Source organism: Pantoea sp. ICBG 985, assembly GCF_002928365.1.
Classification (GTDB): domain Bacteria; phylum Pseudomonadota; class Gammaproteobacteria; order Enterobacterales; family Enterobacteriaceae; genus Pantoea; species Pantoea dispersa.
Genome location: NZ_POWM01000005.1, coordinates 229,541 through 460,226 on the forward strand (window position 1 = coordinate 229,541; position 230,686 = coordinate 460,226).

Consider the following 230,686-nt stretch of genomic DNA (forward strand, 5'->3'; position numbering starts at 1 on the left):
CACCCAGACAATTTTTCCGCTGAAATCAAAACAGGCGCTCATTGGGCTGGCACCCGTGACAGCAGCGCCCACCAGCCATCTATGCTGGGGTTTTTCGCCAGACTGATGAAGTCGATATCGCTGTGCACCTGACGCCAGCGCGCCGCCAGCGCCATCACGCGCACCGAATCCAGCCCATAATCGATCAGGTTTTCATCATCTTCCGGCACGTCATCATCTTCCAGTAGCGGCAGAATCAGCGCGCGCAGCGCGTCCTTGCTCTGTGGCAGCGGCATCAGGTCGGCGGTCATCACCACTTTGCCACTGCGGCCTGCGGTGTAGGTCAGCGCCATCATATGCTCGTCGCGCGAGAAGTCGGCCAGCGCATCGGCCACCATAAACGGCTGGATGTTACGCATGAAGGCGTCGGTGGCGGTGGTCAGGCAGCCGATGTGGGCATACACGCCAGTAATGATCAGCTGATCGCGGCCCATCTCCTGCAGGATAGATTCCAGCGGCGAGCGCACAAACGCGCTGTAGCGCCATTTAGTCAGCACCTGATCGTCCTGATCCGGCGCCAGCGCGTCGACGATCTTCTGCTGATCCGGATGTTTGTTCAGCCCCGGTCCCCACATATCATTCAGCAGCGCGCGATCCTCATCGCTTTGCTGGTTGGGCTGGGCGGTATAGAACACCGGAATGCCCTGCGCTTTGCAGTAAGCGCGCAGGCGGGCAATGTTCTCCACCACCTGATTCACCAGCGGGCTGTCTTCGCCCCAGAAGTTGAGGAAATAGGCCTGCATATCGTGAATCAGCAGCGCCGCGCGCTGCGGCTCCAGCGCCCATTGTACTTTGTTAGCCGGCAGCTCAGTGGCGGCGGGCAGCGCATAAGACGTCAGTTTTGGAATAGCCATTACAATCTCCGGAAAAAATCAGGCTTGCGTCTGCTCAGCAAGCTGTTGGCGTAAACGTTTTTTATCCACTTTGCCTACCGGGGTAAGCGGCAGGTCGTCGACGCAGGTAATGCGGTCGGGAAGTTTGAATTCGGCAATGCCCAGCTCGCGCAGATGGCGGCGCAGCGCGACCGGTTTTACCGGCTGGCGCGCCACAATGAAGGCACAGCTCTTTTCACCCATCAGCTCGTCATGCATGGACACCAGCGCGGCGTGGATTACATCCGGATGGCGCAGCAGCAAGTTTTCGATCTCTTCTGCGGCGATCTTCTCGCCGCCGCGGTTGATCTGATCCTTTTCGCGTCCCTGTACGGTGATGTAACCCTGAGCGTTGATCTCAATCAGATCGCCTGAGCAGTAAAAACCGTCAGCGTCGAAGCTGGCGGCATTGTGCTCCGGGCTGTTGTAGTAGCCCCGGAAGGTGTAAGGGCCGCGCGTCATCAGGCGACCCACCTGGCCTGGCGGCAGCGGATTGCCGTTCTCGTCGGCCACCCACACTTCGTCATCTTCCGAAATCGGCCGCCCCTGGGTAGTCAGAATGGTTTGCTCGTCATCGCCGAAGCGCGTGTAGTTAACCAGCCCTTCCGCCATGCCAAACACCTGCTGCAGCTGGCAGCCGATTTCACGCTGAATGCGTGCGGCCAGCGTTTCGCCCAGTTTGGCTCCGCCCACCTGAATGCGCTGCAGCGAGGCCAGCGCTGTGTTGCTGCCCCACTCCTGAATTGCCTGCAACCACAGGCTGACCGCCGGCGGCACCAGTCCGGTATCGGTCACCTGGTGCTGCTCAATCAGCGGGAAGCAGAGCGTGGCGCTGGGATCCGCGGCGAGAATCACCTGGCCACCGGCATAGAACACCCCGAGCGAACCGGGGGAACTCATGGCGAAGTTATGCGGCGCGGGCAGGGCGATCAGATAGCGCGTGTCGGCGTTGATGTGACAAATCTCGTCGCTGGCGCGGACGCTGTAGTAGTAGTCGTTGTGGGTGCGCGGAATCAGCTTCGGCGTGCCGGTGCTGCCGCCGGAGAGCTGGAAAAACGCCACTTCATCGGCGGCCGTCGGTGTCGCGATAAAATCGCCAGCCGCTTCATCCTGCAGCGACGCCAGCGTATTTTCCGCCTGCACGTCGTTACGCAGGATCACCTGCTGCAGTGTGGGCTGCGCCTCGCACAGCGTGGCGATGAAGTCGTCGCTGGCAAACAGCGCGTGCTGGCGATCGGCGATCAGCAGTTTCGGTGCAATCTGCTGCGCATAGGCCAGCAGTTCAGTGCGCTGATGGCTGAACAGCGCGTACACCGGGACCACGCCCAGCTTAAACAGGGCAAACAGCGTAACGTAAAAGTCCGCCACGTTGCCGAGCTGCACCAGCGCCGTGTCACCGCGCTGTAAACCGCGCCGCTGCAGCGCCGCCGCCAGATTATCACTGCGCTGCGCCAGCTGGCGGTAGCTGAGCTGCACAGGGCCGTCGATCACGGCGATAGCGTCGTTTTCGCGATGGCGGTCGATGATGTCGGTCAGCGGCACGTCGATCCAGTAGCCTTTCTCGCGATAGCGCGCGGCCAGATGTGCCGGCCAGCGGCTGAAGGGAATGCTCATGCTTGTTCCTTTATTGCAGTCCAAAAGCGCGCAACATGGTGTCCAGCTTCACACCCGTTTCACGCCATTCTGATTCCGGTTGTGAGTCGGCGACGATGCCCGCGCCGGCAAACAGCCGCACGCGCGTGCCGTTTACCGTCCCGCAGCGAATGGTTACCACCCATTCGCCGTTGCCTTCGCTGTCGCACCAGCCGACGATGCCGCCAAACAGCTGGCGATCAAAGGGTTCGAGCTGCTGAATCAGCTGCTGCGCGCGGGCGTGCGGGAAGCCGCTCAGGGCCGGGGTTGGGTGCAGCAGCGCCGCCAGCGACAGCGCGTTTTCGCGCTCATCCTGCACTTCGCCATCGATTTGCGTCGCCAGATGCCACAGCGTGGCGGTGGTGATCAGCGACGGCACGGTAGGCACTGACAGCAGGCGGCTACGCGGCTGCAGCGTGCTGCGCATCGCGTCGGTCACCAGCTGATGTTCGTGGCGATCTTTGGCTGACGCCATCAGGGTGTTACCTGCCGCGCGATCGGCGCTGACGTCGTCATGATGGCGGCGCGCCGAGCCGGCCAGCGGGCAGGAGGAGAAATCGCGCCCCTGTTTGCGCAGCATCAGTTCCGGGCTGGCACCCACCAGTGCGCCGCCTTCCGCCAGCGGCAGATGGAAATGGTAGCTATTGGGATTTTGCGCGATCACGCGCTGCATCAGCGCGGCGGTATCCACCGGCTGCTCGGTGACGATATCCATCAGGCGCGACAGAACCACTTTGTCCGGATCGCCGCGCTGGATGGTGGCAACGGCGTCGGCCACCATGCGGGTAAATATCGCGTGGTCTGGCACTGCCGTCCGCCGCCGCACTGCCGGCAGATCGCTCTGCTGCGCCGGCAGCGCCTGTTGCAGGTCGGCGCGATTAAAGCTCTGCCAGGATTCGGGTATGAACAGCGACGCTGGCTGGCTGACGTCAAACGGAATCGCGCCCACCAGCAGCGGATTGGCGATCCCCTGCTTTTTCGCCGCGGCAAAGTGCTGGCGCAGCTGCTGTTGAAAGTCGCCCTGCAGCAGCGCGGCATCGCCCACCGGCGTGTTGATCGTGGTATAGCAGCCCTGGGTGGCCAGGCTGCGCCATGGCGAGGTGAAAAGGAAACCGCGGCACAGCGCGGAAAAATCCTTCAGCCAGGCATTTTCAAACGTGGAGCTTTCCACCATAATTTTCACCTATAAATGATAAGATTATTAAGAATGATTATCATTTTTATTATGGCTCTGTAACCTACGTCGAAAGGGGCAAAGAGTCAATCCATTCGCGGGATTTACCGTGCTGTCAGACGTAAGCGGCGGCTGACGCCGGGCCAGGCATTAAGCTAAAAGGTGGATCAAAACTTATGAATAAATGCGGTTTATGGGGCATGGCTGTCCTGTTGTTCATTTTCCAGTCACTGTCATGGACAGCGCGGGCCGACCAGGGATGGCCGCGCAGCGTACAGGGCGCGACCGGAACGGTAACGCTTAACCAGGCACCGCAGCGCATTGTCTCCACCAGCGTCACGCTGACCGGCTCGCTGCTGGCGATTGACGCGCCGGTCATCGCCTCAGGCGCGACCGCACCGAAAAGCCGCCTGGCCGACGATCAGGGCTTCTTCCGTCAGTGGGGCGAGGTGGCAAAGCAGCGCCACGTTAAGCGGCTGTACATTGGTGAGCCGAACGCCGAGGCGATTGCGGCGCAAGCCCCGGATCTGATCATCGTCAGCGCCACCGGTAATGACTCCGCCCTGAAGCTGGTCAGTCAGCTGTCCGCCATTGCACCCACGCTGGTGGTCAACTACGACGATAAGAGCTGGCAGGATGTGGTTACGCTGCTGGGGCAGGCCACCGGCCATGAAGCACAGGCGGCGCAGCGCGTAAAAGAGTTCGACGATCGCGAAGCGGCGCTGAAGCAGGCCATTACGCTGCCACCGCAGCCGGTCTCCGCGATGGTATGGAACGGTGATGGCCGGGCGGTTAATCTGTGGACCGCCGCATCGGCGCAGGGCAAACTGTTGCAGCAGCTCGGTTTTTCCCTGGCGCAGCCGCCGGCTGACACGCAACAGGGGCACAGCATGGGCCAGCGCAAAGACATTATTCAGCTCTCGGGCGAGAATCTCGCCGCCAGCCTGACCGGCCACAGCTTCCTGCTGTTTGCCGGCGATGACAAAACCGCGCAGTCAGTGCTGAGCAACCCGTTCCTGGCACAAAACGCGGCGGTGCGCGATAAGCAGGTCTATGCGATGGGTATTGACACCTTCCGCCTGGATTACTACAGCGCCAGCAATCTGCTGACGCGTCTGCATCAGCTGTTCGTCAAATCATGATGTTTGCTGCGCCAGCACCGGCGCGGGCGCCTGATAGCGCCGTAATCCTTTCATCATCAGCCACATCATGACGCCAAGCAGTGTCGCGGCACAGCCAAACGCCGCGGCAGCCTGCGCCGGCAGCAGCCACGAACCGAGGGCACCAATCAGCGCGGCGCCGAGGGCATCGCCGCACACGTTCTGCGCCGTCCACAGGCTGTTGATGCGGCCCAGCAGATGATCCGGCGTCAGCAGCTGAATCATCGCGTATTGCACCAGGCTGTTGATGGCACTGAAATAGCCGAAGCCCGCCAGACACAGCAGCGCCAGCCACAGCGTCGGCATCAGGCTGAACAGGCCCAGGGCGACGAAACCGGCCACGGCACTGCCCAGCACCAGCCGCCCAGGGCGCGCCGCCTGTTTCAGCCTGCCGCTGGTAAATGCACCCACGGCGGCACCGAGCGGCACGGCGGCGTACAGCATACCGAGCTGGTCGGCGCTGACTGACCAGTGCGGTGCCAGCGCCGGGTACAGCACGCGGATGGCGCTGGCCAGCGTTACCAGCGCACCGGTCAGCGCCACCATGCCGACCAGCGGGCTGGCGAACAGGAATTGCACGCCGGTTGCCAGCGCCCGCAACGGATGCTCGCGCGGCTGCGGAGGCGGGGGCAGCGCAGGCAGCTTTAGCAGCGTCAGTACCGTCAGCAGCGTGCCGAAGGCGGTCAGTCCGTAATTCCACAGCACGCCGCCGTGCGCGATCACCACACCAGCAATTGCCGGCGATAAAATCGAGCCGAAGCGCACCGTCAGCATGGTAATGGCACCGGCCTGCATGATGTTTTCGCGCCCCACCAGCGCTGGCGTAGCGGCCAGCAGCGCCGTGACGCCAATCGCACCAAAAAAGCCGTCCCACAAGCCCAGCAGATAGACCGCCAGCAGCGAAGGCGCGGGCAGCGCGGCATTTATCGCCAGCGCGACAAAGCCCAGTCCGCAGGTGGTGCGGGCAAACAGGATCAACTTCTTACGCTCATAGCGATCGGCGAGCACGCCGCCGGTCAGCAGGCCAGTAAACATGCCGGCAGCGGACAGTGTGACGGCGAGGCCCACCAGCAGCGGGGAATGGGTCATCTGCTGAATCTGCACCGGTACGGCAACGGCCAGCATGCCGAGCGCCACAATCGAGATAAAACGCGCAATAAATACCGCGCGAAACGCCGCGTGGGTTTTCAGCAGTGAGAGATCGATAAAGTGAGAGGGTTTGTTCATTGTTTCGCCTTTTTGCACCAATTTTCCTCATCATCCGCGAGGCGACTCATGGTAACATAGGCAAACGCGAGTAATAACGATAACAAATATCATTATCACATTACGTTGCACCGCAACGACGTCGAACAGTGAAGGTTTAGAACGCTATGCGCCAGATCCGTGCATTAGCAGGCTCAGGGATTCTGCTTTTGCTCCTCATGGCGCTCAGTCTGATGCTGGGTGCCAAATCAATACCGCTTTCCGATGTGTATCACGCTCTCACCGCCTCCTGCTCCAGCGCGGAGTGCATCATCGTGCGCGATGCGCGCCTGCCGCGCACGCTGGCCGGGCTGCTGGCGGGCGTGGCGCTGGGGCTGGCGGGCGCGCTGATGCAGAGCCTAACGCGTAATCCGCTGGCCGAGCCGGGCATTCTGGGCGTGAACGCCGGTGCCGGTTTTGCCATCGTGCTCGGCATCGCGCTGCTGGGGGCGGACTCCCCGCTGCAGTGGCTGACGCTGGCCTTCAGCGGCGCGCTGCTGGCAGCGCTGCTGATGACGGTGATTGGCGCGATGGGCGGCGGGCGCGTCAATCCGGTGCGTCTGACGCTGGCGGGCGTGGCGCTGGCGGCGGTGCTGGAGGGCTTAACCTCCGGCCTGTCGCTGCTCAATCCGGACATTTACGATCACCTGCGCTTCTGGCAGAGCGGCTCGCTGGATATCCGCGATTTCAGCGTGTTGCGCACCCTGAGCCCGGCGGTGCTGGCCGGTGCGGCGCTGGCGGTGGGTCTGGCGCAATCGCTGAACAGCCTGAGCATGGGCGGCGATATGGCGGCGGCGCTGGGCACGCGCGTGGTGCGCACTCAACTGCTGGGCTTGCTGGCGATTGCCTTACTGAGCGGCGCGGCGACCGCCGCCGTCGGGCCGATCGCTTTTATCGGCCTGATGACGCCGCATTTTGCCCGCTGGCTGGTGGGCAACGATCACCGCTGGCTGCTGCCGGCGACGGCGCTGATCACCCCGGCGCTGCTGCTGGCGGCGGATATTCTGGGGCGGATGATGGTGGCAGGCGAACTGCGTGTCTCAATAGTGACCGCCATCCTTGGTGCGCCGATGCTGATTTTGCTGGTACGGCGCCAGCGCGGGCGAGGTGGACTATGACGCGGCGTGCCTGGTTGCATGGCGGCTGGCTGCTATTAGCGTGTGCGCTGCTGACATGGCTGGCGCTGACGCGCGGTGCGCTGCCGGTTACGGCAGAGCAGGTGTGGCAGGCGCTGCGCGGGCAGGGAGCGGCTAATGTGCAGCTGATTGTGGTGGAGTGGCGGCTGCCGCGCGTGCTGATGGCGCTGCTGATCGGTGCGGCACTGGGTGTCAGCGGGGCAATTTTTCAGTCGCTGCTGCGCAACCCGCTCGGCAGCCCGGATATTCTCGGCTTCAATACCGGCGCTTACAGCGGCGTGCTGGTGGCGCTGGTGCTGTTCAATCAAAGTATTACCGCGATGACCGGGGCCGCGCTGATCGGCGGTATCGCGACGGCTGCGCTGGTGTATCTGTTTGCCTGGCGCAACGGGGTGGAAACGTTTCGGTTAATCATCGTGGGCATTAGCGTGCGCGCGCTGCTGATGGCGCTCAATGCCTGGCTGATTATCAGCGCTTCGCTGGAGTCGGCGCTTAGCGCCGGGCTGTGGAGCGCCGGCTCGCTCAACGGCATCACCTGGGCGAAAACGCCGCCGGTGGTGACGGTGCTGCTGCTGTCGCTGCTGCTGGTGGCGCTGTTAACGCGCCGCATGCGTCTGCTGGAGATGGGCGACGACACCGCCTGCGCGCTCGGCGTGCCGGTGGAGCGCAGCCGCCTGTGGCTGATGCTGCTGGGCGTGCTATTGACCGCGGCGTCCACCGCGCTGGCGGGCCCGATCTCGTTCGTGGCGCTGCTGGCGCCGCAGATTGCGCGCCGGCTGTGCGGCGGGGAAAAAGGCGCATTGTGGCTGGCGGCGCTGTGCGGCGCGCTGCTATTGTGCGCCGCCGATTATGCCGCGCAGCATCTGTTCCTGCCTTATCAACTGCCGGTTGGCGTGATTACCGTCAGCCTGGGCGGACTCTATCTGATTGCGTTACTGATGCGGGAGGCGCGACGCCAATGATCGATATTCCTTCACGGCTGTACGGCGAAGGCCTGACGCTGGGTTATGACAAAAAAGTGGTGGCGGAAAATCTGTCGGTGGCGATTCCGCAAGGGGAGCTGACCGTGATTATCGGCCCCAACGCCTGCGGTAAATCGACCCTGCTGCGCACTCTCAGCCGCCTGCAGGCACCGCTGAAAGGCGACGTGCTGCTGGACGGCGAGGCGATTGCACGTTATCCCACCAAAGAGGTGGCACGCCGTCTTGGCCTGCTGCCGCAGAGTTCGAACGCACCGGCGGGCATCAGCGTGAGCGAACTGGTGGCACGCGGGCGTTATCCGCATCAGTCGCTGTTTGGCCGCTGGCGCGCAGAGGATGAAGCGGCGGTGCAGCAGGCGATGCTGGCCACCGGCGTGGCGGATCTGGCGCAACAGGCGGTCGATACCCTGTCCGGCGGGCAGCGTCAGCGCGTATGGATTGCCATGGTACTGGCGCAGCAGACGCCGCTGCTGCTGCTGGATGAGCCCACCACCTGGCTGGATATAACCCACCAGATTGAGTTGCTTGAGCTGATGCAGACGCTCAATCAGCAGCATGGCCGTACGCTGGTGGTGGTGCTGCACGACCTTAATCACGCCTGCCGCTACGCCACCCATCTGATCGCCATGCGTCACGGGAAGATCATTGCCGAGGGCAAGCCTGGCGAGATTGTGACGCCGGCGCTGATTGAGCAGGTATACGGGTTACGCTGTGTGATTGTTGAGGATCCGGTGGCGCATACGCCAATGATTGTGCCGCTGGGGCGCGGGCGCTAAGGCGGAAGAAAGGGCTGTTGTTTAAACGTTTTCTGCCATACGGTTCCCTCTCCCGCCGGGAGAGGGTTAGAGTGAGGGCAAAACCGCTACGCCAGCAACTGCTGCAACAGCGGCCCGATCTGCTCAAACATGCGAGGCGAGATAATCTCGACGTGGGCGCAATCCATCGGCCACACCGTCAGCTCACCGACATAGGGCGCCCAGGCGCGGCGCGCATCCTGGCCTGACTGCTGCGTCTGTTCGGCGAGGAACAGCGTAGCGCGGCCGCCGAAGCGTGCGCTGCGCGCCGTGGCCAGCAGACGCACCGAGCTGGCGTAGTTGGCTTCGATGGTATCGAACATGGCCTGCATCTCTTCACCGGCCTGATGGCGCTGCGCGGCGATAAACTGTTCGCGCTCGCGATTCACTTCCTCCAGTACCGCCGGATCCAGCACATTCTCGCCGCGCTTCTCATCCCAGTTCTGCGTTTCCGGCGGCCAGGTGTCGAGCAGGCCAAGGAAGGCGACCTCTTCACCCGCCGCTTCCAGCCGGGCAGCAATGCCCTGCGCCAGCGTACCGCCCAGCGAGTAGCCGAGGAAATAGTAGGGCCCGTGCGGTTGTACCTCGCGCAGCGTACGCAAATGCGCTTCACAGACCTCATCGAGATGCGCGCTCTGATTCAGCGGTCCCTGAGTATCAGGCGACTGAATGCCGACCAGTGACCAGCGTGGGTCAAGGTAACGCTGCAGCACGCTGAACTGCCAGGCGAAGCCGGACGCCGGGTGGAAGCAGAACAGCGTCGGTCCGCTGCCTTTACGCAGCGGCAGCACCGCTTCAAAGCCTGCCTGCTGATGGGATTGTCCATCGCTCAGCAGCGTCGCCAGTTTTTCAACCGTCGGGGCGATCATGATCTGCCCAACCGAGACCGGCAGCTGGAGCTCGCGGCGCAGCTGCGCAGCCAGGCGCATCGCCAGCAGCGAATGGCCACCGAGCGCAAAGAAATCATCCTGCGCACCGATCGTGTCACAGGTCAGCAGGCGGCAGAACGCTGCGGCCAGCGTGCTCTCTAAACCGGGCAGTGGCGCGCGCCCCTGGCGCTGCGTGGTGCTCTGCGGCAGCGGCAGCGCTTTGCGATCCAGTTTGCCGTTGCTGCTGAGCGGCAGCGCCTCCAGCTGGACGATGGCCACCGGCACCATGTGTGCCGGTAGCTGCTGTGCCAGCGCCTGACGCAGCGCATCGCCATCCACCGGCTGAGGCGCAACCACGTAGCCCACCAGCTGACGCGCATCGCCCTGTGCCGCCGCACTGCCCAGCACCACCGCATGCGTCACCGCCTGCTCAATGCCGGGCTGGGCGCACAGCGCATGATCGATTTCGTTCAGCTCAATGCGCTGACCGCGGATCTTCAGCTGGTCATCGCTGCGCCCGAGATACTCCACCGCACCGTTGTCCAGCCAGCGCGCTACGTCGCCGGTCAGGTACATGCGCTCGCCAGCGGCGTACGGGTCGGCGATAAAGCGGCTGGCGGTCAGCTCCGGCCGGTTGAGATAGCCGTGCGCCAGCTGAATGCCGGTAAGATAGAGATCGCCGGCCACGCCCGGCGGCACCGGCTGCATTTGCGCATCAAGAATGCGCAGACCGGTGTTCCACACCGGGAAGCCGATCGGTACGCTCGGGGCATCGACGGCGGCGAGCGCCGCGCCATACGCCGGATACCAGCTGACATCAACGGCCGCTTCGGTCGGCCCATACAGATTGTGCAGCGGCACGCGGGTCAATGTTTCCCAGCTGCGCGACAGATCGGTGGGCAATGCTTCACCGCTGCAGAACACATTGCGCAGGCTGGCGCAGCAGGCTATCGCGGCCGGGTGGTCGAGCGCCGCGACAAAGGCCGCCAGCATCGAGGGTACGAAATGCGTGGTGGTGACTTTGTAGCGGGCAAACAGTTGCTGTAAGGCTTCCGGATCGCGGTGTGCATCCGGCGGCGCCATCACCAGCTGCGCGCCGACCAGCAGCGGCCAGAAGAACTCCCACACCGAGACATCAAAGCTGCTCGGCGTTTTCTGCAGCACCACGTCATCCGCCTGCAGCGGATAACGATCCTGCATCCACAGCAGGCGATTAACGATCGCCTGATGGCCGACCAGTACGCCTTTCGGCCGGCCGGTAGAGCCGGAGGTATAGATGATGTACGCGCCATCCTGCGGCGTCGGCGCGCTGGGCGGGGCCGGTGCATGTTCGGCATTGTACAGGGTGTCAAAGTGCAGCTGACTGACCGGCGCGATGGCGCCGAAGCGGGCACTGAGCGCGGCAGTGGTAATCAGCGTTTTGGGCGCGGCGTCTTCCAGCATCAGCTGGAGCCGCTCGTCCGGATAGCCGGTATCCAGCGGCAGATAAGCGGCCCCGAGCGTCACAATCGCCTGCAGCGCCAGCGACAGCTGCACCGAACGCGGCAGCGCCACGGCGACGATATCGCCCCGCTGCACGCCGGCCGCGCTGAGATCGGCCGCCAGCGCGAATACCTGCTGCTGCATCTGGCGATAGTTCAGCTGGTGCTGCGCATCGGCCAGTGCCGGTGCGTCCGGGGTGCGCTGCGCCTGCTGCGCCAGCAGCGACGCCAGGGTTTCCGCCGGCAGCGGATGGGCGGTCTGATTGATGGCCGCAATCTGCTGCTGCTCCGCTGGCGTCAGCAGATCGAGCTCGCCCAGCGCGCGCTGCGGCTGCGCGGCCAGCTGGCTGAGCAGCAGGGCAAAGCGGCTGGCATGGCGCTGCAGCGTCTCGGCAGCATAGCGCTGCGCGTTCGCCAGCAGCTCCAGCGTCAGATCGCCGTGCTCGCTGAGATAAATCGCGATTTCCAGATCGCGCACCGGGCCGGAGGCCAGCTGATGCGTGATGCCTTCAATGCCGGCGAAATCGAGCTGGTAGTCAAACATCTTCAGGTTGATCACCGGGCCATACAGCGGATCGCTATCGCCGAGGCGGCCGAGATCGCGCTGCACCTGTTCAGCATCGTAACGCTGATGGCGGCGCATTTTTTTCACTTCCGCGGCCAGCTGAGCGGCGAGATCGCCGAGCGTTTGTCCCGGCTGATAGTGCACCGCCATCGGCAGCACGTTAATCACCGGACCGGTGGCGCACAGCGCGGCGGAGCCGATGCGGCGCATGAAGATGAAGCCGGCAGCAAAATCATTTTGCCCGCTGAGGCGAGCCAGCCACAGCGCTACCAGCGCAAAGGCCAGATCGGCGGCGCTGTGCTGTGGATGCTGGCTGGTCAGCGTGTGGAAACGGTGACGATCCAGCGTAACGCTGTGGCGCAGCAGATCGGTGCTGGCGCTCTGACCGGCCAGCGGCAGCGGCGACAGCGAGGCGGGCGCGGGCAGGGCGCGGCCTTTTTCGCGCCAGAATTCGCCGTCACGGGTGTAAGACGCCGATTGCTGATAGCGCTGATACTCGTCAACCACGGCGCTGAACGGAATAAACGGTGTCGGCTCAGGCGGCTGCTGCTGTACGGCGGCGCTGTACAGGTTGGCGATGCGGCGCGTCAGCGCGGTAAAGCTGAAGCCATCCACCACCAGATGGTGATAGCGCTGATACCAGAACCAGTGCTGCTCGCCGAGGCGGAACAGGCGATGGTGCCACAGCGGCGCGCCGCTCAGCACGCGCAGGTCGCCCTGCATATCGGCGCGCATCTGTGCGCGCGCAACGGCGGCGGCATCCGCTTCGCCGCGCAGATCAACGATGTCTGGCAGGCTGAAGGTCTGCGGCTGCGGCCACTGCAGCGGCTCGCCGTCGATTTCGCCGAACGCCATATTCAGGGTATCGGCTTCCTGCATGCCGTCGACAATGGCCTGCGCCAGCAGCGCACTGTTGATGTCGCCGCGCAGTTCGACAAAGTGCGCGACCGCGTAGGCGTTGTGATGGCGGCTGAGCTGGTCGGCGATCCAGATGCCAGGCTGCGCTGCCACCAGCGGCAGAGTTTGTTGGTCAATCATAGTGTCGTTCATCAGAGAATTTACTGTCGCTCCGGTTCACGTCTGGCGTGATGAATGAATTTGGATTGCGCCACAAAGCTTGCAGACCGTCGAGCAGACCACCGCGCCAGCACAGCGCGTCATGGCCGCCCTCTACCGGCTGGTAATGCACCTGATAGCCGGCAGCGGTAAGTTGTTGTTGTAATTGTTGATTGGCTTGCAGAATCAGGCCTTCACGCTGGCCTGCCTCCAGCCAGAAACGCAGCGGCTGGCGAGGTGCCAGGCCATGGTCCAGCGCCTGCAGCAGCCAGCCATGCGGGTTACCGCGCTCCGGCCACCAGAAGGAGCCGGACAGGCTAAGCGCATTACCAAAGGTGTGAGGAAAGTGCAGCGCGGCAAACACCGCGGCCAGGCCGCCGAAGCTTTGTCCGGCGACCAGCGTACGCGCCGGCTGCGCATCGTACGGCATCCAGCGCGCCACCTGCGGCAGCAGCTCCTGCTGTACCGCCTGCCAGAACTGGGGATTGCACGGCAGCTCGCGGCTGCGGTGTTCGCGATCGATGATGTCGATAAACAGGTAGACCGCCGGCGGCAGTTGGCCGGCGGCGGTTAGCTGCTGCAGCGGGCCGGCGATCGGCATCTGCTGCGCCCAGAACTGACCATCAAGCAGGATCGCCAGCGGACGCGGGCCGTGCTGCGCCTCGCCTGTAGCGTACAGCCACACCCGGCGACGATTGCCGAGCAGCGCGCTGTCCCACTGCTGCTCCTGCAGCGTCAGCGCCGGGGCGCGGCCCTCATCCACCGCACGCCACACCTGCTGGTCGGGCGCGTCAGGCAGGTGCAGCGGTGACACGCCCATGCCGCGTCCGCCGGACCAGCTGCGCAGCGGATTGAGCGCATCGGCCTGCGCGGCAGGGAATTTTTCGCGCCACCATTGGCGCAGCGCATGCATGTCAGGCTCGCCGCTGAAATCGCTGGCCTGCCGATCCGGCATCAGGCAGTAGCTGCCGCGCCAGTGTGACGGCAGCACGGTTTGCCAGTACCAGACATCGCTACTGGCGACGCGCATCAGCGATTGCGGCGGGCGCCGCTGGTGGTGATCGGTCACGCCGGTGATGTTGATCCACACGCGCTGGGTGTGGGAGGTGGTTTCACTGCCTTGCGGATCGCGCCAGAAGAAGGTCACCAGACAGGTGCCATCCTGCTGCGGCTCAATGCGCGGAATGCCCTGAGTCTGTTGCTCCTGCCACCAGGCTTCGCTACCAATTCCATCATTTCGCCAGGTCATAGGGGCTGCCAGTCGCCGTCTGTACGGGGAGGTTTACATAGGGTTGATAAATAATACTATTGATAATTATTTGCATTTGCAATAGGGTGACTGCGCTCAAAATGAGCACGCACGTTCCGTCTGGCACCCGGTAAGTCATGGGATTCAGCAAAGGATGGCCCTGCCAGGTGTGAACGGCTGCGCGATAAAGACAGGGATCTTCTCACCGGCTCGCCAGTCACTCCGCTGTGGCGCAGAACTGGCCTTCCAGGAATGAAAAAAATGAAGCATTACTCGCGGTTAACCTTCGCTATTTTGATCGAACTGGGGCTCAGCGCCTCACTGCTTTCCGGCAGCGCCTGGGCAGCAGAGACTTCCAGCAAGACGACTTCCAGCAACGCCTCTTCTCCCGACGCCAGCGCAATGGACGGTGGCACCTTAATGGTGACGGCCCAGCAGCAGACGCTGCAGGCACCGGGGGTTTCCACCATCACCGCCGATGAGATCAAAAAGCATCCGCCGGCGCGCGATGTCTCAGAAATTATCCGTACCATGCCGGGGGTTAACCTGACCGGTAACTCGACCAGCGGCCAGCGCGGCAACAACCGTCAGATCGATATTCGCGGCATGGGACCGGAAAATACCCTGATCATGGTGGACGGCATGCCGATCACCAGCCGTAACTCGGTGCGTCTTGGCTGGCGCGGTGAGCGTGATACACGCGGCGATACCAACTGGGTGCCGCCGGAGATGATTGATCACATCGACGTGATTCGCGGGCCGGCCGCGGTGCGCTACGGTAACGGTGCGGCGGGCGGTGTAGTGAACATCATCACCAAAAAGTACAGCGATCAGCAGTGGCACGGTTCGTGGAATACCTACTTCAACGCGCCGGAACACAAATCGGAAGGGGCGACCAAACGCACCAACTTCAGCCTTGAAGGGCCGCTGGGCGACGACTTCAACTTCCGGCTGTATGGCGGTTTAGCCAAAACCCAGGCCGACGCGTACGACATCAATGAAGGGCACGCGGCAGCGCGCACCGGCAGCTATGCCGGCAGCTACCCGGCAGGCCGCGAAGGCTCGGTAAACAAAGACATCAATGCGTTGCTGAGCTGGGCGTTTGCCCCCATGCAGACGCTGGAGCTGCAGGCCGGTTACAGTCGTCAGGGCAACCTGTACGCGGGCGATACGCAGAACACCAACACTAACGCGCTGGTGAAGAGCCTGTACGGCGATGAAACCAACCGTCTGTATCGCCAGAATATTTCACTGAAATGGACCGGCGCGTGGGATAACGGCATCAGCACCAGCAGCTGGGCGCGCTACGAAAAAACCCGCAATACGCGCATTAATGAAGGTCTGGCGGGCGGCACGGAAGGGATTTTCTCCAACAGCGGGTTCAATACCATTCAGCTGGACGATGTGCTGCTGCACAGTGAAATCAGCCTGCCGTTTGAGCTGGGCGTCAATCAGACCGCGACGCTGGGCACCGAGTGGAACCAGCAGCGCATGAAAGATCCTTCGTCGACCACCCAGGCTGCCAGCAACGGCGCTGTGCCAGGCATCGCCAGCACCGGCCGCAGTCCTTATGCCCAGGCGGAGATTTTCTCCCTGTTTGCCGAAGACAACATGGAGCTGACCGACAGCACCATGCTGACGCCGGCGCTGCGCTTCGATCATCACTCCATCGTTGGCAACAACTGGAGTCCGTCGCTCAACCTGTCACAGGGGCTGGGCGATGACTTCACGCTGAAGATGGGGATTGGCCGGGCCTACAAAGCGCCGAGTCTGTACCAGACGAACCCGAACTACCTGCTGTACAGCAACGGCCAGGGCTGCGCCGCCAGCACCGGCGCCTGCTATCTGCAGGGTAATCCGAATCTGAAGGCGGAAAACAGCATCAATAAAGAAGTTGGGCTGGAGTGGAAGCATGAAGGTTATCAGGCCGGTCTGACCTGGTTCCGTAACGACTACCGCAACAAGATTGAAGCCGGTTATGCGCCTGCAGGTAAAGCCTCTAACGGCACCACGGATATCTATCGCTGGGAGAACGTGCCGAAAGCGGTGGTGGAAGGGCTGGAAGGCACGGTCAATGTTCCTTTCTCTGACAGCGTGATGTGGAATAACAACTTCACCTACATGCTGCAGAGCAAGAACAAGGAGACCGGCGATCGTCTGTCGATCATTCCGGAGTATACGTTGAACTCGACGCTGAGCTGGCAGGCAACGCAGGATCTGTCGCTGCAAACCACCCTGACGTGGTACGGCACCCAGACGCCGAAGAAGTACGACTACAAAGGACAGCCGGTGACCGGCAGCGCCACCGACAAAGTGAGCCCGTACTCGATTGTCGGCCTGAGCGGTACTTACGATATCAATAAGTACGCCAGCGTGACGCTGGGTATCGATAACCTGTTCGATAAGCGCCACTTCCGTGAGGGCAATGCGCAAACCACCGGTAACGCCACCACCGGCGCTTATCTCTACGGTGCCGGTGCCAATACCTATAACGAATCAGGCCGTACTTACTATATGAGCCTCAACACCCACTTCTGATGGCGTTCAGCCAATCAGTTGCGTTGGCAAACAGCAGCGGGCGACCAGTCCGCTGCTGTCTTCGCGGTTGACCAGTTCCAGCCTGCCGCGATGCATCTGCACAATACGCAGCACAATGTTCAGGCCCAGGCCGCTGCCGCCATAGCGTTGATCGCGCCGCCGGAACGCCTGCGTCAGCTCTTCTGCCGCATCGGCATCAATACCCGGCCCCTGATCCGACACTTCAACCCAGACCTGCTGTTGCACCTGACGCAGCTTCACCTGCACGCTGCTGCCTTCCGGACTGTAGCGCGACGCGTTCTCCAGCAAATTGCGCAGCATCAGGCGCAGCAGCACCGCTTCACCCTGCTGTGGCACATCGTCGCCGTCTGGCCAGTGCAGCGTCTGCTGACGCTGAGCATACAGTTCAGCCATCTCCGGCATTAGCGGCTGCATGATGTCACGCTGCCACTGCAGCTGCTGATAGTGGCCGCCCGCCAGCGCCTGACCGGCGCGCGACAGCATCAGCAGCTGTTCGACGGTGTGCATCAGCTGGTCGATACGCTCAATCAGCATGGCGCTTTGCGGCACCTGCTGCTGATGCAGAAGCTCGAGATGCAGGCGCAGCCCGGCCAGCGGCGTACGCAGCTCGTGCGCGGCGTCGGCGGTGAATAATCGCTCCTGCTGCAAAGTGTGGTCGAGACGCGAAAACAGCTGATTGATGGAGGAGGTGACCGCAACGATCTCATCCATCTCGGAGTAAATCGGCAGCGGCGTCAGGTTGTCGGCAGAGCGGTGGGCAAGGCTGTCCTGTAACGATTTGAGCGGACGGATAATCCAGTTGATGGCCCAGAACGACAGCAGCAGCGTCAGGCTTACCATCACCAGCGAAGGCAGCAACAGCGAAGCGATGGCCTCACGGATCTCATTCTCCACGCGATCGTTACGCGCCTGGGCCGACAGGGTTTCGTTGACGAGGAAACTGATCTGTTCGCGGCTTTCGTGCCACAGCCAGATGGCGCTCATCACCTGGCAGGTGAGGAGAATCAGCGCCAGCATGATCAGTAACCGCTGACGCATGCTGTTCATTCGCGCAGTTCCAGCCGGTAGCCAACGCCGCGCACGGTTTTGATGCGATCTTTCCCCAGCTTGCGGCGCAGATTATGAATGTGGACTTCTAAAGTGTTGGAGCCGGGATCGTCGTTCCAGCTGTAGAGATCCTGCTGCAGCGTTTCGCGATGCACATTCTGCCCCACGCGCATCAGCAGACGGGTGAGCAGGGCAAACTCTTTGGGGGTGATCTCCAGCGGCAGATTCTCCAGCAGTACCTGCTGCGAGCTGAGATTGAGCGTCAGATCGCCCTGCTGCAGCAGGTTGTCGCTGTGCCCCTGATAGCGGCGGATCAGCGCGCGCACCCGCGCCTGCAGTTCTGCCAGCGCAAACGGCTTGACCAGGTAATCATCGGCACCGGCGTCCAGCCCGTCGACGCGATCCTCCAGCGCATCGCGCGCGGTCAGGATCAGCACCGGCACCGCGATGCCGTCGCGTCGCCACTGGCGCAGCAGCGTGGCGCCATCGCGATCCGGCAGACCGAGATCCAGCACGATCAGGCTGTACTGGCTGCTGCGCAGCAGGGCGTTGCTTTCCGCCGCGCTGCCAGCGCAATCCACGGCGTAGCCCTCGCTGCTCAGCGCCTGCGCCAGGCCCGATTGTAACAACGCATCATCTTCAACGATCAACAGTTTCATTAGTTGTTCTTGTTAATGTCGGTATAGAGCCGGCTCTCAAAGCGCACCAGCGGAATCCGCCGCGTTTTCTGGTCTTCCGGCGGTACCGCATAGCCAGAGAGGAACTGGACAAAGGCCACGCGCGCACCGCTCGACGTGGTGATGAACCCAGCCAGATTATAGACGCCCTGTAGCGAACCGGTTTTTGCCGACACTTTGCCATCCAGCCCCGCTTCGTGCAGACCGCCGCGATACTGCAGCGTGCCGTCATAACCCGCCAGCGGCAGCATCGAAATATAATTCAGCGTGGCGTCATTTTTGGCGATGAACTGCAGCACCTGCATCATGGTCTCCGGCGCGATCAGGTCGTGACGCGACAGGCCGGAACCATCCACCTGAATACTGTTGCCGAGGTCGACGCCGGCTTTTTCGCGCAGCACACGCCTGACCGCATCCGAACCGGCGCGGAAGGTGCCCGGCACGTTAAAGTAGTGATGGCCGATGGTGCGGAACACGGTATCAGCGATCATGTTGTCTGACTTTTTCAGCATGGTGTGCAGCAGGTTGTGCAGCGGTGCGGACTGCGTTGAGGCCAGCACCGTGCCCGGTGATGTCACCTGCGTCTGGCGCACTAAATGGCCGCTGTAATCAATATCGGCGTCGCGCAGCTGCGCTTTAAGGATCTCGCCGGCCCACGCGGCGCCATCCTGCACGGCAAACGCCAGGGGTAGCGGTTCCGCACGCTGGCGCATACAGCCGGTCAGCGTGTAGCGATTGAGCTCGCCGGGCACCACGTCGAGCTCGCAATACTGCCCGTCACCGCTGTTGCGTCCGATCGTCCGCACCTGACTGAACATGTGCGCCGGATAGTAAGAGGCGATGCGCACAAAGGCGTTTTCGCCGGGCGTATTGGCACTGTAGAGCGAAACCGAGAAGCAGTTTTTATCAACAATCGCCGCACCTGGCGGGGCGCTGAAGCACTGTGTCAGATCGTTCCACGGCCAGCCTGGCGCCATATCGTGACTGGCGAACACCGAGGTGTCGATCACCAGATTGCCTTTGATATGGTTGATGCCCTGCTTTTTCAGCGCCGCCACCATATTGCGCAGATCCTGGCGGCTAAGCGTCGGATCGCCGGCAAAGCGCGCCACCAGGTCGCCGTTTAAGGTGCCATCGCTGACCGCGCCTTTGGTCTCCAGCGTGGTCTGAAAACGGAAGTCCGGACCCAGCTCCAGCAGTGCCGCCAGCGCGGTGATCACTTTCATGGTACTGGCCGGCAACGCCATCTGTTTGCCGTGATAGTCGATTATCGGGGTGGATGCGCCCACTTTTTGTACCATCAGCGCCAGGTTTGCGCCGTCTGGCAAATACTGCATGTATTCTTCAACGGGTGCTGCTTGTGCCTGCAGCATAAACGCACAGGTTAATCCGGTAACAAGTCGTGAAAATCGCATAATCTCGCGGTAACTGACGGGTGAAGGCGTCAATACTATGTCCCCGGACGGTGCAAAGTAAACAATGACCCACAGGGAACTCTGGGGTAAAATACGTATCAAAATGCAAAACCGATACCTGACCCGGAAAGCTTTCCGGGTCAGGATTCTTTTGCTTGTGAAAAGAGGTTACGCGCCGCAGAAGCCGATCTTCTGCTGTCACCGGTCAGGATGACGCCGTTAACCAGGATAGATGACGAGGAGCCAAAATGAATCAGATTCCGATGACGTTGAAAGGCGCTGAGAAGCTGCGTGAAGAGCTGAACGAACTGAAAACCGTTAAGCGTCCGCGCATCATCGCCTCTATCGCCGAAGCCCGTGAGCACGGCGATCTGAAAGAGAATGCCGAATACCACGCTGCGCGCGAAGAACAGGGGTTCTGCGAAGGGCGTATTCAGGAGATCGAAGCCAAGCTCTCCAATGCACAGGTGATTGACGTGACCGCCATGCCGAAAACCGGCCGCGTGATTTTTGGTGCCACCGTCACCGTGCTGAATGTTGATACCGATGAAGAGTTTACTTACCGGATTGTCGGTGACGACGAAGCGGACTTTAAACAGAACCTGATTTCCGTGAATTCGCCGATGGCGCGCGGTCTGGTGGGCAAAGAGGCCGATGACGTGGCTATTGTCAAAACCCCAGGCGGCGATGTGGAATATGAAGTGCTGAAAGTGGAATACATCTAAGATATTGCTACGCTTTGAAATGCGCAGCTGCATATTGTAAAGAAAGGAAAAAGGCCGCGCTGCGGCCTTTTATCCCATGCAGGAGCATGGCACTTTCTCTGCCCGTCGGACGAGCCGTAACGGTACGCTTAACGTGGCAGAGTAATTTTGCGCTCTTTGGCAGGGCGATACAGCACCAGCACGTTGCCGATGACCTGAACGTTGTTTGCCTTAGTTTCACGCACGATAGCGTCCACGATCAGCTGCTTGGTTTCACGATCTTCCGAGGCAATTTTTACCTTGATCAATTCGTGATGTTCGAGCGCCTGTTCGATCTCGGCGAGCACGCCTTCAGTCAGGCCATTGCCGCCCAGCATGACCACTGGCTTCAGTGGATGGGCAAGGCCTTTCAGGTGCTGTTTTTGTTTGGTACTCAGATTCATCGTATTTTTTGCTTACTCAGGGATTGAAAACGGTTCATTCTACCGCCATCTCGGGTATATCGCCAAATCAACGCGACCCATTGCGTGCTGATTTATCGCTACGATGACGATTTAACTGGAAATATTATGACGGGTAAAAAGCGTTCGGCCAGTTCCAGTCGCTGGCTTCAGGAACACTTTAGCGATAAATATGTGCAACAGGCACAGAAAAAAGGGTTGCGCTCGCGCGCCTGGTTTAAACTGGATGAAATTCAGCAGGGTGACAAGCTGTTCAAACCCGGTATGACCGTGGTTGACCTGGGCGCTGCGCCCGGCGGCTGGTCGCAATATGTGGTACAACAGATTGGTTCGGGTGGCCGTATTATTGCCTGCGATCTGCTGCCGATGGATCCCATCGTTGGCGTTGACTTCCTGCAGGGCGATTTTCGCGACGAAGCGGTGTTGAAAGCGTTACTGGAGCGCGTGGGCGACCAGAAAGTGCAGGTGGTAATGTCGGACATGGCGCCGAACATGAGCGGTACGCCTGCGGTCGATATCCCGCGTTCCATGTATTTAGTTGAACTGGCGTTAGAAATGTGTCGGGATGTACTGGCACCTGGCGGCAGTTTTGTAGTGAAAGTGTTTCAGGGAGATGGCTTCGATGAATACCTGCGGGAAATTCGCTCCCTGTTTACGAAAGTGAAAATTCGTAAGCCGGACGCTTCGCGATCACGTTCGCGCGAAGTGTACATTGTGGCGACAGGGCGCAAACTGTAGCCCTCCATACCGGAATCAAAGCAAGGCGAAACGGCGTTTATTCTGATGCGTAATTCTGAGTTTCAGGCTAAACAGGCAAAATCATCAGCGCCGCGATTCCAGGTATGAAGGATATATAGTACCCTACGCTGTCTGTTAACACCGTTGTAATATGAGGTTAATCCCTTGAGTGACATGGCGAAAAACCTGATTCTCTGGTTAGTCATCGCGGTCGTGCTGATGTCAGTATTCCAGAGCTTTGGGCCCAGCGAGTCGAATGGCCGTAGGGTTGATTATTCAACCTTCCTGTCGGAAGTGAACCAGGATCAGGTCCGCGAGGCACGTATTAACGGGCGTGAGATCAACGTAACCAAAAAAGACAGTAATAAATACACGACCTACATTCCTGTCAACGATCCCAAGTTACTCGATAACCTGTTGACCAAAAACGTCAAAGTTGTGGGTGAACCACCAGAAGAGCCGAGCCTGCTGGCTTCCATCTTCATCTCCTGGTTCCCGATGCTGCTACTGATTGGCGTGTGGATCTTCTTTATGCGGCAGATGCAGGGCGGCGGCGGCAAGGGCGCGATGTCCTTCGGCAAGAGCAAAGCCCGTATGCTGACCGAAGACCAGATCAAAACCACCTTTGCTGACGTTGCGGGTTGCGACGAAGCAAAAGAAGAGGTGGGTGAGCTGGTGGAATACCTGCGTGAGCCGAGCCGCTTCCAGAAGCTGGGCGGTAAAATCCCAAAAGGCGTGCTGATGGTGGGCCCTCCGGGTACCGGTAAAACGCTGCTGGCGAAAGCGATTGCCGGCGAAGCGAAAGTACCATTCTTCACGATTTCCGGTTCTGACTTCGTAGAAATGTTCGTTGGTGTCGGTGCATCACGTGTGCGCGACATGTTTGAGCAGGCGAAGAAAGCGGCACCGTGCATCATCTTTATTGATGAGATCGATGCGGTGGGTCGTCAGCGTGGCGCCGGTTTAGGCGGTGGTCACGACGAACGTGAGCAGACGCTGAACCAGATGCTGGTGGAGATGGATGGCTTCGAAGGCAATGAAGGCATCATCGTTATCGCCGCGACTAACCGTCCGGACGTACTGGACCCGGCGCTGCTGCGTCCAGGCCGTTTTGACCGCCAGGTGGTGGTAGGTCTGCCAGACGTGCGCGGCCGTGAACAGATTCTGAAAGTGCATATGCGTCGCGTGCCGCTGGCAACCGACATTGATGCCGCGATTATCGCACGTGGTACGCCGGGCTTCTCCGGTGCGGACCTGGCGAACCTGGTCAACGAAGCGGCGCTGTTCGCTGCGCGTGGCAACAAGCGCGTAGTGTCGATGGTCGAGTTCGAGAAAGCGAAAGACAAAATCATGATGGGTGCGGAACGTCGCTCCATGGTGATGACGGAAGCGCAGAAAGAATCCACCGCGTATCACGAAGCGGGCCATGCGATTATTGGTCGCCTGGTGCCGGAACACGATCCGGTGCATAAAGTGACGATTATCCCGCGCGGCCGTGCGCTGGGTGTGACCTTCTTCCTGCCTGAAGGCGACGCGATCAGCGCCAGCCGTCAGAAGCTGGAGAGCCAGATTTCAACGCTGTACGGCGGTCGTCTGGCAGAAGAGATCATCTACGGGGCGGAACACGTTTCTACCGGTGCTTCAAACGACATCAAAGTGGCGACCAACCTGGCGCGCAACATGGTGACGCAGTGGGGCTTCTCGGAAAAACTCGGTCCGCTGCTGTATGCGGAAGAGGACGGTGAAGTGTTCCTCGGCCGTTCAGTGGCGAAAGCCAAACACATGTCGGACGAAACGGCACGCATCATCGACCAGGAAGTTAAGCACCTGATCGACAGCAACTACCAGCGTGCACGCCGTATTCTGGGTGAGAACATGGACATCCTTCACGCGATGAAAGACGCGCTGATGAGGTATGAAACCATTGATGCACCGCAGATCGACGACCTGATGGCGCGCCGCGAAGTGCGTCCGCCAGCGGGCTGGGAAGATCCAGGCAGCAACAATTCTGACAGCAACGGTACGCCAAAGGCGCCACGTCCGGTTGATGAACCGCGTACGCCAAACCCAGGCAACACCATGTCAGAACAGTTCGACAAGTAACAGGCCTGTTCCTAAGCAAAAACCCCGGCTGGTCCGGGGTTTTTTACATTCCACAATCCAGTGATTCCTCAGGGAGATTTTCGCCATGAAGTTGTACGCCCGTGATACCCATCTCGATCTGTCGTTTCCCCATGTGATGGGAATTTTAAATGTCACGCCGGACTCCTTTTCTGATGGTGGAACGCACAACACGCTGGTCGACGCGCTCACGCACACCAACGAGATGGTGAATGCCGGTGCCACGATTATCGATGTGGGCGGCGAATCAACCCGTCCCGGTGCCGATGAAGTCTCAGTGGAAGAGGAACTGGCGCGGGTGATCCCGGTGGTGGAAGCCATTGCGCAGCGCTTTGAAGTGTGGATTTCGGTGGATACGTCAAAAGCAGAAGTGATTCGCGAAGCCGCGCGAGTGGGCGCTCACATCATCAACGATATCCGCTCGCTGTCCGAGCCGGGTGCGTTACAGGCCGCCGCAGAGACCGGTCTGCCGGTATGCCTGATGCACATGCAGGGCGAACCACGCACCATGCAGCAGGCACCGGAATATCAGCACATCGTAAGCGAAGTGGACGCTTACTTCGCTGCGCAGATTGCCCGCTGTGAAGCGGCCGGCATTAAAAAAGAGCGTCTACTGCTCGACCCGGGCTTCGGTTTCGGTAAGAATCTCAGCCACAATTATGAGCTGCTGGCGCATCTCAGTGATTTTCACCATCACGGCCTGCCGCTGCTGGTGGGTATGTCGCGTAAGTCGATGATTGGCCAGCTGTTAAACGTCGGCCCGGCACAGCGCCTGACCGGCAGCCTGAGCTGTGCGGTGATCGCCGCCATGCAGGGCGCGCAGATTATTCGCGTGCATGACGTTAAAGAAACTGTCGAAGCGATGCGCATCGTCGAGGCGACACGGAGAGCAAAAGGATAAAGGCATGAGCGATCGTAAATATTTCGGTACGGATGGGATTCGCGGCAAAGTGGGTGAAGCGCCCATTACCCCGGACTTTGTGTTGAAGCTGGGTTTTGCTGCCGGCAAAGTGCTGGCCCGTTCCGGCTCGCGCAAAGTTTTGATTGGTAAAGATACCCGTATTTCCGGCTACATGCTGGAATCGGCGCTGGAAGCCGGTCTGGCGGCTGCCGGGCTGTCTGCGGCTTTCACCGGCCCGATGCCCACGCCGGCCATTGCCTACCTGACGCGCACTTTCCGCGCCGAGGCGGGCATCGTGATCTCCGCGTCGCATAACCCGTTTGACGACAACGGCATCAAATTCTTCTCTGCCGAAGGCACCAAACTGCCGGACGACGTTGAAGCCGCCATTGAGCTGGAGCTGGAGAAGCCGCTGACCTGTGTCGAGTCCGCTGAGCTGGGCCGTGCCAGCCGCATCGTCGATGCCGCCGGGCGCTACATCGAGTTCTGCAAAGGCACTTTTCCCAGCGAGCTGAGCCTGAACGGGCTGAAGATCGTGGTGGACTGTGCCAACGGCGCGACCTATCACATCGCGCCGAATGTGCTGCGTGAACTGGGTGCGAAGGTGATTGCGATTGGCGTGCAGCCGGACGGCATGAACATCAACAAAGAGTGCGGCGCTACCGATTTGCGTCAGCTGCAGCAGCGCGTGCTGGATGAAAAAGCCGATCTCGGCCTGGCCTATGACGGCGACGGCGATCGCATCATGATGGTGGATCACCTTGGACAGAAGGTGGATGGCGACCAGATTCTCTACATCATCGCGCGTGAAGCGCTGCGTCAGGGCCAGCTGCGTGGCGGCGTGGTCGGCACGCTGATGAGCAACATGGGGCTGGAGCTGGCGCTGAAACAGCTGGGGATTCCGTTTACCCGCGCCAAAGTGGGCGACCGCTATGTGCTGGAAAAAATGCAGGAGAAGGGCTGGCGCATGGGCGCGGAGAACTCCGGCCATGTGATCCTGCTGGATAAAATCAGCACCGGTGACGGCATCGTAGCAAGTTTGCAAGTGCTCACTGCGATTGTGCGCAACCACATGAGTCTGCACGATCTGTGCAGCGGCATGAAGATGCTGCCACAGGTGCTGGTGAATGTGCGTTTCAGCGGCAGCCACGATCCGCTGGAGAGCGACAGCGTCAAAGCGGCTGCCGCAGAGGTGGAAAAAACGCTGGCCGGGCGCGGGCGCGTGCTGTTGCGTAAATCCGGCACCGAGCCGCTGATTCGCGTGATGGTGGAAGGCGAGGATGAGGCGCAGGTGACCGAGCTGGCGCACAAAATTGCTGATGCGGTAAAAGCGGTGTAACCGCGTTACGGGCGGTCAGTTTGCTGCTTTCCGCCTGTAAAATCACCGGGATGGCGCTTTTTTCCGCAATCGCAAAACTTCATGTAAATTGCGCTTGCAGAGGTATGCGCCTTTGGTTAGTATTCACACCCGCTTCTGATGGGTGATGACGAGACTCCCCGTCAATATTGGTTGAAGCTTTAACTGTGCGGATAACGCGCAAGGAAACAGGTTGATTATGTACGAAGCTCTGTTGGTTGTTTTCCTTATTGTAGCGATTGGCCTCGTTGGTCTGATCATGCTGCAGCAAGGCAAAGGCGCTGATATGGGAGCCTCATTCGGTGCAGGCGCTTCTGGTACGCTGTTCGGTTCAACCGGGTCTGGTAACTTCATGACTCGCATGACCGCGGTACTGGCTACGCTGTTCTTCATCATCAGTCTGATTCTGGGCAACCTGAACAGTAACAAGACTTCCAAAGGAAGCGAGTGGGAAAACCTCAGCGCGCCGGCTCAGTCTCAACAGCAGACTCAGCCAGCTAAACCGGCCACGCCGGGCAATGATATCCCGCAGTAAGATCGTCAGCGCTAAAGCGACATCGTATCGTCGCAGTCAGTGAAGTGCCGAGGTGGTGGAATTGGTAGACACGCTACCTTGAGGTGGTAGTGCCCGATTGGGCTTACGGGTTCAAGTCCCGTCCTCGGTACCAAATCTCAGTATAACTTGCATTTTTCGCAAGATCGGCGTAATATTCGCCACGTTTTCGGACGCGGGGTGGAGCAGCCTGGTAGCTCGTCGGGCTCATAACCCGAAGGTCGTCGGTTCAAATCCGGCCCCCGCAACCACTTTCCCTTAGAGTTCTTTTTCAAATATACTGTATGCATCGACGGACGCATCCGCAGTCAGTTTTGAAAAAAATTCTGCTGGATGGTGTGCCGAAGCCGCATCGCGGCATACAGGGTCCAGTCACAAAAAGCCCCGAATTTTCGGGGTTTTTTGTTATCAGGAAATCGTAACACTGGGCTTTAGGCCCTTTTTTTATGTCTTGGGGGTGGGCTTGTCCACATTAGAGCAAAAGTTGACAGAGTTGATCTCTGCTCCGGTAGAAGCGCTTGGCTACGAATTGGTCGGTATCGAGTTCATTCGTGGTCGCACATCAACCTTGCGCATCTATATTGATAGTGAAGAGGGTATCAATGTTGATGATTGCGCCGATGTTAGCCACCAGGTCAGCGCTGTAATGGATGTGGAAGATCCTATTACGGTGGCTTACAACCTTGAAGTTTCCTCACCGGGTCTCGATCGCCCTCTGTTCACCGCGGAGCACTATGCGCGTTTCGCTGGCGAAGAGGTGAGCCTGGTACTGCGTATGGCCGTGCAGAACCGCCGTAAATGGCAGGGCATCATCAAGTCTGTCGAAGGCGAGATGATCACGGTAACCGTTGAGGGTAACGATGAAGTGTTCGCGCTGAGCAACATTCAGAAAGCGAACCTGGTCCCCCACTTTTAAAAGTCCGGATTGAGGCTAACCAGGATGAACAAAGAGATCTTAGCTGTAGTAGAAGCCGTTTCTAACGAAAAAGCCCTGCCGCGTGAGAAAATCTTCGAAGCGCTGGAGAGCGCTTTGGCCACTGCGACCAAGAAGAAGTATGAGCAGGAAATCGACGTGCGCGTCAGCATTGACCGTCGCAGTGGCGATTTCGACACCTTCCGTCGCTGGGTGGTTGTAGAAGAAGTCACGCAGCCAACGCGCGAGATCACGCTGGAAGCAGCACGCTTTGAAGATGAAGCCTTCAATCTGGGCGATTATGTTGAAGATCAGATCGAATCTGTCACCTTCGACCGTATCACCACGCAGACCGCGAAACAGGTTATCGTCCAGAAAGTGCGTGAAGCCGAGCGCGCGATGGTGGTCGATCAGTTCCGCGAGCAGGAAGGCGAAATCATCACCGGCGTGGTGAAGAAAGTGAATCGCGACAACATTTCACTGGATCTCGGCAACAACGCCGAAGCGGTGATTGTGCGTGAAGACATGCTGCCGCGTGAAAACTTCCGCCCGGGTGACCGTATTCGCGGCGTGCTGTATGCCGTGCGTCCGGAAGCGCGTGGTGCGCAACTGTTCGTTACCCGCTCCAAACCGGAGATGCTGATCGAACTGTTCCGCATTGAAGTGCCGGAGATTGGCGAAGAAGTTATCGAGATCAAAGCGGCAGCGCGCGATCCGGGTTCACGCGCCAAAATTGCGGTAAAAACTAACGACAAACGTATCGATCCGGTCGGTGCCTGCGTCGGTATGCGCGGTGCGCGCGTGCAGGCGGTGTCCAGCGAGCTGGGCGGCGAGCGTATTGATATCGTGCTGTGGGACGACAACCCGGCACAGTTCGTGATTAACGCCATGGCACCTGCCGATGTGGCGTCAATTGTGGTGGATGAAGACAATCACACCATGGATATCGCTGTTGAAGCCGGCAATCTGGCTCAGGCGATTGGCCGTAATGGCCAAAACGTGCGTCTGGCATCCCAGCTGAGCGGCTGGGAGCTGAACGTGATGACCGTCGATGATCTGCAGGCGAAGCATCAGGCCGAAGCCCATGCAGCGATCGATATGTTCACTAAACATCTCGACATCGACGAAGAGTTCGCCACCGTTCTGGTGGAAGAGGGCTTCTCTTCGCTGGAAGAATTGGCTTACGTGCCAATCAACGAGCTGCTGGAAATCGACGGCCTCGACGAAGAGACCATTGAAGCCCTGCGTGAACGAGCAAAAAATGCGTTAACCACCCTGGCATTAGCGAAAGAAGAGAGCCTTGGTAATCAGGAACCTGCTGAGGACCTGCTGAATCTTGAAGGCCTGGATCGTGCGCTGGCGTATCGCCTGGCGTCAAAAGGCGTTTGCACGCTGGAAGATCTCGCTGAGCAAGGTGTTGACGATCTGACAGATATTGAAGGGCTGGATGATGAGAAAGCCGGTGCGCTGATTATGGCTGCACGTAATATCTGCTGGTTCGGCGATGACGCGTAATAACAGGAAGGAACAGCATGACAGATGTAACCGTAAAATCGCTGGCCGCCGAAATTCAGACTCCGGTCGATCGCCTGGTACAGCAATTTGCTGATGCAGGGATCCGTAAGTCTGAAAACGACGCCGTATCCCAGCAAGAGAAAGAGACCTTACTGTCCCACCTGAATCGTGAGCACGGTCAGACCGGTTCAGGCAAACTGACGTTGCAGCGCAAAACGCGCAGCACCTTGAATATTCCAGGCACCGGGGGTAAAAGTAAGTCGGTGCAAATCGAAGTCCGCAAAAAGCGCACATACGTGAAAGGTGATGCCGACGCTGAGCAAGCTCAGGCGGAAGCAGAAGCCGAGGCGCAGCGTGAAGCGGAAGAGCAGGCGCGTCGCGAGGCTGAAGAACAAGCCCGTCGCGAAGCTGAACAAAAAGCGCAACGTGAAGCCGAAGAGAAAGCCAAGCGCGAAGCCGCTGACAAGGCTAAGCGTGAAGCAGCGGAAAATGAGAAAGTGACTAATCAACCTACCGACGAAATGACCAAGGCTGCGCAATCTGACAAAGCCCGTCGTGAAGCTGAAGCCGCCGAACTGAAGCGTAAAGCGGAAGAAGAAGCGCGCCGTAAGCTGGAAGAGAATGCGCGCCGCGCGGCGGAAGAAGCCCGTCGTCTGGCCGAAGAGAAAGCCGCTGAATGGGAAAAACCAGAGGAAGAAGATAAGGGCGACTACCACGTCACCACTTCAACTCATGCCCGTCAGGCAGAAGACGAAAACGATCGCGAAGTTGAAGGCGGTCGTGGTCGCACCCGCACCACCAAGGCAGCGCGTCCGGCCAAAAAGGGCAACAAGCACTCTGAAGCCAAAACTGACCGTGAAGAAGCGCGTGCTCAGGTACGCGGCGGTAAAGGTGGCAAACATCGTAAACCAAGCACGCTGCAGCAGGGCTTCAACAAACCTGCTCAGGCGGTGAACCGTGACGTCATCATTGGCGAAACCATCACCGTTGCCGAACTGGCCAACAAAATGGCGGTGAAAGGCTCGCTGGTTATTAAAGCGATGATGAAGATGGGTGCCATGGCGACCATCAACCAGGTTATCGATCAGGAAACCGCCCAGCTGGTGGCCGAAGAGATGGGTCACAAAGTGATCCTGCGCCGCGAGAACGAGCTGGAAGAAGCGGTAATGGACGATCGTGATACCGATGCTGCGCAGGAAAGTCGTGCGCCGGTCGTGACCATCATGGGTCACGTTGACCACGGTAAAACCTCGCTGCTGGACTACATCCGCTCCACCAAAGTCGCCTCCGGCGAAGCGGGCGGGATTACCCAGCATATCGGTGCGTATCACGTTGAAACCGATAACGGCATGATCACCTTCCTCGACACCCCGGGCCACGCCGCGTTTACCGCAATGCGTGCACGTGGTGCGCAGGCCACGGATATCGTTATCCTGGTGGTGGCGGCTGACGATGGCGTGATGCCACAAACCGTCGAAGCTATCCAGCACGCGAAAGCGGCCGGTGTGCCGGTGGTCGTGGCCGTGAACAAGATCGACAAACCAGAAGCCGATCCGGATCGCGTGAAGAACGAGCTGACTCAGTACGGTATCATTCCGGAAGAGTGGGGCGGCGAGAACATGTTCGTTAACGTCTCGGCGAAAGCCGGTACCGGCATCGACGACCTGCTGAACGCAATTCTGCTGCAGGCGGAAGTACTGGAGCTGACTGCGATTCGTCAGGGTATGGCGAGCGGTGTGGTGATCGAATCGTTCCTCGACAAAGGTCGTGGTCCGGTAGCAACCGTGCTGGTGCGTGAAGGTACGCTGAACAAGGGCGATATCGTACTGTGCGGCTTCGAATATGGCCGTGTGCGTGCGATGCGTGACGAACTGGGTCGTGAAGTGCTGGAAGCGGGTCCATCGATTCCGGTGGAAATCCTCGGTCTGTCCGGTGTGCCGGCAGCGGGTGACGAAGCGACCGTGGTGCGTGACGAGAAGAAAGCGCGTGAAGTGGCGCTGTATCGTCAGGGCAAATTCCGCGAAGTCAAACTGGCGCGTCAGCAGAAGTCCAAGCTGGAAAACATGTTTGCCAACATGACCGAAGGCGAAGTGTCCGAGCTGAACATCGTCCTGAAGTCCGACGTACAGGGTTCTGTGGAAGCGATCTCCGACTCGCTGCTGAAACTCTCCACCGACGAAGTGAAGGTGAAGATTATCGGTTCTGGCGTGGGCGGTATCACCGAAACCGACGCCACCCTGGCCGCTGCGTCCAACGCGATCATCCTCGGCTTCAACGTGCGTGCTGATGCCTCTGCGCGTCGCGTGATTGACGCTGAAAACGTTGACCTGCGCTACTACTCCGTCATCTATAACCTGATTGACGAAGTGAAAGCAGCCATGAGCGGCATGCTGGCACCGGAGTTCAAACAGCAGATTATCGGTCTGGCCGAAGTCCGTGACGTGTTCAAGTCACCGAAATTTGGCGCGATTGCCGGCTGTATGGTCACCGAAGGCAACATCAAACGTCACAACCCGATCCGCGTACTGCGCGACAACGTGGTTATCTATGAAGGCGAGCTGGAATCTCTGCGTCGCTTCAAAGATGACGTCAACGAAGTGCGTAACGGCATGGAGTGTGGTATCGGCGTGAAGAACTACAACGACGTTCGCGTTGGCGACATGATCGAAGTGTTCGAAGTGATTGAAGTTAAACGCACCATCGAGTAATTGCTGGTCGATGTGATGCAATTTGGGAGGCCTCTGGCCTCCCGAATTATTTGGGAGAAATAGTATGGCGAAAGAGTTTGGTCGCCCACAGCGCGTGGCGCAGGAGTTGCAGAAAGAGATTGCGATCATCCTGCAGCGCGAAATCAAAGACCCGCGTCTGGGTATGATGGTCACCGTGTCTGGCGTTGAGGTGTCACGCGATCTGGCGTATGCCAAAGTGTTCGTGACCTTCCTGAACGACCAGGATGAAGAAGCGGTGAAAAACGGCCTCAAAGCGCTGAAAGAAGCGTCTGGCTACATCCGTATTCTGCTCGGTAAAGCGATGCGTCTGCGCATCGTGCCAGAGCTGACCTTCTTCTACGATAACTCGCTGATTGAAGGGATGCGCATGTCGAATCTGGTGTCTAACGTGATCAGAAACGATGCTGAGCGACGGGGTGAAAGCCCGGCGGAAGACGACAAGGAGGACTGATGAGTCGTCCTCGTCGCCGTGGTCGTGATGTCCACGGTGTTTTCCTGCTGGATAAACACCAGGGCGCATCCTCTAACGATGTGCTGCAAAAAGTAAAACGCCTGTTTAATGCTAACAAGGCAGGCCATACCGGCGCGCTCGATCCGCTGGCCACCGGTATGCTGCCGATTTGTCTCGGCGAAGCCACCAAGTTTTCCCGCTATCTGCTGGATTCGGACAAGCGTTACCGCGTGATTGCCCGTCTGGGCCAGCGCACCGATACCTCCGATGCGGACGGCAATATCGTTGAAACGCGGCCGGTGACCTTCAGCCAGGCTGAGCTGGATGCGGCGCTGGAGAGCTTTCGCGGCGAGACGCTGCAGGTGCCCACCATGTTCTCGGCGCTCAAGTATCAGGGCCGCAAGCTGTACGAATATGCGCGCGAAGGCATCACCGTGCCGCGTGAAGCGCGACCGATTACCGTGTTTGAACTGCAGTTTATTCGCTGGCAGGGCGACGAGCTGGAGCTGGAAATCCATGTTTCCAAAGGCACCTACATTCGCACCATCATTGACGATTTAGGTGAGAAGCTCGGCTGCGGTGCACACGTGATCATGCTGCGCCGTCTGCAGGTGGCGCGCTACCCGATTGCGCGCATGATGACGCTGGAACAGCTGCAGGCGCTGGCGGCGCAGGTTAATGCGGCGGAAACGCCGGATTACGCACCGCTGGACGCGTTGCTGTTGCCGATGGACAGCCCGGCGGAAGATTTTCCAGCGGTCAATCTGCCCACGCCGGTCGCGGCCTGGTTCAAACAGGGCATGCCGGTCCAGGCGGAAAACGCGCCAGCCAGCGGGCTGGTGCGGGTGACCGAGGGCGAGCAGCAGAAATTTATCGGCATGGCGGAAATCGCCGACGATGGTCGCGTGGCACCGCGTCGTCTGGTAGTGGAGTTTGCCGACTGACCGCGTATTACCGCTGGCCGTTACAGCGCATTTGCGTTGCTACCGGGCGAAGAGTAGAATAGCGCGGCTTTAAAAGCGGGCTGCTGAATTAGAGATCGGCACCCATACATTCATTTTTTACTGGAGTTTATTATGTCTCTAAGCGTAGAAGCTAAAGCAGAGATCGTTGCTAAATACGGTCGTGGCGCTAACGACAGCGGTTCAACTGAAGTTCAGGTTGCTCTGCTGACTGCTCAGATTAACCACCTGCAGGGGCACTTCTCTGAGCACAAGAAAGACCACCACAGCCGTCGCGGTCTGCTGCGCATGGTATCCCAGCGTCGTAAGCTGCTGGACTACCTGAAGCGTAAAGACGTTGCACGTTACACCAGCCTGATCGAAAGCCTGGGTCTGCGTCGCTAAGTCTGAAGAATCTGATCAACGATGTAGCGCATGCAGTATGCAAAAAACCGCATCTGGCGATCAGATTTGTGCGAGTTTCGCGAAAAGGGGGCCTTTATGGCCCCTTTTTTCGAGCAATCCGCAGCAATCCGGACCAAACTCATGTATTGTTGCTGAGAGTGATCTTTGCTTGCAGAGGTTCGCGCGGCTAATGAGAGGCTTTACCGCAGGGGCGGTTAAGGGTTGTCATTAGTCGCGAGGATGCAACTAAAGATCGGTAATCCCCGGCGGGCCGAGCAGGCTTTGCCACGAATTTAAGGACTTAAATTTTGCTGAACCCGATCGTACGCAAATTCCAATATGGTCAGCATACCGTCACGCTGGAAACCGGCATGATGGCGCGCCAGGCCACCGCAGCAGTAATGGTAAGCATGGACGACACCGCGGTATTCGTTACCGTCGTGGGCCAGAAAAAAGCCAAAGCCGGTCAGGACTTCTTCCCTCTGACAGTGAACTACCAAGAGCGTACTTACGCCGCTGGCCGTATTCCGGGCAGCTTCTTCCGTCGTGAAGGCCGTCCAAGCGAAGGCGAAACCCTGATTGCGCGTCTGATTGACCGCCCGGTGCGTCCGCTGTTCCCGGAAGGTTTTGTTAACGAAGTACAGGTTATCGCGACTGTGGTATCCGTGAACCCGCAGGTTAACCCGGACATCGTTGCAATGATCGGTGCTTCTGCTGCGCTGTCACTGTCTGGCATTCCGTTCAACGGCCCAATCGGTGCGGCACGCGTTGGTTACATCAACGATCAGTACGTGCTGAACCCAACCGCGGATGAGATCAAACAGTCTCGTCTGGATCTGGTGGTTGCCGGTACGCAGAATGCAGTGCTGATGGTGGAATCTGAAGCGGACATCCTGACCGAAGACCAGATGCTGGGTGCTGTGGTGTTCGGCCACGACCAGCAGCAGGTTGTGATTGAAAACATCAATGCGCTGGTGGCCGAAGCCGGCAAACCACGCTGGGACTGGCAGCCAGAGCCGGCGAACGATGCGCTGATCGCACGCGTTGCCGCCCTGGCCGAAGCGCGTATCAGCGATGCGTACCGCATCACTGACAAGCAGGAGCGCTATGCGCAGGTTGGCGTCATCAAAGACGAAACCATCGCCGCACTGCTGGCTGAAGACGAAACGCTGGATGATGCCGAAATCGGTGACATCGTACACAGCCTGGAGAAGAACGTGGTGCGTACCCGTATCCTGAACGGCGAACCGCGTATCGATGGCCGCGAAAAAGATATGATCCGTGGTCTGGACGTGCGCACTGGCGTACTGCCGCGTACCCACGGTTCTGCGCTGTTTACCCGTGGTGAAACGCAGGCGCTGGTCGCTGCCACCCTCGGTACCGCGCGTGACGCACAGAATCTCGATGAGCTGATGGGCGAGCGTACTGACAGCTTCCTGTTCCACTACAACTTCCCTCCGTACTCTGTGGGCGAAACCGGTATGGTTGGCTCACCGAAGCGTCGTGAAATTGGTCACGGCCGTCTGGCGAAGCGTGGCGTGCTGGCAGTGATGCCTAAACAGGATGCGTTCCCGTACACCGTGCGCGTCGTGTCTGAAATCACCGAATCGAACGGTTCTTCTTCTATGGCTTCCGTGTGCGGTGCATCACTGGCGCTGATGGACGCTGGCGTACCGATCAAAGCGGCCGTTGCCGGTATCGCGATGGGTCTGGTGAAAGAAGACGAGAAGTTCGTGGTGCTGTCTGACATCCTCGGCGACGAAGATCACCTCGGCGATATGGACTTCAAAGTAGCCGGTAGCCGTGAAGGTATCACCGCGCTGCAGATGGACATCAAAATTGAAGGTATCACCCGCGAAATCATGCAGGTGGCACTGAACCAGGCCAAGGGTGCGCGTCTGCACATCCTGAGCGTGATGGAACAGGCGATCAGCACGCCGCGTCAGGAGATCTCCGAGTTCGCGCCGCGCATCTACACCATCAAGATCAACTCAGACAAGATCAAAGACGTCATCGGTAAAGGCGGTTCAGTTATCCGTGCGCTGACCGAAGAGACCGGCACCACCATCGAAATCGAAGATGATGGCACCGTGAAGATCGCAGCGACCGACGGCCTGAAAGCCAAAGAAGCGATTCGCCGCATCGAAGAGATCACCGCTGAGATCGAAGTGGGCCGTATCTACGCCGGTAAAGTGACCCGTATCGTTGATTTCGGTGCCTTCGTGGCGATCGGCGGCGGTAAAGAAGGTCTGGTACACATTTCTCAGATCGCCGACAAGCGCGTAGAGAAAGTGACCGATTACCTGCAGATGGGTCAGGAAGTGCCAGTTAAAGTGATGGAAGTGGATCGTCAGGGCCGCGTTCGTCTCAGCATCAAAGAAGCGACAGAGCAGAAGCCAGCAGAAGAAGCCGCTGCGGTGACGACGCCTGACGCCGAGTAAGCGTTTTTCCTGATCAGCCGCTCCCTGCCTGCTGGCGGGGAGCGGTGTTTGTATACCCGGAATGCGTCGCGCGCTGGTCAGCGTGTCAGTGCAGCTGAAGCAGGACGGGTATCATCGCGAGGGCGGGAACCCTTGTGCATAGCAGGCGGATGACAGGATGGTTATCCCAATGTTTGTATTCGGGAGTGGGAAATGAAGCCTTTTTTGCGCTGGTGTTTTGTTGCGACAGCTATCACGCTGGCAGGATGCAGCAACTCCAATTGGCGTAAGAACGAAGTTCTGGCAGTACCTTTGCAGCCCACACTGCAGCAAGAGGTTATTCTGGCGCGAATGGAACAAATTCTTGCCAGTCGGGCCCTGACCGATGATGAACGCGCACAGCTGTTATATGAGCGCGGAGTGTTGTATGATAGTTTGGGTCTGAGGGCATTAGCGCGAAACGATTTCTCGCAAGCGCTGTCTATCAGACCGGATATGCCGGAAGTGTTTAACTATCTCGGCATTTACTTAACGCAGGCAGGCAATTTTGATGCTGCCTATGAAGCGTTTGATTCTGTACTTGAGCTTGATCCAACTTACAACTATGCGCATTTAAACCGTGGTATCGCCCTCTATTACGGCGGTCGATACAAGTTAGCGCAAGATGATCTGCTGGCGTTTTATCAAGACGATCCTAACGATCCGTTCCGCAGCCTGTGGCTCTACCTCGTTGAACGCGAGATGGATGCCGACAAGGCAAAAGTGACGCTACAACAGCGTTACGACAAGGCGGCTAAGGACCAATGGGGATGGAATATTGTCGAGTTCTACCTGGGCGACATCAGTGAAAAAACATTGATGGAACGTCTCAAGGCGGACGCAACGGATAACACCTCGCTCGCTGAACATCTCAGTGAAACCAACTTCTATTTAGGTAAGTACTACCTAAGTCTGGGGGAGAAGGACGACGCGAAAGCGTTGTTCAAACTGGCGGTGGCCAACAACGTCAATAACTTTGTTGAACACCGATACGCATTGTTGGAACTGGCGCAACTCGGCCAGACACAAGACGATTTATCAGAATCTGACCAGCAATAGCTGACGAACTTTTATTGCCTGATTTACCCGTAAAGTCATCGCCTGAACAGGTGAGGGCTTTTCTGTTCGTCAAAACTTCTAATTTGAGCCGGTTCACACTTTTTGATGAAAATGACTGAAAGTTTTCACGACGAGTTATGTAGACTGGCCGCCGCAATCTAAGAGGCACGTGTACTACATGACTGATATTCAAACCACTTTTGCTGAGCTGGGCCTGAACGCCGACATCCTCGAATCACTGAACGGTATGGGCTACGTTAAGCCATCGCCAATCCAGGCTGAGTGTATTCCTCACCTGCTGGCGGGCCGTGATGTGCTGGGTATGGCGCAGACCGGTAGTGGTAAAACAGCAGCGTTCTCGCTGCCGCTGCTGAACAACGTTGATCCTTCTGTCCGCGCACCGCAAATCCTGGTGCTGGCGCCGACCCGCGAACTGGCGGTTCAGGTGGCTGAAGCGATGACAGAATTCTCTAAACACATGCGCGGTATTAATGTCGTGGCCCTGTACGGTGGCCAGCGTTATGACGTGCAGCTGCGCGCACTGCGCCAGGGTCCACAGATCGTGGTTGGTACCCCGGGCCGTCTGCTGGATCACCTGAAACGCGGTACCCTGGACCTGTCCAGCCTGCGTGGTCTGGTACTGGACGAAGCCGATGAAATGCTGCGTATGGGCTTCATCGAAGACGTTGAAACCATCATGGCGCAGATCCCGGAAGGTCATCAGACCGCACTGTTCTCTGCAACCATGCCGGAAGCGATTCGCCGTATCACTAAGCGTTTCATGAAGGATCCGCAGGAAGTGCGCATCCAGTCCAGCATCACTACACGCCCGGACATTTCTCAGTCTTACTGGACCGCTTACGGCCGTAAGTCTGACGCGCTGGTGCGCTTCCTCGAAGCGGAAGACTTCGATGCTGCCATCATCTTCGTGCGCACCAAAAATGCCACGCTGGAAGTCGCAGAAACGCTGGAGCGTAACGGCTACAACAGCGCCGCGCTGAACGGTGACATGAACCAGGCGCTGCGTGAGCAGACGCTGGAGCGCCTGAAAGACGGTCGTCTGGATATCCTGATCGCGACTGACGTTGCGGCCCGTGGTCTGGACGTTGAGCGTATTAGCCTGGTGGTTAACTACGACATCCCGATGGATGCCGAATCGTATGTGCACCGTATCGGCCGTACCGGTCGTGCGGGTCGTGCTGGCCGTGCGCTGCTGTTCGTTGAGAACCGCGAGCGTCGTCTGCTGCGCAACATCGAACGCACCATGAAGCTGACTATTCCGGAAGTTGAGCTGCCTAACGCCGAGCTGCTGAGTCAGCGTCGTCTGGCGCAGTTCGCTGCGAAAGTTCAGCAGCAGCTGGAAAGCAGCGATCTGGATCAGTACCGTGCGCTGCTGGCAAAAATGCAGCCAGAAGAAGAGCTGGATATGGAAACGCTGGCCGCTGCACTGCTGAAAATGGCGCAGGGCGAACGTCCACTGATTCTGCCACCGGATGCACCACGTCCACAGCGTCGTGAATTCCGCGATCGCGATGAGCGTGGCGGCGACCGTCCACGTCGTGACAGCCGTGACAGCCGCGAAGGTGGCGATCGTCCACGTCGCGAACGTCGTGACGTTGGCGAAATGCAGCTGTACCGCATTGAAGTGGGCCGTGATGACGGTGTTGAAGTGCGTCATATCGTGGGCGCGATTGCTAACGAAGGCGACATCAGCAGCCGTTACATCGGTAACATCAAGCTGTTTGGTACTCACTCCACTATCGAGCTGCCAAAAGGCATGCCGGGTGAAGTTCTGCAGCACTTCACGCGCACGCGTATTCTCAACAAGCCGATGAATATGCAGCTGCTGGGCGATGCACAGCCACACGAGCGCACCGAGCGTCGTAGCGGCGGTCGTGACTTCGGTGGTGAGCGCCGTGGTAACCGCGAGGGTGGCAACCGTGAAGGTGGCGCACCGCGTCGTTTCTCTGAGCGTCGCGAAGGCGGTCGTGAAGGCGGACGTTTCAGCCGTGAAGGTGGCCGTGGCCCACGTCGCGACGAAGGCGCAGCTGCACCACGTCGTCGTGATGCATAAGCGTTAATCGCTTAAAAATAAAAAGGACGCGCAAGCGTCCTTTTTTTATGTCTGTAACGCGGGCTTTACACGCCGCCGGCTATCAGCACCCGCTCACCGGTAACATAAGCCGACTCCTCCGACGCCAGAAACAGCGCCACCTGCGCCACATCCTCCGGCAGACCAAAGCGTCCCAGCGGCGTGGCCGCGATCAGCTGCGCTTTAAATTCCGCATTCATTTTTTTCGCTGCCAGCAGCCCTTCGGTCAGAATGATCCCCGGTGCCAGCGCGTTGACGCGAATGTTGCGCGGGCCCAGCTCACGTGCCAGCCCCTGCGTTAAGGTATCGATCGCGCCCTTGGTCGCTGACCACAGTACCGAGCCGGGCAGGCTGCGCTGGCTGTTTAGCGCGCTGAGGTTAATGATGCAGCCGCCGCGCGCCGGGAAATGCTGCGCCGCCTGCTGGCACACCAGCAGCGTACCGAGCAGATTGACGTTGAGCTGCTGCTGCATGTCGCTGACGCTGAGGCTGGCGAAGTCGCCATGGTGAAACATGCCGGCGTTGTTGACCACGATGTCTGGCGCGCCAAACTGCGCAATACTGCTGGCGAACAGGCGTTGCACGTCAGCTTCACGGGATATATCGGCCTGTACGGCTATGGCGTCGCTTCCCAGCGCGCAGATATCGGTCACCACATCCGCCGCGCCCGCTTCATCCTGACGATAATTCACCACCACCCGGGCGCCGGCCGCGGCGAAAGTCATGGCGATGGCGGCGCCAATGCCTTTCGACGCGCCCGTCACCAGCGCAATTTTGCCTTCAAGTGCTTGCATTGTGTCTCTCCACCTGAGATTTCGGGTGAGTAAAGCATGCGCTGTTGCCGCTTTGTGCGGTAGCGCAATCCTGCAAGCTTTTTGCACGATCCTGCAAATCTGTGGCGCAGGGACTAGGCGCAACCGCATCGGCAGGTAAGAATGGGGATTCAGTGATTTTTCATCGCGGAGTGCATAACGCATGATTCATCAGGAACAGTGGCAGCAGCTGGTGGCGATGATTGCCCGTCACGCGCAGCAGGATGGGCGTACCGCCAGCGCGATTGACTTTCTCTCTTTTGGCCGCAGCTCGCACCCCTCCAGCCTGGCGCATATTGCCAGCTGGGCGGGGTTTGCGCTGATGGCCCAGGGCCAGAAAGCACTGCGCATGGGCGATGATGTGATGCATTACGGGCCGGGCGATCTGCTGCTGGTCACCATGGACATGCCGGTGCAGTCCTGCGTGGTGCTGGCGACACCAGAGAAACCCTGTCTTGGCGTCGGCATCACCATCAACGAAGCGCGCCTGCTGCGCTATCTGGAGCATTTCCCGCCGCAGCAGATTGGCAGCGCCGCCCCAGAACGCAGCATTACCGTGCACAAAGTCGCGCCGCCGCTGGTGGATGCGGTGATGCGGCTGGTGGCGCTGCTGGATCAGCCGCAGGATATCGCCGCGCTGGCACCGCTGATTGAGCAGGAGATTTTCTATCGCCTGCTGACCGGGCCGGAAGGGCCGCGCATTCTGAACATGGCGCTGACCGAGCGCCCGGGCAACAAAGTGGCGCGCGCGGCGCGCTGGCTGCGCGAAAACTTTCATCAACCGCTGAAGGTGGATCAGCTGGCCAGCAGCGTTGGCATGAGCATTTCATCGCTGCACCATCACTTTAAAGCGGTTACGGCGATGACGCCGATGCAGTATCAGAAGCAGCTGCGGCTCAACGAAGCGCGCCGGCTGATGATGATTGAGAAGCTGGATGCCGGGACGGCGGGCTATCGGGTGGGCTATCAGAGTGCGTCGCAGTTCAGCCGGGAGTACAGCCGTTTTTACGGGCAGTCTCCGGCGCGCGATGTGCGCAAGATGGCGGTGGGGCCGGAAGGACTCCTCTCCCCACCGCAGTAAGGCTTACAGTGTGCGTGCGGCTTCCATCGCCAGCGCGAACGAACGCAGGCGCGCCTGCGGATCGTAAATCTGGCCGTTGACCATGATCTCATCCGCCTGGGTTTCGCGCAGCAGCGCGGCAAGGCCGTGGCGCACTTTATCTTTATCGCCCACCACCGACATGCTCAGCGCCTGCTGCACGCCATACTGTTCGGACGGCGACCACAGGTTATCCATGTTCTCCACCGGCGCCGGCAGCGGGCCGGGCTTGCCGCGACGCAGATTAATGAACTGCTGCTGCATCGAGGTGAACAGGAAGCGCGCATCACGATCGCTGTCTGCCGCCACCACGTTGACACACACCATAGCGTAAGGTTTTGCCAGGCGCGCAGAGGGCTGGAATTTTTCGCGATACAGGTGCAGCGCCTGCAACAGCAGGTCTGGCGCGAAGTGCGAAGCAAAGGCAAACGGCAGACCAAGCTGCGCCGCCAGCTGCGCGCTATACAGGCTGGAACCCAGCAGCCACACCGGAATTTTCAGCCCGAGGCCAGGCACCGGCTGTACCGGCGGATGTTCGCCCTCTTCGGCATCGAACCAGCGGATCAGATCGGCCACATCTTCCGGGAAGCTGTCGGCCTGGGCGCTCGAAAGATGACGGCGCAGCGCCAGCATGGTGCGCTGATCGGAGCCGGGCGCGCGGCCCAGTCCGAGATCGATACGGCCAGGGTAGAGGGATTCCAGGGTGCCAAACTGTTCGGCAATCACCAGCGGTGCGTGGTTAGGCAGCATGATCCCGCCGGAGCCGAGGCGCAGCGTTTCGGTGTTAGCGGCGAGATAGCCAATCAGCACCGACGTTGCGGCGCTGGCGATGCCGGTCATGTTGTGGTGTTCGGCCAGCCAGTAGCGATGAAAGCCAAGGGCTTCAGCCTGACGCGCCAGCGCCAGCGAATTATGGAAGGCATCGCGCGCAGACGAGCCTTGCGGAATGGGGGCCAGATCCAGCACGGACAGGCGAACAGTTTTCTTCTCAGACATGGGTACTCCAGCAAAGGATGGCGCAGGTGATAAGTAAACCTGCACCAGTCAGTATTACGTATCATTACCCATATTAAAACTGCTAATAACGGCAGGAATATAGCCGGAATGTGCCTTTAACCGCCGCTATCCAGCGCCATTCCGGCCAGGCGGCGCCAGTAACCGTTGCTGTCGCTGCCGCGCGCCATCATCAGCGGCGCTTCACCCGCTTCGTTAGCGCGGAAGCGATCAACCTGTGCCAGCGTGCGCTCATCCTGCGGCGACAGGCGCACAATATCGATCCAGCCATGCATACCGGCGAGATCGTTGCCAAGGTTGTAACAGTAGCCGCTCATGGTCTGAATGCCGTTCAGGACAAATACCTGCTGGCCCTCCTGCGACAGCACGCGGCGCCCGGTGGGATAATCAATACAGCAGGTCTGGCAATCATCTTTGGCACGGTTTTCGGAACGCGCGGTAAAACAGCGCGCCGACAGCGCCAGCGGCAGATGGCCATAGCCGAGCACTTCAACCTCAAACCGGTCGCGCAGGCCAGCGTCATGGCACTGCTGCAACAGCTGAATCAGCCAGTCGCGTGACATCTCCACCGGCATGCACCAGCGCGTCATGCCCTCCTGTAGCAGCAGCTGGAGCGTCTGCGCGTTATACACATTCAGGGTGGGACCGGCGACAAACGGCAGTTTGCGCTCTGCCGCCATGTTCACGGTGCCAATATCGTTGGCTTCCAGTAAGAACTCACCGTTTTCAACATAGCGGCGCAGCTCTTTGACTTCCGAAGGCGACTGCAGCAGCGCCAGCGTGCTCAGCACCACCTGTTTGCCGCTGGCCGCCAGCGTGCGGCCCATCTCCATCCACTGACTGAACGCAGTGGCGCGGCGTTTGCTGCACACCGCTTCGCCGAGGTAGACAATCTCTGCGCTGCTCTCTGCGGCGCGCTGGTAAAACTGCTCCAGCGTGGCGGTTGGCCAGTACCACAGCACCGGGCCGATGGCGTATTTCATACGGTCTCCTTATTGCCAGTCGCGGTGATAGGCACCGAGCGTGGTCTGGCTGCCTTCGGAAAGCTCACCGAGCGCGCGCATCCACGGATCCTGCACTGTGAACTGTTGCGGATCGGCCATACAGCGATCGATCGCCTGACGCCACACTTTAGCCACCTGTGCCACATAGGCCGGGCTGCGCTGACGTCCTTCAATTTTCACCGACGCGATATTGGCGCGCAGCAGCTCTGGCAGCAGCGCCAGGGTATTCAGGCTGGTGGGCTCTTCCAGCACGTGATAGCGCTGGTTGTCCACTTCGTAGCGCCCTTTGCACAGCGTCGGATAGCCCGCGCTCTCATCGGCGGCGTAACGGTCAATCAGCACTTCGTTCAGGCGCGACTCCATGCCCTGTGCCGTCTGCTGCCAGCGCACAAATTTGGCCGGTGAACAGGCGCCCGCGCTGTTCGGCGACTCGCCGGTCAGCCACGACGAGAGATAGCAGCGGCCTTCGGCCATGATGCACAGGCTGCCAAAGGCGAACACCTCGAGCGGCACCGGCGTTTCGCGCGCCAGCTGCTTCACCTGGTGCATCGACAGCACGCGTGGCAGCACCACGCGACTCAGCGCAAAGTGGCGGTGATAAAACTGAATGGCCTGCAGATTGGTGGCGGACGCCTGCACTGACAGGTGACGTTCAACCTGCGGGTAGCGGCTGGCGGCGTACTCCAGCGTGGCGATATCGGCCAGAATCAGCGCATCGGCACCGTTCTGTGCGGCGACGTCAATGGCGCTTTGCCAGCGGTTAAGGCCGTCAGGATGGGCGAAGGTGTTGATCGCCACGTGCAGTTTACGCCGGTGCTGGTGCAGGAAGCGCGCGGCTTCTGCCAGTTTCTTATCGGTAAAATTGAGGCCAGCAAAGTGGCGGGCGTTGGTGTCATCTTTCAGGCCGACGTACACCGCGTCAGCGCCGTGCTCCACCGCCGATTTCAGCGCAGGTAAATTCCCCGCCGGACACAGCAGTTCCATACAATTTCCTCCCCCGGATTCTGAACGCCGTTGAGTGTAAGGAAGCGCAGGTGCAGCAATGTTGATTTAAGGCAGTGAAAGCGGGATTGCCAGGGCGGAATGGAGAATTTTCGCACAGACGCGGGGCGATTTCCTTGATCCCGGTTGAGGCGAAAGCCGACGGATGTGGCAATATAGATAAAATTTTCTCAAGGGAGTGCAGCGCATGTTCGCACGCTTACGCGGCCTGTTAATTGAAAAAGGGCCGGAATTCCTCGCTTTACCGGTGTCGCTAACACCATTCGCCGTGAAAAAAACGGTTTTGCAACAACTCCTAAACTGGCAATTTCGTCATGCTTTGGCTGAAGGTGAGTTAGACTTTCTGCAAGGGCGCTATCTCGGCATTGAGATCGCGGACGTCAATCTGCGCTGGATCACCACGCTGCAGGACGGGCGCCTGACCGTTTCGCGCGATGCCGAAGCAGATGTCTGGTTTCGTGGCGAAGCCAACGATCTGCTGCTGGTAGCAGCACGCAAAGCCGACCCCGATATGTTGTTCTTTCAGCGCCGTCTGGTGATTGAGGGCGACACGGAGCTGGGACTGGAGGTGAAGAATCTGATGGATGCCATAGAACTGGACGCCATGCCCACGCCATTGCGCACGGGGTTGCTGCAGCTGGCTGCTTTTGTTGAGGCAGGAATGACACAGGACGCGAAGGCCGCTGAGGCGCGCGCGGGGATCTCATGTTGATTCGTACTGAAATTGGTGTGGACGCGGCAGGCATCGACAGCCTGTTAAAGCGCAGTTTTGCCACCGCAGCCGAAGCGGAACTGGTACAGCAGCTGCGTGAAGACGGTTTACTCACGCTGGGCGTGGTGGCTACCGATGACGAAGGCCAGGTGCTGGGTTATGCCGCCTTCAGTCCGGTGACGTTGCAGGGCGAGGATCGTAACTGGGTGGCGCTGGCGCCGCTGGCGGTTGATGCCTCGGTGCGCAGTCAGGGCATTGCTAAACAACTGGTGTATGAAGGGCTCGATTCGCTCAATGAGTTCAGCTACAGCGCCGTGGTGGTGCTGGGCGATCCGCAGTTCTACAATCCGCTCGGCTTTGAGCCGGCGGCGCGTCACGGCCTGCACTGCCGCTGGCCCGGCAGCGAAGCGGCGTTTCAGGTGTATAAACTGGCGGACGATGCGTTCGATGGGGCAGAAGGGCTGATCGCCTTCTCGGCACCTTTCAATCGTATCGACTAAACCACGCCGTTAAGCAGGCTGGCTGCTGGGCAACCAGCAGCAGTTTCTGCGCCCGGCTCAGCTGTTTTACCTGATACTCCAGCCGGGAGGCCGCCGCGCGATCGCCGGCCGCGCAGTGAAACACCAGCGTCAGCGGACCTTTGCCGCGCAGCGCACGGGCTCCGCGCCCCTGCTGGTGCTGCTGCAGGCGACGGTTGACGTCAGTTGTGATGCCGGTATAAAGCATCCCGGCGGCGGTTTGCAGCATATACAGCTGCCAGCCCTGTTCCATTTACAAACCTCGTTCATGTGCTGGCGGGCAGTGTAACGCGCCTGCGGCCGCATCGCTATCAACGCACGGAGTTGCTCTTGTCTGACCATTCTCATCTGATTCGCTATCTGAAAAAGCAGCACGTGCTGTCGCTATGTGCCAGTGACGGTGATGCGCTATGGTGCGCCAACTGTTTCTACGTGTTCGATGAAGCGCGCATGGCGTTCTGGCTGATGACCGAAGCCGATACGCGTCACGGCGCGCTGATGGCGCGTCATCCACGCGTCGCCGGCACGGTGAACGGCCAGCCGAAAACGGTGCTGTTGATTAAAGGCGTGCAGTATCGCGGGCGTATTCAGCTGACTGATGAGGCGCAGGCGCTGAAGGCATATCAGTCGCGCTTTCCGGTGGCAAAAAAAGTCACCGCGCCGCTGTGGGAAATTACGCTGGATGAGCTGAAAATGACCGATAACGCGCTGGGGTTTGGCAAAAAGATTGTCTGGCAGCGTTAGCCCGGCACGCGCAGAGGCGCACCGGGCGACCGCCTTACGCTGCGTTCAGAATGCGCAGGGATTCGCGGTTAAACGCGGGCAGGTCTTCAGGCGTGCGGCTGGTAACCAGCTTGTCATCATCAACCACCACCTCTTTATCGTAAAAGTCCGCGCCGGCATTACGCAGATCGATGGCGATAGCTTTCACGCAGGTCATTTTACGACCACGCACGCCGTTCGCGCTGATCAGCAGCTGCGGACCGTGACAGATGGCGAAAATCGGTTTGCCGCTGGCGACAAACTCTTTGGTAAAGGTGACAAAGCGATCGTCACCGCGCAGCGCGTCAGGCGAATGACCACCGGGCAGCAGCAGCGCGTCGAACTCGGCCGGGCTGACATGGTCAATATCCTTGTCGATTTTGACTTCGGCTTTGCCCTGTTTTCCCTTCACGGTTTTGCCCGCCTGCATCTCAATGGTGACCACTTCATGGCCCGCTTTGGTGAAGGCCTCGGCCGGTGAGGTAAACTCTGAGTCTTCAAATTCATCGGTAATCAGAACCGCTATTTTCTTGCTCATCTTTCTCCTCCTTGCTGATCACGCACCTGCTGTGCGTGACACGTTTCAACAGACAAGTCTGGACCCTGAGCGTGGAAACGCAAGCCAGCCGGCGCAGGCGGGATTGGTTAAATTCCGGAGACAGATCAAGTTTAAGCGTGACGACGCTGGCACACGGGCATAACCTGAATAACACTGTGGGATCTGCGTCGCGCCCTCCGCGCGGCATACGTTATTCAGTTGAATACGGAACCGGTTATGACCCAATTCGCCTCACCTGCACCAGCGGCCCGCTTCGCCTGGTGGAAACCGCTGCTGTTCCTCGCCGTGGTGCTTATCGGTCTGTGGTACGTTAAATGGCAGCCTTACTATGGCAAAGCCTTCACGGCTGCAGAAACCCATTCCATCGGCCGCTCTATTCTTGCCAATGCCGCAGATTCGCCGTGGCGCGCCGCGCTGGATTACGCCATGGTCTATTTTCTCGCGGTGTGGAAAGCCGCGGTGCTCGGTGTGGTGCTGGGCTCGCTGGTGCAGGTGCTGATCCCGCGTCGCTGGCTGCTGCGCCTGATGGGCAGCAACCGCCTGGGGGCCACGCTGGTCGGCACCGGTTTTGGCCTGCCGGGCATGATGTGCAGCTGCTGTGCCGCGCCGGTGACCGTCGGCCTGCGCCAGGCGCAGGTTTCAAGCGGCGCGGCGATGGCGTTCTGGCTGGCGAATCCGCTGCTTAATCCGGCAACGCTGGTGTTTATGGGCTTTGTGCTCGGCTGGCAGTTTGCCGCCATTCGGCTGGTGGCGGGTGGGGTGATGGTGCTGGGCATTGCCCTGCAGGTGCAGCGCAGCGTGCCGGAAACCGCCGTTGCCGCGCCGCTGTTGCCGCAAGAAAGCCATGAACGGTTTGTGACGCGCTGGCTGCGTGTGATGTGGCGGCTGTTCTGTAACACCATTCCGCTCTACATCGTGGCGGTGCTGCTGCTCGGCGCCGCGCGCGTCTGGCTGTTTCCGCACGCGGACGGCGCGGTGGGGAATACGCTGTTCTGGGTGATGCTGATGGCCATCGCCGGCTGCCTGTTTGTGATCCCGACCGCCGCCGAGATCCCCATCGTGCAAACCATGATGCTGGCGGGCATGGGCGTCGCACCGGCGCTGGCGCTGCTGGTGACGCTGCCCGCGGTCAGCGTGCCGTCGCTACTGATGCTGCATCGCGCGTTCCCGCCGCGCGCGTTGTGGATCGCCTTCTGCGGCGTGGCCGTCAGCGGCATGCTGCTCGGCATCCTCGCACTGTGGCTGGCGTAAATACCAGATAGTCTGATTGCGGCTGCCGCGCCACAGCAGCCGCGCATCTTTTTCCGCTTCGATGAAACGTCCATCAATCAGCACGTCGATTTCCGCAATCACTTCACGCTGCGCCGCCGTCAGTTCCGCCAGGGTGTAGCCGGTCCACAGCCAGATATCTTTATCCGGACAGTCGCGGCGCACGCGCTTCACCAGCCGGCGAATATGCGGCACATTGTGCGGATGCAGCGGATCGCCGCCGCTCAGCGACAGCCCCTGACGCGGAATGCGTTGATCCTGCAGATCGGCAATCAGCTGCTCCTCCATGGCCAGCGTAAACGGCACGCCGGAGTCAGGCCGCCAGGTGCTCTGGTTGTAGCAGCCGCGGCAATGATGTTCGCAGCCCGCAACAAACAGCGTGCAGCGCGTGCCGGGACCATTCACGATATCCACATCGTAGTAGCGATGAATGTGCATCATCCCAGCTGTCCGGTATCAAGGTGCTTGACGCGGCGCTGCACCTCTTCCTGCTTGCCGGCGTTGAACGGCCGCGCATCCGGGCTGCCAAGATAGCCGCAGACGCGGCGCGTGACCGAAACGCGCGCCGGATCGTGATTGCCGCAGCTCGGACAGGTAAAGCCTTTGCTGGTACAGCTGAACTCGCCGCTGAAACCGCACTCGTAGCACTCATCGATCGGCGTGTTGGTGCCGTAATAGGGCACGCGGTCATAGCTGTAATCCCACACATCCTCCAGCGCCCGCAGGTTGTGCTGAATGTTGGGGTATTCGCCGTAACAGATGAAGCCGCCGTTAGCGATGGCCGGGTAGGGCGCTTCAAAGTCGATTTTGTCGTACGGATTGACCTTTTTCTCTACGTCGAGATGGAAGCTGTTGGTGTAATAGCCCTTGTCGGTCACGCCCGGCACTACGCCAAATTCGGCGGCATCAAGGCGACAGAAGCGATCGCACAGGTTTTCACTGGGCGTACTGTACAGGCTAAAGCCGTAGCCGGTTTCCGCTTTCCACGCATCCACCGCCTGGCGCAGATGCGTCACAATCGCCACGCCGGTTGCGCGCAGGTGCGCGGCATCATACGGATGCACGGCGTTGCCGCTTAGCGCGTTAAGCGTTTCATGCAGGCCGATATAGCCCAGCGAGATCGAGGCGCGGCCGTTGCGAAAGATCTTGCCCACCTCGTCGTCCGCGTTGAGCCGTACGCCGCAGGCGCCTTCCATGTAAAGAATCGGTGCGACGCGCGCTTTGGTTTTTTCCAGCCGGGCAATGCGGGTCATCAGCGCCCGCTTCGCCAGTGCCAGACGCGCATCCAGCAGCGTCCAGAAGCGGGCTTCGTCTCCCTGAGCTTCTAACGCAATGCGCGGCAGGTTGAGGCTGATCACGCCGATGTTGTTACGGCCCTCATGAATCTGCTCGCCGTTTTCCTCGTAAACGCCGAGGAAGCTGCGGCAGCCCATCGGCGTTTTAAACGAGCCGGTGACTTCCACCACTTTGTCGTAGTTGAGGATATCCGGATACATGCGCTTGCTGGCACACTCCAGCGCCAGCTGTTTGATGTCGTAATTGATGTCGCTGGCGCGGCGGTTGACGCCTTCGCGAATGGCGAACACCAGCTTAGGAAACACCGCGGTTTTATGGTTTTTGCCCAGCCCGGCAATGCGGTTGCGCAAAATCGATTGCTGAATCAGGCGCGCCGCCCAGTCGGTACCGAGGCCAAAGCCAAAAGTGACGAACGGCGTCTGGCCGTTGGCGGTGTGCAGCGTATTGACTTCGTACTCCAGCGACTGAAACGCGTCGTAGCACTCTTTTTCCGTGCGCGCGCGCGCGTATGCTTCCACGTCAGCAATCTGCCATTCGCGGGCAATCTGGCGATGCTTGTCGAGACTGAGGGTGACAAACGGCGCCAGCACTTCGTCAATGCGGTTAATGGTGGTGCCGCCGTAAATATGGCTGGCGACCTGCGCGATGATCTGCGCCGTCACCGCGGTGGCGGTGGCGATGGATTTTGGCGGTTCAATCTCGGCGTTACCCATTTTGAAGCCGTGCGTCAGCATGCCGTGCAGATCGATTAGCATGCAGTTAAACATCGGGAAGAAGGGAGAGTAGTCGAGGTCGTGATAGTGGATTTCCCCACGCTCGTGCGCCAGCACCACATCGCGCGGCAGCAACTGCTGCTGGGCATAATGTTTGGCCACGATGCCGGCCAGCAGGTCGCGCTGCGTCGGGATCACTTTGCTGTCTTTGTTGGCGTTTTCGTTGAGCAGCGCCGCGTTGGTCTGTTCCACCAGGCCGCGAATGGCATGATGCAGCTTGCCGCGCTGCTCGCGCGCCAGATCCCGGTCGTGACGGTATTCGATATAGGCGCGCGCCAGCTGTGGCCAGCGTCCGCTCATCAGCGCCTCTTCCACGGCACACTGGATGTCACGAATATCGACCTCAGCCTGGGTTGCCAGCTGCGCGCTGACCTGCTGAGCGACCGTCGTGCACCAGGCCAGGTCGTCAACCTGGGCGGCCTGCGCGGCGGCCCGCACTGCAGCTTCAATGCGCCGGGCATCAAACGGCACCCTGCAGCCGTCACGCTTAATCACTACCGTTGCCATCTTCCCTTTCTCCGCTGGAAACTACATGTAGATAATTTTAAGGAGTGTAATCGCAACATGTGGTGTTTCGGAGGAAATTAATCGCACTGTTTTTGACCTATAGCAAAGAAGCGCGGCCAGCGCCTGAAAGCCGTGCAGTGGTCAACAGCCGCTACACTGAAAAGTTTTAAGCTGGGCAAACTTCAGCCGGTTGCAACTTGCTTTGCGTTGCGAAACAGGTTTAATGAGCGTTTTGCGCCATTTCCGGCCCATCGTTTTGCCTTACAAGGATGCCCACCATGCTTCTGCCCCGTACGCTGCTGGCCGTTTTGTGTTCCCTGACGTTTTCCACGCAGGCCGCACCGGCAAGCGATCTGCCGCTGATGCCATGGCCACAGCAGGTGACGCAGCCCGCTGGCGGTGGCGCGTTTACCCTGACGCCGCAATTTTCGCTGCACATCACCGGCGATCACCTGGAAGGGGCCGAAGCGCGCTGGCGCGCCCGCATTTCGCGGCAAACCGGCTGGGCGCTGCTGCCCGCCAGCCCGGCCAGCGATCGTCCCGCCATTCAGGTCCGGATTGCCGACGCGGTCGATCCGCTACCGCAACCGGACAGCGACGAAAGCTACCGTCTGGAGGTCAGCAGCAGTGGCGTACTGCTGCAGGCACCTACCCGTTTTGGCGCGATGCGCGGCATGGAAACCCTGCTGCAGCTGATCGCCAACACTGCCAGCGGCACGCAAATTCCCTTTGTCACCATCGACGATCGGCCGCGCTTCCCGTGGCGCGGCGTGCTGATCGACCCGGTGCGCCACTTCCTGCCGCTGGAAACCCTTAAGCGGCAGATTGATGGTATCGCCGCGGCGCGCATGAACGTGTTTCACTGGCACCTGACCGACGATCAGGGATGGCGCTTTGCTTCCAGTCACTATCCGCAGCTGCAGCAGCAGGCCAGTGATGGCCTGTTCTACAGCCAGCAGCAAATGCGCGAGCTGGTGCACTATGCCACTCAGCGCGGCGTGCGCGTGGTGCCGGAAATCGATCTGCCCGGCCATGCTTCCGCCCTGGCCGTAGCGATGCCGGAGCTGATGAGCGCGCCGGGGCCGTATGCCATGGAGCGCGGCTGGGGGGTGTTTAAACCCTTGCTCGATCCCAGCAATGAAGCGGTGTTTCGCTTTATCGACACGCTGATCGGCGAAGTCGCGGCGATCTTTCCCGATCCCTACATTCACATCGGCGGGGATGAAGTCGATCCCAGTCAGTGGAGCGCCTCACCGAAGATTCAACAGTTTATGCGTGACCACGGCCTGCAAGACGCCCATGCGCTGCAGGCGTGGTTCAACCAGCGGGTTGAGAAGATTCTCGCCGCGCATCAGCGGCGCATGCTTGGCTGCGATGAGGTGTACCATCCCGACCTGCCGAAAAATATTGTGATTCAGTCGTGGCAGGGGCAGGACGCGCTGAGCGAAGTGGTAAAGCAGGGGTATCGCGGCATTCTTTCCACCGGTTTTTATCTCGACCAGCCGCAGAGCGCCGCGTATCACTATCGCAACGAGCTCTGGCCGCAGGGGCTGAACGGCGTCGATCAACTGCGCGCCGACGATCAGGCGCAAAGCTGGCAGTTCACTATGCCGCGTCTGAAAGGCAGCGCGGTGCAGGGCAGTTTCACCCTGATTGAGGGCAAAAACGGCTGGCGCGGTTTTATCGATTTCAGCGGCAAGGCGCGACGCCAGGTCAGCGACATTCGCTGGCTATCACCGACGCAGCTGACCTTCAGCGTCGACAGCTGGATGGGGCCGTTTCAGCCGGTGGTGACGCTGACGCGTGACAACCTGACCGGCTACGTGCTGGTGGGCAACGTGCGCTATCCGACCACAGGCAGCAGGCTGGCGCAGATACCGGCCGGTATTGCTCCGGTACTGCCCACGCCCGCTCAGCTGCAGCGTGATTTGCTGGGCGGTGAAGCGGCGCTGTGGGCGGAGAACGTGAATAGCCGGGTGATTGATACACGGCTGTGGCCGCGCGCCTTTGTGGTGGCGGAGCGGCTGTGGTCGGCGCAGGATGTGACCGACAGCGAGAATATGTACCAGCGGCTCAGCGCGATTGATCGCTGGGGGACGGTGTCGGTCGGCCTGCAGCAGCATCAGCAGGCCGAGGTGCAGATGATGCGGCTGGCCAACAGCAGCGATATCACTCCGCTGCGCGTGCTGGCGGAAGTGCTGGAACCCGCGCAGTATTACACCCGCCAGCACCTGAAGTTTCAGGCCGGGCATTATGACTATTTTGAGCCGCTGAACCGGCTGGCGGACGTGTTGCCAGCCGAGAGCGAGCCGGTGCGGCTGCTGGATAAGCAGGTGGATGCGCTGATTGCTAATCGCGGCGATCACGCTGCCGCCAGCGCCCTGCGCCTTCAGCTGCAGCGCTGGCAGCGCAACAGCGATGCGGTGATGCCGCTGGTGCTGGGCAATTATCAGCTGAAAGCACTGCAGCCGCAGGTGCGCCAGGTCGCAGAGCTGAGCCGGATGGGGCTGGATCTGGTGAACGCGCTGGAGCGCAACCAGGCCTACGGTGCAGGCGAGGTGGCGCAGATGCACGCCCAGCTGGATGCGGCGGCGCAGGTGCAGGATGAAACGGTGCTGGCGCTGGTGCGACCACTGGAGAAACTGCTGCGGTCGTCGAGATAGGGAAGATCGGAAGTCACGAACTATGCAGGGTCGTCATTGATGACGACCAGGCGATCTCGCCAGGTGCGCACGGATACGCCCCCTGCATGCTGGGTGATTGATGACCGCTAAATCAGCGACGTACCGCGATGGCTTCGATCTCAATCTTCACGTCTTTCGGCAGACGCGCCACTTCCACGCAGGAGCGCGCCGGGAAGCTGGCCTGATGCTCGGTGAAAAACGCTTCATAGGTGGCGTTGACCGTGGCGAAATCGTTCAGGTCTTTGACGAACACGGTGGTCTTCACAATGTCGCCCACCTGCAGGCCAGCGGCCAGCACAATCGCCTTCACATTCTCCAGCGACTGACGCGCCTGCGCGGCGATGTCGTCCGGAACCGCACCGGTGGCCGGATCGACCGGGATCTGGCCGGAGGTGATGATCATGCTGCCGAGATCCACGCCCTGGACGTACGGGCCAATCGCTGCCGGGGCTTTTTCAGTACTGATTTCGCGAGACATTGTTTCTCCTTAGGCATGCGCGGCGAACCCTTGCCCGCCGCGAAAATGTTCGCCCCATTATAGGGAGGAAACGGGCGATTACCAGTGACCGAGCACCACGTGGCGCGCGAACTCTTTCTCGCAGTATTTACACTTCAGGTGCACATCGTCGTCACGCTGTTTCACCGCAAAGCTGGAGAACACCGGCTCGCTGCGGCTGATGCAGTTGCCGTTGGGGCAGGTCAGCACGCGCTCGATGCGTTCCGGCAGCGTCGGTGCGATCTTCGCCACCACTTCATACTCATCAATGCGATTCACCGTGGCGTGCGGCGCGTACACCGCCAGCTGATTGATCTGATCATCAGTCAGAAAAGTATTTTCGATTTTGATCAGATCCTTACGCCCCATCTCGCCCGACGGCAGATTAAGGCCGATGGTGATGCGCTGATCGGTTTCGGTGAGGCGGAACAGTGACAGTAGCTTAAAGCCGACCTGCGCCGGAATATGGTCGATCACCGTGCCGCGTTTGATGGCTTCAACCTGCAGTTTGTTATCGTGGGTCATCGTTCTGCTCCTTACAGTGCCAGTTCGCTATTCAGTACCAGCGCCAGCAGGGCCTGGCGGGCATAGATGCCGTTGCCGGCCTGCTGGAAATACCAGGCGTGCGGCGTGCTGTCGACATCGGTGGTGATCTCATCAATGCGCGGCAACGGATGCAGCACCTTCATGTTATCGCGCGCACCGGCCAGGTCGGCTGCCCGCAGGATGAACTGCGCTTTCACGTTGGCATACTCTGAGGGATCGAGACGCTCTTTCTGTACGCGCGTCATGTAGAGAATATCCAGCTGCGGCATCACTTCTTCGATGCTGTCGTGGCGCGACCAGGCAATGTTCTGTTCATCCAGCATATCGGTGATGTAGGACGGCATCGCCAGCGCATCCGGTGCGATGAAGTAGAAGCGGTTGCCGCTGAACTTCGCCAGCGCCTGGGTCAGCGAATGCACGGTGCGGCCATATTTCAGGTCGCCGACCATCGCCACGTTGAGGTTATCGAGGCGGCTCTGGGTTTCCCGGATGGTGAACAGATCGAGCAGCGTCTGCGTCGGATGCTGGTTGGCGCCGTCACCGGCGTTAAGGATCGGCACGCCGCCCGAGAACTCCGTGGCCAGCCGCGCCGCCCCTTCCTGCGGATGGCGCATCACGATGGCATCCACATAGGTGCCAATCACCGAGATGGTATCGGCGAGGGTTTCCCCTTTCTTGCCCAGCGAGGTGTTGCTGCCGTCGGCAAATCCCACTACCGACGCGCCCAGCCGGTGCATCGCGGTTTCAAATGACAGGCGGGTGCGCGTTGAGGCCTCAAAGAAGCAGCTGGCGATAACGTTGTGTTTCAGCAGCTCCGGCTGCGGATGGGCTTTCAGCTGGGCGGCGGTATGCAGCACCAGCTCCAGCTCATCGCGGTTGAGGTCGTTGATGGAAATAATGTGCTTGCGATATAGCGGGTTGGCCATAGCTCTCTCCTCTGCGCTGCCGGATTGCGGACAAAAAAAAGCCCCTTTACAGGGGCTTTCTGGCGATCGATGAATGACGGAAAGAAACAGGTGCGCCGCCTGCATTCAGGCGTACGGGAGCGGCAAATTGTGCGCTGCGCTGTTGCATGTTTCCTCCGGCAAATTGTGGCGCATTATACGCATTCACTGAGCCGCATCAAGCAGAAATCACGCGCGAGGTAAACGTTTGCGCCGCGCAGGCTTAGCGCTGACTCAGCGTCGCCACCATCACCGCTTTAATGGTGTGCATGCGATTTTCCGCCTGGTCAAACACCACGCTATGGTCGGATTCAAACACCTCGTTGCTGACTTCCATGCCGTCGTGCAGACCATACTGTTCGGCCATCTGCCGTCCGAGCGTGGTTTGGTCATCATGAAACGCGGGCAGGCAGTGCAGGAATTTCACCTGCGGATTGCCGGTCAGCGCCAGCATCGCGCTGTTAACCTGATAAGGACGCAGCAGGGCGATGCGCTCTTCCCACACCGATTTCGCTTCGCCCATTGATACCCAGACGTCGGTATAGATGAAATCAGCACCCTGCACGCCTTCGGCAATCTCTTCTGTCAGGGTAATTTTGCCGCCGGTGTGCTGTGCTGCCGCGCGGCACTGCGCCACCAGCTCCTCTTCTGGCCAGCAGCCTTTCGGTGCCACCAGCCGCAGATCCAGCCCCACCAGCGCCGCCGCTTCCAGCATGCTGTTGCCCATGTTGTTGCGCGCATCGCCAACGTACACCAGCGTCATCTCGCTCAGCGCTTTGCCCGGCAGATGCTCCTGCATGGTCAGCAGGTCAGCCAGCAGCTGCGTCGGATGGAACTCGGTGGTCAGGCCGTTCCACACCGGCACGCCGGCATATTCGGCCAGCGTCTCTACCAGCGCCTGACCGTAGCCGCGATACTGAATGCCGTCATACATGCGTCCCAGTACGCGCGCGGTGTCTTTCATCGACTCTTTATGGCCGATCTGGCTGCCGCTCGGGCCGAGATAGGTGACGTTAGCGCCCTGATCGTAGGCGGCAACTTCGAAAGAGCATCGGGTACGGGTCGAGTCTTTTTCGAAGATGAGCGCGATGTTTTTGCCTTTCAGGTACTGGGTTTCGCTGGCGTTTTTCTTTGCCTGTTTTAATTCACTGGCGAGTGATAACAGACCGGTGATTTCGGCTGGGGTGAAGTCCAGCAATCTCAGGAAATGTCTCGAATACAGCTGACTCATACTGCGCTCCGCATTACATCAATAATGAATTAAAATTCAATCTAACCGTATGAATATGCATTTTCAACCCCAGCGCTAAGAAACTTTCTGTTTTGTGTAGTGGCGCGCGAGGCAGTGTGGGAAAATAATTGCATTCACTGCCACTATTTTGAGGACACGCCCATGGCATACGAAGCATTGCTGGAAGAACAGCGCGAAGAGACGCGCCTGATCATTGAAGAGTTGCTGGAAGACGGCAGCGATCCGGATGCGCTTTACACCATCGAGCATCATCTCTCCTGCAACAACTTCGACTCGCTGGAGAAAGCCGCGGTTGACGCTTTCAAGCTGGGCTATGAAGTCACCGAGCCGGAAGAGCTGGAGCTGGAAGACGGTAGCACCGTGATGTGCGTCGACATCCTGAGCGAATCGGCGCTGAAGCCGGAACTGATTGACGCGCAGGTCGAGCAGCTGGTGAATCTGGTCGGGAAATACAACGTCGATTACGACGGCTGGGGCACTTACTTTGAAGATCCGGATGCCGAAGATGAAGACGATGGCGAAGAGATCGACGACGAAGACGATGACGGTGTGCGTCACTAAGCCCTGACGGGCGGCACATGCCGCCCGGTAATTTTCCTGCCAGCAAAGAACCTCTGATGAATTACGCTTCGCTATTAGACCCCATTCACCAGTTTTTACAGTGCCGCACGCCGCAGGCGTGGATTGATGAAGCGCGCAAGCCGGAAAATCTCACGCTGCTGCTTACCGATCACATGGTATGCGAGTTGAAAGCGGCGCAGACCGCAGTGTGGCTGATCCGCAAATACGTCGCGGATAAACCCAGTGGTGACGCGATCCTGGCGTGGCTGCAGCCGTACGAAGATTTTATTTTCGGTGAGAATCACGACAGCGATTTTATCAATGCCCACAAGAATCTCAGCAAAAGCATTATTGTGCGTAATGAACTGCCGTGGGCTGATGAGATGGTGGAAAAGATGGTGCTGCTGATCAAAGAGGAGCTGCACCACTTTTATCAGGTGTGGGAAATCATGCAGGCGCGCGGTTTGCCCTATCGCAAGATCACCGCCAGCCGCTACGCCAAAGGGCTGCTGCGTGAAGTGACCACCCATGAACCGGATACGCTGGTGGATAAACTGATTTGCGGGGCGTATATCGAAGCGCGTTCCTGCGAGCGCTTCGCCAGCCTGGCGCCGTACCTGGATGCGCAGCTGGAGAAGTTTTACATCTCACTGCTGCGTTCCGAAGCGCGCCACTATCAGGATTACCTGACGCTGGCGGCACAGATTTCACCGAAGGATATCGCACCGCGCGTGCGGGCGATTGGGGCAGCGGAAGCGCGCTTGATCAGCGAACCGGACACTGAGCTGCGCTTTCACAGCGGCGTGCCGGCGTTTTGATTTGGTGCGCGCGGCGAAACTTCCTGACCCAGCCTTCAGGCGTTGTCTTACTACCCTCTTTAGCTTCGCATACCTTCTGTGTAAAGACGCAGGGGGTAGTAATTAAGCAGTGAGTCATTAAGGGCTTATAAATACCATGGAAGCAGGAATGAATTTGCCCGATCAGATCTTCGCGGCGCGCTGATGGCCCCAGGTCAGGTAGTAGACATCATAAAAATCCACTTCTCCTTTCTGCTGCATCAGGCGATCGATGCCGCTGCGCACGCGCTCGGGCGTGCCCGGATTCTCCAGGATCTTGTCCAGCGCCTGCTGTGAGACCGGCTGCACGTAATACCACTCGCCGTTATAGCACACGCGCAAATCCAGCGTATCGATGTCCTCGAAGCGGTATTTCGGGTTGATGTCCAGCAACATCAGAAAACTCATCACCAGCACGAACACCGTGGCGAACCAGAAGGCCGGCCAGCCGAGCATCTCAGTCGAGAAAATCAGCGCCACGCACAGGCCGTAGCACAGGTACATCACGCCCCACAGCCCCGGATGGGTTTTCAGGAAGTTAAAGCTGAAACGCGGCAGATTATCGCGCCGCTCCTCGCGGTTGAGCGTGTCGATTTCATCGATCAGAATTTGTTTAATCGCGTCCATTATTCACCTCTGAATATCACTGCCTGCCAGTAAACCACATAACAGTGAAGGGCGGCAGAGACAGATCAGAGGTGTTTTTTTATAACAGTTTTCCGCAACGCATCAGCTCACCTGCCCGACAATCTGCAGATTGGCATCGTCCGGCACCTCGTTATACGACAGCACATTCAGCCCGCTGGCGAACAGCCGGGCGTAGCGCGCAATCAGCGGCCGCAGCTGCGGCGTCACCAGCAGCACCTGCGTCAGGTTCTGCGCTTTCAGCTGCTCCATCATCACCGGCAGCGTGCTCTGCAGCTGGGTGAGAATGTTAGGGTCGACCGGGAAACTGTCCAGCGCCACTTTGCCGCCCTGCTGCGCCTGATTGAGCGCTGCCAGCAGCAGGTTTTCCAGGCTGTTATCCAGCGTATAGGCCGACAGCGGTTTGTTGTCCGGCGCAATCGCCGCCACCATGGCGCGGCGCAGCGCATAACGCACGTCGGAGGTCAGCAGGATCGGATCTTTAGTGATCGCCACGCTCTCCAGCAGCTTGGTGGCAATGGTGGTGATGTCCTTGAGCGATACCTGATCGTTGAGCAGCAGACGATACACCTTGAGCTGCAGACTGTAGTTCACCGCGGCGTTGAGATCCTCTGACAGCTTCGGCGCCACGCTCGCCAGCCGCTGATGCAGCTGAGTAATATCATCGTAGTTGAACAGCTCTGGCAGGTTTTCGCGCACCACTTTGTTGACGTGCGTGGCCACCACGCTGGCGCAGTCGACTACCTGATAACCCAGATTCAGCGCTTTGGCTTTCTGCTCTGGCAGGATCCAGGTCACCGCCATACCGTACGCGGGATCGGTATCCAGCAGGCCGTCGATCTCACCGTACTGATCCGGCGTCGGCAGCGCCATCAGGCGGTCGGCGTGCACTTCGCCCACGGCAGTGCGGACGCCGTTGATCTTAATCGCGTACTGCGACGGCTTTAAGTGGAAATCTTCACGCAGGGCGATCTCCGGCAGCAGCACGCCGCTGGTTTCCGACACCACCTGGCGCACGCCGCGCATACGCTGGGTCAGCGGCGCGCCTTTGCCTTTGTCCACCAGCGTGACCAGCTTGTAGCCCAGGTTAAGGCCGATGGGCTCGACCAGCGGAATATTGTCCCAGCTGATGGTCGGCTGTTCCTCCGGCTGCGCCAGCGCCTGATTGATCGCCTCCATGTCGACATGGCTTTGCGTCGGCTTCTGCACCACGCGGCTCTGGCGCCACGCGGCGAACAGCAGCAGGGCGGTGAAGACGAGGAACACCATGTGCGGCATGCCCGGCACAATCGCCAGCACAAACATCACGCCCGCAGCGGTATACAGCGTGGCCGGTTTCGCCAGCAGCTGCGACTTCACTTCCTCGCCCATGTCAGCGCCGTCGCTGATACGCGTCACGATGATCGCCGCCGCCGTCGACAGCAGCAGCGACGGAATCTGCGCCACCAGACCGTCACCGATGGTCAGCAGCACATACTGTTCGAACGCCTGGCCGGCCGGTAAACCGTGTTTGAACACGCCGATCAGGATGCCGCCCAGCACGTTGATCAGCAGGATCATGATGCCGGCGACGGCGTCACCGCGCACAAACTTGGAGGCACCGTCCATCGCGCCGTAGAAGTCCGCTTCGTTGGCCACATCCTGACGCCGCACCCGCGCCTGTTCCTGATTGATCAGCCCGGCGTTGAGATCGGCGTCGATCGCCATCTGTTTGCCCGGCAGCGCGTCGAGGGTAAAGCGCGCCGATACTTCAGAAATACGCTCGGCCCCTTTGGTCACCACCACAAAGTTGATCATGGGCGCCGTCACCGAAGACGAGCGTAAGGAGATTGTCGCGCAGCTCAACGGCACCTCGGTGTTTAACGGTTCCGGCTTTAATCCGTTCGATGTCGAAACCGGACGCGGCTCCGCCATCATTGGTGAAACGCTGGCGATTGCGCCGCCGACCGAGGGCGCCACCGTCAGTGACACCAGCGCGGAAAACAGCGACAGCAATAGCAATGCCAGCCAGCCGCAGGAAGATCTGGACAGCGTGCTGTCGCGCTCCGACGCCGAGCTTGCACAGCTGCGTCAGCAGATCCAGAGCATCATCAACAGCTATCACGCCCAGAACCTGCTGACGCTGGAAACCCTGCCGCAGGGGCTGCGTATCCTGATTCAGGATGACCGGGATCGCATGATGTTCCCGCGCGGCAGCGCGGTGCTGACGCCGTTTTATCAGCGCCTGCTGACCGAACTTGGTCCGGTGTTTAACCGCATCGACAACAAAATCATGATCAGCGGCCACACCGACGCCGCACAGTACAGCGGCAACGCGGCGTACAACAACTGGAATCTCTCCGGTGACCGTGCGCTGGCGGCGCGGCGTGCGCTGGAGCGCGGCGGGCTGGAAAGCACGCGCGTGCTGCAGGTGAATGCCATGTCGTCCCGTATGCCGCTCGACAAAGCCGATCCGCTCAGCGCACGTAACCGCCGTATTGAAATCATGGTGCTCACCGAGGCGGCAGCCGAGACGCTGTTTCAGTTTTATGGTCGCGAAGGGGAGAACGTGGTGAAACCCATCGCTGACCGCCTGCGATAACCTGTCAGTGCCTTTGAATCAACTGTTGATTCTACCGGTGGCGAAATCCACCGGTTTTTTTTGCCTGTTTTTTGCTGCGGCAGATGCCGGGTAAACGAGGCGCGCCATGGCATGCCACGAAATGTTAAATATGTTAATAAGTAATTTGGCTTTAGTAAGCTAAATCATTCTTTTATGTGAATTTTGCCGGTGTGCGCACATTGCAATGCCCGGTGGCTTTGCCACAATTAGGCAACGTGGCTATCCGGAGAAAGAGTATGTCTGCCCAATCTTCCAGTCTGCTGTTACTGATGTCTTTCGCCGCCGGTACCTTTTCCGCGGGATCGTCAGGTAACCCGCAGCATTTAATGTTATCGCTGCCGTCCGGCGGTGTACCCAATAATCCGCTGCCGCTGATCATCTGGCCGTGCGTGGTGCCGGAAGAGGAGGAGGACAGCGCGGCCTGGTTTGAAAAAACCTTTAGCGCCAGCGGCTGGCCTGCGGCGTGGCGCGCGCCGATTTTTCCTTACACCCACTATCATCCCAATACCCATGAGGTACTGGGCGTCGGCGCGGGCTGGGCGGAAGTGCTGTTTGGCGGCGACAGCGGCCGCATGGTGACGCTGCGTGAGGGGGATGCGGTGCTGATCCCGGCCGGCGTGGGCCATAAACAGGTGTTTGCCTCCGACGACTTTTTCACCGTTGGCGCCTATCCTGAAGGGATGTCACCGGAAACCGTGCGCGACGAACCCTCCCGGCTGCGCGCGTCGAAAGAGCAGATCCAGCGCGTGCCGCTGCCGGATCGCGATCCGTTTACCGGCGGCGAAGGAGCAATGACCGAAATCTGGCTGCCAGTGGCGCAGCAGCTGATGCACCAGTAAGGTGCAAGGCAACGATTATCCGGCGCGGCTCCGCTTTCGGGGCGCGCGTGCCGTTGCGGCGGCGGGCCTCTGGCACACTTTGTGCAGGAGAGAAGTCAGGTCCTCTGACAAGCGCCGGGTAAATCATGAAAGCACGCGACCAGATAGCATCAACCTTCTACGATGAGATGTTGCAGAGCGACGGTCAGCACCGCGCTCACTATCAGCATTACTGGGAATGGTTACAACAGGCGGACAAAGAGGCGGTGGCGCGCAAACGTGAAGAGGCAGAACTGCTGTTTCATCGCGTTGGCATCACCTTCAACGTCTACGGTGACGATGGCGGTGCCGAGCGGCTGATCCCGTTCGACAGCGTGCCGCGCATCATTCCTGCCAGCGAATGGGCGATGCTGGAACGCGGCATTCGCCAGCGCGTTCAGGCGCTCAACGCCTTCCTGCACGATATCTACCATCAGCAATATATTCTCAAAGCCGGCATCGTGCCGGCCGAGCAGGTGCTGGTTAACGATCAGTATCAGCCCTGTATGCAGGATGTCGATCTGCATCGCCAGATCTACGCGCACATTACCGGTGTCGATATGGTACGCAACAGCGATGGCGACTATTACGTACTGGAGGATAATCTGCGCACGCCGTCCGGCGTCTCCTACATGCTGGAAAACCGCAAAATGATGATGCGCCTCTATCCGGAGCTGTTTGCTGCGCAGCATATCGCGCCGGTGGAGCGTTATCCGTCGCACCTGCTGCAGACGCTGCGCGAAAGCTCGCCGGTTAACGATCCGGTGGTGGTGGTGCTGACGCCGGGACGTTTCAACAGCGCCTACTTCGAACACAGCTTTCTCGCTCAGCAGATGGGCGTGGAGCTGGTGGAGAGCGCCGATCTGTTCGTCAAAGACGGCGCGGTGCTGATGCGTACCACCGCCGGGCCGTGCAAAGTGGATGTGATCTATCGCCGCGTGGACGACGCGTTTCTCGATCCGCTCGCCTTCCGGCCGGATTCCATGCTCGGCGTGCCGGGATTACTGTCGGTATACCGATCCGGCAATGTGGTGCTGGCGAATGCGATCGGCACCGGCGTCGCCGATGACAAGTCGATCTACCCCTACGTGCCGGAAATGATCCGCTACTACCTTGATGAAGATCCGATCCTCAACAATGTGCCCACCTGGCAGTGCCGCAAGCCGCAGGATCTGAGCTACGTGCTGGCCAATCTGGCGCAGATGGTGGTGAAAGAGGTGCACGGTGCCGGCGGTTACGGCATGTTGATTGGCCCGGTCGCCAGCCAGCAGCAGCTGAGCGAGTTTCGCGATCGGCTGCTGGCGCGGCCGGATAATTACATCGCGCAGGATACGCTGTCGCTCTCCACCTGCCCGACCTTTATCGACAACGGTCTGGCGCCGCGCCATATCGATCTGCGGCCTTTTGCGCTGTACGGCGCGGATATCCGGCTGGTGCCGGGCGGCCTGACGCGCGTGGCGCTGACCGAAGGCTCGCTGGTGGTGAACTCGTCGCAGGGCGGCGGCACCAAGGACACGTGGGTGCTGGAGGATGACACATCATGCTAAGCCGGACGGCCAGTGGCCTTTACTGGATGGCGCGCTATCTGGAGCGCGCAGAACAACTTGCCCGGGTGCTGGATGTGACCCATCGCCTGTCGCTGATGCCGGTGCGCAATCGCCAGGGCGACGAACTGCTGTTGCCGCTCAACCTGACCGGCACGCGTCAGCTGTTTGAAACCCTCAACGGGCGCTGCACCATGCCGCAGCTGTTTAACTTCTTCGCGCTGGATGAGCGCAACCCGAGCAGTATTTTCAGCTGCTGGCAGGCGGCGTGGAACAACGCGCACGCGGTGCGCGGCAGCCTGTCATCCGAAGTGTGGGAAAGCATTAACTCGACGTGGATTGAGATGCGCAACACGCGCCGCCGTGGCATCTCGCCGGCCGGTGCCGACAGCTTCTTCGACTGGGTGAAAGAGCGTTCGCATCTGTTTCGCGGCGCGATGTCCGGCACGCTGCTGCGCGGCGATGCGCTGCGTTTTATCCGGCTTGGCACGCTGATGGAGCGCAGCGACGGCACCGCGCGGCTGCTGAGCGTTAACCAGCAGCTGCTGGAGCAGCATCCCGACACGGTACGGGAATATTACTGCCTCGACAGCCTGCTGCGCGCAGTGTCGGCGCGTGAGGCCTACAACGCCATCTTTAAGCAGCAGCTGATGCCGCCGCTGGTCAACGAAATGCTGATCCTGCGCAGCGAAAGTCCGCGCTCGCTGCACTCCTGCATTGAGGAGATCGCCAGCCAGCTGGAGCAGATTGGCAGCAGCGGCGAGGATCGCCCGCGCTATCTCAGTACGGTCCTGCTGGCGGAGATGCGCTTCAGCACCTGGGAGAGCCTGACGCGCGACGGCCTGCAGCCGTGGCTGGACCATTTTCTCAGCCGCATCAACGCGCTGGCGGAGAGCATCAATCACACCTATCTGGAGGCGAAATGAGACTGAACATTGAGCATAAAACCTGGTACGCCTATGAGCAGCAGGTAAAACTCAGCACCCAGTATCTGCGCCTGACGCCGCAGAATTCGGTGCACCAGCAGGTGCTGTCGTGGCAGCTCGATCTGCCGTGTGAAGCGACGCGCACGCTGGATGCTTACGGCAACGTGCTGCACGTGCTGACGCTGGACAGGCCGCATCAGCTGCTGGAGATTGCCGCGCGCGGCGTGGTCGAGATTCTGGATGCCAGCGAGCTGGCGCCGGATCCGCAATCGACGCTGTCGCCGCTGGTGTTTCTGCGCGCCACGCCGCTGACCCAGCCGGACGGGGCAATCCGCGACTTCGCCCGGCGCTACTGGCAGGCGGAGAAACCGCTCGCCAGCCTGGAAAAACTGATGGACGAGCTGCTGCTGAAAATGCCGTACCAGCCCGGCAGCACGCAGGTGAGCGACAGCGCGGCGAAAGTGTTTGCTGCCGGCAGCGGCGTTTGCCAGGATCACAGCCACGTGTTTCTCGCCTGCTGTCGCAGCCTGGGGATCCCGGCGCGCTACGTCAGTGGCTATCTGTATACTGACAACGTTGAACACGTTGCTACCCACGCCTGGGTTGAAGCCTGGCTGGATGGCAGTTGGCACAGCTTTGATATCACCAATAACACGCGCAGTACGCGGCAGCATTTGCGGCTGGCGGTGGGCGTCGACTATCTCGATGCCTGTCCGGTGCGCGGCATTCGTCTGGGCGGCGGCGGTGAAGATATGCTGGCGGTGGCTGCGGTGCAACAGGTGCACGGGCAGCAGTAATCGGAACAGGCGTAACTATGACTTATTGTGTGGCAATGCGTTTATCGGCCGGGATGATTTTTGTCTCGGATTCACGCACCAATGCGGGCGTGGATCATATCTCCTCGTTTCGCAAACTGCATGTGTTTCAGGTGGATGATGAGCGCACGCTGGTGCTGCAAAGCGCCGGCAATCTGGCGACGACGCAGAGCGTGATGAGCCTGCTGCGGCGCAACTGTAACGACAGCGAACAACCCAATCTGCTTAACGGGCGTTCGCTGTACGACATTGCGCTGCTGGTGGGCGCCACGCTGCGTGAAGTGATTGCGCGCGACGGCGAGGAGTTTGGCGGCACGCTGCTGCTGGGCGGGCAGATTCGCGGCGAAGAGCCGCGGCTGTTCCAGATCTATCCGCAGGGCAACTTTATTGAAGCCAGCGTCGACACGCCGTACTTCCAGATTGGTGAGAGCAAATACGGTAAGCCAATTATTGACCGCGTGCTGCGTTATGAGACCTCGCTCAGCCAGGCGATGCAGTGTGCGCTGATCTCCATGGATTCGACGCTGGCGAGTAACATCTCCGTCGGCCTGCCGCTCGACGCGATGGTTTACCACAGCGACAGCTTTAGCGACAGCGAGCAGTACCACATCACCGAACAGCATCCCTACTTTTCCCAGATCCGCCAGCTGTGGAGCAAAGGATTGCTGAGCGTGTTCTCTCAGCTGCCGCCGCTCAAGCTCTGACCTGCTGCCCGGTCGTCACGCTGGCGAACCGGGCCGGGTTTGACTCACACCAGCTCATTGGCGCGCGCCGCCGTATTAATTCCGCTAATCCCTTTCAGGCCGAGCTTACGCAGAATTTTAATTTTATAAGTGCTGATGGTTTTACTGCTCAGCTGTAATTGTGAGGCGATCTCTTTATTACTCATCCCGGAGGCCAGTTTCACCAGCACAATCAATTCGCGGCGCGTTAAACTCATCAATTTCTCGCTTTCAATCAGCTCGGCGGCATCCGCTGCACTGTGCGTGACCGGATAAAAACGTTTTCCGCGCTCGACTTCTTTTATTGCTGTCAATAAAGTTTCCAAATCGCCGCGTTTACACACATAGCCTTCTACCCCTAACTGCAGGCAACAGCGTTGATAAAACAGGCTTTCTGAGGCGGTAAAAACAATGATTTTTTGCTGCGGCAAAATACGTTTAATGTCGGCAATCAGCGGAATGCCCGCGCGGCCGGGCATGGTCAGGTCCAGCAGCACCACGTCTGGCTGCGCATGATGTAATTCGCTAATCAATAAATCGCCTTTGTTGGCAATGCCCGCAACCGAATAGTCATAAGCGTGCAGCAGTGCCTGAATACCCGCACAGATTAATGGGTGGTCATCAACTATAAATACCGAATGAATCATATGTGTAGTCCAAAAATAAACAAAAAAAGAACGAAAGGAATAAACACCGATGAAAATTCATTAGCAGAGGTGTGACCAGATTAATTCACGGGTCTTAAGAATAAGATTTAAGTCCTGTCTGGAAAATTCTCATTTAAGGTAAATTTGACTTTTTTATGCGCCAGCACAAAGCGCGCCGATACTTTTTCCTGTCCGCATCTGCCGTGGTCATAAATCTGAAAACAAGCCGTTTTAACGTCAGGGGAATAAACCGCTGCGTATAAAAAGGTGCACCATGTTTTCCGTTGATCAGCTTCTCAATACTTACTGGCCAGGCCAGCAGCCGGCGCACTGGCAGAAAAGCCTGCTGAAGTGGGCGGTGCGTGAACAGGAGTTTCAGGACTTTGCCCAGCGCTATCCGCATCTGAAAGGGGTGGATATGGTGGAGCAGGTGCTGGAACACCTGGATGTGCGCTGTGAGCTCAGCGAACGCGACCTTGAACAGATCCCGACGCACGGGCCGGTAGTGATCGTCGCCAACCATCCGCTTGGCGCGCTGGACGGCCTGGCGCTGCTGGCGGCGGTATCGCAGGTGCGGCGCGACGTGAAAATCGTTGCCAACCGCATGCTGATGATGCTGGAACCCATCAACAACCTGATGCTGCCGGTGGATAACATGGGCAACCGCACCAGCCGCGAGCAGCTGACGCGCATGCAGCAGCATCTCGACAACCAGGGCGCGCTGATCATCTTCCCGGCCGGTGAAGTCTCGCGCCTGTCGAGCCGCGGCGTGCGCGATCGTCACTGGCACCACAGTTTTCTGCGCCTCGCCGCCCGCGCCCGCGCGCCGCTGGTGCCGGTGCACGTGGTGGGACGTAACAGCCTGGCGTTTTACGCCGCGGCGAAGGTGGCGGCACCGCTGGCGTTGCTGATGCTGGTACGCGAAATGTTCCGCCAGCGCGGCACGCGCATCAAACTGCATATCGGCGAACAGATTCCCTTCGCCAACTGGCACGATGGCCATACGCCGGGCAAAGAGCTGGCGAAGCGGCTGCGCAAGCATCTGTACCGCATCGGTCAGGGACGGAGCGGTCTGTTTCTTACCGAAGCCGCCATCGCCCGCCCGGAAGATCGCGCTGAGCTGAAAAAAGCGTTGCTGGAGAGTGAACGGCTCGGGACGCTGCCGGACGGCAAACAGATTTACCTGTGGCGGCGCAACGGGGCCAGTTGGGTGCCGCTGCTGCGTGAACTGGGCCGGCTGCGCGAAATCGCCTTCCGTGCGGTGGGCGAGGGCAGCGGCCGGCGGCGCGATCTCGACAAGTATGACGATGATTACTATCACCTGATTTTATGGGATGACGAGGCGCTGGAGATTGTCGGGGCCTACCGCTTTATTCCGGGCGCCGAGCAGCTGGCGCGGCGCGGGCTGCAGGGCATCTACAGCGACAGCCTGTTCCACTATGACGAGCGCATGCTGCCGATTATTCAGCAGGGGCTGGAACTGGGACGCAGCTTCATTCAGCCGGCCTACTGGGGCAAGCGCGGGCTGGATTATTTATGGATGGGCATCGGCGCTTACATTGCGCGCTATCCGCAGACGCGCTACCTGTTTGGCCCGGTATCAATCTCCGGCACCATGCCGCTGGCGGCGCGCGATCTGCTGGTGGCGTTTTACCGTCTCTACTTTCCGACCGATCTGCCGCTGGCTAAATCGCGCCGCCCTTATCCGGCGTCGCTGCCGGAGGTGCTGGCGCAGTTCACCGGCGATAACTACGCCGACGATTTGCGGCGTCTCAAGCATTTGCTGGCTAATCTCGGTACCGCGATTCCGACGCTGTACAAACAGTATTCGGAAGTGTGCGAGCCGGGCGGCGTGCAGTTTATCGATTTCGGCAGCGATCCGGATTTCAATCACTGCATTGATGGTCTGGTGCTGGTCGATCTGTCACGCGTGAAACCCGCACGTTATGAGCGCTATATCGGCATGCATTTAACCTGAACGCGCCAGATGACGTCAGTTAATGCCACCTGACAGCACGCCGCCGGAGAATCTCCGCGCGGCGTGCTGTCAACTTTGCGCAATAAATCCACTATCCCACTGAACATTTTCTCGCCACTGCCGATAACCACACTACCAACTTTTGTCTGCGGATGATTTGCGCTTGTAAGCGATGCGCTTTTGCGTTTAAGTCTGCCTGAAGATTAAGAATTATCTTAACTGCGCATCGAGACCAGGCCAGCATAGGCGAACAACAATGAACAATAACTCTGACGTAATGTACCGGCTACTGGTGCAGAGCGTGGTGGATTACGCCATCTACATGATTAAGCCGGATGGCACGGTGGCTAACTGGAACATCGGGGCGCAACGCGCCAAAGGCTATACCCCCGAAGAGATTGTCGGGAAGAATTTTGCGCTGTTTTACAGTGAAGAGGATCGGCGCAACGGCGCGCCGCAGCGCGGTCTGGCCATCGCCACCGCCACCGGGCGCTATGAAACCGAAGGCTGGCGCTATCGCAAGGACGGCAGCGCCTTCTGGGCGCACGTGGTGATCGACGCCATCCGCGATGAGTACGGCGAATTGCTGGGCTTTGCCAAAATCACCCGCGACTGCACCGAACAGCAGGCGCAGCAGCGTAAACAACAGGAACAGGAGCAGCGTTTCCGTTTATTGGTTGAAGGCGTAACGGACTACGCCATCTACATGCTCGACCTTGACGGCAACGTCGAAAACTGGAACGCTGGCGCGCAGCGCGCCAAAGGCTACGTGGCCGAAGAAATTGTCGGTCAGCACTTCTCGCGCTTCTACAGCGCACAGGATCGCCTGAACCATATCCCGGAACGCAACCTGACCACCGCGTTTAAAACCGGTCGCTTTGAAGACGAAGGCTGGCGCTATCGCAAAGATGGCAGCGCCTTTTGGGCGCATGTGATCATCGACGCGATTCGCGATGACGCCGGCAAACTGATCGGCTATGCCAAAATCACCCGCGACTGCACCGAACAGCAGGCGCTGCTGCGCAAGCAGCGTGAATACGAGAAAACCTTCCGCCTGTTAGTGGAAGGCGTGACGGATTACGCCATCTACATGCTGGATTTACAGGGCCGGGTGGTGAACTGGAACGCCGGCGCGCAGCGCGCCAAAGGCTACATGGCTGACGAGATCGTGGGCCAGCACTTCTCCGTGTTCTACGGCTCACCGGAACGTCAGGCGCGTACGCCGGATGCCAATCTGGGCATCGCGCTGAAAACCGGTCGCTTTGAGGACGAGGGCTGGCGCTACCGCAAAGACGGCTCGGCCTTCTGGGCGCATGTGGTGATTGACGCGATTCATGATGAAGAGGGCAAAATGATCGGCTTTGCCAAGATCACCCGCGACGTCACCGAGCGGCGTGAGCACGAGCAGCAGCTGCTGCGCGCGCGCGATCTGGCGCAGGCGCAGAGCGCCAAAATGTCGGAGCTTTCCGGCTTCCTCGACACCATCATCAGCAACATTCCCTCCTGCGTCATCGTCGAAGACGCCATCAGCCGCGAAATCCTGATGGTCAATGACAAAGCCGAGCAGCTGTTTGGCTTCAGTAAGTCGCTGATTATGCATAAGCGGCCGCACGAATGTATGTCGGCGGAACTGAGTGATTACTTCAACAGCCTGGCGGATATCGCGCTGCGCAGCGAGGGCATCCACGCGCGCGAGCAGCTGTTACTGACCGCTGGCGGTGAGCGGGTGCTGCACACCCGCGCCACCACCATCAGCGGCAAAGACATGCGGCAGAATTACGTGATGCTGATTGTGGAAGATGTCACCGATCAGCGCGAAGCCGATGCGCGCATTCGTCACATGGCGCATCACGATAATCTTACCAGCCTGCCGAACCGCATCCTGTTTCGCCAGAAGCTGAGCGAGGCGCTGCGCGTCGATCAGCAGCAGGGCCAGACCAGCGCCACGCTGTGTCTCGATCTGGATAACTTCAAGAACGTGAACGACGCGCTGGGGCATCAGATCGGTGACGATCTGCTGCGGGTAGTGGCGAAGCGGCTGCGCAGCGTACTGCGCGATCAGGACACGCTGGCGCGCATCGGCGGCGATGAGTTTGCCATCGTGCTGCCCAACGTGCGGAATGCCGATGAGGCCGCGATCGTGGCGCAGCGCCTGATCGAGGCGATCCGCCCGCCGGTGAATGTTGAAGGCCACAACCTGTCGGTCGGGCTGAGCGTCGGCATTGCGCTGACCTCGCAGGCCACCAATACGCCGGAACATATGCTGCGCTGCGCCGACATGGCGCTGTATGAAGCCAAGCGTAACGGCCGTAACCGCTATGAGCACTTTACGCTGGAGATGGATAATGTGGCGCGCAGCCGCCGGGTGATCGAGAACGATCTGCGCGAGGCGATCACCGGACGGCAGCTCAAGCTCTACTATCAGCCGATCACCAACGAGACCGGCATCATTGGCTATGAGGCGCTGATGCGCTGGCATCATCCGATCAAAGGATTGATCATGCCGAATGACTTCATTCCGATTGCCGAAGAGACCGGGCTGATCCATATGCTCGGCGCCTATGCGCTGTACGAAGCCTGCCGCGAGGCGCAGAGCTGGGAAACCGAACAGTCGGTGTCGGTCAACCTGTCGCCGCTGCAGTTTAAGAACAGCTCGCTGGTATCTGTTGTGGAGGGCGCGCTGCGCGAATCCGGCCTGGCGCCGCATCGGCTGGAGGTGGAGATCACCGAATCGGTGCTGCTGGATGATACGCTCGGCAATATCCGCACGCTGCAGAGCCTGAAAACGCTGGGCGTGCAGATTGCGCTCGACGACTTCGGCACCGGCTACTCGTCGCTCAGCTATCTGCGTTCGTTCCCGTTCGATAAGATCAAAATCGACAAGTCATTTATCAATGATATGGGCGACAGCCGCGAGGCGCTGGCGATCATCCGCGCGATTACCGGCATGAGCCGCAGCCTGGATATTCAGATCACCGCAGAGGGCGTGGAGAGTAATGAGCAGTTTGTCCGCCTGCGCGAAGAGGGCTGTACGCTGTTTCAGGGCTACCTGTTTGGCCGGCCACAGCCGTCGGAGCTCAGACTGAAGGCGCTGGAGTAAGCACAAAAAAAACGCCCGACAGGGTCGGGCGTTGTGCATGCTGCTGTGCATAATCTTTATTATTTTTACTGGCCGTGGCCTTCGACGTTCATGCGGCCCAGATCTTTGTCCACCAGGAACAGACCTTCGCCTTTGTTGCCCACCAGCGCCAGCTTGTCCAGCACGGTTTTGAACAGCTTCTCTTCTTCGTGCTGCTCGGCAACGTACCACTGCAGGAAGTTAAAGGTGGAGTAATCCTGCGAAGTCAGCGCGGCGTGCACCAGCTCGTTGATTTTGCTGGTGATCAGCTGCTCGTGCTTGAGCGCTTCTTCCAGTACGTCATTCAGCGAGGTCCAGCTCACCGCCGGCGCGGCGATGCTGCCCAGCACCGGCAGTGAACCGGCATCGCTGACGTAATCAAACAGCTTCTGCATATGCTGCATCTCTTCGCGCGAGTGCATTTTCAGGAAGGAGGCGGCACCTTCGAAGCCTTTGTCGCTGCACCAGGCACTCATCTGCAGATAGAGGTTGGCGGAGAAGAATTCGAGGTTAAGCTGGTCGTTCAGGCGTGAGGTCATTTCAGCGGTTAACATGGCTGAGTCCTTTTTAATTTGTCAGGTGAAGTACGGCGAATTATGCATCAATCTATACTTTTTTGTGAAGGTTTTTTCGTAAAAAAGTTGAATTTATCTTATTGATTATAAATGGAATTATTCCGCTAGTTGAATGCGAAGAATTCTCAACTTTGACTAATTTTCATTCACAGTCCGCAGCACTGTTTTAGTGCAGCTGCGTTGCCTGCTGGCGGTGCAGCGTACAACTGCACCGATCACTTCTTCGCCAGTCAACCCGCCGATAAAATAAGCACTGGCGCGACCAGCAATAAAGCTGGCACGGCGATATAAACGCTTATTCCGGCTGCTGCTTGTTACTGAACAAAATTAGCCATAGCGAAATTAAAGAAAGTGCGCGTTGGCATAAATCCTGCTTGGTAAATAGTTCCGTATATTGCAACCACGTCTGGCAGAAATAGGGCCAGCAGGAGAAAAGATGTCTGAAGAAAAAATCATGGCCGCGCCACAAACGGTCACGGCAAGCGCCGGAAATTATCTCGCGCTGATACTGGCAATACTGTTTTTTTCCGGTTTGCTTTATAAGGTCGAAGGCTTTAGCTGGCTGGGCGCGTTTGATTTCACCACGCTGGGCGGCAGCTTTGGCACCATCAAAGAGTCAGGTTCCACCTTTCTCGGCGCCGGCGGCATCAGCGCCAAAGCCGGCTTCCTGTTCGCGCTGTCGCTGGCACCCACCGTGATGCTGGCGCTGGGCGTGCTGGAGATTTTCACCCACTACGGCGCGATTCGTGCCGCCCACACGCTGCTGACGCCACTGCTGAAACCGCTGATGGGGTTGCCGGGACGCTGCGGCCTGGCGCTGATTACCGATCTGCAAAGTACCGATGCCGGCGCGGCGCTCACTAAAGAGATGGCGGATCAGCAGCAAATCGGTAAAAAAGAGCTGGTGGTGATGAGCGCCTGGCAATATTCCGGTGCCGGACTGATCAATAATTATTTTGCCATTGGCTCGGCGCTATTTGCGTCCATGAGTGCACCAATCATTATTCCGCTGCTGCTAATGTTTGTGCTGAAATTCGTCGGTGCGGCATTTGTCCGTTTTGTGTTAAACAGTGTTTATAAGAAGGATTTTGCTGATGTCAAATAACGTACAGACGCGGGTCAATAATAATCCGTTTGATATTTTTATTGTCGGCGCGCGTAAAGGCTTCCATATTGCTATTCACAATCTGATGCCCAATGTGGTGATGGCCTATGTGCTGGCGGAAGTGCTGAATCTGCTCGGCATCATGCAGTTTCTTGGCCACGCGTTTGCACCGCTGATGGGGATTTTCGGTTTGCCCGGCGAGGCGATCACCGTGTTGCTGACCGCGTGGCTGTCATCCTCGGCCAGCGTCGGGGTGGCGGTGAGCCTGATGGCGAAAGGTCTGCTGAGCGGTACCGACATCACTATCCTCGCGCCGGCGATTTTTCTCATGGGTTCGCAGTTGCAGTACATGGGCCGCCTGCTGGGCGTCGCCGATGTGCCGAAAAAATACTGGCCGCTGCTGATGCTCACCAGCATTATCAATGCGGTTATCGCTATGTTCGTGATGCGTTTTTTTGTTTAGGAGCGAAACGGTGTCCAGAGTTCTCGATCACTACCATTTTCTGCATGAAATCCCCGAGCTGGGGTTTCAGGAAGTTAAAACCTCGGCCTACATCGCCGGCCAGCTGGAACAGGCTGGCATTAAGGTCACGCGCGGCATCAACCAGACCACCGGCATCGTGGCGGAGATCGACAGCGGCGTGCCGGGCCCGGTGCTGGCATTGCGCGCCGACATGGATGCGCTCGGGCACGTGATCGACGGCGTTGCCTGCGCCCGCCATACCTGCGGCCATGACGGCCACTCGTCGGTGGTGCTGACCGCCGCGCAGGAGCTGCTGCAGGAAGGCGCTATTAAAAAAGGGCGGCTGAAGCTGCTGTTCCAGCCGGCTGAAGAGCTGGGGGCCGGCGCGCGGGCGATGATTGAGGGCGGCGCACTGGATGACGTGGAGATGATTCTTGGCTTCCATTTGCGCCCGCTGGAGGAGTGCCAGGTCGGGCAGGCGACGCCTGCGGTGATCTATTCAGCGTGCAGCACGCTGGAGGCCACCATTAAAGGCGCACCGGCCCATGCCGCGCGACCGCATCTCGGCGTCAACGCGCTTGATGCGGCAGTCCAGGCGGTGCAGGCGGTGAACAGCATTCATCTGGCACCGGGCCTCACCTGGAGCGTAAAAGCGACGCGCTTCCTGTGCGACGCCGGCGTGACCAACTCGGTACCGGACGAGGCGCGCGTGGTGTGGGATCTGCGTTCGCAGGAGAACGCGCCGATGGAACTGCTTAAAGAGAAAGTCAGCCAGGCGATTAAGCACAGCGTGGCCGCGCTGGGCGCAACCGCTGAAGTAGTGGTGCTGAAAGAGATGCCGGCGGCGGAAATTGATGCCGATGCCACCGCGCTGCTGAGTGCCGCGATTGTCGATGTGCTGGGCGAGCAGGGATTACTGGCGGCGAAAACCACGCCGGGCAGCGAGGATTTCTTCTACTATCCGGTGAAAAATCCGCAGGTGAAAGCCGGTTTCTGGGGGCTGGGAACCAATCTGGTGCCGGGACTGCACCATCCGCAGATGCGCTTTGAGCTGAGTTCGCTGGAGATCGGTGTGAAGATCTTCAAGGCGGCGGTGGTGCGCATGCTGGGGTAACGCGCCTCAGCGCGCGCCCGCGCCTACGGTCTGATTCCACACCATCTCATCGAGCAAAATCGAGCTGTGCTGGCTGGTCTCAATCACCAGTGAGACCGGCTTCATGCCAGCGAAGCAGAACACTTCGTGGCGCTTTTTGCTGGCGTTCAGGCGACGAAACGCCACGATGCGACCGGCACGGTTGTAGAAGCGCACTTCGCTAAAGTAGGTGTTGAGACCGATGTAGCTCAGCACCAAATCGTGCAGCGGCGGCAGATCAAACTTCACCAGCGTCTGCCGCTCAATCACCAGCGCGCACTTGTCGCTGTCGGCGTGATACGGTGCTAACGACACCGCGCCCCGGCGTGCAGTGACCGACAGCGCGGCGTCCAGCATGTACGGATACTCCGGGACAAAATGCTGACCGGCAGAAAAACCGGGACGCGGCGTGAGCAGATAATGCAGGTGCGCCGGCAGGCTGCTGCGGGAAAAATCAGCGCGGCCGGTGGCTTGCACGGCGGCGTTATCCGGCGCGTTGATCAGCAGCATCTCGCCGGGTTTGCGGTACATCTGCGCGGGCGACGACAGGGCGGCGTTTCGGTGCGACGGGCTGTAGGTATGTGGGTTAAGCTGTAGAGTCATTTTGCTGTCCTTGCCGGGGTGACGGTTCCGGACAGGCATTCTCAGCCAGACATCGCTTAGTGTTTACAAGACATGTCCTGAACTGCACGAGCATCGTCTCATCCTGCCGCAGATTCCCCCGCCTGCTGAAATATTGTATGCTATGCCGCCTCAATGCTGATGGGATAACCGGACTGCCGCCAATGTAGATCGCACACACCCTGCTGTGACCCGACGCGCATGCGTCGCCATTGGCACCGTTATCCGCCGGACTGGCTCCGGAATGATTTATTCGCAGCGCGCCGCTCGCGCGTTGCCCTGAAGAAGAATTCACTCATGTCTATTGCTCCCTTTTTAGAAGAAGTGGCGCGCCGCCGTACCTTTGCGATCATCTCGCACCCGGACGCCGGTAAAACCACAATCACCGAAAAAGTCCTGCTGTTCGGACAGGCGATCCAGACCGCCGGTACCGTTAAAGGTCGCGGCTCCAGCCAGCATGCCAAATCAGACTGGATGGAGATGGAGAAGCAGCGCGGTATCTCCATCACCACCTCGGTGATGCAGTTCCCGTATCGCGACAGCCTGGTTAACCTGCTGGATACCCCCGGGCACGAAGACTTCTCGGAAGACACCTATCGTACGCTGACGGCGGTGGACTGCTGCCTGATGGTGATTGACGCCGCGAAAGGGGTTGAGGATCGTACCCGCAAGTTGATGGAAGTGACCCGTCTGCGCGACACGCCGATCATCACCTTTATGAACAAACTGGACCGCGACATTCGCGATCCGATGGAACTGCTGGATGAGGTCGAGAGCGAGCTGAAAATCGCCTGTGCGCCGATCACCTGGCCGATTGGCTGCGGCAAGCTGTTCAAAGGCGTGTATCACCTCTACAACGATGAAACTTACCTGTATCAGAGCGGCAAAGGCCACACGATTCAGGAAGTGCGCGTGGTAAAAGGGCTGGCGAATCCGGAACTGGACGCGGCCGTCGGCGAAGAGCTGGCGCAGCAGCTGCGTGACGAGCTGGAGCTGGTGCAGGGCGCATCGCACGAGTTCGACAAAGAGCTGTTCCTGAGCGGCGAAATTACGCCGGTGTTCTTCGGTACCGCGCTGGGCAACTTTGGCGTCGATCATATGCTGGATGGACTGGTTGCCTGGGCGCCGGCACCGATGCCGCGCCAGACCGATACCCGCAAAGTCGAAGCCAAAGAGGAGAAGTTCAGCGGCTTCGTGTTTAAGATTCAGGCCAACATGGACCCGAAACACCGTGACCGCGTGGCCTTTATGCGCGTGGTGTCCGGCAAATATGAAAAGGGCATGAAACTGCGTCAGGTGCGTACCGGTAAAGATGTGGTGATCTCCGACGCGCTGACCTTCATGGCGGGCGACCGTTCGCACGTTGAAGAAGCTTATCCGGGCGATATCATCGGCCTGCATAACCACGGCACCATCCAGATTGGCGACACCTTCACCCAGGGCGAAACCATGAAGTTCACCGGTATTCCGAACTTCGCCCCGGAACTGTTCCGTCGCATTCGCCTGCGCGATCCGCTGAAGCAGAAACAGCTGCTGAAAGGGCTGGTCCAGCTGTCGGAAGAGGGCGCCGTGCAGGTGTTCCGTCCGGTGCACAACAACGATCTGATCGTGGGTGCGGTGGGCGTGCTGCAGTTTGATGTGGTCGTGGCGCGTCTTAAGAGCGAGTACAACGTTGAGGCGATTTACGAGGCCATCAACGTGTCGACCGCCCGCTGGGTTGAATGCAGCGACGCGAAGAAGTTCGACGACTTCCAGCGCAAAAACGAGATCAACCTGGCGCTCGATGGCGGTGACAACCTCACCTATATCGCCCCGACCATGGTCAACCTCAACATCACGCAGGAGCGCTATCCTGACGTGACCTTCCGTAAAACGCGCGAACACTAAGTTCGCCGTTCCGACCGGGCTGTCACTTTGTGCGGCCCGGTTTTCTCCGATACAGACTCCTCTTAATTGCGCTGCGGTTATCGCTTTTTGGCGAGATATCAACCACAAAAGCCAGCAAAAGCTGTAATCCCTACTATGATTATTCTGTCGGACGAGAAAACGGACCTGTGGGTCTGATTACGTCCATCACGCAGCAACGTGGTGTGTTGCTGGCGCATTCGCGGTTGCGAGTGGGTTAACTGATAGAAGGATGATATCGATGAATAAGACTAAGATTGCTAAAACCCTGATTGCTGCACTGGCCGGTACTGCGCTGTTAAGCGGCGCGGCAATGGCGGCTGATACCAGCAGCAGCGCGGGTTCCAAAATCGATAGTTCTATGAAAAAAGTCGATGGCTTTATGGATGACAGCGGCATCACCGCCAAAGCCAAAGCCGCGCTGGTGGACGATGAAGCGATTAAAAGTACGGATATCTCAGTAAAAACGCAGCAGGGCGTGGTTACGCTGAGCGGTTTTGTCACCTCGCAGGACCAGGCCGAGAAGGCTGTGGCGCTGGTGCAGAAGGTGGAAGGGGTTAAATCCGTCAGCGACAAACTACACGTCAGAGACAGCAAACAGAGTTCATTGAAAGGTTATGCAGGTGATGCAGCAACCACAAGTGAAATAAAAGCTAAACTTTTAGCAGATGACATTGTGCCATCGCGCAACGTGAAGGTGGAAACCACCGATGGCGTGGTACAGCTGTCCGGGGAAGTGGCGAATCAGGCCCAGTCCGATCGGGCTGAGAAGATCGCCAAAGCCATTGAAGGCGTGAAAAGCGTGAAGAATGACCTCAAGGTGAAATCTTAACGCAACCGGAACGGCATCACCAACGGTGCCGTTCCGTATTAAAAACAGTGATGTGAAGAATAAGCAGTTCGATTTTCACTATGGTAAAGGAGAGGCTTATGTTTCGTTGGGGTATTATCTTTCTGGTCATCGCTCTGATTGCTGCAGCATTAGGTTTTGGCGGTCTGGCGGGTACGGCAGCATGGGCAGCTAAAATTGTCTTTATTGTCGGTATTATTCTGTTCCTCGTGAGCCTGTTTACCGGGCGCAAACGACCCTGACCCACTGCGTTAATCATGTTAACCCGCTAGTCACATAAAGCGGAGGCCAGTCATTGCCACCATTGAAGGTGAGCCGCGACGATTGCAGGATGCGGTTGGTCAGGGAACGACAATGACTGGTTCTCCGGGATGCTGATTGAGCGCCTCCCTCAGAGCAGCAAACACTGAGGGACATCCATTGGGAACACGCATCCCGGTGTCGCTGGACACCTTTGAGCCACTGGCACTCACGCCATTCAAATCCAAAAAGATCGCGCTGGTCTGCGAGGGCGGCGGGCAACGTGGCATCTTCACGGCGGGCGTACTGGATGAATTTCAGCGCGCAGGTTTCAACCCCTTTCAGTTAATGCTCGGCACCTCAGCCGGGGCACAAAACCTCTCAGCCTTTGTCTGTGCTCAGCCCGGTTATGCGCGGCGCGTGATTACCCGTTACACCACCAGTAAACTGTTTTTCGATCCGCTGCGTTTTGTGCGCGGTGGCCACCTGATCGATCTCGACTGGCTGGTGGATATCACTAAACAGGAGTTCCCGCTGGCGCTGAGCAGCGCCGAAAGCCTGTTTGCCAAAGGCAGCGAGTTTTACATGTGCGCCTGCCGCAGCGATGATTACAGCGCGCAGTACTTCAATCCCACCAACCTGACCTGGCATGACATCATTAAGGCTTCCAGCGCGATCCCCGGTTTCTACCGCAGCGGCGTGTTGATGGATGGCGTGAGCTATCTCGACGGCGGCATCAGCGACGCCATTCCGGTGCGCGAAGCGGCGCGGCGTGGCGCCGATACTATCGTGGTGATCCGTACCGTGCCGTCACAGATGGCGTATACGCCGAAGTGGTTTAAACGCATGGAGCGCTGGCTGAGCGACAGCGCCCTGCAGCCGATGATCAATATCCTGCATCAGCACGAAGAGAGCTACCGCCAGATTCAGCAGTTTATTGAACAGCCGCCGGATAATCTGCGCATCATTGAAATCTTTCCGCCAAAGCCGCTGGCCAGCATGGCGCTGGGCAGTCGTCTGGCGTCGCTGAATCAGGATTATCATCTGGGCCGCCGCAGCGGGCGCTATTTCCTGGCGACGCTGGGCCAGTGGCTGAGCGATGCTGAACCGCTGGCGCGACCGATTGCCGTGACGCCGCCCGCCGCCGTCGCCAACGCGCCGGATAACCGGCCGGTCAGCACGCCGCCGCTCGCGGGTAATGACGCCGACTACGATGCAGGATCGCTGGCATGAGATTTATCGACACCCACTGCCACTTTGATTTTCCGCCATTCGTCACCGCTGCCGAACACAGTATCGCGCAGGCGGCGCAGGCGGGCGTGGAACGCATCATCGTGCCGTGTGTGGATGCCAGCCGTTTTGCCGTGGTGAGCCAGCTGGCGCAGCAGCATCCGGCGCTGTATAGCGCGCTCGGGCTGCACCCTATCAATATTGCGCAACATCAGAATGACGATCTCGATCGCCTTGAGCAGTACCTGCAAACGCCGGATGCAAAACGCGTGGCGATCGGGGAAATCGGGCTGGATCTGTATATGGAAGCGCCGGATTTTGCGCGGCAAACCCGGCTGCTGGAGGCGCAGCTGAAGCTGGCAAAGCGCTATGATTTGCCGGTGATCCTGCATTCGCGACGTACGCACGATCAGCTGGCGCAGTATTTGCGCCGTCACGACGTGCCGCGACGCGGCGTGGTGCACGGCTTTGCCGGTAGCCAGCAGCAGGCGGAGCGTTTCATCGCGCTTGGCTACGCGATTGGTGTCGGCGGCACCATCACCTACGCGCGCGCCAGCAAAACCCGTCACACCATCGCCAGCCTGCCATTGCAGGCGCTGCTGCTGGAAACCGATGCGCCCGATATGCCGCTGCAGGGTTTTCAGGGCCAGCCAAATCGCCCGGAGCGCGCGCGTAATGTGTTCGAAGTATTGTGCCAGCTGCGCCCGGAACCGCCCGATGAGATCGCCGATGCGCTGTGGCACAACAGCCTGCGTTTGTTCGCGCTGCCGGATTGAGTATTGATCCTGCGCCTGCCGTCACCTCACTTCATCTAATAGGGCCGTCACGGTTAATGGCCGTTGCAATTGTGCCAGCGGCACAATTTATTGCGTGATGAATCGCGTCGCTGCAAACCCTCTGCCACTTCTGATGATGTGCTGACAACTCCCGCTCTGTCGCAAATTAACTACGCTTTAACGATATCCGATACCTTTTTGCGGCAACATTTGTGATAATAATCACAATCGCATCATGCCGCGCTGTTCGGCAAAATAGCGATTTAATGTGATTAAAATCGCTAAATTCATGTATATCAGAGCGCGGTTTCTTTTTCCTTGTGACAAGCCTCGCAATTCCACGCGGCGTGAGTTGTTATAATTATCACATTCTCCGGTGAGCAGATTTCACCGGCCTGACTTTGGAGAGCACCATGACCGATCTGAATGCCGCCGCGCAGCGCGCGCTGCAACTGATGGACCTGACCACCCTGAATGAAGACGACACTGACGAAAAAGTGATCGCGCTGTGCCATCAGGCGAAATCACCGGCCGGTAACACGGCGGCGATCTGCATCTATCCGCGCTTTATCCCGATTGCACGTAAAACGCTGCGCGAGCAGGGCACGCCGGAAATTCGTATCGCGACCGTCACTAACTTCCCGCACGGTAACGACGACATCGACATCGCGCTGGCGGAAACCCGTGCGGCAATCGCCTATGGCGCGGATGAAGTTGACGTGGTGTTCCCGTACCGTGCGCTGATTGCCGGTAATCGTGACGTCGGCTTTGCGCTGGTAAAAGCCTGTAAAGAGGCCTGCGCGGCGGCGAACGTGCTGCTGAAAGTGATCATCGAAACCGGCGAGCTGAAAGAGGAAGCGCTGATTCGTGCAGCGTCCGAAATCGCGATCGATGCCGGCGCGGATTTCATCAAAACCTCTACCGGTAAAGTGCCGGTCAACGCCACGCCAGAGGTGGCGGCGATCATGATGCAGGTAATCCGTGACAAAGGCGTGCAGCAGCAGGTGGGCTTCAAACCGGCTGGCGGCGTGCGCACGGCGGAAGATGCCGCTATCTACCTGCAGCTGGCCGACGACATCCTCGGCAGCGGCTGGGCGGATGCGCGTCATTTCCGCTTCGGCGCTTCCAGCCTGTTAGCCAGCCTGCTGAATACCCTGGGTCACGCTACGGCGACCAGCAAAGCCGGTTATTGATCCACGCGGTCGCTAAAATGGCGGCCCACGGTGTCACTGCCGTCAGGTGCGTATTGCTGCGCATCTGGCGGCTGTCATTCAGCGATAGATCGCTTTTCCGGGGAGGCAACCTTGTTCCTGCCACAAGAAATTATTCGTAAAAAACGCGACGGCCAGCCGCTGAGCGAAGCGGAAATCCGCTTTTTCATCAACGGCGTGCGTGATAACAGCGTATCTGAAGGGCAAATCGCCGCGCTGGCGATGACGATTTATTTTCACGACATGAACCTGGAAGAACGCGTGGCGCTGACCATGGCGATGCGCGATTCCGGCACGGTACTCAACTGGCAGGCGCTGAATCTCAACGGACCGATTGTTGATAAACACTCGACCGGCGGCGTGGGCGATGTCACTTCGCTGATGCTGGGTCCGATGGTGGCGGCCTGCGGCGGCTACGTGCCTATGATTTCCGGGCGCGGCCTCGGTCACACCGGCGGCACGCTGGATAAGCTGGAAGCCATTCCCGGCTTTGATATCTTCCCCAGCGACGATCGCTTCCGCCAGATCATCAAACAGGTCGGCGTTGCCATTATCGGTCAGACCAATTCGCTGGCGCCGGCGGATAAGCGGTTCTACGCCACGCGCGATATCACCGCCACCGTGGATTCTATTCCGCTGATCACCGCCTCGATCCTCGCCAAAAAATTAGCCGAGGGATTAGACGCGCTGGTGATGGATGTCAAAGTCGGATCCGGGGCGTTTATGCCAACCTTTGAGGCCTCGCAGCAGCTGGCGCAGGCGATTGTCGGCGTCGCCAACGGCGCGGGATGCAAAACCACCGCGCTGCTCACCGACATGAATCAGGTGCTGGCATCGAGCGCCGGTAATGCGCTGGAAGTGCGCGAAGCGGTGCATTTCCTCACCGGCGAGGCGCGCAATCCGCGGCTGCTGGAGGTCACGCTGGCGCTGTGCGCCGAGATGCTGATCTCCGGCAAACTGGCGGCGAACGAAGCCGAAGCGCGGCAAAAACTGCAGCAGGTGCTGGATAACGGTAAAGCGGCTGAGGTGTTTGCACGCATGGTGGCGGCGCAGAACGGCCCGACGGATTTCATCGAGCAGATGGACCGCTACCTGCCGGCACCGATGCTGAGCAAAGCGGTGTACGCCGATCGTCCCGGCATCGTCAGCGCCATGGACACGCGGGCGCTGGGCATGGCGGTGGTGGCGCTGGGCGGTGGCCGTCAGCGCGCCAGCGACAGCATTGATTACAGCGTGGGCCTCAGCGACATGATCACGCTGGGCAGTGAGGTCAATGCGCAGCAGCCGCTGGCGGTGATTCATGCCGCGTCGGAAGCACAGTGGCAGCAGGCCGCTGCGGCAGTGAAAGCGGCGATAACGCTCAGCGACCACGCTCCGGAGGCCACGCCGGTGGTGTATCGCCGCATCAGCGAATAGTGGCGTAACTGCGTGCCAGGCAGCGGCCGTTCGGGTATACTGATCTGATCGCTTTTTTTTGACTTGTCATCGCGCTATGGCGCAGGAGACTTGCATGAAACGTGCTTTTATTATGGTTCTCGACTCCTTCGGGATTGGTTCCAGCAAAGACGCCGATAAATTCGGTGATGAAGGATCGGATACGCTCGGCCATATCGCCGAAGCGTGCTTTGAAGGCCGCGCCAATGAAGGCCGCGAAGGTCCGCTGCATCTGCCCAACATGACCGCGCTCGGCCTTGGCAAAGCGGCGGAACTCTCTACCGGCCGCTTCCCGCCGGGACTGGATCCGCAGGCGGAAATTATCGGCGCGTACGCCTACGCCAGCGAACTCTCTTCGGGCAAAGATACGCCGTCCGGCCACTGGGAAATCGCCGGGGTGCCGGTGCTGTTTGACTGGGGCTACTTCAGCGACAAAGAGAACAGCTTCCCGCAGGAGCTGCTGGATACGCTGGTAAAACGCGCCGATCTGCCGGGCTACCTCGGCAACTGCCACTCCTCCGGCACGGTAATCCTTGACCAGCTGGGCGAGGAGCACATGAAAAGCGGCAAGCCGATTTTCTACACCTCGGCAGATTCAGTGTTCCAGATTGCCTGTCATGAAGAGACCTTTGGCCTCGATCGCCTGTACGCGCTGTGTGAAATTGCCCGTGAAGAGCTGACCAACGGCGGCTATAACATTGGCCGCGTAATCGCGCGTCCGTTTGTCGGCGATAAAGCCGGTAACTTCCAGCGCACCGGTAACCGTCACGATCTGGCGGTCGAACCACCGGCACCAACCATGCTGAAAAAGCTGGTGGATGAGAAGGGCGGCGAAGTGATTTCAGTGGGTAAAATCGCTGATATCTACGCGGAGCAGGGCATCACGCAAAAAGTTAAAGCCACCGGTCTGGATGCGCTGTTTGATGCCACCATTGAGCAGATGAAGAAGGCGCCGGACAACTCAATTGTGTTCACCAACTTCGTCGATTTTGACTCGACCTGGGGCCATCGCCGCGATATCGCCGGTTATGCCGGTGGGCTGGAGCTGTTTGACCGTCGTCTGCCGGAGCTGATGGCGCTGGTGAAAGAGGGCGATATCCTGATCCTCACCGCTGACCACGGCTGCGATCCGAGCTGGCATGGCACAGAGCACACGCGCGAGCACATCCCGATTCTGATCTACGGTCCAGAAGTTAAACCGGGCTCGCTGGGTTACCGCGATACCTTCGCCGATATCGGCCAGACTATCGCCAGCTATTTTGGCCTGTCCAGCATGGACTACGGCAAAAGCTTGCTGTAAAACAGCCACCACTTTTTGATAAGGAAGAACAACAATGGCAACTCCTCATATTAATGCCGAAATGGGCGATTTCGCGGACGTGGTGCTGATGCCAGGCGATCCGCTGCGTGCAAAACACATTGCCGAGACTTTCCTCGACGATGTGGTCGAAGTGAATAACGTACGCGGCATGCTGGGCTTCACCGGGACTTACAAAGGCCGCAAAATCTCCGTAATGGGCCACGGTATGGGTATTCCATCCTGCTCGATCTACACCAAAGAGCTGATCACCGATTTCGGCGTGAAGAAGATCATTCGTGTGGGTTCCTGCGGTGCCGTACGTGCAGACGTGAAACTGCGTGATGTGGTGATTGGTATGGGTGCCTGCACCGATTCAAAAGTTAACCGCATGCGTTTCAAAGATCACGATTTTGCCGCCATCGCGGATTTCGACATGGTGCGTAACGCGGTTGACGCGGCTAAAGCGCTGGGCGTGGACGCACGCGTCGGTAACATCTTCTCAGCTGATTTGTTCTATACGCCGGACCCGCAGATGTTCGACGTGATGGAGAAGTACGGCATCCTCGGCGTGGAGATGGAAGCGGCCGGCATCTACGGTGTGGCGGCAGAATTCGGTGCCAAAGCGCTGACCATCTGTACCGTGTCGGATCACATCCGTACGCACGAGCAAACCACCGCGGCAGAGCGTCAGACGACGTTCAACGATATGATTAAGATCGCGCTGGAGTCGGTGCTGCTGGGGGATTGATTTTCCTGGGTTTTTCTTCGCCCTCACCCTAACCCTCTCCCGCCCGCGGGAGAGGGAACTGATCGAGCAACGGTTAACGCCCTCGCGCGGGGGAGGGGACTGATCGAGCAACGGTCAACGCCCTGTCCCGCATTACTGACGCAACCGCTCCACCGTAAACATCTGACACACTTTTACCCAGGCTTGTGCATCTTCCTGCTGGCTCTGCGGCGATCTCTCCCTATCATTAGCGTGATAATGAAGAGACTAAGCCCCTGATGAATTTCCGCAATTTCGAAGCCGAAGAGAAACTGTTTGTGCGCCGCGCGCTGGTGGCGTTTGCCCTGGTTGTTATCTGCTTCACCATTCTTGGCATCAACCTGTATCGCTTACAGGTGGATCAGCACAGCTATTACCAGACACGTTCCAACGAGAACGACATCAAAATGATCCCCATCGCGCCGACGCGCGGGCTGATTTTCGATCGCAACGGCATCCCGCTGGTGCGCAACGTCACCTGGTACGACATCCTCGTCACGCCCTACAAAATCGACAACATGCAGGCGACGCTGAAGGCGCTGACGCCCATCGTCGATCTGACACCGGATGATATCGAAACCTTTGAGCATGAACTGAAGCAGAGCAGCCGCTATAAACCGGTGGAGCTGAAAGCCGAGCTCACCGACGAGGAGGTGGCGCGCTTCTCGGTCAATCAGTTCCGCTTCACCGGCGTCACCATTGATACCTATCAGGATCGGGAATACCCGTACGGCGCCGATCTGGCGCACGTGGTCGGCTACGTGTCGAAGATTAACGATAACGATTACAAGCGGCTCAATGCCGAGGGCGTCGGCGAAAACTACGCCGCCGACCATAATATCGGCAAGCAGGGTATTGAGGGCTACTACGAATCCCTGCTGCACGGCAAAACCGGCTATCAGGAAGTGGAAGTGGATAACCACGGCCGCATCGTGCGCGTGCTGAAAGAGGTGCCGCCGGTAGCAGGCAAAAACATCTGGCTGACGCTGGATCTGCATCTGCAGCAGTATGTGGAGAGCCAGCTGGCCGGGCAGCGTGCGGCGGTGCTGATTGAGGATCCGCACGATGGCGGCGTGCTGGCGATGGTCTCCAGCCCGAGCTACGATCCCAACCCGTTCGTGAAGGGCATCAGCTACAAAGCCTATAAAACGCTGCTGCAGGATAAAAACCTGCCGCTGATCAATCGCGTCACCCAGGGGCTGTATCCACCGGCATCGACGGTAAAACCCTACATGGCGATGTCGGCGCTGCTGAGCAAAGTGATTACGCCGGGCACCACCTTCTTTGGCGCGCCGACCTGGACGCTGCCGGGCACCGATCGTAAATACCGCGACTGGAAAAAGTCCGGCCACGGCATGCTCGACGTCACCAAAGCGATTGAAGAGTCCGCCGACACCTTCTTCTATCAGGTGGCGTTCATGATGGGCATCGACCGCATCCACAGCATGCTCAGCCAGTTCGGCTACGGCAAACCTACCGGTATCGATTTGAATGAAGAGTACGCCGGGCTGCTGCCAAGCCGCGAATGGAAGCAGAAAGTGCATAAACATACGTGGTATCAGGGCGATACGGTGTCGGTGGGCATCGGCCAGGGCTACTGGATCGCCACGCCGATTCAGATGGTGAAAGCCATGGTGGCGCTGATCAATAACGGCCGGGTGATTAATCCGCACCTGCTGGCCAAAGCACAGCGCGGCACCTGGCAGCAGGTTTACCAGCCGACCGCGCCGCAGCCGCAGATTGGCGATGCGAAATCACCGTACTGGTCGCTGGTGCGCCACGCCATGTTTGGTATGGCTAACGCGCCTAACGGCACCGGTTATAAATATTTCCATACCGCGCCGTACGGCATCGCCGCCAAGTCCGGTACGTCGCAGGTGTTTAGCCTGAAGCAGAACCAGACTTACAACGCGAAAATGATCCCGGTGCGCCTGCGCGACCACATTTTCTATACCGCCTTTGCGCCGTTTAACAACCCGCAGGTGGCGGTGGCGCTGATTCTGGAAAACGGCGGTAACGAAGGCATTACGGCCGCGCCGGTGATGCGCAATATCCTCGACCACATCTTCCTGCCGCCGCCGGATAGCAGCGTGCCGATGCAGACGGCCAGCACCGCGCAGGTGCACTGATCAGCGGAAAAATACCCGGTTGCGGCCGTGGTGTTTGGCATCGTAGAGCGCGGCATCGGCATTGCTGTACAGCGTGTCGAAATCGGAGCCCGGCTTACCGTAGCTCACGCCGAGGCTGGCGGTCACCAGCTGCTGCGGCAGCACCGCCAGCGGCGAGGCGTTAAGCGAGGCGTGGATCGCACCGGCGACAATCACCGCGTCAGACAGGCGATAGTGCGGCAGCAGCACGGTAAACTCTTCGCCGCCGATGCGGCCAATGCTGGCGCCGGCCGGGCAGTGCGCCTGAATGCGCGTCACCAGCCCGCAAATCACCTTATCGCCCATCGGATGGCCGTATTCGTCGTTGATCTTCTTGAAGTGGTCGATATCCAGAATGATCAGTGCCGCCGGACCGCTCTCCAGCGTCTGGCTGATGCGCTGAATAATCGCGCCGCGATTCCACACCGCCGTCAGCGGATCGTGGCTGGCTTTGTACTCCAGCTCCTGCGCCAGCTGGTTTAACTGCTCATTCACGCGGTTCAGCTCGCGCTCCGCGCGATCGCTGCGGGAGATGAGCCGCCAGGTTTCGCGCATCAGGCGCTGATAGTGGCGATTCAGGTGCAGCAGCGCCTCGCGGTAATCCTGCGCGCTCAGCGTGTTTTGCGCCGCCACATGCTGTGAGCGATTCAGCACCTCGCTCTCTTCACGGAACAGCTCATTGAGGTCCATCATGACGCCAGTTCCGCCTGCAGATTAACCTGCAGATCGGTAAAATCCAGCGCCAGTTCCTGACCAAACTCTTCCGCGATGTCATCTTCCGCATCAAACAGCCAGTTTAGCGTGACGCGCTGACCGCGCTGCGCCAGCTGGTTGAACAGATCGAACAGGCTGAACAGCATTTTGGTGCTGGAGCTGTTGAAGTAGCGCAGCGCGATAGTGACGACCACCGCGTCGTTGTCGGTGGGTTGCCACTGCTCAAGGGCATCCAGCAGCGGGCGATAAAACGCCGCCGCGTTCTCCGGCCACGACTCGCCGCGCAGCGCAAACTGGCGGGTGGCAAAATCGAAACTCACTTCGGGCGTGCTCTCAGTGGCAGCGATAATCAGGTTTTGCATACAACCTCAATCCTGGTGAATGGTGGCTTTAAGCCAAAACGTGGCGTAGCCGCTGGCGGGCAGCGGACGCAGTTCATACTCCAGCGGTTCACTGACGTCACGGGCAAGCGTCAGCAAACCGATATTGGCCCCTTTGCTGGTGGCGGGGCTCTCGGTGCGCAGACCGACACGGTAGGCCTGCTTAATTTCGTCGTTACTCATGGTTCGCAGCAGATCGAGCCAGTCGCGCAGCTGCTCGCAGGCGGCCTGTTCGATCTGATTACTGCTCTCCAGCACGTAGCTATCGCCGTCCACGTGCAGCGTTACGGTGCCAAAGCGAAAGTGCTGTTCGGCGTGGCTCAGGGTACGGCTGTCCTGCGAATAGCGCAGGATGTTCTGCACAATCTCGACAAAGCTGGAGAACAGCCGGCGGCGCACTTTCAGCGGGGCCTGCTGGTTTTCCAGAAACACTTTGATCACTTCACCCATCGCGGTGATGTTCTGCGGCGAAAAGAAGCCGGTATAGTGCAGCGCAACGCTGTCGGGCGGCAGGTGCGTGCCGGTGGAAGCTGGATGCATAAGAGGCTCGTTAATAACGCAGACCAAACCAGGTGACGTCATCGCGTCGCGGCTGGTTGCCCTGCCAGTGAAGAAATGCCTGCGCAAACGCCGCGGAGAGCTCGGCCATCGGCAGGGTTTTATGTTGTGCAATGACCGTCTGAATCCGCTTTTTGCCGAACATGATTTGCCGCGCGCCGCCGGGTTGATCGGTCACGCCGTCGCTCATCACCAGCAGCACATCGCCGGGCTGCAGTGTGCGCTGCTGCTGCGGCCAGCAATAGTCGTGCGGTGTATCGGTGTAGCCAACGCCGACGCGATCGGCCTGCAGCGCGGCGGCTTCACCCTGTACCGGCTGCAGCACGGCGTGCATGCGCGCGCTGGCCCAGCTCAGCTGATGGCTAGCCGTCTCCAGCCGCAGCGCAATCGCATCGCAGCCGTCGTTGGACAGCGAAGTCTGTTGCGAGGCGTTAAGCTGGCCCAGGGTTTGTTTGATGTGGCGGTTAAGCGCCTGCAGCAGGGCAGACGGCGTACGATGGTTGTGCTGCAGCGCACGCTCCAGCGCCGCATGCAGAATCACCGTCATAAACGCGCCGGGAATGCCGTGACCGGTGCAGTCGGCAATCAGCGCCAGCCAGCCGTGCTCGTCGCGGTGAAAGGCGTAATAGTCGCCGCCCACGCCATCGCGCGGCTGCCAGTGCAGGCACCAGTCGCTTAGTTGCTGCGCCATCTGCTGCCGCGAGCGGTCCAGCATCGCGTCCTGAATCACCCGCGCGTAATCGATGCTCTGTAAAATTTGCTGATGCTGCTGCGCCTGCAAATCGGAGACGGTACGAATCAGGTCTATGCCGAGGCCGATGCCAATATAGCGGCCCTGTTCAGTCACGATAAAACCATCGGTCACTGATTTATCCCCGCTGGCGACCACCTGCTGCGCGACCCGATCGAGTTCGGTTTCGGCATCGATCACCAGCGGTTGCTTATCCATAAAGGCGATACAGCTTTTACGATCGTACAGCTCGCGGAAGAACGGGCGCGTCATTTGCGACAGAAAGATGTGGCGGTTAATCATGCCGAACGGCGTGCCGTTTTCCACCACCGGCAGGCCAATCAAATCTTTGTGTTCGCTAAACAGCGCCATTACCGCCGTGTTGTCCATCGCTGGCGTGACGAACGGCACCGCAATACACAGCGAACGCGCGCGGGCACGACCCGTCAGGGCGCTAAGCCCGGTGCGGAAATCAGGCTGCTGCATGAGAAAGAGTCTGGCGTTGATTAGGAATAATCTTAGGTTACGGCACGGCGATGACACTTTTATGTCACCGCCGGCCAGCGCTCGCTGCTGCGCTTACTGCGGGGCTTTTAGCGCATCGGCGACGTGGCTGATGGCGCGCACCACCTCACTGGAGCTGCCGCGAATTTCGGCAATCACACCGCCCGCCTGCTGCGCGAGCACTACGCCCTGATCGGCACGCTTCAGGTTCGACGCGATGCCTTTCTGCGCCTTATCCGCCAGCAGATGGTTATGCCTCACCCGATTCTCGATTTCGCTGGTGGCGCGATTAATGTTCGCTGCGAGGGTGCGCACTTCACTGGCGACCACGGCGAAGCTGCGGCCATGCTGACCGGCGCGCGCGGCTTCCACTGCCGCATTGAGCGCCAGCAGATTGGTTTGGTCAGCAATGCGACGAATGCTTTCCACGATGGCGCCGATGCGATCGGAAGAGTCGCTCAGATCATTGATATCACCAGAAATACCGTGCAGTTCGCTGGCCAGCGCATTGATATTCTGCACGCTGTTCTCAATGACCGCCGCACCCTGTTGTGTGCTTTCGCTGGTATGCAGAGCGGTTTGCCATGCCTGCTGCGCTGCTTCGCGCTCCAGCTGGTTCTTTTCCACCTGCGCGGTAACGTCGGTGGCGAACTTCACCACTTTGTACAGCTCGCCGGCGCTGTTAAACACCGGATTATAGGTAGCGCGCAGCCAGACGGTGTTGCCCTGCTTATTGACGCGCTCGAACTGCCCGGAGATATATTCACCCTGATTGAGCTTGTGCCAGAAGCGGCGATAGGCCTCGCTGGTGCGCATTTCGGGCGGACAGAACAGGCTGTGATGGCGACCGATGATCTCATCAGCGCGATAGCCCATGGTATTGAAGAAATTATCGTTGGCCATCAGCACTTCACCTTTGAGGTTGAAGGCAATCACCGCCATCGAGCGCTCAATGGCGGTGGTCATGGCGCGCTGCTCCTGCGCATCCATAATGCGCGCGGTGATATCGCTCGCCAGCTTAACGATTTTAATCACCCGACCGTGGCGATCCTGCACCGGTACGTAGTTGGCTTCCAGCCAGATCGGACGGCTGTGCTTCGCCACGCGCAAAAACTTATCGCTGAAGCCTTCGCCGCGATTCAGACGCTGCCAGAACTCGCGATACTGCGGTGACTGCACCATATCCGGCGTGCAGAACAGGCTGTGATGCTGGCCGACAATTTCAGCCAGCGTGTAGCCCATGCGCTCCAGAAACAGCGCGTTGGCGGTGAGGATGTGACCATCAGGCGTAAACTCAACCATGGCGATGGCCTCCTGCAGCGAACTGAGCGTTGCGCTGCTGTGACTGCGTTTCTGCCACGCGAGGCGCGACAGGATTCCCGATGTAATAGTGCTGAACATAGTGGACCTTATTATGGTTATGGGATGTCAGCACGGTTATCGGCGTGGGTGGCTAAAAATCCACCACTAAATAGCCCGGTTGCGCAGGTTTTTACCATCGGGTCCGGCGGTTGCTGCAAAAGGCAGCAGTCAGCTGATTTTTACCGAAAAGCGTTTGACGGTACGGCGCGAGTAAGGTTTAATGCGCCCCGTTGCCCGGATAGCTCAGTCGGTAGAGCAGGGGATTGAAAATCCCCGTGTCCGTGGTTCGATTCCGCGTCCGGGCACCAACATTCTGAAAACCCAGCCTTTATGGCTGGGTTTTTGCTTTTTGAAGCACCAATGATTTCTGGTCACTTTGACTGCTGAGGCCACTGTAATGCTTCAGCTATCCAGTATGAGCCTTCCTCTTAAGCAACCTGACGGGTAAAAGCACTTCGAAAATGTCTGCGTTAACTGGCGAACATCCAGATGCAGACGATCGGTTAAGCCATAGAACCGATAACAAATCGGGCAAGCGCGGCATCCCTGACTTTGGTATTTGCCCGTCCATGCCTGACATCCACTGCAGCCCAGGCTGCCCAGAGAAACAGCACGCACAGCAGTAGACCAACGGTCACCAGATACAAAACGCCAATATCGATTTTGCCGGATGACGTTTTAAATGCGTTGATCTGCGCGGCAGTCATCGCCATAACGGACGGCCTCGCGAGTAATCGCCGCTGACCTTACCGTAATCCAGCGGCTGTGCACGGGAAGGCTGCGTGTAGCGGCTGATGCCAGCACGCATGGTGTTGAGGTCTTCATTGGCTTTCTTGTAGTCGAACAGTTAGCGGCGGCGGTTATTGGGGGCGGACTGAGCAGCGACAGTGCGGGCACGGTCGGGGGAGAGCTGGATTTGGTCTAGTAGGCGTTGGGTGGTGGCGAGTTCGTCTAACTCATTTGCAAAACATATATATGAAAATATGAGCACACTGAAAATAAAATATTTCATTTCAACACAACCTCTAACGAGTAAGGTAAGTTGAATTATGCGTTACACGAGGAGGTAACAAATCAAAATAATAGTATTCAATAGCATTAATTTTAAATTAAAAAACGACACGCGTCAGCACCCAATGATAGCTGACGTGTGTCATTTAAAATTTAATTGATTAATTTGCTATTAATCGCCAGCATGAAGCCAGCAAGTTCACCTTTAATTGGTGGTTCGATATTTAGAGTTTTCTGGATTAAATCCACGTAATGCTCTTTCCTAAGTTGTAGCTTCCCAGTGGCTAAAGCCGCAGCGAATTCTAGTGAGGCATATCCAAATGGATGTTCATGTCTTGAGAATATTTTATATAGAAACTCACTCATCAGCATGCTTAAATCAGCGTTAGATCTGTAGTCTAACTCTGAAGGCAAACTAGCTCTTAATATACAAGCCTGAAGAATGTCATCATTGAAACGAAGGAAGTTCTCAGGAGATAGAACCACGGACTGATAATTGCTAGGGCTCAGGCATAAGTCTTGTTCTGTATATTCCCTTGCAGCCTGAAGAACTGAGGAAATAGTCATAAGAACTACGGACTGCTTAATTTTAGATATTTCATCATCTAATTTCTTATCAAAAAAAACAAAGCCAGAAGTCAATTCAAGATTTTTTCCATTCGTTCTAGGTAATAGTCTGTTAAAGGAGGATGTTATAACATCTTCAAGCTGATCCATTATCTCGTTTGCTTCCTCTTCTTCTTGAGGATCGTCAGATAATTTTGGTTTATTTTGAACTTTTGCAAGAAACTCTGGTAATGCATCCCAAGCAGCAGAGTTAATGTCTGGCCCAAGTGGTAATACATTCCAAACGGAAAAGTTGTAATCTCTATCTGTTGCGTTCTTTATCAAAAATAGACGAAGTTTTTTCCAGGCACTGTTGCTTTGAGGTATTCCTACTCCTACCAAAAAATGTCTAGGAATAACATCACCTTCAAACTCTCTAAGATCTCTACTAATTTGGCGCAATTCACCACCATCGCCACAAAATGCCGTAACAACCAGCACTCCATTGCAGTCTTTCAATGCAACCACATTTAATTTTGATGATTCTAATATTAATATATCAGAGCTATTGCCCCGAATCTCATCAATAATTAACTTTACCTTTTCTGCTAGATGATACGATGCACCATCATTTTTATAAACAATAAGGTTTACAGAGGAAGATAATGACCACTTTAATTCTGTTTTAAGCCACTTATTGAAATTATCGCATGCTAGTAAATTTTCGGCCTTAAGGCTGATTAATGGTGTTTTGTTAATAGCATCTAATCGTCCATTTATGTCGTTAACACCATTAATTGCAAAAGTATCAAGAATATCCTTTAATGCTTTGGGCCTATGTTTATAGCTAATGGTTATCTGCTTTGGGGGCTTCGCTTTATAGGTGAACTGCTCACCTACAAGCTCTATCTCAGTTTCATAATTATATGATGAGTTACTTTTATGCAAGAAATCACTATCTTTATTGAGGGTTACTAAATCTAAGCATAAATCTTTTCTTTTTTCTATATCTATTAAAGTAATAATTCTTTCATTTTTAAAACCTTTATCGCACAATATGCTAGCCATGCTTCCGGATGTTGAAGCGGAAATGATTGCCACGTCAAGCTCAGCTGGGCGTGATAATTTTTCTATCCCTTCATAAGAGTGAAAGTTTTTGATTGTGGCTTTCGAATTTGAAAAATCTAAAGCCTCTCTCACGAGAGAGTAGATCCCCATTGAATCTATATAAACTGAATCTATTGTTGACCATGAAATTTGAGGGTGGATCAAGCAAAGCCCCCTTCCTACAAATTGAATTTCAGCTTCATTACAAGCAATTTCTTTAGTTTGTATAAAAAGGTTGAGGATCTTTCCAGATGGATGTTTAAATTTATGACCTGAAGGAGCGTTATGTAAAACATCATTTTTTTCTGCTAATTCTAAAATACCTTTTCTGTAAAATTCAGAAAGGTCTTTGTTAGAAGGAACAAAAAAACCATTATTTGATGATAAGGCTGTATTCATCTCAAAGCCATTGCTATTCATCTGGATGAAATAGAAAAATTTAGTATATATATGTTTATTTCTGCTTAATCGAGTGAATAATATATCTTTCTGATTGCTGTCATTCCAAGCATTATTAATGCTATCACTGAGTGATTGCGTGTAATAAACTACTAAAGCATCCGGAATGGTGTCACATTCAGTGAGAGCTAATGTAATTGCAGAGAAAAAGTCTGTTGTATCCTTCAGGCATGAGTCTGAAAGATAGACACAAAGCAGATCTATAGTATGAGGGGATATTTTCTTTTGAAAATTAAAATAAAAGAGATTGTCCACTTTCATTCCTTAAAGGCACTAAAATTGATACGACTGTTCCAACGGCGAGCTCAAGATTATCTTGAGACCAACAATCAAAGTTCATTAAATCATTATCGTTAAATATTTTACTCTGGTTGTCGAATCTATTACCTTTAAAACAGTTGAATATACAGTGCCTCCCAGTTCTTATCCTAATTAAACCGCCAATTCTTTGTAGCTGAGATAATACTGTAGGATATCCATTTCCAGCCCCACTTTGATTTTTAGAGGTGAAGTTTTTCTTTAGACAAGTTAGAAGAGCTTCTTTTTCATCACTTCTGTTTCCGTCGTAAAATTTCTTACCAAAAGCACGACCTGTTATTCCTGGCCCTGTATCAAAGAAACTCAACTGTATACATTTGACTTTTTCCATTCCTGATTTATCTGCAGTAATGGAATTGAAATACTCGGTCAATCTATCATTGGAATTGTAATCATTCTCAAGAACAAAAGACTGTAAGTTAATGAAAGAAGCAATCATACCTTCAACATGACTAGTAAGCCGCATACCATTTGTATCTACTCTTGCATGCTCTTGAGTGTTTTTAAATAACTCACAAGTGAAGACACCAAAACCACGTAGAAGCTCTGCATCAAGTTTATAAAAGTCATCGACCGCAATAAATTTCAATATGTCAGTCAAGGATTTACTCATAGCAGAACTGTTTTTTACAGCTGTATAGTCGCGAGTTGAAAATAACTGTGAAAGATATTGTCTATCAGCCCCACTAATGCAGCAAAGGTCGATAACCCTACCTTTAACAACCATAGGATAATTTTGATTGTCAGTATTGACCATTTTATCAACTGCATATTGTAGAGCTCTCCGGCGACTTACCGAAATCCCACCTAATTTAATCATGGTATTTAAACGAATAGCGGTCAAAGCGGGTGCGTAACTACATAGACTTTCTAAACTATTTTCAAGACTACCTGCTCCATAAAGATGGAGTGTTTTATCTTTAGAATTTCTAGCAATAGTGACTAAAGCCTGTAACCGAGATGCATCCCTAATTGCACCATGTTTTTTATTAATTTCTTCAATTGAAACCCTTTGTACTACTCCCTCATTGGCTAATCGTATTGCTTCTTCTACATCCTGAAGCGTTACCAATGATATGTCGCGAGTATTGGTCATCCGGCGATCCTATATAAGTAAATTTTGGCAAAACAAAGAGTTGTGTAAGTTATTTTCTTTACTGCTTATCTGCCTAAGTGTTTACATTTCATTAGCAATTCTTAGCTCACAAAGAATATACATGTAGGTTAAAAGTCGATCAATAACCTTAACTGATTGAATATTAGTATCTAATTGTTTTCCTGCCGCGCCGCAACGGCGGCTTGCCTGCTGATGACAGCGCACAAAGTCCAGCTTTGCACGCTGTCGTGCAGCCTAAAGGTACTTCTTGAATGAAGCCGTTAGCACCGCGAGCGCCATTCCCAGCATTAATGCCGCAGGCAGCAACAGCAGATTTGGGTACACAGCTGATGGCCACGACAGATACACCATGCAGGGCACATAGAACGCGGGTTTAACGAAGCGTGGTGATAAACAAAGCTGGATTCATAAGCCGCTCCATAACGCCGCAGATCTCGCAGCCCCAGACCATCAACCACCGCGACCAGCACCACCATCAGAAACAGCGGTATGGATAGCACCAGAATCGTCACGCGAATCAGCGTCACCACAGCGACATACACCGTCGCCAGTAAGTATTCCTACAGCGCCGATGCCAGCCAGCGGCTACCGGCACTAAAACTGGCAGCAACTGCATTACCACCGCTCTCCAGCAGTGCGTAAGCCTAGCCTTTGGGTAAGTGATGATGCCAGCCGGAGTGAGCATCGGCGTTTTCACTATACTCTCGCGGTCATGAGTGTTGGAGGTGAAATCGGTGCCTTGTTCCTGTTTGGTGATATCGGTGTTAAGAGAAGCCAGAGTTTTGGAATACATATCCACTTTTGGTAACTGGCTGGTGAGCAGCGCGATGGTGTGATTCTCACACACGTTCAGTATAATCAGCGTGTTGAAGTTGCCTGTGGCCTGCGCGACTATAGCGTTGCAGCCAATGCGCTCCTTAATGTCAGAAATAGTTTGGGTATAAGCTGTCGCCTTTACGCCCGCGACGTTAATTGTCCAAGGCCACGTTCGAGTGCGGTGTGGCAGCGGATGTGATTGTTCAGCCAGTGCCAGCGAGTAAAATGATTAAGTGGGAATGCCATGCTGCAGCGCGACTTTCTAATAACAATACGGCACGTTTTGCATGCTTTTTGACGCCACAGAGCTGGCGGCACTGAGAAACAAAACGGCGGTTAGAAGGCTGCGATATGTCATCCGCTCTGCCCCTGTTTCAGAATAACTGGCATGATGCCGTTACCGTATTGCATCCATCACCCTGCATCGTCGTTCAGGGTGATGCGGCGCTCGCGAACTTGTCAGCGGGGAATTCGATGCTGTTTTACCCAGTTGCGGAGTTTCTTCTTGTTGCCTTCGCCATCGACAAGATAGATATCAGCGGGGCGTTTATCGCCGAGAACGGCGGAGAGTTGGGCGTCGCAACGCTTGCAATCCGCTTCGCCCACGAACAACTTGAGCGACTACCTAAGTCATGCGCGATGCCTGCGGTGTTGCCCATGTTAACCGGTAGCATGTTGGCATCAGGTGTTTCCAGGCTGCATCCACTTCACGCTGGAATTTAAGCTCTTTTTCGGTGCGCTCGTATTCTTGTTTTACCCAGAGTTTGGCGTAATGGCGGCGCTCGGTGTCGTTTCGGGCTTCAATGCCTAGTGCGCTAAGAGGATCTAGTTCGGGGATAACTTACCTCTTATGCCACTCATCAATTTTTTAAAACATCAAGATTCTTCGTCACTTACAACCAATTGCTGAGCTGATTCACTGGTTGTTTGTAACTGGCTCAGATGTGCTTTTTTAGAGATTGATTTATCTATCTCTTCACCTGCAAGATTAACACTAAAAAAAATTGCTATGCTGCCGATTACTGATAAAGCTAGAATTTTTGCTTTCAATGAGTGCGTTCCTAACATGTTGGATAGTGGGTAATCTTGAACGTTGCCGTTCCAAAAAAATAGATAAATGTTTATGAGATAATTAAACTAACTAAATTGCTATCTTTGTGATAAATTAAAATAAGGTGAGATCTCGTGGCGATAATTGAATCAATGTATTTCGGTCAATGTTCAAACCCTATTCATTTGAGTGACTCAAATTCAAATAAAATCACGATTTTATTAGGCGTTAATGGTACTTCAAAAAGTAGAATTCTCCGTGCATTATTAGATGATGCTGTATCAAGCATCAGCGAAAATGTTCCTGAGGCAGTTCTGTTTAGTGATATAGACCTATCAAATGCTTGTTTACCTACTTACTATTCTCGCCCCAAAAAAGTCATTGCTATATCATCAGTCCCTACTGATAGGTTTCCTACTAAAAGTAGATTTTCGACTTTTAGAGCTAAGAAAACAATTCATGATATTAATGAATATGAATATATTGGCCCCAAGCATAATAGTAATTTAGTCTCTAGGATGCAAAGTTTAGAGGCTCTTATAACCCTTTCCTTGTCAAATAAAAAGGCAACGGATGCACAGTATGATTTTATAAGGAAGCTTTCGCTTAAAACAAATGTACCATACAACTTCAATGTCAGAGTGTTGAATGCAGAACTCATGAGCTCAATTATTAGTTCTGACTTTGTAAGTGGAAATGGTAGAAATAGAGTTGAGGATGTTTTAAGGGCTGCCCCTGACATTCAGGAGAAAATAAACAACCCAGCATGGGTAAGTAAATCATTCATGATACTTAAAAAAATTATTGAGAGTAGGGAGTTAAGTTTTAGCCTGAATGGAGATATCAATCATGATGAAAATTATGATGATGTTCTATTAGATCATTTAAAAATAAAAAGTATAAAGCTATCAAGTAAGCTTTCCACATATAACACTAAAAATAATAACAAGAAATCTATTCACGGAATTGATCATTTCAGCTCTGGTCAGTGGGGGTTATTTTCTTCATTATCAGCTTTAAGTCTAAGTGTAGTTGATAACACCATGATCTTGATTGATGAGCCTGAAAGCACATTACATCCTTCATGGCAGCGCTCATATATTGATGACCTACTTCAAGCAATAAGCCATGTAAAAGGATGTCACGTTTTTATCGCTACACATTCACCTCTACTTGTTAATTCTTTACCTGATGGATGTGGGGAGATAATTCTTTTAAAAAAAGAAAATAATGAAATATCTGCTAAAAAAATTGATAGTCCACCCCATGGCTGGAGTGCCAATGATACGCTTGAAAGTTTCTTTGATTTAGAGTCTACTCGGCCAGTTCTGATCGTGAACATGATCGAGCGTGCCTTAAGTCTCGTATCTGGTGGGTTTGTTAATAATAAATTTGAGCTTACAGAGATACTTCCCGAACTAGATGAGCTGGCTGAATCACTACCTGAAGAGGATGATTTGAAAAGCATTGTTTTGTCATTGGTAAAAGCTATTAGGAAGGGGGTTTCTAAATGACTTTTAATACTCTTCCAATTGTTATTTGGGATGATGAAGATACAAGAAAAATAGACAAGTATTTTAACTTAAAACATGGTGATTGCTGGAATAAAAAAACATTATCAAAAGTTAGGGCTAAATTAAGAAAGAGTCTTTTAGTTTCTCAAGGTTATCGCTGTGCATATTGTAGAAGAAGAATTCTTTTGGAAACAGGTATGAATGAAATTGACCATATTGTTTGGAAGAACTCTGTTGACACTCAAAAGTTTTCATATCATAGAGTAAACCTTGTTGCTACATGTAAACGTTGTAATAATAACAAAAGAGATTTTAATGTTCTAAGCATCGACACATCACAACTTAATGTTTATCCACTAGGCCCTGAAGACTACGTTTGGATCCATCCATACATACATAATTATAGTGAGCACATTAATATTTCAGAAGGTATGTTTTTTTCCAATGAAGTTGATGGGAGTTTATCTCCAAAAGGTGCCAAGGTTATTGAAATTTGCAAGCTGGATAAATTGCATACTATTGAGAAAAGAAAAATAGCAGAAAGAATGAGTTCAGAGTTTGAACCTGAAGCAGCCTTATATGGAATCATTGGCAACTTCCCTGAAACATCAACGGGATTATTAGCGCAAAGAGCAATGAAGCATTTTAAAAGAAGGGGATGGAATTATGATATTGCTGAAATCATTGATTTTATTGATGGGGCTAGAGGTATGAAGTTAAAAAGACTAAAAAATATTTAGCTTTAAATATTTTTTATAATTAATATAAAACTAGCATTCACTGCATCCATAAAAAAAGCCCCTGATGGGGCTTAAATAAAAAGGAGTTATTCACGAGATTCTTTTGGTATTCATTTGATTTAGGTAAAGACGATTCAGTTTTTCAGAATTATAAACCATCACCTGACCAGTCTTGATCCAATTAACCTTAATCAGTCTGGCTTTCAAGCTAATTCGTTTTTCTCCATAATGATCACTTTTGTTAAGCGTCAAGATGTCAGATATCAGGTTGCTAAGAGTAAATCCAGGTAGCACCTTCTGGTCATCGTCTATGGCCTTATCGCAGCGTCTTATCAGGTCCGTTGCTTCCTTACCGACGACAGTGGCATCAAAGCGTGTCAGTAGGGCCGCTCAGCGCATTAATCACCACGCTGAGGATGCCATCATTCAGGGTTTCAATTCTGCGAATGTTGCTCAAATAACCTAGGCCCTTAATGTTGAGATTGAAGTATTCAGCTTTGGTAGAAGTGGTGTTGTTTGCAGCGTTGTTGGTAGTGGTAACAGTCATGATGTTTACTTCAGGAGTGGGTAACTAGTCACACAGAAACATTCATCACTGCCGGATAAAAGTATTCCGTCATAAAACCTTGATAGCTTCGCCGCGCTGACTGGTAAGTGCAAAGTACCCCCCAGCAAAGTAATCCCACAGCAGGTAGCAAGTCGCCCACTAAATCTTAGGTACTTTTATCAGTTTATAAGGCTCAGCACGACATAACCTGCTCAGGAGTTTAATGAGTGTTTGGAAAATATTTAACCCGATTTCATACATCAGATATAGATTTAATTTACTGTAATATAAGGAATAATATAGACAGCGGCGTCACTCACAACCCCTCCCTCGCTACCAGAAATCCCTATCAACATTCGATACCTGAATCCAGTATTTTGTCTATATTGTAGATATTGAATATGTGTGGAATCAGGAGTCAGCTATGGTCAGTGCGGATAAATCGACTGAATTTGAAGTGATTGCGGTGTCTTCTGGCAATGTTTCTTACTCAACGAGCAGCAACGGACATGCCGACATTACTATCTCAGTTCCGGATTTCAGTGGCGTGCAGGAAGAGCTCTATTATGTCCTTAAGCGTCCAGCCTACATCGATGAGGTCGCATTTCAGGTCGCGCTGGAGGCTGCCTTTCGTGCGGTAGCGGGGCTGGAAAAGCTCACGGGTCAAAAACGGGACGAAAATCTTTCTGCTGCAAAGATGAAAAGCGCAGGCAGAAACAAGCCGGCTAGCAGCTCTAACACGGCACGACTTGAGAAGCTGAAGCAAACCATTCTTGATGATGCTGAATGGTTGCCTGCTCAGGAAGTCTCACGTCGCAGCGGCTCTGCCGTGGATATCAAAAATCCCAGCGGTCTACCGAACCGCTGGAAGCGGGCCGATAAAATTTTTGCCATTACTTCTGAAGGCAAAGATCTTTATCCTGCGTACGCGCTGGACGTGGGCGGGCAACCGCTGCCGCAGATGAAGAAAATTATTCAGCTGTTTGGTGAAACAAAAACCCCTTGGTCACTGGCGCTCTGGTTTGGCTCACCGAATAGCTGGCTGGGAAATCAAAAACCGAAAGATCTTCTCGCCTCTGCGCCTGAACGGGTGCTGGAAGCGGCCGCGCGGGCAAAAGAGGGACCGGTACATGGATGAAAAATAAAAACGCCAGCGGTAAATGACGATCTTACGGCCAGAATGGTGATCTGGCCGAAAGGCAAAACTATTTGCCGGGCACTCACCTCACAACGCCAGCTGCACCGCCGCGTCCCCGTCTTCAACCTGCGCCGGCACCGCGCAGCAGATCAGCACCTCATCCTGCGCCAGCGTGATGCCTGGCGGGGTAGGGTAAGTCACCGCACCTTTCACCAGTTTTGTCTTACAGCTGCCGCAATGTCCGGCGCGACAGCTGTAGGCCGGGCTCAGGCCACGCGCTTCGGCCAGCTCCAGCAGCGTGCCGGACTGCGGCGTCCAGCGCGCCTCTTTCAGCGACTCTGTAAACACCACCGGCACCGCTTCGGTCGCCACCGGCGGCAGCGCGGCGGGCTCTGGCACATCCTCCTGCTGCCGCTGCAGCGACGACGGACCAAACGCTTCGGCGTGAATACGCGCGTCGGCAATATTCAGGCCGCGCAGTCCGTCATACATCGCCTGGGTAAATGACGGCGGACCGCACAGATAGAAATCGTAATCGTTGAACGGCAGCACCTGCGACAGCAGCGCCATATCGATGCGTCCGGCAACGTCGTAATCCACGCCCGCTTCGGCTTCGCCCGGCTGGCTGAGCACCCGCACCAGTTTCAACGCACCTTCGCTGGCTGCCAGCAGCGCATCGATCTCACGCGCAAACGGGCGTTCGGCCAGGCTACGCGCCGACTGCAGCAAATACACCGGGCGCATCCGGCGTTGGCGTCGGCCTTCATAAATCAGGTGACGCAGCATCGCCAGCAGCGGCGTGATGCCGATGCCCGCCGCCAGCAGCACCGCTGGCCGCGTTTCGTGTGCATCAATAGTGAAGTCGCCGGCCGGGGCGCGCACCTCCAGCCGATCGCCGACGCGCAGGGCATCGTGCAGATACTGTGATACGACGCCTTCACGCTTCACGCTGATGCGGTAATAACCATCCGACGGCGCAACTGACAACGTATATTGCCGAATCAGTGGCTTAGTGCTGCCCGGCAGCGTCAGGCGGATCGGCAGATGCTGGCCTGCAAGATGCGGCAGCACGCCAGCGCCATCATCCGGCATAAGATGAAACGAGCGAATCTGCGCGCTCTCATCGACGATCCGCGTGATGCGGAAGGGTCGCCACTGCGCCGCCAGCTGCTGCGCCTGCAGGCGTTCGCTGGCGGACGGCCAGTCGCCGGTCATCAGCGAGGCGGGCGATATGCCGTCTGGCTGATCGGCCCAGCGCAGGGCGAGGGCAGCGCGCCGGCGCACGATGCGGCGCGCACTAAAGCGCCACAGGCGCTCGGCCCCCTGAAAGGCCGCGATTTCGGCGGAATCGGTTATCACCGTGGCATCGCCACTCATCTGCAATACATCGCCGCTGGCGTAGTCAATAAACAGCAGCCCGGCCTTGCCGTTGAGCACGATATTGCCGAGGGTGGAGAAGAACAGGTTGCCGTTGAAGTCCGGAATGGTCAGCACATCATCGGCAGCGATGCGCACAAAACCGGCTTTGCCGCCGCGATGCGAAACGTCCACCTGACGGCGCGCCTGGTCGGCATAAGTGGTGACATAAAACGTGTCCGCCTGCCCGATGGCGGCGCGCGCGGCGTCATCCAGCGCGCTGAGCGTCTCAACCTCGCCCTGATAAGCCCTGCCGGGCGCATGGTCGAAGCGGAAATCGCGCAGCTGAATATAGCGCGGGCAGTTGCCGAAGCTCTGGTCAACCTGTACGCGCAGGCCGCCGCCAATTGCCGTCAGCACGCCGTTCATGCGGTTGCGCCGCCGCGTGTGCAGCTCAATGCCGAGCAGGCCCACCGGCGCGCCATCGGTCATCCCGGCGGCCGCCGGATCGCTGGCGTCAGGACCGGCCGCGATATCCAGTGTGGTGGCGTTGGGCGAGAAGATAAAACCGGGCTGGCCTTCCAGCAGCGTGGCCCAGGCATCACCCTGTGCATCAACGCTGCCGGCAACGATAAACGGCAGCTGCGCGTAAAAGTCACGATGCTGATCGGGCATGTAATCGCGGATCACGCGCTGCCCGACATCGGCCATACGTTCCGCCACGCCCGCCTGCTGCTGCAGCGCAATTTCACCGTCATGCCATACCGGCAGCGTAATCAGTTTCTCGCCCATGATGCTGGCTCCTGTCAGGCGCGCAGGCCGGCGGCGGTCTGCGGAAAAGGCACAAAGCCGGGCAGCGCTTCAATCCGGCGCAGCAGCTGATTCACCGCAGGGTAACCGGACATCTCGACGTTGCCTTCCGGCGCTCCGGCCAGGTAGCTGTATAAAGCGATGTCAGCAATGGTGGGATGGTCGCCCACCAGCCACTCACGCTGGCTGAGATGGCTTTCCAGCCGTGAAAGAATCAGATGCGCGCGCGCCAGCACCTCTTCAGCATTAAATTTGGCACCAAACACGGTAATCAGGCGCGCCGCCGCCGGACCGTAAGCCAGCTCACCGGCCGCTACCGACAGCCAGCGCTGCACCTGGGCGGCGCCCAGCGCATCTTCCGGCAGCCAGTCACTGCGGTTAAATTTCTTCGCCAGGTACACCAGAATGGCGTTGGAATCCGCGATGTAAACGCCTTCGTCTTCCAGCACCGGCACCTGACCGAATGGGTTGATGGCGAGAAATGCCGGGGTTTTATGTTCGCCGCCAGGCAGGTCAACTTCGACCGTTTCATGCGCTATGCCGAACAGTGACAGTGCCAGCAGTGCGCGGTGAGCGTGGCCGGAGAGCGCTAAATTGTACAGTTTCATCATGCGGTTCCTCAGGTTGTGGCCGGGGTGATCCCGAACCGTGGCCTAAGGTTCGCACAGCCGTATTGCTGGCAGAATAGCCAGATCTGCGAAGTCATTATTGCAAAAAGTGGAAGGATGCGGCCGGGTGCGCAGCAAGGCGCACCCGGCAGAGGGAGTGGTTCAGGAAGGCACGACGGCACTGCCGCTGGCGGCCTGCGCCTGCTGTTCGTTCTGCTGCTCTTCGCGCAGTTTCAGGCGATCCCACACGCGGAAAAACGGATAGTAGACCACCAGCGAAATCGTCAGGTTGACCACCTGCAACACCGTGCCGGAGATATGGCCGCCGGTGGCGAGATAGCCGCTGACGAAAATTGGCGTGGTGAAGGGCAGGGCGATGCCGGCTGGCGGCGCCACCAGACCGCTGCTCATTGCCGCCCACGAAACAATCACCAGCAGCACCGGCGTCAGGATAAACGGCAGGAACAGGTAGGGGTTCATCACCAGCGGAATACCGAACACCAGTGGCTCGCTGATGTTGAACAGCGCCGCCGGCGCAGCGATTTTCCCCAGCTGTTTCATCTGACGGCTGCGTGCACGGATCAGCATAAAGATCACCAGTCCAAGCAGCGCGCCGGTGCCGCCGGGCGCAATCCATAAATCGTAAAACTGCTGGGTAAAGATGTGCGGAATCGGCTGGTTATGCTGAAAGGCTTCGAGGTTTTCACTCATGTTCGACAGCCATACCGGCTGAATGAACACCAGCACGATGGCATCGCCGTGCAGGCCGAGCGTCCACAGAATGCCAATCAGCAGCACCGAGAAAATCATCCCCGGCAGCGTGCCGCCGACGTGGTGCATCGGCAAACCAATCACAGTAGCGATCAGGTTGTTGATGTCGTGGAACGGTGAGGCTTCAACGGCCAGGCGCAGCAGCAGCACCACGGCCAGCACGCAGAAGCCGGGAACCAGCGCGAGGAACGATTTCGCCACCGCCGGCGGTACGCCTTCCGGCATCTTAATCACCAGGTTACGGCTGTGCACAAAGCGGTAGATTTCCGTGGAGAGCAATGCAATCACAATCGCCACGAACAGGCCCTGACTGCCGATCAGCGAAATCGGCAGCACGCCGGTGACCAGCTGCGCGGGTGCGCCTTCAACCGGGGCGAACAGCGTCTGCTGCGGAATGGTCATCACAAACGCCACCAGCGCCATCGCGCCGCTGGTTAGCGGGTCGAGCGTGCGGTATTTCTCTGCCAGCCGGTAGGCGATGCCGAAGCTGGAGATCAGCGCCATGATGTCGTAGGTGGCACGCACCGGATAGAGCAGTTTATTGCGCCAGCTGTCGCCGAACAGGTCGGCCATCAGATGGCCCCAGGCCGGGATCGGCAGGTAGGCGAAGATCAGAAAAAAGCTGCCGATCAGCATGAACGGCATGTTGAGAATGATGCCGTCCCGCACGGACAGCACATGCTTCTGCCCGGCCACCTTGAGCGCGGCGGGCAGCACATAACGTTCGATGATATTACGGTTGGACATAGGGCCTCCTCGGGCACAATGGCGCAACAAATTAACAGTTCAATGCGTGTCATTTCGGCGCGGCAGCGGATACCTGCACCCGGCCGTCGCGGCGCAATTTATTGCGCGATGAAGCGCGCCGCGACGGCCTGGGTGCGGTTTGCGACAGGGATATCACGCAAACTGCGGCAGCCACGGTTGATTCAGCGTCAGCACTTCGTCCAGCAGCGCTTCGGCGCTGGCGACATCGCCGACCAGCGGATTGCCGACCAGCGCCAGCAGCGCGGCACCGCGATCGCCGTGCACCGCCGCGTCGATGGTTAATCGCTCGAAGGCTTTGATCTGCTGCGTCAGCCCGTGCATCAGCGGTGGCAGCGCGCCAAACACCAGCGGGTGCGCGCCCTGCGCATCGACCACACAGTTCACTTCCACCACTGCGTCGTCCGGCAGACCGTGAATCGCCCCACGGTTCTGGCAGTTCACCACCAGATTTTGCCCGCTATTGTTATGGATGGCGCTGATGAGCTCAACGGCCACTTCGGAGTAATATGCGCCGCCGCGAAAACTCAGCTGCTCCGGCTTGTGCGCCAGCTGCGGATCGGCATACAGCGCGAACAGCTCGGCTTCCACTTTCATCACCTGTTCGGCGCGCGTTCCGGCCTGGCCGTGCTGCGCTTTCTCCTGCTCTTCGGCCAGCATCTGCGGTGTTTGCCAGTAGTAGCGGTGATAAGGGCAGGGAATCGCCTGCAGCGCGCGCAGAAACGCCGGCGACCACGGCATCTCTTTGATGTTATTCATGGTCAGCGCCTGGCCTTCGCACAGCTGTTCGATCACCCCGGCGGTCACGTCCTCGCCGCGGCACAGCACCTGATGCACCCACACCAGATGATTCAGCCCGGCAAAGCGCAGCGCCACCTCGTCAAACGGCGCCTGTAACATGCCGGCGATCATATGGTGCATATTCACCGGCACGTTACACAGGCCGATGATCTTCGCGTTGCTGTAGCGCGCCACGGCTTCGGTGACGATGCCCGCTGGATTGGTGAAATTGATGATGAAGGCATCGGGTGCCAGCTGTTCCACTTTGCGCGCAATCTCCAGCATCACCGGAATGGTGCGCAGCGCTTTGGCGAAGCCGCCGACGCCGGTGGTTTCCTGGCCGAGACGACCATACTTCAGGCCCAGCCGTTCATCGGCGGCGCGTGCTGCCAGCTGGCCGACGCGCAGCTGTGTCAGCACAAAGCGCGCACCGCGAATCGCCTCATCCAGCGCGAAATGCACGCTGACCTTAACCTGCTCCAGCCCGTTCTTTTGCAGCATACGGCGCGTGAGATCGGCGATGATCTGTACCTTTTCGCGTCCTGCCGCCACATCCACCAGCGCCAGTTCGGTTACCGGCAGCTGCGCATAACGGTTGATGATTCCCTCCACCAGCTCCGGCGAATAGCTGCTGCCGCCGCCAATGATTGCTATCTTAAGCATCGTTTTCTCCTGCCGTGGTACGGCGATAGAGTTCAATGATTTCGCCCGCTAAATCCTGAATCAGCATGGCGTTCATCAGGTGATCCTGGGCATGAACCAGAATCAGGGTAACCGGCAGCCGGCCGCTGCCTTCGTCCAGGCTAATTAGTGCCGTCTGCTGCTGGTGCGCGCTGCTCACGTTTTCCCGCGCGATCGCCAGCTGCTGCTGTGCCGCATCAAACTGCCCGGCACGCGCCAGCTGCAGCGCGCTCAGTGCGGCGCTGCGCGCGGCCCCGGCCTGCACCAGCAGCAGCATGATCTCCTCTTCCGGAACCACCATTACGTCATCTTCAGGCATGCAGAATCTCCCACAGCGCAGCGCCGTGTGTTGTCAGTCGGATTAGGGGAAACGGAAAATCAGGAAGCGTGCAGTGCCAGCGCTTTATCCAGCACCTGTTCGCCGCGCATCATGCCGTAATCCATCATGTCGATCACGGCGACCGCCTTGCCCTGCGGGGCGGCGATGGCGGTGAGACGGGCAGCTTCAAACTGCACCTGCGGGCCGAGCAGCACCACGTCTGCGTCCGGCAGGATACGTTCGAAATCGGCCACCGGGACGGCCTGAATGTTGATCGCCAGCCCGCGCGCTTGTGCGGCGTGCTGCATTTTATTCACCAGCATGCTGGTAGACATGCCGGCGGCACAGCAAAGAACAATGCGCATAATTTATCCTCCTGTGAATTGACTCCGGCATTTAAGACCTGTCGCAGTCGCACTGTAAATACCCTGCGGCCAGATGATTTTGTGATGAAAGTTATTTAAAGTATTATTTATCAATAGATTAATCATTAAACTGCCATGAAAATAATTTTCATTGGTGTGATCGGCACGATGATTTTCTGTTGCGAGTGCTTTAATTCCAGGAAAATTCAGTGCGCTCAGCTGAAAAAAATCTCACCATGAAAAATATTTTCATGCATCATGAGAGTTCGTTACTGAGGATGTGATGAGCTAATGGATATTGTCTGGCAACTGCAGCAGCAGTCGGCGCGTTTTGATGCGCAGGAATCAAAGCTGGCGCGATTTATTCTGGATAACCTGCACGCCAGCGCGCAGGCCACTATGGAGAGTCTGGCGACGCAGGCGGGTGTCAGCCCGGCTGTACTCCAGCGCTTTGCTGCCTCGGCGGGCTACCGCGATCTGGATGATTTTCTGCACCAGGTGCGCCAGGCCGGCCAGCAGGAAAGTGCGTTTATGACGGTGATTCGTCAGCGGCAGGCTTCGCTCAGCCAGCAGGAGCAGCGGGTGGCGCGCGCCATCCTGCGTGACGCCGCGTTTGCGGCCTCGGCCACCATTGAACAACTGGCCAGCCGGGCGGAAGTCAGTGCGGCGACCATTACCCGCTTTGCCCGTTCGGTCGGCTGCGACGATATTCGCGATCTGCGTATGCGGCTGGCACGCGCCAGCGCCGAGCCAGCCAGCGCCAGCCACGGTGCGGTGCCGCAGCTGGTGAGTCTGCATCAGGCGCTGACCCAGCAGTGGCAGCTGCTGGATGACAGCCGCTGGCAGCAGGCGGCGCAGGCGCTGCGTCAGGCACGCAGCGTGTTGCTGATCGGTGCCGCCGGCCAGCACACGCCGCTGGTGGCGGAAGTGCAGCAGCGGTTGAGTGAAGCCGGGCTGGCGCTGGCGTGGATCCAGGACGACAACCTGCTGCGTCTGACGCTCAGCCGTTTGCAGCCGGACGATCTGCTGCTGATCCTCGCGCCGGACACCATCAACAGCAGCGTGCTCAGCGCGGTGCATCACGCTCACATCCAGCAGACCCCAGTGATGGCGCTGTGCCCGGCGGCGCTGGATCTCGCCAGCCAGGCCAACTACTGGCTGCCGCTGCCGGATGCAGCACCGGCGCGGCGCTATGGCATCCTGCTGGCGCTGGACCGGCTGGCGGCGGCGCTGTAACACCCCGGCTTTCGACTCAGGCGGTTGCCGCCACCTGAGATTTGGCTTCAATAAACTGCACCAGCGCGCGCGTCACGTCAGCTGTGGTGGCGCTGCCGCCGATGTCCGGCGTCAGAATGCCCGCCGCACACACGTGCTCAATGCCCTGCATTATCAGCGCGGCCGCGTTGCGTTCGCCCAGATGCTCCAGCATCTGCACCGCCGTCCAGAAGGTGGCGATCGGGTTAGCGATGCCTTTGCCGGTGATATCAAACGCCGAGCCGTGAATCGGTTCGAACATCGACGGAAAACGCCGCTCCGGATCGATATTGGCAGTCGGCGCGACGCCGAGACTGCCGGCCAGCGCGCCGGCGAGGTCGGAAAGAATATCCGCATGCAGGTTGGTGGCGACAATGGTGTCCAGCGATTGCGGGTGGAGCGTCATGCGGTGCGTCATGGCATCCACCAGCATCTTGTCCCACTGCACATCCGGAAACTCTTGCGCCACTTCCGCCGCAATTTCATCCCACATCACCATGCCGTGCCGCTGGGCATTGGATTTGGTCACCACCGTCAGCAGTTTGCGCGGCCGCGACTGCGCCAGTTTAAAGGCGTAGCGCATGATGCGCGTCACGCCGACGCGGGTGAAAATCGCCACTTCAGTGCCCACCTCTTCTGGCAGGCCGCGGTGCGCACGGCCGCCGTTGCCGGAGTATTCCCCTTCCGAGTTCTCGCGCACGATTACCCAGTCAAGATCGCCCGGTCCACGGTTGCGCAGCGGCGAGGTCACGCCCGGCAGAATTTTGGTAGGCCGCACGTTGGCGTACTGATCGAAGCCCTGACAAATCGGCAGGCGCAGCCCCCACAGCGTGATGTGATCCGGCACGTCCGGCGCGCCCACCGCGCCAAAGTAGATGGCATCAAACTGCTTCAGCGTCTGCAGGCCATCTTCCGGCATCATCACGCCGTGCTGTTTGTAGTAATCCGAGCCCCAGTCAAAGGTCTGCACGTCAAACTTTAGCTGTTCATCGTGCTGCGTCAGCGCCTGCAGCACCTCAACGCCAGCCGAAATCACTTCCGGGCCAATACCGTCTGCCGGAATCGCGGCAATTTTGTAGTTACGCATCGTGTTCTCCAGTCAATTAATGGGTATGAGGATGAGGCAGATCGGCGCTTTGCGGTTTTGGCGTCTGCGCGGCGAGAATCAGCACGATGAGCGCGGACAACGCCAGCAGCGCGGCGACGAAATAGAGTCCCCAGGTGTAGCTGCCGGTTTGCTGGCGGATCACGCCAATCATCATCGGGCCGACAAAACCGCCGAGGTTGCCGATGGAATTAATGGTGGCGATGCCGGCGGCTGCGGCCGGCCCGCTGAGAAACAGCGTCGGCATGCTCCACAGCGGCGGTTTGGAGGCGCTGATGCCGACCGTGACCAGCGTCAGCGCAATAATCACCGCCAGCAGCGTGCTGACGTTACCGGCATAAACCAGCCCGGCGGCAGCCAGTAAACAGGCGCCAATGACGTGCCAGCTGCGCTCGCCGCGACGATCGGAGTGACGTGCCCACAGGATCATGCCAATCACGCCGATCACCGCCGGGAAAGCGTTGAGGAAGCCGATTTCCAGCGAGGAGGCGCCGAAGCTGCGGATGATTTGCGGTGACCAGATCCCCAGCGTGTACAGCCCGGCCGACGTGCCGAAGTACACCAGCGCCAGGGCCAGTACGCGCTTGTCCGCCAGCCCGCGCCAGGCGCTGCTGTGGCCGTGCTGCGTCGACCGGGCCTGCTCTTCGGCCTGCATGGTCTCCTGCAGCCAGCGCCGCTCTTCTGCGTTCAGCCATTTAGCCTGCGCCGGACGGTCGGTGAGGAAAAACAGCACCACGATGCCCAGCAGCAACGCCGGAATCGCTTCTAACACGAACATCCACTGCCAGCCGGCGTAGCCCAGCAGACCGTGCATCTCCAGCAGCGCGGCAGAGACCGGCGAGCCGAGCGCGGTAGAGAGCGGGGCGGCAGCCATGAAGATGGCGGTAACCTTCGCGCGCTTCGCCGCCGGGAACCAGTAGCTGAGGTAGAGAATGATGCCGGGGAAGAAACCGGCTTCCGCCACGCCGAGCAGAAAGCGCAGGAGGTAAAAGCTGGTGGTGCCCTGCACCAGCGCCATGCAGCCGGAGACCAATCCCCAGCTGATCATCACGCGGGCGATCCAGATGCGTGCGCCCACTTTGTGCAAAATTAAATTCGACGGGACTTCAAACAGAAAATAGCCGAGGAAAAAGATCCCGGCGCCAAAACCAAATACCGTGGGCGAGAAACCTAAATCCTGATTCATGGTTAACGCGGCAAAACCAATATTAACGCGATCGAGAAACGCGATGAAATAGAGCAGCATGATGAAGGGCACAATGCGCAACGTCACTTTACGCATCACCCTTTTTTCGAGGTGAGAGTTCATATTAAAGTGCTCCAGATTGTGTAGGGTAGTATTATTTTCTGGTTGTCGAATGCAGTATGCAGGTTTGTATTGCGCGATCATCAGGCGTGGATTATATAAACTATTTGAATAATCGTGCGGTGAGGGAAATGTGGATATAAATCAATTGCGTTGTTTTGTCGCGGTGGGTAAAGAACTGCATTTCGGCCGGGCGGCACAAAGTATGGAAATGATGCCTGCATCACTTTCCCGCTTTATTCGTCTGCTGGAAGAGGATCTCGGCGTGCGCCTGTTAAACCGCTCAACGCGCAATGTTTCATTAACCGCCGAGGGAGCCCTGTTTTTTGACGAAGCGGGAAAACTGATCGATCAGTTTGATGCGCTGGCGCTGCGTTTTAAAGGCGGATTAAAAGATGAACGCCGGACATTACGCATTGGCGCTATCGACAGCGCCGCGCGCGGTTTAGTTCCTGCACTGCTGAATTTATTTGTGCCGCGTCATCCGCTGAGCGATATCCATATTATCGAAGATAAAACCCTTAACCTGATTCCTAAATTAAAATCCGGCTGGCTGGATATGATTATTATCCGCGCGCCGCAGCGCATGGATGCGTCACTGGCGCTGCGTTTTATTACCCGCGAAAGTTGCGTGCTGGCAGTGCCGCTGACGCATCCGCTGGCGGATAAAGCGCAGGTGACGGTGGCGGATTTTCAGCATGAAGCCATGATCATTCCGGACCGCCGCACCCGGCCGCACAGCCACGATCTCACCATCAGCCTGTTTAAGCAGGCCGGCCTAACGCCGCATATCGCGCAATATGCCGAAGAGAAGCAAACCATTCTCAGCCTGGTATCCGCCGGCCTCGGTCTGGCGGTGGTGCCAGCCTCTTATCGCACCATGAACAGCGACAGCGTGCGCTATATCGCGCTGACGTTACCTGAGCAGATCAAAGGCTTGCCGCTGAGTATTGTGTGGCAGAAGGGCAACGAAGATCCGCTGTTGCGTGAAATGCTGCGTCTGCTGCATGACCACCGGCAGGAATTGATCGACAGGCTGTGAGGCTGCGCCGAAACGCGCTGACGATCTGTTTATTACTTTCATTCTGCAAGTGACTTGCAAAATGAAAGTTACCCTGCCACAGTATCCCGCATCGACTTCACATCGGGAACTGGCCCATGAAAAACCAACCTCTGTGTAATATGCCGTGCCCTATCGCACGCAGCCTTGGACGCGTCGGTGATGGCTGGAGCATGCTGATCATGCGCGATGCGCTGGCCGGCTTTACCCGCTTTGATGAATTTCAGAAAAGCAGCGGCGTGGCGCCCAATATTCTGTCGCGCCGGCTGAAAGAGCTGGTGGAGGATGGATTGCTGGAAAAGGTGTGTTACAGCGACGCTCCGGCACGCTACGAGTACCAGCTCACTGCGGCGGGCCGCGATTTTCGCACGGTAATACTGGCGCTGGCCGAGTGGGGTAGCACCCACTTCTCACCGGAAGGGCGGCAGATGCAGCTGGTTGAAAGCGCCACTCAGCGCCCGGTGACGCCGCAAATGGTCGACAGCGCCACCGGCCAGCCGCTCTCCAGTGACAAATACCAGATGGTGCCTGGCCCGGCGGCCAGCCCGATGATGCACTACCGCCAGCAGTATCTGGCGAGAAAGCGCGCAGGCGATACGGCGCAAAAATTCGCCCCGCAGACGGTGGCCGGGAACGAACCATGAGCCTGACGCGGAAAAAAACGGCACTGCTGCTGATGCTGGCCTGCGGCGGCGTGGCGCTGGCCGGCTATGGCTATTACTGGTGGCACAGCGCGCGCTTTATGCCTTCGACCGATGATGCTTACGTCGGCGCGGATATCAGTGCGATTTCGGCCAAAGTGTCCGGCTATGTCCAGACGCTTGCGGTGCAGGATAATGCGGCGGTTAAAAAGGGCGACCTGCTGGTGCAGCTGGATAACCGCGACTATCGGGCGGCGGTTGACCGTGCGGCGGGCGAAGTCGCCGCGCAGCAGGCGGCGCTGCAGGATATCGCCGCCACGCGCCAGCTCCAGCTGGCCACCATCGACGGCGCGCGTGCTGCGCTGCTGGCGGCGCAGGCGGTGACGCAGAAAACCACCGCCGACCAGCGCCGCTATGACGCGCTGGTGAGCAGCGCTGCGGTGTCGCAGCAGATTCGCGATCATGCGCAGGCCGATTACCATCAGGCGCTGGCGCAGGAGGGCAAAATCCGTGCCGATCGCGCGGTCGCCGAACGTCAGCTGCAGGTGCTGGATGCACGCGAGCAGCAGACGCACGCCGCGCTGGCGCAGGCACAGGCCGACCAGGCACTGGCACAGCTCAATCTGGAATACACCGCTATCCGCGCGCCGTTTGATGGCGTAATTGGCAATCGCCGCGCCTGGGCCGGTTCGTATGTCAGCAGCGGCACGCAGCTGCTGTCGCTGGTGCCGGCGCAGGGGCTGTGGATTGACGCCAACTTTAAAGAGAGCCAGCTGGCACACATGCGGCCAGGCCAGACGGCAACAATTGTCGCGGACGTGCTGCCGGGCCGCACCTTCAGCGGGCATGTCGCCAGCCTGTCGCCTGCGACCGGTTCGCGCTTCAGCATTCTGCCGGCGGAAAACGCCACCGGTAACTTCACCAAAATTGTCCAGCGCGTGCCGGTGCGCATTTCGCTGGACGGCGATGCGGCCACACTCGGGCTGTTGCGTCCGGGACTGTCGGTGACCGTGACCGTCGATGAGCGCAGCGCGCAATGAGCCGCGTGGTCGCCGCGCCGATCGCGCCCGCGCAGATGCCGGTCAGCCGGAAAGTCTTCGCCTTTGCCACCCTGTGCATCGGCATGTTTATCGCGCTGCTGGATATCCAGATTGTCTCAGCTTCGCTGCGCGACATTGGCGGTGGCCTGTCGGCGGGCGATGATGAAACCGTGTGGGTGCAGACCAGCTACCTGATCGCCGAAATCATTATTATCCCGCTCTCCGGCTGGCTGGCCAGCGTGCTTTCTACGCGCTGGCTGTTCGCCGCTTCGGCCTGCGGCTTTACGCTGATGAGCCTGCTGTGCGGCTGGGCGTGGAACATTCAGAGCATGATCGCGTTCCGTGCGCTGCAGGGGCTGGCGGGCGGCTCAATGATCCCGCTGGTGTTCACTACCGCCTTCGCCTTTTTCCAGGGCCGGCAGCGGGTGATTGCCGCCGCGACCGTCGGCGCGCTGGCATCGCTGGCGCCGACGCTCGGCCCGACCGTTGGCGGCTGGATCACCGATAACTTCAGCTGGCACTGGCTGTTTTTCATCAACATCATTCCCGGTATTTACATCACCATTGCGGTTCCGCTGCTGGTGAACATCGACGCGCCCAACCGCGAACTGCTGCGCGGCGCGGATTATCTCAGCATCGTGCTGCTGGCGCTGTCGCTCGGCTGTCTGGAATATACGCTGGAAGAGGGGCCGCGCTGGGGCTGGTTTGATGATGACACCATTGCCACCACCGGCTGGATTGCGCTGGCGGCGGGCGTGTTGTTTGTGATCCGCACGCTGCGGCATGCCAAACCGATCGTCGATTTACGCGCGCTCAGGGACCGCGACTTTAGCCTCGGCTGCTACTTCTCGTTTATGGCGGGCGTGGGGATCTTTGCCACCATTTACCTTACGCCACTGTTTCTCAGCCAGGTGCGCGGCTTCAGCGCACTGGAGACTGGACTGGCGATCTTCTCCACCGGGGTGTTTCAGATTCTGTCGATCCCGCTGTATGCCTGGCTGGCGAACCGCGTCGATCTGCGTATTTTGCTGGCGGCGGGGCTGATCTGTTGTGCGCTGTCGATGCATTTCTTCGTGCCGATTACCCATGACTGGGGGGCGAAGGAGCTGCTGTTTCCGCAGGCATTTCGCGGTATGGCGCAGCAGTTTGCCGTGGCACCGACGGTAACGCTGACGCTGGGCAGCTTGCCACCGGCACGCCTGAAGCTCGCGTCTGGCCTGTTTAATCTGATGCGCAACCTTGGCGGCGCGATTGGCATTGCCCTGTGCGGTACGGTGCTCAACGACCGCACCAACCTGCACTTTAGCCGGCTGGCGGATCATCTCAACAGCGCCAGCCTGACGCTGGGTGATTTTCTGCAGGGGCGCGCTCAGGCGCTGATGACCAGCGGCCTGAGCCCGGATGCCGCGCATACGGCCGCGCTGCAGTCGCTGGCGGCGCTGACGCTGCGTGAAGCGCGCACCCAGGCCTTTTCCGACGCTTTCTGGCTGATCATGACAGGCTTTTTCGTTGCGGCGCTGCTGGTACCGTTACTGAAAAAGCCGCAAGGGTGAGCGCCAGATCGTAGCCCATTAACGTTTACTCAGCGCTTCCCACAGGCCCAGCAGATAAGTGGTGCCCAGCGCGCGGTCGTACAAACCGTAGCCTGGGCGTCCGGTTTCACCCCAGATAAAGCGGCCGTGATCCGAACGGATATAGCCGTCAAAGCCGTTGTCATACATCGACTGCAGCACTTTATACATATCCAGCGAGCCATATTCCGTCGGATGCGCGCACTCGTAGAAATCTTTATCGCGGATGATCTTGATGTTGCGCACGTGGGCAAACGGGATGCGCTTGCGGCGCGAGAATTCGGCCAGAATGGCATAGACATCGTTCTGCGGATCCTCGGCAATCGATCCGGTGCACAGCGTGATGCCGTTGGCTTCAGAATCGACGACGTTACAGATCCAGTCGAGATCGTCGCGGTTCTTCACCACGCGCGGCAGACCGAAGATCGAATACGGCGGATCGTCCGGGTGGATCGCCATCTTCACGCCCACCTCTTCGCACACCGGGATCACCGCTTTGAGGAAATAGGCGAGGTTTTCGCGCAGCTTCGCGTCATCTACGTCCTGATATTTGGCAAACAGCTCCTGAACTTTTGCCAGCCGTTCCGGCTCCCAGCCCGGCAGCGCGAAGCCGTTAGCACTGCCCAGCACCTCTTTCACCACTTCGTCGAGGCTTTTATCAATGCCCTGCTTCTCGAAGGCCATGGTGATGGAGCCATCCGGCAGCACATAATTCATATCCGTCTTCATCCAGTCAAACACCGGCATGAAGTTGTAGCAGATCACTTTTACCCCGGCGGCCGCCAGGTTGCGGATGCTTTGCTGATAATTAGCGATGTAGCGATCGCGGCTCGGCAGGCCGATCTTGATGTCGTCGTGAATATTAACGCTCTCAATCACTTCGACCGTCAGTCCGGCTGCGTGCACCTGATCGACCAGCGCCTGGATCTTCTCCTGCGGCCAGGTTTCGCCCACCGGCACATCGTAAAGCGCGCCCACCACGCCGCGTACGCCCGGCACCTGGCGAATATATTCCAGCGAAACCTTGTCTTCCTTCGGCCCAAACCACCGCATTGTCAGCTGCATTATGTCATCCACCGTCATCGTGTCTGTATGATAAGCGTTAAACTACCATACTAGAATTCACAGAGGCAGCATTACGCAGCGACTAAGTCTTGATCCGCGTCACAGAACTGGGTTTATCCGCGCTGCGGCTTATCACTGCGCCGTCACCAGCTGGTTGAAGTATTGCTTGTACTTGAACAGTTCCAGGTCCGAACGCAGCCCCAGTTTGCGCAGCGCGGTTTGCTTCTGACCGCTGATGGTTTTGCGGCTGCGCGCGTATTTACCGGCGATCTGCGTAATGCTCAACCCATCCAGATAGCAGCGAATCACCTCGATCTCGCGCGGACTCAGCTCGCGCAGCATCAGGGTAATGTCGTCGCCCGCCTGGCGCGGCGTCAGGTAGTCGTGCATTTCACGGTCGCTCTCCTGGAATTTATCCAGCTCCAGCATCATGTCCGGCGTCAGGAAACGCTTGCCGCGACAGATCTGATGAATGGCGTCGATTAGCACCTCCTGATCGTGGCTTTTGCCGACAAATCCCTGCACGCCGGCTTTCAGCAATAGCTGAACAATTGCCGGCTTCTCCACCGCGGACGACACCAGAATCTTCAGCTGCGGGTAGTGCAGGCGCAGCTGTTTTACCATTTGCAGCCCATCGAGCTGGTCTTCACCCAGCATGTAATCCAGCACCAGGATATCGATCGGCTGGCGCTGCAGGAAGGTCATCAGCTGCTGGCGCTGGGCAAAGGCCCCGGCCAGATCGAGCTGCGGCTCCTGCGCTAAACGGTACTGCATGGCTTTACCGATCAGCGGATGATCGTCCAGCACGGCAATCTGCCAGATTGCGCTCTCTTTCATTACATCACCTCTTCAGGAATGGGCGTTTCCAGGGCACGCAGGAACAGCGCATCCAGCTCGGCCACCGCCCCGGCGACCTCCGGCAGCAGCTGTTGTAATAGCGCACCATCTTCATGCTCCGCCGCCTGTTCGGCGGCGCGGCAGCGATGTTGCAGCGCGTCGGCGCGCAGCATCCGGGCACTGCCGAGTAGCTGATGCGCGGCGTGACGCGCCGAAGCAAAATTGTTCGCAGCCACCGCCTGCGTCAGCTGGGCGAGATCGTAGCTGTTCTGCTGGCGCGCGGTGGTCACCAGGTCGCGCCACGCCTGCGGGTTGTTTGCCGCCAGATTTTCCAGCGTCAGCAGGGTATCGTCACGCGTCGGGTTCATCGGTGCGCCGGTGATCACCTGCAGCAGCTGCGCGCGCTCCAGCGGTTTAAACAGACAACCGTTCATGCCGGCGTCCTGCGCCAGCTGCGCCACACGCTCCTCCGCCATCGCCGTCAGGCCGTAAACCGGTACCGCGCGTCGCACCAGGCGCTTCTCTTCAGCGCGCAGCTGGCGGGTGAATTCGAAGCCGTCCATCTCCGGCATGTTGCAGTCGGTAATCACGCGGTCCGGCTGATTTTCGCGCCACAGCGCCAGTGCCGCTGCACCGCCGTCCGCCACCAGCACATGGTGCCCGGCGTAGCGCAGCTGCTGGGCCAGCAGCAGACGGTTGGTGGCGTTGTCATCGACAATCAGAATGCGCAGTGCAGCCTGTTTTGCTGGCTCCACCGGCTGTGGCAGGGCGGGCTGCTCATGTTCAATGCTCGCCGCTTCCGCGCGGAAGCGCAGCATAAATACGCTGCCGTCACCCGGTTCACTCTCGACGTGCAGCTCGGTGCCGAGCATCACCGCCAGCCGGCGGCAGATATTCAGGCCTAACCCGGTGCCGCTGGCGCGGTTGCTGCCCTGATCGACCTGGATAAACGGTTCGAAGATCGCCTGCTGCTGCTCTGCCGTCAGGCCAACCCCGCTGTCGCTCACCTCCAGCACATACTCCGGCCGCGTGCTCTCTGCCTGATACAGCGCCACTTCCACTTCGCCGTGCGAGGTAAACTTGATGGCGTTGCTCACCAGATTGGAGAGAATTTGCTTCAGCGCCACCGGGTCAAACAGCACCTGGTCCTGCTCCAGCTCCAGCACGATATTCAGCTCAAGGCCTTTATTCAGCGCCACCTGGCGGAACAGCGCTTCGCAATCCCGCACCACTTCACTGAGCGACATCGGCTGCAGCTGCACGCTGAAATGCCCGGATTCGATTTTGGCCAGGTCGAGAATATCGCCCACCAGCGACAGCAGCGATCGCGACGACTCCCAGGCAACATCAATGTTCTTCTGCCGCTGCTGTTCATTACTCTGGCCGAGATGCTCGATTTCCAGCAGGCCAATCAGCGCCGCCAGCGGCGTGCGGATTTCATGACTCATGTGCGACAGGAAGGTGCTTTTCGCTTCGCTGGCGCGCACCGCAACTTCGTTGGCTTTACGCAGGTCGGCCATCAGCGCTTCGATATGCGCCAGCTGCTCGCTGATTTCACGCTCGTGCTCGCGTTGTTTTGCCAGCGAGGCTTTCAGCAGATGGTTGCGCCACAGGAAAAACAGCAGACCCAGCCCGGCCACAGCGACGATGCGCAGTATGTAGCTGCGATAGCTTTGCCACGAAGTGCTGGTGGCGGGGGGCGTGTATTTGATCCAGCGCTCCATCAGCGACTGCATGGTCGGCTGCGGAATATCGGACAGCGCTTTGTTGAGGATCGACAGCAGCACCTGATCCTGGCCATTGACCGCCATCGCCATACGGAACATCGGCAGCGGCGCGACAAAGGCCACTTTGAAGCTGTCACTGAAATGGTTGTTGAGCAGGAACAGCGACGACTCGTACGGCACGATAAAGCCATCCAGCTGCTTATCCAGCAACTGACCGAGTGAATCGATCGACACGCCGTTTTCGACAAAGTTGATGCCCGGCCAGCGTTCGCGTAAATCGTAGCGATAATAGGCGCGCTCATAGATGCCGATGCGCTTGCCCGCCATCTCATCAAAGCTTTTCCAGGTACTGTCTTTGCGCGTGACGACCACCCACGACGAGTAAATGTACGAACGGCTGTAGCGGATTTTGTCGTCCTGCTGCGCAGTGGCATCGCTGACGGCGATAATCGCATCGCGCTGGCGGTTGAGCGTATCGCGCATGTTGCTCAACCCCTGAATCGGGTTATAGCGGAAGCGAATGCCGGTGCGCTGTGAAATCATTTTCAGCAGGTCCACGCTCAGGCCGACCACGCGCTGCCGGTTATCAACGAAGGTAAACGGCGTGTGCGAGGGATCGTAGTTGACGGTGATTTCCCGGTGCTCTGCCAGCCACGCCGCCTCTTGTTCGCTCAGATCGAGGGGATAATTTTTCACCACCGACTGATAATCCAGGCTCCAGGCTTCGGCAATCTGTACCGCGTTGCGCAGCGGAATGTTTTTCAGGATTTCATTAATGGCGTTGATCAGCGGCAGATTGGCGTGGTTGCTGGCAAAGCGCGCGTCGACATCGTTGGTGTACGGCGTGCTGTGCGCTTCAATCACGTTCTGCAGGCCGCGATGCGAAAGAAAGCGCTGAGTGGCGCTGTTGCTCCAGAACAGGGTGTTTTCGCTGAACGCGGTGTCGGTGTAGGCCCACAGCGGCGGCGCGGCCGGCGCCAGCGTGGCGCGCGGATAGCGCTTGTGCAGCAGTGCTTTGAGTTCCGCATCACCGTAATAGAGCAGACGATAGCGGCTATTTTTCAGTTCACTGTCGAAGGTCGCGTTACGTTTGCTGATTAATACGCTGCGCGCCAGTGAATACGGCAGGCTTAGCGCCAGCTGCGTATCCTGATTGGCGGCCAGCGTGTAGTAAGGAATCAGATCGACCTCACCGTCGTTGAGCGCATCCACCAGCTCCAGCCGGGTTTTATACACCTTGATTTTCACCGGCAGATTTAACGCCTTCGCCACAATGGCCAGATAATCGGCCGAGAGTCCTTCGTAGGTATTGGCTTCAAACGACACGGAATAGGGCGGCAGCGGATTGTTCCACACGCCGACGCGCAGCACTGCGTGCTGTTTCAGCCACTGCTGGCTCTGCGGCGACAGCGTGACTTCCGGTGCTACCAGACCATAGCGCGGCGAGAAATTTAACGTGGTTGCACCCCAGGCAGACAGGCAAAAGCCCAGTAACAGAAGAAGGCTGAGGATGCGTTTACTCACGGATGATTTCACTCGCTGGACCGGTTGCGCGCGCCGCCACCATGACTGCGCTTCTTCTCTGACGGCACGTTGCGCGTCAGGCATCCTTCAACAGCGACTTAATACAAGTGGACTTAAATCGCGCTTAAGAAATTTCTTAAAAACAGGAGAGAAAATTCCTGGTGAAAGCCAGGTTTCGCCGGCGCGCCGAAGCGAAGCGCGCTGCTATTTTTAGTAAGTGTAAGTTTTGTTTGCTGAAATTACCGCGTTGCTTCGCCATTCCTGCTGAACCCGGCGCAATTTTCCGACGCTAATCGCCTTTTCATTTGTTTTATTTACAGAATCTATCGTGCAGGCAAAATAGCCCTTATTTTCTCTCCAGCGATCAACCATGTCCGAAGAAGCGCTGCGCCAGCAGATTCAGAACCTGAAAAAGCACAATGCGCGCCTCAAGCGCCTGGCGCACGACGCGCGTAATAAGCTGAACGCGGCGCTGGACGGCACCGGCTTGTGCCTGTGGCAGCTGGATATTCCCAGCGGCAAGCTGGTGATTTTTAACCGGCGCTGGGGCGCGATGCTCGGCTTTCAGGCGAAAGAGACCAAAGCGCGCTTTGATGCCTGGCGCGAGTGCCTGCATCCGGAAGATGCCGATGAGGTGCTGCGCGCCTTTTACGATCATATTGAAGGGCGCGCGCCCTATTACGAGGCGCTGCACCGTATGATCGGCAAGAACGGCAAAATCACCTGGGTGCTGGATCGCGGCCGCGTCAGCGAGTGGGACGAGCAGGGTAATCCGCTCAAAGTGACCGGCACCCATATCGATATGACCAAAGAGAAGAATTACGAAGCCCAGCTCTCCCTGCTGGCGCATCACGACCCGTTAACCGCGTTGCCCAACCGCCACGCGCTGCAGGCGCATTTCCGTCAGCTGCAACGCGCCGGGCCGCTGTGCGTGGCGTTTATCGACCTCGACAACTTCAAGCACGTTAATGACACGCTCGGCCATCGCAGCGGTGACGAGGTGCTGATTCAGCTCAGCCAGCGCATCCGCGATTTGCTGCCGTCAGAGGCCATCGTCGGGCGGCTTGGCGGCGATGAGTTCGTGCTGCTGCTGCCGTTTTTGATTGACTACCCGAAGGTGCGCATTCTGGCGCAGGCGGTGCTGGATGCGGCGCTGACGCCGTTTGACGTCGACAATGGTCATGCGCGGATTGGTGCTTCGATCGGTATCGCCCCGGTACACCGGCGCGACAGCTTCGACGACGCGCTGACCCGGGCAGATGGCGCGATGTACCAGATTAAAAAGAACGGTAAGCAGGGCTTTGGCCTGGCAGGCAATATATCGATGGGGTGAGGGCCAGCGCCCGCACCCCTTGATCACTTAAAACGCAAAACAGGAACAGCCCAGCGCACCCCAGAACGCGTTATTGTCTGACACCGGCACCGATGACTGGCGCGCCACATCATGAGCGTGGCTGTGCACGCCACAGGGGCCGCTGCACTGGTGTACCTGCGGCATCCGCGCGGCGCGGCCGCTGGTCTGCGGCGGAGCGCTGCGGTAGTGACCGGGCACGGTAACCACTGGCGACCACTCCGGCAACACCGGCACCGGCGGCGGTGCCAGCGGCGTGAAGCTGCCAGCGGCATACACCACATTGCCATCCACCAGCGTCAGCACCGATTCGATGCCTTTGATCTCCTCTTCCGGCACGCTGAAGAAATCTTTCGACAGCAGCACCAGATCCGCCAGCTGGCCGACTTTGATCTCACCTTTGGCGCTCTGCTCGCTGGAGAACCAGGCACTGCCTTTGGTCCACAGCATCAGCGCGGTTTCACGGTCGATGCGGGCGTTGTCATCGTACAGCTGCATCCCGCCGACGGTACGGCCTGAAACCAGCCAGTACAGTGCGGTCCACGGGTTATAGCTGGCGACGCGGGTGGCATCGGTACCGAGGCCGACCGGCACGCCGGCCTCCAGCATGCGCGCCACCGGCGGCGTCTGCTTCGCGGCCTCTTTACCGTAGCGATCGACAAAGTATTCCCCCTGGAAAGCCATGCGATGCTGCACCGCCAGCCCGCCGCCGAGCGCTTTTACCCGCTCAATATTGGCTTCAGTGATGGTTTCCGCATGGTCAAAGAACCAGTGCAGGCCATTGAACGGAATGTCGCGATTCACCTTCTCAAACACATCCAGCATGCGGCTGATCGATTCGTTATAGGTGGCGTGCAGGCGGAATGGCCAGCGATGCTCCACCAGGTGGCGCACCACGCGCTCCAGCTCATCTTCCATGCCGGGTGCCAGATCCGGGCGCGGTTCGAGGAAATCTTCGAAGTCCGCCGCCGAAAACACCAGCATTTCACCGGCACCGTTGTGGCGCAGGAAATTGGTGCCCTGGCCCGGCTTCAGCATATCGGTCCACTTCTCAAAGTCTTCCAGCTCGTGGCCGGGACGCTGGGTGAACAGGTTATAGGCGATGCGTACCGTCAGCTGCTTTTTCGCGTGCAGTTCGGCGATCACGTCGTAATCGTCCGGGTAATTCTGGAAGCCGCCGCCGGCGTCAATGGCGCTGGTCAGACCGAGGCGGTTCAGTTCACGCATAAACTGACGCGTCGAGTTAACCTGCTGTTCCAGCGGCAGTTTGGGCCCTTTCGCCAGCGTGGCGTACAGCAGCATGGCATTAGGACGGGCGATCAGCATGCCGGTCGGATTGCCATTGCTGTCGCGCTGGATTTCGCCGCCCGGCGGGTTGGGGGTCTCTTTGGTATAGCCCACCACTTTCAGCGCGGCGCGATTGAGCAGCGCGCGGTCATACAGATGCAGAATGAAGACCGGCGTATCGGGCGCGGCGGCGTTGATTTCGTCCAGCGTCGGCATGCGGCGCTCAGCAAACTGGAACTCGCTCCAGCCCCCGACCACGCGCACCCACTGCGGTGACGGCGTACGCAGTGCCTGATCGCGCAGCATACGCAGCGCATCGGCCAGCGACGGCACGCCTTCCCAGCGCAGCTCAAGGTTGTAGTTGAGGCCACCGCGAATCAGATGCAGGTGGGAATCGTTCAGGCCGGGAATGCCGGTGTGCCCTTTAGCGTCGATGATTTGCGTGTCGCTGCCGGCAAAGCGCATGACGTCCGCTTCGCTACCTACGGCGAGGAACTTGCCGTCTTTGATGGCTACGGCGGTGGCCAGCGGGTTTGCGCGGTCGACGGTGTGAAACTTACCGTTGGTAAAAATCAGGGATGCGGTCGTCATTCTGTTCTCTCCGTTAAATTAAGCGTAGCGGCCCTCAGCCACCGTGTTAATGCGCGGTTAAAAATGCTTGCGCCGATGAGGAAAAAAATACGAAATGACAGCAGTTATTGATAACGGATTGTTTTTACGTTGTCGTTCAACTTTTTTTACGGAGGGTAGGGAATGCGTTTAAATCTGGAGGCGCTGCTGATTCTGGATGCGCTCGATCGTCATGGCACCTTTGCCGCTGCGGCCGCGCGACTGTTCAAAACCGCGTCGGCGTTGAGCTATACCGTGCAGAAGATGGAGAGCGATTTAAAAATCACGCTGCTCGATCGCTCCGGCCATCGCGCCACATTCACGCCGACCGGCCGTCTGATGCTGGAAAAAGGGCGGACGCTGCTGCGTGCGGTGAACGAGCTGGAGCAGCAGGCGCGCTACGTGGAGAGCGGCTGGGAGAGTCTGCTGACCATCAGCGTGGATGCTTCGCTGCCGTTCAGCATCCTCACGCCGCTGATTGACGAATTTTATCAGCAGCACCCGCACACCCAGCTGCAGTTCCGTCAGGACGTGCTGGCCGGCTGCTGGGAAGCGCTGCACTACGGCGAAGCGGACATTGTCTTTGGCGCGGTTCAGGAACCCGCCACGCGCAAAGAGATTGTCTGCCAGCCGCTGGGCTGGCTGGAGTATGTGTTCGCTGTCGCTCCTGACCATCCGCTGGCGGCGGAGCCGGAACCGCTGCTGCGCGAACAGATTCGCCAGTATCGCGCGGTCACGGTGCATGATTCATCCCGCCACGGTGCCGGGATGGATTTACGCGTGCTGGATGAGCAGAAGACGCTGAGCGTGCATGATTTCCCGGCCAAACTGCAGGCGCATCTCGCCGGGCTCGGCTGTGGTTATCTGCCGCTTTATCTGGCGCGCCCGCACCTGGCGAGCGGTGCGCTGGTGGCGCGCCAGCTGGATAGCGAGTGCCGGCGCGATATCGCCTATCTGGCGTGGAATGAGAGCGCCTGCGGCAACGCGGCTATCTGGTGGCGCGAGCGCCTGCCGACGCTGCCCGGCCTGAGTGACATCTACGCGCCAGCCTGATCACAGCGCAATATGATGGCTGACCTGCGGGGGTTCATCACCCTGATGGAACTGCAGTACCGCCTGCTGTAACTCAGCATCGGCGCGCGAGACGCGCTGGTGCTGACGCAAATGCTCCTGCCATGACTCCACCATAAACCACTCCAGCAGCGCTCCGGCATCGTCGGTCTGCTCCATTAATCCCCACGCATAGGCACCGTCACGGCGTCGCGCCTGCGCCAGTTTGTGCATGGCGTGCTGGAAAGCGGCGCGATCGGCCTGGGGAACACGGTAGCGAATCTGGATCAGTACGGCGCCACGGCGGATATCCACCGCATCGCTTACCACTGGTTCAGCCCAGTGCTTCGCCGGCTGCAGATCCGCTTCGCCCGCCGGCAGCGCCAGCCGTTTTGCCAGCAGCGCCGTGATGAGCAGCGCCGCGCCGGCCAGCATCAGCGTTGACGCCAGACCCATGTGCTGGGCGATCAGACCCCAGGCCAGACTGCCACCCGCCAGCGTGCCGTTGAACACCATCAGATAGACCGCCAGCCCGCGACCGCGCACCCAGTCGGGCAGCACCGCCTGCGCCACGCCGTTGAGGGTCGTCAGCGCGATGATCCAGCCGGTGCCCAGGACCAGCATCAGCAGCAGCGCCAGCCACTGCGGCGGACTGAGCGCCAGCGCCACCATGACCAGCGCGCTGAGCACGGCGGAGAGCAGCATCAGTCCATCATGGCTCAGCCGGGCACGCAGGCGCGGCAGCAGCAGCGCGCCGGCAATAGCACCGGCACCGACGGCCCCGAGCAGCAAGCCGTAAAAGCCTGCGGTGCCGTGCAGCATGGTGCGCGCCACCAGCGGCAGCAGCGCCCAGATGGCACTGGCAAAGGCAAAATACAGCGCGGCACGCAACAGTACGCGGTGCAGTTCGCGACTGGCCTTCACATAGCGCAGCCCGGCGCGGAAAGCGCCAAAGAAGTGCTCATTCAGCGCGGTAGCGGCTTTCGCCGGACGTTTCCACCACAGCAGCGCGGCGATGACGAAAAAATAACTGGCGACATCGGCACCGTAAGCGGCCATAGCACCTAAACTTGCCAGCAGCAGGCCGCCGGTAGCCGGTCCAATCGCCCGGGCGATATTGATGCCCAGCGAGTTGAGCGCGACGGCATTTTTCAGCTCATGGCGGGGCACCAGCTCCGGCACGATGGCCTGCCATGCCGGACCGAACAGCGCCGCGCCGACGCCGCCGACAAAGGTCAGGCCGATCAGCCATTCAACGGTGAGCCAGTGATTGTGCGACAGCAGCAGTAGCGTGCCGCTGACGCTGGCCATCAGCAGCTGCACCACAATCAGCAGGCGGCGGCGGTCAACAATATCTGACAGCACGCCTGCCGGCAGCGCCAGCAGAAACACTGGCAGGGTGGCGGCGGTTTGCATCAGCGCGACGGCGGTTGGGTTATCCGACAGTCCGGTAATCAGCCAGGCGCTGGCGACGTCACGGATAAAGCTACCGGTATTGCCGAGCACCGAAGCGGTCCAGATCACGGCGAAAAGCCCGTAGGCGAAAGGGGAAAACGCGCCGCTGCGCGCTGTTTGTGGATTTGGCTGGTTCATCAGGCTGTTCCTGTCAGTGTGCGATGAGAGCACGATACGAAGCTCGCCCGTCAGGAGATAGCGGAAAAAATCGGCCAACTTGTACAAGGATTTTTGACGGCAGGGCTTAGCAAAAATCTTTGCACAAGTTGTCAAAATCTCTGCTTTAGGTTTTTCCAGCATCCCACGCTAGTTTGATTGCCAGACACAACATCACTGACTAACGGAGAAAAAACATGAGCACATTCAAGACTAAAGACGGCGTAAACCTGTACTTCAAAGACTGGGGCAAGGGGCAGCCGGTGCTGTTCAGCCACGGCTGGCCGCTGGATGCCGATATGTGGGACAGCCAGCTCAACTTCCTCGCCGAGCGCGGCTATCGCGTCATCGCGTTTGACCGCCGCGGCTTTGGTCGCTCCGATCAGCCGTGGGAAGGCTACGATTACGACACTTTTGCCGACGATATTCACGGCCTGATCGAGCACCTGCAGCTGGATGAGGTGACGCTGGTGGGCTTCTCGATGGGCGGCGGGGATGTGTCGCGCTACATCGGTCGTTATGGTACCGCGAAAGTGAAAGGACTGGTGCTGCTGGGCGCCGTCACCCCGATCTTTGGTAAAACCGACGACCACCCGGAAGGGGTGGAATCAGCGGTGTTTGACGGGATTAAAGCGGGTTTGCTGAAGGATCGTGCGCAGTTTATCAAAGAGTTCGCCACGCCGTTTTACGGCACCAATGCGGGCCAGACGGTTTCCGATGGGGTACTGACGCAGACGCTGAACATTGCGCTGCTGGCGTCGCTAAAAGGTACACTGGATTGTGTGACCGCGTTCTCTGAGACGGATTTCCGTGCGGATATTGCCAAAGTGGATGTGCCGACGCTGGTGATCCACGGCAGTAACGACCAGGTGGTGCCGTTTGAAGCCACCGGCAAGCTGGTGCACGAGATGATTGCGGGTTCGCAGCTGAAAGTGTATGAGAATGGCCCGCACGGTTTTGCGGTGACGCATCAGGACCAGCTGAATGCGGATCTGCTGGCGTTTTTGCAGGGGAATTAAGGGGGGAAGTGCGTTTTTCCCCCTCACCCTAACCCTCTCCCGCCTGCGGGAGAGGGAACCGATCGAGTGAACAATTAATTCGTTAATCACATGTGGCAGCGTTTCCCTCTCCCGGTGGGAGAGGGCCAGGGTGAGGGCATCAGGCCGCAGCATCCCGCATCAGACCGCAGTACTCCGCGTCAGTCCGCCAGCAAATGCCCGTACATCGCCAGCAGGCGACGGGTGACGCCGTTGGTCCAGCCGAAGCCGTCCTGTAGCGGATACTCACCGCCGCCGCCCGGGCGGGCGCGATCGCCGCTGATATCGTACTTCTCTACCAGCTTATGGTGCAGCGAATAGAAGTTCTTCACCGTGGTCAGCCAGTTAACCGCAATCTCGGTTGCCAGCGTCTCTTCACCGTAGTTATTCAGTCCGACCACCGCCATCCACTGCAGTGGTGCCCAGCCGTTGGGTTTATCCCACTGCTCGCCGCTCTCCACCATGGAGGTCACCAGGCCGCCCTGCGTTAGCAGCAGCTGGCGCAGCGCCACCGCCTGCAGATGCGCCTGTTCCGGTGAAGCCAGCCCCAGGAACAGCGGTACCACCGCCGCTGCGGTAAAGGCACCAAAGCGTTCACGTCGCCAGTCGTAGTCGCGGTACACGCCAGCGGTGTTGTCCCACAGATAGCGATGAATCGCCTGCTTGCGCGCATCCGCCTTCTTCTGCCACGCCAGGCCGGTGAGTTCTTCGCCCTTCGCGTGCGCCAGCGTTGAGATCATCAGCTCCAGCTTGTAGAGAAACGCATTCAGATCCACCGGAATAAACTGGGTGGTGCGAATGCTGGCCAGACGCTGTGGATCGCGCAACCAGCGCGAAGAGTAATCCCAGCCGGAAGCGGCACCGGCGCGCAGATCGCGATAAACCTCGCTGGCCGGACGACGCGATTTGCTGGCGGTTTCCACATCTTCCATCCACGATTCATCGCGCGGCGTGTCGCGATCGTCCCAGTAGCGGTTGAGCAGCGAACCATCCGGCATACGCACCACGTGACGATAGGCCTGATGCGGCATCAGCTCGCCGGCTCCGTCCATCCAGAACTGATACTCTTTCATCAGCTGGTCAAGGTAGCGCTTCGCGCCGCGAATGCCGTCCTCTTCAAACAACTCGACCATCAGCGCGAACACCGGCGGCTGCGAGCGGCTGAGGTAATAGGTACGGTTGCCATTTGGCACGTGACCGTAGTTATCAATCAGCCAGGCGAAGTTATCCGCCATATGACGCAGCAGATCGTCGCGGCCCGCTTCGGCCAGTCCCAGCATGCTGAAGTAGGAGTCCCAGTAATACGTTTCACCAAAACGTCCGCCGGGCACCACGTAAGGCTTCGGCAGCGGCAGCAGCGACGAATGCGGTAAATGCTGCTGCGGCATTTTGGTTAACACTGGCCACAGATCGTCAATATGTTCCGTCAGGGTTTTATCCGGATTGGAAACATAAAAACTCTCATTGACCTGCGGTAAATAAAAATGCTCGTGGACAAATTTTTCCAGGTCGAACTCCGCCGAGCGTTTGCGGCGGCGATAGCGGATTAGAATATCCAGAGGATCGAATTTAGGCGCGCAGTCCGGAAACGTTTTACTGTCGGCAAAAATACGTGACGTCTGCACGTGCTCAAACAGCTCCAGATAGCGATCGGCAGGCGTCAGCGCATCAGGCGCAGGCAGGCCTTCGATCAGCTCGGGTTCCGGCTCCGAATCCTGCATACCTTCGCGGATAAACTCGTGAGGATCGTATTGATACCCCAGATCAGCATGGGCTTCGTGTTCTCCGAAAGCTTGACGTTGCTGGTGGTTAGTATTAATAGCGGCCTCCTGAAATTGCCTGGTTGCTCAAAGGACAAATTATAGATCTCTGACCCGATGAGACAACAATGCGAAATATCTATGAACGTAATAAATCTTGTCGATTGATCGGCTATTTAAGGCTTTTTTCAGCGAATACAACGCCCTATATTTCAGGAATTGAAAGCAGTGTTTCAGATGAAGCTTTAAATAAATGAGCAGAATTATCTGTAAATAAGAAAATCGTCAGTGATGACGGCAAAAAAGCGGGAAGAGGTTGATCATTTGATGGCAAACGAGACGGGGAAAAGAGGGCTTTTCGTCGCCCTCACCCCGGATTTCACCGCAGGTGAGGGCGCCATCAGCGCCTTACTTTGCCAGCATGGCCTTAATTACCGCGGCGAACGGTGTGGTCGGGCGGCCAATGAGTTTGCTGAGCGTGTGGCTGTCGTCGAACAGGGCACCCTGAGCGGCACCGGCGTCTGAATCCGCCAGCAGTTCGGCCAGCGGCGCGGGTAAACCGGCTCCGATCAGCGCCGCGCTGAATTCCGCAGGCGGCAGGTTAACGTACTCCACCTGTTCGCCGGACTGGCGGGCGATCTCCGCACTGAATTCTGCCAGCGTATAGCTGTCATCGCCGGCCAGTTCGTACACTTTGCCGGCCTGATCGTCACGGCTGATCACCTCTGCCGCCGCGGCAGCATAATCCTCGCGCGCCGCCGACGCGATGCGCCCGTTGCCCGCCGCGCCGATAAAGGCATGATGCGCTAACGCCGGTGCGATGCTGGCCGCATAGTTTTCGCTGTACCAGCCGTTACGCAGCAGGGCATAAGGGATGCCTGAAGCCTGCAGCAGCGCTTCGGTGGCGCGGTGTTCGACGCCCAGACCCAGCGGCGAGGTATCGGCATGCAGCAGACTGGTATACGCGATAAATGACACGCCTGCCGCTTTGGCGGCATCAATCACCGCCCGGTGCTGGGCTTCGCGCTGGCCCACTTCGCTGGAGGAGATCAGCAGCACTTTCTGCACGCCGGCAAAGGCGCCTTGCAGCGTCTGTGGCTGGTTGTAATCTGCGGTACGCAGCGCGACGCCGAGCGCCTGCAGGTCCTGCGCCTTTTCCGGTGAACGTACTACCGCGATGATCTCGCTGGCCGGTACTTTCTTCAGCAAGGCATTAATCACTAAACGGCCCAGTTGGCCAGTGGCTCCGGTAATCGCAATCATGGTGTTTTTCCTCAGGTTGAACTGGTATGGAAACAGCCTACGAGATAAACTAACTTTTAGTAAGTACTTACAGATTTGTTAGTTTGAGCGGAGTGATGTAAATGGCTGAAAACCTGAGTGATAAATTTTCCCGTGGTGAATTGCTCAATGTGAACTGCCCGTCACGTGAAGTGTTAAAACGGATTACCAGCCGCTGGAGTGTGCTGGTGTTACTGGCGCTGCGTGCTGAGACGCTGCGCTTCAGCGAACTGCGCCGCCGGATTGGTGGCATCAGTGAACGCATGCTGGCGCAGACGCTGCGCTACATGGAAGAGGATGGCTTCATTGAGCGTATCGCTTATGAAGTGGTGCCGCCGCACGTGGAGTACCGGCTGACGGCGCTGGGCCATGAGGTGGAAGGGCAGGTCATCGGCCTCGCCGACTGGCTGGAAAGCAATGTCCACCGCATCATTAAAGCGCCGCAGACAGCGTGAGTGCCGTCGCGGCGCGCCAGGCTCAGGCGTGCAAATATTTCCCAAACCAGCCGAGTGTGCGACCCCATGCCAGTTCGGCGGCAGCTTTGTCATAGCGTGGCGTTGAGTCGTTGTGAAAGCCGTGATTCACGCCGGGATAAATATACGCCTCATAGGTTTTGTGGCTGGCTTGCAGAGCGGCTTCATAGGCTGGCCAGCCTTCGTTGATGCCTTTATCCAGCGCGGCATAGTGCAGCAGCAGCGGCGCCTGAATGCGCGCCACATCTTCCGCTTTTGGCTGGCGGCCGTAGAACGGCACGGCGCAGGCCAGCTCAGGAAACGCCACTGCCGCCGCATTTGCTACGCCGCCGCCATAACAGAAGCCGGTGATGCCGACCTTGCCGTTCCCCTCGGGATGCTGCATCAGGAAATCGACCGCCGCGAAGAAATCGTTCATCAGTTTGGTCGGGTCGACTTTGGCCTGCATCGCACGGCCCTCTTCATCATTGCCCGGATAGCCGCCCTGCGAGCTTAAGCCATCCGGCGCCAGCGCGACATAGCCCGCTTTGGCGACCCGTCTCGCCACGTCTTCAATGTAAGGATTCAGGCCGCGATTCTCGTGTACCACCACCACGGCACCCAACTTGCCGCTGGCGTGAGTCGGGCGCACCCGATAAGCGCGTACCTCGCCATGTCCCTGGGGCGACGGGTAGTGAATGTATTCGGCGTTGATATCAGGATCGGTAAACGACACCTGCTCTGCCAGCGCATAATTGGGGCTCATGGCGCTGAGCAGGGTGGCTCCGGTCATGCCAGCGATGGTGAACTTCGCGGCCAGCGAGAGAAACTCGCGCTTGCTGATGCGACCGTGCGCATAGTAGTCATAAAGCTCAAGCAGTTCCTGGGGAAAATCCTGGGCGGTAAGACGGGTCATAACCTCTCCTTCGCTGATTAACCGGACTGTGCTGCTTTAACAAAGCACAGCCTGACGCCGCTGGCAAATGCCATGCCCCAGCGGGTTAATGCGCGATGGCTCACAGAATGTCACCGAAAGGCAGCAAATTAATTTCTTTTTGGTCTATAAAAATTATCTTTTAATTAACAAAGTTTCTTTCTGGCTACTGTGCAGGAAATTTTACAGCGTAACGTGACGGTGCGGTCCTGTGCCGTTTTGTCTTGCGCAGTAATTAACAGCTAAATTAGCCAGTTACCAGATTAACGCCTTTTTCTCTCGCTCTGCTTAATAACAAGATTGTCACAATAAATCACGGGCTTTAACCTTAACTTAGTGATTTTAAACAAGTAGTTTCTGGTGAAAACAATGATCGAAATCAAAAAATACTGTTATAGTTTTAGCCATTCCCACTGTTTCTTTTTGTTCTCGCCGCTTGCCTTACAATTGGCGTGAATCTCTTCCGACGTCACGAAATAATAATCTTGTGCGTCAAACTTGTTAATTATAAGTAAAAATTCGGTGCAATCTTGTGGCAAAGAGGTAAGCAATGTTTGGATTAGATGCCTTCCACCTGGCCAGGATTCAGTTCGCCTTTACTGTTTCCTTCCATATTATTTTCCCGGCCATCACCATTGGTCTCGCCAGTTTCCTGGCGGTGCTCGAAGGCATGTGGCTGAAAACCCGTAACGAGACCTATCGCGATCTCTACCACTTCTGGTCCAAAGTCTTTGCCGTTAACTTCGGTATGGGCGTGGTGTCCGGACTGGTGATGGCGTATCAGTTTGGTACCAACTGGAGTGGTTTCTCGCAGTTTGCCGGCAGTATTACCGGTCCGCTGCTGACGTATGAAGTGCTCACCGCCTTCTTCCTTGAAGCGGGCTTCCTCGGCGTGATGCTGTTTGGCTGGAACCGCGTTGGGCCGGGCCTGCACTTCTTTGCCACGTGCATGGTTGCGCTCGGCACCATCATCTCAACCTTCTGGATCCTCGCGTCCAACAGCTGGATGCATACCCCGCAGGGCTACATCATTGAGAATGGCATCGTGGTGCCGCAGGACTGGTTTAAGATTGTCTTCAACCCGTCGTTCCCGTACCGCCTGTTCCATATGTCGGTGGCGGCCTTCCTCGCCAGTGCCTTCTTTGTTGGCGCGTCTGGCGCGTGGCATCTGCTGCGCGGTAACGATAACCCGGCAATCCGCAAAATGTTCTCCATGGCACTGTGGATGGCACTGATCGTAGCGCCGATTCAGGCGATGATCGGCGATGCGCACGGCCTGAATACCCTTGAGCATCAGCCGGCAAAAATTGCGGCGATTGAAGGCCACTGGGAAAACCCGCCGGGAGAAGCGACGCCGCTGATTCTGTTCGGTATTCCGGATATGGATGAAGAACGCACCAAATATGCGCTGGAAGTGCCGTACCTCGGCAGCCTGATTTTGACCCACAGCCTGGACAAACAGGTCCCGGCGCTGAAGAGCTTCCCGAAAGAGGACCGTCCGAATTCGCTGGTGATCTTCTGGTCGTTCCGCGTCATGGTGGCGATGGGCCTGCTGATGATCACCCTCGGTGTGCTGAGCCTGTGGCTGCGCTACAAAAAGCGGCTGTATAACTCCCGGCCGTTCCTGTGGTTCGCCCTGCTGATGGGCCCATCCGGCCTGATCGCCATTCTTGCCGGCTGGTTTACCACGGAAATTGGTCGTCAGCCATGGGTGGTGTACGGCGTGCAGCGCACCATTGATGCGGTGTCGGCGCATGGTGATTTGCATATGAGCATCAGCCTGCTGGCCTTCATCCTCGTCTATTCGTCGGTGTTTGGTGTCGGCTACGTTTACATGATGCGCCTGATCAAGAAAGGTCCGCTGACCGGCGAGGGTAAAGATGTGCGCCACGGTGGTCCGGGGCAGGATAAAACACCTGCGCGTCCGCTTTCTGCGGCCCATGAGAGTCTGAACGAACCGCAGGAGGGTAAATAAATGATCGATTTCTCCATTATCTGGTTCGCCATTATCGTGTTCGCCACCCTGATGTATATCGTGATGGATGGCTTCGATCTTGGCATCGGTATCCTGTTCCCGTTCAACAAAGATGCAGTTGAGCGCGACATGATGGTGAATACCGTTGCGCCGGTCTGGGATGGCAACGAAACCTGGCTGGTGCTGGGCGGTGCCGGTCTGTACGGTGCGTTCCCGCTGGCCTATTCGGTGATTGCCGATGCGCTGGCTATTCCGCTCACCGCGATGCTGATTGGCCTGATTTTCCGTGGCGTGGCGTTTGAGTTCCGCTTTAAGGCCACGGAAGAACACCGCGCGTTCTGGGATAAATCATTTATCGCCGGTTCACTGCTGGCGACCTTCAGTCAGGGCGTTGCGGTCGGTGCGATTATCGACGGCTTCCCGGTGAAAGGGCGCGAGTTTGCCGGCTCGGCGCTGGACTGGCTGGCGCCGTTCCCGCTGTTCTGCGGCGTCGGTCTGGTGGTGGCGTACGCGCTGCTGGGCTGTACCTGGCTGATCATGAAAACCGAGCATGAACTGCACCGTAAGATGTCCGCGCTGGCGACGCCGCTGGTGATCGCGCTGCTGCTGATTGTCGGCATTATCAGCCTGTGGACGCCGTTCACCCACGATGCGATTGCGCACCGCTGGTTCAGCCGTCCTAACCTGTTCTGGTTCCTGCCGGTGCCGGTGCTAGTGCTGCTGTGTTCGTGGGGCATCGTGCGCGCCATTAAGCGTGAGGCGCACTACTCGCCGTTCCTGCTGACGCTGGCGCTGGTGTTTCTCGGCTTCTCCGGCCTTGGTATTAGCGTGTGGCCGCACATTATTCCGCCGTCGATCACCATCTGGGACGCCGCGTCACCGCCGCAGAGTCAGGCCTTTATGCTGGTCGGTAGCTTACTGATTATTCCGGTGATTCTGGGTTATACCTTCTGGAGTTACTACGTGTTCCGCGGAAAAATCAAAGCCGACGAAGGATACCACTGAGATGCAAACCGAGGTCAGCAATATGAGCAACCCCACTGAAACGAAAGCCCCCTGGTGGAAGCGCGTGCTGTGGTTAGTAATCATCTACGGCGCAAGCGTGCTGGCACTGGGCGTGGTGGCATCACTGTTTCGTATGATGATGACGGCAGCGGGCATGCGTTCGCACTGAGTGGTCGATGAGGGCAGGCACGCCTGCCCGGCATTATCGGTCGCCATAAATGGCGACCCTGCAAGGTGATGCACGATTTTCACAGGGTGCGCATTGATGCGCACCGATCATGTGTCGGCCCATCAGATTGACCAGCATTTGGTCGCCATTAATAGCGCCCCTGCGGATACGATTTACAGGGGGCGCATTAATGCGCACCGCTATGCGCAGGCAAATCACTGCTCAATGATGCGATGCCGTTAAGACGATAAAAGGTTAGTTACCTAAGCAATTAATGCTTTTCGCGTCTCGCTGTCTTTACTCTTCCTTACGTTATCCATACGATTTTGTTATATTTATGTGACGGATTACGCAAAAGCACCGCCTTTCCCAACCCATTCAATTAAAAAAATGCTCAGCCTGAATCTGAAAAAACAGTACATCAACGATCTGGTGGACTGGATCGAGGCCAATCTGACCGACGAGCTCAACATCGATCTGATTACCCTGAAATCCGGTTACTCCAAGTGGCACATGCAGCGCATGTTTAAAGAGATGACCGGCCAGACGCTGGCCTCGTACACGCGCAAACGTCGTCTGACGCTCTCTGCCATGGCGCTGCGCCTGACCAGCATGCCGCTTATCGATATCGCCGTGCGGTTTGGCTTTGATAATCAGCAAAACTTTACCCGGGTGTTTAAAAGCCACTTCGCCATGACGCCAGGCGCTTATCGCCGCATTCCTGAGATGCAGATGAAAGACTTCCACAGCCGCATCTCAACCCAGCGGCAGTGGGTGAGTGCGCGCCTGGCAGAGAAGCCGGAGCTGAAGCTGTGCGGAGAAGTGATTGAGTGGGAGTGCCGCTTCGGCGAATACATTGACCACCACAATCACGTGGTGGCGCAGCATACGCGTGATTTCATCGCCTTCGCCGGCCAGCATGTGCAGCGCGGCTGGCTGGGTTTCCAGTTCAGCCCGGGGGTTAACTCCAGCGATCAGCAGCATATCAGCCTGTTCCAGGCGCTGGAGAGCCAGTACGCCGACGTGCTGACCGGCAATGTACAGAACTGGACTGGTGAAAGCGGACTGTATGCGGAGATTGACTGGCACGGCGCGCCGGAAGAGATCAATGCGTTCACCGCAGAGGTGTACTACAACCATCTGCCTGCGCTCGGCGTGGCGCGGCGGCCGGGCAAGGACCTGATTAAGCTCGATCTCCGCTACAGCACGCCGGATCTGCTGCAGGGCACCTTTTACATTCCGGTCAAAGTCGGATAATGCATAAATCGTGCGGTAAACTGTGATAAACCGCACGATTTTATAAATTCCTGCGCCTGAGTGGCGTAAAATCCTTCACTGAAACCTGACTGACCGTGGAAAACACTGTTTGCCACCTCTCAGGCTGGATTATCACCTGCATGCCTGGTCCATTCCGGACCGTTATAGTGAAAAGACAAAAAATTATGCGACTTCTACCGTTGTTACTTTCAACAGCGCTTGTGGCGTTTTCCGCGCTGGCAAGTGCCCAGATGGCTGAGCCTTTCTCGCCGCCAGGCGGTCTGCATCCGCATCAGCCTCACTGCGCCCAGCATGAGATTGCCGGCGATAATGCGCTGCCACAGCAGCGTACGGATGACGTGACGCTGCTGACCTGCACTAACCACCAGGCCTGACGGCGCGCTACCTGCTTAGCGACCAGCGCCGTATTGCGTCCGTCCGCTTTCAGCCCCTCCCTCCGCTGCAATACGCCCGGCCTGGCAAATAACTCGAAAATCCCGAGCAATAAACGAGACATAAGCTGCTTTTAACGAGGTGTTTCAGCGGCTAAACTTCTCCACCAAATGTCTCTGCTCAGGAGGAGTTGTGAACAAACCCCGTAGTATTCGAAGCTTGCTGAAAAGCTTTATCGAAAGTGACGCCAGCAACGGCATGGTGCTGATTCTGGCGGCGGTGGCGGCGATGGTGCTGGCCAATAATGCCGCCACCGCGCAGGGCTATCAAAACCTGCTGGCGGAGCCGGTACAGATTCGCTTCGGCGCGCTGGATATCAGCAAAAACCTGCTGCTGTGGATTAACGATGCGCTGATGGCGCTGTTCTTTCTGCTGATTGGCCTCGAAGTGAAGCGCGAACTGATCAGCGGCGAGCTGGCCAGCCGCGATCGCGCGATCTTTCCGGTGATTGCAGCGCTGGGCGGCATGGTTGCCCCGGCGCTCATTTTCCTGCTGTTCAATCATGATAACGAGGTAGCCCGCAACGGCTGGGCAATTCCCACGGCCACCGATATCGCCTTTGCGCTCGGCGTGCTGGCGCTGCTCGGCAGCCGGGTACCGGCGGCGCTGAAAGTGTTCCTGATGGCGCTGGCGATCATTGATGACCTCGGTGCCATCGTGATTATTGCGCTGTTCTATACCAGCGATCTGTCAGTGCTGTCGCTGAGCGTGGCGGGCGGCGCTATCGTGCTGCTGGCGATCCTCAATCGCTGCGGTGTGCGCAACATCGCAGTGTATATGCTGGTAGGCGTGGTGCTGTGGACCGCGGTGCTGAAGTCCGGCGTGCACGCCACGCTGGCGGGCGTCGTGGTGGGCTTCTTCGTACCGCTGGAGGAGAAAGAGGGTCACTCACCGGCTGAGCACCTGGCGCATGGCCTGATGCCGTGGGTCAACTGGCTGATCCTGCCGCTGTTCGCGTTCGCCAACGCCGGTATTTCACTCAGCGGCATCACCTTTGGCGATGTGCTGTCGCCGGAGCCGCTCGGCATCATCCTGGGTCTGCTGATTGGTAAACCGCTGGGCATTACGCTGTTCTGCTGGCTGGCGGTGAAGATGCGGCTGGCGGCGCTGCCAGGCAGTACCACTATTCGCGATATCATGGCAATTGGCGTGCTGTGCGGCATCGGCTTTACCATGTCGATTTTCATCAGCTCGCTGGCGTTTGACGCCGCGCATGAACAGCTGGTGACGTTCTCGAAACTGGGCATTCTTAGCGGTTCGCTGCTGTCGGCGGTGATTGGTTACACGCTGCTGCGCATCAAACTGCGCTAATAAGGGGAGGCGCAAGCCTCCTTTATCGTATGAATCAGCTCAATTTTAATCATCTCTATTACTTCTGGCAGGTGTGCAAAACCGGTTCGGTGGTGCGCGCCGCTGAAGTCTTGTGCCTGACGCCGCAAACCGTGACCGGCCAGATCAAGGCGCTGGAAGAGCAGCTGAATGGCGTGCTGTTTCGCCGTCAGGGGCGCGGCCTGGTGCCCACCGAGCTGGGGCAGCTGGTGTTCCGCTATGCCGATCGCATGTTTATGCTCAGCCAGGAAATGCTCGATATCGTTAACTACCGCAAGGAGTCGCATCTGCTGTTTGATGTTGGCGTGGCGGATGCGCTGTCAAAACAGCTGGTGAGCAAGGTGCTGGAAACGGTGGTGATGGCCGGCGAGAAAATTCAGCTGCGCTGCTTTGAATCAACGCATGAAATGCTGCTGGAGCAGCTCAGCCAGCATAAGCTGGATATGATCCTCTCCGACTGCCCGATAGATTCAACCCAGCAGGCCGGGCTGTTTTCGGTCAAGCTCGGCGAATGTCCGGTTAGCTTCTGGTGTAATGCGCCACTGCCTGAGCTGCCGTTTCCGGCCTGTCTGGAGCAGCGGCGCCTGCTGTTGCCCGGCCGGCGCTCGATGCTGGGGCGCAAGCTGCTGAACTGGATCCACAGTCAGGGGTTACAGGTTGAGATTCTCGGTGAATTTGATGATGCGGCGCTGATGAAGGCGTTTGGCGCGCAGAACAATGCGATCTTTGTCGCACCGACGCTGTACGGGGATGATGTCTATCGTGACGATAGCGTGCGCGAGATCGGCAGGCTGGAGACGGTGATGGAGGAGTATCACGTTATTTTTGCCGGGCGCATGATTCAGCATCCGGCGGTGCAGCGCATTTGCCATCGCGACTTCAGCGCGCTGTTCAGCCACGGATCGCAGGCATAAAAAAACCGGCGAAGCGCCGGTTCTTTTAACAAAGCGATAAACAGACGGCGATTAAGCCAGTTTGTTGATCTGAGCAGTCAGGTTTGCTTTATGACGTGCAGCTTTGTTTTTGTGGATCAGACCTTTAGCAGCCTGACGGTCCACGATTGGTTGCATTTCGTTGAATGCGTTCTGCGCAGCAGCTTTGTCGCCGGTTGCGATAGCCGCGTATACTTTCTTGATGAAAGTACGCATCATAGAACGATTGCTCGCGTTATGCTTGCGACGTTTCTCAGATGTTACGGCGCGTTTCTTAGCTGATTTGATATTAGCCAAGGTCCAACTCCCAAATGTGTTCTATATGGACAAATCAAAGGCCGAGGACTATGCCTTTTGCGCCTTCTTTTGTCAATGGATTTGTGCAATAAAGCGTCGTTTTAACCACGACACCCGCTTACGTAATTGATGGCGCAAGATTCTACCAGCAACACCGCGCTGAATACAGTATTTCGCAACAAAATTGTTGTGATGGGGCCGGAGCCGCCAGCCAGCGGGCGCCTGACGCTGAATCAGGCGCAGGAAAGGCACGCAGACGGGTTAACCTGAACGCTATTCAAGGGTATAATCCGCCGATTTCCACCGGTTTGAGTCAGCCATGAAGTTTATCCGCGGTATTTACAATCTGAAAGAGCAGCATCGCGGCTGCGTCCTGACCATTGGTAATTTTGACGGCGTGCATCGCGGCCACCAGGCGCTGATGGCGGAGTTAATTGCCGAAGGACGTAAACGCAACCTGCCGGTGGTGGTGATGCTGTTTGAGCCACAGCCGCTGGAGCTGTTTGCCGGCGACAAAGCGCCGGCGCGCCTGACGCGTCTGCGTGAAAAGCTCAAGTACCTCGCACTGGCAGGCGTTGACGCCGTGGTGTGCGTGCGCTTCGATCGCCGTTTTGCGGCACACTCAGCACAAAGCTTTATCAGCGAACTGCTGGTCGACAAGCTCAATGTGAAATTCCTCGCAGTGGGGGATGATTTCCGCTTTGGCGCTGGTCGCCAGGGGGATTTCCTGTTATTACAGAAAGCCGGTGCGGAGTATGGCTTTGAGGTCATCAGCACCCAGACCTATTGTGATGGCGGCAAACGTATCAGCAGTACGGCGGTACGTCAGGCGCTGGCGCAGGACGATTTTGCTCAGGCGCAGCAGCTGCTCGGTCATCCGTTCAGTATTTCTGGCCGCGTGGTGCACGGTGATGCACTGGGACGCACCATTGGTTTCCCGACCGCCAATCTCCCGCTTCGTCGCACCGTGACGCCGGTAAAAGGTGTCTTTGCGGTTGAAGTGCTGGGGCTGGGCGAGCAGCCGATTCCCGGCGTGGCAAACATTGGTACGCGCCCGACGGTAAAAGGTCTGCGTCAGCAGCTTGAAGTTCACCTGCTCGACACACATATGAATCTTTATGGGCGCCACATTGAGGTGGTGCTGAAGCAGAAGATTCGCGACGAACAGCGTTTCGCTTCGCTGGACGCGCTGAAAGAACAAATTGCGAAAGATGTGGTGACGGCCCGCCAATTTTTTGGGCTAAAAACACCGGTTTAATGACCGAAATACGGAACCGAGAATCTGATGAGTGACTATAAATCTACCCTGAATTTGCCGGAAACGGGGTTCCCGATGCGTGGCGATCTGGCCAAACGCGAACCGGGAATGCTGCAACGTTGGTATGATGACAACCTGTACGGCATCATCCGCGCAGCCAAAAAAGGGAAAAAAACCTTTATCCTGCATGATGGCCCTCCGTATGCGAACGGCAGCATTCATATTGGTCACTCAGTTAACAAGATTCTGAAAGATATTATCGTTAAGTCGAAAGGCATGGCGGGCTTTGACTCGCCGTATGTTCCCGGCTGGGACTGCCACGGCTTACCGATTGAGCACAAAGTTGAGCAGATGATTGGCAAGCCGGGCGAGAAAGTCAGCGCAGCTGAATTCCGCGCAGCCTGCCGCAACTACGCGGCGGAGCAGGTTGAAGGCCAGAAGAAGGACTTCATCCGCCTTGGCGTGCTCGGCGACTGGGATCGTCCTTATCTGACCATGAATTTCCAGACCGAAGCCAACATCATTCGCGCGCTGGGCAAGATCATCGGTAATGGTCATCTGCACAAAGGCGCCAAGCCGGTGCACTGGTGCATGGACTGCCGTTCCGCGCTGGCGGAAGCGGAAGTGGAGTATTACGACAAAACTTCACCTTCTATCGACGTGATGTTTAACGCGCTGGATGCCGATGCGGTACGCGCGAAGTTTGGCGTTGCAACGTCAGAAGGCCCGGTTTCACTGGTTATCTGGACCACCACGCCGTGGACCATGCCGGCAAACCGCGCCATCTCGCTGCATCCGGAATTCGACTACCAGCTGGTGCAGATTGCCGGCCGCAGCCTGATCCTCGCGAAAGATCTGGTGGAATCGGTGTTGAAACGCGCAGGCATCAGTGAGTGGCAGGTGCTGGGCGAGTGCAAAGGCGCCGCGCTGGAGCTGCAGCTGTTCCAGCATCCGTTCCTTGAGCAGATCCAGTCGAAAGTGGTGCTGGGCGAGCACGTCACGCTGGACGCCGGTACCGGTGCGGTGCACACCGCGCCAGGCCACGGTCCGGATGACTATGTGATCGGCCAGAAGTACGGCATCGAAACCGCTAACCCGGTCGGGCCGGACGGCGCGTATCTGCCGGGCACCTATCCAACCCTGGATGGCGTTAACGTATTTAAAGCCAACGACATGATCGTTGCGCTGCTGCAGGAGAAAGGCGCGCTGCTGCACGTGGAAAAACTGCTGCACAGCTATCCGCACTGCTGGCGTCATAAAACGCCAATCATCTTCCGCGCTACGCCGCAGTGGTTTATCAGCATGGATCAGAAAGGCCTGCGTGCGCAGTCGCTGAAAGAGATCAAAGGCGTGCAGTGGATCCCGGACTGGGGCCAGGCGCGTATCGAAGCGATGGTCGCTAACCGTCCGGACTGGTGCATCTCGCGTCAGCGCACCTGGGGCGTGCCGATGGCGCTGTTCGTCCATAAAGAGAGCGAGCAGCTGCACCCGGATACGCTGGAGCTGATGGAGAAAGTGGCGCAGCGCGTCGAGCAGGACGGTATTCAGGCGTGGTGGGATCTCGATCCGCGCGATCTGATGGGCGATGACGCCGATCACTACGTCAAAGTGCCGGATACCCTCGACGTCTGGTTTGACTCCGGATCGACCAGCTTCTCGGTGGTGGATGCGCGTCCGGAATTTGACGGGCACGCACCGGATATGTATCTGGAAGGCTCGGATCAGCATCGCGGCTGGTTCATGTCGTCGCTGATGATCTCCACGGCGATGAAAGGCAAAGCGCCTTACCGTCAGGTACTGACCCACGGCTTCACCGTCGACGGTCAGGGCCGCAAAATGTCGAAATCAATCGGCAACACCGTGGCACCGCAGGATGTGATGGACAAGCTGGGCGCGGATATTCTGCGTCTGTGGGTGGCCTCAACCGACTACTCCGGTGAGATGGCAGTATCTGACGAAATCCTGAAACGGGCCGCCGACAGCTATCGCCGTATCCGTAACACTGCGCGCTTCCTGCTGGCGAACCTTGCTGGCTTCAACCCGGCGACCGACTGCGTCAGTCCGGAAGAGATGGTAGTGGTGGATCGCTGGGCCGTAGGCCGTGCGCTGGCGGCACAGCAGGACATCGTGCAGTCGTACGAGAACTACGATTTCCACGAAGTGGTGCAGCGTCTGATGCACTTCTGCTCCATCGAGATGGGCTCGTTCTATCTCGACGTGATCAAAGATCGTCAGTACACCGCGAAGGGCGACAGCCTGGCGCGTCGCAGCTGCCAGACCGCGCTGTGGCATATCGCTGAAGCGCTGGTGCGCTGGATGGCGCCGATCATGTCGTTCACCGCGGATGAGATCTGGGGCTATCTGCCTGGCGAGCGTCCACAGTACGTGTTCACCGAAGAGTGGTATCAGGGCCTGTTTGGTCTGGCGCAGGATGAACCGCTGAATGATGCGTACTGGGCAGAACTGCTGAAAGTGCGCGGTGAAGTGAACAAGGTGATCGAGCAGGCGCGCAGCGACAAGCGCATCGGCGGCGCACTCGAAGCCACCGTCACGCTGTACGCCGATCCGGAACTGGCGGCGAAGCTGCAGGCGCTGGGCGATGAGCTGCGTTTCGTGCTGCTGACCTCGGGCGCGACCGTGGCGGATTATGTGACGGCCAGCGACGAAGCGCAGCAGAGCGAGCTGTTAAAAGGTCTGAAAATCGCGCTGCATAAAGCAGAAGGCGAGAAATGTCCGCGCTGCTGGCATTACACTACTGACGTCGGCCAGAATCCGGAGCATGCTGCGGTGTGTGGACGTTGCTACACCAACGTAGCCGGAAACGGTGAAGTGCGGAAATTTGCCTGATGAGTAAACTGTGCTCAACCGGACTGCGCTGGGTATGGCTGGTGCTGGTGGTGATCGTGGTCGATTTTGCCAGCAAGCAGTGGGTCATGAACAACATGATGCTGCATGAAACTCAGCCGCTGATGCCGTTCCTGAACCTGTTCTACGCGCACAACTATGGCGCGGCGTTCAGCTTCCTGGCAGACAAAGGCGGCTGGCAGCGCTGGTTCTTTGCCGGTATCGCCATCGCCATTGTGGTGTCTCTGCTGGTGATGATGTATCGCAATCGCGCCAGCAATAAATTAACCAACATTGCCTACGCGCTGATTATCGGCGGGGCGCTGGGTAACCTGTTTGATCGTGCCTGGCACGGCTTTGTGGTCGACTTTATCGACTTCTATGTCGGTGACTGGCACTTCGCCACCTTTAACATTGCCGACTGCGGAATCTGCATCGGTGCGGCGCTGGTGGTGCTGGAGGGCTTTCTCAGCCCGAAAGGCAAACAGGTCACGAATAAATAAGGGTAACAGATGACAGACATCGTTCAGCGCGACAGCGCGCTGCTGGTGCATTTTACACTGAAGCTGGAGGATGGCTCGACGGCTGAATCCACGCGCGCCAACGGCAAGCCTGCGCTGTTCCGTCTGGGAGATGGCAGCCTGTCGGCGGCGCTGGAGCAGGAGCTGGTCGGGCGTAAAGTGGGCGATCAGCACGCCTTTACGCTGGAGCCGGAAGACGCCTTTGGCGCTGCCAGCCCGGATCTGATCCAGTACTTCTCGCGCCGTGATTTCATCGACGCGGGCGAGCCGGAAGTCGGTGCCATCATGCTGTTCAGCGGCATGGGCGGCAGCGAAATGCCGGGCGTGATTCGTGAAATTTCCGGTGACTCGATTACCGTCGATTTCAACCATCCGCTGGCGGGTCAGCGCATTAAATTCGAGATTGAAGTGCTGGAGATCGATCCGGTGCTGGAGGCCAGCGATGCAAATCCTGTTAGCTAACCCACGCGGTTTCTGTGCAGGCGTCGACCGCGCCATCAGCATTGTCGAGCGGGCGCTGGAGATGTATGGCGCGCCAATCTACGTGCGTCATGAAGTGGTGCATAACCGCTATGTGGTCAGCAGTCTGCGCGAGCGCGGTGCGATCTTCATTGAAGAGATCAGTGAAGTACCGGACAACGCCATCCTGATTTTCTCGGCACACGGCGTTTCCCAGGCGGTACGCGCCGAAGCGAAAGCGCGCAGCCTCACCATGCTGTTTGACGCCACCTGTCCGCTGGTGACCAAGGTGCATATGGAAGTGGCACGTGCCAGCCGTAAAGGCGTGGAAGCGATCCTCATCGGCCACGCCGGCCATCCGGAAGTGGAAGGCACCATGGGTCAGTACAGCAACCCGAACGGCGGTATGTATCTGGTGGAGTCGCCAGAGGATGTGTTTAAGCTGCAGGTAAAAGATGAAAACAACCTGTGCTTTATGACGCAGACCACGCTGTCGGTGGATGATACCTCGGACGTGATCGATGCGCTGCGTCAGCGCTTCCCGGCAATCATTGGACCGCGTAAGGATGATATCTGCTACGCCACCACCAACCGCCAGGAAGCGGTGCGCGTGCTGGCGCAGGATGCGGAGGTGGTTCTGGTGGTCGGCTCGAAAAACTCCTCCAACTCGAATCGTCTGGCGGAGCTGGCGCAGCGTGCCGGCAAGCTGGCGAAGCTGATTGATTCTGCGGATGATATTCAGGAAGAGTGGGTCAAAGGCGTGCAGTGTATCGGCGTTACCGCCGGCGCTTCGGCTCCGGATATTCTGGTGCAGCAGGTGATTCAGCGCCTGCGTGAGCTGGGCGGCGAAGCGGCGATTGAGCTGATTGGCCGTGAAGAGAATATCGTGTTTGAAGTGCCGAAAGAGCTGCGCGTCGACGTACGCAACGTGCAGTAAGCACTTCAATTTGCTGACAGAAACAGGCCGACAATGTTCGGCCTTTTCTTTATCCTTTATCACCTCAGCCGTGACTTCCAGCGGGCGGGATTGCTTTTACTGATAATCTATCGCGGCTGGCCTAAAATTCTTATTATCCCGTTATTATTGTGGCGTGACTGTTATCTGACCGTTAACCTGTTTACGCTTTGCATGCATAGTTTTGTATCAGGAATGAATAAATATGAGTGAAATCCGCATTGCTATTGTTGGTGCGCCGGGTCGCATGGGACGCAATCTGATTCAGGCCGCACAGCAGGCGGAAGGCGTGGTGTTAGGCGCGGCGCTGGCGCGCAGCGGTTCCTCGCTGCTGGGGGCGGATGCCGGTGAACTGGCGGGAATCGGCAAAACCGGCGTACGGGTGACCGACGATCTGCGGCAGGTGGTGAATGATTTCGATGTGCTGATCGATTTCACCCGTCCGGAAGGCACGCTGGAATATCTGGCGTTCTGCCGTCAGCATCAAAAAGCGATGGTGATTGGCACCACCGGTTTTGATGAAGCCGGTAAGGCAGCCATCCGTGAAGCGGCTGAAGAGATTGGCATCGTGTTTGCCGCGAACTTCAGCGTCGGCGTCAATCTGGTGCTTAACCTGTTACAGCAGGCGGCGAAAGTGATGGGCGACTATGCGGATATCGAGATTGTGGAAGCGCATCACCGTCACAAAGTGGATGCGCCATCAGGCACGGCGCTGGCGATGGGAGAGGCGATTGCCGACGCCATGCACTGGAAGCTGGATGAGCACGCGGTTTACGCGCGCGAAGGCCATACCGGCGAGCGCAAGGCGCAAACCATAGGGTTTGCCACCGTGCGCGCGGGCGATATTGTCGGTGAGCACACCGCGATGTTTGCGGATATCGGCGAGCGCGTAGAGATTACGCACAAGGCTTCCAGCCGTATGACCTTCGCCAATGGGGCCGTTAAAGCCGCTGCATGGTTGAAAGACAAGAAATCCGGCCTTTATGATATGCGTGATGTGCTGGATTTATCGATGTTGTGAGTGTTGTGAACCATCGTGATGTGGTTATTTCAATCGGTAAGATATTGATTGAACAGGGCAATGTTTTCATTGCCCTTTATTTTGTCTGTAAAATGGCGATCTGATTGTCATTTTTGTTTGTGGTTCTTATTTTTATGATTTATCTGCGCATTTTCTCGTGTCGGATGGCTTTTTTTGACCAATTGGTCAAAAATTTACGCAGTCAGCCGGGGTTTTGCCATTAATTGCGTCAGGCAACCGATTATTTATCGGAGATCTCTCACTATTTTGTCGCCTTGCTTCACTTTTAACATTCAGTAGCCCGAAATATACAAAAAAATAACCGCTCAGGGTAGACAATCACCAGGTCGATCATTAGAATGCGCGCAATTTGCCAAAAATCGAGCGGTCAGGCGGTTTTTGCATTGATTCAGCGCATCATTTTGAATTAATATGCAGATATTGTGACTGTTTATTCCCTGGAGGATGTTTTGATTAAGTCAGCGCTCTTGGTTCTGGAAGACGGAACCCAATTCCACGGTCGGGCCATCGGGGCAACGGGATCGGCAGTGGGGGAGGTCGTTTTCAATACGTCAATGACCGGTTATCAAGAAATCCTCACTGATCCTTCCTATTCCCGCCAGATCGTCACCCTCACTTATCCTCATATCGGCAACGTTGGTGCCAATGCCGCCGATGAAGAATCCAGTCAAATCCATGCTCAGGGCCTCGTCATCCGCGATCTGCCGCTGATTACCAGCAACTTCCGCAGCGAAGAGAGCCTGTCAGCCTATCTGCAGCGCAACAATATTGTCGGTATCGCCGATATCGATACGCGCAAACTGACGCGCCTGCTGCGTGAGAAAGGGGCGCTGAACGGCTGCATCATCGCCGGCGACAGTCCGGATGCGGCGCTGGCGCTGCAGAAAGCCCAGGCGTTCCCGGGCCTGAAAGGCATGGACCTGGCGAAAGAAGTGACCACGGCGGAAACCTATGCGTGGCAGCAGGGGAGCTGGGCGCTAAAAGGCGGCCTGCCCGAGCAGCAAAGCGCTGACGCGCTGCCGTTCCACGTGGTGGCTTATGACTACGGCGCCAAGCGCAACATTCTGCGCATGCTGGTGGATCGCGGCTGCCGCCTGACGGTTGTCCCGGCGCAAACGCCGGCAGATGAGGTGCTGGCGCTGAATCCGGACGGGATTTTCCTGTCAAATGGCCCTGGCGACCCGGAGCCGTGCGACTACGCCATCAGCGCGATTCAGGCTTTCCTGAAAACCGACATTCCGGTGTTTGGTATCTGCCTTGGCCATCAGCTGCTGGCGCTGGCCAGCGGTGCGAAAACCGTGAAGATGAAGCTTGGCCATCACGGTGGCAACCATCCGGTGAAAGACCTCGATAACAATACTGTGATGATCACCGCGCAGAACCACGGTTTTGCCGTCGATGAAACCAACCTGCCGGCTAACCTGCGCGTGACCCATGTTTCCCTGTTTGACCAGACCGTACAGGGCATTCACCGCACCGACAAACCGGCGTTCAGCTTCCAGGGACATCCGGAAGCCAGCCCAGGCCCGCACGATGCGGCGCCGCTGTTCGATCACTTTATCGAACTGATCGAAGCTTACCGTTCTAACGCGAAGTAATCAGGAGCCCACGATGCCAAAACGTACTGACATAAAATCTATCCTGATCCTTGGCGCTGGCCCGATTGTGATTGGCCAGGCATGTGAATTCGACTATTCAGGTGCGCAGGCGTGTAAAGCGCTGCGTGAAGAGGGTTACCGCGTCATTCTGGTGAACTCTAACCCGGCCACCATCATGACTGACCCGGAAATGGCGGATGCGACCTACATCGAGCCTATCCACTGGGAAGTGGTGCGTAAAATCATTGAAAAAGAGCGCCCGGATGCGGTGCTGCCGACCATGGGGGGCCAGACCGCGCTGAACTGTGCGCTGGAGCTGGAGCGCCAGGGTGTGCTGGCCGAGTTTGGCGTGACCATGATTGGTGCCACCGCCGATGCGATTGATAAAGCCGAAGACCGTCGCCGCTTCGACGTGGCGATGAAGAGCATCGGCCTGGATACCGCGCGTTCCGGTATCGCGCACACCATGGAAGAAGCGCTGGCGGTAGCGGAAGAGGTCGGTTTCCCGTGCATCATTCGTCCGTCGTTTACCATGGGCGGCACCGGTGGCGGTATCGCTTACAACCGCGAAGAGTTTGAAGAGATTTGCGAGCGCGGCCTCGATCTGTCGCCAACCAATGAGCTGCTGATTGATGAGTCGCTGATTGGCTGGAAAGAGTACGAGATGGAAGTGGTGCGTGATAAAAACGACAACTGCATCATCGTCTGCTCGATCGAAAACTTTGACGCGATGGGGATTCACACCGGTGACTCCATCACCGTGGCGCCTGCCCAAACGCTGACCGACAAAGAGTATCAAATCATGCGTAACGCCTCGCTGGCGGTACTGCGTGAAATCGGTGTCGAAACCGGCGGTTCCAACGTCCAGTTCTCGGTGAACCCGAAAGATGGCCGCCTGATCGTCATTGAGATGAACCCGCGCGTGTCGCGCTCTTCAGCGCTGGCCTCGAAAGCGACCGGCTTCCCGATTGCCAAAGTCGCGGCCAAGCTGGCGGTGGGCTTTACCCTCGATGAACTGATGAACGACATCACCGGCGGCCGTACGCCGGCCTCGTTCGAGCCGTCCATCGACTACGTCGTCACCAAGATTCCCCGCTTCAACTTCGAGAAGTTTGCCGGTGCCAATGACCGTCTGACCACGCAGATGAAGTCGGTTGGTGAAGTGATGGCGATTGGCCGCACGTTCCAGGAGTCGATGCAGAAAGCGCTGCGCGGTCTGGAAGTGGGCGCCAGCGGCTTCGACCCGAAAGTGGATCTGGATGATGGCGAAGCCCTGACCCGTATCCGCCGCGAGCTGAAAGATGCCGGTTCTGACCGCATCTGGTATATCGCTGATGCGTTCCGTGCCGGCATGTCGGTCGACGGCGTATTCAACCTGACCAACGTTGACCGCTGGTTCCTGGTGCAGATTGAAGAGCTGGTGCGCCTGGAAGAGCAGGTGGCGCGCGAAGGTGTCAACTCGCTGAGTGCGGATTTCCTGCGTGCGCTGAAGCGTAAAGGCTTTGCCGATGTGCGTCTGGCAACGCTGGCGGGCGTGGCGGAGAGTGAAATCCGCAAGCTGCGTCATCAGTTCAACCTGCATCCGGTTTACAAGCGCGTGGATACCTGTGCGGCAGAGTTCGCCACGGACACCGCCTACATGTACTCCACCTATGAAGAAGAGTGCGAAGCCAATCCTAATCAGGATCGCGACAAAATCATGATACTGGGCGGCGGGCCAAACCGTATCGGTCAGGGCATTGAGTTCGATTACTGCTGCGTGCATGCGGCGCTGGCGCTGCGTGAAGACGGTTACGAAACCATTATGGTCAACTGTAACCCGGAAACCGTGTCAACCGATTACGACACCTCAGACCGTCTCTACTTCGAGCCGGTGACGCTGGAAGACGTGCTGGAGATCGTGCGCATCGAGCAGCCAAAAGGCGTTATCGTGCAGTACGGTGGCCAGACGCCGCTGAAGCTGGCGCGCGCGCTGGAAGCGGCTGGCGTGCCGGTAATTGGTACCAGTCCGGATGCCATTGACCGCGCGGAAGACCGTGAGCGTTTCCAGCAGGCGGTGGATCGCCTGAAGCTGAAACAGCCGGCTAACGCCACGGTGGCGACGCTGGAACAGGCGGTAGAAAAAGCCGCAGGGATTGGCTATCCGCTGGTGGTGCGTCCTTCTTATGTGCTGGGCGGCCGGGCGATGGAAATCGTCTATGACGAAGTGGATCTTAAGCGCTACTTCCAGACTGCGGTGTCCGTGTCCAACGATGCGCCAGTGCTGCTGGATCGCTTCCTCGATGACGCGGTGGAAGTGGACGTCGATGCGATTTGCGACGGCGAACGCGTGCTGATTGGCGGCATCATGGAACACATTGAGCAGGCGGGCGTGCACTCCGGTGACTCGGCCTGTTCGCTACCGGCGTACACCCTGAGCAATGAGATTCAGAACGTGATGCGCCAGCAGGTGGAAAAGCTGGCATTCGAACTCAACGTACGTGGCCTGATGAACGTGCAGTTTGCGGTCAAGGACAACGAAGTTTACCTGATTGAGGTGAACCCACGTGCCGCGCGTACCGTGCCGTTTGTCTCCAAAGCCACCGGCGTGCCGCTGGCGAAAGTGGCTGCGCGCGTGATGGCTGGCAAAACCCTGGCTGAACAGGGCGTGACCGAAGAGGTGATTCCGCCGTACTACTCGGTGAAAGAAGTGGTGCTGCCGTTCAACAAATTCCCGGGCGTGGACCCGATTCTTGGTCCGGAAATGCGTTCGACCGGTGAAGTGATGGGCGTGGGCCGCACCTTCGCGGAAGCATTCAGCAAAGCTATGCTCGGCGCGCAGAGCAATATGAAGAAACAGGGGCGTGCGCTGCTGTCGGTGCGTGAAGGCGACAAGAAACGTATTGTTGACCTGGCCGCGAAGCTGCAGAAGTTTGGCTTCGAGCTGGATGCGACGCACGGTACCGCCGTGGTGCTGGGTGAAGCCGGCATCAATCCGCGCCTGGTGAACAAGGTGCACGAAGGGCGTCCGCACATTCAGGATCGCCTGAAGAACGGTGAGTACACTTACATCGTCAACACCACCGCAGGACGTCAGGCGATTGAGGATTCGAAACTGATTCGCCGCAGCGCACTGCAGTACAAAGTGCATTACGACACCACGCTGAACGGTGGTTTTGCTACCGCGATGGCGCTGAATGCGGATCCGACCGAAAAAGTGATTTCGGTGCAGGAAATGCACGCGCAGATCAAAGGCTAAACCGCCTGTTCAGTGACTAAACGGCCCCGCGCGGGCCGTTTTTTTTGGCTTGTTTTGCCTGTGCTGCATAAGGTTATACGTTACAAATCTATTGATTTGACATAATTTTTATCAGTTGATGCGAAACCAGTTACATTCAGGCGTATCCGCACAAAATTATAAATACCTCCCCGCTAAGCGCACCGTACTATTCCGCTGCTCAATCATAGAGCGCTCACCTTTACGGGATATAAAAATGAAAATGCGTGCTTTCACTCTCAGCGTAGTGGCTGCGTTACTTGTTGCTGCACCTCTCGCCAGTCAGGCGGAAATCACCCTGCTGAAGCAGGATCCGCAGGCCGGCGATCCGCTTAGCCGTCTTGATTTCAAAGTGGGCGGCAGTATTCGTCCGCAGTATCTGCATCAGAACGGGGTTAACGATAAATCGTATAAGCGTAACGGCTACGACGGCGGTTCACGTTTCCGCTTCAGCGCCAACTACTACCTGTTTGACGATGTCAGCTGGGTGGGTTACTACGAGCTGGGCGTTAACTTCCCGGCCTGGTGGGGCTGGGATAACCACTATGCGGACGGCGCCCATAACACCACGCGTCGCCAGCTGTATACCGGTTTCAAAAGCGCATCGCTGGGCGAGCTCTATTTTGGCCAGCAGAACAGCGTTTATTACGATGTCGTCGGCGCTAAAACCGATATCTGGGACTACGATATGCTGGCCCAGGCACCGGGTAACGGCATTAATGGTGACTACGACGGATCTTACCGCTCGCGCAAGATGCTGAAGTATAAAAACACCTTTGGCGATGCGGATGTCTATGCCGCTTATCTGTTTGAAGATGACGACTATCTGCCGGGCAACGGCCTGCGCTACAAGCGTAAGGGCGGCGGTTCGCTGGGTGTGAACTATCACATCACCAAAGATCTGGCGTGGGGCACCGCGTGGAACTACACCCGCGCGGATATCCGCAATCCGGGCAATGGTGACAGCAAGCGTTACGACCAGAATATCTACGGCACCGCGCTGAGCTGGACGCCGGACAACTGGACGCTGTCCGCCGGTGCAGGCTGGTATCAGAACTTCTCGCCAACCAAACTCAACACCGTTAACAACTACTTCGCGGATGATGCGTGGGGCGTTGAATACTTCGCCGGTTATAAATTCCCGATCGGCCAGTATGCTGTGAAGAGCATCCAGCCGTACTTCATGGGCGATCGCCTGGAGTTCGTCAATGGACGTAACTACAAGCGTATCGATAACGGCGTGGGCGTCAGCGCGCAGCTCGACTACGGTTTCCGCGTCGACTACGAGTACGTGATCACCTCCAGTACCGATAAATCACTGGGTAACGTTAATCTGGTGCGCCTGCGCTACGATTTCTGATGCGTAAATCAACGGCTCCTGCGGGAGCCGTTTTTTTGGGCGGACACAGTGCGCTTTTCTTTACACAGCGCGCGGTCAGCGCGGAGCATCACCCTGAGTTGTAGCGCCTTCACCGCGAATTCTGGCGGCTCTTTCCGCTAACGGCCGCAAAGCCGGAGTAAAACTCTGTCGCTCAGACAAAACGCCGAGCCAAGCGGGCTTTACGTAAATAGCACGGTCGTCCTATCGACGAAAGTTTCACCTTTACGTATCATTGCGCCAATTTTTTTCCTGTAGGTCTTTTAACATGATTAGTTTGATCGCGGCACTGGCAGCAGATCGTATTATTGGCATGGAAAACGCCATGCCATGGCACCTGCCTGCCGACCTCGCGTGGTTCAAGCGCAACACGCTGAACAAACCGGTGATTATGGGCCGTCTGACCTTTGAATCGATTGGTCGCCCGTTACCGGGACGCCTGAATATTGTGGTCAGCAGCCAGCCCGGCAACCATGACGGCGTGACCTGGGTGACGTCGCCGGAAGAAGCGATTGCCGCAGCGGGTGAGGCAGAAGAGATCATGGTGATTGGCGGTGGCCGGATTTATGCGCAGATGCTGGCGCGCGCCGATCGTCTCTATCTGACGCATATCGATGCGGAAGTGGAAGGCGACACCCAGTTCCCGGATTACGAGCCGGACGAGTGGCAGTCGACGTTCAGTGAGTTCCACGATGCCGATGCGCAGAATTCGCACAGTTACTGCTTTGAGATTCTGGATCGCCGCCGTTGATTGTGGCCAGTTGCGTATGAATGCGCAGCCTGTAAAGACAGGGATCAATTGCTGTTTATGACGCGATAAACCCGTGCAATATCAGGCTGATGGCTGTCACGGTACAGATTGTCGTTGTAGGGTCGCCATTTATGGTGACCAAAAAAAGCCCCGCTAACATCGCGGGGCTTTTTGTTTACTGCATATCGCTCAGGGGGGAGGGCGCATTCACCGCGCTTTCCGCCATGGCCTGGTCACGGTTCGAGACCTGGGTGTAATACTGGCCGCTCTCCCAGTGCAGCAGGGTCAGCGTTCCGCCCCAGCAGCAGCCGGTGTCGAGCCCGATCACATGCTCTGGCGTGCCTTTTCCTTCCAGCGAAGCCCAGTGACCAAAGATTTGCGTATAATCGCTGCCGATTTTGCCGGGCACCTGGAACCACGGTTTCAGCGGTGGCGGCGCTGAGGCGGGCGCCTCTTTGCAGATCATATCGAGCTGACCATTAGGGAAACAGAAGCGCATGCGCGTCAGCGCATTGGTGCTGAAACGCAGGCGCGCCAGTCCGCTCAGTTCCGGTGTCCAGTTGTTCGGCATGTCGCCATACATGGCATCAAGAAACAGCGGATAGCTGTCGCTGGACAAGACCGCCTCAACTTCGCGCGCACACTGCTGTGCCGTCTCCAGATCCCACTGCGGCGTAATGCCAGCATGCGCCATCAGCAGCTTTTTCTCTTCATCCACCTGCAGCAGCGGCTGGCGACGCAGCCAGTTAATCAGCTCGTCGGCATCGTCCGCTTCCAGCAGGGGCGTCAGGCGATCCTTGGGCTTGTTACGGCTGATACCGGCATAAACTGCCAGCAAATGCAGGTCATGGTTGCCCAGCACCATGCGCACACAGTCTCCGAGCGACCTGACGTAGCGCAGTACCTCAAGCGAACCCGGACCGCGCGCCACCAGGTCGCCGGTCAGCCATAGCTCGTCCTGCTGCGCATCGAAATTGACCTGCGCCAGCAGCGCACGTAATTCGTCATAACAGCCGTGAATATCGCCAATCAGGTATGTACTCATTAAGTCAGTCCGATGAAAACGCGCCGCCCGGACTGGCCGGGCGGAGGAGGAATTAGTGAATGTGGGTTTGCACCGCGAGGCGGAACACCGGAATCTCCACGTGGAAGGTTTCGCCCTCTTCGTCGATCATCACATAGTGTCCCTGCATGGTGCCCATCGGCGTTTCCAGAACCGCACCGCTGGTGTACTGAAACTCATTGCCGGGCGCGATATGCGGCTGCTCACCGACCACGCCTTCACCCTGCACTTCGGTCTCGCGCCCGTTGCCATTAGTGATCAGCCAGTAGCGACTGCGCAGCTGCACGCTGTTGCGCCCGAGGTTACGGATGGTGATGGTGTAGGCAAACACGTAGCGATCCTCATCGGGAGAGGATTGCGATTCCACATACTGACTCAGTACCTGAACACAAACGCGGGCCAGTTCACTCATGCACTCAGTTCTCCGCAGATTCAGCCTGATGATTGCCCAGCCAGTTTGCCAGCTGGCAATACTGCGCCACGGTGACATTTTCTGCCCGCAGCGAGGCGTCGATGTTGAGTTCATCCAGCGCACCGGCCGTGAACAGATGTCCCAGGCTGTTACGCAGGGTTTTGCGTCGCTGACCAAACGCTTCGGTGGTGATACGGCTCAGTAAACGCACATCGCTGACCGGATACGGTGGCTGGGTAAAGGGCACCAGACGCACTACCGCCGAATCCACTTTCGGTGGCGGGGTGAACGATTGTGGTGGCACTTCCAGCACCGGAATCACCTGACAATAATATTGCGCCATCACGCTGAGACGCCCGTAAGCTTTACTGCCCGGGCCGGCTACCAGACGGTTAACCACCTCTTTCTGCAGCATGAAGTGCATATCTTTAATCGAACCAGTATAGCTGAAAAGGTGGAACATCAGCGGTGTCGAGATGTTGTACGGCAGGTTGCCAAACACGCGCAGCGGCTGACCCTGCTCCTTTGACAACGCAGAGAAGTCGAAGGTCATCGCATCCTGCTGATAAATCGTCAGCTTAGGACCGAGGAACGGGTGCGTCTGCAAACGCGCGGCAAGGTCGCGGTCCAGCTCGACGACAGTCAGCGCATCAAGACGCTCGCCCACCGGCTCGGTTAACGCACCCAGCCCTGGGCCAATCTCCACCATGGCTTCACCCTTTTGCGGATGAATAGCGGAGACGATGCTGTCGATAATGTACTGATCGTTCAGGAAGTTCTGCCCGAAACGTTTACGGGCGTAGTGCCCCTGATGGACGCGATTATTCATTACTGCTCTTGATCATAGTGATGGCGAGGTTAAGCGCCGTAATAAAGCTGCCCGGCTCTGCGCTGCCCAGACCGGCGAGTTCCAGCGCGGTGCCGTGGTCAACAGAGGTACGGATAAATGGCAGGCCGAGGGTGATATTCACCGCGCGACCAAATCCCTGGAATTTTAGCACCGGCAGGCCCTGGTCGTGATACATCGCCAGCACTGCATCAGCGTGCTGCAGATATTTCGGCTGAAACAGCGTATCCGCCGGTAACGGACCGGTGAGCTGCAGGCCCTGCTGGCGCAGTTCGTCGAGCGCCGGGATGATGGTATCGATCTCTTCCCGGCCCATATGACCGCTTTCGCCAGCATGCGGGTTGAGCCCGCAGACAAAGATATGCGGCTGCGGAATGCCAAACTTTTGCTGCAAATCCTGATGCAGGATGGTGATGACTTCATGCAGGCTGTCACGGGTGATGGCGTTCGCGACATCTTTCAGCGGCAGATGCGTGGTGGCCAGCGCCACGCGCAACGCTTCGGTCGCCAGCATCATCACCACGCGATCGCCACCGGCGCGCTCAGCAAAGAACTCAGTGTGGCCGGTGAAGGGGATGCCGGCGTCATTGATCACGCCTTTGTGCACCGGACCGGTTACCAGCGCGGCAAACTCGCCGCTGAGGCAGCCGTCGCAGGCGCGGGCCAGCGTCTCCAGTACGTAATGACCGTTGGCGACCGCCAGTTCGCCGGCGGTCACCGGCTGCGCCGTCGCGATGGGCAGCAGCGTCAGCGTACCGGCCTGCTGCGGCTGCGGTGCCACGCCGGGCTGATAGTCACGCAGCGTCAGCGGCAAACCCAGTTGAGCCGCGCGCTGGCGCAGCACGTCGCCGTCTGCGCACACCACCAGCTCAACCGGCCAGTCACGCTGAGCCAGCGCAACGGCGAGATCGGGACCAATCCCGGCGGGTTCGCCGGGCGTGATCGCCACACGATAATTACTGACCATTGCCATCCAGAATCTTCACGTAAGCACTGGCGCGCTGTTCCTGCATCCAGGTTTGCGCTTCTTCGGCAAACTTACGGTTGAACAGCAGACGGTAAGCGCGCTCTTTCTGCGCGGCATCGGTTTTATCCACCTGACGGGTATCCAGCAGCTGAATCAGGTGCCAGCCGAAGGAGGAGTGCACCGGCGCGCTGACCTGGCCTTTCTGCAGCTTCAGCAGCGCATCACGGAACGCCGGATCGTAGATTTCCGGTGACGCCCAGCCGAGGTCGCCGCCCTGGTTCGCTGAACCCGGATCGTCGGAGAACTGTTTCGCGGCAGCGGCGAAGGTGGTTTTGCCACTCTTGATGTCTGCGGCGATCTGTTCAATCTTCTGACGTGCCTGATCGTCGGTAAGGATCGGTGACGGCTTCAGCAGAATGTGGCGGGCATGCACTTCGGTGACCGAAATGTTTTTGCTCTCGCCGCGCAGGTCGTTCACTTTCAGGATATGGAAGCCAACGCCGGAGCGGATTGGGCCGACGATGTCGCCTTTCTTCGCGCTGCTCAGCGCCTGCGAGAACAGCGTTGGCAGCTCTTCAATTTTGCCCCAGCCCATGTTGCCGCCTTTCAGCGCCTGCGGATCGGCAGAGTAGGTCACGGCCAGTTTACCGAAATCGGCACCACCTTTCAGTTCACCCACCAGCTGACGCGCCAGCGCTTCCTGGTCGTCAACCTGCTGCTGAGTTGGATTTTCCGGCAGCGGCAGCAGAATCTGACTGATGTTAAGTTCGGTGCCCTGGGTATTCTGCGAGCCAATCTGCTTAGCCAGCGTATCCACTTCCTGCGGCAGAATGGTGACGCGACGACGCACTTCATTGTTACGCACTTCAGAGATCAGCATCTCTTTGCGGATCTGCGCGCGATAATCGTTGTAGTTCATCCCGTCATAGGCCAGACGGCTGCGCAGCTGATCAACGCTCATGCGGTTCTGCGCGGCGATGTTCTGAATCGCCTGATCCAGTTGCTGATCGCTCACCTGCAGACCGGCTTTTTCGCCCATCTGCAGAATGATGGCGTCCATGACCTGGCGTTCAAGGATCTGATGACGCAGGGTTTTGTCATCCGGCAGCTGCTGACCAGCCTGCTGCGCCTGTGACTTCACCGTGCGCAGCATGTTGTCTACGTCACTTTCCAGCACCACGCCGTTGTTCACGACTGCGGCAACTTTATCGACCATCTGTGGGGCTGCGAACGCAGTGTTAGCGGTAATCGCCACACCAAGAATCAGCATTCTCCAGTTCTTCATACTTTATCCATTGTTGTTTCCGCACTGCGGGATAGCCTGTCAAATATCACAACATCAGAAAGCGCGCTGATAAGGGATGATGCCCTGACGCAGCATTTCATTGGTGCCTAAGCCATAGTTAGAACTCAGACCACGCAGCTCAATGTTGAATGAGATTTGGTTGTCATACTTGCTGTCGTTGTTTTCCCAACCGTTGATCTTGCGTTCGTAACCCAGACGAATGGCGTAGCAGCAGGAGCTGTACTGCAGACCGACTAGCTGCTCGGCCGGACGGCTGTTACGGGTGTCATAGTAGTAACCCCCCACCAGCGACCAGGCATCGGCAATCGGCCAGCTGGCCGTGGCGCCCACCTGCGAGATACCGTTTTTGTAGATCGGGTTAGTGACATAGCTGGGGTTATTCAACGCCTGCGCCACATACTCCGGGCTGCTGTAGCGGTAGCTCAGCTGCACCATACGGTCGGCATCACGACGGTATTCCACAATGGCATTGCCCTGGGAAACGTTGTCCAGCCGCGTATCGTATTGCAAGCCACCGCGCACGCCCCAGCGATCGCTGACTTTCCAGTAAGTATCACCCGCCCACACCAGGCTACCGGTATCATCTTCTTTATTCGTCTGGTTTACGCCGGTACGAGACGGGGTAAACGAGTAGATTTGACCCACGGAAACGTTAAAACGTTCAACCAGATCGTTATCATAAATACGCGTGGTCACGCCGGTCGCCACTTCGTTAGACGAAGCGATACGATCGAGGCCGCTGTAGGTGCGATCGCGGAACAGGCCGGTGTAGTCGGTCTGCAGCAGCGTGGAGTCGTACGGATAGATGTTGCTCTGGTTGCGGTACGGGATATACAGGTACTGCACGCGCGGTTCCAGCGTCTGGGTGTAGCCTTCGGCCCAGTCCATATTGCGGTCAAATACCAGGCGACCATCTACCTTGAACTGCGGCAGGGTGCGGTTGACCGACTCTTTCAGCTGATTGGTGCGGGTGGTATCGATATTTTCGTTGTAGTAGTTAACGTTATCCTGCTGGTAATGCGTTGCCAGCAGCTTTGCCTCAGTATCCAGACTGGCCCAGCCGTTGGACAGCGGCAGGTTGAGCGTTGGCTCGATGTGCAAACGCGTCGCTTCCGGCATTCGGTTACTGACGTTAGTGAACTTCACCGCCTGCGCATAGATGCGACCGTCAAACGGCCCGATATCGTTCTGGTACAGATTGACATCCAGCTGCGGCATCGCCCGATACACGTTCTGGCTGCTGGTATTACCAAACACCTGGAAGTCTTTGCTGGACAGCGTCGCATCCCAGTTGGTGTCAGCGTAGCCTACGCTGAATTTCTGCGTGGCGTAGCCGTCAGTCGAGCTGTAGTACTTCGAATCAAGATCGTTGAAGTAATAAGGATCGCTGACTTTGGTGTAGTCGGCGTTGAAGCGCCAGTGCTGATCGTAGACGCCGGAGTGACGCCAGTAGAACAGCCAGCGGTCATCGTTGCTGTCGTTCTGCACCGATGGTCGCGCGGCTTTATCTTTGTTGTACTGGTTGTCAGACGGCAGATAGTCCAGCTCTAACAGGCCGGCACCAAACTGCGTCAGGTAGCGGAACTCGTTCTGCAACTGCAGACCGCGCTTGCTCATGTAGTGCGGCGTAATGGTGGCATCGGCCTGAGGCGCGATGTTCCAGTAGTACGGCAGCATGAATTCGAAGCCGTTGTTGCTGCCGTATTTCGCGTTGGGGATCAGGAAGCCGGAGCGGCGGCGGTCGCCAATCGGCAGTTGCAGATACGGGCTGTAAAACACCGGCACGTTGCCGAGCTTGAAGCGCGCATTCCAGATCTCCGCCACTTCTTCTTCACGGTCCTGAATCACTTCCGAACCGACCACGCTCCAGCTGTTGGAACCCGGCAGACAGGAGGTAAAGCTGCCGTTTTCCAGAATGGTATAGCGGTTATTACCGCGCAGTTTCATCTGGTCAGCATCACCGCGACCCTGACGGCCGACCATCTGATAATTACCGTTCCACACGTTGGTGTCTTTGGTGTTCAGATTGGACCAGGCTTTCGGACCTTTCAGGATGACCTGGTTGTCGTCATAGTGCACATTACCCAGCGCATCGACGGTACGCACCGGCGTCGTTTGTCCGTCCTGCTGACGCTGATGCAGCTGCATCTCGTCGGCAACCAGACGGCTGTTCCCCTGCTGCACATCAACATTACCGGTGAACACCGCGTCGTTCGGATAGTTCCCTTTTGCTGAGTCAGAGTTGATGGTTACCGGCAGCGAATTCGCGTCGCCACTGACCAGCGGACGGTTGTAGCTCGGCACGCCCAGCATACACTGCGACATCAGATCGTCGGCCAGTGCATGCTGACTATAAAGCGCTGCACCAATCATGGTAGCCAGCAGGGTAGGTATACGTTTTTTCATACGCGGTTTCGATAATTCCATGAAAACTGGCATCATGCCGACAATCCGGACAGAGACTAACGTACCGCCCGGCGTTGCGCCAGTGTTAATCCTGCTCTGCCTGCGTTGCCGTTAGGCGCGGAGATAAATGACAGGTATGATAATGCAATTTTCAGCCGCAAGCATGGCGAATTGAGGAGTTTATGCGCTACTGGGGAAAAGTTATTGGTCTGGCTCTTGGCTTACTTTCCGGAGCAGGCTTTTGGGGCATCGTACTGGGTCTGATCATTGGTCATCTGTTTGACAAAGTGCGCAGCGTAAAAGGACAGGGCTACTTCGCCAACAATCAGGCGCGTCAGACGCTGTTCTTCAGCACCACGTTCCAGGTGATGGGCCATCTGACCAAGTCGAAAGGGCGCGTCACCGAAGCGGATATCCAGATTGCCTCTTTATTTATGGATCGTATGCAGCTGCATGGCGAGGCACGTACCGCGGCGCAGCGTGCGTTTCGTGAAGGTAAACAGAGCGAATATCCGTTACGTAACAAACTGCGCGAGCTGCGCAGCGCCTGCTTTGGCCGTTTCGACCTGATTCGGATGTTTCTGGAAATTCAAATCCAGGCGGCGTTTGCTGATGGTTCGCTGCATCCCAACGAGCGTCAGGTGCTGTACGTCATCGCGGAAGAGCTGGGGATTTCCCGCGCGCAGTTCGATCAGTTCCTGCGCATGATGGAGGGCGGTCAGCAGTTTGGTGGCGGTTCGTCGTACGGCGGCGGCGCTTATCAGCAGGCGAAACGTGGCCCGACGCTGGAAGATGCCTGCAGCGTGCTGGGGGTGAAAAGCAGCGACGACAGCACCACCATTAAGCGCGCCTACCGCAAGCTGATGGCCGAGCACCATCCGGATAAGCTGGTGGCGAAAGGTCTGCCGCCGGAGATGATGGAGATGGCGAAGCAGAAAGCGCAGGAAATTCAGGCCGCGTACGACCTGATTCGCAAAGAGAAGGGCTTTAAATAAGGGGCGGCGGCCCCTTAAAAATCAGCCGGCTGGCGAAACGTCATGCTGTTGCCAAACGCCGGATGGGTAATGGTTAGCGATTCGGCGTGCAGCTGCAGGCGTGGCGCCATGGCTAACGCCTCGGGATGGGCATAGAAGCGATCGCCGAGAATCGGATGCCCCAGCGCCAGCAGATGCACGCGCAGCTGGTGTGAACGGCCGGTGATCGGCTTCAGCTGCACCCGCGCGCTGTTATCGGCGTCATACGCCAGCACCTGATACTCCGTCTGCGCCGGCTTACCCAGCTCCACACTCACCATCTGCTTCGGCCGGTTAGGCCAGTCGCAAATCAGCGGCAGATCGATCATGCCCTGTTCCGCTGCCGGATGTCCCCAGACGCGCGCCACATACTGCTTCGCGGGCTCGCGCTCGCGAAACTGCCGCTTCAGCTCGCGCTCAGCCGCCTTGGTCAGCGCCACCACAATCACACCGCTGGTGGCCATATCGAGCCGGTGCACCGACTCCGCCTGCGGAAAATCACGCTGGATGCGCGTCATCACGCTGTCCTTGTGCTCCTCAAGGCGGCCAGGCACCGACAGCAAACCGCTCGGCTTGTTAACCACCATGATGTGCTCGTCCTGATACAGAATATGCAGCCAGGGGTCGAGCGGCGGATTGTAGGGTTCCATCAGCATGATTGGGCGCGGCCTCAGCGATTATTGGTGTGTCACAACGATCAGACGCAGCGCATCCAGCCGCCAGCCGGCTTCACCGAGGCTGGCCAGCACCTGCTCGCGGTTGCTCTCCAGCGCATCAACCTCATCATCACGGATGTTGGGGTTGACCGCTTTCAGCGCTTCAAGGCGCGAGAGCTCGGCGCTCAGCTTCTCATCGGCTTCGGCTTTGGCCGCCGCAATCAGCGCCTGCGCTTCCGGCACGATGACTTTTTCCGCCTGCGTCAGGATGGGATGCACATCCTGCTGCACCGCGTTCACCAGCTTGCTGCCGGTATGGCGATTGACTGCGTTGAGCTGACGGTTAAAGCTTTCGAATTCCACCTTGCCGGCGAGGTTATTTCCGGCGCGATCCATCAGCAGGCGGACCGGCGTGGGCGGCAGGAAGCGGGTAAGCTGCAGGTGCTTCGGCGCCTGTGCTTCGACCACATAGATCATCTCTACCAGCAGCGTGCCCACCGGCAGCGCCTTGTTCTTCAGCAGCGACAGCGCACAGCTGCCGGTGTCGCCGGAGAGAATCAGGTCGAGGCCGTTGCGAATCAGCGGATGTTCCCAGGTAATGAACTGGGTATCTTCGCGTGACAGCGCCTGGTTACGGTTAAAGGTTACGGTGCAGCCATCTTCCGGCAGGCCGGGGAAATCCGGCACCAGCATGTGGTCAGAAGGCGTCAGGACGATCAGGTTATCGCTGCGATCTTCCTGGTTGATACCGACGATATCAAACAGGTTGAGCGCAAAGTTCACCAGCTCGGTGTCGTTATCCTGCTCGCCGATGGCATCAGCCAGCGCCTGCGCGGCTTCGCCGCCGTTCGAGTTCAGCTCCAGCAGACGGTCGCGCCCCTGCTCCAGTTGCGCCTTCAGGGTGTCATGCTGTTTGCGGCTCTGGGCGATAAAGTCGTCCAGCCCCTGCGGGTTGTCCGGCGCGGCCAGATACTCAATCAACTGCGGGTAGGCGCTGTCGTAGATGGTGCGGCCGGTCGGGCAGGTGTGCTCAAACGCGTCCAGCCCTTCGTGGTACCAGCGCAGCAGCACTGCCTGGGCGGTTTTCTCCAGCCACGGCACCAGAATCTGGATGTCATGCAGCTGGCCGATACGATCGAGACGGCCGATACGCTGCTCGAGCAGATCCGGGTTAAACGGTAAATCGAACATCACCAGCCGGCTGGCGAACTGGAAGTTACGCCCTTCCGAGCCGATTTCCGAACACAGCAGCACCTGGGCGCCATCTTCCTGCGAAGCGAAGAAGGCGGCCGCGCGGTCGCGTTCGATAATCGATAGTCCTTCATGGAACACCGCGGCGCGGATGCCTTCGCGCTCGCGCAGCACCTGCTCCAGCTGCAGCGCAGTGGCGGCTTTGGCGCAAATCACCAGCACTTTCTCTTTACGGTTGCTGGTGAGGTAGCCCATCAGCCACTCAACGCGCGGGTCGAAGTTCCACCAGGTGCCGCTGTCGCCTTCAAATTCCTGATAAATCTGCTCCGGATACAGCATGTCGCGCGCGCGCTCTTCCGCCGTTTTGCGCGCCGCCATAATGCCGGAGACTTTAATCGCCGTCTGATACTGCGCCGGCAGCGGCAGGCGAATCTGATGCAGTTCGCGTTTCGGGAAGCCCTTCACACCGTTACGCGTGTTACGGAACAGCACGCGGCTGGTGCCGTGGCGATCCATCAGCATCGAAATCAGCTCTTTACGCGCGTCGTCTTTGCCGTCGCGATCGCTGTTCGCCACCTGCAGCAGCGGCTCAATATCCTGCTCACCGACCAGATCGTTGATCAGGTTCATCTCGTCTTTGCTAATGGCGTGATCGGCCAGCAGCGTACTGACGGCGTCAGCCACCGGGCGGTAGTGCTGCTGCTCGGCCACAAACTGCGCGAAATCGTGGAAACGATTCGGGTCCAGCAGGCGCAGACGGGCAAAGTGGCTCTCCATGCCGAGCTGTTCCGGCGTCGCGGTCAGCAGCAGCACGCCGGCGGTCTTTTCCGCCAGCTGTTCGATGACCTGATATTCGCGGCTCGGCGCGGCTTCGCTCCACGCCAGATGGTGCGCTTCGTCGACCACCAGCAGATCCCAGTCAGCTTCGGCCAGCAGCTCCAGCCGCTGTTTGTTGCGGCGGACAAAATCCAGCGAGCAGATAATCAGCTGCTCGGTATCAAACGGATTGTCGCTGTCGTGCTGCGCTTCGGTGTAGCGATCGTCGTCAAACAGGGCAAAGCGCAGGTTGAAGCGGCGCAGCATTTCCACCAGCCACTGGTGCTGCAGGGTTTCCGGCACCACGATCAGCACGCGCTCGGCGCGTCCGGCCAGCAGCTGCTGCTGAATAATCATCCCGGCTTCAATGGTTTTACCGAGGCCGACTTCATCGGCCAGCAGCACGCGCGGTGCGTGGCGGCGACCGACGTCGTGCGCGATGTGCAGCTGGTGCGGAATCAGGTTGGTGCGCATGCCGCGCAGGCCGCTAATCGGCAGGCGATACTGTTCGCTCTGATATTTGCGTGCGCGGAAGCGCAGGGCAAAGCGATCCATGCGGTCCAGCTGGCCGGCAAACAGGCGATCCTGTGGCTTGCTGAACACCAGTTTGCTGTCGAGCATCACTTCGCGCAGCACCACGTTGCTTTCGTCGGTATCAAGACGCGTGCCGATGTAAGTCACTAAATCGTTTTCGTTGCGGACTTCATCAACCTGCATCTGCCAGCCTTCGTGGCTGGTGACGGTATCACCCGGATTAAAAATCACGCGGGTGACCGGAGAATCATTACGGGCATAGAGGCGGTTTTCGCCGGTGGCGGGAAACATCAGTGTGACCATGCGCGTATCCAGCGCCACGACTGTCCCCAGTCCCAGCTCACTTTCCGTATCACTAATCCAGCGTTGACCCAGTGTAAAAACCATATATTTTTTGCTCGATTCTCTAAAAGATAGAAAGACGTTCGCCTGCTCTCAGACAATACCCCACCGCCAGACAGTTATCTGGTCAGCTGGTGCACGCGGTGAGAATCAGGAAGGGCGCTATGGTACTGGATGGCAGGGCATTCGTCACCTGTCAAAAAAGCCCCAGTTGCCCGGTGATCAGTGTAGCAAAGTCATCACCGACAAACGGTAAAATCCCCTCGGCGATCGGCTGTAGCTGTTTGCTGACGTAGTGATCGTAATCCAGCGGCGTGCTGCGCGCTTCCAGCGGCTCCGGCCCGGCGGTGGCCATGACGTAGCGGATCGATCCGCCGTTCTGATACTGCAGCGGACGCTGCAGTTTACGGTTATGTTCATCGGCGAGGCGCGCGGCACGCACGTGGGGCGGCACGTTGCGTTCGTAATCTTTCAGCGGCCGGCGCAGGCGCTTTTTATACACCAGCAGATCGTCCAGTTCGCCGGCCAGCAACTGTGCCACCGTGTCGCGAATGTAGTCCTGCCAGGGTTCACCGCGGAAGATGCGGCCATACAGCGTCTGCTGGAACTGCTGCGCCAGCGGCGTCCAGTCGGTGCGCACCGATTCCAGCCCCTTAAACACCAGCCGTTCGTCGCCGTCGCGGCGAATCAGTCCGGCGTAGCGCTTTTTACTGCCCTGTTCGGCGCCGCGAATGGTTGGCATCAGGAAGCGGCTGAAGTGGGTTTCGTACTCCAGCTCCAGCGCGCTGTCGAGACCGTAAGTCTGCTGCAGATGCTGTTGCCACCAGCGATTCACGTGCCCGGCCAGCCGCTGGCCGATCGCGGTGGCATCGGCTTCGCTGTGGGCGCTTTTCAGCCAGACAAAAGTAGAATCGGTGTCACCGTAAATCACGTCAAAACCTTCGGCTTCAATCAGCTCACGCGTTTGCTGCATGATGGCGTGGCCGCGCAGGGTAATCGACGAAGCGAGGCGCGGATCGAAAAAGCGACAGGCGCTGGTGCCGAGTACGCCATAAAAAGCGTTCATGATGATCTTCAGCGCCTGCGACAGCGGCTGGTTGCCGTCACGTTTGGCGGCCTCGCGCCCCTGCCAGATCTGCCCGACAATCGCCGGTAAACAGTGGGTGCGGCGCGAAAAGCGCGCGTGGCGAAAACCGGGAACCGAATCGGCGTCGTCCGGATGCGCCAGGCCTTCGACCAGCCCGACTGGATCGATCAGAAAGGTGCGGATGATCGACGGATAGAGGCTTTTATAATCCAGCACCAGCACCGAATCATACAGTCCGGGGCGCGAATCCATCACGTAGCCGCCAGGGCTGGCTTCCGGTGCCACTTCGCCGAGATTAGGCGCGACAAAGCCGGCGCGGTGCATTCGCGGAATATACAGGTGGCTGAACGCCGCCACCGATCCGCCGTGGCGATCCACCGCCAGGCCATTGACGGTGGCGCGCTCCAGCAAAAACGGCATGATAGCGGTGTGCTGGAAAATACGCGTAACCAACTCACAATCCTTCAGGTTGTAGGTGGCCAGCGCCGGTTTGTCGTGGGCAAAGCGCCAGTTGATCTCTTCCATGCGCTGCCACGGATTGTTGATGGCTTTGCCTTCGCCCAGCAGCTCGCGCGACACCGCTTCGAGGCTGAATGAGGCGAAGTCCCAGAACGCCGATTTCAGCGCCTCGATCCCGTCAATCACCAGCCGGCCGCTGGCCTGAGCGAAGAACACGCCGGGCTTAAAGCCGTGCTCGCGCCACTCCAGCGGCTGCTGCTGACGGCCAAGACGCAGCGGAATACCGTAGCGGTCGGCATGTTTTTGCAGCACGCGCAGGTCGAACTGCACCACGTTCCAGCCGATGATGACATCGGGATCGTGACGGGCGAACCAGGCGTTAAGCTGCTCCAGCAGCTGTGGCCGGCTGTCGAGGTAAATCAGCTCAAAATCCAGCTGGCTGGCATCACCGTTCGGCGGGCCGAGCATATACACCTGGCGCTGGCCGCAGCCCTCCAGCCCGATGCAGTAGAGCTCGCCGTGCTCGGTGGTTTCGATGTCGAGCGACACCCATTTCAGCTGCGGACGGTAATCGGGATGCGGCTTGAGGCGCGCGTTGACGAGGCTGTCGCCGCGCGGCTCGCCGCTGAACCACACCGGCGCCGTGATAAAGCGCTCCATCAGGTAGCGTTCCGGCGGGCGGATATCTGCTTCATACACCGCAATGCCGTTTTCACGCAGGCGTTTTTCAATGCTTTGCAGCTGTCGGTGGCTGCGGCAATAGAGTCCCAGCACCGGTCGGCGACGAAAATCTTTCAGATCCAGCGGTTGCAGGCGCGTATGGCGCTCGTCGCGAATCAGCGCTTCGGTTTGCGCCTGGAACTCCCGGGGAATAAACGCCACTGACTCCTGCGCAGGCAGCACCAGGCGCTGCGGGCCCTGATCGGTGGCCAGCCACAGCACCACTTCGCTGCCGGTCGGGGTATCCCGCCAGTGGCGAGTCAGCAAAAATCCTGCGCGCGGTTCGGTCACGTTAACTCCGGAGAATGAATTCATTTCAGTATATCATGGATGTTTATACAGTGTACTGCCGGTGGTGCCGTCGTCCGCGCGGCGCGGGCGTGCGGCAGCGCGGGGAATTGCTTGACGCTGTGGGGCTGTCTCAGGACAATCCAGCCTCTATATTCCGCAGAGGATAGTTATGGAAGCCTGGATCCAACACCTGTTTACGCAATCGCTGGAGTACGCGCTGATTGCCGTGGCGCTGGTGACCTTTCTTGAGTCGCTGGCGTTTGTCGGCCTGCTGCTGCCGGGCACGGTCTTGATGGCCAGCCTCGGCGCGCTGGTGGGCAGCGGACAAATCGGGCTCTATCCGGCGTGGGCCGCCGGGCTGGCCGGCTGTCTGATTGGCGACTGGGTGTCGTACGGCATTGGCTGGAAATTCCAGGGACCGCTGCACCGCTGGAAATACCTGCAAAAATACAAAGGGCTGCTGGATAAAACCGAGCACGCGCTGCATCAGCACAGCATGTTTACCATCCTCGTGGGGCGCTTTGTCGGACCGACGCGTCCGCTGATTCCGCTGGCGGCCGGCATGCTGGAGCTGCCGGTGCGTAAATTCTTGCCGCCGAACATTATCGGCTGCATCCTGTGGCCGCCGGCCTACCTGATGCCGGGCATTCTGGCGGGCGTGGCGATCGACGTGCCGCAGGCGGCGCAGGGCGACAGCTTCAAATGGCTGCTGCTGGCGGTGGCGCTGCTGCTGTGGATCGGCGGCTGGCTGCTGTGGCGCTGGTGGCGCAGCGGCAAAAGCGTTGACTGGGCCACGCCTTATCTGCCACTGGCGCGGCTGCGCTGGCTGGCACCGCTGATGGCGCTCATCGGCGCGGGTGCCTTTATTGCGCTGTTGTTCCACCCGATGATGCCGATTTTCCTGCAGCTACTGTGGAAAGTGTTCTTCGCTTAACACGGCTGGACGCCAAGGATGGCGGCCGCCGGGCTCTCGCCGCGCAGCAGGCTGGCGGTGCTGCCATCCCAGTACACCCGACCGTCAACAATCACCAGGCTGCGTGAAGCAATCTGCTGCGCATCTTCCAGACTGTGCGACACCATCAGCAGCGTGATAGTGCGTGCCTCGCATACCGCGCGCACCAGCTGCAGCATCTCGCTGCGCAGCGCCGGATCGAGTGCCGAAAACGGTTCATCCAGCAGCAGTACCGGCTGATTACGCAGCAGGCAGCGCGCCAGCGCCACGCGCTGGCGCTGACCGCCGGAGAGCTGGCCGGGCAGACGCGTCAGCATCGATTCCAGCCCGGTTTGCTCCGCAATCTGCTGTACCTGCTGCTGCTGTTGGCGCGTCAGCTTCAGGCCGGGATGCAGGCCCAGCCCCAGATTTTGCTGCACCGTCAGGTGCGGAAACAGATTGTTCTCCTGAAACAGCATCGATACCGGTCGCGCGGAAGGCACGCTGCGGGTGTGGTCGACGCCATCGATCAGCAGGCTGCCCTGACTCACCGGCAGAAAGCCGCCGAGCAGGCTCAGCAGGGTACTTTTGCCCGCGCCGCTCGGGCCGAGAATGGCGAGACGTTCACCAGCCTGTGCGCTAAAGCTGAAGCGCATCGGCAGATGCTGGTAGAGATAAGTAAGGTTATTCAGTGTCAGCATGGCGACCCGGTAATTTTTCCATCAGCGTAAACAGCAGCAGGCATAACAGCAGCAGTAGCAGCGCGGTCACCGCGCCATCGGCACCGCGATAGGCGCCAATCTGCTGGAACAGATAAAACGGCAGGGTGCGGAAATCGGCGCTGCCGAACAGCGCCACCACGCCGAAATCCCCAATCGATAGCACGCAGGCAAATGCCAGCGCCTGTGCCAGCGGACGTTTCAGCGCCCGCAGTTCAATCAGCCGCAGGCGAGTAAACCCACTGATGCCCAGCGAGGCGCACAGCTGAGCGTAGCGCGCGTTGAGATCGCGCATCGGATTTTCCAGCACTTTCATGGCGTAGGGGATGGCGATCAGCGCGTTGGTAAAGATCACCAGCGCATCGGCACGCTGCGGCAGGCCAACGGTGGCGTTGAACAGCAGAAAGAACCCGCTCGCCAGCACAATGCCCGGCATCGCCAGAATCAGCATCCCGCTGAGTTCCATGGCCTGCGCGGCGAAGCGCTGCTGACGCTGGCGCAGTTCGCGACTGCTCCACAGCAGCATCATGGTCAGCAGCACGCACAGCACACCGGCACCGAGTGCGATACGCAGCGACGTCCACGTGGCCTGCCACAGCGCGGGCTGTTGCAGCGCGCCGGCAATGCCGCCGCGTAAGCCGTCGACCAGCACCGCCGCCAGCGGTGGCAGCAGTAACAGCAGTGCCAGCGTAATCAGCAGCGTATCCGCGACGCGTGCGTGCCAGGAATCCTGCGGATCGCGCCAGCCGCGCACCGTCTGGCTACCGGCCGGAATCGCTTTACTGAAGCGCTGGCTGAGCAGCACCAGCAGCAGACAGCAGCCGAGCTGCAACAATGCCAGCAGCGCGGCGCGGCCGGGATCGTAATCAAAGCTAAGCGCCTGATAAATGGCCAGCTCCAGCGTGGTGGCCTGCGGACCGCCGCCCAGTGCCAGCACAGTGGCAAAACTGGCGAAGCACAGCATAAAGATCAGCGCCGCCGTTGGCAGCAGCGGACGGCGCAGCCACGGCCACTCCAGCAGGCGAAACAGCGACCAGCCGCGCAGACCGAGCTGCGCCGCCAGCTGGCGCTGCTCGCCGGGAATGCTCTCCAGCGCCTGCAGCAGCATGCGCGTTGCCAGCGGCAGATTAAAGAACACGTGCGCCAGCAAAATGCCCTGCAGGCCGTAGGGCGAGAAGTGATAGTCGATACCTACGGCGGCGCAAAGCTGCGCCAGCCAGCCGCTGCGCCCATAGACGCTCAGCAGACCGAATACGGCGACCAGCACCGGCAGCACCAGCGTCATGGCGCACAGGCGCAGCAGCAGGGTGCGGCCGGTAAAGCGGCGGCGATAGAGCGCGCGGGCCAGCAGAATGGCCGGCAGCACCGAAAGCAGCGCTGACAGCAGCGCCTGTTCAAAGGAGAACGCCAGCACATGGTGCAGATAGCTATCGCTGAGCAGCGCGCGCCAGTCGGTGGCCGGCGCGGCGAGCAGCAGGGCACCGAGCGCCAGCAGCGCGACCGCACACAAGAGCAGTGCGCTAAGCGCTCCGGGCAGCAGCCAGCCGGGCATCAGCGGCTGACGGCGCGCTGCCACGCGCTAATCCACGCCGCGCGATGGTCAGCCACCTCTGTCGGGGTGTATTGCAGCGCATTAGCAGGCACCGGCAACGCCTGATAACCGGCGGGTAAATCGCTTTTGATCACCGGATACATCCAGTTGCCGGTGGGAATGGTGCGCTGAAACGCTGGCGACACCATAAACTGCATGAATTGCTGCGCCAGCTGCGGCTGTTTGCTGCTGGCGAGCTGCGCGCCCACTTCTACCTGCAGATAGTGACCTTCGCTGAACGGCGCGGCGGCGTAGTTATCCTTTTTCTCTTCAATGATGTGGTAAGCCGGCGAGGTGGTGTAGCTCAGCACCAGATCGCTTTCGCCTTTGAGGAACAGACCATAAGCTTCGCTCCAGCCTTTGGTGACGGTCACGGTTTTGCTGGCCAGCTTCTGCCAGGCCGCCGGCGCTTCATCGCCGTACACTTTCTGCATCCACAGCAGCAGACCGAGCCCCGGCGTGCTGGTGCGCGGGTCTTCATAAATCACCCGCCATTTTTCCGGGCTTTCGACCAGCTCCTTCAGGCTGTGCGGCGGATTCTTCAGCTTGTTTTTGTCGTAAACGAATGCGAAGTAGCCGTAATCAAACGGGATAAAAGTGTCATTGTGCCAGCCGTCCGGCAGTTGTAGCCCGCGGGTATCCACCGTACTTTTGCTGAACAGGCCGGTTTTTTCCGCCGCCTGAATCAGGTTATTGTCCAGCCCCAGTACCACGTCGGCCTTGCTGTTCTTTCCTTCCATACGCAGGCGATTAAGCAGCGATACGCCATCCTCCAGCGCCACATAGTTCAGCTCACAGCCGCAGCGGGCCTCAAAGGCTTTTTTCACTGCCGGACCGGGGCCCCAGTCGGCGGCGAACGAGTCGTAGGTATACACGGTGAGAACGGGTTTGGCCGCCAGAGCCGGCGCAGCGATCAGCAGCAACAGGGGCAGAACTTTATTTAACACTTTGCGTTCCTTAAGGAGAAGGTAAGGTTGCGTCGCAAAGGATCTGAGGGCGGAACATCTCAAATCCCTACGCCGGTACGAGCCGGATCAGGTTCGACGGGTCTCTCTCAGCCAGTTAACCGGCACCCCGTTGAGAACGACATATTCTAGACATTTACAGGACAACGCGAAAGGTTCACCTGCCGATCGTGTTGTCTCATGCTGCCCTTTTTACAGCTCCGGCGGGGCGAACCAGGCGGACTTGAAGTCAAACCAGCCGAGCGTGTTCAGCCGCACGCCACGCATGCTGCGCTGGCCCTCCAGCAGCAGCCAGTGATGAAATAGCGGATGCAGATAGTCGCTGTTTACCAGCTGTTTGCTCCACTCCGCCAGCGGCAGCGCTTTCTCACGCCAGCGCGCGGCGTCGGCCTGCCAGTCGAGCGGGATACAGTGATGCATCAGCGGTAGCTCGTAGAGCTGAGCGAACAGGGCGTAGTCGAGCGGCAGGGTAAAGTTGACGCTGCCCAGCCAGATGTCACTCTCGCCCGCGCCGTCGAACCAGCTTTCGTAGCTCACTTCGCGGGTAATCAGCTCGACGCCCTGCTGCGCCAGTAGCGGCCGCAGCGCATTGGCGATGCCCTCGTGTTCGACGTGGTGGCTGTACCAGCTGAGCGTCAGCTGGGTCACGCCGCCGGGCTTGTGGGCTGGGGTGATATCGCGGCGATGGTGCCAGCGCGGCAGCAGGCCATAAGCCGGGAACCAGTAGCGCTGATAGCCAACGCCGGCATGATTGAGCAGCGCGATAGGATTAAGCAGATCGCTCACCCAGCGGCGGAAACCGGCATCGCGACCGCGTTCAGATCGCTGATCGAACAACAGAAAATAGCAACCCTCTTCGAGACGACTCTCTTCCGATTTTTCGTCGTCGTTTTCGCCTTCCAGTTTTACACCGGCGTAGACCAGCTCATCGCTGATCTCCGGCAGCACCCAGATCGAGACATCATCAATCAGCGCGCGGTAGCCGAAGTAGTCATCAAACGCGGCGATTTTCAGCTGGGTTTGCTGATTGCGCACCACGCTGTACGGACCGGTGCCAATGGGCTGACGGGCGAAGTGGCGCAGCGTCGGCCACTCACGCGGCAGAATCATGGCGCTGACGCTGGCCAGCAGCCACGGCAGCCAGCAGTCCGGCTGGCTGAGATGGATATCCAGCGTCCACGGCGCCGGCGAGTGCAGTTGGTCGATGTGCGAAAACAGCGGCTGGCTGCGCACCCGCTCCAGCGAGGCGATGACATCCTCCATCTCCAGCTCGCGACCATGATGAAAGCGGATTGCCGGCCGCAGGAAGAAGCGCCAGTGCAGCGGAGAGGTTTGCTGCCAGTGATGGGCAATGTCGGCGGCGATTTCCCCCTTTTCCTCATTTATACGCGTCAGGCCGCTGAATATCTGTCGCGCCAGATGGGTTTCTGAACGGCGCAGCGGCGAGCCGGGCAGCAGGTTAGGCAAGGGCCGGTAATAGAGCACGCGCAGAATATGCTTACCCTGGCGAAAGCTGCGGCCAAGGTGCGCGGCAATCATCTGCCGCACCTGGTTTTTATCGCCCACCAGTTGCACCAGCTGGTCGATGCGATCCTGCTCCAGCAGGTCTTCGGCGCGCTGCTGCTGTAGCGCCAGTCCGGTGTAGCAGAAGCTCAGCAGCGAGCGTTTACCGCGACCGGCTTCAGCCTGCCAGATCAGCCAGCCCGCCGCCTGCATGGCGTTCAGCAGGTTACGCATGTGGCGGCGTGAGCAGTGCAGCAGTTCAGCCAGCTCGCTCAGCGTAGTTTCCTGATCCTGGCCCTGACAGTGTTGCCACAGGCGAATGAATTGCTGTTGCAGACGCGCAGAGGACATAAAAGGGGAACTCCTTCTCGACTTCGCTCAGTTTTTCCTGCCCCATATTAGAGGCATACTGGCGGGCAATGGAAGAGCGGGAGGCATTCAGCAATGAATGGCGCTCTGCCAGCGGTTCCGCCGACGTGGAACCTTTTCTGAGTAGGGTGCAATTTCACCGCCAGCGGAGTTTTTCTCTGCTGGCTTTTTTCGTTTTGCTGTGGAATCTTCTACGCTGTTTTTTCCCGGTCTTTTTCCTCAAAGGGATTTCTGCATGAAATCGCTGTTACCGCGGCCGCGCCGCCTGAATCCGGTTTACCTCTCCTTTATGGCGGTGTCGTTTATGGTCGGCGTGGCGGGGGCGTTACAGGCGCCGACGCTCAGCCTGTTTTTGACGCGCGAGGTGCAGGTGCGGCCGTTCTGGGTCGGCCTGTTCTTTACCATCAATGCCGTCGCCGGGATCGTGATCAGCCTGCTGATGGCGAAGCGTTCGGATAACCGTGGCGATCGCCGTCATCTGATCCTGTTTTGCTGCCTGATGGCGGTGGCCAACGCGCTACTGTTTGCCTTTAACCGTCACTATCTGACGCTTATCACCCTCGGTGTGCTGCTGTCGGCGCTGGCCAGCGTGGCGATTCCGCAGATCTTCGCGCTGGCGCGTGAATATGCCGATCAGTCGGCGCGTGAAGTAGTGATGTTCAGTTCGGTGATGCGCGCCCAGCTGTCGCTGGCGTGGGTGATTGGGCCGCCGCTGTCGTTCGCGCTGGCGCTCAACTACGGCTTCGTCACGCTGTTCTGCGTGGCGGCGGTGATTTTTCTGCTGAGTATGCTGCTGATCTGGCGCACGCTGCCCTCGGTGCCGCGCATCGCCGCCACGCCGGAGCAGGTGCTGATGCAGCTCAGCCCGTGGAAAGACAGCCAGGTGCGGCTGCTGTTTATCGCCTCGGTGGTGATGTGGGCGTGTAATACCATGTATATCATCGATATGCCGCTGTATATCAGCGCAACCCTTGGCCTGCCGGAGAAGCTGGCGGGTCTGCTGATGGGCACCGCCGCCGGGCTGGAGATCCCGATCATGCTGCTGGCCGGCCATTACGCGAAGCGCTACGGCAAGCGCAAGCTGATGTTGCTGGCGCTGGTAGCGGCGATTGTATTTTATCTCGGGCTGGTGCTATTCCGTTCTCAAACCGCGCTGATGGTGCTGCAGCTGTTTAACGCCGCGTTTATCGGCATCATCGCCGGCATAGGTATGCTGTGGTTTCAGGATTTGATGCCGGGCCGTGCCGGTGCGGCGACCACCATGTTCACCACCTCGATTTCAACCGGGTTGATTATCGCCGGCCTGATCCAGGGGATACTGAGTGAGCGCTTTGGTCATGAGTCGGTGTACTGGCTGGCGCTGGTGATGGCGGTGGTGGCGCTGGTGCTGGCGGCGCGGGTACGGGATGCGCGGTGAGGGCGGTGTGGAGATTGAAGGTCGCCATCAATGGCGACCAAATTACTGACGCGTTTGCTGTAGGGTGCGCCTTGCTGCGCACCGGGTAAACCTTAACGCAGAAACGCTGGCTGGCTGGATTCGTAGCTGGCGATGGACGCTTCATGCTGCAGCGTCAGGCCAATGCTGTCGAGGCCGTTGATCATGCAGTGACGGCGGAAGCTGTCGATTTCAAAGCTATAAACCTTGTCGCCGGCGGTGACGGTCTGCGCTTCGAGATCGACGGTGAAGCGGATGCCCGGCTGCGCGGCCACCAGTTTGAACATTTCATCGACCTGCTTTTCGCTCAGCTTCACCGGCAGCAGCTGGTTGTTGAAGCTGTTACCGTAGAAGATGTCGGCGAAACTCGGCGCAATCACCACGTGAAAACCGAAGTCGGTCAGCGCCCACGGCGCGTGTTCACGCGAGGAGCCGCAGCCAAAGTTCTCGCGCGCCAGCAGGATGCTGGTGCCTTTGAACTCCGGCTTATTCAGCACGAAGCTGGCGGTCGGCTGGGTGCCGGCATCATCATCAAAACGCCAGTCGTGGAACAGGTGCGCGCCAAAGCCGGTGCGCGTCACTTTCTGCAAAAACTGCTTCGGGATGATGGCATCGGTGTCGACGTTTGCGGCATCCAGTGGGGCCACAATCCCGGTGTGTTGGGTAAATTTGTTCGCCATGGCTTAAGCTCCCTGAGTCAATTCACGAATGTCGGCAAAACGACCGGTTACCGCCGCCGCAGCAGCCATCGCCGGGCTCACCAGATGGGTGCGACCGCCGCGACCCTGGCGACCTTCAAAGTTACGGTTACTGGTTGAGGCACAGCGCTCGCCCGGATTCAGACGATCGTTGTTCATCGCCAGGCACATCGAACAGCCCGGCAGACGCCATTCAAAACCGGCTTCGAGGAAGATTTTGTCCAGGCCTTCGGCTTCAGCCTGCGCTTTCACCGGACCAGAACCCGGCACCACCATCGCAACCACGCCCGGCGCGACTTTGCGGCCTTTGGCGATCGCGGCAGCCGCGCGCAGATCTTCGATACGTGAGTTGGTGCAGGAACCGATAAACACTTTATCGATCGCTACCTCAGTCAGTTTGATGCCCGGCTGCAGATCCATATAGGCCAGCGCTTTCTCGGCGGAAGCGCGTTCAACCGGATCGGCAAACGAGGCCGGATTCGGGATGGCCTGATCCACGGCCATCACCTGGCCCGGATTGGTGCCCCAGGTGACCTGCGGCGCGATATCGGCAGCATTCAGCGTCACAACGGCGTCAAACTGCGCGTCGCTGTCGGACTTCAGGGTGCGCCAGTAAGCCACCGCCTGCTCCCACTGCTCGCCCTTCGGCGCAAACTGCTTGTCTTTCAGATAGGCAAACGTGGTGTCATCCGGTGCTACCAGGCCCGCTTTGGCGCCCATCTCAATCGCCATGTTGCACAGCGTCATGCGGCCTTCCATGCTCAGCGCTTCAATCGCCGGGCCACAGAATTCAACCACGTGACCGGTGCCGCCGGCGCTGCCGGTTTTACCGATGATCGCCAGTACGATGTCTTTGGCGGTGATACCCGGCGCAGCTTCGCCCAGCACTTCAATCTTCATGGTTTTCGCCCGGCCCTGTTTCAGGGTCTGGGTGGCGAACACGTGCTCCACTTCGGAGGTGCCGATACCGAACGCCAGGGAACCGAAGGCGCCGTGCGTTGCGGTGTGCGAGTCGCCGCAAACGATGGTCATGCCCGGCAGCGTCATGCCCTGCTCAGGACCGATCACGTGCACAATGCCCTGGAACGGGTGGTTCAGGTCATACAGCTGAATGCCGAACTCAGCACAGTTCTTCATCAGCTCCTGCATCTGGATACGCGCCATTTCACCCGAGGCGTTGATGTCTTTGGTCTGGGTGGAAACGTTGTGGTCCATGGTGGCAAAGGTCTTCGACGGCTGGCGCACTTTACGGCCGTGCGCACGCAGACCGTCAAACGCCTGCGGCGAGGTGACTTCGTGAATCAGGTGACGATCGATATACAGTAACGGCGTTTCGTCTGGCGCTTCGTGAACGACATGTGCATCAAATAACTTCTGGTATAAGCTTTTCATTTTGTTATTTTTCCTCGCTGATGTAACCGGCAATGATACTGCCCATTTCATCGGTGCTCACGGCAGGACCGTCACCGGCCAAATCACGGGTGCGATGGCCCGCTTCCAGCGCACGGCTTACCGCGCGCTCAATGCTATCCGCAGCGGCGTCAGCGTTCAGGCTGAAACGCAGCAGCATCGCCAGCGACAGAATCTGCGCAATTGGGTTGGCGATGTTCTGGCCAGCGATATCCGGTGCGGAACCGCCCGCCGGTTCGAACAGGCCGAATCCCTCTTCATTCAGGCTGGCCGAAGGCAGCATGCCCATCGAGCCGGTAATCATCGCGCACTCGTCCGACAGAATGTCACCAAACAGATTCGAGCAGAGTAAAACGTCAAACTGCGACGGATCCTTAATCAGCTGCATGGTGGCGTTGTCGATATACATATGACTCAGCTGCACATCCGGATAATCTTTTGCCACTTCGTTGACGATTTCACGCCACATCACCGAGGTCGCCAGCACGTTAGCTTTATCAACGGAAGTCACTTTGTTACGACGCTTGCGCGCAGCTTCAAAGGCGTTGCGGGCAATACGCTCGATTTCGAAACGGTGATAGACCTCGGTATCAAAAGCGCGTTCATGCGCGCCGCTGCCTTCGCGGCCTTTCGGCTGGCCGAAATAGATGCCGCCGGTCAGCTCACGCACGCACAGGATATCGAAGCCGCGGGCAGCGATGTCGCTGCGCAGCGGGCAAAATGCTTCCAGACCTTTGTACAGCGCCGCCGGGCGCAGGTTGCTGAACAGTTTGAAGTGTTTACGCAGCGGCAGCAGCGCACCGCGCTCAGGCTGGCCAGCCGGCGGCAGGTGTTCCCATTTTGGACCGCCGACCGAGCCGAACAGAATGGCATCGGCCTGCTCAGCACCGGCCACGGTGGCGGCGGGTAAAGGTTCACCGTGACGATCGATGGCGATACCGCCGACATCATATTCGCTGGTGGTGATGCGCATATCGAAGCGCGCGCGAATCGCGTCGAGAACTTTCATGGCCTGCGCCATCACTTCCGGACCGATTCCGTCGCCTGGCATTACCGCAATATGATAAGACTGAGTCATAGTTACACCGTTTCCTTCTGATCTTTAAATTTACGCTGCAATTCTTTTTCGACCTGCTTTGCCCGCCAGATGTTGTTCAGGGCATTCACCATCGCTTTCGCCGAGGATTCGACAATATCGGTCGCCAGGCCCACGCCGTGGAATTTACGCCCGTTGTAGTTGACCACGATATCGACCTGACCCAGCGCGTTTTCGCCGTGGCCTTTCGCGGTCAGCTTGTAGTTCACCAGCTCAGCATCGAAGCCGGTGATACGGTTAATAGCCTGGTAGACGGCATCAACCGGACCGTTACCGGTGGCGGCGTCGGCTTTGGCCTCTTCGCCGCAGCCCAGCTGCACCGACGCCGTCGCGGTGACGCTGGAGCCGGTCTGCACGTTGAATTCGTTCAGCTGGAAGTACTCCGGCTCTTCATTCTGCTTATTAATGAAGGCCAGCGCTTCCAGGTCGTAATCGAACACCTGGCCTTTTTTGTCCGCCAGCTTCAGGAAGGCGTCGTACAGCGTATCCAGGTTGTAATCGGACTCTTTGTAACCCATCTCTTCCATACGGTGCTTCACGGCGGCACGGCCGGAGCGGGAGGTCAGGTTCAGCTGAATTTTATGCAGGCCAATCGATTCTGGCGTCAGGATTTCGTAGTTTTCGCGGTTCTTCAGCACGCCATCCTGATGAATGCCGGAGGAGTGGGCGAAGGCGTTGGAACCGACCACCGCTTTGTTAGCCGGAATCGGCATGTTGCAGATCTGGCTGACAATCTGGCTGGTGCGGTAGATTTCCTGATGATTGATATTGGTGTGCACGTTCATGATCTGCTGGCGGGTTTTGATCGCCATGATCACCTCTTCCAGCGCACAGTTACCGGCGCGCTCGCCCAGGCCGTTCAGCGTGCCTTCGACCTGACGCGCACCGGCCAGCACTGCCGCAATGGCGTTACCGGTCGCCATACCCAGATCGTCATGGGTATGTACCGACAGAATCGCTTTGTCGATGTTGGGTACGCGCTGTACCAGCTGACCAATAATGTTGGCGTACTCGCCCGGCAGGGTGTAGCCCACGGTGTCCGGAATATTGATGGTGGTGGCACCGGCGTTGATTGCGGCTTCTACCATGCGGCACAGGTCGTCAATCGGCGTACGGCCACCGTCTTCGCAGGAGAACTCAACGTCATCGGTATAGTTGCGCGCCCGCTTAATCATGTGCACCGCGCGTTCAATCACTTCCGGCAGCGTGCTGCGCAGTTTAGTGGCGATATGCATCGGCGAAGTAGCGATAAAGGTGTGAATACGGAAGGCATCGGCCACGCGCAGCGATTCGTAAGCCGCATCGATATCTTTCTCGACACAGCGCGCCAGACCACACACGCGGCTGTTTTTGATGGTCCGGGCAATGGTCTGCACGGATTCGAAATCACCCGGCGAAGAGACCGGAAAACCGACTTCCATTACATCCACGCCCATCCTTTCCAGCGCCAGGGCGATCTGCAGTTTTTCTTTAACACTCAGGCTGGCCTGTAATGCCTGTTCGCCGTCGCGCAGAGTGGTATCGAAAATTATTACTTGCTGGCTCATGGTCATCTTCCTTTTGCATTGACTTCGCCGGTGCTACGAGCATAAAAAAACCCGCGCAGTGGCGCGGGTTTTTTAACTTTCAGCAGGTTCGAATCAGTTGTTGATTTCGCCCACGAGTCTACCGCGCAAACTGGATGCGTTAAGTAGTAGACCGAGTAGACGAAAAGAACGTGACATGAATCAAACCTCGTAAAATGAGTGCTGCACATATTGGTACTGGATTCGCCTGGCGATGTCAACCCTAAGTGAAAGGGTATTTCTCTGGCCGGAAAAGGGCGATGTGCTGGGATTATCGGTCATCGCAGAGCATTGCCATTAATTAACGGTGGCTTAGCGCGTTATGCCACTTTAAAAAATCTTTTAAAAAAGGCGGATAATTTTAAGTTGCTGAATTATATGTTTTTAGTAAGGCTTATTCGTCAGGTGGAAAAACAAGATAAAGCTTGTTGCTTAGCAGATTGTGATGTGGAAGAGGGATTTAAGAGTTAATCACGCCAGAAACGCGGTAACGGAAAAAATTGTGGGCTAAACACGCTGGCAATATGAAAATCATATTTCTTACAACACGCTGTAAATAATCTGCAAACCAGCATTTTCCTCTGTCCTTATGCCATCGCATTAGTTTATTCCTCCCGGGCGATAATCACGCGTCAGTGCCTTTTTTGCCACTGACAGCGCCGTGCCGCCTTATGGCGTTTGCAGGCCGGGTTTTCTGCGGTTATGGTAATCGACCTACTCTCAAAAGAATCCACGCAGGTAGATTCCCTGTACCTGGAAGACGAAATGAATGGCGTCTTCTGAGCATAAACATAAGGTTTTGATCTTAATTGGCAATAAAGGGACAGATGCGAGCGGCACGCAGGATAGCGTTTGCTGGCGCAGCTGGCTCTCAAGCCTGGAGGCAGAAAATGGAGATGTTGTCAGGAGCCGAAATGGTCGTCCGTTCGTTAATCGATCAGGGCGTTAAGCAGGTATTCGGTTATCCGGGCGGTGCGGTGCTCGATATTTATGATGCGCTGCAAACGGTCGGTGGTATTGACCACGTGCTGGTGCGCCACGAGCAGGGCGCCGTACATATGGCGGATGGCCTGGCGCGCGCGACCGGCGAAGTCGGCGTGGTGCTGGTCACCTCAGGTCCTGGCGCTACCAACGCCATCACCGGCATTGCGACCGCTTATATGGATTCCATTCCGCTGGTGATCCTCTCCGGTCAGGTGCCGTCCTCGCTGATTGGCTATGACGCCTTCCAGGAGTGCGACATGGTGGGGATTTCGCGTCCGGTGGTGAAGCACAGCTTCCTGGTGAAAAGCACCGAAGAGATTCCGACGGTGCTGAAAAAAGCCTTCTGGCTGGCGGCCAGCGGTCGTCCGGGACCGGTGGTGATCGATCTGCCAAAAGATATTCTGAATCCGGCTAACAAGCTGCCATACGTGTGGCCGGAAACCGTCAGCATGCGCTCTTACAATCCGACGCTGCAGGGCCACAAAGGCCAGATCAAGCGCGCGCTGCAGACGCTGCTGGCGGCGCACAAGCCGGTAATTTACGTCGGCGGCGGGGCCATTACTTCTGGCTGCGAGGCGGAACTGCTGCAGCTGGCAGAGCAGCTGAATATTCCGGTCACCACCTCGCTGATGGGGCTGGGCGCGTTCCCGGGCACGCATCGTCAGTGTGTGGGCATGCTGGGTATGCACGGAACCTATGAAGCCAACATGACCATGCACAATGCCGATCTGATCTTTGGTATCGGCGTACGCTTTGACGACCGCACCACCAACAATCTGGCGAAGTATTGCCCGAATGCCACCGTGATGCACATTGACGTCGACCCGACTTCGATTTCCAAGACCGTCAGCGCCGATATTCCGATTGTCGGCGATGCCAGACAGACGCTGACGCAGATGCTGGAGCTGCTGGCGCAGAGCGAGGCGAAGCAGGAGCTCGACAGCCTGCGTGACTGGTGGCAGAGCATTGAAGGCTGGCGCAGCCGCAAGTGCCTGGAATTTGACCGTACCAGCGACAAAATCAAACCGCAGGCGGTGATCGAAACCATTTGTCGTCTGACGCACGGCGAGGCGTATGTGACCTCGGACGTCGGCCAGCACCAGATGTTCGCCGCGCTTTACTACCAGTTCGATAAACCGCGTCGCTGGATCAACTCCGGCGGCCTCGGCACCATGGGCTTTGGCCTGCCGGCGGCGCTCGGCGTGAAGATGGCGCTGCCGCAGGAAACCGTGATTTGCGTGACCGGCGACGGCAGTATTCAGATGAATATTCAGGAGCTGTCGACCGCGCTGCAGTACGACCTGCCGGTGCTGGTGCTGAACCTGAACAACCGCTTCCTCGGCATGGTGAAACAGTGGCAGGACATGATTTACTCCGGCCGCCATTCACAATCCTATATGGAATCGCTGCCGGACTTCGTGCGTCTGGCAGAAGCCTATGGCCACGTGGGCATCGCGATTCAGCATCCGGCTGAGCTGGAAGAGAAGCTGCAGCTGGCGCTCGATACGCTGGCGAAAGGGCGTCTGGTGTTTGTGGATGTCACGGTGGACGGCAGCGAGCACGTCTACCCGATGCAGATTCGCGGTGGCGCGATGGATGAGATGTGGTTGAGCAAAACGGAGAGGACTTAATTATGCGTCGTATTTTATCAGTTCTGCTGGAGAACGAATCCGGCGCATTGTCGCGCGTGGTGGGGCTGTTTTCCCAGCGCGGCTATAACATTGAGAGCCTGACCGTCGCACCGACCGACGATCCTACCCTGTCGCGCATGACCATTCAGACCGTGGGCGACCAGAAAGTACTGGAGCAGATCGAAAAGCAGCTGCACAAGCTGGTGGACGTGTTACGCGTCAGCGAACTGGGGCAGGGCGCTTACGTCGAGCGTGAAATCATGCTGGTGAAGATTCAGGCCAGCGGGTACGGTCGCGAAGAGGTAAAACGCAGTGCGGAAATTTTCCGTGGGCAGATCATCGATGTGACGCCGACGCTGTACACGGTTCAGCTGGCCGGCACCAGCGATAAACTCGACGCGTTCCTCAACACCGTGCGCGAAGTGGCGGAAATCGTTGAAGTGGCGCGTTCCGGCATCGTCGGGGTATCACGCGGCGATCGCGTAATGCGTTAATACCGCAAAGTTATCATCGGTTTTCAAGCTAACCCGGCGGAATGCCGGGTTTTTTTATTTTATGCGCTTCGGCCGCTTGTGCATGAAAAGCGGTTGCTCAGCGTACTGTTCTGCGGTTAGATGTTACAAATGTTTTACCCTTAGCTACTCTGCGGACATTTTCGCCAGCCCTGGCTTATCAGAATTAAGGTGTCATCGTGAAACTGGATGAAATTGCGCGCCTGGCGGGCGTGTCGCGCACCACGGCGAGCTATGTCATCAATGGCAAAGCGCGGCAGTATCGTGTCAGCGACAAAACCGTTGAGAAAGTCATGGCGGTGGTGCGTGAGTACAACTATCACCCCAACGCGGTGGCTGCGGGCCTGCGCGCCGGACGCACCCGTTCGATTGGTCTGGTGATCCCCGATCTGGAAAACACCAGTTATACCCGCATCGCCAACTATCTCGAACGCCAGGCGCGTCAGCGCGGCTATCAGCTGCTGATTGCCTGTTCCGAAGATCAGCCGGATAACGAAATGCGCTGCATTGAGCACCTGCTGCAGCGTCAGGTGGATGCGATCATTGTCTCCACGTCGCTGCCGCCGGAACATCCGTTCTATCAGCGCTGGGTCAACGATCCGCTGCCGATTATCGCGCTGGACCGCGCGCTGGATCGTGAACACTTCACCAGCGTGGTCGGTGCCGATCAGGATGACGCGCAGGCGCTGGCGGCTGAATTGCGTCAGCTGCCGGTAAAAAATGTGTTGTTTCTCGGCGCGCTGCCGGAGCTGTCGGTCAGCTTCCTGCGTGAAATGGGTTTCCGCGAGGCGTGGCAGGGCGATGAACGCCCGATCGATTTCATCTATTGCAATAGCTTTGACCGCGCCGCTGCGGCGACGCTGTTTGAAAAATACCTTGAAGACCACGCGATGCCCGAAGCACTGTTTACCACCTCGTTTGGCCTGCTGCAGGGGGTGATGGACGTGACGCTGAAGCGTGATGGTCGCTTGCCAACTGACCTGGCTATTGCGACTTTCGGCGACCACGAATTATTAGACTTTCTGGAGTGCCCGGTGCTGGCGGTAGGGCAGCGCCATCGCGATGTTGCTGAGCGTGTGCTCGAGCTGGTGCTGGCTTCGCTGGATGAGCCACGCAAACCGAAGCCGGGTTTAACCCGTATTCGCCGTAATTTATTCCGCCGCGGACAATTAAGTCGTCGCGCTAAATGAAGCGTCGGGCGAGACGTCGCCCGCGCTAATTTCTCTCATCCATATTTAACCAGACGCACACGGGCGTAAAAAAGCGTAAATTATCATCGCCCCGGCTAACGAATTATCGGCGCTGGATTTTCTTATTTGTTTACATCTTCAGCAATCGCGCATAGCAGAGCTGACGCGATGGTGCTGGGCTTCCTTTCAGAAATCCCCTAAAATGCCGCCGCCGTCGCAGATTGGGGCAGAATAATCGCAGCGGTAAAATTGCGCTAATTTTCACCGATAAATCTGACGCAAATTTTTTTTATACTGTTATTCATCAGGTTAATTTTAAATTGACCATTCATTCTCCTCTTATTCTTCTCTCCGGTTAATTTCATTCGGTGTAAAGAGTGATATTCACTTGCCGTTGCGGCTTGACAAGGATTTCATCGGCTCCGTAAACTCGTTTCGTGGTAAAAAGTGGGATAAAGTGGTGAAAACGGGTAACTGAGGGGTAGGGCTGGCATGTTCCGTGGAGCAACGTTAGTCAATCTCGACAGCAAAGGGCGCCTGGCGGTGCCGACGCGTTATCGCGAATTGCTGCTCGCAGAGTCTCAGGGTCACATGGTTTGCACCATTGACCTCCATCAGCCCTGCCTGCTGCTTTATACCCTGCCCGAATGGGAAATTATTGAGAAAAAACTGGCCCGGTTATCCAGTATGAATCCGAACGAGCGTCGCGTGCAGCGTCTGCTGTTAGGTCATGCCAGCGAGTGCCAGATGGATAACGCAGGCCGTTTACTGCTGGCGAACACGTTGCGCCAGCATGCGAGCCTGACCAAAGAAGTGATGCTGGTTGGACAGTTCAACAAGTTTGAGCTGTGGGATGAACAGACCTGGTATCAACAAGTTAAGGACGATATTGACGCAGAACAGTCAGCTCAGGAGCCTTTATCTGAGCGGTTGCAGGACTTGTCGCTATAGCTATGCAGGAAAATTTTAAACACACCACGGTGCTGCTGGATGAGGCGGTTAACGGCCTTAATATCAGGGAAGACGGCATTTATATTGACGGCACCTTTGGTCGCGGCGGTCACTCACGCCTGATCCTGTCGCAGCTTGGCGCGCACGGACAGTTACTGGCGATCGATCGCGATCCGCAAGCCATAGCCGCAGCCGCTGAGATAAAAGATTCACGTTTTTCGATTGTGCACGGGCCGTTTTCAGCGCTGGCTGAGTATGTCGAAGAGCGCGGGCTGACCGGCAAAATCGATGGCGTACTGCTGGATTTGGGCGTCTCTTCGCCTCAGCTGGATGACGCCGAGCGCGGTTTCTCCTTTATGCGCGACGGGCCGCTGGATATGCGTATGGATCCGACGCGCGGTCAGTCGGCAGCCGAGTGGTTGCAGAGCGCGGAAGAGGCAGATATTGCATTTGTGCTGAAAACCTACGGCGAAGAGCGCTTTGCGAAACGCATCGCCCGCGCCATTGTCGAGCGCAACCGGGAACAGCCGATGACGCGCACCAAAGAGCTGGCCGATCTGATTGCGGCGGCAACGCCGGTAAAAGACAAGTTTAAGCATCCGGCGACGCGCAGCTTCCAGGCGATACGCATCTGGATCAACAGTGAGCTGGAAGAGATCGATATCGCGCTCAAAGGGGCATTGACGGTGCTGGCACCGGGCGGGCGTTTATCCATCATCAGCTTCCACTCGCTGGAGGATCGGCTGGTGAAGCGCTTCATGCGTGACCAGAGCCGCGGACCGCAGGTGCCGGCCGGGATTCCGATGACCGAGAGCCAGCTGAAAGCGCTGGGCGGACGTGAACTGAAAACCCTCGGCAAGCTGATTCCTGGCGAAGCCGAAGTCAAAGACAACCCGCGCGCGCGCAGTTCGGTCCTGCGTATCGCTGAGAGAACCGCATCGTGATTGGCAATGAGCGTCACAGCCTGCCCGGCGTCATTGGTGGCGATCTGCTGCGTTTTGGCAAGATCCCGCTGCTGCTGCTGATCGCCGTGCTGGTTTCTTCGGTGCTGGTGGTGACCACCACGCATAAGACCCGTCTGCTGACGGCGCAGCGTGAGCAGCTGGTACTGGAGCGTGATGCGCTGGATATCGAATGGCGCAACCTGATCCTCGAAGAGAATGCGCTGGGCGATCACAGCCGGGTAGAACGGATAGCAACCGACAAGCTGCAGTTGCAGCATGTTGATCCTTCACAGGAAAATATTGTGGTGCAGAAATAAGGAATCGCAGACCTCAATGAGCGGCGCAGGCAAAACGCTGAAGTTAAGAAAACAGGAAGATAAGGCCAGCTTTGTAAGCTGGCGTTTTGCGTTGCTGTGCGGCTGTATTCTTCTGGCGCTGGGCGGATTGCTGTCGCGCGTGGCGTGGCTGCAGGTCATCAGCCCGGATAAGCTGGTGAAGGAAGGCGATTTACGTTCGCTGCGCGTGCAGGAAGTGCCTACCGCACGCGGCATGATCAGCGATCGCGCCGGACGCCCGCTGGCGGTAAGCGTGCCGGTTAACGCCATCTGGGCCGATCCCAAAGAGCTGACCGAGCACGGCGGCGTCACCGTTGATAGCCGCTGGAAAGCGCTGTCGGATGCGCTGTCGATCCCGCTGGATCAGCTGGCGGCGCGCGTCAACGCCAACCCAAAAGGGCGCTTTATTTACCTCGCCCGTCAGGTTAACCCGGCGATTGGCGAATACGTGAAAAAGCTCAAGCTGCCCGGTATTTACCTGCGCCAGGAGTCGCGCCGCTACTATCCGGCCGGTCAGGTCACTGCCCACCTGATTGGCTTCACCAACATTGACGGCCAGGGCATTGAAGGCATCGAGAAGAGCTTTGATAAATGGCTGACCGGCGAGCCGGGCGAACGTACCGTGCGCAAAGACCGCTACGGGCGGGTAATTGAAGATATCTCCTCGGTCGATAGCCGCGCCGCGCACAACCTGACGCTGAGCATCGACGAGCGCCTGCAGGCGCTGGTGTACCGCGAACTGAACAATGCCGTTGCCTTCAACAAAGCCGAATCGGGTACTGCGGTGCTGGTGGACGTGAACACCGGCGAAGTGCTGGCGATGGCCAACAGCCCGGCTTACAACCCCAATAATCTCAGCAACACGCCGAAAGACGTCATGCGTAACCGCGCTATTACCGACATCTTCGAGCCGGGTTCCACCGTGAAGCCAATGGTGGTGATGACCGCACTACAGCGCGGCGTGGTGAAAGAGAACAGCGTTCTGAACACCGTGCCGTATCGCGTCAATGGTCATGAGATCAAGGACGTGGCGCGCTATAACGAATTGACCCTTACCGGGGTTCTGCAGAAGTCGAGTAACGTCGGGGTTTCGCGCCTCGCGTTAGCGATGCCCTCCTCAGCGCTGGTAGAAACTTACGCGCGCTTTGGTCTGGGTAAACCGACCAATTTGGGGCTGGTCGGGGAAAGTAGTGGCTTATACCCTCAAAAACAACGGTGGTCTGACATAGAGAGGGCCACCTTCTCTTTCGGCTATGGGCTAATGGTAACGCCGTTACAGTTAGCGCGAGTCTACGCAACCATTGGCAGCTACGGCATCAACCGCCCGCTGTCGATTACCAAAGTTGACCCGCCGGTGGCGGGCGAGCGCGTTTTCCCGGAAGACCTGGTGAAAACCGTGATGCACATGATGGAAAGCGTGGCGCTGCCGGGTGGCGGTGGTGTTAAAGCCGCCATCAAGGGCTATCGCATCGCGATCAAAACCGGTACCGCGAAAAAAGTCGGGCCGGACGGACGCTACGTCAATAAATACATTGCTTACACCGCGGGCGTTGCGCCTGCCAGTCGCCCGCGTTTTGCGCTGGTGGTGGTGATCAACGATCCCCAGGCCGGTAAATATTATGGTGGTGCGGTTTCTGCACCGGTGTTTGGCGCCATCATGGGCGGTGTGCTGCGCACCATGAACATTGAACCGGATGCGCTGCCAACGGTGGATAAAAACGAGTTGGTGAAGAATAAGAGAAGTGAGGAATCAAGTGACAGATCGTAACCTGCGCGACTTGCTGGCCCCGTGGGTGCCTGGCGCGCCGGCGCGTCCACTCCGTGACATGACACTGGACAGCCGCGCTGCGGCTGCTGGCGATCTGTTTATCGCCGTGGCGGGCCATCATGCTGATGGACGTCGATTTATTCCACAGGCCATCGCCCAGGGTGTGGCGGCGGTCATTGCCGAGGCTGAAGGCGAAGCCAGCGATGGGGATATCCGCGAGATGCACGGCGTCCCGGTTATCTATCTGGCTCAGCTGCCGCAGCGCCTTTCCGCGCTGGCCGGGCGTTTCTACCAGCAGCCGGCTGAAAAATTAAAGCTGATTGGTGTGACCGGCACTAACGGTAAAACCACCACCACGCAGCTGATTGCGCATTGGGCCAACCTGCTGGGCGAAACCGGTGCGGTGATGGGCACGGTGGGCAATGGCCTGTACGGTCAGCTGGTGCCGAGTGAAAACACCACCGGTTCAGCGGTGGATGTACAGCATATTCTGCACGACCTGGTCGGGCAGGGGGCTAGCGTCGCCGCGATGGAGGTTTCTTCGCACGGTCTGGTGCAGCATCGCGTGGCCGCGCTGCCGTTTGCCGCCGCGGTATTTACCAATCTGAGCCGCGATCACCTTGATTATCACGGTGACATGCAGGGCTACGAATCAGCCAAGTGGCTGCTGTTCTCTGAGCATCAGGTAGGCGAGGCCATCATCAACGCTGATGATGAAGTGGGCCGCCGCTGGCTGGAAAAATTACCGGATGCCGTGGCCGTTACGCTGAGCAACAATCTGCAGCCCGGCTGTCGTGGCCGCTGGCTGCAGGCGACGGCGATCGATTATCACGACGGCGGCGCACACGTGCAGTTCAGTTCAAGCTGGGGCAACGGCGAGTTTGACAGCCGCCTGATGGGCGCCTTTAACGTCAGCAATCTGCTGCTGGCGCTGGCGACACTGCTGACGCTGGATTATCCGCTCGACACGCTGGTGGCCAGTGCCAGCCAGCTGCAGCCGGTGTGCGGGCGTATGGAAGTGTTCACCGCCGCGCACAAGCCGACGGTAGTGGTGGATTACGCACATACGCCAGACGCGCTGGAAAAAGCGCTGGAGGCGGCCCGGCTGCACTGCAAGGGCCAGCTGTGGTGCGTATTTGGCTGCGGTGGCGACCGTGACAAAGGCAAACGCCCGCTGATGGGCGCGATTGCCGAACAGTTTGCCGATATCGTGGTGATCACCGATGACAATCCGCGGAGCGAAGAGCCGACGGCGATTGTTAACGACATTCTCACCGGCCTGCTCGATCCGGGCCGGGCACGCGTTATTGCAGGACGAGCGCAGGCGGTTACCCATGCGGTGATGCAGGCCAGCGCCGACGACATCGTGCTGGTGGCCGGTAAAGGCCATGAAGATTATCAAATCATCGGCAACCGCCGCCTTGACTACTCTGACCGCGACACCGTCGCCCGTTTGCTGGGGGTAATGGCATGATTCCGGTTACGCTGAAAACCCTGGCAGAGATTAGCGGTGGGCAACTGCACGGCAGCGATCTCACTATTGCTGATGTCACCACGGATACCCGTAAAGTTACCCCAGGCAGCCTGTTTGTCGCGCTGGTGGGCGAACGTTTTGATGCGCACGATTTTGCCGCCGACGCTATCGCCAGTGGCGCACAGGCGCTGCTGGTGAATCGTCGTTTAGCGGTCGACGTGCCGCAGGTGGTGGTCGCTGACACGCGTATCGCCTTTGGTCAGCTCGGCGCCTGGGTGCGTCAGCAGGCGAAAGCGCGCGTGGTGGGGCTGACCGGCTCCTCCGGTAAAACCTCCGTGAAAGAGATGACCGCGGCGATTCTGCGCCAGTGCGGTGAAACGCTGTATACCGCCGGCAATCTCAACAACGATTACGGCGTGCCGATGACGCTGCTGCGTCTTACCCCGCAACACGCGTATGCCGTGATTGAAATGGGCGCGAACCATCAGGGTGAAATCGCCTACACCACCAATCTGGTGCGTCCGGAAACCGCGCTGGTCAACAATCTGGCGGCGGCGCATCTGGAAGGCTTCGGTTCACTGGCGGGCGTGGCAAAAGCCAAAGGCGAAATCTTTGGCGGCTTACCGGTGCACGGCACTGCAATCATCAACGCTGACAGCAACGATCTGCCCAACTGGCAGCCGCAGTTTGCTGACAAAACCCTGTGGCGCTTTTCGCCGCAGCCGATGGCAGACGCGGAGTTCCGCGCCAGCGATATCGTACTGCGCGCTGACGCCACGCTGTTTACCCTGCACACGCCGCGCGGCGACATCGCCGTCGAGCTGCCGCTGCCGGGCCGGCACAATATCGCTAATGCGCTGGCTGCTGCCGCGCTGGCGCTGTCGGTTGACGCGCCGTTAACCGCTATCCAGTCTGGCCTTAAAACCTTACAGCCCGTTCCTGGGCGCCTGTTCCCGATTCGCCTCGCCGGTAATCAGCTGCTGCTGGATGACAGCTACAACGCTAACGTTGGCTCGATGACCGCCGCTGCGCAGGTGCTGGGCGATATGCCGGGCTTCCGCGTCATGGTGGTCGGCGACATGGGCGAGCTGGGCGACGAAGCCGAAGCCTGTCATCGTCAGGTGGGCGAAGCGGCGAAAGCCGCCGGTATTGATTGTGTGCTGAGCACCGGCAGCTTCAGCCATTTGATTAGTGAAAGCAGCGGCCGGGGCGAACATTTCGCCAGTAAAGCTGAACTGACTGAACGTTTACGCACGCTGCTGTCCCTACATGCGGACATCACTATTTTGGTTAAAGGTTCACGTAGTGCCGCCATGGAGCAGGTAATACAGAGCTTACAGGAGAAAGGAACATGCTAGTCTGGCTGGCCGAACATCTGGTCGCATTTTATTCCGGCTTTAACGTCTTTTCCTATCTGACGTTTCGCGCCATTGTCAGCCTGCTGACCGCTCTGTTCATCTCTTTATGGATGGGCCCGCGCCTGATCGCCTGGCTGCAGAAACTGCAGATTGGCCAGGTAGTACGTAACGATGGTCCGGAGTCGCACTTCAGCAAGCGCGGCACGCCGACCATGGGCGGCATAATGATTCTGACTTCCATCACGGTTTCGGTGCTGATGTGGGCTTATCCGTCCAATCCTTACGTCTGGTGCGTGCTGGTGGTGCTGGTCGGTTTTGGCGTAATTGGCTTTGTTGATGACTATCGCAAAGTGGTGCGTAAAGACACTAAGGGCCTGATCGCGCGCTGGAAATATTTCTGGATGTCGGTGATTTCGCTCGGCGTGGCGTTCGCGCTGTTCATCGCCGGTAAAGATACGCCTGCCACACAGCTGGTGGTGCCGTTCTTCAAAGATGTTATGCCGCAGCTCGGCCTGTTCTACGTGGTGCTGGCCTATTTTGTGATTGTCGGAACCGGTAATGCGGTAAACCTGACAGACGGTCTGGATGGTCTGGCCATCATGCCAACGGTGTTTGTCGCGGCGGGATTTGCGCTGGTGGCCTGGGCGACCGGTAACGTGAAATTTGCCGAGTATCTGCACATCCCGTATCTGCGCCACGCCGGTGAGCTGGTGATTGTCTGTACCGCGATTGTCGGGGCCGGTCTCGGCTTCCTGTGGTTCAACACCTATCCGGCGCAGGTCTTTATGGGCGACGTGGGTTCGCTGGCGCTGGGCGGCGCACTGGGCACGCTGGCAGTGCTGCTGCGTCAGGAATTTTTGCTGGTGATTATGGGCGGCGTATTTGTGGTTGAGACGCTGTCGGTGATCCTGCAGGTGGGTTCGTTCAAGCTGCGCGGTCAGCGTATTTTCCGCATGGCACCGATTCACCACCACTATGAACTGAAAGGCTGGCCGGAGCCGCGCGTGATCGTGCGCTTCTGGATTATTTCGCTGATGCTGGTGCTGATTGGCCTGGCAACGCTCAAGGTACGTTAATCATGGCTGACTATCGGGGCAGAAAAGTCGTCATCATTGGATTAGGCATTACCGGCCTGTCCTGTGTTGATTTCTTCCTCGCGCAGGGCGTGACGCCCCGCGTGATGGATACCCGTGTGTCACCGCCGGGGCTGGACAAACTGCCAGAGCAGGTGGAGCGCCACGTTGGCGGTATCAACAGCGACTGGCTGCTGGCATGCGATCTGATCATCGCCAGCCCGGGCATCGCGCTGGCGCACCCGGCGCTGAGCGAAGCGGCCGACGCCGGCATTGAAATTGTCGGCGATATCGAACTGTTCTGCCGTGAGGCGCAGGCGCCGATTGTGGCGATCACCGGTTCCAATGGCAAAAGTACCGTCACCACGCTGGTGGGCGAAATGGCGCGCGCTGCGGGCTGGCAGGTGGGCGTAGGCGGCAACATTGGGCTGCCAGCGCTGACGCTGCTTAAATCGCCGGCGCAGCTGTATGTGCTGGAGCTCTCCAGCTTCCAGCTGGAAACCACCTACAGCCTGAAAGCAGCGGCGGCAACCATCCTCAACGTCACTGAGGATCATATGGATCGCTATCCGCTCGGCATGCAGCAGTACCGCGCCGCTAAATTACGTATCTATGAAAACGCGGATATCTGCGTGGTGAATGCCGACGATGGCATGACCATGCCGGTGCGCGGCGCCGATCGCCGCTGCGTCAGCTTTGGCATCGACGTTGGCGATTATCACCTCAACCAGCAGCAGGGCAGTACCTGGCTGCGGGTGAAGGGCGAGAAAGTCCTTAATACCGACGAGATGAAGCTGGTCGGGCAGCACAATTACACCAATGCGCTGGCCGCGCTGGCGCTGGCCGATGCGGTGAAGATCCCGCGCGCTTCCAGCCTGAAAGCGTTAACCACCTACAGCGGCCTGCCGCATCGCTTCCAGCTGGTGCACGAAGCGCATGGCGTGCGCTGGATTAATGATTCGAAAGCCACCAACGTGGGCAGCACCGAAGCCGCGCTTAACGGCCTGCAGGTGAAAGGTACGCTGTGGCTGCTGCTGGGTGGCGATGGCAAAGGGGCGGACTTTACGCCGCTGGCGCGCTATCTGCAGGGCGACAACGTGAGGCTGTTCTGCTTTGGCCGCGACGGCGATGCGCTGGCCGCGCTGCGTCCGGCGGTGGCGACGCGCACCGACACGCTCGAACAGGCGATGACGCAGATTGCCGCTCAGGTGCAGGCGGGCGACCTGGTGCTGCTGTCACCGGCTTGCGCCAGCCTCGACCAGTTCCGTAATTTTGAACAGCGTGGCGATCGCTTCGCGCAACTGGCGAAGGAGCTGAGCTGATGCGTATTCCCGGAGCCAGTATCGCCAGTTTTATTTCGCTGCGCCTGCGTGATTGGGTGATGGGCGCGCGCGACAACGACGACGCGCCGGTGGTGCTGTATGACCGCACGCTGCTATGGCTGACATTTGGCCTGGCGATTATCGGTTTTGTCATGGTCACCTCGGCGTCGATGCCGGTTGGACAGCGTCTTAACGACGATCCGTTCTACTTTGCCAAGCGAGATGCCTTTTATATCGCCCTGGCGCTGGGGATGGCGTTAGTGACGTTGCGCGTACCGATGGATTTCTGGCAGCGCTACAGTAACGCGATGCTGATGGCTTCGGTGGCGATGCTGCTGATCGTACTGGTGGTCGGTAGCTCGGTTAACGGCGCATCGCGCTGGATCGCGCTCGGGCCGCTGCGTATTCAGCCGGCGGAGTTATCCAAGCTGTCGCTGTTCTGCTATCTCGCCAGTTATCTGGTGCGCAAAGTGGAAGAGGTGCGGAACAACTTCTGGGGCTTCTGTAAGCCGATGGGCGTGATGGTGGTGCTGGCGGTGCTGCTGCTGGCCCAGCCGGACCTCGGCACTGTGGTGGTGCTGTTTGTTACCACGCTGGCGATGCTGTTCCTGGCGGGCGCCAAACTGTGGCAGTTCCTGGCGATTATCGGCTCGGGCATTTTCGCCGTGGTGCTGCTGATTATCGCGGAACCTTACCGTATGCGCCGCGTGACCTCCTTCTGGAACCCGTGGGAAGATCCATTCGGCAGCGGCTACCAGCTGACCCAGTCGCTGATGGCGTTTGGCCGCGGTGAGTTCTGGGGACAGGGCCTGGGCAACTCGGTGCAGAAACTGGAGTATCTGCCGGAAGCGCATACCGACTTTATCTTCTCAATTATCGGTGAAGAGTTGGGTTATGTCGGTGTGGTTTTGGCGCTGTTGATGGTATTCTTCGTCGCTTTTCGCGCAATGTCGATTGGCCGTCGCGCGCTGGAGATCGACCAGCGTTTTTCCGGCTTCCTCGCCTGTTCCATTGGCGTGTGGTTTAGCTTCCAGGCGCTGGTTAACGTCGGTGCGGCGGCGGGTATGCTGCCGACCAAGGGCCTGACGCTGCCGCTGATCAGTTACGGTGGATCGAGTCTGATCATTATGTCGACCGCCATCGTGTTTTTATTGCGCATAGATTATGAAACACGTCTGGCAAAAGCCCAGGCGTTTACCCGAGGTGCCCGATGAGTGGTAAACGGCTGATGGTCATGGCAGGGGGGACCGGCGGACATGTGTTTCCCGGACTGGCCGTGGCGCATCATCTGATCGAACAAGGCTGGCAGGTGCGCTGGCTGGGAACGGCAGACCGGATGGAAGCCGATCTGGTGCCAAAGCATGGCATCGATATCGACTTCATTCGCATCAGCGGACTGCGCGGTAAAGGCGTAAAGGCCCTGCTGCTGGCACCGGTGCGCATTTTCAATGCGTGGCGCCAGGCGCGCCGCATCATGAAAAACTGGCAGCCGGATGTGGTGCTGGGCATGGGCGGATATGTTTCCGGTCCGGGCGGCCTTGCGGCGTGGAGTTGCGGCATCCCGGTGGTGCTGCACGAGCAGAACGGCATTGCCGGGCTGACCAATAAGTGGCTGGCGAAAATCGCTACCACAGTGATGCAGGCATTTCCGGGCGCGTTCCCTACTGCCGAGGTGGTGGGCAACCCGGTGCGTAATGATGTGCTGGCGCTGCCGCTGCCGGCGCAGCGTCTGGCACACCGCAGCGGGCCGATTCGCGTGCTGGTGATTGGCGGTAGTCAGGGGGCGCGCATCCTCAATCAGATCGTGCCGCAGGTCGCCGCCGAGCTGGGTGACGCCATCACGCTGTGGCATCAGACCGGCAAAGGCGCACGGGAGACCGTGCAGCAGGCGTATCAGGCCGCTGGTCAGCCGCAGCACAAGGTCACCGAGTTTATCGATGACATGGCGCAAGCCTATGCGTGGGCCGATGTGGTGGTGTGCCGCTCCGGCGCGCTGACCGTCAGTGAAGTGGCGGCGGCGGGTTTACCGGCGATTTTCGTGCCGTTCCAGCACAAAGATCGTCAGCAGTACTGGAATGCGCTGCCGCTGGAAAAAGCCGGCGCGGCCAAAATTTTCGAGCAGCCGCAGTTTACTGCTGCGGCCGTCGCAGACACGCTGCGCCACTGGGATCGCGCCACGCTGCTGGCGATGGCGGAAAAAGCCCGCCAGGTCGCGATTCCTGATGCGACCGAACGGGTGGCACAAGAGGTTGCGCGCGTCGCGAAGTAAGTTAACCGGTCAGTTTGACTGGCCCGCATCTGAATGCAGGTGCAAACGGGAAAACAGGTAACAGAGACAGATGAATACACAACAATTGGCAAAACTGCGTTCTATTGTGCCCGAGATGCGTCGCGTCCGGCACATCCACTTTGTCGGCATCGGCGGTGCCGGCATGGGCGGTATTGCCGAGGTGTTGGCGAACGAAGGCTATCACATTAGCGGCTCCGATCTGGCGCCCAATCCGGTTACGCAGCATCTGGCCTCGCTGGGCGCGACCATTTACTTCAACCATCGCCCGGAAAATGTTACCGACGCCAGCGTCGTCGTGGTTTCCACCGCCGTGGCGCAGGACAACCCGGAGCTGGTGGCGGCGCGTGAGCAGCGTATCCCGGTGATCCGCCGGGCGGAGATGCTGGCTGAGCTGATGCGTTTCCGTCACGGCATCGCGATTGCCGGCACGCACGGTAAAACCACCACCACTGCGATGGTGACCAGTATTTATGCGGAAGGCGGTCTCGATCCGACGTTCGTCAATGGCGGTCTGGTTAAAGCGGCGGGTACGCACGCGCGCCTCGGCAGCAGCCGTTATCTGATTGCGGAAGCGGACGAAAGCGACGCGTCTTTCCTGCATCTGCAACCGATGGTGGCGATTGTCACTAACATCGAAGCGGATCACATGGATACCTATCAGGGCGATTTTGAGAACCTGAAGCAGACGTTTATTAACTTCCTGCACAACCTGCCGTTTTACGGGCGCGCGGTGATGTGCGTGGACGATGTGGTGATTCGCGATCTGATTCCGCGCGTGGGCCGTCAGGTCACCACCTATGGTTTCAGCGACGATGCGGATGTGCGGGTCGAAAACTACGAACAGCGCGGCGCGCAGGGCCACTTCACCCTGATTCGTCAGGACAAGCCGGTGCTGCACGTGACGCTGAATGCGCCGGGTCGCCATAACGCGCTGAACGCCGCGGCAGCCGTGGCGGTTGCCAGCGAAGAGGGCATCGACGACAACGCTATTCTGGCGGCGCTGGAGAGTTTCCAGGGCACCGGTCGACGTTTCGACGTGCTGGGCGAGTTTGACACCGCAGCCGTTAACGGTAAGCCAGGCAGCGCGATGCTGGTCGACGATTATGGCCATCATCCGACCGAAGTGGATGTCACCATCAAAGCGGCGCGCGCCGGCTGGCCAGAGAAAAAGCTGGTGATGGTGTTTCAGCCGCATCGCTATACGCGCACCCGCGACCTGTTCGATGATTTCGCCAATGTGCTGTCGCAGGTGGATGTGTTACTGATGCTGGATGTCTACCCGGCGGGCGAAGCCGCTATTCCGGGCGCGGACAGCCGTTCACTGTGCCGTGCCATCCGCAATCGCGGCAAGGTCGATCCGATTCTGGTCTCCGAGCACGAAGCGCTGCCGGATGCGCTGGCACCGCTGCTGTCCGGCGACGATCTGGTGATTGTGCAGGGCGCCGGCAACATCGGCAAAATTGCCCGCAAGCTGGCTGAGATTCAGCTGCAGCCGGCTCTGAACACGGAGGCGCGCCATGGCTGAGAAAGTCGCGGTATTGATGGGCGGTACCTCCGCCGAGCGCGAGGTGTCACTGATGTCCGGCAGCGCGGTGCTGGCGGGACTGCGCGAGATGGGCATTGATGCGCACGGTGTCGACACCCGTGACGTCTCAGTGCTGGACCTCCCGCAGCAGGGCTTTGCCAAAGCGTTTATCGCACTGCACGGTCGCGGTGGCGAAGATGGCACGCTGCAGGCGCTGCTGGAGTTTCTGCAACTGCCCTACACCGGCAGCGGCGTCATGGCGTCGGCCATCACCATGGATAAACTGCGCAGCAAACTGCTGTGGCAGGGCAGGGGATTGCCGGCGGGCAAATTTGTCTGGCTGACGCGCCAGCAGTATGAGCAGGGGCTGGATGCTGCAGCGCAGGCGTCGATTGACGCGCTCGGACTGCCGCTGTTTGTGAAGCCAAGCTGTGAAGGTTCCAGCGTCGGCATCAGCCGCGTGAACCAGGCGGAAGCGCTGCCAGCCGCGCTGCAGGAGGCGTTTCGCCATGATGATGACGTGCTGGTGGAAGCTTTTCTCAGCGGCGCCGAATACACCGTGGGCATCGTCGGCGACGAAATTCTGCCGTCAATCAGAATTCAGACCGCCAGCGAGTTCTATGACTATGAAGCAAAATACATTTCTGACGATACTCAATACTTCTGCCCGAGCGGCCTGAGTGCGGAGAAAGAGGCGGAACTGCAGACATTAGTGCTGGCCGCGTGGCGCGCGTTAGGCTGCAGCGGCTGGGGACGGGTTGATGTGATGGTCGACGGCGACGGCAACTTCCAGCTGCTGGAAGTGAACACCTCGCCTGGCATGACCAGCCACAGCCTGGTGCCGATGGCGGCAAAGCAGGCGGGATACAGCTTCCCGCAACTGGTGGCGCGCATTCTGGAGCTGGCTGACTGATATGTCTCAGGCGGCACTGCGCGTTAGAAATCGCGAACCTCAGGAGCGTGCGCGCTCCGGACGGAGCAACGGAGCACGGCTGTTTGGCATCGTGTTCCTGCTGCTGGTGATGGGCATCATGGTGGCTGGCGGCCTCGTGGTGCTGAAGTGGATGAATGATGCGTCGCGTCTGCCGCTGTCGAAGCTGGTGGTGACGGGCGAAACCCACTACACCACGCACGATGATATTCGTCAGGCGATTTTATCGCTCGGCGCGCCGGGAACGTTCATGTCGCAGAACGTGGACATTATCCAGCAGCAGATCGAGCGTTTACCGTGGATTAAACAGGTTAGCGTGCGCAAGCAGTGGCCTGATGAGCTGAAGATAAACCTGGTGGAGTACGTCCCGGTGGCACGCTGGAATGACTCGCACATGGTGGACGCCGATGGCGTCTCCTTCAGCGTCCCGGCCAGCCACATCGGCAAAGAGACGTTGCCGATGCTGTATGGTCCGGAAGGCAGTGAGAAAGAGGTATTGGCTGGCTATCACACCATGAGTGATGTGCTGCGGGCCAGTAAGTTTACCCTGAAGGTCGCGTCGATGACGGCGCGGCGCTCGTGGCAGCTGGTGACCAGTGACGATGTGCGCATCGAACTGGGGCGCAGCGACACCATGAAGCGTCTGAACCGTTTTATTGAGCTCTATCCGGAGTTGCAGCAGCAGGGCCAGAGTCAGAACCACCGTATCAGCTATGTTGATCTACGCTATGACTCCGGCGCCGCAGTAGGCTGGGTACCGGCACCGATTGAGCCACAGGACAGTAATCAGCAACAAAACCAGGCACAGGCTAAACCACAATGATCAAGGCAACGGACAGAAAACTGGTAGTAGGACTTGAAATCGGCACTGCGAAGGTCGCCGCCCTGGTTGGGGAAATTCTGCCCGATGGTATGGTCAACATTATTGGCGTCGGCAGCTGCCCGTCCCGCGGTATGGACAAAGGCGGCGTGAACGATCTGGAGTCGGTGGTGAAGTGCGTTCAGCGCGCCATCGACCAGGCGGAATTGATGGCAGACTGCCAGATTTCGTCGGTATACCTTGCTTTATCGGGCAAACATATTAGTTGTCAGAACGAAATCGGGATGGTTCCGATTTCCGAAGAGGAAGTCACTCAGGATGATGTGGAAAACGTGGTGCATACGGCGAAATCCGTTCGCGTGCGCGACGAACATCGTATTCTGCATGTGATTCCACAGGAATACGCCATCGATTATCAGGAAGGCATCAAAAATCCGGTTGGCCTTTCCGGCGTGCGTATGCAGGCCAAGGTGCATCTCATCACCTGCCACAACGATATGGCAAAAAATATCGTGAAAGCCGTTGAACGTTGTGGCCTGAAAGTTGACCAACTGATTTTTGCCGGACTGGCATCCAGTTTTTCGGTGCTGACCGAAGATGAACGTGAGCTGGGAGTCTGTGTTGTTGACATCGGTGGCGGTACAATGGATATCGCGGTGTACACCGGCGGCGCGCTGCGTCATACCAAAGTGATTCCCTATGCCGGGAACGTGGTGACCAGCGATATCGCCTATGCCTTTGGCACACCGCCAACCGACGCCGAAGCGATTAAAGTGCGTCATGGTTGTGCGCTGGGTTCGATTGTCGGCAAAGACGAAAACGTCGAGGTGCCGAGCGTGGGTGGACGTCCGCCGCGCAGCCTGCAGCGCCAGACGCTGGCAGAAGTGATTGAGCCGCGTTACACCGAACTGCTGAATCTGGTGAACGACGAGATTCTGCAACTGCAGGAACAACTGCGTCAGCAGGGCGTGAAGCACCATCTGGCAGCCGGTATTGTGCTGACCGGCGGTGCGGCGCAGATTGAAGGTCTGGCGGCCTGTGCACAGCGGGTGTTCCACACCCAGGTGCGCATCGGTCAGCCGCTTAACATCACCGGCCTGACGGATTATGCGCAGGAGCCGTACTACTCGACGGCGGTTGGCCTGCTGCATTACGGCAAAGAGTCACACATGAACGGTGATGCAGAAACGGAAAAACGTGCTTCAGTGGGCAATTGGTTTAAACGCATCAACAGCTGGCTGAAGAAAGAGTTTTAATTTTTTGAAAAAGGAGATCATCAGGCAATGTTTATGATCTCCAGGCGACAGGCACATAACGGAGAGAAATCATGTTTGAACCTATGGAATTAACCAATGACGCGGTGATTAAAGTCATCGGCGTCGGCGGTGGCGGTGGCAACGCCGTAGAGCACATGGTACGCGAGCGTATCGAAGGTGTGGAATTCTTCGCTGTGAATACCGACGCGCAGGCGTTGCGTAAAACGGCGGTCGGCCAGACGATTCAGATCGGGACCAATATCACCAAAGGTCTCGGTGCGGGTGCTAACCCGGAAGTCGGCCGTACCTCGGCGGAAGAGGATCGCGAAGCACTGCGTTCTGCGCTGGAAGGGGCAGACATGGTGTTTATCGCCGCGGGCATGGGTGGCGGTACCGGTACCGGTGCAGCTCCTGTGGTGGCTGAAGTAGCCAAAGATTTAGGTATCCTGACGGTTGCAGTGGTGACGAAGCCCTTCAACTTCGAAGGGAAAAAACGCATGGCGTTTGCTGAGCAGGGTATCGCTGAGCTGTCTAAGCATGTTGATTCACTGATCACCATTCCTAACGACAAGCTGCTGAAAGTGCTGGGCCGTGGTATCTCTCTGCTGGATGCCTTCGGTGCGGCTAACGACGTGCTGAAAGGTGCGGTGCAGGGTATCGCAGAACTGATTACCCGTCCGGGCCTGATGAACGTCGACTTCGCCGACGTGCGTACCGTGATGTCAGAAATGGGTTACGCGATGATGGGTTCTGGCGTTGCCTGTGGTGAAGACCGTGCTGAAGAAGCGGCCGAAATGGCGATCTCCAGCCCGCTGCTGGAAGATATCGATCTGTCGGGTGCGCGTGGCGTGCTGGTCAACATCACGGCGGGCTTCGACCTGCGCCTGGATGAGTTCGAAACCGTGGGTAACACCATCCGCGCCTTCGCCTCGGACAACGCGACCGTGGTTATCGGTACTTCGCTGGATCCAGAGATGAACGACGAGCTGCGCGTCACCGTGGTGGCGACCGGTATCGGCATGGACAAGCGTCCGGAAATCACTCTGGTGACCAACAAGCCTGCGACTCAGCCGGTCATGGATCATCGCTACCAGCAGCACGGCATGGCGCCGCTGCCGCAGGAGCAGAAACCGGCCGCGAAAGTGGTGAATGACCAGCCAGCGTCATCCAGCAAAGAGCCTGACTATCTTGATATTCCAGCCTTCCTGCGTAAACAGGCAGACTAAGAATATCCTGAGAATTGGGATTCTCCGCTCTTTGTGCTAAAGTATTCGCCCGCCGGTAATTTATACTGGCGGTCGGATGGGTAATATTGCGAGATAATGCGATGATCAAACAAAGGACATTAAAACGTATTGTTCAGGCGACTGGCGTCGGTTTGCATACCGGCAAAAAAGTCACGCTGACTTTACGCCCTGCGTCGGCTAATACCGGGGTCATCTATCGTCGCACTGACTTGAATCCACCGGTTGATTTTCCGGCTGATGCAAAATACGTGCGCGACACCATGCTGAGTACCTGCCTGGTGAATGATGAAGGCGTGCGTATTTCGACGGTTGAACACCTGAATGCTGCATTGGCAGGTCTGGGTATCGACAACATTATTGTTGAAGTCGATGCGCCAGAAATTCCGATTATGGATGGCAGTGCCGCGCCTTTTGTTTATTTGCTGATGGATGCCGGTGTCGAAGAGCTGAACAGCGCGAAGAAATTCGTGCGCGTGAAGCAAACGGTACGGGTAGAAGATGGCGATAAGTGGGCCGAGATTAAACCGTACAACGGTTTTTCACTCGACTTCACCATCGACTTCAAACATCCGGCGATCGACTCAAGCTCGCAGCGTTACCAGCTCAATTTCTCGGCTGAATCCTTTGTGCGTCAGATTAGCCGTGCGCGCACCTTCGGCTTTATGCGTGAAATCGAATATCTGCAGTCTAAAGGCCTGTGCCTGGGCGGTAGTTTAGATTGTGCGATTGGCCTCGATGACTTCCGCGTATTGAATGAAGATGGCCTGCGCTTTGAAGATGAGTTCGTGCGTCACAAAATGCTGGACGCCATCGGCGACCTGTTCATGTGTGGTCATAACGTGATTGGCGCATTCTCTGCGTTCAAGTCCGGCCATGCGCTGAACAACAAACTGTTGCAGGCGGTACTGGCGAAGCAGGAAGCCTGGGAATGGGCGACCTTCGAAGACGAAGCTGAACTGCCACTGGCCTTCAAAGCGCCAAATTTAGTGCTGGCTTAATTAGTCAGCCATCAAACGGCGGGCTTCCCTGACACCCTCTCCGGTCAGTGGAACCCGCCGTTTTTTATTGCCCGCCGCTAAGCTGTAATCCCGCTCGCAAAACCCTGTTGCCAGCGACCAAACCCTGCGCAAAAAAACGTGAAATCCGCCGTAAGCCCTTTAATCCCTGATGTCGAAGCCCCACATAAGTGCTATTATCTGGCGCTCATGTAAGCAGGGTGCGTAACGCAACTCTGGCTTAGCGCTTAATGACTGGCATGATGGACGAAAGGTGATCGGGATTTTCTCACGCTGGCGACAACTCGGCAGACGCTATTTCTGGCCTCATCTCCTGTTGGGAATGGTGGCGGCCAGTCTCGGCCTGCCTGCCTGTGCACAAAGCGCAGAACCCACCAGCAGCGATTCGCCGGTCAGCAGCCTGTTTACCGGCAAGGTGGTGCGGTTTGATCACCTGATTCGCCTGCAGGAAAGCGCGCGCCGTCCCAGTTTCAACGTTGACTACTGGCATCAGCACGCCATCCGCACCGTTATTCGCCATCTCTCATTCAGCATGACGCCGCCCGCGACCGCGGAAGCGGAGCATGCATTGCCGCTGGCGGCGCAAAAGCTGGCGCTGATTGACTCGCTGCAGGCGCTGCTGACTTCACCCGCGCAACCTTTAGCCGCGATGGCACCGCCGTCGCGAGCGCATCATGTTTCGCCCAACGTTCACTCTTCTGCTGACTGGCAGGCTGCTATTCATGGCATCCGCGCCGGACCTTTCATTGCTTAACGCTAACGTTATTTTCCTTTTTCTGTTTTTTGCTTTTGCAGCCCGTATTGTCACGGCTGAATTGAGATAAATTTATTATGTTAATCAAATTGTTAACGAAAGTTTTTGGTAGCAGCAATGATCGTACTCTGCGCCGCATGCGTAAAGTGGTCGATGTCATCAACAAGATGGAGCCGGAGTTCGTCAAACTGTCTGACGACGAACTGAAAGCGAAAACCGATCAATTCCGCGAGCGCCTGAAAAAAGGTGAAACGCTGGAGAGCCTGATTCCCGAAGCCTTCGCCACCGTGCGTGAAGCCAGTAAGCGCGTGTTTGGCATGCGCCACTTTGATGTGCAGCTGATCGGCGGCATGGTGCTCAACGAACGCTGCATCGCGGAGATGCGTACCGGTGAGGGTAAAACCCTGACTGCGACGCTGCCAGCCTACCTGAACGCGCTGAGCGGTAAGGGCGTGCACGTTGTGACCGTCAACGACTATCTGGCGCAGCGTGACGCCGAAAACAACCGTCCGCTGTTTGAGTTCCTTGGTCTGACAGTCGGTATCAACCTGCCGGGCATGCCGGCGGTGGCTAAGCGCGCTGCGTATGCAGCCGATATCACCTACGGCACCAACAACGAATACGGCTTCGATTATCTGCGCGATAACATGGCCTTCAGTCCGGAAGAGCGCGTACAGCGTAAACTGCACTATGCGCTGGTGGATGAGGTGGACTCGATCCTGATCGATGAAGCGCGTACGCCGCTGATTATCTCGGGTCCGGCCGAAGACAGCTCCGATCTCTATATCAAGGTCAACAAAATCATTCCGCATCTGGTGCGCCAGGAAAAAGAAGACTCGGATAACTTCCAGGGCGAAGGTGACTTCTGGGTGGATGAAAAAGCCCGTCAGGCGCACATGACCGAGCGCGGTCTGGTGAAAGTGGAAGAGCTGCTGGTCAGTCAGGGCATCATGGATGAGGGCGAATCACTCTACTCGCCGACCAACATCATGCTGATGCACCACGTGACGGCAGCACTGCGCGCCCATGCACTGTTCACCCGCGACGTTGACTACATCGTGAAGGATGGCGAGGTGATCATCGTTGATGAACACACCGGTCGTACCATGCAGGGACGTCGCTGGTCTGATGGCCTGCACCAGGCGGTCGAAGCCAAAGAGGGTGTGGAGATCCAGAATGAAAACCAGACGCTGGCTTCCATCACCTTCCAGAACTACTTCCGTATCTACGAGAAACTGGCCGGTATGACCGGTACCGCTGATACTGAAGCGTTTGAATTCAGCTCCATCTACAAGCTCGATACCATCGTGGTACCGACCAACCGTCCGATGGTGCGTAAAGATATGGCCGATCTGGTCTACATGACCGAGAAAGAGAAGATCGATGCCATTATCGAAGATATTCGTACCTGTACGGCTAACGGGCAGCCGGTACTGGTGGGCACCATCTCGATTGAAAAATCGGAAGTGGTATCCCAGGAGCTGACGCGCGCGGGTATCAAGCACAGCGTACTGAACGCCAAGTTCCACGCCAGCGAAGCGGATATCGTGGCGCAGGCAGGTCAGCCAGCCGCGGTAACCATCGCGACCAACATGGCCGGTCGTGGTACGGACATCATGCTCGGCGGTAGCTGGCAGGCGGAAGTGGCCGCGCTGGAAAACCCGACGGAAGAGCAGATTGAAGCCATCAAGGCAGCGTGGAAACTGCGCCATGATGCGGTGCTGGCGGCAGGCGGTCTGCACATTATCGGTACCGAACGCCACGAATCACGCCGTATCGATAACCAGCTGCGCGGCCGTGCGGGCCGTCAGGGTGACGCCGGTTCTTCGCGCTTCTATCTGTCGATGGAAGATGCGCTGATGCGTATTTTTGCCTCCGATCGTGTGTCCAACATGATGCGTAAGCTGGGTATGAAGCCGGGTGAAGCGATTGAGCATCCGTGGGTAACCAAAGCAATTGCTAATGCGCAGCGCAAAGTGGAAAGCCGCAACTTCGATATCCGTAAACAGCTGCTGGAATACGATGACGTCGCTAACGATCAGCGCCGCGCCATTTACAGCCAGCGTAACGAACTGCTGGATGTCTCTGACGTTTCGGACACCATCAACAGCATCCGCGAAGATGTGTTCAAAGCCACTATCGACACTTACATTCCGCCGCAGTCGCTGGAAGAGATGTGGGACGTCCCGGGGCTGGAAGAGCGTCTGCGCAATGATTTCGATCTGGATCTGCCCATTGCCGAGTGGCTGGATAAAGAGCCGGATCTGCATGAAGAGACGCTGCGTGAGCGCATTATGAGCCGCGCCAGCGAAAACTATGCGGCGAAAGAAGAAGTGGTCGGCGCAGAAATGATGCGCAACTTCGAAAAAGGCGTGATGCTGCAAACGCTCGACTCGCTGTGGAAAGAGCATCTGGCGGCGATGGACTATCTGCGTCAGGGTATCCATCTGCGTGGCTATGCGCAGAAGGATCCGAAGCAGGAGTACAAACGTGAATCTTTCGCCATGTTTGCCGCGATGCTGGAGTCGCTGAAGTACGAAGTGATCAGCACCCTGAGCAAAGTGCAGGTGCGGATGCCGGAAGAAGTGGAAGCGATGGAGCAGCAGCGTCGTGAAGAAGCAGAGCGCCTGGCACAGCAGCAGCAGCTCAGTCACGTCGATGACGACACCGCAGCGGCCGCTGCACTGGCGGCACAGGGCGGTGAGCGAAAAGTGGGACGTAACGATCCGTGCCCATGCGGCTCAGGTAAAAAATACAAACAGTGTCACGGTCGTCTGGCCTGATAACAAAAAGGAGCCCGCGGGCTCCTTTTTCTTTGGCTGATTAGCGGGTAATCGCCATCAGCTTCTCCTCATTCAGCCGCACGCCATGGTAGGGCAGCGTAACCAGCAGCCCATCCGGCAAACCATAGCGTTTCAGCAACGCCCGGCTCTGAAACAGCAGCTGGTGATAGTTGTTATCGCTGATCCCCGGATAGCTCTCATTCCATACTGTGGCGATAATCTGCCGTTTCGAGGTGATGCGCAGCAGCAGGCAAGAGAAGAAGCGCTTCTGCGCTTCATTAAGCGGGATGGTCTTCTGTTCTGGCCACCAGGTTAAAGTGTTTTGCGCGCTGTCGAGCGTCAGGATGTCGTGAAAAACCAAATGGCGTAAGGTATTCATCTGTTTCTGTGCGTCTTGCGCCAGAAACGTTGTTAGTTTGCGTTCCATGTGTAGTCGGCCTGGCTAGAGTAAAGTGGCTGCGAGTATTCCCAACATGGCGCCGTGCGATCATTACGACCTGTCTTAATAACTGGAATCTGTGCGACAGGATCGCGGTGAAGCCGACAGCAGTTAACATCGTTCGGCGTCTGCTTTAAAATCAGCGCTCACTCACTACAAGCGGAATCCAGCTTATGAAACACCTGCAGGTGGCGGTGGGCATCATTCGCAATGCCAGTCGTCAGATCTTTCTTGCCCAGCGCGCAGCAAGCTCCCACATGGCCAACAAATGGGAGTTCCCGGGCGGAAAAATTGAACAGCACGAAAGTGCAGAACAGGCGTTAAAACGTGAGCTGATGGAAGAAACCGGTATTGAAGTGACGGCGGCGAAAGCGATTGGTCAGGCCGACCACAGTTACGATGACCTGCGTGTTACGCTGCATTTCTTCCTGGTGGAGGGCTGGCAGGGTGAGCCATGGGGACGCGAAGGTCAGCCGCAGCGTTGGGTCGAGCAGCGTGATTTGCTGGCCGATGAATTTCCACCGGCCAACCACGCCCTGATTGCCCGCTTAGTGGCGGGCGAGATTTAAACTCAGGGGCCGCGTGCCCCTGCCGATCACGACTGCTCTTCACTCCAGTCGTCACTCTCCGTCATGTCACCGCTGCTGGGAATGCGTTTCTCCTCAGCGGCCCACTCACCCAGATCGATCAACTGACAGCGTTTGCTGCAAAACGGGCGCCACGGGCTAAGTTCATCCCACATCACGGCTTTACCGCAGTTAGGGCAAGGTACGGTAATCATCTCTTCCTGCATAACATCCTCTAACAACAGGCTAATTCAAAATTCAGTCGCGCCGGCACTTCGCCGCGTTCGCTATCGAGCGGTAAAAAGCGGATGGCATAGCGGCTTTTATGACCGGAGACCTGCGGATAGAGCGCATCTTCCAGCGTCAGCTGCAGGCGCAGCAGGTCGGACCCCTCGGCGTTATCCTGATAAAAGCCGTTGAGGCTGGTCTGATGGCGAAACACGCCCGACTGACGAATCAGGTTGAGGATCATCGTCAGGCTGTTGCGCAGCGGATCGAGCGAGGCCAGCCAGCTATTCACCAGGGTATCGCGCAGCGCCTGTGGCTGGTGCAGCCAGATGTGTAAACCCGGCAGATCAAAACTGCAGCAGCCGCCGGGAATGCTCAGGCGCTGACGTACGGAGGCAATCAGCCGGTCTTCGCGCAGCTGCTGACCCATGCGCGGCGCGGCCATCAGCTCGCTGGATTGCTGCTTCAGCTGATCGCGCAACTGGCTGACGGTGTGTTCATCGACACCCGGCACATCCAGCCAGGCACGCAGTTTTTGCTGTTGACGCTCCAGCTCTTTTAACAGCTCGGTGCGCATATCGCCGCGTTCGAAGATATCCAGCAGGTCGCCAATAATACGAAATACACCGAGTGCGGCAACCGAGCTGTTGACCGGCAGCGTTTCGTGCAGCTGGTTAATCAAAAACTCCACGCGCAGCCAGGTGCGCATTTTCTCATTCAATGGGTGTTCAAACAGAACCACTGTGCTCATGATATTAATCCCGTCCGGTTGCTGCCAGGCGTAAATAGCGCTGGTGAAGTTCAGCAACGCGCGGCAAAGCCTGTTCCGGCGTGCCGCTGTTATCAATGATGTCATCCGCGCAGGCTAAACGCTGCTGACGGCTGGCCTGCGCGGCAAGAATCCGTTGCGCCTGGCTGAGAGAGATACCATCACGCTGGCGGGTGCGCTGCAGCTGCGTGGCCTCATCGACATCCACAACTAATACCCGATCAGCCTGATGCTGCAGACCATTTTCTACCAGCAGCGGCACTACCCACATGACGTAAGGCGAAGCCGCCTGCGCCTTCAGCTGCTGGGTACGGGCGTTAATCAGCGGGTGCAGCAGTTGATTGAGCCAGTTTTTCTCTTGCGGCTGCTGGAAAATAATTTCCCGCAAACGCGCGCGATAAAGCGTGCCTTCTGCGGTCAGAATCGATTCTCCGTGGCGTTTCACAATCGCATTGAGCGCAGGTGTGCCCGGTTCAACCACCTCGCGGGCAATCACATCGGCATCAATGATGTCGACGTTCAGCGCGGCAAAAGCGTTAGCAATGGTGCTTTTACCACTACCAATGCCGCCGGTCAGTGCAACGGTAAAAGGCATAGCGTTCTCTCAACATTTTTCTCATCTGCCGCAGCGTGATGAGAGCCCGATCACAATCGGTTTTCTCAGCTAAATTTAACGGATTGTAGCTTAAATAAAGTGAAATTCGCAGTCTTGTCGCGGAACGAATGGCGCGTATGATAACGACACTGGAGCCGTGAGCGCTACCCGAACTGCGGTTCGTCGTCACTAACCAGGACACTCTGCTATGCGTATCGAAGAAGATGTAAAACTGGGCTTTAAAGATGTATTGATCCGCCCGAAACGCTCCACGCTGAAAAGCCGTTCCGAGGTTGAGCTGGAACGTACGTTCACCTTCAAACATTCAGGCCTCGCCTGGTCCGGCGTTCCGGTGATTGCCGCCAACATGGATACCGTCGGCACCTTTACCATGGCCGAAGCGCTGGCTGGCTTTAACGTGCTGACCGCCGTTCACAAGCACTACAGTGTTGAAGCGTGGCAGACTTTTATCCAGCGCGTACCGGCCACGGTGCTCAGCCACGTAATGGTCTCTACCGGCACCTCAGAAGCAGATTTCACAAAGTTAAGCGCGATCCTCGCGCTGTCGCCCCAACTCAATTTTATCTGTATTGATGTGGCAAACGGCTACTCCGAGCACTTTGTTGCCTTCCTGCAGCGTGCGCGGGAAAGCTTCCCGGGGAAAACCATTTGTGCCGGGAATGTGGTGACCGGTGAAATGGTCGAAGAGCTGATTCTGTCCGGTGCCGACATTGTGAAGGTGGGAATCGGCCCGGGATCGGTCTGCACCACGCGCGTCAAAACCGGCGTTGGCTACCCGCAACTCTCCGCGGTGATTGAGTGTGCTGATGCGGCGCACGGCCTCGGTGGGCAGATTGTCAGCGATGGCGGTTGCGCCGTGCCGGGCGATATCGCCAAGGCGTTCGGCGGCGGCGCTGACTTCGTGATGCTCGGCGGCATGCTGGCGGCACACGATGAGTGCGAAGGCACTCTTGTTGAAGAGCAGGGCGAGCAGTTTATGCTGTTCTACGGCATGAGCTCCGAATCCGCGATGAAACGTCATGTGGGCGGTGTGGCGGGCTACCGCGCCGCAGAAGGTAAAACCGTTCGTCTGCCGCTGCGTGGACCGGTCGCGGAGACGGTGAAAGATATCCTCGGCGGGCTGCGCTCGGCCTGTACTTACGTCGGTGCAGAGCGCCTGAAAGAGCTGACTAAGCGCACGACATTTATTCGTGTGGCAGAGCAGGAAAACCGCGTCTTTAACCGCTGATGTGCCGCAACGGGCGCCGCGTGCGCCCGTTTAACGTATGGCGTCTCCCAGACCAAATACCGGCAGATACATGGCAATCACCAGCGTGCCGACAATGCCGCCAATCACCACCATCATCAGCGGCTCCAGCGAAGCGGCGAGGCTGTCTGCGCGCGCCAGCGTTTGCGCTTCGTGCCACTCCGCCAGCCGCGCCAGCATCACATCCAGCGCACCGGCCTCTTCACCGACGCGGATCAGCTGAGCGCACAGCGGCGTAAACAGCGGATGTCCCTGTAGCGCCTGATGCAGCGGTGCGCCAGCGGCAATATGCTGCTGTAATGCCACGATGGCATCGCGCCACAGTCGCGCGGCCAGCGTCACTTCCACCGCCTGCAGGCTTTGCAGCAGCGTCAGCCCGGCCTGCTGCGTCAGTTGCAGAATCGCGTATATCTGGCTGAGCTGACCGCCGCGCCACAACGGGGCCAGCAGCGGAAGCCGCAGCAGCCACTGCTGGCTGCGCTTTTGCCACGCAACGGATCGCCGATAGGCCAGACGCGCCAGCCACCCGGACGCCACACCGCACAACAGCAGCGGCAGCGCCGCCTGCTGCAACAGTGCTGACAGCGCCATCACGCCGGCGGTAAAGGCCGGCAGCGGTGCGTCAAAGCTGGCGTACACCGCAACAAATTCCGGCAGTACAAACAGCAGCATCCCGGCGCTGACCGCCAGCGCCACCAGCAGGATGAACAGCGGATAGCGCAACGCTTTCACCACTTTCTGGCGCAGAAACTGTTGCCTGCTCTGCTGTAGTGCCAGCTGGCGGCAGCACTCGTCCAGTTGTCCGGTCAGCTCACCCACCTGCATCAGCGCCGGAAACAGCGGCGGGAAGATATCCGGCCAGGCGCGCAGCGCCTGAGAAAACGGCTCTCCGGCCATGACCCGCTGTTGCAGAAGGCTCAGCAGCACGCGCCAGCCTGCATGGGGATGGCCGCTGGCCAGTAATGTCAGACTCTCCGCCAGCGGCAGCCCGGCTTTCAGCAACGTCGCCAGCTGGCGCATCAGGTCAATTTTCTGCTGCCACTTCCAGTCACGCGCGCGCCAGCATTTCCCGCGCTGCCAGCTCACCACCAGCATGCCGCGATCGCCCAGCTGGCCGAGCAGGGCATCCTGCGTGGGCTGCAGCGACTCGCCCTCCTGCAGCAGGCCCATGCTGTCCAGTGCCTGCCAGTGAAACTGGTAGCGATTAGCCATTGCCAAGGCCCACCACGCGCTGCATCTCCTCGAAAGAGGTATCGCCGCGGCTCACCGCCTCCAGCCCGGCGGTCAGCAGCGTTTTCATTCCCTGCTCCGCGGCCAGCGTCAGCAGGTGCTCCAGCGGCATATCAGCCGAGATAGCGTTCTGCAACCTGCTGCTCATCGGCAGGATTTCAAACAGCGCCAGGCGGCCGTAATAACCCGAGAAGCAGTGATCGCAGCCGGGGGCACGCCAGGTTTGCAGCGTGCCGGGCCACATGTCGCCGGGCAGATGGGCAATCGCCTGGCCGGGCTGACGGCAGTGCACGCACAAACGGCGCACCAGCCGCTGCGCCACCACCAGCTGTAGCGCCGGGCCAAGCAGATAGCCGGGAATGTCCATCTGCCGTAGGCGGGTCAGGGTTTCGGCCGTCGAGTTGGTGTGCAAAGTCGAGAGCACCAGATGTCCAGTCTGCGCCGCTTTTACGGCGATGCTGGCGGTTTCAGCATCACGGATTTCACCGATCATTATGACGTCCGGATCCTGCCGCAGCAGCGCGCGCAATACGCGGTTAAAATCGAGACCGCTCCGTGGCTGTACCTGTGTCTGGTTAATCCCCTGTAGCGGAATTTCCAGCGGGTCCTCCACGCTGCAGACGTTTTTCTCCGGCACGTTGAGGGCGCTAAGGCTGCTGTACAGCGTAAAGGTTTTGCCGCTGCCGGTTGGGCCGGTGACCAGAATCAGCCCCTGCGGTTTGGCCAGCGCGTTTTTCAGCAGGCGCAGCTGTGGCGCCGGCATGCCCAGCTTATCGAGCGCAATGGCGCTGTTTTCGCTTTGCAGCAGGCGCACCACCGCTTTTTCCCCCTGGCTGACCGGCAGGGTCGACAGGCGGAACGCCGCCGGTTTGTCATCCATCTCCAGACTGAACTGGCCATCCTGCGGCAGCCGACGCTCCGCGATATCCAGACCGCCGAGAATTTTCAACCGTGCCAGCACGGCGGCGGGTGGGGCATCCGGTAACTGCGGCAGCGGATGCAGCACGCCGTCAATCCGCAGCCGTACGCGCAGCCCGTGACGCTGCGGTTCAAAGTGCACATCGGAGGCGCGTCGCTGTATGGCCTGGCGCAGAATCTGATCCACCGCGTGAATGGCGGACTCGGCGCTGGCCTGTTCGCGCGGTGCCGCACTGCTTTCTGGCTGGTGCAGCAGCTGCTCCAGCCGTGCGGCGGGCCAGCACTCAACCTCGACTGCGCACTGGCTGGCAAACTGCAGCGCCTCTAACAACAGCGGGTCTGGCGCGTCCGCGACCGCCACGCGCAAGTGCGTGGCGTCATGGTGCAGTATTACGGCCTGATAGCGGGCACACAGCGCCTGCAGGGTGCTATCCGGCTTATCCATTGTTTTCTTCCTTGTCGGCAAAGCGGAACTGCTCAAGGCAGCTGTCGCGCAGGCTGGCGTTGTCGCTGGTGCAGCTGCGTTGCCAGCTGAGTGCGCCTTCCGCCGCATTCCATATCGGCAACATTGCAACGGTTAACCCCGTCAGGCTCTCCTGGCCGGTCAGCGTAATGGCACCATTCACCACGCTCAGGCTCGCCACATAGCGTGAGCCTTTGGCGGCGGGAATACCGCGCTCGCCGGCCTGACACTGCGCCGGTCCGCCGCGCTCAATGGCGCACAGCTCCACGGCAGTTTTATAGGGCACCATGGTTTGCAGCATGTCGGTCAGCGCGGCACGTTGCAGATAATTTTGGTAAGCGGGCAGGCCAATGGCGCTGAGGATGGCGACGATACCGATGACAATCATCAGCTCGATCAGGGTAAAACCGCGTTGTTTATCCATAATGAGGCTCCTTGTTGTGGAGCCGCAACGGTAAGAAAGGGCGGGGAAAAGCGGAAGGGGGCGCGTTTCAATCCCGGAAAGGGGCGCGCAGACAATCTGGCGCATTACAGGCGAAGCCACATGATGATGGAAGCCCGCTCGCAATTTGCCGCCAGCACCGGCGGCACGGGCAGACGTCAGACTTCGCGAAAACGCATCGACAGATCGAGCGCCTGCACGTGCTTAGTCAGCGCGCCCACCGAGACATAATCCACTCCGGTGGCGGCGATCTGCGGCAGCGTCGTCTCCGTCACGTTGCCGGACACCTCCAGCAGTGCGCGCTTCGCCGTCAGCGTAACCGCCTGCTGCATCATCGCCAGCGTGAAGTTATCCAGCATGATGATGTCGGCACCGGCCGCCAGCGCCAGCTGCAGTTCGCTGAGATTTTCCACTTCCACCTCGACCGGCACATCCGGATGCAGCCACAGGGCTTTCTCCACCGCTTTACTGACCGAACCGCTGGCAATGATGTGGTTTTCTTTGATCAGGAAAGCGTCGGACAGGCCCAGGCGATGATTCTGCCCGCCGCCGCACAGCACCGCATACTTGAGCGCGGTGCGCAGCCCGGGCAGGGTTTTGCGCGTATCCAGCAGCTGGGTATTGCTGCCAGACAAGAGCGCCACATAGCGGTTCACGGCTGTCGCCACGCCGGAGAGCGTCTGCACAAAGTTTAACGCGGTGCGTTCTGCGGTCAGCAGCAACCGCGCCGGTCCCTGTAATTCAAACAGCAGCTGATCGGCCACCAGCGGTTGGCCGTCTTCGACGTGCCAGGTAATGGAAACGTTATTGCCCAGCTGGATAAACACCTCTTCCACCCAGCGTTTACCACAGAAAACACCGGCTTCGCGGGTGATAACGCGCGCTACAGCCTGCGCCGCCTGCGGCAACAGCTGGGCGGTGATGTCGCGGTCAGCGTCAACGTCACCGCCTAAATCCTCCTGAAGCGCGCGCGCCACGGTTTCCGGGATATCCAGCTGAATACGTTTAAGCAGTTCCTGACGACGATGTTCGGGATTATAACGACGCGACACCATGATTTTGCGGCTCCACCCTGCAGATTACGTGCGCTCACCTTAGCCTGATTTTGCAGCTATTGCCAGACACGCCAGGTGAAATGTTTAGTATCCTTAACTTGCTCATGCCATAACGCATTAAGTCACAAGCAGCGAGGTGGAATCATGGTATTCTCAGCCAGATTTTGTTCAGGATAACAGGCATGAAACTGGAACACGGCTGGATCACGAGCGCACGCAAGGTGCCGTCGCCGCACTTCAATGCGCGGCCGGATAACGAAGCGCCGTCGCTGCTGATCATTCATAACATCAGTCTGCCGCCGGGCGAATTTGGCGGTCCGTGGATCGACCAGCTGTTCACCGGTACGCTACCGGCTGATGCGCATCCCTATTTTGCGGATATCGCCCAGTTACGCGTGGCGGCGCACTGTCTGATTCGCCGTGACGGTGAGCTGGTACAGTATGTTTCCTTTGACCAGCGCGCCTGGCATGCCGGCATTTCGCAGTTTGCCGGACGGGAAAACTGCAACGATTTTTCCATGGGCATTGAGCTGGAAGGCACTGACACGCTGCCCTACACCGATGACCAGTACGCTACGCTGCAGCAGGTTACCCGCCTGCTGATGCAGCATTATCCGCTGACGCCGCAGCGTATCACCGGTCACAGCGATGTTGCGCCGGAACGCAAGACCGATCCCGGTCCGGCATTTGACTGGATACGCTATAAACAGGCTATCGGGCAGGAGCACCCCTGACACCGCAGGAGCAGGTATGACGTTGTTTAGTTTGTTGTTAGTTTTGGGTTGGGAACGCCTTTTTAAATTAGGTGAACACTGGCAGCTGGATCATCGGCTTGAGCCGCTGTTTCGCGGTCGCCAGCGCTTCTCGTTGCTGCGTACGCTGCTGATGACCGTGATCGCCATGCTGCTGGTCTGGCTGGTGGTGTGGAGCCTGAAGGGCATTCTGTTTGGCGTGGCGCAACTGCTGTTCTGGATTGTGGTCGGTTTGCTGTGTATTGGTGCCGGCTCGGTGCGGCTGCATTACCATCAGTACCTTAAAGCGGCGAGCCACGATGATGAAGCGGCCCATCAGGCGATGGCGGCAGAGCTGACGCTGATTCACGGCGTGCCGGTTGACTGTAGCGAGCGCGAATTTCTGCAGGCGCTGCAAAACGCGCTGATCTGGATTAATTTCCGCTTCTATCTTGCGCCGCTGTTCTGGTTTGTGGTCGGTGGCCCTTACGGGCCAGTGTTGCTGGTGGGGTATGCGTTTCTGCGCGCCTGGCAGAGCTGGCTGGCAAAACACCGTTCCCCGCTGGAACGCGCACAGTCCGGCATCGATCGCATTCTGCACGTGCTGGACTGGATTCCGGTGCGGCTGGCCGGTGTGGCCTATGCGCTGCTGGGCCACGGCGAGCGTGCGCTGCCGGCATGGTTTGCCGCGCTCAGTGATGTGCATCGTCCACAGTATCAGGTGCTGACCAGCCTGGCGCAGTTCTCGCTGGCGCGCGATCCGCATCTGGATAAAGTGGAAACGCCACGGGTCGCCGTGGCGCTGGCCAAACGCGTTTCACTGGTGCTGGTCGTGGTAGTGGCGCTGTTGACCATCTACGGCACGTTAGTGTGATCGGCAGGCGGCACGCCGAAATCCGGTGTGCCGTCTTCGCGCCAGGCAAAATATTTAAGCCGCGTATGGCGGTTGGGATCCCACAGCGGATCGCCCTCAATTTCGGTGTAATTCCGCGCGTGATACACCAGCACATCCCGTCCTGCTTCATCCACGGTAAAACTGTTATGCCCCGGACCGTACTGATGATTATCCCAGCTGGTGGCAAATACCGGCCGCGCCGATTTGTGCCATGCGCTGATGTCGAGCGGATCGGCCTGCGCGTCAATACTCAGTATGCCGAGGCAGTAATTTTCATCCGTGGCGCTGGCTGAGTAGGTGACAAACAGCCGCTCGCCATGGCGAATCACCGCCGGTCCCTCATTAACGCTAAAGCCGGCACACTCCCACTCATACTCCGGCCGGCTGAGCATCAGCGGCTGGGTTTTCAGCGTCCACGGATTCAGTAATTCCGCCAGATAAAGGTTGGAGTTACCAGGAATGGCCGGGTCTTTTTGTGCCCACAGATACCAGTTTTTACCCTGATGCACGAAGTGGGTGGCGTCGAGGGCAAAGGTATCAAGGTGGGTTTGCACGCGGCGGCACGGCTGCCAGTGACCGCTGAGCGGATCGGCATCATCACATACCAGCGCGTACATACGGTGCTGAAACAGCCCCTCTTTGATTTCGCGGGATGGCGCTGCGGCAAAGTAAATCACCCACTGGCCATTGATCAGGTGCAGTTCCGGTGCCCAGATCAGGGCGCTGCAGGGACCGCTGTCCGGTTTACGCCACACGGTAGTGGCCGGGGCGGTAATCAGGCCGTTAAGCGTGCTGGCATAGCGCAGCTCCAGCCGATCGTACTCGGGCACCGAAGCGATAAAGTAGTAGCCATCGCCGTGGCGCAAAATAAACGGATCGGCACGTTGCGTAATAAACGGGTTAGGCCAGCTCATTTAATTTCTCCTGGTTGTGAGGTTGCGCGGCGAACGGGGGCAGACAGGTCATGGAAGTTGGCGCGACGCAGGGCGAGATCCTGCTGGATGGTGCGCATCAGCGCGCGGTCCACTTTCAGCAGGCGCACCACGCCGGCGGTGATCAGATAGCCGACGCCGGGGATCAGGGTAAACAGCAGCACAATGCCGTTAAGCGCGCTGGCAGACTGCTGCTTCGCCGCTGCGTCATAGCCATACATCGACAATAAAAACCCGACCATGGCACCCGCTACCGCCAGTCCGACCTTGAGGAAAAACAGGTTGCCGGAGAAGCTGATCCCGGTGATGCGTTTACCGGTTTTCCATTCGCCGTAGTCATCGACATCAGCCATCAGCGACCAGTGCAGCGGTGACGGGATTTGGTGCAGGATGTTCAGCAGGAAATAAGCGATCACCACGGTGACGGTGGCGTGCGGATCGATCCAGTAAAAGCCGCTGGAGAACAGCGCCAGCGCAATGTTGGTCCAGAAAAACACCTTGAGCTTGCACCAGCGATCGGTGAGGACTTTCGCCAGTGTGCTGCCCAGCATCATGCCGATGACGCCCAGGCTGATAAACAGCGTCGCAAAGTGCGTCGACTGGCCCATCACCCAGGTGACGTAATACATGGTGGCGGCCATGCGAATAAAACCGGGACAGACATTACAGAACGTCAGCAGCAGAATGCGCACCCACTGATCGTTCTTCCATACATCGCGCAAATCTTTCTTCAGATCATCGTTGCTCGGTACCGCCGGGCGAATACGCTCGCGCACCGTGGCAAAACAGAACAGAAACATCACCAGGCCAATCAGCGCCAGCACGCTCATTGCCAGCTGATAGCCGCGCGCTTTGTTGTCGCCGCCAAACCACTCGGCCATCGGCAGCAGCGACAGCGAGAGGATCAGCGTGGCGATGCCCACCATGACAAAGCGGTATGACTGGCAGGAGACGCGTTCACCGGGATCGTTAGTGATGACGCCGCCCAGCGAGCAGTAAGGAATATTGATGGCGGTGTAGGTCAGCGACATCAGGAAATAGGTGACAAATGCCCAGATCACCTTGTTGTCGTAGCTCCAGTCCGGGGTGGTAAACATCAGCACGCTGAACAGCACGTAGGGCAGCGATATCCACAGCAGCCACGGGCGAAAGCGTCCCCAGCGGCTCTGCGTGCGATCGGCAATCGCGCCCATTATCGGGTCGGTCACTGCATCCAGCACCCGTACCGACAGCAACAGCGTGCCGACCAGCGCCGGAGCCAGGCCAAATACATCGGTGTAGAAGTAGTTGAGGAACAGCATGATGGCACCGCCGATCATGTTGCATCCGGCGTCACCCATGCCGTATCCCAGTTTTTCTCTGAACGAGAGGGCTGCTCCTTTCATCAGTCGTCTCCTGCGACAAGTGGAGCAAAAATTATCAGCGTTAAATCAGTAACCTGGTGGGGAACAATCGGTCAGGATGATGGACAAAATACGCGGGCGGGGAAAAGTGTGAAGCGGATCGGCCCGGCAGCAGCGTGCCGGGCCCGGTGAAGCATCAGGCTTTCTGCACCCGATTTTTAACGGTATAACCCACGGCCAGCACCAGCAGCCACACCGGAATCAGCCACACTGAAATTGCCATGCCCGGCGTCATTAGCATGATCACCAGAATGGCCGCCAGGAACAGCAGGCAGATCCAGTTACCCAGCGGATACAGCACCGCCCTGAAACGGGTGGTCACGCCCTGCTGGTCTTTTTTCTTGCGGAATTTCAGGTGCGCGAGGCTGATCATCGCCCAGTTGATGACCAGCGCGGAGACCACCAGCGACATCAGCAGGCCGAAGGCTTCGCCCGGCATCAGATAGTTAATCAACACGCACAGCGCAGTGGCTACCGCCGACACCAGAATGGTCGCCACCGGCACACCACGACGATCCACTTTCAGCAGCGCTTTTGGCGCGTTACCCTGCTGCGCGAGGCCGAACAGCATGCGGCTATTACAGTAAACGCAGCTGTTATACACCGACAGCGCGGCGGTCAGGATCACCACGTTGAGCGCATTCGCCACCAGTGCATCGCCCAGTTCGTGGAAAATCAGTACAAACGGGCTGGTCTCTTCGGTGACGCGCGTCCATGGCAGCAGGGAGAGCAACACCGCCAGCGAGCCGATGTAGAAAATCAGGATACGCCACAGCACCTGGTTGGTGGCTTTAGGGATGCTCTCTTGTGGATTGTCGGCTTCTGCGGCGGTGATACCCACCAGTTCAAGGCCGCCGAAGGAGAACATGATGATCGCCATCATCATTACCAGCCCGCTAACGCCGTGCGGCAGGAAACCGCCCTGGTTCCACAGGTTGCTGACGCTGGCCTGTGGGCCGCCGTTGCCGCTAAACAGCAGCCAGCCGCCAAACAGGATCATACCGATGACCGCCACCACTTTGATAATCGCGAACCAGAACTCCATCTCACCGAACACTTTGACGTTGGTCAGGTTGATGGCGTTGATCACCACAAAGAAGATAGCCGCAGTGGCCCAGGTGGGGAATTCCGGCCACCAGAACTGAATATATTTGCCGACGGCGGTGAGTTCAGCCATCGCCACCAGCACATACAGCACCCAGTAGTTCCAGCCGGAGGCAAAGCCGGCAAAGTTGCCCCAGTATTTATAGGCGAAGTGGCTAAAGCTGCCGGCCACCGGCTCTTCCACCACCATTTCACCGAGCTGGCGCATGATCAGGAAGGCAATAAAACCGGCGATGGCATAGCCGAGAATCACGGCCGGACCGGCCGATTTAATCACTGATGCGCTGCCCAGAAACAGACCGGTACCGACGGCACCGCCCAGCGCAATCAGCTGAATATGGCGATTTTTCAGGCCGCGATGCAGCGTTTCGCCATGCTGTTGTTCCATACAAACCTCATGATGTTGTTATTGTGCACCTGCAGTGCGCGCACTGTAAGGCTGTTCTATCTGTGTACGTTTTTCTTTACGGTATCCGGCGGGCTGTGTGCAAGCCTGAGCTACCCTGGCGACCAGAATAGTGATAAGCGCGCCGCTTTGCACCTGCTTTTGCTTTTTGTGCTGAGAGATGGCTGAAAAAGCAGCAGCATCCTCTGCGCTTCCCTTGCGCTATTTCTGCCATGAATAAGGCTTAAACACGAATAGCATTCGCTTATGGCTACGCAGCCTGATGCGCGCTAATGCAGTGTAAGGTTTGGTAAAAGTGAAATCTGTTAACATTTGCCGCGCTGAGACGCTTTTCTGCCAGATCCCGGTAAGTTAGCGCACGGTAACCGGTGTCTGCGGTGAAAGTGTGCGGGGGGCCATATAGACACAAGGTGAATACTTTGTTACTTTACGGGCACCATTTTTCAATTGGTATTACCAATTTACTCCGGACGTTTGGCTCATAAGAAGGGATGATGGCCTACAGTAAAATTCGCCAACCCAAGCTCTCCGATGCAATCGAGCAGCAGCTGGAATCCCTGATTATGGAAGGGACGCTCCAGCCGGGTGAAAAACTGCTTCCCGAGCGTGAACTGGCCAAACAGTTTGATGTCTCACGTCCATCGCTGCGCGAAGCGATCCAGAGTCTGGAAGCCAAAGGCCTGCTGCTGCGCCGTCAGGGTGGTGGCACCTTCGTACAGCAGAACCTCTGGCAAAGCCTGAGCGACCCGCTGGTCGGCCTGCTTGCTGAACATCCTGAATCCCAGTTTGACCTGCTGGAAACCCGCCACGCGCTGGAAGGCGTTGCGGCCTACTACGCTGCGCTGCGCGGCACCGATGAAGACCTGCAGCGTATTCGCGACTGTCACGTCAACATCCAGCAGGCGCAGGACAGCGGCGATTTAGATGCTGAGGCCGATGCGGTCATGAAGTATCAGATCGCTGTCACAGAAGCCGCCCATAATGTGGTGCTGCTGCACTTGCTGCGTTCGATGGGCCCTATGCTGGAACAGAACGTCCGTCAGAATTTCGAATTGCTCTACGCTCGCCGCGAAATGCTGGCGAAAGTGAGCGGTCACCGCGCCAGTATCTTTGAGGCGATTGTGGCTCGTGAGCCAGAACAAGCACGCGAGGCATCCCATCGTCACCTGGCGTTCATTGAGGAAATCTTGCTGGACAGAAGTCGGGAGCAGAGCCGTCGTGAACGCTCCCTGCGTCGTTTACAGCAACGTAAGGAATAACGCACGGCAATGAACGTGCGACATAAACGACGGGCCTGTCTTCTTGTGCTGTGAATCAGAAGCAAAGCACAAGCAGACAGGCTCCTGATAATTCAACGTATTAGACACAGATAAGGAATACACCCCATGTCAGAACGTTTACAGAATGACGTGGATCCGATCGAAACTCGTGACTGGCTACAGGCGATCGAATCGGTCATCCGTGAAGAAGGTGTTGAGCGCGCGCAGTATCTGATTGATCAGGTATTGAGTGCTGCACGCAAAGGCGGTGTGAAAGTGGCAGCGGGCGGCAACGCCGTCAGCAACTACATCAACTCCATTGCGGTCGAAGATGAGCCGGAATATCCGGGGAACACCTCTCTTGAACGTCGTATCCGTTCCGCAATCCGCTGGAACGCCATTATGTCGGTTCTGCGTGCGTCGAAGAAAGATCTGGAGCTGGGTGGTCACCTGTCGTCTTTCCAGTCTTCTGCCACCATTTATGAAGTGTGCTTCAACCACTTCTTCCGCGCGCGTAGCGAGCAGGATGGCGGCGATCTGGTCTATTTCCAGGGCCACATTTCTCCGGGCATCTACTCGCGTGCGTTCCTTGAAGGACGCCTGACTGAAGAGCAGATGAACAACTTCCGTCAGGAAGTCCACGGCAACGGTCTCTCTTCCTATCCGCATCCAAAACTGATGCCGGACTTCTGGCAGTTCCCGACCGTGTCGATGGGTCTCGGCCCACTGAACGCCATCTATCAGGCGAAGTTCCTGAAATATCTGGAACACCGCGGCCTGAAAGATACTTCTAAGCAGACCGTTTACGCCTTCCTTGGCGATGGCGAGATGGACGAACCAGAATCCAAAGGGGCGATCACCATCGCTACCCGTGAGAAGCTGGATAACCTGGTATTCATCATCAACTGTAACCTGCAGCGTCTCGACGGTCCGGTCACCGGTAACGGTAAGATCATCAACGAGCTGGAAGGCATCTTTGCCGGTGCTGGCTGGAACGTGATCAAAGTGATCTGGGGCGGACGCTGGGACGAGCTGCTGAAGAAAGATACCAGCGGCAAGCTGATTCAGCTGATGAACGAAACCGTTGACGGCGACTATCAGACCTTCAAATCACGCGACGGTGCGTACGTGCGCGAGCACTTCTTCGGTAAATACCCGGAGACCGCAGCGCTGGTGAAAGACTGGTCAGACGAAGAGATCTTCGCCCTGAACCGTGGTGGTCACGATCCGAAGAAAATCTACGCGGCACTGAAGAAAGCGCAGGAGACCAAAGGTCAGCCAACGCTGATCCTGGCGCATACCATTAAAGGCTATGGTATGGGTGACACCGCGGAAGGTAAGAACATCGCGCACCAGGTTAAGAAGATGAACATGGATGGCGTTCGCTACATCCGCGATCGCTTCAACGTGCCAGTGGCTGACGACAAGATCGAACAGCTGCCGTATGTGACCTTCGAAAAAGGCTCAGAAGAGTACAACTACCTGCACGGCCAGCGCGAGAAGCTGGGTGGCTATCTGCCAACCCGTCAGGCTGAGTTCAGCGAAAAGCTGGAAATGCCGGCGCTGGAAGAGTTCAGTGCGCTGCTGGAAGAGCAGAGCAAAGAGATCTCTACCACCATCGCCTTCGTGCGTGCGCTGAATGTGATGCTGAAGAACAAGTCGATCAAAGATCGTCTGGTGCCGATCCTCGCGGACGAAGCGCGTACCTTTGGTATGGAAGGTCTGTTCCGTCAGATTGGTATCTACAGCCCGAACGGCCAGCAGTATACGCCGCAGGACCGTGAGCAGGTTGCTTACTATAAAGAAGACGAGAAAGGCCAGATTCTGCAGGAAGGGATCAACGAGCTGGGCGCAGGGTCTTCCTGGCTGGCGGCGGCGACCTCTTACAGCACCAACAACCTGCCGATGATTCCGTTCTACATCTACTATTCGATGTTTGGTTTCCAGCGCATCGGCGATCTGATGTGGCTGGCAGGCGACCAGCAGGCGCGCGGCTTCCTGGTGGGCGGCACGTCCGGTCGTACCACGCTGAACGGTGAAGGTCTGCAGCATGAAGATGGTCACAGCCACATTCAGTCGCTGACTATCCCGAACTGTATCTCTTACGATCCGTCTTACGCGTACGAAGTGGCAGTCATCATGCATGACGGTCTGGTACGTATGTACGGCGAAGCGCAGGAAAATATTTACTACTACATCACCACGCTGAACGAAAACTACCACATGCCTGCGATGCCGCAGGGTGCGGAAGAGGGTATCCGTAAGGGTATCTACAAGCTGGAGACGGTAGAAGGCAGCAAAGGCAAAGTGCAGCTGCTGGGCTCAGGTTCTATCCTGCGTCACGTGCGCGAAGCGGCACAGATCCTGGCGAAGGATTACGGCATCGGTTCTGACGTCTACAGCGTAACCTCGTTCACCGAGCTGGCACGCGACGGTCAGGATTGTGAGCGCTGGAACATGCTGCACCCAACGGAAACGCCACGCGTACCGTACATCGCTCAGGTGATGAACGACGCGCCGGCGGTGGCATCGACCGACTACATGAAGCTGTTCGCAGAGCAGGTTCGCAGCTACGTGCCAGCCAGCGATTATCGCGTGCTGGGTACCGATGGTTTCGGCCGTTCAGACAGCCGCGAAAACCTGCGTCACCACTTCGAAGTGGATGCGTCATACGTAGTGGTTGCAGCCCTGGGTGAACTGGCTAAACGCGGCGAAATCGAGAAGAAAGTGGTGGCGGATGCGATCGCGAAATTCAACATCGATGCCGATAAAGTTAACCCGCGTCTGGCTTAAGAGGTAAGAGAGTAATGGCTATCGAAATTAACGTACCGGATATCGGGTCAGACGAAGTTGAAGTCACCGAGATTCTGGTCAAGGTGGGCGACAAGGTTGAAGCCGAACAGTCGCTGATCACCGTGGAAGGCGATAAAGCCTCGATGGAAGTACCTTCGCCGCAGGCCGGCGTGGTTAAAGAGATCAAAATCGCGACCGGTGACAAAGTGAATACCGGTTCACTGATCATGATTTTCGACGCCGAAGGCGCAGCTGCTGCGGCACCGGCCGCCGAAGAGAAACCAGCGGAAGCCGCACCTGCTGCGGCCGCCGCCAGCGAAGCGAAAGACGTTAACGTACCGGATATCGGCGGCGACGAAGTAGAAGTCACCGAAATCCTGGTTAAAGTGGGCGACAAAGTGGCGGCTGAGCAATCGCTGATCACCGTCGAAGGCGACAAAGCCTCCATGGAAGTGCCTGCACCGTTTGCCGGTGTGGTGAAAGAGATCAAAATCGCCACGGGCGACAAGGTGAACACCGGTTCACTGATCATGATCTTTGAAGCCGAAGGCGCGGCGCCAGCAGCGGCTGCCAAACCTGCCGTGAAAGAAGCGTCGGCCTCCGCGCCAGCCGCGGCTGCGGGTGCCAAAGACGTTAACGTCCCGGATATCGGCGGCGACGAAGTGGAAGTCACCGAAGTCCTGGTCAAAGTAGGCGATAAAGTTGAGGCTGAGCAGTCACTGATCGTGGTGGAAGGCGATAAAGCGTCAATGGAAGTTCCGGCGCCGTTTGCCGGTACGGTTAAAGCGCTGAAAGTGGCTACCGGCGATAAAGTCAGCACCGGTTCGCTTATCATGGTGTTCGAAGTAGAAGGCGCTGCGCCGGCTGCTGCGGCACCGGCAGCGAAACAGGAAGCCGCACCCGCTGCAGAAGCCAAACCGGCTGCTGCACCTGCGCCAGCAGCGGCGAAAGCCGATGCGAAGAGCGAATTCGCTGAAAACGATGCTTACGTGCACGCCACGCCGGTGATTCGTCGCCTGGCGCGCGAGTTCGGTGTTAACCTGGCGAAAGTCAAAGGCACCGGCCGTAAAGGTCGCATCCTCAAAGAGGACGTGCAGGCTTACGTGAAAGACGCGGTGAAACGCGCTGAAGCGGCACCGGCTGCGGCCGCAGGCGGCGGTATTCCGGGCATGCTGCCATGGCCGAAAGTGGACTTCAGCAAGTTCGGTGAAATCGAAGAAGTGGAACTGGGTCGTATCCAGAAAATCTCGGGTGCTAACCTGAGCCGTAACTGGGTAATGATTCCGCATGTGACTCACTTCGACAAAACCGATATCACCGATCTGGAAGCGTTCCGTAAGCAGCAGAATGCGGAAGCCGAGAAGCGCAAGCTGGATGTGAAGTTCACCCCGGTGGTGTTCATCATGAAAGCGGTCGCCGCGGCACTGGAGCAGATGCCACGTTTCAACAGCTCGCTGTCGGAAGATGGTCAGAAGCTGACGCTGAAAAAGTACATCAACATCGGTGTGGCGGTCGATACGCCAAACGGTCTGGTGGTTCCGGTGTTCAAAGACGTGAACAAGAAAGGCATCACTGAACTGTCGCGTGAGCTGATGGCGACGTCGAAGAAAGCGCGTGATGGCAAACTGACCGCCAGCGATATGCAGGGCGGCTGCTTCACCATCTCCAGCCTTGGCGGCCTCGGCACCACGCACTTCGCGCCAATTGTTAACGCGCCGGAAGTGGCTATCCTCGGGGTGTCTAAGTCGGCGATGGAGCCGGTGTGGAACGGCAAAGAGTTCGCTCCGCGCCTGATGATGCCGATTTCACTGTCGTTCGACCACCGCGTCATCGACGGTGCGGATGGTGCGCGCTTCATCACCATCATTAACAATATGCTGTCTGATATTCGCCGTCTGGTGATGTGACGTTAATCAAGGCCGGCAAATGCCGGCCTTGTTGTAAGCATTCGGAGTTGCCGCGGTTGGCAGTTTGTTAACAATTCTGTAAACTCTCGCGGTGAAATGTCCCGGTGGAGATAGGGCATCAAGAGCCTGGGAAAGGGTCGCTTTTGACCGCCGGCAATCTAACAAGAGGTCATGATGAGTACAGAGATTAAAACTCAAGTCGTGGTACTTGGGGCAGGTCCTGCAGGTTACTCTGCAGCCTTCCGTTGCGCTGATTTAGGTCTGGAAACCGTACTGGTAGAGCGCTACAGCACCCTCGGCGGTGTCTGTCTGAACGTCGGCTGTATCCCGTCAAAAGCGCTGCTGCACGTGGCGAAAGTCATCGAAGAAGCTAAAGCTCTGGAAGAGCACGGTATCGTGTTTGGCCAGCCGCAGACTGACATCAACAAAATCCGTACCTGGAAAGAGAAAGTCATCACTCAGCTGACCGGTGGTCTGGCTGGCATGGCAAAAGGCCGCAAAGTGAAAGTGGTCAACGGTCTGGGTAAATTCACCGGTGCCAATACGCTGGTAGTGGAAGGAGAGGGCGGCGCAACCACCATCAACTTCGACAACGCCATTATCGCTGCCGGCTCGCGTCCTATCGAACTGCCCTTCATTCCGCATGACGATCCGCGCGTGTGGGACTCTACCGATGCGCTGGAGCTGAAAGAAGTTCCGAAGCGTCTGCTGGTTATGGGCGGTGGCATCATCGGTCTGGAGATGGGTACCGTCTACCATGCGCTGGGTTCAGAGATCGACGTGGTCGAGATGTTTGACCAGGTGATCCCGGCCGCCGATAAAGACGTGGTGAAAGTGTTCACCAAGCGTATCAGCAAGAAATTCAACCTGATGCTGGAAACCAAAGTCACCGCGGTAGAAGCGAAAGACGACGGTATCTACGTATCAATGGAAGGTAAAAAAGCGCCGGCTGAACCACAGCGTTACGACGCAGTGCTGGTGGCGATTGGCCGTGTACCGAACGGTAAAGGTCTGGATGCTGGCAAAGCAGGCGTGGAAGTGGACGATCGCGGCTTTATCCGCGTCGACAAACAGATGCGCACCAACGTGCCACACATCTATGCTATCGGTGACATCGTCGGTCAGCCAATGCTGGCGCACAAAGGCGTGCACGAAGGTCACGTGGCGGCAGAAGTGATTTCCGGTCTGAAGCACTACTTCGACCCGAAAGTGATCCCTTCTATCGCTTATACCGAGCCAGAAGTGGCCTGGGTGGGTCTGACCGAGAAAGAAGCCAAAGAGAAAGGCATCAGCTACGAAGTGTCCACCTTCCCGTGGGCGGCATCGGGCCGTGCTATCGCGTCTGACTGCGCAGACGGTATGACCAAACTGATCTTCGACAAAGAGACGCACCGTGTTATTGGTGGCGCGATTGTCGGTACCAACGGCGGCGAGCTGCTGGGTGAAATCGGTCTGGCTATCGAGATGGGTTGTGATGCCGAAGATATCGCGCTGACCATCCACGCGCACCCAACCCTGCACGAATCGGTTGGCCTGGCGGCGGAAGTGTTTGAAGGTAGCATTACTGACCTGCCAAATCCGAAAGCGAAAAAGAAATAAGTTCGCCTGAGGCTTAGGTTAATTAACGGCTCCTGTAAGGAGCCGTTTTTTTATTAATCGAAAACGTAAGTTGAATAGATAAAAGCGGGCGCAGGAGCAACACGTTAACGATGCCGGAATAGCGGAGGAGACCCTCCGCTATTGAAGTTTACTGTTGTGCTTCGTAAGCCATGACAGCCGATAATTCAGCCGCGAATATCCGCAATCGTAATTCACACAGTGAACTGCGATTTGCCAGGCATAAACCTAACAGGATGAGCCCGCTGATAATCAGCGTGCTGAATTTCACCTTCATAATCACTTACTCCTTGCATTAGCACGAGCAAGCCATTACCCTGACACTGTCTGGGTGTAGGGTAGTGGCTCACCCGTGCGGTTAATGAAAATTAATCGCACGGTTCACCTTCCACCATCCACCTCAATTTCTTTTGCAGATCTTAAGGCAGATAGCCTCAAGCGCCCGCAGGCAGTCTACGCTATTTATTTATCATTTCCTCTTTTATTTTTTTATCTCTTTTTTAAATCGCAGTTATTTTTTAAGGGTGTATTTTAATTGAGTGACTAAGTTTAAAAGGTTAATTTAAACCGGCACTGCGTTGATAATTAATTAAATACGCGCAAGGCATCACGTTCAATATTTATCAGGTGATGTGGTATTAATTTTTCCTCAGGAAAACGTGTGCGGGAAGCTGAAGGGTAGCCGTTTAGTGCAAGCGCATTAGCACATAACCAAAAGTGAATGAACCGGCCTGAAAGGGGATTGCAGGTTATGGATTCGCTGTGTGAGGGCCGGATGCAACAAATTACGCGCTAAAACCTGGCTCCACTGGCTACCGGCACAGGCGCGAACAGGCACTACCAGAGCCGCTCTGGCTTCTCTTCTGGCGCAAAGCGCAGACAAATCTGCTAAATAACGCGCGGATGTTGCTTTTTTGTAAACGGATTAACAATCAGCCGAAATCCTGCTATGCTGGCCGACGCAGAACCGGGCACCTCACCCTACTGTTTGACAGCATCAACAGGTGCACCGGAAAGCTATACAATGAGAGCGAGGAGAACGTCGTGCTAGAAGAATACCGTAAGCACGTTGCCGAGCGTGCTGCCCAGGGAATCGTACCTAAGCCGTTAGATGCTTCCCAGATGGCCGCGCTGGTTGAACTGCTGAAAAACCCGCCAGCGGGTGAAGAAGAATTCCTGACTGACCTGCTGGTCAACCGTGTCCCGCCGGGTGTTGATGAAGCGGCGTATGTAAAAGCCGGATTCCTGGCAGCTATCGCAAAGGGCGAAGCCCACTCTCCTCTGGTCACTCGTGAAAAAGCAGTCGAACTGCTGGGCACCATGCAGGGCGGCTACAACATCCATGCGCTGATCGAGGCGCTTGACGATGAGGCTCTGGCACCGATTGCCGCTGAAGCACTGTCCCACACGCTGCTGATGTTCGATAACTTCTACGACGTCGAAGAGAAAGCCAAAGCGGGTAATCCCCACGCGAAGAAAATCCTCCAGTCCTGGGCTGATGCAGAATGGTTCCTCAAGCGTCCTAAGCTGGCAGAAAAAATCACCACCACCGTGTTCAAAGTGACCGGCGAAACCAACACCGACGACCTCTCTCCGGCGCCGGATGCATGGTCACGTCCGGATATTCCACTGCACGCGCTGGCTATGCTGAAAAACCCACGTGACGGCATCGAACCCGACGATGTTGGCAACGTTGGCCCGATCAAACAGATTGAAGCTCTGCAGCAGAAAGGCTTCCCGCTGACCTACGTCGGTGACGTGGTTGGTACCGGTTCTTCACGTAAGTCCGCGACCAACTCAGTGCTGTGGTTCATGGGTGACGACATTCCGTATGTGCCGAACAAAAAAGGCGGCGGTCTGTGCCTCGGCGGTAAAATCGCGCCGATCTTCTTCAACACCATGGAAGATGCTGGCGCGCTACCGATCGAACTCGACGTTGAGCGCCTGAACATGGGTGATGTGATTGACGTTTACCCTTACAAGGGTGAAGTACGCAATCACGAGACCAATGAACTGCTGGCGACCTTTGCGCTGAAAACCGACGTGCTGCTGGATGAAGTGCGCGCCGGTGGCCGTATTCCGCTGATTATCGGTCGCGGCCTGACCACCAAAGCGCGTGAGTCGCTGGGTCTGCCGCACAGCGATGTGTTCACCAAAGCCAAAGATGTGGCTGAAAGCAACCGTGGTTACTCGCTGGCGCAGAAAATGGTGGGCCGCGCCTGCGGCGTGGCAGGGATTCGTCCTGGCGCCTACTGTGAACCGAAAATGACCTCGGTCGGCTCTCAGGACACCACCGGTCCAATGACCCGTGATGAACTGAAAGATCTGGCGTGTCTGGGCTTCTCCTCCGATCTGGTGATGCAGTCCTTCTGTCACACCGCCGCTTATCCGAAGCCGGTCGATGTCACTACACACCACACGCTGCCGGACTTCATCATGAACCGTGGCGGTGTCTCGCT

Annotated in this window: 196 protein-coding genes, 3 tRNA genes, 6 pseudogenes and 1 riboswitch (2 of these 206 cut by a window edge); of the genes and pseudogenes, 116 read left to right on the forward strand and 89 right to left on the reverse strand. The window is 57.9% G+C overall.

Translation table 11 applies throughout. The annotated features are described in order from the left end of the window. The 4 genes in view from dhbA to C1Y42_RS16380 are tightly spaced (at most 18 nt apart) and all read right to left on the reverse strand, a layout consistent with a single transcriptional unit that may run on beyond the window. A protein-coding gene (dhbA, locus tag C1Y42_RS16365; protein WP_058759589.1) for a 2,3-dihydro-2,3-dihydroxybenzoate dehydrogenase crosses the window boundary here: on the reverse strand, positions 1 to 42 show its start. 717 nt of this gene lie to the left of the window's left edge; 42 of the gene's 759 nt are visible here — the first part of the coding sequence; its start codon is at positions 40 to 42; the stop codon falls past the left edge of the window. Next, on the reverse strand, positions 39 to 893 hold the full coding sequence (locus tag C1Y42_RS16370) for an isochorismatase family protein (protein WP_021507724.1): 855 nt from the start codon (positions 891 to 893) through the stop codon (positions 39 to 41). Before C1Y42_RS16370 ends, dhbA begins: the two co-directional genes overlap by 4 nt. Before the next feature lie 18 nt (positions 894 to 911). After that, entirely contained in the window at positions 912 to 2,525 is a 1,614-nt protein-coding gene (locus C1Y42_RS16375; RefSeq protein ID WP_104093953.1) for a (2,3-dihydroxybenzoyl)adenylate synthase, read from the reverse strand. Between the two features lie 10 nt (positions 2,526 to 2,535). After that, entirely contained in the window at positions 2,536 to 3,714 is a 1,179-nt protein-coding gene (locus tag C1Y42_RS16380) for an isochorismate synthase (RefSeq protein ID WP_370445713.1), read from the reverse strand. Between the two features lie 179 nt (positions 3,715 to 3,893). Here C1Y42_RS16380 and fepB point away from each other — a divergent pair, with 179 nt between their 5' ends. Then, complete coding sequence (fepB, locus tag C1Y42_RS16385) at positions 3,894 to 4,859, forward strand: Fe2+-enterobactin ABC transporter substrate-binding protein (protein ID WP_104093954.1); 966 nt, start codon at positions 3,894 to 3,896, stop codon at positions 4,857 to 4,859. Here the strand turns inward: fepB and entS are convergent. After that, complete coding sequence (entS, locus tag C1Y42_RS16390) at positions 4,854 to 6,104, reverse strand: enterobactin transporter EntS (RefSeq protein ID WP_058770690.1); 1,251 nt, start codon at positions 6,102 to 6,104, stop codon at positions 4,854 to 4,856. The genes fepB and entS overlap by 6 nt on opposite strands. Before the next feature lie 146 nt (positions 6,105 to 6,250). Here entS and fepD point away from each other — a divergent pair, with 146 nt between their 5' ends. From fepD to C1Y42_RS16405, 3 genes are read left to right on the forward strand one after another with little or no spacing between them, the layout of a single operon-like run. Continuing rightward, a complete protein-coding gene (gene fepD / locus C1Y42_RS16395; protein ID WP_104093955.1) occupies positions 6,251 to 7,240 on the forward strand; it encodes a Fe(3+)-siderophore ABC transporter permease in 990 nt (329 codons plus the stop codon). Further along, positions 7,237 to 8,220 carry an iron-enterobactin ABC transporter permease gene (fepG, locus tag C1Y42_RS16400; protein WP_104093956.1) on the forward strand — a complete coding sequence of 328 codons (984 nt, stop codon included), beginning with the start codon at positions 7,237 to 7,239 and terminating at the stop codon, positions 8,218 to 8,220. The genes fepD and fepG overlap by 4 nt, the downstream gene beginning before the upstream one ends. Next, positions 8,217 to 9,014 (forward strand): ATP-binding cassette domain-containing protein, encoded by a 798-nt coding sequence (locus tag C1Y42_RS16405; RefSeq protein ID WP_058780378.1) that lies wholly within the window; start codon positions 8,217 to 8,219, stop codon positions 9,012 to 9,014. Before fepG ends, C1Y42_RS16405 begins: the two co-directional genes overlap by 4 nt. Positions 9,015 to 9,100: 86 nt before the next feature. On the opposite strand, the gene C1Y42_RS16410 is transcribed toward C1Y42_RS16405, so the two are convergent. Further along, positions 9,101 to 12,985: an enterobactin synthase subunit F gene (locus C1Y42_RS16410; protein ID WP_233210729.1), complete on the reverse strand. Its 3,885-nt coding sequence runs from the start codon at positions 12,983 to 12,985 to the stop codon at positions 9,101 to 9,103. Further along, positions 12,978 to 14,252 (reverse strand): enterochelin esterase, encoded by a 1,275-nt coding sequence (gene fes, locus C1Y42_RS16415; protein ID WP_104093958.1) that lies wholly within the window; start codon positions 14,250 to 14,252, stop codon positions 12,978 to 12,980. The genes C1Y42_RS16410 and fes overlap by 8 nt, the downstream gene beginning before the upstream one ends. 261 nt (positions 14,253 to 14,513) lie before the next feature. Here fes and C1Y42_RS16420 point away from each other — a divergent pair, with 261 nt between their 5' ends. Beyond that, positions 14,514 to 16,790, forward strand: coding sequence for a TonB-dependent siderophore receptor (locus C1Y42_RS16420; RefSeq protein ID WP_104093959.1), 2,277 nt, complete (start codon positions 14,514 to 14,516; stop codon positions 16,788 to 16,790). 6 nt (positions 16,791 to 16,796) lie between these two features. Here C1Y42_RS16420 and pmrB read toward each other — a convergent pair whose 3' ends face one another. From pmrB to dacB, 3 genes are read right to left on the reverse strand one after another with little or no spacing between them, the layout of a single operon-like run. Beyond that, positions 16,797 to 17,858, reverse strand: coding sequence for a two-component system sensor histidine kinase PmrB (gene pmrB, locus C1Y42_RS16425; RefSeq protein WP_058759579.1), 1,062 nt, complete (start codon positions 17,856 to 17,858; stop codon positions 16,797 to 16,799). Further along, positions 17,855 to 18,517: a two-component system response regulator PmrA gene (gene pmrA, locus C1Y42_RS16430; protein ID WP_021507711.1), complete on the reverse strand. Its 663-nt coding sequence runs from the start codon at positions 18,515 to 18,517 to the stop codon at positions 17,855 to 17,857. Before pmrA ends, pmrB begins: the two co-directional genes overlap by 4 nt. Then, a complete protein-coding gene (gene dacB / locus C1Y42_RS16435) occupies positions 18,517 to 19,950 on the reverse strand; it encodes a serine-type D-Ala-D-Ala carboxypeptidase (protein ID WP_104094036.1) in 1,434 nt (477 codons plus the stop codon). Before dacB ends, pmrA begins: the two co-directional genes overlap by 1 nt. Positions 19,951 to 20,198: 248 nt before the next feature. On the opposite strand from dacB, the gene greA reads away from it, so the two are divergent. After that, entirely contained in the window at positions 20,199 to 20,675 is a 477-nt protein-coding gene (greA, locus tag C1Y42_RS16440; RefSeq protein WP_021507709.1) for a transcription elongation factor GreA, read from the forward strand. A 128-nt stretch (positions 20,676 to 20,803) separates the two neighbouring features. On the opposite strand, the gene yhbY is transcribed toward greA, so the two are convergent. Further along, positions 20,804 to 21,097, reverse strand: a complete 294-nt coding sequence (gene yhbY, locus C1Y42_RS16445) for a ribosome assembly RNA-binding protein YhbY (protein ID WP_010617345.1) — start codon at positions 21,095 to 21,097, stop codon at positions 20,804 to 20,806. 126 nt (positions 21,098 to 21,223) lie between these two features. On the opposite strand from yhbY, the gene rlmE reads away from it, so the two are divergent. The 17 genes from rlmE to C1Y42_RS16530 all read left to right on the forward strand — a co-directional run bounded on the left by rlmE (position 21,224) and on the right by C1Y42_RS16530 (position 39,331). After that, positions 21,224 to 21,853: a 23S rRNA (uridine(2552)-2'-O)-methyltransferase RlmE gene (gene rlmE, locus C1Y42_RS16450; RefSeq protein WP_021507708.1), complete on the forward strand. Its 630-nt coding sequence runs from the start codon at positions 21,224 to 21,226 to the stop codon at positions 21,851 to 21,853. 174 nt (positions 21,854 to 22,027) lie between these two features. After that, positions 22,028 to 23,956: an ATP-dependent zinc metalloprotease FtsH gene (ftsH, locus tag C1Y42_RS16455; RefSeq protein WP_104093960.1), complete on the forward strand. Its 1,929-nt coding sequence runs from the start codon at positions 22,028 to 22,030 to the stop codon at positions 23,954 to 23,956. A gap of 85 nt (positions 23,957 to 24,041) precedes the next feature. Next, the gene (folP, locus tag C1Y42_RS16460) at positions 24,042 to 24,875 is read left to right on the forward strand and encodes a dihydropteroate synthase (RefSeq protein ID WP_058780381.1); all 834 of its coding nucleotides are present in this window, start codon (positions 24,042 to 24,044) and stop codon (positions 24,873 to 24,875) included. A gap of 4 nt (positions 24,876 to 24,879) precedes the next feature. Continuing rightward, a complete protein-coding gene (gene glmM / locus C1Y42_RS16465) occupies positions 24,880 to 26,214 on the forward strand; it encodes a phosphoglucosamine mutase (protein WP_021507705.1) in 1,335 nt (444 codons plus the stop codon). A 217-nt stretch (positions 26,215 to 26,431) separates the two neighbouring features. Continuing rightward, on the forward strand, positions 26,432 to 26,767 hold the full coding sequence (gene secG, locus C1Y42_RS16470) for a preprotein translocase subunit SecG (protein ID WP_010617340.1): 336 nt from the start codon (positions 26,432 to 26,434) through the stop codon (positions 26,765 to 26,767). Positions 26,768 to 26,813: 46 nt separating this feature from the next. Continuing rightward, positions 26,814 to 26,900 (forward strand) — tRNA-Leu (locus C1Y42_RS16475). Positions 26,901 to 26,959: 59 nt separating this feature from the next. Further along, a tRNA-Met gene (locus tag C1Y42_RS16480) sits at positions 26,960 to 27,036 on the forward strand. A 212-nt stretch (positions 27,037 to 27,248) separates the two neighbouring features. After that, complete coding sequence (gene rimP / locus C1Y42_RS16485; RefSeq protein ID WP_031279732.1) at positions 27,249 to 27,701, forward strand: ribosome maturation factor RimP; 453 nt, start codon at positions 27,249 to 27,251, stop codon at positions 27,699 to 27,701. 24 nt (positions 27,702 to 27,725) lie between these two features. Next, positions 27,726 to 29,213, forward strand: coding sequence for a transcription termination factor NusA (gene nusA, locus C1Y42_RS16490; protein ID WP_021507703.1), 1,488 nt, complete (start codon positions 27,726 to 27,728; stop codon positions 29,211 to 29,213). 17 nt (positions 29,214 to 29,230) lie between these two features. Continuing rightward, positions 29,231 to 31,921 (forward strand): translation initiation factor IF-2, encoded by a 2,691-nt coding sequence (infB, locus tag C1Y42_RS16495; protein WP_021507702.1) that lies wholly within the window; start codon positions 29,231 to 29,233, stop codon positions 31,919 to 31,921. A 64-nt stretch (positions 31,922 to 31,985) separates the two neighbouring features. Further along, entirely contained in the window at positions 31,986 to 32,393 is a 408-nt protein-coding gene (gene rbfA, locus C1Y42_RS16500; RefSeq protein WP_021507701.1) for a 30S ribosome-binding factor RbfA, read from the forward strand. Beyond that, entirely contained in the window at positions 32,393 to 33,337 is a 945-nt protein-coding gene (gene truB, locus C1Y42_RS16505) for a tRNA pseudouridine(55) synthase TruB (protein WP_104093961.1), read from the forward strand. The genes rbfA and truB overlap by 1 nt, the downstream gene beginning before the upstream one ends. Before the next feature lie 132 nt (positions 33,338 to 33,469). After that, positions 33,470 to 33,739 carry a 30S ribosomal protein S15 gene (rpsO, locus tag C1Y42_RS16510; RefSeq protein WP_010615981.1) on the forward strand — a complete coding sequence of 90 codons (270 nt, stop codon included), beginning with the start codon at positions 33,470 to 33,472 and terminating at the stop codon, positions 33,737 to 33,739. Between the two features lie 308 nt (positions 33,740 to 34,047). Next, positions 34,048 to 36,180 (forward strand): polyribonucleotide nucleotidyltransferase, encoded by a 2,133-nt coding sequence (gene pnp, locus C1Y42_RS16515; protein ID WP_104093962.1) that lies wholly within the window; start codon positions 34,048 to 34,050, stop codon positions 36,178 to 36,180. Positions 36,181 to 36,372: 192 nt separating this feature from the next. Further along, a complete protein-coding gene (nlpI, locus tag C1Y42_RS16520; RefSeq protein WP_021507697.1) occupies positions 36,373 to 37,257 on the forward strand; it encodes a lipoprotein NlpI in 885 nt (294 codons plus the stop codon). Positions 37,258 to 37,362: 105 nt separating this feature from the next. Beyond that, positions 37,363 to 37,419: a protein YrbN gene (gene yrbN, locus C1Y42_RS24060; protein ID WP_098053093.1), complete on the forward strand. Its 57-nt coding sequence runs from the start codon at positions 37,363 to 37,365 to the stop codon at positions 37,417 to 37,419. 16 nt (positions 37,420 to 37,435) lie between these two features. Further along, positions 37,436 to 39,331 carry a DEAD/DEAH family ATP-dependent RNA helicase gene (locus tag C1Y42_RS16530; RefSeq protein WP_021507696.1) on the forward strand — a complete coding sequence of 632 codons (1,896 nt, stop codon included), beginning with the start codon at positions 37,436 to 37,438 and terminating at the stop codon, positions 39,329 to 39,331. A gap of 65 nt (positions 39,332 to 39,396) precedes the next feature. Here C1Y42_RS16530 and C1Y42_RS16535 read toward each other — a convergent pair whose 3' ends face one another. Further along, positions 39,397 to 40,143, reverse strand: a complete 747-nt coding sequence (locus C1Y42_RS16535; RefSeq protein ID WP_021507695.1) for an SDR family NAD(P)-dependent oxidoreductase — start codon at positions 40,141 to 40,143, stop codon at positions 39,397 to 39,399. A 181-nt stretch (positions 40,144 to 40,324) separates the two neighbouring features. Here C1Y42_RS16535 and C1Y42_RS16540 point away from each other — a divergent pair, with 181 nt between their 5' ends. Next, positions 40,325 to 41,242 carry an AraC family transcriptional regulator gene (locus tag C1Y42_RS16540; RefSeq protein ID WP_021507694.1) on the forward strand — a complete coding sequence of 306 codons (918 nt, stop codon included), beginning with the start codon at positions 40,325 to 40,327 and terminating at the stop codon, positions 41,240 to 41,242. Positions 41,243 to 41,245: 3 nt separating this feature from the next. On the opposite strand, the gene C1Y42_RS16545 is transcribed toward C1Y42_RS16540, so the two are convergent. The 3 genes from C1Y42_RS16545 to C1Y42_RS16555 all read right to left on the reverse strand — a co-directional run bounded on the left by C1Y42_RS16545 (position 41,246) and on the right by C1Y42_RS16555 (position 44,262). Further along, on the reverse strand, positions 41,246 to 42,256 hold the full coding sequence (locus C1Y42_RS16545) for an LLM class flavin-dependent oxidoreductase (RefSeq protein WP_021507693.1): 1,011 nt from the start codon (positions 42,254 to 42,256) through the stop codon (positions 41,246 to 41,248). A 116-nt stretch (positions 42,257 to 42,372) separates the two neighbouring features. After that, positions 42,373 to 43,257, reverse strand: a complete 885-nt coding sequence (locus C1Y42_RS16550) for a U32 family peptidase (RefSeq protein WP_021507692.1) — start codon at positions 43,255 to 43,257, stop codon at positions 42,373 to 42,375. Positions 43,258 to 43,266: 9 nt separating this feature from the next. After that, the gene (locus tag C1Y42_RS16555) at positions 43,267 to 44,262 is read right to left on the reverse strand and encodes a peptidase U32 family protein (protein ID WP_021507691.1); all 996 of its coding nucleotides are present in this window, start codon (positions 44,260 to 44,262) and stop codon (positions 43,267 to 43,269) included. Positions 44,263 to 44,467: 205 nt separating this feature from the next. Here C1Y42_RS16555 and C1Y42_RS16560 point away from each other — a divergent pair, with 205 nt between their 5' ends. Further along, complete coding sequence (locus tag C1Y42_RS16560) at positions 44,468 to 44,992, forward strand: SCP2 domain-containing protein (RefSeq protein WP_058759570.1); 525 nt, start codon at positions 44,468 to 44,470, stop codon at positions 44,990 to 44,992. Beyond that, positions 44,986 to 45,492 (forward strand): GNAT family N-acetyltransferase, encoded by a 507-nt coding sequence (locus C1Y42_RS16565; protein WP_021507689.1) that lies wholly within the window; start codon positions 44,986 to 44,988, stop codon positions 45,490 to 45,492. Before C1Y42_RS16560 ends, C1Y42_RS16565 begins: the two co-directional genes overlap by 7 nt. Here C1Y42_RS16565 and C1Y42_RS16570 read toward each other — a convergent pair. After that, the gene (locus C1Y42_RS16570) at positions 45,476 to 45,763 is read right to left on the reverse strand and encodes a GIY-YIG nuclease family protein (protein ID WP_021507688.1); all 288 of its coding nucleotides are present in this window, start codon (positions 45,761 to 45,763) and stop codon (positions 45,476 to 45,478) included. The two genes, C1Y42_RS16565 and C1Y42_RS16570, sit on opposite strands and share 17 nt — an antisense overlap. A gap of 77 nt (positions 45,764 to 45,840) precedes the next feature. Here C1Y42_RS16570 and C1Y42_RS16575 point away from each other — a divergent pair, with 77 nt between their 5' ends. Further along, positions 45,841 to 46,254, forward strand: a complete 414-nt coding sequence (locus tag C1Y42_RS16575) for a YhbP family protein (RefSeq protein WP_058759569.1) — start codon at positions 45,841 to 45,843, stop codon at positions 46,252 to 46,254. Positions 46,255 to 46,288: 34 nt separating this feature from the next. Here the strand turns inward: C1Y42_RS16575 and C1Y42_RS16580 are convergent, their stop codons facing one another. Continuing rightward, positions 46,289 to 46,810 (reverse strand): type 1 glutamine amidotransferase domain-containing protein, encoded by a 522-nt coding sequence (locus C1Y42_RS16580; RefSeq protein ID WP_021507686.1) that lies wholly within the window; start codon positions 46,808 to 46,810, stop codon positions 46,289 to 46,291. A gap of 237 nt (positions 46,811 to 47,047) precedes the next feature. Here C1Y42_RS16580 and C1Y42_RS16585 point away from each other — a divergent pair, with 237 nt between their 5' ends. Next, a complete protein-coding gene (locus tag C1Y42_RS16585; protein WP_058774878.1) occupies positions 47,048 to 48,082 on the forward strand; it encodes a permease in 1,035 nt (344 codons plus the stop codon). Here the strand turns inward: C1Y42_RS16585 and nrdG are convergent. Next, positions 48,077 to 48,541, reverse strand: a pseudogene (gene nrdG / locus C1Y42_RS16590) (anaerobic ribonucleoside-triphosphate reductase-activating protein); the annotation flags it as partial. The gene C1Y42_RS16585 and the pseudogene nrdG overlap by 6 nt on opposite strands. Next, positions 48,538 to 50,676 (reverse strand): anaerobic ribonucleoside-triphosphate reductase, encoded by a 2,139-nt coding sequence (nrdD, locus tag C1Y42_RS16595; protein ID WP_058774876.1) that lies wholly within the window; start codon positions 50,674 to 50,676, stop codon positions 48,538 to 48,540. The gene nrdD and the pseudogene nrdG, both read right to left, overlap by 4 nt. 278 nt (positions 50,677 to 50,954) lie before the next feature. Here nrdD and C1Y42_RS16600 point away from each other — a divergent pair, with 278 nt between their 5' ends. Next, the gene (locus C1Y42_RS16600; protein WP_104093963.1) at positions 50,955 to 53,339 is read left to right on the forward strand and encodes a beta-N-acetylhexosaminidase; all 2,385 of its coding nucleotides are present in this window, start codon (positions 50,955 to 50,957) and stop codon (positions 53,337 to 53,339) included. A 112-nt stretch (positions 53,340 to 53,451) separates the two neighbouring features. Here the strand turns inward: C1Y42_RS16600 and ridA are convergent, their stop codons facing one another. The 4 genes from ridA to argF form a co-directional block, all read right to left on the reverse strand. Beyond that, positions 53,452 to 53,838 carry a 2-iminobutanoate/2-iminopropanoate deaminase gene (ridA, locus tag C1Y42_RS16605; protein ID WP_010615965.1) on the reverse strand — a complete coding sequence of 129 codons (387 nt, stop codon included), beginning with the start codon at positions 53,836 to 53,838 and terminating at the stop codon, positions 53,452 to 53,454. 78 nt (positions 53,839 to 53,916) lie between these two features. Next, positions 53,917 to 54,381: an aspartate carbamoyltransferase regulatory subunit gene (gene pyrI, locus C1Y42_RS16610; RefSeq protein ID WP_010615964.1), complete on the reverse strand. Its 465-nt coding sequence runs from the start codon at positions 54,379 to 54,381 to the stop codon at positions 53,917 to 53,919. 11 nt (positions 54,382 to 54,392) lie between these two features. Further along, positions 54,393 to 55,328: an aspartate carbamoyltransferase gene (gene pyrB / locus C1Y42_RS16615; RefSeq protein WP_021507680.1), complete on the reverse strand. Its 936-nt coding sequence runs from the start codon at positions 55,326 to 55,328 to the stop codon at positions 54,393 to 54,395. A 241-nt stretch (positions 55,329 to 55,569) separates the two neighbouring features. Beyond that, the gene (argF, locus tag C1Y42_RS16620; protein ID WP_021507679.1) at positions 55,570 to 56,577 is read right to left on the reverse strand and encodes an ornithine carbamoyltransferase; all 1,008 of its coding nucleotides are present in this window, start codon (positions 56,575 to 56,577) and stop codon (positions 55,570 to 55,572) included. A gap of 162 nt (positions 56,578 to 56,739) precedes the next feature. Here argF and rraB point away from each other — a divergent pair, with 162 nt between their 5' ends. Both rraB and C1Y42_RS16630 read left to right on the forward strand, forming a co-directional pair. Continuing rightward, positions 56,740 to 57,159 carry a ribonuclease E inhibitor RraB gene (rraB, locus tag C1Y42_RS16625; protein ID WP_010615961.1) on the forward strand — a complete coding sequence of 140 codons (420 nt, stop codon included), beginning with the start codon at positions 56,740 to 56,742 and terminating at the stop codon, positions 57,157 to 57,159. A 56-nt stretch (positions 57,160 to 57,215) separates the two neighbouring features. Beyond that, positions 57,216 to 57,977: a tRNA-(ms[2]io[6]A)-hydroxylase gene (locus tag C1Y42_RS16630; RefSeq protein WP_031279729.1), complete on the forward strand. Its 762-nt coding sequence runs from the start codon at positions 57,216 to 57,218 to the stop codon at positions 57,975 to 57,977. Between the two features lie 162 nt (positions 57,978 to 58,139). On the opposite strand, the gene C1Y42_RS16635 is transcribed toward C1Y42_RS16630, so the two are convergent. Together C1Y42_RS16635 and C1Y42_RS16640 are read right to left on the reverse strand one after the other, a co-directional pair. Continuing rightward, on the reverse strand, positions 58,140 to 58,622 hold the full coding sequence (locus C1Y42_RS16635) for a YlaC family protein (protein WP_021507677.1): 483 nt from the start codon (positions 58,620 to 58,622) through the stop codon (positions 58,140 to 58,142). A gap of 102 nt (positions 58,623 to 58,724) precedes the next feature. Further along, positions 58,725 to 60,437 (reverse strand): annotated as a pseudogene (locus C1Y42_RS16640) (flagellar biosynthesis protein FlhA); the annotation flags it as partial. On the opposite strand from C1Y42_RS16640, the gene C1Y42_RS16645 reads away from it, so the two are divergent. The 6 genes from C1Y42_RS16645 to C1Y42_RS16670 all read left to right on the forward strand — a co-directional run bounded on the left by C1Y42_RS16645 (position 60,436) and on the right by C1Y42_RS16670 (position 66,088). Continuing rightward, on the forward strand, positions 60,436 to 61,221 hold the full coding sequence (locus C1Y42_RS16645) for an OmpA family protein (RefSeq protein ID WP_104093965.1): 786 nt from the start codon (positions 60,436 to 60,438) through the stop codon (positions 61,219 to 61,221). The pseudogene C1Y42_RS16640 and the gene C1Y42_RS16645 sit on opposite strands and share 2 nt — an antisense overlap. A gap of 257 nt (positions 61,222 to 61,478) precedes the next feature. Next, the gene (locus C1Y42_RS16650) at positions 61,479 to 62,081 is read left to right on the forward strand and encodes a hypothetical protein (protein ID WP_021507674.1); all 603 of its coding nucleotides are present in this window, start codon (positions 61,479 to 61,481) and stop codon (positions 62,079 to 62,081) included. 125 nt (positions 62,082 to 62,206) lie between these two features. Next, on the forward strand, positions 62,207 to 63,646 hold the full coding sequence (locus tag C1Y42_RS16655; RefSeq protein WP_021507673.1) for a circularly permuted type 2 ATP-grasp protein: 1,440 nt from the start codon (positions 62,207 to 62,209) through the stop codon (positions 63,644 to 63,646). After that, positions 63,640 to 64,569: an alpha-E domain-containing protein gene (locus C1Y42_RS16660; protein ID WP_021507672.1), complete on the forward strand. Its 930-nt coding sequence runs from the start codon at positions 63,640 to 63,642 to the stop codon at positions 64,567 to 64,569. The genes C1Y42_RS16655 and C1Y42_RS16660 overlap by 7 nt, the downstream gene beginning before the upstream one ends. Further along, a complete protein-coding gene (locus C1Y42_RS16665) occupies positions 64,566 to 65,366 on the forward strand; it encodes a transglutaminase family protein (protein WP_058759558.1) in 801 nt (266 codons plus the stop codon). Before C1Y42_RS16660 ends, C1Y42_RS16665 begins: the two co-directional genes overlap by 4 nt. 17 nt (positions 65,367 to 65,383) lie before the next feature. Further along, positions 65,384 to 66,088: a proteasome-type protease gene (locus tag C1Y42_RS16670; RefSeq protein ID WP_031279727.1), complete on the forward strand. Its 705-nt coding sequence runs from the start codon at positions 65,384 to 65,386 to the stop codon at positions 66,086 to 66,088. 44 nt (positions 66,089 to 66,132) lie between these two features. Here the strand turns inward: C1Y42_RS16670 and C1Y42_RS16675 are convergent, their stop codons facing one another. Then, complete coding sequence (locus C1Y42_RS16675; protein WP_021507669.1) at positions 66,133 to 66,753, reverse strand: response regulator transcription factor; 621 nt, start codon at positions 66,751 to 66,753, stop codon at positions 66,133 to 66,135. A 274-nt stretch (positions 66,754 to 67,027) separates the two neighbouring features. On the opposite strand from C1Y42_RS16675, the gene C1Y42_RS16680 reads away from it, so the two are divergent. Together C1Y42_RS16680 and C1Y42_RS16685 are read left to right on the forward strand one after the other, a co-directional pair. Further along, on the forward strand, positions 67,028 to 68,731 hold the full coding sequence (locus C1Y42_RS16680) for a lysophospholipid acyltransferase family protein (RefSeq protein WP_104093966.1): 1,704 nt from the start codon (positions 67,028 to 67,030) through the stop codon (positions 68,729 to 68,731). A 256-nt stretch (positions 68,732 to 68,987) separates the two neighbouring features. Beyond that, entirely contained in the window at positions 68,988 to 71,831 is a 2,844-nt protein-coding gene (locus C1Y42_RS16685) for a bifunctional diguanylate cyclase/phosphodiesterase (RefSeq protein WP_031279726.1), read from the forward strand. Positions 71,832 to 71,896: 65 nt separating this feature from the next. Here the strand turns inward: C1Y42_RS16685 and ftnA are convergent, their stop codons facing one another. Next, positions 71,897 to 72,403 (reverse strand): non-heme ferritin, encoded by a 507-nt coding sequence (gene ftnA / locus C1Y42_RS16690; protein WP_058759556.1) that lies wholly within the window; start codon positions 72,401 to 72,403, stop codon positions 71,897 to 71,899. A 457-nt stretch (positions 72,404 to 72,860) separates the two neighbouring features. On the opposite strand from ftnA, the gene C1Y42_RS16695 reads away from it, so the two are divergent. The 3 genes from C1Y42_RS16695 to C1Y42_RS16705 are packed head-to-tail and all read left to right on the forward strand — an operon-like array spanning position 72,861 to position 75,106. Continuing rightward, entirely contained in the window at positions 72,861 to 73,529 is a 669-nt protein-coding gene (locus tag C1Y42_RS16695; RefSeq protein ID WP_021507665.1) for a nucleoside recognition domain-containing protein, read from the forward strand. Beyond that, on the forward strand, positions 73,519 to 73,992 hold the full coding sequence (locus tag C1Y42_RS16700) for a YjiG family protein (RefSeq protein WP_021507664.1): 474 nt from the start codon (positions 73,519 to 73,521) through the stop codon (positions 73,990 to 73,992). The genes C1Y42_RS16695 and C1Y42_RS16700 overlap by 11 nt, the downstream gene beginning before the upstream one ends. A 10-nt stretch (positions 73,993 to 74,002) precedes the next feature. Next, positions 74,003 to 75,106: a M20 peptidase aminoacylase family protein gene (locus C1Y42_RS16705; protein ID WP_104093967.1), complete on the forward strand. Its 1,104-nt coding sequence runs from the start codon at positions 74,003 to 74,005 to the stop codon at positions 75,104 to 75,106. Between the two features lie 6 nt (positions 75,107 to 75,112). On the opposite strand, the gene C1Y42_RS16710 is transcribed toward C1Y42_RS16705, so the two are convergent. Beyond that, positions 75,113 to 75,727 carry a hypothetical protein gene (locus C1Y42_RS16710; protein ID WP_146068804.1) on the reverse strand — a complete coding sequence of 205 codons (615 nt, stop codon included), beginning with the start codon at positions 75,725 to 75,727 and terminating at the stop codon, positions 75,113 to 75,115. A 315-nt stretch (positions 75,728 to 76,042) separates the two neighbouring features. Here C1Y42_RS16710 and prfC point away from each other — a divergent pair, with 315 nt between their 5' ends. From prfC to mrdA, 10 genes are all read left to right on the forward strand, one after another. Continuing rightward, positions 76,043 to 77,632 carry a peptide chain release factor 3 gene (gene prfC / locus C1Y42_RS16715; RefSeq protein WP_021507661.1) on the forward strand — a complete coding sequence of 530 codons (1,590 nt, stop codon included), beginning with the start codon at positions 76,043 to 76,045 and terminating at the stop codon, positions 77,630 to 77,632. Between the two features lie 259 nt (positions 77,633 to 77,891). Further along, the gene (gene osmY, locus C1Y42_RS16720) at positions 77,892 to 78,482 is read left to right on the forward strand and encodes a molecular chaperone OsmY (RefSeq protein WP_021507660.1); all 591 of its coding nucleotides are present in this window, start codon (positions 77,892 to 77,894) and stop codon (positions 78,480 to 78,482) included. A gap of 98 nt (positions 78,483 to 78,580) precedes the next feature. Then, on the forward strand, positions 78,581 to 78,742 hold the full coding sequence (locus C1Y42_RS16725) for a DUF1328 domain-containing protein (RefSeq protein ID WP_007893192.1): 162 nt from the start codon (positions 78,581 to 78,583) through the stop codon (positions 78,740 to 78,742). Between the two features lie 178 nt (positions 78,743 to 78,920). Then, positions 78,921 to 79,973 (forward strand): patatin family protein, encoded by a 1,053-nt coding sequence (locus C1Y42_RS16730; RefSeq protein ID WP_104093969.1) that lies wholly within the window; start codon positions 78,921 to 78,923, stop codon positions 79,971 to 79,973. Then, positions 79,970 to 80,746, forward strand: coding sequence for a TatD family hydrolase (locus tag C1Y42_RS16735; protein ID WP_104093970.1), 777 nt, complete (start codon positions 79,970 to 79,972; stop codon positions 80,744 to 80,746). The genes C1Y42_RS16730 and C1Y42_RS16735 overlap by 4 nt, the downstream gene beginning before the upstream one ends. Positions 80,747 to 81,159: 413 nt before the next feature. Further along, positions 81,160 to 81,939 (forward strand): deoxyribose-phosphate aldolase, encoded by a 780-nt coding sequence (gene deoC, locus C1Y42_RS16740; protein WP_058770662.1) that lies wholly within the window; start codon positions 81,160 to 81,162, stop codon positions 81,937 to 81,939. Between the two features lie 111 nt (positions 81,940 to 82,050). Continuing rightward, positions 82,051 to 83,373, forward strand: a complete 1,323-nt coding sequence (gene deoA, locus C1Y42_RS16745) for a thymidine phosphorylase (RefSeq protein ID WP_058770661.1) — start codon at positions 82,051 to 82,053, stop codon at positions 83,371 to 83,373. Positions 83,374 to 83,467: 94 nt separating this feature from the next. Further along, positions 83,468 to 84,691 carry a phosphopentomutase gene (gene deoB, locus C1Y42_RS16750; protein ID WP_021507655.1) on the forward strand — a complete coding sequence of 408 codons (1,224 nt, stop codon included), beginning with the start codon at positions 83,468 to 83,470 and terminating at the stop codon, positions 84,689 to 84,691. 34 nt (positions 84,692 to 84,725) lie between these two features. Further along, positions 84,726 to 85,439: a purine-nucleoside phosphorylase gene (deoD, locus tag C1Y42_RS16755; protein WP_021507654.1), complete on the forward strand. Its 714-nt coding sequence runs from the start codon at positions 84,726 to 84,728 to the stop codon at positions 85,437 to 85,439. Positions 85,440 to 85,696: 257 nt separating this feature from the next. Continuing rightward, positions 85,697 to 87,586 carry a penicillin-binding protein 2 gene (gene mrdA / locus C1Y42_RS16760; RefSeq protein ID WP_021507653.1) on the forward strand — a complete coding sequence of 630 codons (1,890 nt, stop codon included), beginning with the start codon at positions 85,697 to 85,699 and terminating at the stop codon, positions 87,584 to 87,586. Here mrdA and C1Y42_RS16765 read toward each other — a convergent pair whose 3' ends face one another. The 5 genes from C1Y42_RS16765 to C1Y42_RS16785 all read right to left on the reverse strand — a co-directional run bounded on the left by C1Y42_RS16765 (position 87,587) and on the right by C1Y42_RS16785 (position 91,891). Then, positions 87,587 to 88,297: a GGDEF domain-containing protein gene (locus C1Y42_RS16765; protein WP_021507652.1), complete on the reverse strand. Its 711-nt coding sequence runs from the start codon at positions 88,295 to 88,297 to the stop codon at positions 87,587 to 87,589. It lies immediately after the preceding gene. Beyond that, the gene (locus C1Y42_RS16770; RefSeq protein WP_021507651.1) at positions 88,294 to 88,680 is read right to left on the reverse strand and encodes a DUF1987 domain-containing protein; all 387 of its coding nucleotides are present in this window, start codon (positions 88,678 to 88,680) and stop codon (positions 88,294 to 88,296) included. Before C1Y42_RS16770 ends, C1Y42_RS16765 begins: the two co-directional genes overlap by 4 nt. 6 nt (positions 88,681 to 88,686) lie before the next feature. After that, positions 88,687 to 89,238, reverse strand: a complete 552-nt coding sequence (locus C1Y42_RS16775) for a SiaB family protein kinase (RefSeq protein WP_104093971.1) — start codon at positions 89,236 to 89,238, stop codon at positions 88,687 to 88,689. A gap of 10 nt (positions 89,239 to 89,248) precedes the next feature. Further along, entirely contained in the window at positions 89,249 to 90,472 is a 1,224-nt protein-coding gene (locus C1Y42_RS16780; protein ID WP_104093972.1) for a SpoIIE family protein phosphatase, read from the reverse strand. A 93-nt stretch (positions 90,473 to 90,565) separates the two neighbouring features. After that, on the reverse strand, positions 90,566 to 91,891 hold the full coding sequence (locus tag C1Y42_RS16785; protein WP_104093973.1) for a PAS domain-containing methyl-accepting chemotaxis protein: 1,326 nt from the start codon (positions 91,889 to 91,891) through the stop codon (positions 90,566 to 90,568). A gap of 193 nt (positions 91,892 to 92,084) precedes the next feature. Here C1Y42_RS16785 and C1Y42_RS16795 point away from each other — a divergent pair. Further along, positions 92,085 to 92,160, forward strand: a tRNA-Phe gene (locus tag C1Y42_RS16795). Positions 92,161 to 92,355: 195 nt separating this feature from the next. On the opposite strand, the gene C1Y42_RS16800 is transcribed toward C1Y42_RS16795, so the two are convergent. The 8 genes and pseudogenes from C1Y42_RS16800 to C1Y42_RS23600 all read right to left on the reverse strand — a co-directional run bounded on the left by C1Y42_RS16800 (position 92,356) and on the right by C1Y42_RS23600 (position 98,276). Next, positions 92,356 to 92,565, reverse strand: coding sequence for a TIGR03758 family integrating conjugative element protein (locus C1Y42_RS16800; RefSeq protein ID WP_104093975.1), 210 nt, complete (start codon positions 92,563 to 92,565; stop codon positions 92,356 to 92,358). Beyond that, a complete protein-coding gene (locus C1Y42_RS23905; RefSeq protein WP_255418430.1) occupies positions 92,556 to 92,699 on the reverse strand; it encodes an RAQPRD family integrative conjugative element protein in 144 nt (47 codons plus the stop codon). The genes C1Y42_RS16800 and C1Y42_RS23905 overlap by 10 nt, the downstream gene beginning before the upstream one ends. Before the next feature lie 317 nt (positions 92,700 to 93,016). Beyond that, positions 93,017 to 95,230, reverse strand: a complete 2,214-nt coding sequence (locus tag C1Y42_RS16810) for a hypothetical protein (RefSeq protein WP_146068805.1) — start codon at positions 95,228 to 95,230, stop codon at positions 93,017 to 93,019. Continuing rightward, a complete protein-coding gene (locus tag C1Y42_RS23460) occupies positions 95,208 to 96,389 on the reverse strand; it encodes a hypothetical protein (RefSeq protein WP_146068806.1) in 1,182 nt (393 codons plus the stop codon). Before C1Y42_RS23460 ends, C1Y42_RS16810 begins: the two co-directional genes overlap by 23 nt. 255 nt (positions 96,390 to 96,644) lie before the next feature. Further along, a pseudogene (locus C1Y42_RS16815) lies at positions 96,645 to 97,000 on the reverse strand (TIGR03747 family integrating conjugative element membrane protein); the annotation flags it as partial. Between the two features lie 57 nt (positions 97,001 to 97,057). Beyond that, a pseudogene (locus C1Y42_RS24065) lies at positions 97,058 to 97,374 on the reverse strand (conjugative coupling factor TraD, PFGI-1 class); the annotation flags it as partial. Positions 97,375 to 97,580: 206 nt separating this feature from the next. Next, a pseudogene (locus C1Y42_RS24070) lies at positions 97,581 to 98,087 on the reverse strand (TIGR03759 family integrating conjugative element protein). A 15-nt stretch (positions 98,088 to 98,102) separates the two neighbouring features. Next, positions 98,103 to 98,276, reverse strand: a complete 174-nt coding sequence (locus C1Y42_RS23600; protein ID WP_158251408.1) for a hypothetical protein — start codon at positions 98,274 to 98,276, stop codon at positions 98,103 to 98,105. 135 nt (positions 98,277 to 98,411) lie between these two features. Here C1Y42_RS23600 and C1Y42_RS16830 point away from each other — a divergent pair, with 135 nt between their 5' ends. Both C1Y42_RS16830 and C1Y42_RS16835 read left to right on the forward strand, forming a co-directional pair. Beyond that, a complete protein-coding gene (locus tag C1Y42_RS16830; RefSeq protein ID WP_104093977.1) occupies positions 98,412 to 99,791 on the forward strand; it encodes an AAA family ATPase in 1,380 nt (459 codons plus the stop codon). Next, a complete protein-coding gene (locus tag C1Y42_RS16835; protein ID WP_104093978.1) occupies positions 99,788 to 100,531 on the forward strand; it encodes an HNH endonuclease in 744 nt (247 codons plus the stop codon). Before C1Y42_RS16830 ends, C1Y42_RS16835 begins: the two co-directional genes overlap by 4 nt. Before the next feature lie 37 nt (positions 100,532 to 100,568). On the opposite strand, the pseudogene C1Y42_RS16840 reads toward C1Y42_RS16835, so the two are convergent. After that, positions 100,569 to 101,078, reverse strand: a pseudogene (locus tag C1Y42_RS16840) (DUF3577 domain-containing protein). Between the two features lie 424 nt (positions 101,079 to 101,502). On the opposite strand from C1Y42_RS16840, the gene C1Y42_RS16845 reads away from it, so the two are divergent. Beyond that, positions 101,503 to 102,216: a hypothetical protein gene (locus tag C1Y42_RS16845; RefSeq protein WP_104093979.1), complete on the forward strand. Its 714-nt coding sequence runs from the start codon at positions 101,503 to 101,505 to the stop codon at positions 102,214 to 102,216. An 87-nt stretch (positions 102,217 to 102,303) separates the two neighbouring features. Here C1Y42_RS16845 and C1Y42_RS16850 read toward each other — a convergent pair whose 3' ends face one another. From C1Y42_RS16850 to C1Y42_RS16875, 6 genes are all read right to left on the reverse strand, one after another. Continuing rightward, a complete protein-coding gene (locus tag C1Y42_RS16850) occupies positions 102,304 to 104,364 on the reverse strand; it encodes a pyridoxamine 5'-phosphate oxidase family protein (RefSeq protein WP_104093980.1) in 2,061 nt (686 codons plus the stop codon). A gap of 14 nt (positions 104,365 to 104,378) precedes the next feature. Then, positions 104,379 to 104,993: a glutathione S-transferase gene (locus C1Y42_RS16855; protein WP_346345174.1), complete on the reverse strand. Its 615-nt coding sequence runs from the start codon at positions 104,991 to 104,993 to the stop codon at positions 104,379 to 104,381. Between the two features lie 159 nt (positions 104,994 to 105,152). Continuing rightward, positions 105,153 to 106,508 (reverse strand): PTS cellobiose transporter subunit IIC, encoded by a 1,356-nt coding sequence (celB, locus tag C1Y42_RS16860; RefSeq protein ID WP_021507630.1) that lies wholly within the window; start codon positions 106,506 to 106,508, stop codon positions 105,153 to 105,155. 153 nt (positions 106,509 to 106,661) lie between these two features. Beyond that, on the reverse strand, positions 106,662 to 107,969 hold the full coding sequence (locus C1Y42_RS16865) for a 6-phospho-beta-glucosidase (RefSeq protein ID WP_021507629.1): 1,308 nt from the start codon (positions 107,967 to 107,969) through the stop codon (positions 106,662 to 106,664). After that, entirely contained in the window at positions 107,962 to 108,306 is a 345-nt protein-coding gene (locus C1Y42_RS16870) for a PTS lactose/cellobiose transporter subunit IIA (RefSeq protein WP_233210731.1), read from the reverse strand. The genes C1Y42_RS16865 and C1Y42_RS16870 overlap by 8 nt, the downstream gene beginning before the upstream one ends. A 59-nt stretch (positions 108,307 to 108,365) precedes the next feature. Beyond that, positions 108,366 to 108,674 carry a PTS sugar transporter subunit IIB gene (locus C1Y42_RS16875; RefSeq protein WP_058759671.1) on the reverse strand — a complete coding sequence of 103 codons (309 nt, stop codon included), beginning with the start codon at positions 108,672 to 108,674 and terminating at the stop codon, positions 108,366 to 108,368. 288 nt (positions 108,675 to 108,962) lie between these two features. Here C1Y42_RS16875 and C1Y42_RS16880 point away from each other — a divergent pair, with 288 nt between their 5' ends. Beyond that, positions 108,963 to 109,907 (forward strand): MurR/RpiR family transcriptional regulator, encoded by a 945-nt coding sequence (locus tag C1Y42_RS16880; protein ID WP_021507626.1) that lies wholly within the window; start codon positions 108,963 to 108,965, stop codon positions 109,905 to 109,907. A 16-nt stretch (positions 109,908 to 109,923) separates the two neighbouring features. On the opposite strand, the gene C1Y42_RS16885 is transcribed toward C1Y42_RS16880, so the two are convergent. Further along, positions 109,924 to 111,012 (reverse strand): tartrate dehydrogenase, encoded by a 1,089-nt coding sequence (locus C1Y42_RS16885; protein ID WP_104093982.1) that lies wholly within the window; start codon positions 111,010 to 111,012, stop codon positions 109,924 to 109,926. Between the two features lie 16 nt (positions 111,013 to 111,028). Beyond that, complete coding sequence (locus tag C1Y42_RS16890; protein ID WP_104093983.1) at positions 111,029 to 112,339, reverse strand: MFS transporter; 1,311 nt, start codon at positions 112,337 to 112,339, stop codon at positions 111,029 to 111,031. A gap of 130 nt (positions 112,340 to 112,469) precedes the next feature. On the opposite strand from C1Y42_RS16890, the gene C1Y42_RS16895 reads away from it, so the two are divergent. From C1Y42_RS16895 to C1Y42_RS16910, 4 genes are all read left to right on the forward strand, one after another. Continuing rightward, positions 112,470 to 113,378: a LysR family transcriptional regulator gene (locus C1Y42_RS16895; RefSeq protein ID WP_104093984.1), complete on the forward strand. Its 909-nt coding sequence runs from the start codon at positions 112,470 to 112,472 to the stop codon at positions 113,376 to 113,378. Positions 113,379 to 113,494: 116 nt separating this feature from the next. Further along, on the forward strand, positions 113,495 to 114,040 hold the full coding sequence (locus C1Y42_RS16900) for a helix-turn-helix domain-containing protein (protein WP_058780409.1): 546 nt from the start codon (positions 113,495 to 113,497) through the stop codon (positions 114,038 to 114,040). Then, positions 114,037 to 115,077 carry an HlyD family secretion protein gene (locus C1Y42_RS16905; RefSeq protein ID WP_104093985.1) on the forward strand — a complete coding sequence of 347 codons (1,041 nt, stop codon included), beginning with the start codon at positions 114,037 to 114,039 and terminating at the stop codon, positions 115,075 to 115,077. Before C1Y42_RS16900 ends, C1Y42_RS16905 begins: the two co-directional genes overlap by 4 nt. After that, positions 115,074 to 116,630, forward strand: coding sequence for a DHA2 family efflux MFS transporter permease subunit (locus tag C1Y42_RS16910; protein ID WP_233210732.1), 1,557 nt, complete (start codon positions 115,074 to 115,076; stop codon positions 116,628 to 116,630). The genes C1Y42_RS16905 and C1Y42_RS16910 overlap by 4 nt, the downstream gene beginning before the upstream one ends. Before the next feature lie 18 nt (positions 116,631 to 116,648). Here C1Y42_RS16910 and uxuA read toward each other — a convergent pair whose 3' ends face one another. The 3 genes from uxuA to C1Y42_RS16925 all read right to left on the reverse strand — a co-directional run bounded on the left by uxuA (position 116,649) and on the right by C1Y42_RS16925 (position 121,801). Continuing rightward, entirely contained in the window at positions 116,649 to 117,713 is a 1,065-nt protein-coding gene (gene uxuA, locus C1Y42_RS16915; RefSeq protein ID WP_031279714.1) for a mannonate dehydratase, read from the reverse strand. Positions 117,714 to 117,845: 132 nt separating this feature from the next. Beyond that, positions 117,846 to 118,550, reverse strand: coding sequence for a response regulator transcription factor (locus C1Y42_RS16920; protein ID WP_104093986.1), 705 nt, complete (start codon positions 118,548 to 118,550; stop codon positions 117,846 to 117,848). Beyond that, positions 118,550 to 121,801: a transporter substrate-binding domain-containing protein gene (locus tag C1Y42_RS16925; protein WP_104093987.1), complete on the reverse strand. Its 3,252-nt coding sequence runs from the start codon at positions 121,799 to 121,801 to the stop codon at positions 118,550 to 118,552. The genes C1Y42_RS16920 and C1Y42_RS16925 overlap by 1 nt, the downstream gene beginning before the upstream one ends. Positions 121,802 to 122,171: 370 nt before the next feature. Between C1Y42_RS16925 and C1Y42_RS16930 the strand changes: the two genes are divergently transcribed. Next, the gene (locus tag C1Y42_RS16930) at positions 122,172 to 123,134 is read left to right on the forward strand and encodes a sensor domain-containing diguanylate cyclase (protein WP_058774851.1); all 963 of its coding nucleotides are present in this window, start codon (positions 122,172 to 122,174) and stop codon (positions 123,132 to 123,134) included. Between the two features lie 27 nt (positions 123,135 to 123,161). On the opposite strand, the gene C1Y42_RS16935 is transcribed toward C1Y42_RS16930, so the two are convergent. Then, entirely contained in the window at positions 123,162 to 125,030 is a 1,869-nt protein-coding gene (locus tag C1Y42_RS16935; protein WP_058774850.1) for an amidohydrolase, read from the reverse strand. Between the two features lie 162 nt (positions 125,031 to 125,192). Between C1Y42_RS16935 and C1Y42_RS16940 the strand changes: the two genes are divergently transcribed. Beyond that, positions 125,193 to 126,101 (forward strand): LysR family transcriptional regulator, encoded by a 909-nt coding sequence (locus tag C1Y42_RS16940; RefSeq protein ID WP_021507614.1) that lies wholly within the window; start codon positions 125,193 to 125,195, stop codon positions 126,099 to 126,101. Here C1Y42_RS16940 and C1Y42_RS16945 read toward each other — a convergent pair whose 3' ends face one another. Next, the gene (locus C1Y42_RS16945; protein WP_058774849.1) at positions 126,102 to 127,691 is read right to left on the reverse strand and encodes an MFS transporter; all 1,590 of its coding nucleotides are present in this window, start codon (positions 127,689 to 127,691) and stop codon (positions 126,102 to 126,104) included. 215 nt (positions 127,692 to 127,906) lie between these two features. On the opposite strand from C1Y42_RS16945, the gene C1Y42_RS16950 reads away from it, so the two are divergent. Next, positions 127,907 to 128,728: an alpha/beta fold hydrolase gene (locus tag C1Y42_RS16950; protein ID WP_010616452.1), complete on the forward strand. Its 822-nt coding sequence runs from the start codon at positions 127,907 to 127,909 to the stop codon at positions 128,726 to 128,728. A 179-nt stretch (positions 128,729 to 128,907) separates the two neighbouring features. On the opposite strand, the gene treF is transcribed toward C1Y42_RS16950, so the two are convergent. Both treF and C1Y42_RS16960 read right to left on the reverse strand, forming a co-directional pair. Further along, positions 128,908 to 130,566: an alpha,alpha-trehalase TreF gene (treF, locus tag C1Y42_RS16955; protein ID WP_058759659.1), complete on the reverse strand. Its 1,659-nt coding sequence runs from the start codon at positions 130,564 to 130,566 to the stop codon at positions 128,908 to 128,910. Between the two features lie 348 nt (positions 130,567 to 130,914). Beyond that, complete coding sequence (locus C1Y42_RS16960) at positions 130,915 to 131,769, reverse strand: SDR family oxidoreductase (protein ID WP_104093988.1); 855 nt, start codon at positions 131,767 to 131,769, stop codon at positions 130,915 to 130,917. 101 nt (positions 131,770 to 131,870) lie between these two features. Between C1Y42_RS16960 and C1Y42_RS16965 the strand changes: the two genes are divergently transcribed. Beyond that, a complete protein-coding gene (locus C1Y42_RS16965; RefSeq protein WP_021507610.1) occupies positions 131,871 to 132,242 on the forward strand; it encodes a helix-turn-helix domain-containing protein in 372 nt (123 codons plus the stop codon). A gap of 22 nt (positions 132,243 to 132,264) precedes the next feature. On the opposite strand, the gene yghX is transcribed toward C1Y42_RS16965, so the two are convergent. Beyond that, on the reverse strand, positions 132,265 to 133,155 hold the full coding sequence (yghX, locus tag C1Y42_RS16970) for a YghX family hydrolase (RefSeq protein ID WP_104093989.1): 891 nt from the start codon (positions 133,153 to 133,155) through the stop codon (positions 132,265 to 132,267). A gap of 568 nt (positions 133,156 to 133,723) precedes the next feature. Here yghX and C1Y42_RS16975 point away from each other — a divergent pair. From C1Y42_RS16975 to nhaR, 7 genes are all read left to right on the forward strand, one after another. After that, on the forward strand, positions 133,724 to 135,148 hold the full coding sequence (locus C1Y42_RS16975) for a cytochrome ubiquinol oxidase subunit I (protein WP_021507608.1): 1,425 nt from the start codon (positions 133,724 to 133,726) through the stop codon (positions 135,146 to 135,148). Continuing rightward, positions 135,149 to 136,153 carry a cytochrome d ubiquinol oxidase subunit II gene (cydB, locus tag C1Y42_RS16980; protein ID WP_021507607.1) on the forward strand — a complete coding sequence of 335 codons (1,005 nt, stop codon included), beginning with the start codon at positions 135,149 to 135,151 and terminating at the stop codon, positions 136,151 to 136,153. A 1-nt stretch (position 136,154) separates the two neighbouring features. Further along, on the forward strand, positions 136,155 to 136,322 hold the full coding sequence (locus C1Y42_RS16985; RefSeq protein ID WP_064511421.1) for a DUF2474 domain-containing protein: 168 nt from the start codon (positions 136,155 to 136,157) through the stop codon (positions 136,320 to 136,322). A 390-nt stretch (positions 136,323 to 136,712) separates the two neighbouring features. Further along, positions 136,713 to 137,579 carry a helix-turn-helix domain-containing protein gene (locus tag C1Y42_RS16990; protein WP_058780419.1) on the forward strand — a complete coding sequence of 289 codons (867 nt, stop codon included), beginning with the start codon at positions 136,713 to 136,715 and terminating at the stop codon, positions 137,577 to 137,579. A 251-nt stretch (positions 137,580 to 137,830) separates the two neighbouring features. Then, complete coding sequence (locus C1Y42_RS23465; protein ID WP_164861030.1) at positions 137,831 to 137,974, forward strand: hypothetical protein; 144 nt, start codon at positions 137,831 to 137,833, stop codon at positions 137,972 to 137,974. Positions 137,975 to 138,164: 190 nt separating this feature from the next. Further along, on the forward strand, positions 138,165 to 139,343 hold the full coding sequence (nhaA, locus tag C1Y42_RS16995) for a Na+/H+ antiporter NhaA (RefSeq protein ID WP_104093990.1): 1,179 nt from the start codon (positions 138,165 to 138,167) through the stop codon (positions 139,341 to 139,343). A gap of 29 nt (positions 139,344 to 139,372) precedes the next feature. Then, entirely contained in the window at positions 139,373 to 140,275 is a 903-nt protein-coding gene (gene nhaR, locus C1Y42_RS17000; RefSeq protein ID WP_104093991.1) for a transcriptional activator NhaR, read from the forward strand. A 51-nt stretch (positions 140,276 to 140,326) separates the two neighbouring features. On the opposite strand, the gene rpsT is transcribed toward nhaR, so the two are convergent. After that, on the reverse strand, positions 140,327 to 140,590 hold the full coding sequence (gene rpsT, locus C1Y42_RS17005) for a 30S ribosomal protein S20 (RefSeq protein ID WP_013507813.1): 264 nt from the start codon (positions 140,588 to 140,590) through the stop codon (positions 140,327 to 140,329). 319 nt (positions 140,591 to 140,909) lie between these two features. Between rpsT and ribF the strand changes: the two genes are divergently transcribed. The 10 genes from ribF (at position 140,910) to folA (ending at position 154,652) form a co-directional block, all read left to right on the forward strand. Further along, a complete protein-coding gene (ribF, locus tag C1Y42_RS17015; RefSeq protein ID WP_058774845.1) occupies positions 140,910 to 141,848 on the forward strand; it encodes a bifunctional riboflavin kinase/FAD synthetase in 939 nt (312 codons plus the stop codon). 27 nt (positions 141,849 to 141,875) lie between these two features. Continuing rightward, positions 141,876 to 144,695, forward strand: a complete 2,820-nt coding sequence (gene ileS, locus C1Y42_RS17020; RefSeq protein ID WP_104093992.1) for an isoleucine--tRNA ligase — start codon at positions 141,876 to 141,878, stop codon at positions 144,693 to 144,695. Next, entirely contained in the window at positions 144,695 to 145,195 is a 501-nt protein-coding gene (lspA, locus tag C1Y42_RS17025; RefSeq protein ID WP_021507598.1) for a signal peptidase II, read from the forward strand. Before ileS ends, lspA begins: the two co-directional genes overlap by 1 nt. A 9-nt stretch (positions 145,196 to 145,204) precedes the next feature. Beyond that, positions 145,205 to 145,675, forward strand: a complete 471-nt coding sequence (gene fkpB / locus C1Y42_RS17030; protein ID WP_021507597.1) for an FKBP-type peptidyl-prolyl cis-trans isomerase — start codon at positions 145,205 to 145,207, stop codon at positions 145,673 to 145,675. Continuing rightward, positions 145,656 to 146,609 carry a 4-hydroxy-3-methylbut-2-enyl diphosphate reductase gene (gene ispH, locus C1Y42_RS17035; RefSeq protein ID WP_021507596.1) on the forward strand — a complete coding sequence of 318 codons (954 nt, stop codon included), beginning with the start codon at positions 145,656 to 145,658 and terminating at the stop codon, positions 146,607 to 146,609. Before fkpB ends, ispH begins: the two co-directional genes overlap by 20 nt. Positions 146,610 to 146,832: 223 nt before the next feature. Continuing rightward, entirely contained in the window at positions 146,833 to 147,648 is an 816-nt protein-coding gene (gene dapB, locus C1Y42_RS17045; protein ID WP_021507594.1) for a 4-hydroxy-tetrahydrodipicolinate reductase, read from the forward strand. 470 nt (positions 147,649 to 148,118) lie between these two features. Further along, on the forward strand, positions 148,119 to 149,267 hold the full coding sequence (gene carA / locus C1Y42_RS17050) for a glutamine-hydrolyzing carbamoyl-phosphate synthase small subunit (RefSeq protein ID WP_031279710.1): 1,149 nt from the start codon (positions 148,119 to 148,121) through the stop codon (positions 149,265 to 149,267). 13 nt (positions 149,268 to 149,280) lie between these two features. Then, the gene (gene carB / locus C1Y42_RS17055; protein ID WP_104093993.1) at positions 149,281 to 152,505 is read left to right on the forward strand and encodes a carbamoyl-phosphate synthase large subunit; all 3,225 of its coding nucleotides are present in this window, start codon (positions 149,281 to 149,283) and stop codon (positions 152,503 to 152,505) included. A gap of 235 nt (positions 152,506 to 152,740) precedes the next feature. After that, positions 152,741 to 153,883, forward strand: a complete 1,143-nt coding sequence (locus C1Y42_RS17060; RefSeq protein ID WP_104093994.1) for a porin — start codon at positions 152,741 to 152,743, stop codon at positions 153,881 to 153,883. A 286-nt stretch (positions 153,884 to 154,169) separates the two neighbouring features. Then, on the forward strand, positions 154,170 to 154,652 hold the full coding sequence (gene folA / locus C1Y42_RS17065) for a type 3 dihydrofolate reductase (protein ID WP_031279709.1): 483 nt from the start codon (positions 154,170 to 154,172) through the stop codon (positions 154,650 to 154,652). 175 nt (positions 154,653 to 154,827) lie between these two features. Here folA and apaH read toward each other — a convergent pair whose 3' ends face one another. The 6 genes from apaH to lptD are packed head-to-tail and all read right to left on the reverse strand — an operon-like array spanning position 154,828 to position 161,653. Continuing rightward, on the reverse strand, positions 154,828 to 155,697 hold the full coding sequence (gene apaH, locus C1Y42_RS17070) for a bis(5'-nucleosyl)-tetraphosphatase (symmetrical) ApaH (RefSeq protein ID WP_104093995.1): 870 nt from the start codon (positions 155,695 to 155,697) through the stop codon (positions 154,828 to 154,830). 52 nt (positions 155,698 to 155,749) lie between these two features. Further along, entirely contained in the window at positions 155,750 to 156,127 is a 378-nt protein-coding gene (gene apaG, locus C1Y42_RS17075; protein WP_021507588.1) for a Co2+/Mg2+ efflux protein ApaG, read from the reverse strand. A gap of 4 nt (positions 156,128 to 156,131) precedes the next feature. Beyond that, positions 156,132 to 156,956 carry a 16S rRNA (adenine(1518)-N(6)/adenine(1519)-N(6))-dimethyltransferase RsmA gene (rsmA, locus tag C1Y42_RS17080; protein WP_021507587.1) on the reverse strand — a complete coding sequence of 275 codons (825 nt, stop codon included), beginning with the start codon at positions 156,954 to 156,956 and terminating at the stop codon, positions 156,132 to 156,134. Next, complete coding sequence (gene pdxA, locus C1Y42_RS17085; protein ID WP_104094039.1) at positions 156,949 to 157,941, reverse strand: 4-hydroxythreonine-4-phosphate dehydrogenase PdxA; 993 nt, start codon at positions 157,939 to 157,941, stop codon at positions 156,949 to 156,951. Before pdxA ends, rsmA begins: the two co-directional genes overlap by 8 nt. Continuing rightward, positions 157,931 to 159,226, reverse strand: a complete 1,296-nt coding sequence (gene surA, locus C1Y42_RS17090) for a peptidylprolyl isomerase SurA (RefSeq protein ID WP_031279707.1) — start codon at positions 159,224 to 159,226, stop codon at positions 157,931 to 157,933. The genes pdxA and surA overlap by 11 nt, the downstream gene beginning before the upstream one ends. A gap of 54 nt (positions 159,227 to 159,280) precedes the next feature. Next, a complete protein-coding gene (lptD, locus tag C1Y42_RS17095) occupies positions 159,281 to 161,653 on the reverse strand; it encodes an LPS assembly protein LptD (protein WP_230857095.1) in 2,373 nt (790 codons plus the stop codon). Between the two features lie 182 nt (positions 161,654 to 161,835). Here lptD and djlA point away from each other — a divergent pair, with 182 nt between their 5' ends. Beyond that, positions 161,836 to 162,648, forward strand: coding sequence for a co-chaperone DjlA (gene djlA / locus C1Y42_RS17100; RefSeq protein ID WP_021312869.1), 813 nt, complete (start codon positions 161,836 to 161,838; stop codon positions 162,646 to 162,648). A 14-nt stretch (positions 162,649 to 162,662) separates the two neighbouring features. Here djlA and rluA read toward each other — a convergent pair whose 3' ends face one another. The 3 genes from rluA to polB all read right to left on the reverse strand — a co-directional run bounded on the left by rluA (position 162,663) and on the right by polB (position 168,762). Then, positions 162,663 to 163,322 (reverse strand): bifunctional tRNA pseudouridine(32) synthase/23S rRNA pseudouridine(746) synthase RluA, encoded by a 660-nt coding sequence (rluA, locus tag C1Y42_RS17105; RefSeq protein WP_021507583.1) that lies wholly within the window; start codon positions 163,320 to 163,322, stop codon positions 162,663 to 162,665. Positions 163,323 to 163,343: 21 nt separating this feature from the next. After that, positions 163,344 to 166,250 carry an RNA polymerase-associated protein RapA gene (gene rapA / locus C1Y42_RS17110; protein ID WP_104093996.1) on the reverse strand — a complete coding sequence of 969 codons (2,907 nt, stop codon included), beginning with the start codon at positions 166,248 to 166,250 and terminating at the stop codon, positions 163,344 to 163,346. Between the two features lie 151 nt (positions 166,251 to 166,401). After that, complete coding sequence (gene polB, locus C1Y42_RS17115; RefSeq protein WP_104093997.1) at positions 166,402 to 168,762, reverse strand: DNA polymerase II; 2,361 nt, start codon at positions 168,760 to 168,762, stop codon at positions 166,402 to 166,404. A gap of 169 nt (positions 168,763 to 168,931) precedes the next feature. Between polB and C1Y42_RS17120 the strand changes: the two genes are divergently transcribed. Continuing rightward, a complete protein-coding gene (locus tag C1Y42_RS17120) occupies positions 168,932 to 169,696 on the forward strand; it encodes a DedA family protein (RefSeq protein ID WP_104093998.1) in 765 nt (254 codons plus the stop codon). On the opposite strand, the gene thiQ is transcribed toward C1Y42_RS17120, so the two are convergent. From thiQ to sgrR, 4 genes are all read right to left on the reverse strand, one after another. Next, positions 169,693 to 170,394 (reverse strand): thiamine ABC transporter ATP-binding protein ThiQ, encoded by a 702-nt coding sequence (gene thiQ, locus C1Y42_RS17125; protein WP_104093999.1) that lies wholly within the window; start codon positions 170,392 to 170,394, stop codon positions 169,693 to 169,695. The genes C1Y42_RS17120 and thiQ overlap by 4 nt on opposite strands. Next, on the reverse strand, positions 170,378 to 171,988 hold the full coding sequence (gene thiP / locus C1Y42_RS17130; RefSeq protein WP_104094000.1) for a thiamine/thiamine pyrophosphate ABC transporter permease ThiP: 1,611 nt from the start codon (positions 171,986 to 171,988) through the stop codon (positions 170,378 to 170,380). The genes thiQ and thiP overlap by 17 nt, the downstream gene beginning before the upstream one ends. Beyond that, on the reverse strand, positions 171,964 to 172,950 hold the full coding sequence (gene thiB / locus C1Y42_RS17135; protein ID WP_104094001.1) for a thiamine ABC transporter substrate binding subunit: 987 nt from the start codon (positions 172,948 to 172,950) through the stop codon (positions 171,964 to 171,966). The genes thiP and thiB overlap by 25 nt, the downstream gene beginning before the upstream one ends. Before the next feature lie 46 nt (positions 172,951 to 172,996). Beyond that, positions 172,997 to 173,090: riboswitch (TPP riboswitch) on the reverse strand. 70 nt (positions 173,091 to 173,160) lie between these two features. Next, complete coding sequence (gene sgrR / locus C1Y42_RS17140) at positions 173,161 to 174,822, reverse strand: HTH-type transcriptional regulator SgrR (RefSeq protein ID WP_104094002.1); 1,662 nt, start codon at positions 174,820 to 174,822, stop codon at positions 173,161 to 173,163. 253 nt (positions 174,823 to 175,075) lie between these two features. Between sgrR and C1Y42_RS17150 the strand changes: the two genes are divergently transcribed. After that, the gene (locus tag C1Y42_RS17150; RefSeq protein ID WP_021507575.1) at positions 175,076 to 176,257 is read left to right on the forward strand and encodes an MFS transporter; all 1,182 of its coding nucleotides are present in this window, start codon (positions 175,076 to 175,078) and stop codon (positions 176,255 to 176,257) included. Between the two features lie 92 nt (positions 176,258 to 176,349). Here C1Y42_RS17150 and leuD read toward each other — a convergent pair whose 3' ends face one another. From leuD to leuL, 5 genes are all read right to left on the reverse strand, one after another. Continuing rightward, a complete protein-coding gene (gene leuD / locus C1Y42_RS17155) occupies positions 176,350 to 176,955 on the reverse strand; it encodes a 3-isopropylmalate dehydratase small subunit (RefSeq protein WP_104094003.1) in 606 nt (201 codons plus the stop codon). A 3-nt stretch (positions 176,956 to 176,958) separates the two neighbouring features. Next, positions 176,959 to 178,365 (reverse strand): 3-isopropylmalate dehydratase large subunit, encoded by a 1,407-nt coding sequence (gene leuC / locus C1Y42_RS17160; protein WP_058759634.1) that lies wholly within the window; start codon positions 178,363 to 178,365, stop codon positions 176,959 to 176,961. 4 nt (positions 178,366 to 178,369) lie between these two features. Further along, positions 178,370 to 179,461 (reverse strand): 3-isopropylmalate dehydrogenase, encoded by a 1,092-nt coding sequence (gene leuB / locus C1Y42_RS17165; protein ID WP_058759633.1) that lies wholly within the window; start codon positions 179,459 to 179,461, stop codon positions 178,370 to 178,372. A 2-nt stretch (positions 179,462 to 179,463) separates the two neighbouring features. Further along, the gene (leuA, locus tag C1Y42_RS17170) at positions 179,464 to 181,026 is read right to left on the reverse strand and encodes a 2-isopropylmalate synthase (RefSeq protein WP_021507571.1); all 1,563 of its coding nucleotides are present in this window, start codon (positions 181,024 to 181,026) and stop codon (positions 179,464 to 179,466) included. Positions 181,027 to 181,119: 93 nt separating this feature from the next. Continuing rightward, entirely contained in the window at positions 181,120 to 181,203 is an 84-nt protein-coding gene (gene leuL, locus C1Y42_RS24075; protein ID WP_125308910.1) for a leu operon leader peptide, read from the reverse strand. A 132-nt stretch (positions 181,204 to 181,335) separates the two neighbouring features. On the opposite strand from leuL, the gene C1Y42_RS23475 reads away from it, so the two are divergent. The 22 genes from C1Y42_RS23475 to secA all read left to right on the forward strand — a co-directional run bounded on the left by C1Y42_RS23475 (position 181,336) and on the right by secA (position 207,208). Next, positions 181,336 to 181,515: a hypothetical protein gene (locus C1Y42_RS23475; RefSeq protein WP_132466716.1), complete on the forward strand. Its 180-nt coding sequence runs from the start codon at positions 181,336 to 181,338 to the stop codon at positions 181,513 to 181,515. Between the two features lie 419 nt (positions 181,516 to 181,934). Then, a complete protein-coding gene (gene ilvI, locus C1Y42_RS17175; RefSeq protein WP_031279705.1) occupies positions 181,935 to 183,659 on the forward strand; it encodes an acetolactate synthase 3 large subunit in 1,725 nt (574 codons plus the stop codon). A 2-nt stretch (positions 183,660 to 183,661) separates the two neighbouring features. After that, positions 183,662 to 184,153: an acetolactate synthase small subunit gene (ilvN, locus tag C1Y42_RS17180; RefSeq protein ID WP_010615603.1), complete on the forward strand. Its 492-nt coding sequence runs from the start codon at positions 183,662 to 183,664 to the stop codon at positions 184,151 to 184,153. Positions 184,154 to 184,350: 197 nt separating this feature from the next. Then, entirely contained in the window at positions 184,351 to 185,361 is a 1,011-nt protein-coding gene (gene cra, locus C1Y42_RS17185) for a catabolite repressor/activator (protein ID WP_010615604.1), read from the forward strand. 492 nt (positions 185,362 to 185,853) lie between these two features. Further along, complete coding sequence (gene mraZ / locus C1Y42_RS17190) at positions 185,854 to 186,312, forward strand: division/cell wall cluster transcriptional repressor MraZ (protein ID WP_058774830.1); 459 nt, start codon at positions 185,854 to 185,856, stop codon at positions 186,310 to 186,312. A gap of 2 nt (positions 186,313 to 186,314) precedes the next feature. Beyond that, a complete protein-coding gene (gene rsmH / locus C1Y42_RS17195) occupies positions 186,315 to 187,256 on the forward strand; it encodes a 16S rRNA (cytosine(1402)-N(4))-methyltransferase RsmH (protein ID WP_058774829.1) in 942 nt (313 codons plus the stop codon). Then, on the forward strand, positions 187,253 to 187,573 hold the full coding sequence (ftsL, locus tag C1Y42_RS17200; RefSeq protein WP_021507567.1) for a cell division protein FtsL: 321 nt from the start codon (positions 187,253 to 187,255) through the stop codon (positions 187,571 to 187,573). Before rsmH ends, ftsL begins: the two co-directional genes overlap by 4 nt. A gap of 16 nt (positions 187,574 to 187,589) precedes the next feature. Continuing rightward, positions 187,590 to 189,359, forward strand: a complete 1,770-nt coding sequence (locus tag C1Y42_RS17205) for a peptidoglycan glycosyltransferase FtsI (protein WP_021507566.1) — start codon at positions 187,590 to 187,592, stop codon at positions 189,357 to 189,359. Then, on the forward strand, positions 189,346 to 190,833 hold the full coding sequence (murE, locus tag C1Y42_RS17210; protein ID WP_021507565.1) for a UDP-N-acetylmuramoyl-L-alanyl-D-glutamate--2,6-diaminopimelate ligase: 1,488 nt from the start codon (positions 189,346 to 189,348) through the stop codon (positions 190,831 to 190,833). Before C1Y42_RS17205 ends, murE begins: the two co-directional genes overlap by 14 nt. Further along, positions 190,830 to 192,191 carry a UDP-N-acetylmuramoyl-tripeptide--D-alanyl-D-alanine ligase gene (gene murF, locus C1Y42_RS17215; RefSeq protein WP_021507564.1) on the forward strand — a complete coding sequence of 454 codons (1,362 nt, stop codon included), beginning with the start codon at positions 190,830 to 190,832 and terminating at the stop codon, positions 192,189 to 192,191. The genes murE and murF overlap by 4 nt, the downstream gene beginning before the upstream one ends. Continuing rightward, entirely contained in the window at positions 192,185 to 193,267 is a 1,083-nt protein-coding gene (mraY, locus tag C1Y42_RS17220; protein WP_021507563.1) for a phospho-N-acetylmuramoyl-pentapeptide-transferase, read from the forward strand. Before murF ends, mraY begins: the two co-directional genes overlap by 7 nt. 2 nt (positions 193,268 to 193,269) lie before the next feature. Beyond that, positions 193,270 to 194,586: a UDP-N-acetylmuramoyl-L-alanine--D-glutamate ligase gene (gene murD / locus C1Y42_RS17225; RefSeq protein WP_104094004.1), complete on the forward strand. Its 1,317-nt coding sequence runs from the start codon at positions 193,270 to 193,272 to the stop codon at positions 194,584 to 194,586. After that, positions 194,586 to 195,800: a cell division protein FtsW gene (ftsW, locus tag C1Y42_RS17230; protein WP_021507561.1), complete on the forward strand. Its 1,215-nt coding sequence runs from the start codon at positions 194,586 to 194,588 to the stop codon at positions 195,798 to 195,800. The genes murD and ftsW overlap by 1 nt, the downstream gene beginning before the upstream one ends. Then, complete coding sequence (murG, locus tag C1Y42_RS17235) at positions 195,797 to 196,855, forward strand: undecaprenyldiphospho-muramoylpentapeptide beta-N-acetylglucosaminyltransferase (RefSeq protein ID WP_059010288.1); 1,059 nt, start codon at positions 195,797 to 195,799, stop codon at positions 196,853 to 196,855. The genes ftsW and murG overlap by 4 nt, the downstream gene beginning before the upstream one ends. A 70-nt stretch (positions 196,856 to 196,925) precedes the next feature. Continuing rightward, complete coding sequence (murC, locus tag C1Y42_RS17240) at positions 196,926 to 198,401, forward strand: UDP-N-acetylmuramate--L-alanine ligase (RefSeq protein WP_031279704.1); 1,476 nt, start codon at positions 196,926 to 196,928, stop codon at positions 198,399 to 198,401. Then, positions 198,394 to 199,314, forward strand: a complete 921-nt coding sequence (locus tag C1Y42_RS17245; RefSeq protein WP_088516651.1) for a D-alanine--D-alanine ligase — start codon at positions 198,394 to 198,396, stop codon at positions 199,312 to 199,314. Before murC ends, C1Y42_RS17245 begins: the two co-directional genes overlap by 8 nt. 1 nt (position 199,315) lies before the next feature. Next, positions 199,316 to 200,155, forward strand: a complete 840-nt coding sequence (ftsQ, locus tag C1Y42_RS17250; protein WP_104094005.1) for a cell division protein FtsQ — start codon at positions 199,316 to 199,318, stop codon at positions 200,153 to 200,155. After that, complete coding sequence (ftsA, locus tag C1Y42_RS17255) at positions 200,152 to 201,408, forward strand: cell division protein FtsA (protein ID WP_013507861.1); 1,257 nt, start codon at positions 200,152 to 200,154, stop codon at positions 201,406 to 201,408. Before ftsQ ends, ftsA begins: the two co-directional genes overlap by 4 nt. Before the next feature lie 71 nt (positions 201,409 to 201,479). Next, on the forward strand, positions 201,480 to 202,634 hold the full coding sequence (gene ftsZ, locus C1Y42_RS17260) for a cell division protein FtsZ (protein WP_021507556.1): 1,155 nt from the start codon (positions 201,480 to 201,482) through the stop codon (positions 202,632 to 202,634). Positions 202,635 to 202,735: 101 nt separating this feature from the next. After that, on the forward strand, positions 202,736 to 203,653 hold the full coding sequence (lpxC, locus tag C1Y42_RS17265; protein WP_031279703.1) for a UDP-3-O-acyl-N-acetylglucosamine deacetylase: 918 nt from the start codon (positions 202,736 to 202,738) through the stop codon (positions 203,651 to 203,653). 271 nt (positions 203,654 to 203,924) lie between these two features. Next, on the forward strand, positions 203,925 to 204,425 hold the full coding sequence (secM, locus tag C1Y42_RS17270; RefSeq protein ID WP_031279702.1) for a secA translation cis-regulator SecM: 501 nt from the start codon (positions 203,925 to 203,927) through the stop codon (positions 204,423 to 204,425). 77 nt (positions 204,426 to 204,502) lie between these two features. Further along, positions 204,503 to 207,208 (forward strand): preprotein translocase subunit SecA, encoded by a 2,706-nt coding sequence (secA, locus tag C1Y42_RS17275; RefSeq protein ID WP_059010287.1) that lies wholly within the window; start codon positions 204,503 to 204,505, stop codon positions 207,206 to 207,208. Between the two features lie 40 nt (positions 207,209 to 207,248). On the opposite strand, the gene C1Y42_RS17280 is transcribed toward secA, so the two are convergent. Next, entirely contained in the window at positions 207,249 to 207,635 is a 387-nt protein-coding gene (locus C1Y42_RS17280) for a transcriptional regulator (RefSeq protein ID WP_021507552.1), read from the reverse strand. Between the two features lie 185 nt (positions 207,636 to 207,820). On the opposite strand from C1Y42_RS17280, the gene mutT reads away from it, so the two are divergent. Next, a complete protein-coding gene (mutT, locus tag C1Y42_RS17285; RefSeq protein WP_058774821.1) occupies positions 207,821 to 208,216 on the forward strand; it encodes an 8-oxo-dGTP diphosphatase MutT in 396 nt (131 codons plus the stop codon). Positions 208,217 to 208,242: 26 nt separating this feature from the next. Here mutT and yacG read toward each other — a convergent pair whose 3' ends face one another. Genes yacG through coaE form a run of 3 tightly spaced genes read right to left on the reverse strand, consistent with a single transcriptional unit; the run spans position 208,243 to position 209,805 of the window. Beyond that, on the reverse strand, positions 208,243 to 208,440 hold the full coding sequence (yacG, locus tag C1Y42_RS17290; RefSeq protein WP_021507551.1) for a DNA gyrase inhibitor YacG: 198 nt from the start codon (positions 208,438 to 208,440) through the stop codon (positions 208,243 to 208,245). Positions 208,441 to 208,448: 8 nt separating this feature from the next. Further along, the gene (zapD, locus tag C1Y42_RS17295) at positions 208,449 to 209,192 is read right to left on the reverse strand and encodes a cell division protein ZapD (RefSeq protein ID WP_104094040.1); all 744 of its coding nucleotides are present in this window, start codon (positions 209,190 to 209,192) and stop codon (positions 208,449 to 208,451) included. Positions 209,193 to 209,196: 4 nt separating this feature from the next. Then, positions 209,197 to 209,805 carry a dephospho-CoA kinase gene (gene coaE, locus C1Y42_RS17300; protein ID WP_088516649.1) on the reverse strand — a complete coding sequence of 203 codons (609 nt, stop codon included), beginning with the start codon at positions 209,803 to 209,805 and terminating at the stop codon, positions 209,197 to 209,199. 208 nt (positions 209,806 to 210,013) lie between these two features. Between coaE and C1Y42_RS17305 the strand changes: the two genes are divergently transcribed. Beyond that, a complete protein-coding gene (locus tag C1Y42_RS17305; protein WP_021507548.1) occupies positions 210,014 to 211,054 on the forward strand; it encodes a GMP reductase in 1,041 nt (346 codons plus the stop codon). 30 nt (positions 211,055 to 211,084) lie between these two features. On the opposite strand, the gene hofC is transcribed toward C1Y42_RS17305, so the two are convergent. The 4 genes from hofC to nadC form a co-directional block, all read right to left on the reverse strand. Continuing rightward, positions 211,085 to 212,284, reverse strand: coding sequence for a protein transport protein HofC (hofC, locus tag C1Y42_RS17310; RefSeq protein ID WP_104094006.1), 1,200 nt, complete (start codon positions 212,282 to 212,284; stop codon positions 211,085 to 211,087). Next, entirely contained in the window at positions 212,277 to 213,665 is a 1,389-nt protein-coding gene (gene gspE, locus C1Y42_RS17315; RefSeq protein WP_104094007.1) for a type II secretion system protein GspE, read from the reverse strand. The genes hofC and gspE overlap by 8 nt, the downstream gene beginning before the upstream one ends. Continuing rightward, entirely contained in the window at positions 213,658 to 214,107 is a 450-nt protein-coding gene (ppdD, locus tag C1Y42_RS17320) for a prepilin peptidase-dependent pilin (RefSeq protein WP_104094008.1), read from the reverse strand. The genes gspE and ppdD overlap by 8 nt, the downstream gene beginning before the upstream one ends. 176 nt (positions 214,108 to 214,283) lie before the next feature. Next, a complete protein-coding gene (nadC, locus tag C1Y42_RS17325; RefSeq protein ID WP_104094009.1) occupies positions 214,284 to 215,180 on the reverse strand; it encodes a carboxylating nicotinate-nucleotide diphosphorylase in 897 nt (298 codons plus the stop codon). A 182-nt stretch (positions 215,181 to 215,362) separates the two neighbouring features. Between nadC and ampD the strand changes: the two genes are divergently transcribed. Continuing rightward, positions 215,363 to 215,914 (forward strand): 1,6-anhydro-N-acetylmuramyl-L-alanine amidase AmpD, encoded by a 552-nt coding sequence (gene ampD / locus C1Y42_RS17330; protein ID WP_104094010.1) that lies wholly within the window; start codon positions 215,363 to 215,365, stop codon positions 215,912 to 215,914. A gap of 16 nt (positions 215,915 to 215,930) precedes the next feature. After that, complete coding sequence (gene ampE / locus C1Y42_RS17335) at positions 215,931 to 216,785, forward strand: beta-lactamase regulator AmpE (RefSeq protein ID WP_031279700.1); 855 nt, start codon at positions 215,931 to 215,933, stop codon at positions 216,783 to 216,785. Here the strand turns inward: ampE and C1Y42_RS17340 are convergent. From C1Y42_RS17340 to aroP, 3 genes are all read right to left on the reverse strand, one after another. Continuing rightward, positions 216,767 to 217,720, reverse strand: coding sequence for a family 43 glycosylhydrolase (locus C1Y42_RS17340; RefSeq protein ID WP_104094011.1), 954 nt, complete (start codon positions 217,718 to 217,720; stop codon positions 216,767 to 216,769). The genes ampE and C1Y42_RS17340 overlap by 19 nt on opposite strands. Continuing rightward, positions 217,717 to 219,123 (reverse strand): glycoside-pentoside-hexuronide (GPH):cation symporter, encoded by a 1,407-nt coding sequence (locus C1Y42_RS17345; protein ID WP_031279699.1) that lies wholly within the window; start codon positions 219,121 to 219,123, stop codon positions 217,717 to 217,719. The genes C1Y42_RS17340 and C1Y42_RS17345 overlap by 4 nt, the downstream gene beginning before the upstream one ends. Before the next feature lie 154 nt (positions 219,124 to 219,277). Continuing rightward, entirely contained in the window at positions 219,278 to 220,633 is a 1,356-nt protein-coding gene (gene aroP, locus C1Y42_RS17350) for an aromatic amino acid transporter AroP (RefSeq protein ID WP_058759500.1), read from the reverse strand. 512 nt (positions 220,634 to 221,145) lie between these two features. Between aroP and pdhR the strand changes: the two genes are divergently transcribed. From pdhR to lpdA, 4 genes are all read left to right on the forward strand, one after another. Next, on the forward strand, positions 221,146 to 221,910 hold the full coding sequence (pdhR, locus tag C1Y42_RS17355) for a pyruvate dehydrogenase complex transcriptional repressor PdhR (RefSeq protein ID WP_021507539.1): 765 nt from the start codon (positions 221,146 to 221,148) through the stop codon (positions 221,908 to 221,910). 126 nt (positions 221,911 to 222,036) lie between these two features. Beyond that, on the forward strand, positions 222,037 to 224,703 hold the full coding sequence (gene aceE, locus C1Y42_RS17360; RefSeq protein ID WP_021507538.1) for a pyruvate dehydrogenase (acetyl-transferring), homodimeric type: 2,667 nt from the start codon (positions 222,037 to 222,039) through the stop codon (positions 224,701 to 224,703). A gap of 14 nt (positions 224,704 to 224,717) precedes the next feature. Next, positions 224,718 to 226,610, forward strand: coding sequence for a pyruvate dehydrogenase complex dihydrolipoyllysine-residue acetyltransferase (gene aceF, locus C1Y42_RS17365; protein ID WP_104094012.1), 1,893 nt, complete (start codon positions 224,718 to 224,720; stop codon positions 226,608 to 226,610). 174 nt (positions 226,611 to 226,784) lie between these two features. After that, the gene (lpdA, locus tag C1Y42_RS17370) at positions 226,785 to 228,209 is read left to right on the forward strand and encodes a dihydrolipoyl dehydrogenase (RefSeq protein WP_058759502.1); all 1,425 of its coding nucleotides are present in this window, start codon (positions 226,785 to 226,787) and stop codon (positions 228,207 to 228,209) included. 148 nt (positions 228,210 to 228,357) lie between these two features. Here the strand turns inward: lpdA and C1Y42_RS24080 are convergent, their stop codons facing one another. Continuing rightward, positions 228,358 to 228,504: a Hok/Gef family protein gene (locus tag C1Y42_RS24080; protein ID WP_021314460.1), complete on the reverse strand. Its 147-nt coding sequence runs from the start codon at positions 228,502 to 228,504 to the stop codon at positions 228,358 to 228,360. A gap of 767 nt (positions 228,505 to 229,271) precedes the next feature. Between C1Y42_RS24080 and acnB the strand changes: the two genes are divergently transcribed. Continuing rightward, positions 229,272 to 230,686, forward strand: partial view of a bifunctional aconitate hydratase 2/2-methylisocitrate dehydratase gene (acnB, locus tag C1Y42_RS17380; protein WP_088516643.1) — the 5' portion only. It continues 1,183 nt past the right edge of the window; only the first 1,415 of its 2,598 coding nucleotides appear in the window; it begins with the start codon at positions 229,272 to 229,274; the stop codon falls past the right edge of the window.

Bases quoted from the DNA above. Each gene is read 5' to 3' on its own strand.
- C1Y42_RS16540 (WP_021507694.1), top strand. From the start codon at position 40,325: ATGATTCATCAGGAACAGTGGCAGCAGCTGGTGGCGATGATTGCCCGT.
- rbfA (WP_021507701.1), top strand. From the start codon at position 31,986: ATGGCGAAAGAGTTTGGTCGCCCACAGCGCGTGGCGCAGGAGTTGCAG.
- mraY (WP_021507563.1), top strand. From the start codon at position 192,185: ATGCTAGTCTGGCTGGCCGAACATCTGGTCGCATTTTATTCCGGCTTT.
- deoB (WP_021507655.1), top strand. From the start codon at position 83,468: ATGAAACGTGCTTTTATTATGGTTCTCGACTCCTTCGGGATTGGTTCC.
- pmrA (WP_021507711.1), bottom strand. From the start codon at position 18,517: ATGAAACTGTTGATCGTTGAAGATGATGCGTTGTTACAATCGGGCCTG.
- C1Y42_RS16930 (WP_058774851.1), top strand. From the start codon at position 122,172: ATGTCCGAAGAAGCGCTGCGCCAGCAGATTCAGAACCTGAAAAAGCAC.
- mraZ (WP_058774830.1), top strand. From the start codon at position 185,854: ATGTTCCGTGGAGCAACGTTAGTCAATCTCGACAGCAAAGGGCGCCTG.
- pyrB (WP_021507680.1), bottom strand. From the start codon at position 55,328: ATGGCCAACCCGCTATATCGCAAGCACATTATTTCCATCAACGACCTC.
- C1Y42_RS16670 (WP_031279727.1), top strand. From the start codon at position 65,384: ATGACTTATTGTGTGGCAATGCGTTTATCGGCCGGGATGATTTTTGTC.
- aroP (WP_058759500.1), bottom strand. From the start codon at position 220,633: ATGGAACAACAGCATGGCGAAACGCTGCATCGCGGCCTGAAAAATCGC.
- yghX (WP_104093989.1), bottom strand. From the start codon at position 133,155: ATGACCCGTCTTACCGCCCAGGATTTTCCCCAGGAACTGCTTGAGCTT.
- pdxA (WP_104094039.1), bottom strand. From the start codon at position 157,941: ATGGTCAGTAATTATCGTGTGGCGATCACGCCCGGCGAACCCGCCGGG.
- C1Y42_RS16960 (WP_104093988.1), bottom strand. From the start codon at position 131,769: ATGATTGCGATTACCGGAGCCACTGGCCAACTGGGCCGTTTAGTGATT.
- pyrI (WP_010615964.1), bottom strand. From the start codon at position 54,381: ATGACCCACGATAACAAACTGCAGGTTGAAGCCATCAAACGCGGCACG.
- argF (WP_021507679.1), bottom strand. From the start codon at position 56,577: ATGAGTCAGCTGTATTCGAGACATTTCCTGAGATTGCTGGACTTCACC.
- truB (WP_104093961.1), top strand. From the start codon at position 32,393: ATGAGTCGTCCTCGTCGCCGTGGTCGTGATGTCCACGGTGTTTTCCTG.
- apaG (WP_021507588.1), bottom strand. From the start codon at position 156,127: ATGAGTGAACTGGCCCGCGTTTGTGTTCAGGTACTGAGTCAGTATGTG.
- C1Y42_RS16775 (WP_104093971.1), bottom strand. From the start codon at position 89,238: ATGCATCCAGCTTCCACCGGCACGCACCTGCCGCCCGACAGCGTTGCG.
- mrdA (WP_021507653.1), top strand. From the start codon at position 85,697: ATGAATTTCCGCAATTTCGAAGCCGAAGAGAAACTGTTTGTGCGCCGC.
- C1Y42_RS16570 (WP_021507688.1), bottom strand. From the start codon at position 45,763: ATGGAACAGGGCTGGCAGCTGTATATGCTGCAAACCGCCGCCGGGATG.
- zapD (WP_104094040.1), bottom strand. From the start codon at position 209,192: ATGAGCACAGTGGTTCTGTTTGAACACCCATTGAATGAGAAAATGCGC.
- nadC (WP_104094009.1), bottom strand. From the start codon at position 215,180: ATGGTGTCGCGTCGTTATAATCCCGAACATCGTCGTCAGGAACTGCTT.
- C1Y42_RS16375 (WP_104093953.1), bottom strand. From the start codon at position 2,525: ATGAGCATTCCCTTCAGCCGCTGGCCGGCACATCTGGCCGCGCGCTAT.
- murG (WP_059010288.1), top strand. From the start codon at position 195,797: ATGAGTGGTAAACGGCTGATGGTCATGGCAGGGGGGACCGGCGGACAT.
- C1Y42_RS17120 (WP_104093998.1), top strand. From the start codon at position 168,932: ATGGAAGCCTGGATCCAACACCTGTTTACGCAATCGCTGGAGTACGCG.
- yacG (WP_021507551.1), bottom strand. From the start codon at position 208,440: ATGCAGGAAGAGATGATTACCGTACCTTGCCCTAACTGCGGTAAAGCC.
- leuB (WP_058759633.1), bottom strand. From the start codon at position 179,461: ATGACTCAGTCTTATCATATTGCGGTAATGCCAGGCGACGGAATCGGT.
- fepB (WP_104093954.1), top strand. From the start codon at position 3,894: ATGAATAAATGCGGTTTATGGGGCATGGCTGTCCTGTTGTTCATTTTC.
- C1Y42_RS16975 (WP_021507608.1), top strand. From the start codon at position 133,724: ATGTTTGGATTAGATGCCTTCCACCTGGCCAGGATTCAGTTCGCCTTT.
- C1Y42_RS16700 (WP_021507664.1), top strand. From the start codon at position 73,519: ATGTCAAATAACGTACAGACGCGGGTCAATAATAATCCGTTTGATATT.
- murD (WP_104094004.1), top strand. From the start codon at position 193,270: ATGGCTGACTATCGGGGCAGAAAAGTCGTCATCATTGGATTAGGCATT.
- deoD (WP_021507654.1), top strand. From the start codon at position 84,726: ATGGCAACTCCTCATATTAATGCCGAAATGGGCGATTTCGCGGACGTG.
- ftsZ (WP_021507556.1), top strand. From the start codon at position 201,480: ATGTTTGAACCTATGGAATTAACCAATGACGCGGTGATTAAAGTCATC.
- C1Y42_RS16845 (WP_104093979.1), top strand. From the start codon at position 101,503: ATGGTCAGTGCGGATAAATCGACTGAATTTGAAGTGATTGCGGTGTCT.
- rlmE (WP_021507708.1), top strand. From the start codon at position 21,224: ATGACGGGTAAAAAGCGTTCGGCCAGTTCCAGTCGCTGGCTTCAGGAA.
- ftsA (WP_013507861.1), top strand. From the start codon at position 200,152: ATGATCAAGGCAACGGACAGAAAACTGGTAGTAGGACTTGAAATCGGC.
- C1Y42_RS17060 (WP_104093994.1), top strand. From the start codon at position 152,741: ATGAAAATGCGTGCTTTCACTCTCAGCGTAGTGGCTGCGTTACTTGTT.
- C1Y42_RS16370 (WP_021507724.1), bottom strand. From the start codon at position 893: ATGGCTATTCCAAAACTGACGTCTTATGCGCTGCCCGCCGCCACTGAG.
- C1Y42_RS16405 (WP_058780378.1), top strand. From the start codon at position 8,217: ATGATCGATATTCCTTCACGGCTGTACGGCGAAGGCCTGACGCTGGGT.
- leuL (WP_125308910.1), bottom strand. From the start codon at position 181,203: ATGTCACGTTCTTTTCGTCTACTCGGTCTACTACTTAACGCATCCAGT.
- dapB (WP_021507594.1), top strand. From the start codon at position 146,833: ATGAGTGAAATCCGCATTGCTATTGTTGGTGCGCCGGGTCGCATGGGA.
- C1Y42_RS16910 (WP_233210732.1), top strand. From the start codon at position 115,074: ATGAGCCGCGTGGTCGCCGCGCCGATCGCGCCCGCGCAGATGCCGGTC.
- rsmH (WP_058774829.1), top strand. From the start codon at position 186,315: ATGCAGGAAAATTTTAAACACACCACGGTGCTGCTGGATGAGGCGGTT.
- C1Y42_RS16855 (WP_346345174.1), bottom strand. From the start codon at position 104,993: ATGATGAAACTGTACAATTTAGCGCTCTCCGGCCACGCTCACCGCGCA.
- ampE (WP_031279700.1), top strand. From the start codon at position 215,931: ATGACGTTGTTTAGTTTGTTGTTAGTTTTGGGTTGGGAACGCCTTTTT.
- C1Y42_RS16735 (WP_104093970.1), top strand. From the start codon at position 79,970: ATGAGATTTATCGACACCCACTGCCACTTTGATTTTCCGCCATTCGTC.
- ftsW (WP_021507561.1), top strand. From the start codon at position 194,586: ATGCGTATTCCCGGAGCCAGTATCGCCAGTTTTATTTCGCTGCGCCTG.
- C1Y42_RS16555 (WP_021507691.1), bottom strand. From the start codon at position 44,262: ATGGAACTGCTGTGTCCGGCGGGGAATTTACCTGCGCTGAAATCGGCG.
- C1Y42_RS23465 (WP_164861030.1), top strand. From the start codon at position 137,831: ATGGCTGAGCCTTTCTCGCCGCCAGGCGGTCTGCATCCGCATCAGCCT.
- leuD (WP_104094003.1), bottom strand. From the start codon at position 176,955: ATGGCGAACAAATTTACCCAACACACCGGGATTGTGGCCCCACTGGAT.
- C1Y42_RS16780 (WP_104093972.1), bottom strand. From the start codon at position 90,472: ATGCAGCAGCCTGATTTCCGCACCGGGCTTAGCGCCCTGACGGGTCGT.
- ilvI (WP_031279705.1), top strand. From the start codon at position 181,935: ATGGAGATGTTGTCAGGAGCCGAAATGGTCGTCCGTTCGTTAATCGAT.
- C1Y42_RS16680 (WP_104093966.1), top strand. From the start codon at position 67,028: ATGTTTTCCGTTGATCAGCTTCTCAATACTTACTGGCCAGGCCAGCAG.
- C1Y42_RS16990 (WP_058780419.1), top strand. From the start codon at position 136,713: ATGCTCAGCCTGAATCTGAAAAAACAGTACATCAACGATCTGGTGGAC.
- C1Y42_RS16985 (WP_064511421.1), top strand. From the start codon at position 136,155: ATGCAAACCGAGGTCAGCAATATGAGCAACCCCACTGAAACGAAAGCC.
- glmM (WP_021507705.1), top strand. From the start codon at position 24,880: ATGAGCGATCGTAAATATTTCGGTACGGATGGGATTCGCGGCAAAGTG.
- ileS (WP_104093992.1), top strand. From the start codon at position 141,876: ATGAGTGACTATAAATCTACCCTGAATTTGCCGGAAACGGGGTTCCCG.
- C1Y42_RS16725 (WP_007893192.1), top strand. From the start codon at position 78,581: ATGTTTCGTTGGGGTATTATCTTTCTGGTCATCGCTCTGATTGCTGCA.
- C1Y42_RS16890 (WP_104093983.1), bottom strand. From the start codon at position 112,339: ATGAACTCTCACCTCGAAAAAAGGGTGATGCGTAAAGTGACGTTGCGC.
- surA (WP_031279707.1), bottom strand. From the start codon at position 159,226: ATGAAGAACTGGAGAATGCTGATTCTTGGTGTGGCGATTACCGCTAAC.
- rpsO (WP_010615981.1), top strand. From the start codon at position 33,470: ATGTCTCTAAGCGTAGAAGCTAAAGCAGAGATCGTTGCTAAATACGGT.
- murC (WP_031279704.1), top strand. From the start codon at position 196,926: ATGAATACACAACAATTGGCAAAACTGCGTTCTATTGTGCCCGAGATG.
- C1Y42_RS16835 (WP_104093978.1), top strand. From the start codon at position 99,788: ATGACTTTTAATACTCTTCCAATTGTTATTTGGGATGATGAAGATACA.
- C1Y42_RS16635 (WP_021507677.1), bottom strand. From the start codon at position 58,622: ATGGACGCGATTAAACAAATTCTGATCGATGAAATCGACACGCTCAAC.
- C1Y42_RS17280 (WP_021507552.1), bottom strand. From the start codon at position 207,635: ATGGAACGCAAACTAACAACGTTTCTGGCGCAAGACGCACAGAAACAG.
- fkpB (WP_021507597.1), top strand. From the start codon at position 145,205: ATGACAGACATCGTTCAGCGCGACAGCGCGCTGCTGGTGCATTTTACA.
- nhaR (WP_104093991.1), top strand. From the start codon at position 139,373: ATGAATCAGCTCAATTTTAATCATCTCTATTACTTCTGGCAGGTGTGC.
- C1Y42_RS16945 (WP_058774849.1), bottom strand. From the start codon at position 127,691: ATGAACCAGCCAAATCCACAAACAGCGCGCAGCGGCGCGTTTTCCCCT.
- C1Y42_RS16880 (WP_021507626.1), top strand. From the start codon at position 108,963: ATGGATATTGTCTGGCAACTGCAGCAGCAGTCGGCGCGTTTTGATGCG.
- ribF (WP_058774845.1), top strand. From the start codon at position 140,910: ATGAAGTTTATCCGCGGTATTTACAATCTGAAAGAGCAGCATCGCGGC.
- ridA (WP_010615965.1), bottom strand. From the start codon at position 53,838: ATGTCTCGCGAAATCAGTACTGAAAAAGCCCCGGCAGCGATTGGCCCG.
- C1Y42_RS16645 (WP_104093965.1), top strand. From the start codon at position 60,436: ATGGGCGCCGTCACCGAAGACGAGCGTAAGGAGATTGTCGCGCAGCTC.
- nrdD (WP_058774876.1), bottom strand. From the start codon at position 50,676: ATGGCAACGGTAGTGATTAAGCGTGACGGCTGCAGGGTGCCGTTTGAT.
- ispH (WP_021507596.1), top strand. From the start codon at position 145,656: ATGCAAATCCTGTTAGCTAACCCACGCGGTTTCTGTGCAGGCGTCGAC.
- apaH (WP_104093995.1), bottom strand. From the start codon at position 155,697: ATGAGTACATACCTGATTGGCGATATTCACGGCTGTTATGACGAATTA.
- C1Y42_RS16655 (WP_021507673.1), top strand. From the start codon at position 62,207: ATGAAAGCACGCGACCAGATAGCATCAACCTTCTACGATGAGATGTTG.
- C1Y42_RS17205 (WP_021507566.1), top strand. From the start codon at position 187,590: ATGAGCGGCGCAGGCAAAACGCTGAAGTTAAGAAAACAGGAAGATAAG.
- osmY (WP_021507660.1), top strand. From the start codon at position 77,892: ATGAATAAGACTAAGATTGCTAAAACCCTGATTGCTGCACTGGCCGGT.
- C1Y42_RS23460 (WP_146068806.1), bottom strand. From the start codon at position 96,389: ATGACCAATACTCGCGACATATCATTGGTAACGCTTCAGGATGTAGAA.
- C1Y42_RS16900 (WP_058780409.1), top strand. From the start codon at position 113,495: ATGAAAAACCAACCTCTGTGTAATATGCCGTGCCCTATCGCACGCAGC.
- C1Y42_RS16560 (WP_058759570.1), top strand. From the start codon at position 44,468: ATGTTCGCACGCTTACGCGGCCTGTTAATTGAAAAAGGGCCGGAATTC.
- C1Y42_RS16420 (WP_104093959.1), top strand. From the start codon at position 14,514: ATGAAGCATTACTCGCGGTTAACCTTCGCTATTTTGATCGAACTGGGG.
- aceF (WP_104094012.1), top strand. From the start codon at position 224,718: ATGGCTATCGAAATTAACGTACCGGATATCGGGTCAGACGAAGTTGAA.
- C1Y42_RS16550 (WP_021507692.1), bottom strand. From the start codon at position 43,257: ATGAAATACGCCATCGGCCCGGTGCTGTGGTACTGGCCAACCGCCACG.
- rluA (WP_021507583.1), bottom strand. From the start codon at position 163,322: ATGCTGATGGAACCCTACAATCCGCCGCTCGACCCCTGGCTGCATATT.
- ilvN (WP_010615603.1), top strand. From the start codon at position 183,662: ATGCGTCGTATTTTATCAGTTCTGCTGGAGAACGAATCCGGCGCATTG.
- C1Y42_RS17245 (WP_088516651.1), top strand. From the start codon at position 198,394: ATGGCTGAGAAAGTCGCGGTATTGATGGGCGGTACCTCCGCCGAGCGC.
- C1Y42_RS16905 (WP_104093985.1), top strand. From the start codon at position 114,037: ATGAGCCTGACGCGGAAAAAAACGGCACTGCTGCTGATGCTGGCCTGC.
- secA (WP_059010287.1), top strand. From the start codon at position 204,503: ATGTTAATCAAATTGTTAACGAAAGTTTTTGGTAGCAGCAATGATCGT.
- C1Y42_RS16545 (WP_021507693.1), bottom strand. From the start codon at position 42,256: ATGTCTGAGAAGAAAACTGTTCGCCTGTCCGTGCTGGATCTGGCCCCC.
- C1Y42_RS16885 (WP_104093982.1), bottom strand. From the start codon at position 111,012: ATGCGTAACTACAAAATTGCCGCGATTCCGGCAGACGGTATTGGCCCG.
- C1Y42_RS16765 (WP_021507652.1), bottom strand. From the start codon at position 88,297: ATGATGGACCTCAATGAGCTGTTCCGTGAAGAGAGCGAGGTGCTGAAT.
- cydB (WP_021507607.1), top strand. From the start codon at position 135,149: ATGATCGATTTCTCCATTATCTGGTTCGCCATTATCGTGTTCGCCACC.
- rapA (WP_104093996.1), bottom strand. From the start codon at position 166,250: ATGGTTTTTACACTGGGTCAACGCTGGATTAGTGATACGGAAAGTGAG.
- nusA (WP_021507703.1), top strand. From the start codon at position 27,726: ATGAACAAAGAGATCTTAGCTGTAGTAGAAGCCGTTTCTAACGAAAAA.
- C1Y42_RS16800 (WP_104093975.1), bottom strand. From the start codon at position 92,565: ATGGCGATGACTGCCGCGCAGATCAACGCATTTAAAACGTCATCCGGC.
- rraB (WP_010615961.1), top strand. From the start codon at position 56,740: ATGGCATACGAAGCATTGCTGGAAGAACAGCGCGAAGAGACGCGCCTG.
- fepD (WP_104093955.1), top strand. From the start codon at position 6,251: ATGCGCCAGATCCGTGCATTAGCAGGCTCAGGGATTCTGCTTTTGCTC.
- C1Y42_RS16785 (WP_104093973.1), bottom strand. From the start codon at position 91,891: ATGTTCAGCACTATTACATCGGGAATCCTGTCGCGCCTCGCGTGGCAG.
- lpxC (WP_031279703.1), top strand. From the start codon at position 202,736: ATGATCAAACAAAGGACATTAAAACGTATTGTTCAGGCGACTGGCGTC.
- C1Y42_RS16965 (WP_021507610.1), top strand. From the start codon at position 131,871: ATGGCTGAAAACCTGAGTGATAAATTTTCCCGTGGTGAATTGCTCAAT.
- fes (WP_104093958.1), bottom strand. From the start codon at position 14,252: ATGACCTGGCGAAATGATGGAATTGGTAGCGAAGCCTGGTGGCAGGAG.
- C1Y42_RS16600 (WP_104093963.1), top strand. From the start codon at position 50,955: ATGCTTCTGCCCCGTACGCTGCTGGCCGTTTTGTGTTCCCTGACGTTT.
- C1Y42_RS16650 (WP_021507674.1), top strand. From the start codon at position 61,479: ATGTCTGCCCAATCTTCCAGTCTGCTGTTACTGATGTCTTTCGCCGCC.
- C1Y42_RS16865 (WP_021507629.1), bottom strand. From the start codon at position 107,969: ATGCTTAAGATAGCAATCATTGGCGGCGGCAGCAGCTATTCGCCGGAG.
- entS (WP_058770690.1), bottom strand. From the start codon at position 6,104: ATGAACAAACCCTCTCACTTTATCGATCTCTCACTGCTGAAAACCCAC.
- gspE (WP_104094007.1), bottom strand. From the start codon at position 213,665: ATGGATAAGCCGGATAGCACCCTGCAGGCGCTGTGTGCCCGCTATCAG.
- C1Y42_RS16580 (WP_021507686.1), bottom strand. From the start codon at position 46,810: ATGAGCAAGAAAATAGCGGTTCTGATTACCGATGAATTTGAAGACTCA.
- C1Y42_RS16950 (WP_010616452.1), top strand. From the start codon at position 127,907: ATGAGCACATTCAAGACTAAAGACGGCGTAAACCTGTACTTCAAAGAC.
- C1Y42_RS16850 (WP_104093980.1), bottom strand. From the start codon at position 104,364: ATGGGCGAGAAACTGATTACGCTGCCGGTATGGCATGACGGTGAAATT.
- C1Y42_RS16530 (WP_021507696.1), top strand. From the start codon at position 37,436: ATGACTGATATTCAAACCACTTTTGCTGAGCTGGGCCTGAACGCCGAC.
- aceE (WP_021507538.1), top strand. From the start codon at position 222,037: ATGTCAGAACGTTTACAGAATGACGTGGATCCGATCGAAACTCGTGAC.
- C1Y42_RS16630 (WP_031279729.1), top strand. From the start codon at position 57,216: ATGAATTACGCTTCGCTATTAGACCCCATTCACCAGTTTTTACAGTGC.
- C1Y42_RS16695 (WP_021507665.1), top strand. From the start codon at position 72,861: ATGTCTGAAGAAAAAATCATGGCCGCGCCACAAACGGTCACGGCAAGC.
- C1Y42_RS16665 (WP_058759558.1), top strand. From the start codon at position 64,566: ATGAGACTGAACATTGAGCATAAAACCTGGTACGCCTATGAGCAGCAG.
- murF (WP_021507564.1), top strand. From the start codon at position 190,830: ATGATTCCGGTTACGCTGAAAACCCTGGCAGAGATTAGCGGTGGGCAA.
- sgrR (WP_104094002.1), bottom strand. From the start codon at position 174,822: ATGTCCTCTGCGCGTCTGCAACAGCAATTCATTCGCCTGTGGCAACAC.
- C1Y42_RS16870 (WP_233210731.1), bottom strand. From the start codon at position 108,306: ATGCCTGAAGATGACGTAATGGTGGTTCCGGAAGAGGAGATCATGCTG.
- fepG (WP_104093956.1), top strand. From the start codon at position 7,237: ATGACGCGGCGTGCCTGGTTGCATGGCGGCTGGCTGCTATTAGCGTGT.
- C1Y42_RS16710 (WP_146068804.1), bottom strand. From the start codon at position 75,727: ATGACTCTACAGCTTAACCCACATACCTACAGCCCGTCGCACCGAAAC.
- C1Y42_RS16920 (WP_104093986.1), bottom strand. From the start codon at position 118,550: ATGAAAGAGAGCGCAATCTGGCAGATTGCCGTGCTGGACGATCATCCG.
- rsmA (WP_021507587.1), bottom strand. From the start codon at position 156,956: ATGAATAATCGCGTCCATCAGGGGCACTACGCCCGTAAACGTTTCGGG.
- greA (WP_021507709.1), top strand. From the start codon at position 20,199: ATGAATCAGATTCCGATGACGTTGAAAGGCGCTGAGAAGCTGCGTGAA.
- folA (WP_031279709.1), top strand. From the start codon at position 154,170: ATGATTAGTTTGATCGCGGCACTGGCAGCAGATCGTATTATTGGCATG.
- leuA (WP_021507571.1), bottom strand. From the start codon at position 181,026: ATGAGCCAGCAAGTAATAATTTTCGATACCACTCTGCGCGACGGCGAA.
- C1Y42_RS16410 (WP_233210729.1), bottom strand. From the start codon at position 12,985: ATGATTGACCAACAAACTCTGCCGCTGGTGGCAGCGCAGCCTGGCATC.
- infB (WP_021507702.1), top strand. From the start codon at position 29,231: ATGACAGATGTAACCGTAAAATCGCTGGCCGCCGAAATTCAGACTCCG.
- lptD (WP_230857095.1), bottom strand. From the start codon at position 161,653: ATGAAAAAACGTATACCTACCCTGCTGGCTACCATGATTGGTGCAGCG.
- lspA (WP_021507598.1), top strand. From the start codon at position 144,695: ATGAGTAAACTGTGCTCAACCGGACTGCGCTGGGTATGGCTGGTGCTG.
- C1Y42_RS16770 (WP_021507651.1), bottom strand. From the start codon at position 88,680: ATGCAAAACCTGATTATCGCTGCCACTGAGAGCACGCCCGAAGTGAGT.
- celB (WP_021507630.1), bottom strand. From the start codon at position 106,508: ATGTCCAACCGTAATATCATCGAACGTTATGTGCTGCCCGCCGCGCTC.
- C1Y42_RS17340 (WP_104094011.1), bottom strand. From the start codon at position 217,720: ATGAGCTGGCCTAACCCGTTTATTACGCAACGTGCCGATCCGTTTATT.
- mutT (WP_058774821.1), top strand. From the start codon at position 207,821: ATGAAACACCTGCAGGTGGCGGTGGGCATCATTCGCAATGCCAGTCGT.
- leuC (WP_058759634.1), bottom strand. From the start codon at position 178,365: ATGAAAAGCTTATACCAGAAGTTATTTGATGCACATGTCGTTCACGAA.
- carB (WP_104093993.1), top strand. From the start codon at position 149,281: ATGCCAAAACGTACTGACATAAAATCTATCCTGATCCTTGGCGCTGGC.
- C1Y42_RS16660 (WP_021507672.1), top strand. From the start codon at position 63,640: ATGCTAAGCCGGACGGCCAGTGGCCTTTACTGGATGGCGCGCTATCTG.
- C1Y42_RS16940 (WP_021507614.1), top strand. From the start codon at position 125,193: ATGCGTTTAAATCTGGAGGCGCTGCTGATTCTGGATGCGCTCGATCGT.
- hofC (WP_104094006.1), bottom strand. From the start codon at position 212,284: ATGGCTAATCGCTACCAGTTTCACTGGCAGGCACTGGACAGCATGGGC.
- ftsQ (WP_104094005.1), top strand. From the start codon at position 199,316: ATGTCTCAGGCGGCACTGCGCGTTAGAAATCGCGAACCTCAGGAGCGT.
- C1Y42_RS17305 (WP_021507548.1), top strand. From the start codon at position 210,014: ATGCGTATCGAAGAAGATGTAAAACTGGGCTTTAAAGATGTATTGATC.
- ppdD (WP_104094008.1), bottom strand. From the start codon at position 214,107: ATGGATAAACAACGCGGTTTTACCCTGATCGAGCTGATGATTGTCATC.
- thiQ (WP_104093999.1), bottom strand. From the start codon at position 170,394: ATGCTGACACTGAATAACCTTACTTATCTCTACCAGCATCTGCCGATG.
- uxuA (WP_031279714.1), bottom strand. From the start codon at position 117,713: ATGCAGCTGACAATGCGGTGGTTTGGGCCGAAGGAAGACAAGGTTTCG.
- folP (WP_058780381.1), top strand. From the start codon at position 24,042: ATGAAGTTGTACGCCCGTGATACCCATCTCGATCTGTCGTTTCCCCAT.
- djlA (WP_021312869.1), top strand. From the start codon at position 161,836: ATGCGCTACTGGGGAAAAGTTATTGGTCTGGCTCTTGGCTTACTTTCC.
- prfC (WP_021507661.1), top strand. From the start codon at position 76,043: ATGTCTATTGCTCCCTTTTTAGAAGAAGTGGCGCGCCGCCGTACCTTT.
- ftnA (WP_058759556.1), bottom strand. From the start codon at position 72,403: ATGTTAACCGCTGAAATGACCTCACGCCTGAACGACCAGCTTAACCTC.
- pmrB (WP_058759579.1), bottom strand. From the start codon at position 17,858: ATGAACAGCATGCGTCAGCGGTTACTGATCATGCTGGCGCTGATTCTC.
- yhbY (WP_010617345.1), bottom strand. From the start codon at position 21,097: ATGAATCTGAGTACCAAACAAAAACAGCACCTGAAAGGCCTTGCCCAT.
- C1Y42_RS16535 (WP_021507695.1), bottom strand. From the start codon at position 40,143: ATGCAAGCACTTGAAGGCAAAATTGCGCTGGTGACGGGCGCGTCGAAA.
- nlpI (WP_021507697.1), top strand. From the start codon at position 36,373: ATGAAGCCTTTTTTGCGCTGGTGTTTTGTTGCGACAGCTATCACGCTG.
- C1Y42_RS16685 (WP_031279726.1), top strand. From the start codon at position 68,988: ATGAACAATAACTCTGACGTAATGTACCGGCTACTGGTGCAGAGCGTG.
- dacB (WP_104094036.1), bottom strand. From the start codon at position 19,950: ATGCGATTTTCACGACTTGTTACCGGATTAACCTGTGCGTTTATGCTG.
- C1Y42_RS24080 (WP_021314460.1), bottom strand. From the start codon at position 228,504: ATGAAGGTGAAATTCAGCACGCTGATTATCAGCGGGCTCATCCTGTTA.
- lpdA (WP_058759502.1), top strand. From the start codon at position 226,785: ATGAGTACAGAGATTAAAACTCAAGTCGTGGTACTTGGGGCAGGTCCT.
- C1Y42_RS17150 (WP_021507575.1), top strand. From the start codon at position 175,076: ATGAAATCGCTGTTACCGCGGCCGCGCCGCCTGAATCCGGTTTACCTC.
- ftsH (WP_104093960.1), top strand. From the start codon at position 22,028: ATGGCGAAAAACCTGATTCTCTGGTTAGTCATCGCGGTCGTGCTGATG.
- ampD (WP_104094010.1), top strand. From the start codon at position 215,363: ATGAAACTGGAACACGGCTGGATCACGAGCGCACGCAAGGTGCCGTCG.
- C1Y42_RS16675 (WP_021507669.1), bottom strand. From the start codon at position 66,753: ATGATTCATTCGGTATTTATAGTTGATGACCACCCATTAATCTGTGCG.
- secG (WP_010617340.1), top strand. From the start codon at position 26,432: ATGTACGAAGCTCTGTTGGTTGTTTTCCTTATTGTAGCGATTGGCCTC.
- C1Y42_RS16585 (WP_058774878.1), top strand. From the start codon at position 47,048: ATGACCCAATTCGCCTCACCTGCACCAGCGGCCCGCTTCGCCTGGTGG.
- C1Y42_RS16935 (WP_058774850.1), bottom strand. From the start codon at position 125,030: ATGACGACCGCATCCCTGATTTTTACCAACGGTAAGTTTCACACCGTC.
- C1Y42_RS16565 (WP_021507689.1), top strand. From the start codon at position 44,986: ATGTTGATTCGTACTGAAATTGGTGTGGACGCGGCAGGCATCGACAGC.
- coaE (WP_088516649.1), bottom strand. From the start codon at position 209,805: ATGCCTTTTACCGTTGCACTGACCGGCGGCATTGGTAGTGGTAAAAGC.
- deoC (WP_058770662.1), top strand. From the start codon at position 81,160: ATGACCGATCTGAATGCCGCCGCGCAGCGCGCGCTGCAACTGATGGAC.
- pdhR (WP_021507539.1), top strand. From the start codon at position 221,146: ATGGCCTACAGTAAAATTCGCCAACCCAAGCTCTCCGATGCAATCGAG.
- C1Y42_RS17345 (WP_031279699.1), bottom strand. From the start codon at position 219,123: ATGAAAGGAGCAGCCCTCTCGTTCAGAGAAAAACTGGGATACGGCATG.